Below are 227974 nucleotides of genomic sequence, written 5' to 3'. Positions count from 1 at the left end.
TGCGGCGCGCGGTGAGCCGGGTGTCGGGCAAGGCGCCGAAACGAATGCCGAGATCGAAGGCTTCTTCCACCAGGTCGATCGGCCGGTCAGTCAGTTGCAATTGCACCTCGACTTCGGGATAGCGCTTTGAAAAGCGCGAGATCAGCGGCGCAATCGTGGTACGGCCGAAACCAAGCGTGGCATTCACCCGCAACAGCCCGCGCGGCGCGGCGCGGCTGCTCGAGACCTCGTCTTCCATCACGCGGATGTCGTCAAGGATGCGCGTCGCATGCGCCAGATACACCTGACCTTCGCCGGTCAGGCTCAGGGTACGCGTGGTGCGATTGACCAGGCGCACGCCAAGCCGGGCTTCCAGCTGCGACAGCCGCTTCGTCACCGCCGGCGGCGTGATGTCGAGCTCGCGCGCAACCGCAGACAGGCTGCCGCGCTTGGCCAGCAGCACGAAGAAGGCCATGTCTGAACTGATGTCATTCTTAACCATGGGTGAAGTATGGAGTGAACCTGGGTGAATTATAGGAGCGCCCGAGGCGGCTATGCTTTGCCACACTGTTCAACCCGCAATGGATATACCGCCATGAGAATCGTAGAAATCCGCGAAAAGACCTGCCCGATCAGCTCGCCGATCCGCAATGCCTACATCGATTTTTCCAAGATGACGCTGTCGCTGGTGGCCGTCATCACCGATGTGATCCGCGACGGCAAGCCGGTGGTCGGCTACGGCTTCAACTCCAATGGCCGTTACGGCCAGGGCAATCTGATGCGCGAACGCTTCATTCCGCGCGTGCTGGAAGCCGATCCGGAAAGCCTGGTGAACGCCGATGGCAGCAACCTCGATCCGCACAAGATCTGGGATTGCATGTTCAGGAATGAAAAGCCGGGCGGCCACGGCGAGCGCTCGGTGGCGATGGGCACCATCGACATGGCGGTGTGGGATGCGGTGGCGAAGATCGCGAACAAGCCGCTGTACCAGCATCTGGCCGATGAATACGGCGACGGCAAGCCGAACCGCGAAGTGTTCGTGTACGCGGCCGGCGGCTACTACTATCCCGGCAAGGACGACACCATGCTGCAGAACGAGATGCGCAGCTACCTCGAGCGCGGCTACAGCGTGGTGAAGATGAAGATCGGCGGCGCCAGCCTGGCCGAAGACCAGCGCCGCATCGAATCGGTGCTGTCCATCCTCGGCGACGGCCAGCGGCTGTGCGTGGATGCCAACGGCCGCTTCGACATGGACACCGCCGTCGCCTACGCCAAGGCGCTCGACCAGTACAACCTGTTCTGGTACGAGGAAGCCGGCGATCCGCTCGACTATGAGTTGCAGGCGGTGCTGCGCAGCTATTACCGCAATCCGATGGCCACCGGCGAAAACCTGTTCTCGATGCAGGATGCCCGCAACCTGATCCGCTACGGCGGCATGCGCGCCGACCGCGATTGGCTGCAGTTCGATTGCGCACTGTCCTATGGCCTGGTCGAATACCTGCGCACGCTGGACATGCTGCGCGAGCACGGCTGGTCACCATCGCGCTGCATTCCGCACGGCGGTCACCAGATGTCGCTGAACATTGCCGCTGGCCTGGGCCTGGGCGGCAATGAATCGTATCCGGACCTGTTCCAGCCCTTCGGCGGCTTCCCGGACGGCGTGGAAGTCAAGGACAGCCGCATCGTGATGCCGGAATTGCCGGGCATCGGTTTCGAGGGCAAGTCGAACCTGATTTCGGTGATGCAGGAATTGAGCGCCTGATCGACTGTCAGCGAACGCGACGCCGCTGTCCGCCCGGCGCCGGAACCGGCGAGCCATGCCGGCCGCCCAGCGTGATGTGAGACGCGCCGAGATCCCTCCTCCGTCGCCTGTCCCTACCTGGCAAATGAAGTGCGTTTATCGCATATGTGCAACACTTCATTTTCCTTTGGGCATGATATTTCCTTGCAGCCATGGCATGATATTGCATTGCATCCAGGAAATATCATGTCTGTCTTCTTTGTCCGCTTCGAGCGCACCGCGCGATATCTATTCAGCATCGTTGCCGCCCTTGTCCTGTTCGGCATGCTTGCCTCCCAGATGGGATGGATCAGGCAACAGGCCGCCTATGACGCCTTCGGCTGGTACACCGTGATCCAGCATGACAAGGTGCAAGTCGTCCGCCAGGTCGACAACGAAGCGGCATGCCGTTCACGTGAAGAAGCACCAAGAGTGCTTTGTCGTCAAGGCAAGGCCTTGAACAGCATGCTGGTCGCCGGTCGCTGATCAAAAAAGCAGTTGGCAAAATTTCACTGAAGAAAAATTTTTTCAGGAATTGTCAATGCGGTATTGAATCGTGGAAACTTGATTTTTAGAATGGCTCGTTGCCATCGCTCAAATTTCCGGAGTGCCGCATGCTCGCCCGCCTTACCGCATCCATCCTGATTGCGCTGTCCTTCGGCGCGGCTGCCCATTCCCATGCGCAGCCGCTGCCGGATGCCCCGCTGGATGCCAGGCTCAACGAGGAGGTCATCATGATGCCCTCCTCGACCGGCGACGGCGGCCTGCAGCTCGAAACTACCATTTTCCGTCCGAGCGGTCCGGGGCCGTTTCCGCTGCTGATCATGAACCATGGCAAGCAGCCGGGCGATCCGCGCGCGCAGGGCCGCGACCGCTTCGTTTATCTGAGTCGGGAATTCGTGCGTCGCGGCTATGCGGTGATGATTCCGATGCGCACCGGCTTTGCCCATTCCGGCGGCGAATACACCGACTACGGCTGCAACATGACAGCCAATGGTTATTTGCAGGCCAATGACATCCGCGCCGCACTCGACTGGGCGCGCACCCAGCCGTGGGTCGATGCGAACCACATCATCGTCGCCGGCCAGTCCTACGGCGGCCTGGCGACCATGGCCGCCGGCGCGGCCGATCTGCCCGGCGTGCGCGGACTGATCAATTTCGCCGGCGGTCTGCGTTCCGACGACGACAGCTGCCCGTGGCAGTCCGGCCTGGAAGCGGCTTTCACGACGTATGGCGCACACAGTGGGCTGCCGAGCCTGTGGTTCTACGGTCAGAACGACAGCTATTTCGGACCGGCGCTGGCTGCGCAGCTGCGCGACGACTATGTGCGCGCCGGCGGCCACGCCGAGCTCGTCGCCTATGGCCCGTTCAAGCGCGATGCCCACGGCCTGGCCGGCAGCCAGGATGGCTTTGCGGTCTGGTGGCCGGAAACCCGCAAGTTTCTCGAGCGCATCGGCATGCCGACGGAAGTCACCGTGGCGATCGCCGACGATGTGCCGCTGCCGGCCTCGCACTTCGCGGCGCTAAACGACGTGGAAGCGATTCCGTATCTGCACGACGGCGGACGCAGCGCCTATCGCGCCTTTCTCGACAAGGAAACGCCGCGTGCCTTCGCGGTGGCGCCGAACGGCGCCTGGAGCTGGGCCGAGGAAGGCGAAAACCCGGAGTGGCGCGCGCTGGCGGCCTGCCGCGCGAGCAGCGGCACGCCGTGCAAGCTGTATGCGGTGGATGACCGGGTGGTATGGAATGATGCGCCGCCGGTGCCGGCAAACCTGGCCGATGCGGCGCCGGCCACGGACAGCTCAACCGTCGATGCTGCGGGCGCCGCGATGGCAAAGGCTGCGGATACCGTCACGGCCAATACCCTGGCCGTAGCCGCCAGGCCGCTGGCGCCGGCGGCGCCGACCCTGCCGCTGCAGGGCGAATAAACCTTCAGGCAATCGGGATCAGGCGCGGCGCCAGGCCAGCAGCGCATTATTGGCCGGCATGGCGATATCCGCGATCGGCATGAGCCCCTGCTGCCGCGCCAGCGCATCGACGTCTTCCGCATTGCGCAAGCCCATGTGCGGCGCGCGCGCCTTCAGTGCCGCATCAAAATCCGCATTGCCGGGGCTGGTGTATTGCCCGCCGCGATTGAACGGGCCGTACAGGCAGAACACGCCGCCGGGAGCCAGTATCCGGCCGACGGCAGCAAACATCGCTTCGACTTCCGGCCACGACATGATGTGGCTGGTATTGGCGCTGTAGACCGCATCGAACGGCCCGGGCGGCCAGGCGTTCCCGGCGACATCGAGCGCCAGCGGTGGCAGCACATTGGCCAGCCCCGAGTCAGCGATCCAGGCGCGGATGCTCGCATGGTTGGCCGGCAGATCGCTGGTCTGCCAGCGCAGCTGCAGCAGCTCTGCTGCGAAATGCACCGCATGCTGGCCGGTGCCGCTGCCGATCTCGAGCACAGTCGTGCTATCGGCCAGCAATGCGCGCAGCGCTGCAAGTATCGGCTCCTTGTTGCGGTCGGTAGCTGCGGAAAATTCCTTCGGTGGCATCGCCTTCTCCCTGTTCTGCTGCTGACAACACGACGCGGGGCAATATCCTGTTCGGCTTCCCCGGCGTTTTCCCCTTGCTTCCTACATCAATTGGCGGTTTTCTCCTACGCCGGCGCCGGCCCGGAAATGCTTTAATCGAATCGTCATTCAATTATCGAGATCAGCACAATGGCGAGGATTTCCATGAGCAATACTGAAGAAGCCATCCAGACCTTCGCGGACGCCTTCACGCAGCTGAGCAGCGATCAGTACCACGAGCTGTACGTGGAAGCGTTGGAGTGCATCGTGCGCATGGCCAAGGCCGAAGGCGCACAGGAAGCGCGGCTGTCGCTGGACGACGGGGAAGAAGTCAGCATTACCCTCGAGATCGAACCGGTCACACTGCACTGAGTCTTCGCCTCGACCGGCATCCGCGCTTCCTCACGAGCGCGGATGCCGCTTACGCCGGCGTGAAGAAGCGCTCTTCAAGCTCTTCCAGACCCAGGCTGCGCAGCACTTCCTGCAGCCGCGCCGACGGCCTTGTCCGCGGTAAATCCCTGTAGCTGGCAATGATCAGCTCGTTCTTCATCGAATGTTCCCAGCCGACCAGTTCGGTCACGTTCACCTGATAGCCATGCGCCTCGAGCTGCAGGCAGCGCAGCACATTCGTCACCTGGCTGCCGAATTCGCGGGTATGAATCGGATGGCGCCAGATCTCGGTCAGCGCATCGCGCGCGAGCGACTTGGCCTTGTTGCGCTTCAGTACACTCGCCACCTCGGCCTGGCAACATGGCACCAGCACGATGAAGCGAGCTCGCTTTTCCAGCGCGAAGCGGATCGCATCATCGGTGGCGGTATTGCAGGCATGCAGCGCGGTAACGACATCGACCTGCGCCGGCAGCTCGCTTGATGCGATCGACTCCGCCACCGACAGATTCAGAAAGCGCATCCCATCAAAACCAAAGCGTCGCGCCAGCTCGCGCGAGCGCTCCACCAGTTCATCGCGGGTTTCGATGCCGTACACCGTCGAGCCCGGCGGCAGGCCCTTGAAGAACAGGTCGTACAGAATGAAGCCGAGATAGGACTTGCCGGCGCCATGATCGACGAGCTGGATGTCCGGCTTGTCTTCCAGCACCTGCTTCAACAGCGGCTCGATGAACTGGTACAGGTGGTACACCTGCTTCAACTTGCGCCGGCTGTCCTGGTTGAGCTTGCCGTCGCGCGTCAGGATGTGCAGTTCCTTCAGCAATTCCAGCGACTGGCCCGGCCGCAGTTCATCGGCCAGCGGATGCGCTTTGTCCTCTTGGGCTTGCGGAGCTTGCCCGTTCTGCTTTTTCACTCTTGCCATTTCCAATGTTCAGGGCCGCCCTCGCCATGCACCGCGTTGAACTGGATCAGCAGATCCTCGCGCACATGCTCGGGCAGATGCGGATACCTGTCGCCGGAAGCGATCGCGCGGTATTGCGCCGCGGCGTCGTCCAGGCCGGCCGGCACCGGATAGTCGTCGAGATAATCCGCAAGCCAGGCTTCGGCCAGTTCGGTCCTGAGCTGTTCACGGCCCTCGTCGGACAGGGCGGCGAGTTCGCCGTCGCCGGCATCGATGCGATGCATGAAGGCATCGAGGTCGTCGACGCTGACGGGTGGGTGCGGAAAAAACCGGCTCTGGCTCATGAAGATCCTCGCTTGCGCATTGCGGAAGTGTCGGATGGTAGTCGAATTCGGCGGCGCGCGTGTCGAGCGCGGGCAAAGGGTGCGCCATCGCAATCGGTTCGTAACGCGAACAATCAAACAGGCCGGGAACTGCGCATAAGCCTTTACCACACAGCCGCTGCCCTTTTTTCCGGATGGCTCGCGGGGTCCGCCTTGTTCTCTGCGCGGCCGCGGACGGCGCCGGCGCTCGTGGCACGCGCCGCGACCGGATCGCCGACCAGCCTTGAACGTACAGGAAAAGAGTTCGCCGGATGCCTGCCCATCCGCCACTTCCACCCGTCATTCAGGAAAGATCATGAAACGAGCCTTATTTGCAGTGCTTTGCGGCGCCGGTTCCCTTGCTGGCTGCCAATCGATGCCGGTCAACATGGGAGACGCCAGCGCCAAGACCGTCGCCACCGGCGCGGCCGGAGGCGCTAATGCACAGAACGCCAATACCCAGCTCGAGCGCTGCGACAAGCCTCTCGGCACCATTGCCTTCGTCGAGGAAGCGAATCAGCCCTGGCTGTCCGAGCTCTACCAGCAATATCGCGTGCAATCGACTGTCCCGCTGCTGCGTCTGATAGTGCAGCAGTCGAATTGCTTTGTCGTGGTCGAGCGCGGCCGCGCCTTCAACAACATGAACATGGAACGGGAGCTGGCGAAAAGCGGGGAGCTGCGCAGCACCAGCAAGATGGGCAAAGGCCAGATGGTCGCCGCCGATTACACCGCCACGCCGTCGATCAGCTTTTCGCAGCGCGGCACCGGCGGCGGCAACATCGGACTCGGCGGCTGGGCCGGCGCCGTTACCGCCTTGGCTGGCTCGGTGAAGTCGAATGAAGCTTCGACGATGCTGCTGTTGACCGACAACCGTTCCGGGGTGCAGCTCGCCGCCTCCGAAGGCAGCGCGAAGAACTGGGATTTCGGCATCGCCGGTGCGATGTTTGGCGGATCGGGCTGGGGCAGTGCTGGCGGCTTCACCAATACGCCGCAGGGCAAGGTGCTTGCCGCCGCCTTCATGGATTCCTATAACGGCCTGGTGCGGGCAGTGCGCAATTACCGTGCGCAGGATGTCCCGGGCGGATTGGGCAACGGCGGCAATCTGAAGGTGAATTAAGGCCGCGCTGGCCCAGCCCCTGTGTCGCAGGCATACATGTCGACCGTATCGGCTTGCGCGCCGACGATGTCACCGAGCGGCCGGCACTGCCCGGCCGCGCAGAACTGATAGTCGGCCACATACCCGGAACGCGTCAGCCGTACCCGCTCGAGCGGCGCAATCTGCGGCCGGTAATGCCAGACGCCTTCCTTCAATACGGCGTCCGGCGGCGGCTCCATGCCGGCGCCGGTGCCGAGGATGCGCGCTTCGACTACCTGCAGGCGGCCGGCCGTGATGCGGTAATCCTCTTCCCATCGGACTTTCTCGATCGAATGCGTCCAGGCCAGCGTGAAGCCCTGCAGCGGCAGGGCCAGCACCAGCCCGGCCGCCGCCAGGCACAGACCGCTCATGCCACCGCCGGCAGCCTGCGGATCTGCCACGCATGCCAGGCCAGGAAGGCGACGGTCAGCGCAAAGCCGAGCTCATCGGTTAGCGGCACCGCGGCCACCAGCAGCAGCGCCGCGAGCGTAGCGACGACGCGTTCGACCATGCGCAGCGGCGCCCACAGGTAGCCGACCGCCGCGCCGCCCCACAGCATGATGGCCAGCACCGCCTTGATCACCATGTAGCCCGCCGAAAACACGGTCCAGTCGCCCTGCAGCATCAGCGCCGGATCGTAGACCGCCATGTACGGGATCACGAAGCCGGCGATCGCGATGTGCGTGGCCTTCCAGCCGATGCGCATCGGCGAGGCCTTGGCGATGGATGCCGCGGCGAAGGCAGCCAGCGCCACCGGCGGCGTCAGGTCGGCCATGATGCCGAAATAGAACACGAACATGTGCGACACGATCAGCGGCACGCCGAGCTTCAGCAAGGCAGGCGCGGCGATCGAGCTGGTGATGATGTAGTTCGGAATCGTCGGTATGCCCATGCCGAGCACCAGGCACACCAGCATCGTCAGCAGCAGCGACAGGAACAGACTGGTCTGGCCGATATCGAGAATGAAGCCAGCGAAGCTCGATGCCGCGCCGGTCAGCGTCAGCACGCCAATGATCACGCCAACGATGGAGCAGGCGATGCCCACCGGTATCGCCTGGCGCGCGCCATCGACCAGGCTGGCGCGCACCGCGCGCAGCGTATCGCGCCCGCCGTGCACGAACAGGCAGGCAATGGCGAGGGCAGCGATGATCACGATGATCGGCGCGATGCCCCACTTCAGGAAAGCCGACGCGGCCAGCGCCAGCGCCAGCCAGAACACATAGCGGAAAGCGATGGCCGACAGGCGTGCCGCCACCGCCGCGCCGAGGATCAGGATCGCGGTCAGGGCCAGACCGGTGAGGCCGGCGAACATCGGCGTGAAGCCATGGAACAGCATCGCCACCAGCGCCGCCAACGGCAGCACCAGGTACCATCCCTTCTTCAAGGCTTCGATCGGATTCGGGCACTGTTCCTTCGGCAAGCCCTTCAGCCCGGCGCGGCCGGCTTCGAGATGCACCATCCAGAACGCGGTCAGGTAATACAGCACCGCCGGGATCACCGCGGCCTTGACAATCTCCAGGTAAGGCACGTTCAGCGTCTCGGCCATGATGAAAGCCACCGCGCCCATGACCGGCGGCATGATCTGGCCGCCCATCGAAGACGTCGCCTCGACCGCGCCGGCGAACACGGCGCTGTAGCCGAAGCGCTTCATCAGCGGAATCGTGAATTGCCCGACGGTCAGCACATTGGCCACGCCCGAGCCGGAGATCGTGCCCATGAAGCCGGAAGAAATCACCGCCACCTTGGCCGGACCGCCCTTGGCGCGCCCCACCATACCCAGGGCCAGCGCATTGAACAGGCCGATCATGCCGGCATGTTCGAGGAAGGCGCCGAACAGGATGAACAGGAAGATATAGGTTGCCGACACCATGGTCGGCACGCCGTAGATGCCCTCGGTGCCGGTATAGAGCTGGCCGATGATCTGGTCATAGCCGAAGCCACGGTGCGCGATCGCATCGGGCAGATACTGGCCAACAAAGGCATACAGCAGGAAGCTGGCGCAGACGATGGGCAGCGCCAGGCCGAGCACGCGGCGCGCCGCTTCGAACAGCAGCACCACCATGATGGTGCCGACCACCAGGTCTGCGGTCGACGGGTCGCCGGCGCGCTGGATCAGGTCGGCTTCGAACACCCAGTGATAGAAGGACAGCGCAAAGCCGGCCAGCGCCAGCAGCCCGTCCGAGGGCGCCACGCGATCGAGCCTGCCGTGCTTGCTGGCCGGATAGAGGATGAAGGTCAGCAGCATCAGAAAGCCCACATGCAGCGAGCGCGTCACCAGGCTGGAGAGCGGGCTGAATGCGGCGATGATGAGCTGGTAGGTGGAAAAGCACAGCGCAAGGCCGGTGAGCAGCATCAGGGCGCTGCCAACCAACTTGCGTTGCACGCCGTGCTCGGAAAATTCTTCGGACGCGGCGTCGGCGTGGGCGGGGTGCTGGTGCAGCGGATCATTCATGGCGGTCTCCTGGTCGCGGTATCGGGCCGCGGGGACGGATCGCATTCCGCCCCCTGGCCTTATGGACTTTGCTTTATGGGGCTAATGCCTTGTCGGGCTTGCCTGTCTCACTTGATCAGTCCGATCTCGCGATAGTACTTTTCCGCGCCGGGATGCATGGGCACCGGCATGCCCTTGACGGCGTTGTCGCGCTTCATTGCCTTGGCCGCGGCATGCGAGGCGGTGAGATGGTCAAGGTTCGCCCACATGGCCTTGGTCATCGCATAGACCACGTCAGCGGACACGCCTTCATGGCTCACTAGGAAGTTCTGGATCGCCACGGTTGCCACGTCTTTGTCCTGACCTTCATAGGTGTTGGCGGGAATGATGCCGGCCTGGTAAGCCGGATCGCCGATCTTCGCGATCACATCGGCCGGCACTGGCACGATGACGATCTTCACCGAGGTGCCCAGATCACGCAGTGCGGCCACGCCCAGGCCGGCGGAGATCAGCGTCGCGTCGAGCTGGCGGTTCTTGATCAGCTCAACCGATTCGCCGAAGGGCAGATACTCGACCTTGGAAAGATCCTTGTAGGACAGGCCCGCGCCGCGCAGCACCGCGCGCGCATTGAGCTCGGTGCCGGACTTGGGCGCACCGACCGCCAGGCGCCTGCCCTTCAGGTCCGCCAGGGTCTTGATGCCGGAATCGGCGCTGGCCACGATCTGGATGTAGTTCGGGTAGATGGCTGCCACGCCGCGCAGCTTCTTCAGCGGCGTCTTGAAGCCGGCCTCGGCTTCGCCCTTCCAGGCATCGGACAGGCTGTCGCCAAGCGTGAAGCCGATTTCGCCGCGTCCGGCCTGCAGCAGATTGAGATTCTCGGCGGAAGCCTTCGTCGCCTGCACCGTGACCTTGGCCTCGGGCAAGGCCTTGCCGTACAACTGCGACAGCGCCACGCCGAGCGGGTAATACACGCCGGAAGTGCCGCCGGTAAGCACATTCACATACTGCTGAGCGGCCCGCGCCGGATGTGCAAGGACGAGAAGGAACAGGCAGGTGAGCGCGAATAAGCCGCGCGTGATGCGGTGGGTCATGCTGGTCTCCATGTTTTATTGATTTATTGAATTGATGCAGCGGGGTCATTCTATGTCATTGCGGCAAACGCAAGGCGTTCACGCAAAGGGGTCTTGCGTCGGATGGATGGTCGAAGTCTGACTGACGCTTGGTCTGGCACAAGCGCCGCAAGCTTAGCGCATGGCATAACAGCCTGGATCGAGCCCATGTAAGAACCGCATCTCATGCACAGGTATGCGTCTGCGCATGAGACGCGGAAGTGTCGGCAAGCTCCTACATAAGAATCGGAGAAACACGGGTATTGAAAATTTTGCATTTCAGTGAAGATGAGATACGCAAAATTTGCAAGACCGATTTGACCGGAGAAGCCCATGAGCAACGGACTGAATGTATTCGGAAATGTAGTCGGCATGCCGGGCATGGAAGATACGGCGATCTCCACGTTCGAGAAAGAATCCCACCGCGCCGCATCCACCGCGCACATGCCATGTGACGATGAAGCCGCGCGCTGCGGCGATATCCATGGCGGCTCTGAGCCAATGCGCCATCTGTACCGCCTGATCAGCAAGGTCGCGCCGACGCGCGCTAATGTACTCATTTCCGGCGAAAGCGGCACCGGCAAGGAGCTGGTGGCCTGCGAAATCCACCGGCTCAGCCGAGAAGCCGACAAGCCTTTCGTCGCATTGAACTGCGGCGCGATTTCTCCGCAACTGATCGAGGCCGAATTGTTCGGCCATGAGCGCGGCAGCTTTACCGGCGCGGTGCGCATGCATAAAGGCTGCTTTGAACGTGCCGCCGGCGGCACGCTGTTTCTCGACGAGCTCACCGAGATGTCCATGGAGATGCAGGTCAAGCTCTTGCGCGTGCTCGAGACCGGCCGCTTCTCGCGCGTCGGCGCGGATGACGAGATGCAGGTCAAGGTGCGCGTCATCGCCGCCACCAACCGCGATCCGCAGATCGCCGTGGACAACGGCCATCTGCGCGCCGACCTGTTCTACCGGCTCTCAGTGTTCCCCATTGCGGTGCCGACCCTGCGCGAGCGCGGCCGCGATATCGAGCTTTTGGCACGGGTGTTTCTAGACAGGCATAACGAAGAAGAAGGCACGCGCAAGAACTTCTCCAAGTCGTCGCTGCGCTTCATGAATGAATACCACTGGCCGGGCAATGTGCGTGAGTTGAAGAACATGGTGCACCGGGCTTACATCCTTGCCGACAACGAGCTCGACCTCGCCGGCGCAATGGGCACGGCCAAGCCCGTGGTCTCGGGCGTGGAAGCCGATTGCGTCACCTTCCCGCTCGGCAGCCGCCTGGCCGATGCCGAGCAGCGCCTCATCTTCGCCACGCTCGGCTACTGCGGCGGCAACAAGACGCAGACTGCCGAGATGCTCGGCGTGAGCCTGAAGACCTTGTACAACCGCTTGAACGAGTACCAGTCGAAGATCTTCAACGAGCCGGCGCTGCCGCAGCGCCAGGCCAATGCGAACGTGAATTCCTGATCGCCTGTCATGCTTTGTGTATTGTTTGCAAGCCACTATGGAGCATTTACAAGTGATGCGGAAAGCCCATCCAAGTCTTTGTTTTTTATAGAGGAGGAAGCTGGCCCGGGGATTGCTAACACATAGGCTACGAAGCTGGACGTGTGTTGCGGCGGCGCCGAGGAACCAGCCGCCACAGCGCATGGATATGGTTGCCGAGGGCTTTATCTTCAGGCCCGAAGCGATTTTCTCAATCGTTTAGGAGATCGACATGAACTTCATCATCTGGATCGTGGTAGGTGGTTTGCTGGGATGGGTCGCAAGCATGATCATGCGTACGGATGCCCAACAGGGCATGTTTCTGAATGTCGTCGTCGGTATCATCGGCGCCCTCCTGGGCGGCTGGCTGCTCGCTCCGCTGTTTGGCACTGGCACCATCAACCAGAACGACTTCTCGATCAGCTCGCTGCTCGTCTCGCTGCTTGGCGCAGTGATCCTGCTGGCCATCGTCAACCTGTTCCGCCGCGGCACGCCTCGGTGAACGAAGTCTGGCAGCTTTCCCCGTTTGACTGACCGCCGGCATATGCCGGCGGTCCGCGTTTATGCCCGTGCTTTTGCCGCTTGCTGCGCGCGGCGTTCATTCTCTTCCGCGTACAGCTCCTTCTTCGACAGCTTGCCCACTGGCGTCTTCGGCAGCTCGGCGCGTATCTCCAGCGCCTGCACCATTTCATGCTTGCCCAGCCGGTCCTTCAGAAAGGCTTGCAATTCTTCCAGCGTGAATGCTTCGGCGCCCTTCTTCAGCGTCACGAAAGCCTTGGGCGACTGGCCGCGATAGCTATCCGGCACGCCGATCACGCTGACCTCGGCCACCGATGGATGCTCATAGATTGCTTCCTCCACCACGCGCGGATAGACGTTGTAGCCGCTGCACAAAATCATGTCCTTGGTGCGGTCGACGATGTAGACAAAGCCGTCCGCATCCATGTAGCCGACATCACCGGTGCGGAAATAACCATCGGGCGTGAAGGCTTCCGCATTCGCCTCGGGCTTGTGCCAGTAGCCCTTCATCACGTTGGCGCCATGTATGCACAATTCGCCGCGCTCGCCGATGCCGGCCCAGCGGCCGGGTTCTTCCAGGCTGGCGAAGCGGATATCCACGCCTACCGTCGGAATGCCGCAGGAGCCCAGGCGCTGCGGCAGATGCGAAGGCGTGAAGGTGCCGGTGGGCGAGGTCTCGGTCATGCCCCAGCCTTCGAGCAGGCGGCAGCCGGTGGACGACTGGAAACGCTGATTGACTTCCACCGGCAGCGGCGCGCCGCCGGAGTTGCAGAACTTGAGCGAAGAGAAGTCGTACTCGCCGGCTTTCGGATGATTCAGGATCGCGGTGTACATCGTCGGCACGCCGGGGAAGACTGTAATGCGCTTGGCGGCGAGGTCCTTCATCACGGCCTCGGCATCGAAGCGGGTATGCAGCGTGAGCTGCGCGCCGAGCGCAAGACCGAACAGCATGTTGACCGTGAGCGCATAGATGTGGAACAGCGGCAGCACCGCCATGAAGCGCTCCTGCCCTTCTTCCAGCACCTTGGGCTCGCCGTTGATCGTGGCCAGGATCTGGCTGCAGGCGCTGGTGAGGTTCGCATGGGTCAGCATCGCGCCCTTGGGCAGGCCGGTGGTGCCGCCGGTGTATTGCAGCACCGCGATGGCGTCGTGCAGATCGGGCAGCGCATGTGCCTGGTAGCGGCCATCGTTGTCCAGCAGCGCGGTGAAGGCGATGTCGTCCGGCGCGGTCTGCGCCAGCATGCCGGCGCCTTCCATCTGCGCGCGCACGGCCGTCGGATGCGCACTCATTTCATCGAGGCGGCCGACGACGAGATGCTTCAGGCGTGAATGCCCCTTCACCCGGCCCATCTGCGGATACAGCGCCATCAGGTCCAGCGTGATCATGATGTCGGTCTGGCTGTCCTCGACCTTGTGCTCGAGCACTTTCTCTGCGTCCAGCGGCGAGTAGTTGACCACGGTGCCGCCAGCCTTCAGCACGCCGAAGAAGGCAATCACGTAATGCGGCGTGTTCGGCAGGAACAGGCCCACATGCACGCCCGGTCCCACGCCCAGGCGCTGCAGGCCCGCGGCGGCGCGGTTGGCAAGGTCGAGCAGCTCGCCATAGGAAATCGCCCTGCCCATGAAGTCCAGCGCGACATGCTCGGGCCAGCGCGCGGCGGCATCGTCGAGCAATTGCTGCACCGGCATGATGGGCAGCGGCGCATCCCAGCGCACGCCGGGGGGATAGGATTTGATCCAGGGATGCTCGTTCATCTTGTCGTCTCCGTCGTTATGGTTTTGGTGTTGATGTGTTTGTTGGCCGGGAAGGAGCTTGCCTGGTTTTGTAGGTTGGGCTGACAAGCCCAACATCGGAAGGCTGCGGACCGCCGGCTTGTTAGTTCGTAGGTTGGGCTGACAAGCCCAACGGAAGTTCGCACGGGATCGGGCTTCATGTTGGGCTTGTCAGCCCAACCTACGCGGCATCAACTGCACAGATACCCGCCATCCACATTCAGCGCCACGCCGGTGGTATAGCTCGCCGCATCGGACGCCAGGTAAAGCACCGCGCCGGCCATCTCGGACGGCTCGGCGATGCGGCCCATCGGGATGCGCGCCAGCGCCCCTTCCAGCTTGACCGGATCATGGAACAGCGCCGAGGCGAACTTGGTGTCGGTGGCGCCCGGCAGCAGCGCATTCACGCGCACCTTCTGCGGCGCGCATTCGCGCGCGAAAGCCTTGGTCATCGAAATCACCGCGGCCTTGGTGATCGAGTAGATGCCCTGCAGCGCGCCGGGCGTGACGCCATTGACCGAAGCGACATTGATGATGCTGCCGCCGCCGTTCTTCGCCATCAGCTTCGCGGCAGCGGCGGACATGAAGAAATAGCCGCGGATGTTCACATCCAGCGTCTTCTGAAAGGCGCCCAGATCGGTGTCGACGATATGCCCGAAATACGGATTGGTCGCGGCATTGTTGACCAGGATGTCGAGCCGGCCGTGGCGCGTCTCGACTTCACGCTGCAGCCGCTCGATCTGCTCCATCTCGCCGATGTGGCAGGCCACCGCTTCGGCGCTCCCACCGTCGGCGCGGATGGCAGCGGCCACGGTTTCGCAGCCGTCCAGCTTGCGGCTGGACACGATCACATGCGCGCCCTGCGCGGCCAAAAGGCGCGCGATGGCTTCGCCGATGCCGCGCGATGCGCCGGTCACGAGCGCGATCTTGCCGCTCAAATCGAAGGGATTGTTCATGCTGTCTCCTCTGTCTTATATGGTGGTTCAGCGATAGGTGATCGAATGCTTTTCGCCCAGCATTTCGAGATGGGCATAGCTGTTCATGTAACTCAGCGTGACGCGTCCCGGACGGTACAGCAGCTTGGTGACCGCGGCGTTGACCAGCGTCCAGTTCAGTTCAGCCATCTGCCTCTCGCCCAGGCCCAGCAGATGCTGGCACAGCGTGGCGATGGTGCCGCCGGAGGTGAATACCAGGATGTTCTGCGAAGCACCGGCCGCATCCAGCAGGCGGCGCAGCGCGGCCAGCACCCGCTCGCGGAATACCGGCCAGGGCTCGCGGTATTCGTCATCGTGCTGCCCGCTCATCCAGCGCGACATTGCTTCCTCGAACATGCGTTGGAACACGCGCTTGGCGTCGTCGCCTTCGGCGAGGAATTGCTTGACCGCAATCGGGTCGACGAAGTCCGGCCGATGCCGCTGCAGCACTTCCTCGTGGTCGTACTCATTGAATCCGGCATCCACCAGCCATGCTGCGCGCGGCGGCGCAGCGCCGTCCGGCAGCATCGAAGCGCAGGCTTCGGCGGTTTCGCGGTGGCGCTGCATGTCGCCGGTGACGATGGTGTGAAATTGCTGACCGGTTTCGCCCAGCCATTTGCCGAGCAGCCGGCCCTGCTCCTTGCCGAGTTCGGACAGCCGGTCGTAATTCGATGTGCCGAAGGATGCCTGGCCATGCCTGACCAGATAGATTTTCCCCATGCCTGCCTCGTGATAGTGAATTCGCAATTGATGGTACAGAGTGGCCTACAATCGATCAAATAAATACGGATCATCGTTTGCCATTCATTCCATGCATATATCCCGGATCGATCTGAACCTGTTCGTGATCTTTGAAGCGGTCTATACCGAGCGCAGCGTCACCCGCGCCAGCCGCCGACTGAACCTGACGCAGCCGGCGATCAGCCATGCGCTCGGGCGGCTGCGCACGATGTTCAACGATCCGCTGTTCATACGGCAAGGCAAGCTGATGGTGTCCACACCCTTGGCGCGCAGCATCATCGACCCGGTGCGCGCCGCGCTGCGCGGCTTCGAAGGCACGCTGAACCGCAGCAATGGCTTCGAGCCCGACAGCACCGAGCGCAGTTTCACGCTCGGCCTGCGCGATGTGCTGGAAGCCACCGTGTTGCCGCCCCTGATGGCGCGCATCGCGCCGGCGGCGCCGCATGCGACCGTGGCCGCGGTGCAGATCGAGCGGCGCGAAATCGAGGCCGAGCTGCAGGCCGGCAGCCTGGATTGCGCAATCGATGTGCTGCTGCCTTTCGGGCCGGAAATCCGCCGTGCGCGCATCCTGGCCGACCGCACCCTGGTGGTGGCGCGGCGCGGGCATCCGGCGCTGCAGGGCGCGGTGGACCTGGATACGTATCTGCGCCAGGACCATGTGCTGGTCAGTTCGCGCCGCAAGGGCCCGGGCGTGGAGGATTTCGAGCTCAGCCGTCTCGGCCTGTCGCGCCGCGTGCGGCTGCGCTGCCAGCATTATTTCGCTGCCTGCCGCGTAGTCAGCCAGACCGACCTGGTCCTGACGATGCCCGAGCGCTATGCGCGCGTGGCCAACCAGCAGTTCGACAACCAGCTGCTGCCGCTGCCGCTGGCCATGCCGGCCTGGGATGTCTATCTGTACTGGCATGCCAACATGGAACAGGACCCGGCCAACCGCTGGCTGCGCGAGCAGATCACGGCGGCGGTGGCGAGCTGAAAAGGAAAATCCCTGCCGAAGACACGCTTCGGCAGGGATCGTAATTCCAGCCCGGTTGCCCAGTGCGGGAAACGGCAGCATGCCGGCTGACACTCCCTGGATGCAGGTCGTGCATTGCTGCAACGCCCGCGTTTTTGTATTGGTCCTACGACCAGCTGCCGTTGAGCAGCCCTTGTTGGGCCGTCTTCTCGTTGGGAAGCCCGTTCCGCGCAGCAAGTCCCGTACCAGAATGTATCCCTACGACAAGCCATTGATTCAGATCATGCTTTTCTGAAACGCCTATTCTCTTGTCAATTTTTCCGACGCCAAGCGGATCGTAATTGTGTCTTCGGAAAAGGAACAAACCCGGAATGGTTACACTCGTGCCGCCCGTAGCAACAGGAATTGTTTCCGTTTTTCAAGGCACAACCCTGCCATGCACACGCCGGCCGCGGCAATTCTGTTACACGTGCCAAGACAAGGCGCGTGACAGGCACTACCCGCCACGCGCTTTTCCGGTGTCAAATTTCCCGACAGCATCTCCTGCCCTATTTCTCCCCCTCCGGCCGGATCATGTCTTCCGGCCGCACCCACTGGTCGAACTGCTCGGCGTTCACATGGCCGAGCGCGATGGCGGTGTCGCGCAGCGTGGCGCCCTTCTTGTGCGCTTCCTTCGCGATCTGCGCCGCCTTGTCGTAGCCGATATGCGGCGCCAAGGCGGTCACCAGCATCAGAGAGCGTTCCATCAAATCGGCGATGCGCGGAGCATTCGCTTCGATGCCGCGGGCGCAATGTTCGTTGAAGCTTTCCATGCCATCGGCGAGCAGGCGCACGCTCTGCAGGAAGTTGTGAATGATCATCGGCTTGAACACATTCAGCTCGAAATTGCCGGAGGCGCCGCCGAAATTGATGGCGACATCGTTGCCGAACACCTGGCAGCACAGCATCGTCAGCGCTTCGCACTGGGTCGGATTGACCTTGCCCGGCATGATCGAGCTGCCGGGCTCGTTTTCGGGGATCGTGATTTCGCCGAGGCCGGAACGCGGTCCCGACGCCAGCCAGCGCACATCGTTGGCGATCTTCATCAGCGCCGCGGCCAGCGTTTTCAGCGCGCCGTGCGCCGCCACCAGTTCATCATGGGCCGCCAGCGCGGCGAACTTGTTTGGCGCGCTGATGAATTTCAGGCCGGTGCGCGCGGCCAGTTCCGCGGCCAGGCGCTCGCCGAATTGCGCATGCGTGTTGAGGCCGGTGCCAACTGCGGTGCCGCCGGCAGCAAGGCGCAACAGCGGGCTCATGGTGGCTTCGATCATCTGCGCAGCATGGTCGAGCTGGGCGACATAGCCGGAAAACTCCTGTCCCAGCGACAGCGGCGTCGCATCCTGCAAATGGGTGCGGCCGATCTTGATGATGCCGGCGAAGGCATCCGACTTCTGCTGCAGCGTGGCGCGCAGGCCGTCCAGCGCCGGCAGCAGCCGCTGCGCCAGCACGCCGGATGCGGCCACATGCATCGCGGTCGGGAAGATGTCATTGGAAGACTGGCCGCGGTTGACGTCGTCGTTCGGATGCACCCGCCGCTTTTCCCCGCGCTCGCCGCCGAGCAGCTCGGAGGCGCGGTTGGCCAATACCTCGTTCATGTTCATGTTGCTCTGGGTGCCGGAGCCGGTCTGCCACACCGACAGCGGAAATTCCTCGGGATGCTTGCCGGCGATGACTTCATCGGCCGCGGCGATCAGCGCATCCGCACGATCGCCCGGCAGCAGCGCCAGGTCGCGGTTGACCCGGGCAGCAGCACGCTTGACCTCGGCCAGCGCGGTGATCAGCTCGGGCGGCATGCGCTCCACCGAGATGTGGAAATGCTCGCGCGAGCGCTGCGTCTGCGCGCCCCACAGGCGTTCGGCGGGAACGTCGATCGGGCCGAATGTGTCGCGTTCGGTTCTGCTCTTCATGCGCTGCTCCTCGGTGCTGGTAAGGGGGACAGCGGTTTGGCCCCGGGCGCGCGGCCGAGTTCCACGCGCCGGCGCGCTGGAATACGCGCTATTGATCGGGCAGTTCACTCCAACCGATGCGCCTGACCCGAGGCGCGGCGGCCGGCGCCGACGGGTCCTGCACACCCTGGATGCCGCCGGCGCTGTCGGCCAGGAGCGTCGACGTGGTGCCGCCGGCAAGGCGCAGGGTTTCGATGCCGGTGAGCAGCGTGCTGTCCGACACTTTCCAGGCGACGATGCCCTTGCGCGCGCCGGGCGGCGCCAGGCCGGACGCGATGTCGAAGGCATAGCGCACCGATGCGCCGCCGGCGCTGCAGACGTCCGGCGTCGGAATATTCCCGGCCGCCTTCAGTACGCCGAGCTGCAGCTGCATGTCGATATCGATGCGCTCGCCGTTCGCGGCATCGTCGGTCTGCAAATCCACGTACCAGCCGGAATTCGTATTCCAGTTCACCACTTCGCCAGTGAGGCTGCGCGAGCCGTCGCTCTGCGCGGTAAGCCGACGCTGCGTCAACGCGCCGTTGTCGCGCACCCGGCCCAGGCCGCGCGCGCCGAGCGCATCCTTGATGACGTAGATGCTTTGCACGCTGCTGTCGGCGATGTCGGTCGCGCCGAGGTAGCGGCCGGTGCCGATGGCCACCAACGCCGCATCGGCGCCGCCGGCGCGCACCAGCGCCAGTTCCGGCCGGGTCGTGATCGGCTGCGTCGAAACGCCGCCGGCATTGCCCAGCTCGGCCAGCAGCACCGCTTCCTGGCCGGCCGGCGGCGTCAGGTCGTCGATATCGAAGCGCCAGACATTGCCGAGCAGATCGCCGCCGTAGTAGCGGCGCGCGGTGTTGTCGAAGGGATTGTCGACCCAGGCATTGAGCTGGCCCAGGCCGGACGGCGTGCTCCTGTCGCCGGCGCCAGTGGCGATCTTTGCCAGGCGAGTGCCGTCGGCGGCGCGCAGCAGGTACAGGAAGCCGCCGCCGCTGCCGGGCGCGACATTGTTGTAGCCCGAGGTCACCGCCACGGTCCAGGTGCCGTCGGCGCGCTTGGCGATGATGGGCTTGCCAAAGGACAGGCCGATGTCGAAATCATTGGTCGCCAGCAGGTTCCACAGCGCCGCCGGCGCCTCCGGGTCGGTGATGTCCAGCGCATAGTAGCCGCGGCCGCCGGCACCGAAGCCGCCGACCAGGATGGTGCGCCATTCCTCGGCCTTGCACGTCTCCTGCGGCGCTTTCGGACACACGTCGGCGGCCACCGGCGAGCCATCGACGAAGTAGCGGTGCTGCGCGCCGTAGTTGCGGTCGGCCAGCCGGAACAGTCCGGACAGTATCGCCGGCGGCACATAGGCCCAGGCTTCCGTGCCGGCATCGGTGCCGTCGGCGCGGAACGCATGCAGCATGCCATCGTTGGCGGCGACGTAGACCATCGCGCGCCGCTTGGCGCGCAGCGCGCGGAAGGCCGCGTAGTTCGCATCGGCGTAGGAAAACGATGGCGCGCCGACATACAGCGGCTGCGCATTGACGATGTCGCCCAGCACGTGTTCGCGCGGGCGGAACAGGCCGTTGGGCGTGCCGGCGGGCGTGGCATGGACGCTGCTGCCGCGCAGGTAGTTCACCAGGTTCTCGCCGCCGGCGGCGGCCTTCTGCTGCGCGTTCAGCTCGGCGCATTGCGACAGCCGTGACGCGCTGCACAGGCCGCTGAATGTGCGCTGCTCGGAGCCGTTCAGGGCGTTCCAGGCGAATGCCTTGAGCCGGTTTGCGGCATTGGCGTCCCAGGTGTAGATGGTGCGGCCGCCGCTTCTTGCCAGCGCATCGAGCCTGGCCTGGGCCGACCACAGCGGCTGCGTCGATACCTGCCCGGTTTGCGGATCGACGGTGCGCGCCTCGACTTCGCCATCCCAGAAGACGCTGCGGTAGCGCGCGGAAAAGACGAAGTTGTCGCCGGCCACCGGCTCGAGGTTGCTGGTGGCCGACGCGGCGGCGTTGCCGATGCGTTCGCGCATGCTGGCCAGGGCGCTCCTGAGCGCGGCGCCCAGGGTGTCGGCATTGCGGGCGTTGAAGTACACGCCGTAGCCGTTGACCGCCGCGTGCCACAAATCGTCGACCCGCTCCGGGCCGAAGCGGTCGGGCGCCGGCCAGTCCTTCGCGCCGCTGACGATGTCGGCAAAGTCGCCGGAAGCAGCAGTTGCATAGTCGTCGCGGTAGCGCAGCGTGCCGTCCACGCCCAGGCCGATGGTGAAGGTGGTCATGTGCTGGTGACTGGCCGGGTCCTTGGGCAGCGAAGGCACGTTGTTGGCGCAGACATCCCGGCCCAGCGCGCCGGTGCAATTGCCGAGCGCGGGGTCGCGCAGATCGGTGCCGTAGTAGTAGGCGGCCACGTCGGCCAGCGTGTTGGACGCGCCGCCGGCGCTGGAGGCCAGGCGCGAGAACGGCGTGGCGGTGAAGCTCATGCCGCCGCTGCCGTCGATGGCTGGCGTGAGCGCCGAGGCAATGGCGCCGTCGGCGGCGGTGATGGTGACGAGGTTGCCGCGCGCGCTCGCGGAAAAGCCTGGCGCGGCGATGCCCGCGGCGATGGCGGCGGCCACCGCGGCCGGGTCCGTGGACGCCGCCGTCGCCTGCGGCAGCAGCGCGACGGCGCCGGCGCGCACGGCGCCGACGACGGTGCTGCCCGAGCCGCCAACGCTGATGGTCGCGACCCAGACCGCGGGCCCGGGCGTGCCGTCGAAGCGCGGACGCGGCAGCCGCGCATCCTGATTGCCGACCTCCCTGCCGTCCAGGCCGAGCGGACCATAGGTGCCGTCCTCGTCCACGCCGAAGGACACGTTGCCGTTCCAGTAGCCGTCGGTGGCCAGAATCGCGAAGTTCTGCTGGCAGGAATACTGCACCGGGTCGTTATCGCCGCCGCCGAACTTGCCGGCATACAGGCGGCCGGCCTTGGACAGCGCGCCGCGCAGCGGCGTGCCGGACCCCGGAATCAGCTTGCCGTACAGCTTGTTGTACAGCGCGGTCTTCTGGGGCAGGTCGGCGTCGGCGATGCGCTGGAAATCGGGCTGCGCGCTGTCGGTGCCGGGGTAGCCGATCGTGGTGTAGCCAATGCGGAAATTGCTGTCGATGTCGCGGAAGGCCAGGCCGAGCGCGGTCTTGATCAGCATGATGCGGGTGCGGTAGTAGCTGTACCAGTTGGCGAAGTTTTGTCGTTCGTCGCTGCCCTCGGGACCGGAGCTTGCGCCGACGACGACCTTGCGCCAGTTGGCGGACCCGGATGCGCCCGTGTCGAAGGCATCGCTCTTGCAGTCGTCGGCATCGGAGCCGTCGCCAAGCCGGTCGGCGCGATTGCCCTTGTAGACGAAGTAATAAGCCGCCTCGGGCGCGTTTTTCACGCGCGTCGTTCCACCGTCGGTGCACTGGCCGCTGCCATCCCAGCAATCCGCGGCGCGGCCGGGCGGCGGCGCCAGAACACTGACCGCGGAGCGCCATGCCATGAAGCTCGTGGACAGATCCACCGCTTCCGATGCCTTCCTGTCGTAGCCGTCGTAATAGGCGGCGGTAAAGGGCGCAGCCGGAAAGGCGGTGCCGTCGGCGGCAATTGGCGGCGTGTAGCTGATCTTCGGGTCGTAATACAGCCGGTTGCACAGGGCACTGCGGTAGCCGACGGCATTGACATAGCCATTCGTCTTCACGCTGTCGCCGAGATAGCTCCATTGCATGCTGCCGGAATCGTCGAGCATGAACATCAGGTTCGGCTTGGCCCCGCTGGACGCGATCGGCGCCTGCGCGATGTCGGTGGTCGCCGCCGGGACTGGCGCGGTCGCAATGGCCAGCAGCATGCCGGCGCACAGGGGCGCGCGGAGGCGGGCTGGCACGCGAGCCCGGAGTTGAATCCAAAGGCAGGCACGGACACGGGCAAAAAGGCGCTGCATCGATGCGGTGATGCGCGAGCGCGCATGCGGAGCATTCCGGTATCGCATTCGTTCCTCGGTGATGGTCAATCCCTGTACGTGGCTCGAGCGCATGGCCGCTCAGTAGCGCACCAGCACATCGGTGATGCTGACGGTATGGCGCGGGCCGGCCGCGCGGGTGGTGATGCGGTAGTACACGGCCGGCTCCGCGGCGAAACGCTTGTCCGCGCCATAGCTGAAAGCGCCGCGGCTGCTGCTGCCATTGGCCACGTCGACATGGCAATCATTGGAGGCGGATTGCGGCGGCCCGGTGGTGCGGCACAGGCGTTGCACCAGGTAGCGCACGACATTGCCCGCCGCATCCGGCCCGATCGCGCCAGCGCTCTTGCGACATGGCTTGGCTCCGGCACAAGCGTCCTCATTCCAGTCAATTACCGTGTCTTCAGGCGCCAGGCTGGCGTAATAGCCATTGTCGGGCTGGTCGTTCTGCAAGTCCGAGGCCTTCTGCTTCTGCAGCCAGGCGATTGCCGCTTCGGTTCCGATATCGGCCGCGGCGATGGCCGCGCGTTTGAAGGCCAGGTTGCCGCTCAGGATCGTGCCGGCGTCGATCATGCGCATCAGCGCCGCCGCGCCCAGCATCATGATCACCAGTATCGCCAGCGCGGCGAACAGGGCAGCGCCACGTTGTCCTGCGCGCGCATTCATGGCAGGCCCCACAAGGGGTTGCGCAGCGCGATGACAGTGTCATAGACACGGTAGCGGTAGCACTGCCAGTCGGGCAGGTGCGTCAGGCTGATGCCTTGCGCGCCGAGCTTGCCATTGGCATCGGCCGCCTGCCATTGCGGCGTGTTGCCCGGGCCTGCGGATGTCGTAGTGGCCGTGGTGGTTGTGGTAGCAACCGTGGAGCTTGAAGCGCTTGCGCCGCCTGTCGCATTGCAGCTGCCGCGTTGCGTGCGGGCATTGCTGCGCGCCACGATGGCGAGACGGATCGCGCCTATGCGCTGCAGGTCGCCGGCGCCGCCGACGATGCCATCGCCGTCGGCATCCATCATTGCCGCGCTCCAGCGGTCCACCCTGAGGTCGCCGCGCGCGCCGGAACGCGTGTCGAAACCGTATTGCGCCTTCAGGCTGACGATGTCGGACGCGATCGGCATATCAACGCCGGTCTGGCCGGGCGCATCGGCGCGTCGCATCAGGCCGGCGTCGGTGACCGAGTAGGTAATCGTCTGCAGCCGCCCGAGATCGACAGCCAGCGCCGCCGCTGTATAGCCGCCGGCGGGAATGGTATCTGCGCTTGCATTCAGCGCGCTGCCATCAAGCGCCACGCGACTTGCGCGCTGCGCCGATTGCACGCTGCCGATGCGCACCAGGCTGCACGCCTTGCCGCTTTCCTGCAGCAGCACGATGTCGTCCGCGGCCATGCCCAGCGTCGTGGCGAGGGCGAGCTCGCCGCCGGCCGTGAGTCCGGCAACGAGTTGGGTCGGCGCCGCATGGCCGTCTCCTGCCACGAGAACAAGGCTGTCCGGAGCGCCCCCGCTGCCCTGGACGATGTGCACGGCCATCAACGGCTGCGCGGCCTGCCCGGCATTGAAGGCGACGGCACAGCCGGTGAAGCGCGCGTCGCTGATCCCCAGACCTGCCTCCTGTGCTTCCCTTTCGATGCGGAACAGCGCGGTGCCGGCCGCGGTTTGCGCATCCATGCCACCGCCCGAGACACGACGCTGCAGATCGAAGCTGAGAAAGGCTTCCGCCATCGCAACCAGGCCGAGCAAGGCAATCGCGGCGCCAACGAGCAATTCGATCATGGTGAAGCCGCGGCATGCGGCCGAATGCGCGCACGGGGCTTTCCCTCTGCTGTGAGGTTTTCTAAATGGGCATGCGCGTGGCGATGACATGCTTGTGCCCTTGGGTCTCGGCTGGCGCACGCCAGCGCAGGGTGATGACGATTGCGCCATCGGTATCGAAAGTGATGAGGGGCGGCAGCGCCCCGACGCCAGGAAGCGCGGCCTCGACTTCGCCGCGCCAGGCCTTGAAAGCATCGCCATCGGTCGCCCATTGCTTGCGCAGGTCGGCATCGTTGCTGCCGAGTCGGATCTGCGCCAGCGCCTTTCCGGCCAGCAGGCTGGCGTTGGCGCGGTAGTGCGCCTGCGACACTTGATCGACGGCCGTGGCCGAGACCAGCAGCAGCGAAACGATGCCGGCGGAAAACAGCGCGACCGCGATCAGGCTCTGCAGCAGCAGCGCGCCACGCTGTCTGCCGGCGCCGTGCCCGTGCCGCGTGCGCATCCTCAACCGCATCCGGTCACCTTGACGCTGCGCGACACCGTTGGATCGCACAGCCGGATCAATCCGCTCGCGCCGAGGATCACCGTGAGCCGCGACGATGGCGCAAGCGCGGCATTGCTGACATCGATGCGGCCACCGCTGCCGCTGACGAGATTGCCGAGTCCGTTGAACTCGACTTCGAACGGCAGGCCGCTGCCCGGCGTGAGCTCGACGCTGAAATTCACGGCGTTCGTTGCGTCCGTGGTGGCCGCGACCCTGGCATTGCGGCCGAGGTCGTCGCTGCCGCGCGCAGCGATCGTTGCCGGGCAAGCGGCGGTCGCGGTTTTGCATCCGACCACCCATTCAACCAGGCCGTTTGCATTCTTCAGTGTGAACAAGACTGCGCGATTGCGGCGCACCGCCTCGCCGCGCGCCAGTTGCAGCCCGGTCTGCACCGACTCGGCGGCGGCGCGTATCTGCATTTCCTGGATCCAGCGGGTGAACGACGGGGTGCCTACGAGCAGCAGGCAGGACATCACGATGAGCCCGACCAGCATTTCCACCAGCGTCAGGCCATGCGCGATGTGGCTCTTCAGCATCCGCCCCCCTTGCTGAGAACCCAGCATCCTGTCTGCAGGCTGCCCCAGCCGGACGGCAGGCCGGTGGTGGCGCGATTGCCGTTGTGGTCGATGGTGTAGACGAAGCCGGACATGTTGCCCGTCGTGCCAGTCGCGGTGATGAGGTAGCCCTGGTTGCTGGAACCGGCGCCCCAGTTGCAGGAAAAGCTGAAATACAGGCCGCTGGGAGTAGGAACACCGCAAGCGGTGGCGGTGGAGCCGTAGTTGAGGTTGTCCTGGTAATACTGCTCGAGCGCGATGCGCATCGCCGCCAGCTTTCCAGTGGCTTCAGCAATGCGACCGCGTCTGAGGTAGTCCGTATAGCTGGGCCATGCGATCGCCGACAGAATTGCCACGATCGTCACGACGGTCAGCATCTCGATCAAGGTAAAGCCCGCCGATGCATCCCGGTACATGGTTCGATTCCGCTAACGCCGTTGAGTTAGCCATCCATCGCGCTCATGGCGACCTGACGGAAGGCCCGGAGGGAAAAGCCCGTGGAAGTCCCCGACTTTTCCAAACAGCGGAGAGTGCAGAAATGCGCCGGCAAGCGCAGCGATTATTAAATGTAAAGCCGGCTAATTAACATTTCCCAATAATGCCGGGGGTGACCTTTCCCTGCCGGGATGGCGGCGCTCAGACGGTCAAGGCGCAATGCTGGACGTCTTCGAGATTGATCTGCAGCGTGGTGTGATGAATCGAAAACTGGTGCTCGAGTTCGCGCGCGGCATCGTTGAGAAAGGCATCGCCCGGATAGCCGCCCGGCATGCGCAGATGCGCGGTGAGAGCCGTTTCCGTAGTGCTCATGCCCCAAACATGCAGATCGTGCACCGAGGCCACGCCGGGAAGCGAGGCGAGATAGGCTTCCACTTCGTCGAGGGCGATGTGCGGCGGCACGGCATTGAGGGACAGCCGCAGTGCATCGCGCAGCAGGCCGAAGGTGCCGGCAAGGATGACGGCGAGGATCAGCAGCGACAGCAGCGGGTCGATCCAGAACCAGCCGGTGTACAGCATCAGCAAGCCGCTGGCGACCACGGCCAGCGACACCAGCGCATCGAAAGCCATGTGCAGGAAGGCACTGCGCACGTTCAGATCGCCCTTGCTGCCGGACATGAACAGCCATGCGGAAAAGCCGTTGATCACGATGCCGATCGCTGCAACCACGGACACCGTCGTTCCGGCGACCGGCTCCGGATGCAGGAAGCGCTGCGCCGCTTCAAGCGCGATGCCGCCGCAGGCCACCAGCAGCAGCATCGCATTGCCGAGCGCGGCGAGGATGGAGCTGCTGCGCAAGCCGTAGGTATAGCGCCCGGCCGGCTGCTTCTTCGCCAGCAGCGCCGCAGCCCAGGACAGGCCAAGGCCGAGCACATCGGAAAGATTGTGGCCGGCATCGGCCATCAGCGCGGTGGAATGCGCGATGAAGCCATAGAAGAATTCGATGGCGACGAACGCGGTATTGAGAAGAATCGCGAAGACAAAAGCGCGATTGTGATCGGCGGGGGCGGCGTGATGATGATGGGCGCCGTGGCCATGGTGATCGTGATGATGGTGGCCAGCAGCCATGTATGCCTTCCTTTGTATGACGGTTCAGCCCTTGCCCGCTGTTTCATCCCGCTCGGGAAGCAGGCAGGCCGAGACGATTTGCAGATCGTTGTCGCGGGCGAAATTGAGCACGAAATGATACGCCAGCGGCTCGACTTCGCGCAGTTGTTCATTTACTACCACCGACTTGATGCCGTTGAGCAGGGTGGGCCGCACATAGGGCGAATACTGCAGGTGCGCATGGCGCCCGCCCGAACCTTCCGGACGGAAACAGGACATGACGCCGCACAGGCGTTCGGCCCAGTCACTTGGGCGGAAGGTGCGGCCGCTGCTGGTAATTCCCTGGATGATGAATTCGTTGGCCGGCGCGGCGGGGGTCTTTGCGGAATCTGCCATGGCGTGTGCGGTTTCTTGGAAGGACAGGCTTGAGGCGGGCTGGCGCCGGGTTGCGGCGCCTGACTGCAAGATATCTTAGGTATTATATCTTATAGAAGACTTGTCCCGAAATCGTCCTTCACGATGTGAAACGCCGCTCGGCGATGGACGGTATTCAGCCGAGCCAGACCGCCAGGGACAGCAGCAAAAGCAGCAGCATCCACAGCAGCAGCGCACGCCAGACCAGGCCGACGGTGCTCTGCAATGCGCGTCCGGTCGGCTCTTCACCGGGCAGCACTTCCGCTTCGATGCCACCAGCGTCCATCAGCGCATCGGCCAGCACCAGCTTGCTGGCATTCTCGACCGGCGTGCCCAGGCGCACGCCCATGGCGCCGCCGCCGGCGGACAGGATGATGCCGGTGGTCTCGTTCTGCCAGCGGTGCGCAAAGTTGCGCCAGGCATAGATTGCATCCTCGAAGTTGCCGACCACGGCGAACGCAGCCGCGGTCAACCGCGCCGGCACCCAGTCGATCCAGTAATACGCAGTCGTGGCGAAGCGGCCGAAGGCTTCGCTGCGCATGTGCTCGGGCTCGTTCCAGGCGCGCGCCAGGTATTCGGCCACGCGGTAGAACACTGCGCCTGCCGGACCAAAGGGCATCAGGAACCAGAAGAACACGCCAAACACATGCCGGTGGCTGGTAACGAGCGCCTTTTCCACCGCCAGACGCGCGATGTCGTTCTGGTCCATGCCGGAGGTGTCCTGGCGCGTCCATTCGGCCAGCAGGCGGCGCGCGGTGTCGGTGTCGCCGGCGTTGAGCGCGTACTGGATCGAGGTGAAGTAATGGCTGTAATGGCGAAAGCCGAGGGTGAGATAGACGATCAGGATGTTCCAGGCAAAGGCGAGGAAGGGACTCACGCGCTGGCATAGCCAATAGATCAGCGCGGTCGGTATCGCCAGGCTGCCCACCGCGACCAGCCAGCCGAGCCTGCCGTGTTCGACCTGCCCGGCGTTGAACCAGGATTCGATACGCACCGCATACGCCTTGATCGCGCCATAGACCGGATTGTCAGCGCGCAGCGGCTTGAGCTGCTCGATCAGCAAGGCGAAAAGTATCGACAGAAAAGTCATGGCGGGCCTGGAGTGAAATGAGCCGCTACGATAGCGCAGCGGCAGTGGGGAATCAAACCGCTCTCCCCGCGGCGAAACGGCTTACGCGCGCAGGAAGTGAAACAGGTTGCGCAGCATGGCGGCGGTCGCTCCCCAGATGAAGAAACGGTCATAAGGCATGGCGTAGAAACTGCGACGACCGCCGCCCGGCACCGGGATGCTGCGGCGCTCGTGGTTCATGCCATCCATCAGGAAACCCAGCGGCACTTCGAAAATCTCGGCGACTTCGAAAGGGTCGGCGCGCAGATCGAATGGCGGATGCACCAGGCCAACCACCGGCGTGATGCGGTAGCCGCTGCCGGTGAAATGCTCGGGCAGCGTGCCCAGCACTTCGACGCAGCCTCGATCCAGGCCGATCTCTTCCTCGCTTTCGCGCAGCGCGGTGTCGATCGGCGTCGCATCCTCGTCTTCGGCCCGTCCGCCCGGCAGGCTGACCTGCCCGGCGTGGTCGGTCAGATGCGCGGTGCGCTGCGTGAGCAGCATCGTGATGCCTTGCGGGCGTTGCACCAGCGGCATCAGTACCGAGGCCGGCGTCGGATTGCCATCGCGCACCTTCAACAGGCGCTCTTCGACGGTTTCCGGCGACCATCGCGGCGGATGCGCGAAGCGCTCGCGCAGCCAGTGGGGCGTCAGGCGCTCCTCGAGCACGGCGGCCTCGCCGGCGAGCGAGTCGATGGGAAGCGTCAGCGGATCGAAGTGCAATTTGGTCAAGGCGGATTTCCTGGCCCGGCGCGTGATTCGGCATGCCGGCGCGATGTCTGTAGTGAACGATGAAAGCGATATGGCGACGCTTTGCGATGAAAAAAGGGCACCGCGAAGGTGCCCTTTTCTTGCGACATCGAGACTGCGCGGATTACGCGCTGGCCTTCTTGTCGGCGCGGCGGGTCGGCAGCTTTTCCTTGATGCGAGCCGATTTGCCCGAACGCTCGCGCAGGTAGTACAGCTTGGCGCGACGCACGTCGCCGCGACGCTTGACTTCGATCGACGCGATCAGCGGCGAGTACAGCTGGAAGGTACGCTCGACGCCTTCGCCCGAGGAAATCTTGCGGACGATGAAGTTCGAGTTCAGGCCACGGTTGCGGCGGGAGATCACGACGCCTTCATACGCCTGGGCGCGCTTGCGGGTGCCTTCGACGACGTTGACGCTGACGACGACGGTGTCGCCCGGGCCAAATTCAGGGATGGTGCGATTGAGGCGAGCGATTTCTTCCTGCTCGAGTTGCTGGATCAGATCCATGTTTTGCTCCTGGAACCATCTTGCCGGCGCAATCGCCCGGTAGAGGATGGGGTTTTACAAAGGACGGCCACCATGGCCGTCCGCTCTTGTTGTCAGCCCTGCAACGACAGGCTGTTCAATACCTTTTCATCGGCGCGGCTCAACAGGCCGGCAGCACGCGCCTTTTCAATCAGATCGGGCCGCTTCTTCGCGGTGGCACGCAAGGCTTGTTCGCGCCGCCACTTCAGGATTTCCGCATGGTGTCCGCCAAGCAGCACCGGGGGCACCGACTCGCCCTCGTAGACTTCCGGGCGGGTGTAATGCGGATAATCGAGCAAGCCGTTGACAAAACTGTCTTCGACCGCGGACGCATCGTCATGCAGCACGCCGGGCAACTGGCGGATTACCGCATCCATCAGCGCCATCGCCGGCAGTTCGCCGCCCGACAGCACGAAGTCGCCGAGGCTGATTTCCTCGTCGACGCAGCGGTCCAGCAGACGCTGGTCCACCGCCTCGTAGCGGCCACACAGCAGCACCAGGCCAGGCTCGGTTGCAAGCGACATCACCTTCGCATGATCCAGCGCCCTGCCCTGCGGCGACAGGTAAATCACGCGCGGCGCTGCCAATGACAGCGCCTGCTGCCTTGCCTTCGCCTGCAGGATTGCTTCCTCGAGCGGCCTGGCCAGCATGACCATGCCGGGGCCGCCGCCATAGGGCCGGTCGTCCACGGTACGGTAGTTGTCGACCGTGAAATCGCGCGGATTCCACAATGCGACGCCACACCTGCCCTGCTCGAACGCACGCCGGGTAATGCCTGATCCGGTGATTGCCGCGAACATCTCGGGAAAGAGCGTCACGATATCGAATTGCATGCGCCGCTCCTTGCCGATACGTCTTGCAGCCGGTGGTAATTCTGAAATCTAGTAATCCGCTTCCCAGTCGACCGTGATCCGGCGCTCGGCCTGATCGACGGTTTTCACGAATTGATCGACGAAGGGAATCAGCATTTCCGGACGCGGCTTGCCATCTTCGGCGGCCGGTGGCGCGACTCGAAGAATCGGGTGCGCGCCATTGTCCATCATGTCGGCGACGGTGCCGAGCGCTACGCCGCTCTCATTGACCACCGCCAGGCCGATCAGATCGACCCAGTAGAACTCATCATCATCCAGCGCCGGGAAGTGGCTGCGCCGCACCTGCACCGTCGCGCCTTTCAGCGCTTCGGCCGCGTCGCGGCCGGCAACGCCGACCAGGCGGGCGACGACTTCATCGCCATGCACCTTGGCCTGCATCACATCGACATCGCGCAGCTCCGGCTTGTCGAGCCACCAGGTCTTGGTGGTCAGCAAAGCCTCGGCTTCAGGCGAATACGGACGGATGCGCACCCATCCCTGCACGCCGAACGCGCCGGACACATATCCCAGCAATACCAGATCCTCTGGAACAGTCATGTCCAAGCGTTGAATTCAGTGGGGGATTAAGCAGCGACAGCGGCCTTCTTGGCAGCTTCGCCGACGACGCGGGCAGCGGTCGGGGACAGCTGGGCGCCAACACCTTGCCAGTAAGCCAGGCGGTCCTGCGCAATGCGCACGCCTTCTTCCTTGGCGGAAGCGACCGGATTGTAGAAGCCGATGCGCTCGATGAAGCGGCCATCACGGCGATTACGGGAATCGGTCACGACGATGTTGTAAAACGGGCGCTTCTTGGCGCCACCACGAGCTAGACGAATAACGACCATAATATTTCCAAAAATTGTTCGGGCGGAAAAAACCGTGGATTATAGCGTCTTTTATCCGGCAGGGCATGAAATTTTGCGTCTACCCGCGCTATGGGGGAATTGCCCGTCACGGCGCGATGCCTCACACTGACGGGCCGCAACATTGTCCGGATTGCCATGCACAAGAACAAGACGCTCGCCACCCTCCTCGCCCTGCTGTTCGGCGCCATCGGTTTGCACCGCTTTTATCTGTACGGACGGCGCGACGCATGGGGCTGGCTGCATGCCGCCACGCTGCCGCTGTCGGCGCTGCTGGTGATAAGCCGGCCAGATGCGCAAACGTTCTTCACCGCCGCGCCATTGATCGTTTCCGCACTTGTCGGCTGCCTCGAGGCCTTGATCATCGGCCTGACCGCGGACGAAAAATGGGATGCGCGGCATAACCCGGGGTCACCGCGCCATTCGAAAAGCGGCTGGTTCCTGGTCCTGCTGCTGGTGCTGTCACTGGGCGTCGGCGCGACCGGACTCATCGCCGCGATGGCGCGCACCTTCGATCTGCTCTTTACTGGCGGCGCCTACGGCTGAATGCTCGTGATGGGGCCGTCAGCCCAAACAAAGTCTCCCCTCCACGTCGCCGTCACTGTTCACCTTGTCATGCCTTCAGCGCCTTCGCGCCCCATAACGCGCCGGCATGGACACACAACAAAAAAGCCGGCCGGGACGGAGCCCGACCGGCCTGCATTGCCCAGTGAAACGCGCTTACGCCTTGACCGCCGGCTCGGCGTTGCGCAAGCGGATGTGCAATTCGCGCAGCTGCTTTTCGTCGACTTCCGAAGGCGCCTGTGTCAGCAGATCCTGCGCGCGCTGGGTCTTCGGGAAAGCGATCACATCGCGGATCGATTCGGCGCCGGCCATCATCGTCACCAGGCGGTCCAGGCCGAAGGCCAGGCCGCCGTGTGGCGGCGCGCCGTATTGCAGCGCGTCGAGCAGGAAGCCGAACTTGGCCTGCGCTTCTTCTGCCTCGATCTTCAACGCGCGGAACACCTTGCTCTGCACATCGGCGCGATGGATACGCACCGAGCCGCCGCCCAGTTCCCAGCCGTTCAGCACCATGTCGTAGGCCTGCGCCAGCGCGCGGCCCGGATCGGTGGCAATGAAGTCTTCATGGCCGGCCTTGGGCGCGGTGAACGGGTGATGCAGCGCAACCCAGCGGTCGTCGCCCTCGTCGTACTCGAACATCGGGAAATCGACGACCCACAGCGGCCGCCAGTCGTCCTCGAACAGGCCGTTCTTGCGGCCGAAGTCGCTGTGGCCGATCTTCACGCGCAGCGCGCCGATGGCATCGTTGACGATCTTGGCCTTGTCGGCGCCGAAGAAGATCAGGTCGCCGTCCTCAGCGCCGGTGCGCTCGATGATCTGCGTGAGCGCCGTGTCGTTGATGTTCTTGACGATAGGCGACTGCAGGCCATCACGGCCGCGCGCCTTTTCATTGACCTTGATATAGGCCAGGCCCTTGGCGCCGTAAATCGCGACGAACTGGGTGTAGGCATCGATCTCGGAGCGCGGCATCGCGCCGCCGCCCGGCACGCGCAGCGCGACCACGCGGCCGCCCTGCATGTTGGCCGCGGCGGAGAAGACCTTGAAGTCCACGTCCTTCATCACGTCGGTCAGCTCGGTGAACTGCAGCTTCACGCGCATGTCCGGCTTGTCCGAGCCGTACATGCCCATCGCGGTGGCGAAGTCCATCACCGGGAACGGATTCGGCAGCTCGACGCCGAGCACGTTGGTGAACACCAGGCGGATCATGTTCTCGAACAGATCGCGGATGTCCTGCTCTTTCATGAACGAGGTTTCGCAATCGATCTGCGTGAATTCCGGCTGGCGGTCGGCGCGCAGGTCTTCGTCACGGAAGCACTTGGTGATCTGGTAGTAGCGATCGAAGTTGGCCACCATCAGCAATTGCTTGAACAGCTGCGGCGACTGCGGCAGCGCGAAGAAGTGGCCCGGGTTCACCCGCGACGGCACTAGGTAGTCGCGCGCGCCTTCGGGCGTGGACTTGGTCAGCATCGGGGTTTCGATGTCGATGAAGCCGTTGGCGTCGAGGAACTTGCGCACTTCCATCGTGACGCGGTAGCGCAGGCGCAGGTTGTTCTGCATCTGCGGGCGGCGCAGGTCGAGCACGCGGTGGGTCAGGCGCGTGGTTTCCGAGAGATTGTCGTCGTCGAGCTGGAACGGCGGCGTCACCGACGCGTTCAGCACTTCGATTTCATGGCACAGCACTTCGACCTTGCCCGAGGTCAGGTTCGCATTGGTCGTGCCTTCCGGGCGGTTGCGCACCACGCCGGTGATGCGCAGGCAGTACTCATTGCGCACCGACTCGGCGGTCTTGAAGACTTCCGGACGGTCCGGATCGCACACCACCTGCACCAGGCCCTCGCGGTCGCGCAGGTCGATGAAGATCACGCCGCCGTGATCGCGCCGGCGGTGCACCCAGCCGCACAGGCTCACGGTTTGGCCGAGGAGAGCCTCGGTGACGAGACCGCAGTAGTCAGTTCGCATAGAAGACATAGTGAATTTCCAGTTTCAGATAGCTTGCTTGTCGCCGGCTTATCAAGCTTCGAGCTTGGCCGGATCGATGATCAGTTTCTTGTCGAAATGTTCGGGCGCGACCACGCCCATGGACACGATGTACTTCAGCGCCTCGTCCACGTTCATATCGAGCTCGATGGTGTCGGACTTCGGCGCCATCAGGAAAAATCCCGAGGTCGGGTTCGGCGTGGTCGGCACATACAGGCTGACATAGTCGCCCTGCAAATGGTTGCGCACATCGCCGCCGGGCGTGCCGGTCAGGAAAGCAATGGTCCAGCATCCCTTGCGCGGATACTCGACCAGCAGTGCCTTGCGGAAGGCATTGCCTGACGAGGAAAACAGGGTGTCCGACACCTGCTTGACGCTCGAGTAGATTGAACGCACCACTGGTATGCGGGCGAGCAAGGCTTCCCACGCCCAGACCACGCGCTTGCCGATGAAATTGCGCGTTGCCAGGCCGACGAGAAAGATGAAGACCAGCGTCAGGATCGCGCCCATGCCAGGGACGTTGACCCCGAACAGCGCCGCGGGTCGCCAGCGCTCGGGCAGCAGCAGCAGCGACTGGTCCATGGTGCTGATGATCAGGTTCAGCACCCACAGCGTGATCGCCAGGGGCACCAGCACCAGCAGTCCGGTAACGAAATATTTGCGCATGATGGCTCGCAGTGAGCGCGGCGGCCGGCGGCTAGGCCGCGTCGGCGGTGCCGGAGGAGGACGGAGCGGGCCCCTCGGACTTGGCCTCGCTCTTGGCCTCGCTCTTGGCATCGCTCGCCGGCGCCGGCGCACTGGTGCCGCCGGAGCCGTTGCGGAAATCGGTGACGTACCAGCCGGCACCTTTCAACTGGAAGCCGGCCGCGGTGACCTGCTTTTTCAGCGTTGGCTTGCCGCAGGATGGGCAATCGGTCAGCGGTGCGTCGGAAACTTTCTGAAGCGCGTCCTTGGTAAAACCGCAGGATTCGCAACGATAAGCATAGATAGGCATGAAACACCCTCTGCAGAAAACATTCAAAACCGGGGATTATAAAGGTTTCGCGCGGGCAGCATGGGTTTATCGGGCGCGATGATCGCAACGCGGGCGGAACGCAGGCCGCGCAAGCGGATACAGAGGCAGGGTCGTTTTCAACGCTGACGCATGCGGAAGACCGCTGTGACGGCGAGCAGACCACCATCCATGCCATGCCGGAGCGCCCATGCACGCCACCTACATACACCCGCCGAGCGACCCTGATGTCGCGCACATCGTCGCCACATTGACTGACAGCCTGGAGACACTGCCCCAGGTCCTTGAGCAATGCCGCACACAGCTGGAGCAAGGCGTAACGCTCGGGGAACTGCGCGGCATCACCCGCGAGGAATACGCGGCTCTTTATTGCATGGCGAGCGACCTATGCGATGTCGGCGATTTTCATCACGCGCTGCCGATCGCGCTGCAGCTTGCGGTGAACAATCCCTTCGAAAGCCGCTATGCCTTCATCGCCGGCGCCTGCCTGCAGCGGCTGGGACACCACGACCGGGCCGCGACCATGTACGCACTGGCCTGCGATGCCGACCCCGACGATGCCGCTGCCGCGTTCCGGCTCGGCGAATGCATGGCCGCACTCGGGCACTTCGAACTGGCGCGCGACTTCCTGAACCGCTGCATCGATCTTTCCTACGGCAATTGCGACCGCTGGCGGCTGCAGGACTTGGCCAAGGCACGTCTCGAATCGCTTGCATAAATCCGTGCCGGTGCCGCCGATCTCATGCCTTTCCCGTGGCGACGTATTGGCGTCGCCTCTTTCACCAACCTTGATAAGGAAAATCTCACATGATTACAACGACCCCTCAGCAACGCTGTCCTTCTCCGCCAGTCGGAGAGCAAACCACAGGTTCCGAAAGCAAAGATATTGAACTCCGGGAAGTCGTCACCTGGAACGACGCGCTGAACTGGAAAAATGGAACGACCCAAAGTGCGCCCAGCGAAGTGGAACCTCTTATCGCGCGCAAGGCAGCGAAAAAACTGGTCGCTGAACCCGAGGACCAAACCGTCGAGCTGCCTGCGCGATTGCTACCGCCACTTGCTTGCGCAAGCATGACCCTGATATCTGCCTCCATGATTGCGTATGGCATCGCAAGCTTGATACATGCCAGCCACGACACCGACCCGAAAAACGAAATCACGGCAACGGACCAAGCTGGGTCGATCGTAGCCATCGTCGCGGGAGCGATCACATGCGCAGGCGCTGCTGCATTGGCATTTGCAGGCGGCAGGCCTTCGAGAAGCAATGCAGGGCAGTAGCCAACGCCACACCGCTATTTTTTCCGCAAACGAGGATTGCCGATTCGGAGGCGTGTTGCAGCAGTACCTGCATTGACGCGGCTTTGTGCCCCGTCGCGACAGCCTTGTCGTGGGGCGGCATCATGCACGGAACGCGCCTGTTTCATCCCTTGCCGTTCGGCGTGACATGCCATCGTTTCACCGCTTTGCATGCCTGGCATGCAAAGCGCTACCGCAATACCTCAATTCCTCAATTCCTCAATTCCTCAATTCCTCAATACGATATTCATTGAAAAAACTGGTGCCAACGCGACGTCAACTGCACCAGCAACACTCCTACCACAGCGCCGCCAGCCAGGTACACGATGATCCCAAGCAGCAGATTGATGCGCCGCGTCTCCACCAGCACCCGGCGCAACAGCTCCTCGGTATCCTCGATCGGATTGGCCTTTGCCTGCAGCACCTGATGCGCCAGCCGCGGCAATTCCGGCAGCAGCTGCGACAGCCGCGGCGCTTCCGCCTTGAAGCGTTCCAGCATGCCGCGCCAGCCGATCTGCTCGTGCATCCAGCGCTCCAGGTAAGGCCGCGCGGTCTTCCACAGATCGAGGTCCGGATCCAGCTGCCGGCCCAGGCCCTCGATGTTGAGCAGCGTCTTCTGCAGCAGCACCAGTTGCGGCTGCACTTCGACATTGAAGCGGCGCGAGGTCTGGAACAGGCGCAGCAGCACTTGCCCGAAAGAGATGTCGCGCAGCGGCCGATCGAAGATGGGTTCGCAGCAGGCGCGTACCGCGGCTTCGAGCTCATCGACGCGCGTGTCGCGCGGCGCCCAGCCCGACTCGATGTGCGCTTCGGCCACGCGCTTGTAATCGCGCCGGAAGAAGGCGAGGAAGTTCTGCGACAGGTAATCCTTGTCGAAGTCGGTCAGCGTGCCGACGATGCCGAAGTCCAGCGCGATGTAGCGGCCGAAGGTCTCCGGCTCCACCGACACCAGGATGTTCCCCGGGTGCATGTCGGCATGGAAGAAACCATCGCGGAACACCTGGGTGAAGAAGATCTCCACGCCATCGGACGACAGTTTCTTCAAATCCACGCCCTCGGCGATCAGGCGCTCGGTCTGCGAGATCGGGATGCCGCGCATGCGCTCCATCGTGATCACCGATTCCGAGCAGAAGTCCCAGTACATTTCCGGCACCATCAGCATCTTCGAGCCGGCGAAGTTGCGGCGCAGCTGGCTCGCATTCGCAGCCTCGCGCATCAAGTCGAGTTCGTCATGCAGATACTTGTCGAACTCGGCCACGACCTGCTTCGGCTTGAGTCGGCGGCCGTCGGCCCAGAAGCGCTCGACCCAGCCGGCGACGATATGCATCAGCGCGATGTCCTCGTCGATGGTCTTCTTCATGCCCGGGCGCAGCACCTTGACCGCGACCTCGGCGCCATTGCGCAGCCGCGCGAAATGCACTTGCGCGATCGAGGCCGAAGCCACCGGCTTGCGCTCGAACCATTCGAACAGGTCGTCGGGATGCGCGCCGAGCGAGCGGATGATCTGCGCGATCGCCAGGTCGCTGTCGAAAGGCGGCACACGGTCCTGCAGCAGCGCGAGCTCATTGGCGATGTCGGGCGGCATCAGGTCGCGGCGCGTCGATAGCACCTGGCCGAACTTGACGAAGATGGGGCCAAGTTCTTCCAGCGCGCGGCGCAGGCGCTCGCCGCGCGGCGCGGAAATGTCGCGCCAGAAAAGCAGGCGCTTGGAAAAGCTGGCCGCGCGCGGCGTCACACCCGCCATCGCGATATTGTCCAGCCCATAGCGCAGCGCCACGCTGAATATCCGAAACACCCGCAGGATGCGTCGGATCATTCCAGCCCCCGCTTGATGCGATCGATGCGCTTGGCCAGACGCTCGACATCGTCGCGCAGCGCGGCCACGTCGGTGCTGAAGTCCTGCACCGCGCGCGGCCGCACCAGGAGCGGCTGTTCCTCGAGAAAGTATTCGGCGATGTTCTCCGACAGCTTGCGCTGCGCCGTGGACGCGGCGTCGAATGCCATCCTTGCGCCGCCGACGATGCGGCGCGCGGCGATGTCGCCGATGAAGCGCGACAGGTCCTCCTCGGCTTCCCAGCGCACGCCCTGGGCAACCTGCGATATCACATTGGCGAACTCGGCATCGCCTTCGATCTGCACATAGGAAAACGCGCGCTCGCGGTTCTGCGCCATCAGCGGCAGGTCGGAAAGCTTCATGCGGATCGTGACATTCGGGCTGGCGTCGCCGGCGGCTTGCAGCAAACCATCCGCGGCGACCTGCAATTGCAACGCGAACGCGCCGGTGTCGATGCGCGCCACCTTGCCGGCATGCGGCGACAGCTTCTTCATGGCCCATGGTTCCTGGACCAGCAGATGGTTGATGACGGCAGTGAGTGGTGAAGGAATCATGGAGACGACAAAAGGAAAGCCGCCCGTGAAGCTACACGGACGGCATAAAAGGCTGTGCGGCAGAGTTTAGCAGTACGCCGCAGCAAGGCGTGGCGTCAGGACAATTGCTGGATGCCCGCGAGCACCCATCCGCCCTGCCCTGACAAGGGTTTCGACAGATTCCAGACCTCGGCGAATTCCGCGGCCGATTCCTCCGGCGCTTCCTTGATCAGGCCGGTGAACCTGACGCTGGCGAGGTAGTCGCGCCCGCTGGTTTCGATGCCGAGCAGGTCGGCGTTCAACTGCACCACGTCCGTATTGTTCGGCGCCGGTCCGCGCTCCTGGATCTGCAGTCGCAGCTCGGCGAACATCTCGGGCGTGGTGAATTCACGGATGTCTTCGACATCCGCCTTGTCCCAGGCGGCCTGCAGCCGGATGAAGTAGCTCTTCGCATTGCGCAGGAAGGCTGGCACATCGAAGTCCGCCGGCACGCCCCAGGGCGCTGCCGGCGCGGCGGATGTGCCGTACGCCGGTGCCGAAGATGACAGACCGGAGCCGATCTCGGGAGTCCTGCTGGCCATGCCAGGCGTGTCTCCGCTGGCATAGCCGCCGGCATAGGCCGGAGCCGGGCCGGCATCCTTGCGGCGGAACAGGCGCAGGATGAACATCAGCACCAGGCCCAGCAGCACCACCGTGAGGATCGTGGAAATCATGCTGGCCAGCGCGCCGCCCATGCCGAAGTGCGACAGCAGCGCACCCAGGCCGAGACCCAGCAACGCGCCGCCGAGCATGTTGCGCCAGGGGCTGGCCGGGCGCGGCGGTATCGGCGTCGGCGTGGCCGGCGGCGCGGAGGGACGCGGCGCCACTTGTTGCGAAGGCGTTGCCGGCTGGTATGGCGCCGAGCGGGTTACGTTCTCGGATTGCCGCCCGACCGAGCGGCCGCCGCCGAGTCGCCGTGCAGCGTCGGCATCGGCCACCGCCATTGCCAGCAGGCTGAACATGAGCATCAGGCTGATCAGCATTCGTTTCATCTGCGCCTCCTAGAGTTTGATTCCGGTATGCAGCGCGGCAACACCGGCAGTGAGGTTGAAATACTCGACACGATCGAGCCCGGCGTTCTGCATCATCTTCTTCAGGGTTTCCTGGTCCGGGTGCATGCGGATCGATTCGGCCAGGTAGCGGTAGCTTTCCGAATCATTCGCAATGCGCTTGCCCAGCCACGGCAGCACCGAAAAGGAATACAGATCGTAAGGCTTCTTCAACGGTTCCCACACCCGCGAGAATTCCAGCACCAACAGCTTGCCGCCGGGCTTCAATACCCGGCGCATTTCGGCCAGCGCCGCGTCCTTGTGGGTCATGTTGCGCAGGCCGAAGGCAACGCTGACGCGATCGAAATAATTGTCCGGAAAAGGCAGGCGCTCGGCGTCGCACAGCAGCGTCGGCGTGTTGATACCACTGTTGATCAACCGGTCGCGGCCGACCCGGAGCATCGATTCATTGATGTCGGTAAGCCAGACTTCGCCGGAAGGCCCGGCCTGCTTGGCAAATGCCTTGGCAAGGTCGCCGGTGCCACCGGCGATATCGAGCACCTTGTAGCCCGGCCGCACGCCGGCCTGGGCAATGGTGAAGGCCTTCCATATCCGATGCAGCCCGGCCGACATCAGGTCGTTCATCACATCGTATTTGGCAGCGACGGAGTGGAAGACCTGCGCAACCTTGTGCACCTTGTCTTCCTCGGGAACATTCTGGTAGCCGAAATGGGTTTGGGTCATGTTGATGCAATGGACGATCCGTGCGGGGCTTGCATTATACAAGCCGCTTGCCGCGGGGAAGATGACGGCGTTCGTGGATCAGGTTGCCGGCGTTTGTTACATAGGCGTCGCCGCCGTGTTTTGCATCTGGCGTTTTTGACTCTCTTTACAGGCTTGCCATGATTCCCAGCATACCGACCTCTCCCATCGCATACGATCACGTTCTTTCGCCATCCGATTTCGATTTGAGCCGGGAAGATGACAGCGATGATGCACCGGGAACGATAGCCCCGCCGCAGGTGTGGTAGGCGGACGAGGAAGGCGGTATGCAGGTCGATGGCGCACCGGTCTCGGAACCACGCCATGGCCTCAAACGCAAATGGACGGAAAGTATTGATCCGGGCCAGAGCAGCGCCGCGACCACGGATGAACCGCGATTCAAGCGCAGTCGCACCGGCAGCGCATCCCCGGAAGCGGCGGCGCCGATATTTCAGGATTTCCACGTCGTGGACGACGCCGATTTTATCGAGCTGATTCGCAAGCATGGCGGCCGGCCGGTCAATGAGCAGGGCGAGACCGTCCGTCTCGAGCTACCCAAAGCGGGAAACCTTGAATTCAGGGTGACGCTGGCATGCATGAAGCTGGAACGCATGCTGAGCAATATCAATCTCCCGGGCAGTGAAGAATTTATCCCGAATGCCTTCATGGAATTCGTTGACAGTCTGGAAGTGGCCAGTTATGCGAATGAAGCGGCCCTGGTGCGTCGCCTGCTGGCGACCGGGATGGGGAAAAGGCCGGCGAAGTGCTCGAGCAGATACTCAGCGAAGCCCGTGCCAGGGGCGCGCACGATGCCGTTACCTGTCTGCGCGCGGCCTGCTCGAATACGGCGCGTTCCAAGCCGGTATCGACTGCGCTCACGCCTGCGCCCGCTCCGGTCGTCATGCCGCCACCCGATTGGGCATCCATGGTTCGACGTACGTTAACTAGGGAAGAATTCAACGCAGCATGCAAAGTTGTGCAAGCGGGCGAAGACGCCGAGCAAGCCCTGAATATATTGTTCGGCGCTGCAAGCAAGCGTCCTGCGGGAACATTTTTCGTCCGCATCCTGTATGAACTGCCGCCATCCGGCGCGGCCCTCGTTGCCAAATGTGGCGGCTGTTTCCATGCATTCCAGGCAACCACACTGGTATTGCACTGTGCCGATTTCGACCTCGATCGACTCATGCGCGAATATGAAGCGGTGCAGTCCGCGGAAAACAACAACGGCTTCACCGCATTGATGCTGGCCGCGCAGTGGGGCGACCAGGACCTCGTTTCGCAGCTACTCTCCCGAGGCGCCAAACTTGCTGCGCGTACCAATAAAGGGAGGACGGCATTGATGTTCGCGGTGATATCGCGGAATGTCGACATTGCACGCCTGCTGCTGCGGCAAGGAGCCGATGTGCATGCAATCACCAACGACCACAATTGCGCCATGACGTACGCCGCTAGCACGGGCGATGTCCAGCTGTGCGAACTGCTCCGGAAGCATGGCGCGCTCATCGATCCCGAGCCCGACAGTGACAGTGACGATGACGATGACAATGACGAAAAGAATATCGCGCCGATTATTTCAGCCGCCGAGTCCGGCGAGACTGATGCTTGCATCTGGTTGGTCGGCCAGGGCGCCAGTATCGAGACAACCTGGCGCGGCAGCTCAGCATTGCTGGTGGCGGCTTTCAACGGTCACCTCGACACCTGCAAGGCGTTGATCGCATTGGGCGCCAAGGCTTGCCGCGAGCCCGAGCGCGCGCCATTCATTGCTCTCTGCCGCCGCCGCTGGCGGGAATGTCGCGCTTTACCAGTACCTTCTTGGGAAGCATGTTCGTGAAGATAAGGAGAAATTGATAACTCCCCTGCTTGCAGCAGCGGAAAAGGGTCACACGGACATGCTGCGTTTTCTGCTGGACAGCGGCGCCGATATCGACCAGACGAATTCAGCCGGTGAAAGCGCACTGCTTCTCGCCGTTAGTGCCGGGTCACCGGATGCCGTCGCATTTCTACTTGAACGCGGCGCGACATGCGCGAGTGACCGGCTGATAGCTGCCGCTGCCGAATCGCGCAGCCTGCAGGTCTTCAATCTGCTGATCGCTCGCCGCAAGGTCGTCCCATCTCGCCCCGCTCTTCTTTTTGCCCTGAATGCTGCGACTCGTGCCACGTCGCTCGAGATCGTAAAGCGGCTGCTTGAACTGGGCGCGCCAGCCGATCCTACCGACGTCGGATTGCAACCTGCGCACAACCCGTTGCGGCAGCTCGATTTCGACTGCGGGAATGGGACGAGTAATTCGCTTGACGTCGTGCACATCGCAGAAATACTCATTTCGCATGGCGCGCCACTGAACCATATCGATGACTTCGGCAAAGACCCGCTGATGTGTGCGGTCAAAAGCAACCATACCGTCGCGGCTAACACCCTGATTTCCAGAGGTGCGCGAATACACCAAGTCGAAACCTCCCACGGTGCGAATGCGCTGCAGCTCGCAATCATGCATCTGGAGGACATATTGAACGCACCCACTTCCTTGAACCGGCAGCAAGCCTCGGATGCATGCCTAAGCATATTTCTGTTGCTGTGTGCAATGGATAGGCAAGAGAACCGGAGCCAATTGGCAAAGGATGCGGTGAACCGGGCGGAGCACCGGATCGTTCAGGACATGATAGTGGGCACCCGGTACATGAAGTCCGTTGCATTTCCTTCCACAGACTTGCTGTTGTCCTTGCTCGACGGTCGAAAACAGCCTTCCGCTAATTTCACGCTGTTCCTGCAGAAGCATCAGGACTCCCTGCTTTCAACTGGAGCCGATCCTTCGTTTGACGACACGATGCGCAAGCATCTCGTGCACCATGGCTTTGTGCATCCGGTCATCGACGTGATCATGCCCTTTCTGAAGGCGCTGCCATATATGGCACCCAGTCTTTTGGGGAAACGGGAAGAGAATGTTCAGTTCGATCTCGGCGCATTCTGCAATGGAATGCTGGCGCTGCTGAATCACCGCCTCGATTCGAACGAGCAGATCATCAGCCTCTCTTATGCGCAGCTTCCCGTCGACGATCCGATAAAACTCGCGCTGCTGAATAGCGCGAAAAATATGCTGCGTAAGCTTGCGGCGCATGGCGATGATGTCGAAGTCCGAAAGCTGTCTCCGTGTTTCAGCAGGCTGTTCGAGATATGCCTCGAAAACACCTCGCATGACTGAAAAAACTGGCTTCTGATCACACATGTCCAGCCTGCGCCGGGCCGCATCGCGCATGCATTGGTCAAGGAGCAGGTCTATGCAAAGCTCGCCGAATCGATTGAAGCGGCATGGATTGAAGCATGGGGAAAAATTGCCGCCGCGCAGGCTGATGGCAAATATCAGGTAGATGTCTTGAGCAGTTCGAGCAGCGACGCTGGGCAGACATCAAGCTCACGCTACGCGGATGAGAATTGGGACCCCTTTTTCTTCTTGGACGCGCCGTATGTCAGCAACGCGTCCATGGCGGCTCTAGCCTTCAAAGCAGGCAGCGCACCCATGCCGAACTTCGCCGAATCAAGTGCGTGCAAGGCTCTCCTCGCGGAGTTTCGCATCGTACTCAAGCGCATGATCAATGCGCCTGGAACAAACATTCTCCGTCTACCCGGCGCACCAGCCGAAGCGGAAGGCATCTACAGCGATCTGATGTTCCGCCAGCTGCACATGCTGGCGCAGTTCATCGATGAGAAGCCAGAAGTCGATGTGACACCGTCATCGTCATAGTCGGCGCTTTTGCCGTCGATGTACGCATCACAGTCAATGTGATGCGCAACCGCCGCCCTTGGCCGCCATCGGCGCATCGCGACCCGATTCGCGCGTGTGGCCGGCCGCTTCCAGCCGTTGCAGATAGTCCTCCCACAAGCCCTCGCGGTTCGCGCCGAGCCAGTACAGGTATTCCCAGCTATAGATGCCGGTGTCGTGGCCATCGGAGAAATGCGGCTTGACCGCGTAATTGCCGACCGGCTCGAGCGAGGTCATGTCGACATCGCGCTTGCCGGTCTGCAGGGTTTCCTGGCCCGGGCCGTGGCCGCGCACTTCAGCCGATGGCGAGTACACGCGCAGCAGTTCAAAGGGCAATGCGAAGCGCACGCCGTCCTCGAAGGCGACTTCCAGCAGGCGCGATTGCCTGCGCACCGTCAGCTCGGTCGGCGTGGGGGTTTGAGGCGTCAATCCGGCCATCTCAGGACTCCTTGGCGGCGTTGGAGGAAGCCTCCGGGTTGGATTCGGCGAAGGCCGCGCGTATCGCCGCGCGCAGCGCGTCCAGCTGGCCGGCGCGCTCCGCGAGCTTCGCGGCATGCGGCTCGCGCTGCTCGTGCGCCCAGATCGCGCCGGGGAAATGCACGTCGTCCGCATAGCGCGGGATCACGTGCCAGTGCAGGTGCGGCGTCATGTTGCCCAGGCTGGCGAGATTGATCTTGTCCGGCGACAGCGTCTCGCGCAGCGCGGATTCCACCTTCATCACGCTCATCATCATGCGGCTGCGCTCGGCCGGCGTCAGGTCCGTCATTTCCTTTACATGCGCATTCCAGATCACGCGGCAAAAGCCCGGATACTGCGCATCATCGATCAGCACCACGCGCAACGCCTCGTCGGCATGCAGCACTTCGCCGCCGGCGCTGGCGCACAGTTCGCAATTCTCGTTCATACCAATACCCTTTCAATGCCGCCGCGATTGGCGCGTTCCACGTATTCCGGCATCCAGTTCTCGCCGAGGATATGGCGCGCCATTTCGACGACGATGTAATCGGCCGTCGTGCCCGAGTCCTCGTTGTAGCGCGACAAGCCCTGCAGGCAGGACGGGCACGAGGTCAGCACCTTGACCTGGCCGTTGAAGCCGTCGGCGCGCAGCTTGTCCGCGCCCTTTTCCATTTCGCGCTCCTTGCGGAAGCGCACCTGGGTCGAGATGTCCGGGCGCGACACCGCGAAGGTGCCGGACTCGCCGCAGCAGCGATCGTTCTTCTCGATCTTCTGCGCATCCACCGTGGAGATCAGCGTGTTCACCGTCTTCAGCGGATCCTGCTGCTTCATCGGCGTGTGGCAAGGGTCGTGGTACATGTAGCGCACGCCCGATACGCCCTCGAGCTTCACGCCCTTCTCCATCAGGAATTCATGAATGTCGACGATGCGGCAGCCTGGGAAGATCTTCTCGAATTCATAGCCCTGCAGCTGGTCGTAGCAGGTGCCGCAGGATACGACCACGGTCTTGATGTCGAGATAGTTGAGCGTATTGGCCATGCGGTGGAACAGCACCCGGTTGTCGGTGATGATCTTTTCCGCCTTGTCATAGTCGCCCGAGCCGCGCTGCGGATAGCCGCAGCACAGGTAGCCCGGCGGCAGCACGGTCTGCACGCCGGCATGCCACAGCATCGCCTGCGTGGCCAGGCCGACCTGCGAGAACAGCCGCTCCGAGCCGCAGCCCGGGAAGTAGAACACCGCTTCGGTATCGACTGTCGTGGTCTGCGGATTGCGGATGATCGGCACGATCTTGTCGTCTTCAATATCGAGCAGCGCGCGCGCGGTTTTCTTCGGCAGGTTGCCCGGCATCTTCTTGTTGATGAAGTGGATCACCTGCTCGCGCACCGGCGGCTTGCCATGGGTGGCCGGCGGCGCCTCGGTCTGCTTCTTGGCGAACTTCTTCAGGATGTCATTGCCCAGACGCTGCGCCTTGTAGCCCCAGCCGGTCATCACCTGGCGCGTGGCGTTGATGGTGGACGGGTCGGTGGCGTTGAGGAAGAACATCGCCGCGGCGGTGCCGGGATTGAAGGTCTTCTTGTCCATCTTGCGCAGCAGGTTGCGCATGTTCATCGACACATCGCCGAAGTCGATGTTCACCGGGCACGGAGTCACGCACTTGTGGCAGACGGTGCAGTGGTCGGCCACGTCCTCGAACTCGGCCCAGTGCTTGATCGATACGCCGCGCCGGGTCTGCTCTTCATACAGGAAGGCTTCGACCAGCAGCGACGTGGCCAGGATCTTGTTGCGCGGCGAATAAAGCAGGTTCGCGCCCGGCACATGGGTTGCGCACACCGGCTTGCACTTGCCGCAGCGCAGGCAGTCCTTGACGCTGTTGGCGATGGCGCCGATGTCGCTCTGCTGCATGATGAGCGACTCATGGCCCATGAGGCCGAAGGACGGCGTGTAGGCATTGCGCAGGTCGGCCGCCTCCATCAGCTTGCCCTTGTTGAAGCGGCCTTCGGGGTCGACGCGGCGCTTGTAGTCGCGGAAGTTGGCGAGCTCGTCGTCGGTCAGGAATTCGAGCTTGGTGATGCCGATGCCATGCTCGCCCGAGATCACGCCATTGAGCGAGCGCGCCAGCGCCATGATGCGCGCCACGGCGGCATGCGCATCCTGCAGCATCTGGTAATGGTCGGAGTTCACCGGCAGGTTGGTGTGCACATTGCCGTCGCCGGCATGCATGTGCAGCGCGACGAAGACGCGGCCGCGCAGCACGCGCTTGTGAATCGCCGAGCACTCGTCGAGGATGAGCTTGAAGGCAGCGCCGTTGAAGATCTGGCGCAGCGCGGCGCGCACTTCCCCCTTCCACGAGATGCGGATCGTGCGGTCCTGCGCGACATCGAACAGCGTGGCTTGCGGCTGGCGCGCGAGGCGCTCGTCGAAGGCGGCGGACAGGCCGGCATAGCCCAGAACCGCAAGCTCAGCTTTGGCCTCGGCCAGCGGCTTGTCCAGCTGCGCCAGCACATAGGACCAGCGCGAGCGCATCGCCCCCAGCAGATCCAGTGCCTGGCTCACGCGATCTTCCAGCAGCTCGGCCGGCGGAATGTCGCCGCCCTCCGCATCATCGCTCTTGCCGAGCGGCAGATTGCCCCTGGCGAAAAAGGCATGCAGCTCGTCCAGCAACTGCAGCTTGTTTCTGATCGACAGCTCGATGTTGATCCGCTCGATGCCGTCGGTGTACTCGCCCATGCGGTCCAGCGGAATCACCACGTCTTCGTTGATCTTGAACGCGTTGGTGTGGCGGGCGATGGCCGCGGTGCGGGCGCGGTCGAGCCAGAACTTCTTGCGCGCCTCAGGGCTGACCGCAACGAAGCCTTCGCCGACGCGGGTATTGGCCATGCGCACCACTTCGGACGCAGCGCGCGCGACCGCGTCTTCATCGTCGCCAACGATGTCGCCGAACAGCGCCATCTTCGGCAGCACGCCGCGCTTGGACTTGGTCGCATAGCCGACCGCGCGCAGATAGCGCTCGTCCAGGTGCTCCAGGCCGGCGAGAATCGCGCCGCCCTTGGCAGTCTCGGCATCGAGGTAGTTCTTGATTTCGACAATCGATGGGATCGCATCGCGCGCCTGGCCGAAGAATTCCAGGCACACGGTGCGCGCATGCTTGGGCATGCGGTGCAGGATCCAGCGCGCCGAGGTGATCAGGCCGTCGGTGCCTTCCTTCTGCACGCCGGGCAGGCCCGACAGGAACTTGTCGGTCACGTCCTTACCCAGGCCTTCCTTGCGGAACACGCGGCCCGGGATTTCCAGCATCTCGGTCTTGAATGGCGCATTGGTCTTGCCGCGCTCGGCCGGATGCGTCCATTCAAGCTTGAACTTCGCCACCGGCGCGTCGTGGATCTTGCCGAGGTTGTGCTCGACGCGGGTGACTTCGAGCCAGTCGCCGTTGGGGTCGACCATGCGCCAGCTCGCGAGATTGTCCAGCGCCGTGCCCCACAGCACCGCCTTCTTGCCGCCGGCATTCATCGCGATATTGCCGCCGATGCATGAGGCTTCGGCCGAGGTCGGATCGACCGCGAACACCAGGCCGGCCTTGTCGGCCGCGTCCGAGACGCGCTTGGTGACTACGCCGGCGCCGGTGTAGATGGTCGCGTATTCGCGGTCCACGCCGGGCAGCGTCAGCATTTCGACCGCGCCGATGGCTTCGAGCTTCTCGGTGTTGATCACTGCGGACATTGCCGTCAGCGGTACCGCGCCGCCGGTGTAGCCGGTGCCGCCTCCGCGCGGGATGATGGTCAGCCCGAGCTCGATGCAGCTTTTCACCAGCCCGGCCATTTCCTCTTCCGAATCCGGCGTCAGCACCACGAACGGATATTCGACGCGCCAGTCGGTGGCGTCGGTCACGTGCGATACCCGCGACAGGCCGTCGAAGCGGATGTTGTCTCGACGGGTGTGGCGCGACAGCAGCTTAACCGCACGGCGGCGCAACTCTTCGGTGCGGCGGAATTCCTCGGCGAAGCGCTGCACCGCGGCGCGCGCGGCGCGCAGCAGGGTTTCGACATGGCTGCTGCGCTCATGGGACTCAGGGTCGCTGCCGCCGTCGGTTTCGATGCGGCGCCGGTCGACCTCGGTCAGGCGGTGGTTCAGCGCTTCGATCAGCGCAGCGCGCCGCTTCGGGTTGTCGAGCAGGTCGTCCTGCAGATACGGATTGCGCTGCACCACCCAGATATCGCCGAGCACTTCATACAGCATGCGCGCGGAGCGTCCGGTCTGGCGCGCTGAGCGCAGCGTGTCGAGCAGCTTCCAGGATTCTTCGCCGAGCAGGCGTATGACGATTTCGCGATCCGAAAACGAGGTGTAGTTGTACGGAATCTCGCGCAGCCGCGACGACGGCGCATCGGCGAGCAGGGCTTGGATTTGGGCTGGGGCGTTCATCTGGAGGGGAAACGGAATGCGGGCGCTGGGCCAAACGCGCATTCTAGCTGATTGCGCCCGATCGGGCTGACGCCAGGCAAGGACTGCCGCCGCCCAGGCTCCCGGGCTTTTCCGGCCTCAGAACAGGTTCAGCAGCCAGCGCCAGCTTTCGTCGGGCACATGCAGCAGCACGGTCGTCAGCGCCAGGTAGCGCAGGAATTTGCCGATGGCCATGTAGGCGACGCAGGGCCAGAAAGGCAGCCGCAGCCAGCCAGCCACGCTGCAGATCGGGTCGCCGATGCCGGGCAGCCAGGAAAGAAGCAGCGTCTTGGCGCCGTAGCGCTCCAGCCAGTGGAACCAGCGGGTCTTGCGTTCGCGCGCGAACACCTGCTTGGCGCCATAGCCGAGCGCGTAATTGATCATGCCGCCCAGGGTGTTGCCGACGGTGGCCACTAGCAGCACTGGCCAGTAGAGATCGGCATTGGCCTTGATCACCGCGAACACCGCCGGCTCCGAACCCATCGGAATCAGCGTCGCGGACACCAGGCTGATGAAGAACACCGAGGTCAGGCCAACCGTGGGCGCGGCAAGGAAATCCAGCAGCCACTGGATGGCGGTCATGATCATGGGCGGGGAGCGGCGTTCTTGTTATCGGAATGGCAGCCGGCCCGGCGGCTGCCGGCGGCTTGCGAAGTGGGCTCCATTATAATGGCCGGCTCATTACGCACCGGCCGGCCCATGCAGCCAGGCCCAGCCCTCACTCGTTGCCATGACCACCGACTACCTGAAGAAGATCCTCACCGCCCGCGTCTACGACGTTGCCATCGAATCGCCGCTGGAATTCGCGCCCAGCCTGTCCGAGCGCACCGGCAACCGCATTTACTACAAGCGCGAAGACATGCAGAGCGTGTTCAGCTTCAAGCTGCGCGGCGCTTACAACAAGATGGCGAACCTGACCCCGGCGCAGCTGAAGCGCGGCGTGATCTGCGCATCGGCCGGCAATCATGCGCAGGGCGTGGCGCTGTCGGCTTCGCGCCTGGGCTGTCGCGCAGTGATCGTGATGCCGACGACTACGCCGCAGGTGAAGATCGATGCGGTGCGGGCGCGTGGCGGTGAAGTGGTGCTGTTCGGCGATTCCTACAGCGATGCCTATGGCCATGCGGCGCAGCTCGAGAAGAAGGAAAAGCTGACCTTCGTCCATCCGTTCGACGACCCCGATGTCATCGCCGGCCAGGGCACGATAGGCATGGAAATCCTGCGCCAGCATTCCGGTCCTATCCACGCGATCTTTGTCGCCATCGGCGGCGGCGGCCTGATCTCGGGCGTGGCGGCGTATGTGAAGGCGGTGCGGCCGGAGATCAAAATCATCGGCGTGCAGACCACCGACTCGGATGCGATGGCGAAAAGCCTGGCCGCCGGCCGGCGCATAACGCTGCCCGATGTCGGCCTGTTTTCGGACGGCACCGCGGTCAAGCTCGTCGGCGAAGAAACCTTTCGGCTGGCGAAGCTGTATGTGGACGACATCATCATCGTCGACACTGATGCGGTTTCCGCTGCGATCAAGGATGTGTTCCAGGACACGCGCAGCATCCTGGAGCCGGCCGGCGCGCTGGCCATTGCCGGCGCCAAGGCCTATGTCGAGCGCGAGCGCGCGGCGAAGAGGCCGCTGAAGAATGAGACGCTGATCACCATCGCCTGCGGCGCCAACATGAATTTCGATCGCCTGCGCCTGGTCGCCGAGCGCGCCGAGATCGGCGAGGCGCGCGAAGCGGTGTTCGCGGTGACGATTCCCGAGGAGCGCGGCAGCTTCCGCCGCTTTTGCGAACTGGTTGGCCAGCGCAGCGTGACCGAATTCAATTACCGGATCAGCGATGACAACGAGGCGCATGTGTTTGTCGGCCTGCAGATCGCCAACCGCGATGAGCCGGGCAAGATCGCAAAGGTTTTCGAGAAGCATGGCTACCGCGCGCTGGACCTCACGCACGACGAGCTGGCCAAGACCCACGTCCGCTACATGGTGGGCGGCAAGAGCGCGCTGGCGCATGACGAACTGCTGTACCGCTTCGAATTCCCCGAGCGTCCGGGCGCGCTGCTGCGCTTTCTGAACAGCATGGAGCCGAACTGGAACATCAGCCTGTTTCATTACCGCGCGCAGGGCAGCGACGTCGGCCGCATCCTGGTTGGATTGCAGGTGCCGAAGAAGGAATTGAAGGCCTTCCGCGCCTCGCTCGCGGCGCTTGGTTACCGGCACTGGGATGAGACCAACAACCCCGCATACCGGCTTTTCCTGTAAATAAAACCAGTGGCGGCGGATTCTGGCACAATGCGCGTTTTAGCCGGATCCGCCATGACTACGCCCCAGACGCCGCAAGATTCTCCGCTCGGCAAGCCTGCCACCTACAAGAGCGAATACGATGCTTCCCTGCTGTTTCCGATCGCGCGCGAAGGCAAGCGCGCTGAACTCGGCATCGCCGGCACCGTACCCTTTTTCGGCATCGATATCTGGAACGCGTACGAGGTTTCCTGGCTGAACATGCGCGGCAAGCCGCAGATCGCCATCGTGAGCTTCATGATTCCGGCCGATTCGCCGAACATCGTCGAATCGAAATCCTTCAAGCTTTACCTGAACTCCTTCAACCAGACCCGCCTGGCAGGTCTCGACGCGCTGCTCGAGCTGCTGCGCGCCGATTTGTCGGCCGCGGTGGGCCGGCCGGTCCAGGTTGCCGCGACGCTACCGGAAGACTTCGGCAAGCTGCAGATGGGCACGATGGAAGGTCTGCTGCTGGACCGCCTCGACATCGAGGTCGACAACTACTCGCCCGACACCGCCCTGCTCTTTGCCAACGAAGAAGAAGCGCCGGTCGAAGAAACGCTGGTGTCGCACCTGTTGAAATCGAATTGCCTGGTTACCGGTCAGCCGGACTGGGGCAGCGTGCAGATTCGGTATGTCGGATCGCAAATCAACCAGGAAGGCTTATTGAAATATTTGATTGGTTATAGAAATCACAACGAATTTCATGAACAATGCGTAGAACGCATCTTCATGGACCTTTTGCGCCATTGCCGGCCACAGAAACTCTCGGTTTATGCGCGCTTTACCCGACGCGGCGGCCTGGACATCAATCCCTGGCGCAGCAATTTCACGACGGGCCAGCGCCCATCCAATGCGCGACTTTCGCGGCAATAGCACGTCAACACCGTTCATCGCCAACATGCGGAAATCTTTCCTGGACTCATTGCCCCATTCGCCCAAGGGGTATACAGTGCCGGACGGCTGGAAATAATGATCCGCCGCATCCACATTCAGGCAGAACGGCAAAACAATAAGGGCATGGCACCGACAGCGAACTTGCCGTAAGCCGGCCGATCATCCGCAGCCAGAGCCATCTTTACTGTGCACTGCATCATGACCCACTTCAGTCAGATTCTCCCCCTCGAAAACGTGGTGCTTGATCTCGATGTATCGAGCAAGAAGCGCGCCTTTGAACAAGCCGGTCTGCTTTTCGAAAACAATTTCGGTATTGCCCGCTCCACCGTTTCCGACAATCTCTTCGCTCGTGAGCGGCTCGGCTCCACCGGCCTTGGCCACAGCGTGGCGGTGCCGCACGGCCGGATCAAGGGCCTGAAGGCGCCGATTGCCGCCTTCGTCCGCCTCGCCGCGCCGATTCCCTTCGAATCGCCGGATGGTCTGCCGGTCAGCCTGCTGGTGTTTCTGCTGATTCCGGACCATGTGACGCAGCAGCATCTGGAAATCCTGTCCGAAGTCGCCGAGATGTTTTCCGATGACGCCTTCCGCGACGCCCTTGCGCATGCTCCCGACGCCGGCACCGTGCACCAGCACATCACCGGCTGGCAATCCAGCATGCATCAGCACGTCGCCTGATCCGGCCACCTTACCGCACACGCCATGCCGCTCTCCACGCCGCTGTCGATACAACAGTTGTACGACGATAACCGCGAAGCCCTGCAACTCGGCTGGTTCGCCGGCTTTCCAGGCGGCGAGCGACTGATTTCCGGCGACGCGGTTTCCGCCGCGGACCAGGTCGGCCACCTGAACCTGATTCATCCGGGCCGCATCCAGGTCTTCGGCCACCAGGAAACCGACTACTACAGGCGGCTGTCGCCGGTGGCGCGGCAACATCAGACCGAGGAGCTTGTAGCAGGCCAGCCGCCGGCTTTTATCATCGCCCAGGGCCTGGAGACGCCGGCCTACATCCTCGGCATTTGCGATGAGAAGAACATTCCACTGTTCTCCACGCCGCTGCCCGCGGCCCAGGTAATCGATTACCTGCGCGTTTATCTATCGAAAAAACTGGCCCAGCGCATCACGATGCACGGCGTGTTCATGGACGTGCTGGGCGTGGGCGTGCTGATCACCGGCGAGTCGGGCCTGGGCAAGAGCGAGCTCGGCCTGGAACTGATTTCCCGCAACCATGGCCTGGTTGCCGACGACGTGGTGGAGTTCGCGCGCATCGCGCCGCACATGATCGAAGGCCGCTGCCCGCCGCTGCTGCAGAATCTGCTCGAGGTGCGCGGCCTCGGCCTGCTCGACATCAAGACCATCTTCGGCGAGACCGCGGTGCGCCGGAAAATGCGGCTGAAGCTGATCGTGCATCTGGTCAGGCGCAGCACGCTGGAAGAAAACTACGAGCGGCTGCCGCTGCATTCGCAGACCGAGGAAGTGCTGGGCCTGCATATCCGCAAGGTCGTCATCCCGGTCGAAGCCGGGCGCAACCTCGCGGTGCTGCTCGAGGCGGCGGTGCGCAACACCATCCTGCAGCTGCGCGGCATCGATACGCTGAAGGACTTCATGGATCGCCAGCAAAAGGCGATGGATCAAGGCTGACGCAGCCTCAGGTCTTGGTGCGCTTCGTGCGTTGATCGGATCGAAGCATCGTCACATCAATCGCGCACCGTGTATCGCCTCCGAATCCTTCGCTCCGGGGCTTCGATCGCGACCGCTTTGCGGTATCATCCGCCGATGCGCATCATTCTCATTACCGGCATTTCCGGCTCCGGCAAATCGATAGGCTTGAACGCACTCGAAGACGCCGGCTATTTCTGTGTCGACAATCTCCCGCCTTCGCTGCTGCGCCCGCTCGTCGAGAGCCGGCTGCGCGAGGGCGCGGCAGCACTGGCGGTGTCCATGGATGTACGCAGCGCGATGTCGCTGTCCGAGCTGCCGCAGGATATCCGCTGGCTGAAGGAGCAGGGCCATGATGTGAAGGTACTGTTCCTCACCGCGAAGACCGAATCCCTGATTACCCGCTTTTCCGAGACCCGCCGCAGCCATCCGCTGTCCCACCGCGATGGCGGCGACCTCAGCCCGACGCACCGCCCTACCCTGGTCGAATGCATACGCCGCGAACGGGAAATGCTGGCCGATATCGAAGGCCTGGGACAGGTCATCGATACTTCCGGCCTGTCCGCGAACAAGCTGCGTGCATGGATCAAGGATCTGGTCGGCGGCACGCACGCGCCGCTGACGCTGCTATTCGAATCCTTCGCCTTCAAATTCGGGGTGCCGCTCGACGCCGACCTGGTGTTCGATGTGCGCATGCTGCCGAATCCGTATTACGACCTTTTGCTGCGCCCTTTGACCGGCAAGGATGAACCGGTGATCCGCTTCCTCGACGCCCAACCCGAGGCGGAGCAATTGCTGGGCGATATCCGCACTTTCGTCGAGAAATGGCTGCCGTCCTACAAGCGCGACAACCGCAGCTATCTGACGGTGGCGATCGGCTGTACCGGCGGGCAGCATCGTTCGGTGTATTTCGTCGAACATCTGGCGACGCATTTTGAAGGCATGGCGCGGGTGCTGAAGCGCCATCGCGAACTCGATTGACAACCTGAGAACAAGGGCCAGGCGCCGATATGAGCTTCCCCTCCGACGATCACGACTGGCTGCCGCTGTTTCCGCTCAATACGGTGCTGTTTCCCGGCGGCGTGTTGCCCCTGAAAGTCTTCGAGACCCGCTACATCGACATGGTGCGCGAATGCATGAAGCTGGAGCGGCCGTTTGGCGTAGTGCGCATCAAGTCCGGCCGCGAAGTCGGCACGGCCGCCGTGCCGGATGCGGTCGGCTGCCTGGCGCATATCGAGCAATGGGACATGCCGGAACTCGGCCTGCTGATGTTGCAGACCAACGGCGGACAGCGTTTTCGGATTCTGGAAACCCGAGTACTGGCCGATCAGCGCATCGAAGCCCGGGTAGCGTTGATTCCCGATGATGAGGATGCCCCGATCAGCCCCGAGCTGCGCGCCTGTGCGCGCGCGCTGAAGCTGGTGATCGACGATATCAGCGAAGCGGCGAATAGCGGGCCTGAAGGCGGCACCGGTTTTTCGCCGTTTCCCAAGGATCTCCTGTTGAACAGCACCTGCTGGGTCGCGAACCGCTGGTGCGAAATCCTGCCGATTTCCACGCTGGCGCGGCAGAAATTGCTGGAATTGCAGGATGCGCACAGCCGCCTGGCAATCGTGCATCAATACCTGCAGCAGCACGGCATCCTCGACCGTGCCCAGGAACACTGAACCAGCGACTATCTATTCCAGGCCGCTCAGCAAGTCCTCCCCTCCCAGCAATCCGAGTAACAGCTTCTTGACCGGCGCCGGCAGCGGCGCCTGCGCGAGCCGCTCGCGCGGATACCAGAGATGCGGTGCTTCGCCGGCAATCGGACGCCGCGCGCGCAGCCGTACCCGCCATGGCGCCACATGCAGCTTGAAATGCGTAAAGGTGTGGCTGAAAGGTTGTAGCCGCTCGATGGCGCCGATCTCGCCGAACTGGCCGGCGACGCGTTCAAGCTCAGCAGCGTCGGGCTCGCCCGCCAACTCCGGCAGCGACAGCAAACCGCCCCAGATGCCGCTGCCGGGACGCTGCTCCAGCAGCACCTCGCCGCCGTCGACGATGACCAGCATCGCCGCCTGCCGCTCGGGCGTGGCGCGCTTGGGCTTGCGCGCCGGGAGTTCGGCGGTGCGGCCGGTCTGGCGCGCGATGCAGCGATGCGCCAGCGGACAGCGCTCGCAGGCCGGTCGGCCGCGCGTGCAGACGGTCGCACCGAGATCCATCAGGCCCTGGGTATAGGCCTGCATGTCGCGCTCGGGCAGCAGCGCCTCGGCGCGCCGCCACAGCGCATCCTCCACCGGTTTGGAGCCGGGAAAACCGTCGATGCCGAACACGCGGCAGAACACCCGCTTCACATTGCCGTCCAGGATCGCGGCGCGGGTGCCATGGGAAAACGCGGAAATCGCGGCCGCGGTCGAGCGGCCGATGCCGGGCAGATCGGCCAGCTTGTCCGGATCGGCCGGAAACACGCCGCCATACTCCGCGCAAACCCGCTGCGCGCAGCGGTGCAGGTTGCGCGCCCGCGAGTAATAACCGAGCCCGCTCCAGTGCGACATCACCTCTTCCGACGATGCCTGCGCCAGCGAGGCGACATCCGGAAAGCGTTCCAGGAAGCGCAGGTAATATGGAATCACCGCCGTCACCTGGGTTTGCTGCAGCATGATTTCGGACAGCCAGATGCGATACGGATCGGTGGTGTTCTGCCACGGCAGCGCATGGCGGCCATGCTGCTTCTGCCAGCGGATGACGTCGGCAGAAAACTCCGGGTCGGCTAAAGCGGCGTCGTCAGGCGCTGCGGCGATGCGCTTCATCAGGCCGGCAACGCCTGCTTGCTGGCGTCTGCCGCCAACGCTGCCTTCAAACCCGCCTCGGCCTGCGCCAGCGCCGTTCGGTGCGCTTCGAGTTCGGCCTGCATCGTCTCCAGCGTGCCAACCTTCACTTCCAGGTCGTCGGCCGCGAGGTGGATGCGCTCGATCGAGGCGCGACGCTGCTTCAATTGCTCGCGGTGTTCGCGGATCTGGGTCTCCAGCGGCGCCATGACAGCCTTCAGCCAGGCTTGCGCGTCGCGATTGGTCGCTTCGAGCGCGCCTTTCACCCGCGACGCGATGGAATCGAAGAATTTGCGCATCAGGGTCAGCTGCGGCATGGTCAGCAGGGCCGCGGCGCCGAACTGCTTCTGATAGACCTCCTCGATGGCGGCCAGCTCATCCAGGCAACGCTGCAGCGTAAAGGCCTTCGGCACGGACAGCGCGAAGCCATGCTCGGTCGAAAAGCGACGGTACATCACGCCCATCATTTCGCTGATTTCGCTGATTTTCTGCGCCGACAGCATGATCCGGCCGCGCACTTCGGCAAAGAACTGGCGCACAGCGTCGCGCATGCCCGAGGTGAACATGCTGCTGTTCATGGCCTCGCGGGTTTCGAAGGTGGTTTTCTTCAGCGCATCCATGCCAAGGTGCATGAACAGTTCGGCGGCCAGCCGCGACAGCACCGTGCGCGTGCCCTGCAGCTTCTGCACGCTGGCGTCGAAATCGGTTTTTTCCAGGTCGATGCGCCGCATCATGTGCTCGACGATGTTGCGGTTCTTGCCGCGCAGGCTTTTCAACTCCATCGATTGTTCTACCACGCTGCGCAGTCGCGCCGAAAGCAGCGACTGGCGCGATGCGAACAGCTCGGCCGCGTCGGCATGCAGTTGCGAGCGCATCATTTCGCGCCGTGCCGGGATCAGCTCCACGGACAATGCCGCCTCCAGCGCCGGCAGTCGGCTTTTCGCCAGCAGCGCCTCGTCCCGGCCAACCTTGGCTACCAGGCCCTTTTGCGCCGATACCGGGAAAATCTGCTCCGGCGCCAGCTCCAGCGTCTGTGCTGCGGCATCGACCTGGCGCGCGATCTGGCGCTCGATCTCGGCTTCGCCGCGCAGCTCGTCCCACATGCTGTCGATCTTGTTGAGCACCACCATGCGGCCCGGTCCGGCGCCGATGTGGTTGCGCCAGATGTCGATGTCGCTGCGGGTCACGCCGGTATCCGCGGCAAGGATGTACAGCACCGCATGCGCTTTCGGTATCAGGTTCAGCGTCAGTTCGGGCTCGGTGCCGATCGCATTCAGCCCGGGCGTGTCGATGATCACCAGGCCTTGCTTCAACAGCGGATGCGGGAAGTTGACGATTGCATGGCGCCAGCGCGGTATCTCGACTGAGCCATCGGCGCCGGCAGCCAGGCCACAGTCCGGATCTTCCTCATCGTAAAGCTCATAGGCCTTCGCCTCGGCGATCGGCACGCGCCGAGTTTCGCTGACGCGGCCGAATGCGGCCAGCATGTCTTCGGTGGAATCGATGTCCAGCGGCAGCGTGGTCCAGGCATCGTTTTGTGCGCGCAGCTCGGCGAGCGAGCCGGTTCCGGTGCGAGTTTCGATCGGCAACAGGCGGATCGACGGCGCCAGTGCTTCATCCCACAGCAGTTCGGTGGGGCACATCGTGGTGCGGCCGACCGAGGACGGCAGCATGCGCTGGCCGTAGTCGGCGAAGAAGATGGCATTGATCAGCTCGGACTTGCCGCGCGAAAACTCGGCGACGAAGGCAACCGTCAGCCTGTCTTCGGCAAGTCGTTCCAGCGTGCGCACGATGCGCGCGTCGCTGGCAGGATCGGACAGGTTGGCGTCGGCGACCGCCTCGCGGTAGCACGACAGCGCCGCGGCGACGCCATCCCTCCATGCGCTGTATTCACCGAAGTGTTGGACCAGTTGGCTCACGTTTTACCTTATTGCTCTACGGAACTACTCGCAGCCTAGCATCCGTTAGCTACTTTTGACAATTTGGACAATGAAAGGTCGAGCGCTGTCCCTGGCGCAGTTGGCGGATCTCGGCGCCGCAGACCCGGCATGGCTGGCCTGCGCGATCATAGACGAAGTAGTCCTGCTGGAAGTAGCCGGACTGGCCATCGGCACCGACGAAATCGCGCAAGGTGCTGCCGCCACGCTCTATGGCGGCGGCCAGCACGCGACGTATCGCTGCGGCGAGCCGCTCATAACGGGCGCGGCTGATGCGGCCGGCCGGAGTGGTCGGCGCGATGCCGGCCTCGAACAAACTCTCGGAAGCATAGATATTGCCGACCCCAACCACGACGTTGCCCGCCAGCAACACCTGTTTGATCGGCGCGCTGCGTTTGCGGGTTTGCCGGTACAGGGTCTCGCCGGAAAAGACGGCTTCCAGCGGTTCCACACCGAGACTGCGCAGCAACAGATGGCCATCGACCGCGCCCTCTTCCTGCGCATGCCACAGTACCGCGCCGAAGCGCCTCGGGTCGGTGAGGCGCATCGCCGCTTCGCCGAGCAGCACATCGACATGGTCATGCTTTTGTGGCGGCGTGTCGGCCGGCAGGATGCGCAGATGGCCGGACATGCCGAGATGAACGATCAGCGTGCCATGGTCGAAGGCGAGCAGCAGGTACTTGCCGCGCCGGCCGGCGGCGCGAATGACGCGGCCACGCAGCAGCGCATCGAGATTGTCGGGAAAGGGCCAGCGCAGGCCGGTATGGCGCAGGATCACGCCGGTAACGGTGCGACCCTCCACATGCGGCGCAATGCCGCGCCGCGTGACTTCCACTTCAGGTAATTCAGGCATGCAGGACTTGGCGGGAAAGGTGAATGAATATCCGTTATTTGAGGGCGATTCAGCGGGAACGGTGAATTTTTTCAGCACACGCCGCCTTGTGACTACAATGGCAAGCGCCCGCGCCAACGACGCGCGCATGATCGACGTAGAATCGCAATCTGCTGACCAGCCAGGATAGTCTCTTGAAAAACCTTTCAGTTATTTTATCGCTGTGCGCGGTCCTTTCCGCCTGCGCCACGGGGCAATCCGGATCCACGAAAGAATCCTCCTCTACCGGCAATGCCGCCCAGGCGACCCCGACGACATCTCCGCACCGCTTCCGGCTGCAGGCTATGCAGGCTGGTCCCGGCGAAAACCTGCCTTCGGTCCAGCTTACGCAAGACACGATGTTCCGTTTCCTCAGCGCGGAAATCGCGGAGCAGCGCGGCGACTGGGAATATGCATTCGTCAACATGCTGCAGGCAGCGCGCGAAACCGGCGACCCCAGACTGGCGCGCCGCGCCGCGGAAATCGCGATCGGCGCAAGACAGAAGACGGAAGCGCTGGCGGCGATCAAATTGTGGCGCGAGATCTCGCCGCATTCCGACGACGCCATCCAGCTGCAGCTCGGCATGGCGCTGATGGAAGGCGATTTCGCCGATGCCCGCCCGATACTCGAGGACAGGCTCAAGTCGGCCAAGGCGCCGATGCTGCCTGCCACGATTCTGCAGGTGCAGCGGCTGCTGTCCCGCACCGCGGACAAGGCTGCGGCGCTGCAACTGCTCGACGAGGTGCTTGCGCCTTATCCGCAATTGCAGGAAACCCATCTCGCGCTGGCGCAGGCCGCCTATGGCGCTGGCGACTCGACACGCGCGGTGCGCGAAGCCCGTACCGCGCTGTCGATGGCGCCAAAGTCAGAGCTTGCGGTGCTGACGCTGGCGCAGGTGCAGCCGGACAAGAACGAGGCGTTGAAGACGCTCTCCGATTACCTGAAAGCCAATCCGAAATCGCGCGAGGTGCGGCTGGCCTATGCGCGCTTTCTGGTCGAGGAAAAGCGCTTCGACGCGGCGCGCGCGGAATTCACCATTCTCCTGAAGGAGCAGCCCGGCGATCTGACCGTGCTGTATGCGATGGGCCTCCTGGCAGCACAGCACAATGACCTGAACGGCGCCGAAAAATACCTGGGCGCCTATGTCAAGGGCCTGGCCGCGCAGCCGGACGATGAACGCGATCCGACTCAGGCGCTCTTGATCCTGTCGCAGATTGCCGAGCAGCGCGGCGATACTGCCGCGGCCCTGAAATGGCTGGAACAGGTGCCTGCCGGCGCGCCGCAATCCTGGCTGCTGGCGCAGATCAAGCGCGCGCAGCTCATGGCCAAAAGCGGCGACCTCGATGGCGCGCGCCGCGTGCTGCATGAGGCCAAGACCGAGGACAAGGAAGAAGCGCTGCAGCTGATCGTGGCCGAAGCGCAGATCCTGCGCGAAGCGAACCATGCGCAGGAAGGCCTGGATCTGCTCGACGCCGCGCTCAAGAACTATCCGGACAACGTCGATCTGCTGTACGACCACGCGATGATGGCCGAGAAGCTGAATCGGCTGGACGTGATGGAATCCTCTCTGCGCCGCATCATCCAGCTCGACCCGAAGAACCAGAATGCCTATAACGCGCTTGGCTACTCGCTGGCCGAACGCAACCTGCGCCTGGATGAAGCGCAATCGCTGGTTGAAAAGGCGCATGAACTTGCGCCCAACGATCCGTTCATCATCGACAGCCTGGGCTGGGTGCAATTCCGGCGCGGCAATCTCAAGGAAGCCGAAACGCTGCTGCGCCGGGCTTACCGCATGCGCCCGGACCCGGAAATCGCCGCCCATCTCGGCGAGGTGCTGTGGGCGCTCGGCCAGCGCGATGACGCGCGCAAGCTTTGGCGCGAAGCGAGCAACAAGGACCCGAAGAACGACACGCTGAAGAGCACGCTCGGCCGGCTCCAAGTGCATTTGTGATTTCATTCCCCAGGCGCGGCTCGCTGTCGGGCTGCGCCGTCTTTCCGAATTACTCCATGCGTCTTCGATTCCGCGCGGCGCTGTGCGCGCTGCCCATTTTCCTTGCCGGCTGCGCCGGCGTTCCGACCGCTCCGGTAGCGCCGCAGGCCGAAGCGCAGCGCAGCTACTATCGCGCCATCGACATCGGCGGCCGGCTGTCGGTGCGCTATCAACAGAACGGCCGCGATGAAGCGCTGCATGGCAGCTTCACCTGGAACCAGCGGCCTGAGTCGACCACCATCGCGCTGCTTTCCCCGCTGGGGCAAACGATGGCCGAGATCGTCGTCACGCCAGCCATGTCTTCGCTGACCCAGGCCGGCCAGGGCACGCGCATGGCTGCGAATGCCGATGCGCTGGCGGCCGATACCCTGGGCTGGCCGCTGCCGGTGTCGGGTCTGCGCGACTGGCTGCAGGGCTTCAGCGCAAAAGGGCAGCGCATTCCGATCGGTGATGGCGATGCGGCGGCCATTACCGATAACGGCTGGCGCATCCGCTACGCCTCCTGGGAAACCGGCGAGGATGGCAAGCCGCATCCGAAGCGCATCGATCTGTCGCGCAATACGGCGCAGGCTGGCGAAGTTTCGCTGCGCATCGTGCTCGACACCTGGCAACCGCAGTAGGAGGCGGATTGATGCGATCGCTGCACCATTGCCTGGCTCCGGCCAAGCTGAATCTCTTTCTGCATGTCGTCGGCCGCCGGCCCGACGGCTACCACCTGCTGCAGAGCGCGTTCCAGCTGCTCGATCATGGCGACCTGCTCGACTTCCATGTGCGCGACGATGGCATCATCCGCCGCATCACCGATCTGCCGGGCGTGCCGGAGGAATCGGACCTGGTGGTGCGCGCCGCGCGCCTGCTGCAAGCGACGCTGCCCGATGGCAGTCGGCTTGGTGCGGACATCGCGGTCACCAAGCGTTTGCCGATGGGCGGCGGCCTGGGCGGCGGATCATCGGATGCGGCCACGACGCTCATGGCCTTGAACCATCTGTGGGATGCCGGCAAGAGCCGCGAGGAGTTGATGGCGCTGGGCCTGTCGCTGGGCGCCGACGTGCCCTTCTTCATCTTCGGCCGCAATGCCTTCGCCGAAGGCGTGGGCGAGCGGCTTACGGCCATCGATGGCCTCGATTGCTGGTTCGTGGTGATCGAACCGGGCGTCGCCGTGCCAACCCCGGAAATTTTTCGCGCGCCGGATTTGACAAGAAATTCGAATCTGGTCACAATACCGGACTTTTCCAAAACGCTGCAAAGCGGATACGGAAAAAACGATCTGCAAACCGTGGCAGCAAGGCTGTTTCCGGAGGTCGCCGCAGCCATCGAATGGCTGGCCGAATACGGCAAGGCGAGAATGACCGGATCAGGCGCATGTGTGTTCATGCCCTGCGACAGTGAAGCGCAAGCGGACCGGGTACTGGCAGCAGTGCCGGCACGCTGGAAAGCCTGGAAGGCAAGAGGAATCGGGCAGCATCCTCTCTCCAGTCTGCAGAAAATGTGAAACAGAATTCGTTTGACGTTGCATTTATCGCCCAGTTTGGCGAAAATACCGCGGCAAACAAGCAGTTGCGTAGGGGAATCGCCAAGTCGGTTAAGGCACTGGATTTTGATTCCAGCATTCCAAGGTTCGAATCCTTGTTCCCCTGCCATTAAATTCGAAGCGAAAACAATAAGCCGCTCATGTCGAGACAAACGTCCCAGCAGAGCGGCTTTTTGAACTTTTAACCTCCGTACTCTCCGTACTTTAACGACTTTGTTCAGGGATCCCATGGCGCTCGAGAACCTGATGGTTTTTACCGGCAATGCTAATCCGGAGCTGGCGTTGGGAGTGACCAAGCATTTGGGAATCCCGCTCGGCAAGGCTGTCGTCTCCAAGTTTTCCGATGGCGAAATCGTCGTCGAGATCAATGAAAACGTGCGCGGCAAGGATGTCTTCGTGCTGCAATCCACCTGCGCACCGACCAATGATCATCTGATGGAAATCATGCTGATGGTCGATGCGCTGAAGCGCGCTTCCGCCGGCCGCATCACCGCCGCCATTCCGTACTACGGCTATTCGCGCCAGGATCGCCGCCCGCGTTCGGCCCGCGTAGCCATCTCAGCCAAGGTCGTGGCCAACATGCTGCAGGAAGCCGGCGTCGACCGCGTGCTGATCATGGATCTGCACGCCGACCAGATCCAGGGCTTCTTCGACATCCCCGTCGACAATATCTACGCTTCTCCCCTGCTCCTCAGTGACTTGGTCAGCAAGAACTACGACGACCTGCTGGTCGTATCGCCGGACGTCGGCGGCGTAGTGCGCGCCCGCGCGCTGGCCAAGCGCCTGGACTGCGACCTGGCCATCATCGACAAGCGCCGCCCGAAGGCGAACGTGTCCGAAGTGATGAACATCATCGGTGAAGTCGAAGGCCGCAACTGCGTGATCATGGACGACATGGTCGACACCGCAGGCACGCTGACCAAGGCTGCCGAAGTGCTGAAGGAGCGCGGCGCGAAGAAGGTCGTTGCCTACTGTACGCACCCGGTGCTTTCCGGTCCTGCGATTGAACGGATTTCCTCGTCGCCGCTGGACGAGCTGGTCGTGACCGACACCATCCCGCTGAACGATGCGGCGCGCGCCTGCAGCAAGATCCGCCAGCTGTCCTGCGCGGAACTGCTCGCCGAAACCTTCAAGCGCATCATCCGCGGTGACTCGGTGATGTCGCTGTTCATGGAATAACGCGTTTTACGAATCTTCGGAATGCGGCGTGATGCCGCATTCCTTTTTTGCGGGCCCTGGTCGCGGGGCTTGCGCAACGCGGGGATGGTCCCCGCACAACCTGGAGTGAAACATGAAAGTAGTCGCATTTGCACGCAAAGAGCAGGGGTCCGGAGCGAGCCGCCGCCTGCGCAATGCCGGCATGACCCCTGGCATCATCTACGGCGGCACCGAAGCCCCGATCACGGTCTCGCTGGACCACAACGCGCTGTTCCACGCGCTGAAGAAGGAAGCATTCCACTCGTCCATCCTGGACATGGAAATCGACGGCGCGGTGCAGCAGGTGCTGCTGCGCGACTTCCAGATGCACGCGTTCAAGCCGATCGTCATGCACGTTGACTTCCAGCGCGTCGATGCGACCCACAAGATCCATGTGAAGGTGCCGCTGCACTTCGTGAACGCGGAAGTCTCGCCGGCAGTCAAGCTGTCCGCGGCCGTGATCAGCCACGTGATGAATGAAGTCGACGTGACCTGCCTGCCGAAGGATCTGCCGGAGTTCATCGAAGTCGACCTGTCGAACATCGCGGCTGGCGAATCGATCCACCTGTCGAACGTGAAGCTGCCGCAGGGCGTCTCCCTGGTCGCGCACGGCGACGATCTGACCGTTGCCACCGCGTCGATTCCGGCCGGCTCGAAGTCCGACGCCGCCGAAGGCGAAGCCGCGGCCGAGTAATCGCTCGCCTGCGCATGCAAACCCGCCTTCGTGGCGGGTTTTTTCTTGGCCGGCGCAAGACATCGCGCGCCGCTACCTGAACATCCATCACGCTTCTTTCGCTTTCACCAGAACATCATGGCCATCCGTCTGATCGTCGGTCTCGGCAATCCCGGGCCGGAATATGAGCAAACCCGCCACAATGCCGGCTTCTGGCTGGTCGATAACCTGGCGAACGCGCATGGCGGCAGCCTGTCGCGCGAGGCGCGTTTCCATGGCCTGGCCGGCAAGATCCGCATAGGCGGGCAGGAAGTCTGGCTGCTGGAGCCACAGACCTACATGAATCGCTCGGGTCAGTCGGTGGGCGCGCTGGCGCGCTTCTACCGCATCGCCCCGGATGAAGTGCTGGTCGCGCATGACGAACTCGACCTCGCTCCCGGCGTGGCGCGCCTCAAGCGCGGCGGCTCTGCCGGCGGACACAACGGCTTGAAGGACATCACCGCCGCGCTCGGCACGCAGGATTACTGGCGACTGCGCCTGGGCATCGGCCATCCGCGCCAGATGAACCTGGCGCAGCCGGTGGTGGATTTCGTACTGCACCGGCCGCGGCGCGAGGAGCAGGACGCCATCGATGAGGCGATCGCGAAAAGCCTCGAAGTGACGCCGCTGCTATGCGAAGGCAAGTTCGAGGCGGCGATGATGCAGCTGCATACGACCAAATAGATAGCGCAGGCCGCGCCCTGCCCCATGCGCGGCGTTGCCGCGATGCGCGCGCCACACCGAGGTACAATGGCGCACTCTTTCGACCGGCCGCCGCGCGCGCCGGTTCATGCGGGCCCATCGCATCAGCGGGCACCCGCCATCCAGAACATCAAAGGAATTCCATGAGTCTCAAATGCGGCATCGTCGGCTTGCCCAATGTCGGCAAGTCCACGCTCTTCAATGCGCTGACCAAGGCGGGCATCCCCGCCGAGAACTATCCCTTCTGCACCATCGAGCCGAACGTAGGCATCGTCGAAGTACCGGATGCGCGGCTGCAGGCGCTGGCCGGGATTGTCAAGCCGGAACGCATCCTGGCCGCGACGGTGGAATTCGTCGACATCGCCGGCCTGGTCGCCGGCGCGTCCAAGGGCGAAGGCCTGGGCAACCAGTTCCTGGCGCACATCCGCGAAACCGATGCCATCGTCAACGTGGTGCGCTGCTTCGAGGACGAGAACGTGGTGCACGTGGCCGGCCGCGTGAATCCGATCGACGACATCGAAGTGATCCAGACCGAACTGGCGCTGGCCGACATGGCCACCGTCGACAAGGCGATCCAGCGCGAGAACAAGAAGGCGCGTTCGGGCGACAAGGAAGCGGCCAAGCTGGTCGCGCTGCTCGAGCGCATCATGCCCGAGCTGGACAATGCCAAGCCGGTGCGCTCCCTTGGACTGTCGCAGGAAGAGCTGGCGCTGCTGCAGCCGCTGCACCTGATCACCGCCAAGCCGGCAATGTACGTGGCCAACGTCTCCGAGAATGGCTTCACCAACAACCCGCTGCTGGACCAGCTCACCGAGTATGCCAATGCGCAGAACGCGCCGATCGTCGCAATCTGCGCCGCCATCGAAGCCGAGATCGCCGACCTGGACGATGCCGACAAGGGCGAGTTCCTGGCCGACCTCGGCATGGAAGAGCCGGGCCTGAACCGCCTGATCCGGGCCGCGTTCAAGCTGCTCGGCCTGCAGACCTACTTCACTGCCGGCGTGAAGGAAGTGCGCGCCTGGACCATCCACATCGGCGACACCGCACCCAAGGCCGCCGGCGTTATTCATACCGACTTCGAGCGCGGCTTCATCCGCGCACAGACTATTGCCTTTGACGACTACATCGCCTACAAGGGCGAACAAGGCGCCAAGGAAGCCGGCAAGATGCGCGCCGAGGGCAAGGAGTATGTCGTCAAGGATGGCGATGTATTGAATTTCCTGTTCAACGTCTGATTTCATCGTCCCGCGCCTGCGCCCCAGGCGCCGGTTGAACGCCAGATTCTCCCGGCCACGGGCGGCGTTGCAACCCTCTGCATCGTCAAGCCGCCCACGGCCGGGCACAGGGAACCGAGCATGCAGAAACCGATCCGTCACTTGGTCTTGTCCGTTACGGCCGCCGCGTTGCAGCTGAACGCGGCGAGCGCGCAATCGCTTCCCCCCGAGCCTTCCTACAAGGGGGAATTACGCAGCGATGGCAAGGGTGGCGTGGTCGTGATGCCCTTTGCCGATCCCGGCCGCGGCGACAATGGCGAGGCGGCGCCGTCGCAGAAAACCGAACCGCCGGTGGCCCAGCAGCCGCGCGCCAGCGCACAGCCCAATCCCGCCAAGCCCCAGGTCGCACCGCGCCCCGCTCCCGATGCGACGCCGCCTGCCGTCATCGCAGCGGGTCCGACCACGCTGCGCGTGGGCGCCGGTCGCGAACTGCGCACCATCGCCGAAGCCGCGAAGCGCGCCAGAAACGGCGACACCATCCTGATCGATCCTGGCGTGTATCCGGCCGACGTGGCCGTATTCAACCAGGACCGGCTCGTCATCCGCGCCGTCGGCGGCCGCGCCCAGCTCAATGCGAATGGCGCCAATGCCGAAGGCAAGGCGATCTGGGTAATGCGCGGCGGCGACATCCTGGTGGAGAACATTGAATTCCACGGCGCGCGCGTGCCCGACCACAACGGCGCCGGCATCCGCTTCGAACACGGCAAGCTCACGGTGCGCAACTGCCTGTTTGCCGACAACGAGAACGGCATCCTCACCAGCGGCGAAGGCAGCGAACTCAATATCGAAAACAGCGAGTTCGACCACAACGGCACCGAGGCCGGCAATGCGCACCAGTTGTACGTCGGCTCGATTCCGCGGCTGAAGGTAATCGGCAGCTATTTCCACAACACCGCCGGCGGCCACCTGCTCAAGAGCCGGGCCGACAACAACTTCATCACCTACAACCGCTTGACCGACGAGGCCGGCGGCCAGGGCAGCTATGAACTGGAATTTCCGAACGGCGGCGTGAACTATGTGATCGGCAACATCATCGAGCAGGCGCCGACCACGCAGAACTCGGCCATCATCTCGGTCGGCGCGGAAGGCATGAACAAGCGCAGGAACGAGCTCTACCTGGTCAACAACACCATCGTTGACGACCGCGAAGGCGGCGGCAATTTTTTGAAGATGCCGACCGGCTTGCAGGCGCTGAAGGCAGTCAACAACCTGCTGGTCGGCAGCAGGAAGAGCGACCTGAGCATCTTTGCTGAAGACGTGAACCATCGCGGCGAGCCCGGCAAGGTGTTTCAGGTCGACCTTGGCACCCGCGTCGGCGATACCCGTGCCAAGGGGGAAGTCAGCAACAATTTCAGCGTGTCGCATGACGTGTTTGCCCAGGCGGCCAAATACGATTACCGCTTGCGTGAGCGCTCCGGTCTCGCGGGCAAGTATCTTCCGCCTGGCACCAGCATGGCGGCTTCGGGTTCCGGCCTGGACCTGGCGCCGCGCGCGGAATATGCGCACCGTGCGCAGACACGCCGGCTCGCCGCCGCGCCGACGCTGCCCGGCGCGCTGCAGACCCCGGCGCCGTGACATGGCGCAGCGCATTATCGACAAGCAAGAAAAGACGATGCCGCGGTGAACCACTTCGCGGCATACGCACCTAATCGACATGGTTTGACCACCCCCGAATTCGCAAAGGCGCCCCATGTCCACACCCGCTGAGCAAGATCCGCTGAAAACCGCAGCCGCTTCCTCTTCCGATCATCCCGAATCCGCCGAGCCGCCTGCGGGCGAGCCGGCTCTGGATGCGAACTCCGGCGAGGCAGCATCGACGCTGGCCGGGGATGCGATGAACCTGATTTCCGAGCACAAGGGCAAGCTGGCCATCGGCGTGGCCGCGACGCTGGGCCTGATGGTGTATTACGGCTGGCGCGAGAAGCGCCTGGCCAAGACCGATCCGGAAGAATATGCGCTGCTGCAGCGTCTGCGCGAGGTGATGCGCCAAGGCGATGCGCCGCAAAAGCCGCGTGGCGCGCGCAAGGCCGGCGACAGGAACGCGGCCGAGACGGATAGGCAGGACACGGAAGCCGACAAGGGCGAAGGCCAGGCCGATACGCAATGAAGCTCTGAACGTGGTGTCGCCGCGCCAGGCCCGTCGCAGGGCGGCATCCGCAGCCCTGCATTCAATCGCCCTGCCCTAACCGAAATGCTCGCTCTGGCTGTAATTGAGCGAGGCGAACTGCGCGCGTATCCACTTGTGTGAAGGGTTGCGGTTGTCGCGCTCGTGCCAGAGCATGTCCACGTGCACCACCGGCAGCTTGAACGGCAATTCCTTCGTGACCAGCGATTCGATCACGCCGGTCGATGCCACCAGGTGGCGCGGCACCACCGAGATCAGGTCGCTGCCGGCCACGACCCGGCCGACGGTATAGAACTGGTTGACGGTCAGCGCGACGCGACGCTGGCGGCCAAGCGAGGCCAGCGCCACATCCGCCGGTCCATGCGCCCGCCCGGAAAAACTCACCAGCGCATGATGCGCGGAGCAATAGGCATCCAGGGTCAGTTCGCCTTCGGCCAACGGATGCTCCTTGCGCATGATGCACACCGATTCGCTGCTGTAGAGACGCTGATGACGGATGGCCGACAGGGAGCTCTGCCCGTCGGCAAGCTGCGCGGCCACGCCCGGAAAATTGCCGACCGCGATATCGATCTCGCTTTGCAGCAGCATCGCGCGCGGATCGCGCGTGGTCAGCGGCAGCATGCGGATGTCGATGCCCGGCGCTTCCTGCTTGATCGAGCGCATCAGTCCAGGCAGCAGTAGCGATGCGGTGGAATCGGCCATCGCGAGGCGGAAGGTCGCATGCGTCTCGGCGACATCGAAATTTTCCGGCGCGATCGCGGATTCCAGCAGCACCAGCGCCTGGCGTACCGATGGCCACAATTCCTCGGCGCGGGTGGTCGGCTTCATGCCATGCGCGGTGCGCAGCAACAAATCATCGTTGAGCGTCTCGCGCAGGCGCTTGAGCGCATTCGATACCGCGGGCTGGGTGGTGGCGAGACGTTCCGCTGCGCGCGTCAGGTTCTGCTCGGTCATCACTGCGTCGAACACGCGCAGCAGGTTCAAATCGAAGGTCAGAAAACTCATGGCTTGCCGATCGTCGTGGAAGGAATGTCATCAATCAGGGGCAGCATCACGTCTATCGTGGTGCCCTGCTGCGGCGCCGATTGCAGCGCCATGGCGCCGCCCAGAAATTCGGCGCGCTCGCGGATGCGCCGCAGGCCGTGGGTCGCGGAGAAATCGGTCTGCGCCGGCTCGAAACCCTGGCCGTCATCGGTGACGGAAAAATGCAGCCTGCCGTCTTCACAGCGCAGCGCGACATCCACGCGGCTGGCCCCGGCATGGCGACGCACATTGGACAGCATTTCCTGGAACATCCGGTACAGCGCAATCGCGTGTTCCTGCGCAAGAGCCGGCGCGGCATCGGGCAATTGCAGGCTGGTGGCAATGCCAGTCTGCTCGCCGAAATCTTCCAGCGCTTCCTCCAGCGCCATCGGCAGACCGGCGATGTTGAGCACGCCGGGACGCAGGTCCGCCTGGATGCGGCGCGCGGTCCTGGTCAGCTCGGCGAGGATCGCATTGGCCTTGGCCCATTGCTCGGCCACGCCGTCGGCTGTCGACGGCTGGCGCGACAGGATGGCCAGCCGCATGCCGAGCGCCGTGAGCGCGGAGCCGAAATCATTGTGCAACTCGCGCGCGAGCTCCTGCTTCTCAAGCTCGCGCACCTCTTCCGCATGCGACAGCATTGCGCGCAGACGCAACACCTCGGCCTGCGCCTCGCGCAAGGCAGCGTCTGCCTGCGGCTCAATGGGCATCGAACTGGTCATGGATGAATTTGAGCAGCGCATCGGCCGCCAGCGGCTTGACGAGAAAATGATCGAATCCGGCCTCAAGGGCGCGCGCCCGGTCGCCCGACTGGCCATAACCGGTGACCGCGGCCAGCGCGATCCTGCGCTCGCCAGCGTCGCGGCGCAGCGCCCGGGCCAATTCATAACCGTTCATGCCCGGCAGTCCGATGTCGGACAGCACCAGTTGCGGCTCGAATTCCGCGGCCAGACGCAGCGCATCTCCGCCATTGGCGGCGGTGCGCACTTCGTAGCCATAGAGTTGCAGCAACTCGGCCATGGACAGACTGGCGTCTTCGTTATCGTCAACCAGCAGGATCTTGAGCCCGGGGGCGGCTGGCGTGGGCGTGGTATGAGTCTGCAATCCGAAATCCGCTTTCTGAAACTGGAGAGGGCGCTTCGCGCAGGCATCTGGCGTGGCGCAAATGCCGCCCATTATAGGGCGAGTCACTCGGCCTCGATCGGACGGCTTGCATTGTCAGCCAGGGGCAATTCGATCGCCACCGTGGTGCCGCCATTCTGCCCCGCGGCAATACGCACCGTTCCGCCCATGAACGCCGCGCGCTCATGCAAGCCGCGCAGGCCGTAGGTGCTGGCATTGTCACGCTGCTGCGGCGTGATGCCCACGCCGTTGTCGCGCACCGCCAGCGCGATGCGGTCTTCATCCACGTCAAGGACGATGTTCACCCGCGTGGCATGCGCATGCTTGACCACGTTGTTCAGCATCTCCTGCAGCATCCGGTACAGCGCGATCTCGCGCTTGTGGCCGATGGTGATGTCTTCATCCGGCAGACTGGTTTCGCAGGCGATACCGCTGCTGGCGGTGAAGTCATCGGCCAATTCATGAATCGCCGCCTTGATGCCGAACAGATCGAGCATCGTTGGACGCAGCTCGGTCTGGATGCGACGCGTGGTCTTGACCACCGATTGCAGCAGCGACTGGATCTTGGCACGGCGCTCGGCCCATTTCGGCTCATCGGGAAACAGCTCGTACGTGCCTTCGAGATGCATGGATAGCGACGTCAGCGCTGCGCCCATGTCGTCGTGCAGCTCGCGCGCGATCGCGCGCTTCTCTTCCTCGCGCACGGTCTCCAGGTGGTCCGCCATGTTGCGCAGCGCCTCGGTGCGGCGCGCAATGGTTTCCTCGAGATTGGCTTCGCGCGCGCGCAGTGAATTTTCGGCGGCCTTGCGTTCGCTGATGTCGGTGCCGATGCCGATCACGCCGCGCAGCCTGCCCTCGCTGTCGAGCCATGGAGACTTCGATGTCAGATAGGTGCGCTCGCCCTCCGGCAGCCGCAGCGTGTGCTCGGCGCTGACCGAGGCCCGATCTCGCATCACCAGCGCGGCGTCACGCTCGATCATGTCCACGCCATGGGCATCGGCGAAGAGTTCACTGGCGCGATGTTGCAGCGCGGCCTCGCGGGTAAGGCCCATGAGCCTGAGCATCGCCGGATTGGCAAAGACCAGCCGGCCTTCGGTGTCCGTCACGAAGATCGGGTCGCTGGCGTTTTCGCCGATGGCCATGAGCAGCGAAGTCGCCTCGGCCAGATCCGACGCGTTGCGCATTCTCTGGCGGTATTCCGCATCCATCACGCCGGCGGTACGCCAGAAGGCAAGGAAAGCCAGTGCGCAATCGCCGAACGAGAGCAGGGCTACCGCGGCGCTGGCCCTGTAGAGGCCCTGGCGCTCGCCCATCCAGATCAGGAGATTCAGGATCAGCATCAATACCAGCAGGCGCGGCATCGAGCGGCGCAAGAGGCCGCCTGCCGGCGTGGGATGGTTCAGAAGGGCTTTCCATGCGGGCCAGGGACGCGTCGCCATTACCGCGATGCTGGCCGCGAGCAGGATAAGCGTCGCGCCAAGCACGATGGCTGTCGGCGTTTCAAGAGACTGGATCATTGCGACACCGGTGGTGGGAACGGAAACAAGGGGCGCCATCTCGCAGCGAAACGGCATGGCAAGCGCGTATTGTGACCGATGCCGCTGCACGGGGTGGGACGGCTTTGCTTGATGCGCTCGCACGCGCGCGGCAACGCCCGCGAGAAATGATGACTGGCGCGCGAGCGCTCAATCGGAAATGCCGTTCTCGGACAGTCGCGAAAGCAGCAGCTGCAACTGGGGAAATTCGCTGGTCTTGTCGAAGAAAAACTGTACGCCGTACTGCTCGCAGATGCGACGGTAAGTGCCGCTGACATGATTGCTGAGCACGATCTTGAGCGTCTGTGCATGCGCCGGATCAGCCGAGAGCACGCGCAGCAGGTTGATGCCGTTACCCTGTCGCAGCTGGATGTCGAGAATCAGCACATCGCATGGATGGCTGCGCAGCATTGCAATCGCATCGTTCTCGGTCTCGGCGATGCCAAGCAGCGAAAGGCGCGGAATGCGCGCCAGATTCTCGCTGATCAGGTCGCTGATGATGCGGGAATCCTCGACCAGCAGCACGCGCAATGCGCTCCGCAGTGAGAGTGCCGGCGTGCCGGGCGCTTCTGCGCTCATCGGCAAGTCCGCGTCGCGGGCAAGCGGTCGGCTTTGGGGTTCATGGTTTAAGAGTCTCATCCCAGGTATCTGCATCCGGATGTTGTCGTTCAAGGTCCCTGGAATGCAATTTTCGACAGGGATGGTTCGCATTATCCATTGCCGCATCGATATCGATATTGACGGCGTCGCGCTGCGGAGCTCGAAAAATGCTGCGTTGCGTGAACATGGTTGGCGAGGAGAAACCATGCTAACACCGAGCCCTTCCCTTCCCTATAGGACAGGAGATATTGCCACTGTAGGAATTCATGACCCGCCAACTGTTTTTGTCCGACAAGATGCAGGAATCTTTTTCCTGTACAGCGGTCATAGGGAGGTCTTTAGCCCTCGCGGCAAATTGTGATTGAAACTATAGCGACTCTCGGTTTCATGGCCATGCTTTCTCTCTGTAAAAAGCGCATTAGCAAAAAGAATGTTTGATATTTTGTGAAGCCGTTACAATCGATTGAAAGCAAAATGGCAAGGTAAACATCGAAGTGGTGCCGATCCTGAGTTTGCCGTGACGGGCGCCATTCACTTCATGCCAACCTGATTGAAGTCGTAATCTCTATGATAAGAATTCTTGTAGTCGACGATCATGCAGTAGTGCGCGCCGGGGTGCGACATTTCATTGCCGATATTCCCGGCATGGAAATCAGCGCCGAAGCCGGAACAGCCCAGGAAGCGATACGCCTGATCCGTTCTCAGGATTTCGACGTGATCCTTCTCGACATTGCGATGCCCGACAAGAGCGGCGTCGAAGTACTCAAGCAGATCAAGCGTGAAAAGCCCGATCTTCCGGTGTTGATACTGAGCATGCATCCCGAATCCCGTTACGCGGTGCAGATCCTGCGCAGTGGCGCCGCGGGTTATGTGCAGAAGGAAGCGCTGGCAACCGAGCTGGTCAATGCGATCAATACCATCGTGCGCGGTCACAAGTACATCAGCCCCACCGTGGCCGAGCTCCTGACCGCTGACCCTGCCACCACCGACAAGGAGAAGCCACTGCACGAGTTGCTGTCGGCGCGCGAGTACCAGATCTTCTACAAGCTTGGACAGGGAGAAGGCGTCACCAAGATCGCTGACGATCTGTGCCTGTCGGTGAAGACGGTCAGCACCTATCGTTCGCGGGTGCTGGAGAAGATGAACATGACCAACAATGCGGACATCATCTATTACGCGATCAAGCAGAACCTGATCGACTGACCCCGTCGCTTTGCCATTGCTCCACCGAGTCCCATACCGATTGCGCCGCCGCGGCGGTGCAATATCCGTTTGCCTGCCACTCCGCCTTTTTCACCCCGTTATTTCCCGGGATCTTGCGCATTGCCGCAAACCGTTTTGCCAGGTGTCAGTGTAATCCCACACCCAAATCGGACTTACGCCGATGCTGCGTTGAAGGTCGCTATGCAATGATGCCGCCATGGAAACGTCGAATAAGATTTCGGGGGAATCATCATGGCAAATGTTATGAATGCCTTTTATGGCGCCGGTAATGCTGCAAATGCACGTAACGCAGCCGCGCCTGCAGGCAAGAAGAAAAACGAAGCCAGAAGTCCGCGCCTGGCCGCCGTGCCGCCGGTACGAATTGCTGCGCTGTATGGCCATAACCCGAAGCAGAACCAGTTGCTCGCTTCACTGCCGCAGGAAGATTTCGAGCGCCTGCTGCCGCATCTTGAATTCATCTCGATGCCCTTCGACATGACGGTATGCGAAGCCGATACACAGATGAACCATGTTTATTTCCTCACCAGCAGCGTGGCGTCGCTGCTGTATGAGACCCGCGACGGCGCATCCGCCGAGATTGCCGTCATCGGCAATGAAGGCATCGTCGGCGTGACGCTGTTCATGGGCGGCGGCGCCAGCCCGAATCGCGCGGTGGTGAAATGCGCCGGCTATGGTTTCCGGCTCAAGGCCAGCGTGTTCATGGAGGAATTCCGGCGCGGCGGCGCGCTGCAGCAGTCGCTGCTGCGCTATACCAGCGCCCTGATTGCGCAGATGTCGCATACCGCCGTCTGCAACCGCCATCACAACGTGATGCAGCAGTTGTGCCGCTGGCTGCTGCTGACTCTGGACCGGCTGCCTTCCAGCGAAATGGCCGTATCGCAGGGCCTGATCGCCACCATGCTCGGCGTGCGCCGTGAAAGCGTGACTGAAGCGGCGGGCAAGCTGCAGGACGAAGGCATGATCCAGTACCGTCGCGGTCATATCACGGTCCTCGACCGTGCCGGCCTCGAACATCGTGCCTGCGAATGCTATGCCGGCGTGAAGAAGGAATATGACCGGCTGCAATGCAGTCATGTCGCCGCGGCCAAGGGCGCGAACTGACGCGTCTGTGCAATGCCTGGCGCAAGGCGATCAGCATGCCTTGCGTATCCGCCTGACGCCGAATACGCGCAGACCTTGCCCGCTTACGGCAAACGTTCTACCTCTGCGCGCAAGGCTGCATTCTCCAGCATCCTGATCCCCACCTCTTCGGACCGCGCTGCGCTCACCAGCGCACGCGCGACCGCATCGGCCGGAACCGGCCGCCAGCGCGGCGGCAGCAAAGGGCCGATGCGCTTGCCGATTTCCTCGCCCCAGCGCCATTCATTGCGTTTGCCCAGCAGCAGCGATGGCCGTGCAATGGTCAGCGCCGGATAACCGAGACGCAGCAGCGCCTCCTCCAGTTCACCCTTCACCCGGTAATAGAAATTGCCCGATTGGGCATCGGCGCCCATTGCCGATACCAGGATGAAATGCCTGGCGCCATGCGCGCGCGCGAGATTGGCGATATGCAGCGGATAGTCAAAGTCGACACGGCGAAATGCCGCCGCCGTGCGCGCCCGGCGCATCGTGGTGCCCAGCGCGCATATGACGGTGTCGACCTTGAACCATTCGGGATGTTCGCCAAGACGCTCGAAATCCTCGATGCATTGCTCGAACCGGACTTCGCCCGACGGCGCAATCGGCCGGCGCGTCAGCACGCGCAGCGTTTCCGGGGTGTCGTGGCGCGTGAGCAATTGGAGGCAGGCGCGTCCGACCAATCCGGTCGCGCCTACGAGCAGCAGGCTGGTGTGGGTATCGACTTCGGTGTGCATTGCGAAAGGGTCGGCTTCCATTGGCGGGCACGATACACCGCTTCCCGACGTACGGTCGAGAACCGGCGCAAGCCGTGGCGTTCTTAAGTGGGTTACCAGACAGAGCGCGCATGCCGCGCCTGTTATAGATTGAGCCACAGCACACGCAACGGAGAATTGAGGATGACGCCGAAACAGCCGAAGCCCATCGCAGAGCTGAGCGCCGAAGCCTATCGAATGTGCATACACCGCATCGAGCTCGGGATGGTCGATACCGCAAGCATGGACACGCAGCAGTTGATGCACCAAACCATACGCTACGCCGTAGCCAGCGCGAAATGCCAGGAAGCCCGTCAGGCGCTCGAGCAGGCGCTGCTGGATACCCGGCTGAACTGAGTCCCGCTCATTGCAGTATGGTCATGCGCCGGGTGTAGCGTCTGCCACTATAATCCGCGCATCGCTTCTCGCCCCTTCGTGTCCGCATGCCCATCCTTTCCGAACTGCACCTCTATCCGATCAAGTCCTGTGCCGGCATTGCCCTGCGTGAAGCCACAACCACCGAAGCGGGCCTGATGCATGCCGGCGTAGGCGACCGGCTGTGGATGCTGGTCGATGAGCGTGGCCATTTTCTGACCCAGCGCGAGCATCCGCGCATGGCCCTGATTACGCCGAGCATCGTTACAGGAGCGCTCCGGGTTGATGCGCCAGAGATGGCACCGCTGTTCATCGCGCTTGATGCACACCTGGAAAGGGGAGCCGCGCAGCCGGAGGTCGTGGTGTGGCGCGACCGCTTGCCCGCGCTGGATTGCGGCGAAGACATCGCCGCCTGGTTCTCGCGCTTTCTTGGCGCGCGCTGCCGCCTGGTGCGATTTCATCCGCATGCGCGGCGCCTGGTGAATCGCGAGCGCAGCGGCGGCAGGGAAATCGGCACCCTGTTTGCCGACGGCTATCCGATGCTCGTGATATCGCAGGCAGCGCTTGATGAATTGAACGTGCGGCTCGGCGCCATCGGCCGCGAGCCCTTGCCGATGAACCGTTTTCGGCCAAACCTGGTAATCGATGGCGTGGAAGCCCATGAGGAAGATCATGCGGCGCTGCTCGATTTCGGCGCGGTGCGCATTAAGCCGGTCAAGCCCTGCCCGCGCTGCCCGATTCCATCGATCGATCAGCTCACCGGCGTCAAAGGCCCGGACCCGCTCGATGTGCTGCGCGGTTACCGTGAAGGCATAGGCGGCATCAATGGCATCGCTTTCGGCATGAATGCGATTCTCGAAGAGGGCAACGGGGAAGTTCTGCGCGTCGGGCAGGAACTGAGTCTCGAACTGGACTTCTGAAGGACGAAAAGCGCGCTGCGTTCAGGCGGCGCGCTTCTGCTCCTGCAGGCGCTCGTACTTCGCCTGCAATTGCTCGCGCGACTCGCGCCACGCCGGATCGAAGGGTATGCATTCGACCGGGCACAGCGTCACGCATTGCGGCTCATCGAAATGGCCGACGCATTCCGTGCAGCGATGCGGATCGATGCGGTAGAAGTCTGCGCCCATCGAGATGGCGTCATTCGGGCAAGCCGGCTCGCAGACGTCGCAGTTGATGCATTCGTCGGTAATCAGCAGTGCCATGCAAGGTTTTCCTTCCCGCTACTGTTGCGGAGCAGCGATCTTCTGCTTCAGCCATTTCTCGACTGAAGGAAACACGAACTTGGAAACATCCCCGCCCAGCACGGCGATTTCGCGCACGATGGTGCCGGAGATGAATTGATATTGGTCCGACGGCGTGAGGAACATCGTCTCCACGTCGGGCAGCAGGTAGCGGTTCATGCCCGCCATCTGGAATTCATATTCGAAATCGGAAACCGCGCGCAGGCCGCGCACGATGACACGGGCATCATGCGCCCGCACGAAATCCTTGAGCAGTCCGGCAAAGCTTTCCACCTGAACATTCGGATAATGGCCCAGCACTTCGCGCGCGATTTCGAGGCGCTCGTCCAGCGAAAAGAAAGGCCGCTTGGCCTTGCTGTCGGCGACGCCGACAACCAGCCGATCAAAGAGGCCCGATGCGCGACGCACCAGGTCTTCGTGGCCGCGGGTCAGCGGATCAAATGTTCCCGGATAAATGGCTGTGACCATGAACTGCTCCCAAATTTAGAACGCGCATTATGCCTGAATTAAAGCGCGATCAAGCCCCAGGCCCTTGCTCCCTCTGCCTGATCGGCGTCATTCGCTTCGATCGAGCAGATGGTAGTGCACCATGCCTGCGCGATCCGCGCGCACTGCGCGCCATCCGTGCATCCATTCGGGTGCCGCATCGCCATGGAGCGGCACCTCGGATTCCGCGTACACCATGCCGTGCTGCGTGAGCAGGCGCGCGCATAGCGGCAGCATACGCTGCAGCCATTGCTGATGATAGGGAGGATCGAGAAAGATCACATCGAAACGCCGGCCCTCGCGCACCAGTGCCTCGGCGGCGGCGAGCGCATCGGCGCGCCGCACCTGCACATTCTGCGCATCGAGTTTCATGCGCGTGGCCTCGAGCAGGCGCGCCGCGCCGGCATGATCCTCGACCATCAGCACTGCCTGCGCGCCACGACTGGCCGCTTCGAATCCGAGGCCGCCGCTGCCGGCGAACAGATCGAGGCACTGCACGCGGCTCCAGTCGCGCTCCAGCAAATGATCGAGCCAGTTGAACACCGTCTCGCGCACCCGGTCCGGCGTCGGACGCAAGCCTGCCACATCGGGCACCGGCAAGGGCGTGCGCTTCCACTGGCCGCCGATGATGCGCACTTGCCGCGGCGCCGATTTTGGCGTCGATCGTGGCGCCGGCTTTGCTGAACTTCCTGCCGTCGTTCTTCTCATGGCTGCGGCAGGCCCACGACCACGGTGGCAAGCGCGCCGGCATCGAGCTTGCGGCGGAATGCGGCGCGGATGTCGGCAATGCTCACCGCCTTCACCCGGTCGGTCCAGGTGTCGAGATAATCCAGCGGCAGCCGATAAAAGCCGATCACGGCGATGTTGTCGAGGATCTTGCGGTTGCTGTCGATGCGCAGCGGGAAGCCGCCAATCAGGTTGTCCTTGGCGGCAGCCACTTCGGCTTCGGTGGGGCCATCGCGCAGAAAGGCGTCCAGCGTGTTGCGCACTACCTTCAGCGCTTCCCCGGTCTGTTCCTTCTTGGTCTGCAGGCCGATGGTGAACGGCCCGGGCTGCGCCAGCGGATTGAAATAGCTGTACACGCTGTAGGCCAGGCCGCGCTTCTCGCGCACTTCATGCGTGAGCCGCGACACGAAGCCGCCGCCGCCCAGCACATAGTTGCCCACGGTGAGCGGGAAGAAATCCGGATCGCCGCGCTGCAGCGCCGGCGCGCCGATGCGCACATGCGATTGCGTAGCCGGATGCGGTATCCATTGCTCGGCCTGATGCGGCGCCGGTGTGGCGGGCAGCTCGGGCAGCGGCTGGCCTTGCGGCAGGCGCGCGGTCAGCTCGCGGGCGATCGCATCGGCCTGCTCGCGCGACACATCGCCGATCATGGCCACCACCGCATGGTTGGCCACATAGTGCTTCGCATGGAAGGCGACCAGGTCGTCGCGGGTAATCGCGCCGAGCGACTCCACGGTTTCTTCCTGCCCGTACGGATGGTCGCCATACGCAGCCTTCGAGAAGGCGCGCGCGGCGATCACCTCTGGCTTGGTCAAGTCTTCACGCAGCGAGGCGATCGCACGCGAGCGATCGCGCTCCAGCAAGGCTTGCGGAAACGCGGGCTGGGCCAGCAGCCGGGCGAGCAATTGCACGCCGCGGTCGCGCACCTTCGGATCGGCAAGAATGCGCAGCGACATGCCGGCGCGGTCGCCGCCGCCACCGCCGCCGCGCTGCGCGGCAATGTCGGCGAAGGTTTCGGAAATCTGCGCCTCGCTCAAGGCCGGCTCGTCGCGGCCTGCGGCATCACGTCCAGGGGCAATGCCGCGCGCAAGCATCGCATTGGTCATGCCGGACACGCCGGTCTTGCCGGCCGGATCGCGACGCGAGCCAGCGTCGAATTCCACGCTCATGTCCAGCACCGGCAGCGCATGGTTTTCGACGAAGTAGACGCGGGCGCCATTGTCCAGCGTCCAGTTCTGGATGCGCAGCGCTGCATGGGCGCTGGCGCAGGCGAGCGTGAGAAGGAGGAAAAGCAGGCGCATGGGCAGCGCGTAACGGAAATGTCGCATGGCGGTTCGGGCTCAGTGACGCATGCCGGCTGGCAGCGGGGTCGCGGTCTTCGGGGTCTTGTCGGAAAGCGGCAGCGGATCGAGGGTGCCGACGGTCAGATGGTCGTCATCGAAGTATTTCGCGGCAACGGCCTGCACCTGTTCCGGCGTGACCTGGCCGATTCTTTCAATGACGCGGTCGATGTTCTGCTGGCCAACGCCGGTCATCTCCATCACGCCGATCTCCATCGCCTGACCAAAGATCGAGTCGCGCTTGTAGATCTGTCCGGCGATGACCTGGTTCTTGACGCGCTCGAGTTCTTCCTTCGTTACGCCTTCCTTCGCGATGCGCTGCACTTCGGCGCGCAACAGGGTTTCGAGCTGCGCGGTCGTGGTGCCGGCGGCCGGCGTGCCGTCGAGCACGAACAGCACCGGGCCGCGCGCTTCGCTCGAATAGCTGGCGCCGACCGAAATCGCGACCCGGTCGGTGCGCACCAGCTTTGCCGGCAGGCGCGCATTGTCATAACCGTCGAGGACTGCTTCCAGCACTTCGAGCGCGTAGACGTCGTTGTCCTTCTCGACATCGGTCAGGCGCGGCGCCTTGAATGCCAGCGCGACATACGGGTTCTCCGCCGGCGCCTTCACCGTGACCCGCCGCGCACCCTGCTGCGGTGGCTCGATCTCGGCTTTCTCCAGGGGCAGTGCCTTGCGTGGGATGCGGCCGAAATACTTTTCCGCCAGCGCATGAACCCGCTCGGCATCGACGTCCCCGGTGACCACCATGGTCGCATTGTTGGGGCCGTACCATTTTTTATACCAATCCTGCGCATCCTGCACCGTCATGTTCTGCAGGTCATTCATCCAGCCGACGATGGGATGGTGATACGGATGGGCAAAGAAGGCGGTGGCGTTCAGGGCTTCGTACAGCTTCGCAGTCGGCTGGTCGTCGGTGCGCAGGCGGCGCTCTTCCATCACTACACGGATCTCGCGCGAAAATTCATCGGCGTCGAAGACCAGGTTGGCCATGCGATCGGCTTCGAGTTTCATCACCGCCTCCAGGCGCGATTTCTCGATCTGCTGGAAGTAGGCGGTGTAATCCTTGTTGGTGAAGGCATTCTCGCGGCCGCCAAGCGCGGCCACGCGAGCGCTGAATTCGCCGGGCTTCAGCGTCTTGGTGCCCTTGAACATCATGTGCTCCAGCACATGGGCAACGCCGGTGGTGCGGTTGACTTCGTCCATCGAGCCGACGCGGTACCAGACCATGTGCACCGCCGTCGGCGCGCGGTGATCTTCCTTGACGATGACCTTCATGCCGTTCTTCAGCATGAATTCCTTCGCCGCTTCGGCGCCGGATGCCAGCGTGGAAACCGCCAGCAGGCAGGCCGCGACGATAGTCGCTATCCGTATTTTCATGTGCACGCTCTGCTAGAATTGTGGGTCCATTTTTCCGCTCAGGCTTTCTGGCGCTGCGGAAACGAGCCACCGATTGTATCCGCTTGCAGCCGCCATCGCTCCAGGCGTCACCACCGCGAACGAACCCGACCCGATGTTTAGTTTTTTCAAGCGCAAGCCCAAAGACACGCCTGTCACGCCCACTCCGGCCGAGGAAGCTGCCACTGACACTGCCACTACGGCGCCCGCGCCTCTTGCGCCCAAACCTGTCGATACCGGCACCGTCAGAACCCCGGACATTCCCGCAGCCGTGGCGGCGCCGCCGCAGGTCGAAGACACCGCGGATACGGAGATTACCGAGGCAGACATCGTCGCCGTCGAAACGCCCGCGGAAACGAAGTCCTCCTGGATGGCGCGCCTGAAGGCTGGCCTGTCGAAGACTTCAACGAATCTGACCACGCTGTTTGTCGGCGCGCGCATCGACGAGGAATTGTACGAGGAGCTGGAAACCGCGCTGCTGATGGCGGACGCCGGGGTCGAGGCCACGCAATTCCTGTTGAACAGCCTGAAGCGCCGCGTGAAGGAACAGCGACTGACCGATGCGGCGCAGGTGAAGACGGCGCTGCGCAGCTTGCTCACTGAATTGCTCACGCCGCTGCAGAAGCCGCTGGTGCTGGGCCGCGAGCAGCCGCTGGTGCTGATGATCGCGGGCGTCAACGGCGCCGGCAAGACCACCACGATCGGCAAGCTCGCCAAGCATATGCAGGCGCACGGGCAATCGGTGCTGCTGGCCGCCGGCGACACCTTCCGCGCCGCTGCGCGCGAGCAGCTTACGGTCTGGGGCGAGCGCAACAACGTCACCGTGATCGCGCAGCAGTCGGGCGATCCGGCCGCGGTCGCCTTCGATGCGGTCAATTCCGCGCGCGCCAGGAAGACCGACGTGGTCATGGTCGACACCGCCGGCCGCCTGCCGACGCAACTGCACCTGATGGATGAGCTGAAGAAGATCAAGCGCGTGACTGCCAAGGCGATGGCTTCCGCGCCGCATGAAGTGCTGCTGGTCATCGACGGCAACACCGGCCAGAACGCCTTGACGCAGGTACAGGCCTTCGACGATGCGCTCGGCCTGACCGGCCTGGTCGTGACCAAGCTCGACGGCACCGCCAAGGGCGGCGTGCTGGCGGCGATCGCCAAGGTGCGACCGGTGCCGGTCTACTTCATCGGCATCGGCGAAAAGATCGAGGATCTGCAGCCGTTCAATGCCGAAGATTTCGTCGATGCCTTGCTGAGCTGAACGCGGGAAATATCAGCAATGGCAATGATCGAGTTTCACAACGTCTCCAAACGTTATGCCGGCGCCGCGCCGGCGCTGGTGGATGTGTCACTGGCGATTTCCAGCGGCGAACTGGCGTTTCTCGCCGGCCCTTCCGGGGCCGGCAAGTCGACGCTGTTGAAGATGATCGCGGCGATCGAGCGACCGAGTTCGGGCACGGTGCTGTTGAACGGCCAGGATGTCGGCGCGATCAAGCAGCGCGGCCTGCCCTATCTGCGGCGCAAGCTCGGCCTGATCCTGCAGGAACAGCGGCTGCTGATGGACCGCAATGTGCTGGCCAACGTGATGCTGCCGCTGATGGTGGCCGGCGCCGCGCCCGCCGAGGCCGACCGTCGCGCCCGTGCGGCGCTGGCCCGGGTTGGCTTGCCGGATCGCGCGGGCAGCATGCCGGTGTCGCTGTCCGGCGGCGAGCAGCAGCGGGTCGCCATTGCGCGCGCGATCGTGCACCGGCCGCAGGTGATCCTGGCTGACGAGCCAACCGCGAATCTGGACCGCGACAGCGCCGACCTGGTGCTGGGGCTGCTGCAGGACTTCAACCGCGCTGGCGTGACCTGCGTCATTTCCACTCACGACGAGCATTTCCTGCAGCATGCAAGCCGGGTGATTTACCTGTCCCATGGCCGGGCCAGCGAAGGCTGGCAGCGCCGGCCGGTGGCGGAGGATGCGGCATGAAGAGCTGGTTACGGCATCACCGTTACGCGCTCGGCGACGCGCTGTCGCGCGTGGCGCATTCCTTCGGCAGCTTTGCATTCAATGTGCTGGTCGTGGCGATTGCCCTGGCACTGCCCTTCGGCGGTCTGACCTTGCTGGAAAATGTGCGGCCGGTGTCGAGCCAGCTCGCGGTTGAACCGGAGATCAGTATTTTCCTGGCCATGGATTTGCCGCGCGAGCGGGCGCAGGCGCTGGCGCCGGAGATCCGGCAAGTGTTCGAGCGCAACCGCAGCGGCGCGACGCTGGAATTCCTGCCGCGTGAAGAGGCACTGCGCACGCTGCGCGACCGCAGCGGCCTTTCCGACGCGCTGACCACGCTGGGCACCAATCCGCTGCCGGATGGATATATCGCCAAGCTGTCCGGCTTCCAGAATGCGCGCGATGCCGGACGTGTCGACGAGATCGCGGTGCAGTTGAAGGCATTGCCCGGCGTGGACTATGTGCAGGTGGATTCGGCCTGGGTCAAGCGCCTGGCTGCGCTGCTGAATGTGTTGCGACTGGCGCTGCTGTTCCTTGCGGTCACGCTCGGCCTGGTGGTGGTGGCGGTGGTGTTCAATACCGTCCGGCTGCAGGTGTTGACGCAGCGCGAGGAAATCGAAGTGGAACGTCTGGTCGGCGCCACCGACGGCTTCATCTGCCGCCCGTTTTATTACAGCGGCGCGCTGCTGGGCCTGGCCGCCGGTGCGCTGGCACTGACCGCGGTCGCGCTGGGCCTTGGTCCGCTGAATGCTGCAATTACTGAATTCGCCCGGCTTTATGCGTCCGAATTTCGGCTAGCGCCCCTGGGCGCGTTGCCGAGCGGGCTGCTTCTGGCTATCAGTGCGGCGCTCGGCTTGTGCGGGGCAATGCTCTCCGTTCGACGACACCTCGGCAGAATTCATTAGAGGCTACGGAAGAGCGGTAAAAAAGGCCAATCGGTGGAACAAAATCGATTGGCCTGTGTCTGAGCAGGACCCCTCGATTTTCACCGCGATACATTGTGATCGTTCTCCAGAAATTCCCATTCTTTTCACATTGATCATTGATCGGTGTTCATCGCATTGATCGAATCGTGATCGTCGTAGAAGCGTCGCGGCGCCGGCCAAACTTTGGCGGCGTCCGACGTTCTAAATATTCAATAAGTATTTATCCATTTTCGTAGTTTGATAGAGTACGCCTAAGGGTTCGGTAAAGATCGCTCATTAGCACTCTCGATACGCGGGTGCTAATATATGCCGTCAAAGCGTTGCTCTACATCATCAGACACTATGTCTAGGAAGCAAGGAGAAAGCATGGAAGCATCGACTGCATCAGATGCATTGGTTGCACGAGGTCAGAATGCGCTGGCCCTCGGTTTCTCTGGCAATCTGGGCAACATCGACGCCTATATTTCCGCGGTAAACCGGCTGCCGATGCTGACGCAGGAAGAAGAGATTTCGCTGGCACGCCGCTGGCGCAGTGATGGTGACCTTGCCGCTGCACAGCGCTTGGTGCTGTCGCATCTTCGGCTGGTGGTATCGATTGCGCGCGGCTACCTCGGCTACGGCCTGCCGCATGCTGACCTGATCCAGGAAGGCAACATTGGCTTGATGAAGGCGGTCAAGCGCTTCGATCCGGACCAGGGCGTGCGCCTTGTGTCCTATGCGATGCACTGGATCAAGGCCGAGATGCATGAGTACATTCTGAAGAACTGGCGACTGGTGAAGCTGGCTACGACCAAGGCGCAACGCAAGCTGTTCTTCAATCTGCGCAGCCATAAGGAAGGCCTGGATTCGATGAGTCCGGCACAGGTGAAGGAATTGGCTGAAAAGCTGAATGTGAAGCCTGAAGAAGTCGTCGAAATGGAGACTCGTCTGTCCGGCCGCGATATCGCGCTGGAATCGCCGGGCGATGATGACGACGACCGCTTCGCGCCTATCGATTATCTGTCGACTGACGCCGCCGAGCCGACCCGGGTGCTGGAAGCCCAGCAGTTCGACCGGCTGCAATCCGAAGGCCTGGCCAATGCGCTGGACAAGCTCGACCCGCGCTCGCGCCGCATCGTTGAGGCGCGCTGGCTGGCAAACGACAACGGCTCGGGCGCGACGCTGCATGATCTGGCTGATGAATTCGGCGTATCGGCCGAGCGCATCCGGCAGATTGAGTCGGCTGCGCTGAAGAAGATGAAAGGCACGCTCGCCGAATACGTCTGACGCGGCTCGCCTGCAAAGAAAACGCCATGTGCCCTTCGGGGCCATGGCGTTTTTCATGCGCTTGCCGAGGAGGCGCCCCCTTTACGGAGCGGCAAGCAGCAGCTTCAGATCATGCGCAATCGGCTCGGGTCCCTGGCCGTGCCGCACGAACAAGCGCACCCTGCCCTGGGGGTCAAATACGTAGCTGCCCGCAGTATGGTCGAGCGTATAGCTGCCCGGCTCTTTGCCCGGCACTTTCTGATAGAACACCCGGAATTCCTTGGCCACCGCATCGATCTGCTCCTGGCTGCCGGAGAGCCCGAGAAAACGCGGGTCGAAAGCCGGAACATACGCCTTCAGCACCTCGGGCGTGTCGCGCGCCGGGTCCAGCGTGATAAATAACACCTGTACCCGATCGGCCTGTGGCCCCAACTCCTTCATCACGCCGGCCATTTCCGCCATCGTTGTCGGGCATACATCCGGGCAATGGGTATAACCAAAGAACACCACGACTGCCTTGCCGCGGAAGTCGGCAAGCGTGCGTGGCTTGCCGTTCTGGTCGGTCAGCGTGAAATCGCGTGCATAACCCAGCCCAGTGACATCGGTATTGCGGAATTGCGCTTGGGACGATGCTGCGGCCGGCTTGCCGTCACCGGCGCGGTCGGAGCAGCCTGCAAGCACGGCCAGCAGCAGGAGCGCGGGAAGAAGGAATCGCATGAAGGAGTCAGAAGCGCAGGTAGTGATCGACCAGCAATGCCGCGAACAGCAGCGACAGATAGACAATCGAATAGGCAAAGGTCTTGCGCGAGACGACGTCACTGTAATGTCTGTACACCAGCCACGAATAGCGCAGGAAGATGCCACCGAGCACGGCGGCGCAGACGAGGTAGATCAGGCCGCTCATACCGACTGCGAAAGGCAGCACCGTCGTCGCGACCAGCGCGATGGTATACAGCAGCACATGCAACTGGGTGATCTTCATGCCATGCGTAATCGGCAGCATCGGCAGTCCGGACTTTGCATAATCGTCGCGACGGTACAGCGCCAGCGCCCAGAAATGCGGCGGCGTCCAGACGAAGATGATCAGCACCAGGATCCATGCCTGCATCGGCACATCGTTCGCAACCGCCGCCCAGCCCAGCGCCGGCGGCATCGCGCCGGAGAGGCCGCCGATGACGATGTTTTGCGGCGTGGCCGGCTTCAGCACAATGGTGTAAATCACCGCGTAGCCGACGAAGGTGGCGAAGGTCAGCCACATCGTCAGCGGATTGACCAGCGTGTACAGCACCCACATGCCGGCACCGCCGATCACGCCCGAGAACAGCAGCGTCTGCGGCACCGTGATTTCGCCGCGGGCCATCGGCCGGCGCGCGGTGCGCGCCATGCGCGAATCGATTTCACGTTCAACCAGGCAATTCACCGCGAAGGCTGCGCCGGCGAGCAGCCAGATGCCGATCGTGGCAGCCACTACCACATGCCAGTCAGGCAGACTTGGCGAGGCGAGGAACATGCCGATGACGGCGCAGAACACTGCCAGTTGCGTCACCCGAGGCTTGGTCAGCGCCCAGTATTGCGCAATGCGGTTAGGTGTCATCGTGAGCGTCGTCATGCTTGGAATCATCCATGAGGCGGGAACAGGTTCAGGCGGGAAAGGCTTTGCGGGCGGAGGCGCCTGCCGGCAGCTCGGCCGGCGCCAGCGCTCCCAAACGGGCCTTGAAGTTTACCATGACCATCAAAAGTACCAGCAGCGCCGCTCCGCCGTTGTGCATCACCGCCAGCAGCAGCGGCCAGTTCAGGTACACGGTGGCGATGCCGGTGCACAGCTGCAGCGTGATGGCAATCAGCAGCCAACGCCCGGTCTTGCGCAAACCATCGATGCGCAGCGCCCGGTGCGCAAGCCAAACGGTGTAGAAGAAAACGACGAAGGCGAAGCAACGGTGCGTCCAATGAATGGCGGTCAGTGCCGAGAACGGCAGATATTCACCGTCGGCACTCATGCCAAGCTTGCGCCACAGCGTGAAGCCCTGGGCGAAATTCATCTCCGGCACCACTTGTCCATGGCACAGCGGGAAGTCGGTGCAGGCCAGCGTCGCGTAATTGGTGCTGACCCAGCCGCCGAGCGCGATTTGTGTGGCTACCAGCGCCAGGCCGATGCCGGCAGCAAGCCGCAACCGCGCAGCGCCTGCGCCAACCGGATCATGATGACTTTGACGCGCGGCAAGCCACGTCAACAGGGCCAATAGCGTCATGCCCAACAGCAGATGGATGGTCACGATCACCGGCTGCAGCTTCATCGTCACCGTCCACGCGCCGAAGGCGCCCTGCAGGCAGACGAAGCCGAACAAAGCGCTGGCCAGCCAGGGCGACGCATCCCGCGCGCGCCGATCGGAACGCCACCAGCGCAGCCACGCCACCACCATCAGGGAAATGATCAGCACACCCACGCCCATAGCGACATAGCGGTGGATCATCTCGATCCAGGCCTTGACGACAGTCACCGGCCCATGCGGCATCGCGGCTTCGGCCGCAGAAATATGCCCATGCGCCTGCAGCGGGTTCGCGTGGCCATAGCAGCCCGGCCAGTCCGGGCACCCGAGGCCGGAATCGGTAAGCCGGGTGAAGGCGCCGAACATGATCAGGTCGAAAGTCAGGAACAGCGTGACCCAGGCCAGCTTGCGGTTCTTGTTCGCATCTTTCGATGCCCAGACGACGGACAGCGGCAGCAGCGCGGCCAGCAAGCCCATCACGGCGAGTTGTATCAGCATGCTCCTATCCTATGCTCGATGCGCGCAGCAGCTTCGCAATGTCCTTCTTCACCTTGTTCGGATCGGCATCGCGCGGAAATCGCATCATCAGGTTGCCGAGCGGATCGATGATGTACATATGCTCGGCCGGCATGGCGCCCGTTTGCGCCGGCAGCCAGGACTGCACCTTCGCTGCATCGACGCGCAGCATGCGCATGCCGTCGTATTCGCGGATCAGCATGGTGTCGACCGGCTTGTCGTCGGTGATCAGCCATACCCGCTCGATGCGGTCCATTTCCTTGCCCTGCGCGAGACGCAGCTGACGGGTGTAGTAAAGCCGCTTTTGACAAGCCGCATCGCAGTCGCCGCTGCCGACATCGAGCAGTATCCATTTACCGCGGTAATCCTTCAGCGATGCCGGCTTGCCGTCGAGCGTGGTCGCGGCCAGATCCGGAATCGGATAACGGCGTGGATCAAGCAGGTCGCCGTAGTTGTTGCGGCCCTGCGGCTTGATCACGTAATAGCTGAGATAGGAAGCGATTGCCGGTGCTGCGCAGACCAGGATAATGGCCCACAGCTTCCAGCGTTCACGTTTCGGAACCGTCCGGGTTCCGCTTGGGCTTGCTTGCACGTTTGCGTCCTGTGACAAGGAAAAAGATGATCGCGGTGGCAGCCAGTGCATACCACTGGAAGGCATAGGCGCGGTGCCTGTCGCCACCCATGTCCTGCGCCATGCTCCAGTCGCGCGCCAGGCCATCGCTGCTTGCGCCGGTCTGATCGATGACAAGCGGCTCGGTCGGAAGTCCGCTTGCGCGGGCGAATTCCTCGGGCTCGATATTCTGCACGATAGCGCCCGGCGTTACCGTGGCCGCACGGCCGAGCTGCAGCAGATGGCTGGCATGCAGGCGCGCGATGCCTTCGATCTCGACCGTGCCCGAAGGCGTATCGATCCGCGGCAGGCGGGTCCTGTCCGCCGGATCACGCGCCACCCACCCTCGGTCCACCAGGATATGTCGGTTGCTTCCGGCAAATTTCAATGGGGTGAGCACTTCAAAGCCGGCGATGCCATGGTGCGGACGGTTGTCGAGATACACCGTCCACTTCGGCTGAAACTCACCGCGCAGGCGGACGCGGCGGAACTCGAATGCTTGCGCATCGCGCACCGGCGCGTCCAGACTGATCGGTTCCGCTGCGGCGCGCGTGGCGATGCGAGTTGCGATGGCGTCCTTCGCCGCTGCGCGGTGCAGCTGCCACTGCCCGAGCGCGATGCCGATCGCCGCAACCAGCGCCGTGGCGAGAAAAGGCAGCCAGCGGAATCGCATTACAATGTTTTTCCGCAAACCACTGCCGCGTTTGCCACCCCAACAACGGCGCTCTGCCCAGCCATGAAAATCTTCGTCGCCATCGCTTTCATCCTGATCATTGGCAGCCTTGCATCTGCCCTGTTTTTCCTGATGCGCGACAAGGGCGCGAGCAACCGGACGGTACGGGCGCTGGCTTTCCGGGTTGGCTTTTCCATCGCGCTGTTCATCCTGATACTGGTGTTGCATCAGCTTGGATACATCACGCCGACCGGGATCGGTTTTCGTTGATCTCCGCAAAGGAAACGTAGGGTGGGCGCAGCCCACGCGCTCATCGTTATGCGATCAGACGCGTGGGCTGCGCCCACCCTACGAGAATCTTGCGCCAAGGGTTGCTGCTACTCGCCCCGCCTTACAGCCAGTACACCACCACATACAGGCCCAGCCACACGACGTCGACGAAGTGCCAGTACCAGGCCGCGCCTTCAAAGGCGAAGTGATGTTCGGGGGTGAAATGCCCCTTCATCACCCGGTATAGCACCACCGACAGCATGATCGCGCCCAGGGTCACGTGAAAGCCGTGGAAACCAGTCAGCATGAAGAAGGTCGAGCCGAAGATGCCGGAAGACAGCTTCAGGTTCAGCTCATGGTAGGCATGGTAATACTCGTAGCCCTGGAAGCACAGGAAGACGGCGCCGAGCAGAATGGTGCAGAACAGCCAGAACGCCGTCTTGGCACGATGGCCGGCGCGCAGCGCATGGTGGGCGATGGTGATGGTCACGCCGGAGGTCAGCAGCAGCGCGGTATTGATCGTCGGGATCGGGAACGGCCCCATCGTGCGGAAGCTTTCCACGGTGCCGGCCGGGCCGGCATTGCCCCACTGCCCGGAGAAGTCTGGCCACAGCAGCTTGTGGTCTAGGTCGGCGAGCCAGGGCATCGTGATAGTGCGGGCGTAGAACAGCGCGCCGAAGAAGGCGGCGAAGAACATCACTTCGGAGAAGATGAACCAGCTCATGCTCCAGCGGTAGGACACATCGACGCGCTTGCCGTACAGCCCGCCCTCGGATTCCGAGATCGCGTCGCCGAACCAGCCGTACAGCACGACCAGCACGCACAGCACGCCGAACAGGTTCACATACGGCCCCCACGCGGTGCCGTTGACCCAGCCCGATGCGCCGATCATGGTGATGAGCAGCGACATACCGGCCAGGATCGGCCAGCGCGACGGACCGGGCACGAAGTAATACGGCACCTTGCCTTGTTGAACACTCATTTCCCTCTCCTTGTGTCTCCGATATCAGTTCAGGCTGACTTCGCCACCACCATCTTCACAATCAAAATCAGTATTGCAACAAAGGCTGCCGCGCCAATCACGCCGGCGATGATCACATGCACCGGGTTCAGATGCGTCGCATCGCTTTCGTAATCGCGCCGCTTGCGCACGCCGAAGAAGGACCAGAACACCGCCTTCATCGTTGCCAGAAAGGACGCAGGCCGATGCGGCGGCCGCGGCTGTTCATGTTCGTCCATCAGCCGGATTTCCCGGAGCCGCCCACCTCGAAGAAGGTATAGGACAGCGTGATCGTCTTCACATCCTTCGGCAGCGACTTGTCGACATAGAACACCACCGGCATCTGCTTGGCTTCATGCGGCTTCAGGGTCTGCTGCTGGAAGCAGAAACACTCGAGCTTCTTGAAATGGCTGCCTGCCTGTTGCGGCGCATAGCTCGGTATTGCCTGCGCGCTCACGGTGCGATCCTGGGTATTGACCACCTCGTAAGTCACCTGCGCCATCTCGCCCGGATGCACCTGCATGCTCGCCACCACCGGCCGGAAGCGCCACGGCCCCTGCGCATTTGCGTCGAATTCAACCGTGATCGTGCGGCTGCGGTCGATCTGGGTATTGTCCACCGGCGCGACCGACGCATCCTTCTGCGTCAGCTGATTGATGCCGGTCAGCTCGCAGATCTGCCGGTAGACCGGGATCAGCGCATAACCGAAACCAAACATCAGCACGGCCACCACGACCAGCTTGGCGAGCACCTGGGCATTGAGCTTGCGGTTGCGATGTTGTTCGCCGCGACGTGTCATTTCGGCCAAACCTTCAGCTAATCAGCTATTCAGCTAAACCAGATGCGCTTGACAAAGACCGCGACGAAGAAGCCGGCTGCGATCAGTGCCAGGATCAGCGCGGTCCTGACATTCTGGGACTTCTTGTTCTCGGACATGCTTGTCTGTGCCGGCGGGCCTAGGCCCGCCATGCTCCTTTTCATCACTTGACCAGTGGCGGCTCTTCAAAGGTATGGAAGGGCGCCGGGCTGGGCACGGTCCATTCCAGGCCTTCCGCGCCTTCCCACGGCTTGGCCGGCGCAGCGGCGCCGCCGCGTATCGTCGGCAGCACCACGAAGAACAGGAAGTAGACCTGCGACAGGCCGAAGCCGAAGGCGCCGATGGTCGAGATCATGTTGAAGTCGGTGAACTGGGCCGGATAGTCGGCATAGCGGCGCGGCATGCCGGCCAGGCCGAGGAAGTGCATCGGGAAGAAGGCGACGTTGAACCAGATCAGCGAATTCCAGAAGTGGAACTTGCCGCGCCACTCGCTGTACATGTGGCCGGTCCACTTCGGACCCCAGTAATAGAAGCCGGCGAACAAGGCGAACAGCGAGCCGGCAACCAGCACGTAGTGGAAGTGCGCAACCACGTAATAGGTATCCTGCATCTGGATGTCGATCGGGGTCACGGCCAGGATCAGGCCGGTGAAGCCGCCCATCGTGAACACGAAGATGAAGCCGACGGCCCACAGCATCGGCGTCTCGAAGGTCATCGAACCGCGCCACATCGTCGCCACCCAGTTGAACACCTTCACGCCGGTCGGCACCGCGATGAGCATCGTCGCGTACATGAAGAACAGCTGCGCCGTCACCGGCATGCCGGTGGTGAACATGTGATGCGCCCAGACGATGAAGGACAGGATCGCGATCGATGCGGTCGCGTACACCATCGATGCATAGCCGAACAGCGGCTTGCGCGCGAAGGCAGGCACGATCTGCGAGATGATGCCAAAGGCCGGCAGGATCATGATGTAGACCTCGGGATGGCCGAAGAACCAGAAGATGTGCTGGTACATCACCGGGTCGCCGCCGCCGGCGGCATTGAAGAACGAGGTGCCGAAGTGACGGTCGGTCAGGGTCATCGTGATCGCGCCAGCCAGCACCGGCATCACGGCGATGAGCAGGTAGGCGGTGATGAGCCAGGTCCAGCAGAACATCGGCATCTTCATCAGCGTCATGCCCGGCGCGCGCATGTTCAGGATGGTGACGATAATGTTGATCGAGCCCATGATCGACGACGCGCCCATGATGTGCATCGCGAAGATCGCCATGTCCATGCCCGGGCCCATCTGCGTGGACAGCGGCGCATACAGCGTCCAGCCGGCGGCGGTGGCGCCGCCCGGCGCGAGGAAGGAACCGGCCAGCAGCAGCGCCGCCGGCGGCAGCAGCCAGAACGAGAAGTTGTTCATGCGCGCGAATGCCATGTCGGAAGCGCCGATCTGCAGCGGAATCATCCAGTTGGCGAAGCCGACGAAGGCCGGCATGATCGCGCCGAACACCATCACGAGGCCATGCATCGTGGTCAGCTGGTTGAAGAATTCGGGACGGAACAGTTGCAGGCCGGGCTGGAACAGTTCACTGCGGATCATCAGCGCCAGCACGCCGCCCGAGAGCAGCATGATGAACGAGAACCACAGGTACAGCGTACCGATGTCCTTGTGGTTGGTGGCGAACAGCCAGCGGCGCCAGCCATGCGGATGGTCATGCGCGTGGTCGTGGCCATGCTCATGCGTGTGATCAGCGACTACGGTGCTCATCTCGTCTCTCCCAGGAATCGGTTACTTGCGCGCAGCCAGGACTTCAGCCGGCTGGACTATGTTTTCGGAAGCCTTGTTCGACCAGCTGTTGCGGGTGTAGGTGATGGCCGCGGCGATATCGGTATCGGACAGCACCGCCTTCCATGCCGGCATCGCATTGCGCCCGTTCAGCAGGATGTGAATCTGGTCCGCCTTCGGTCCATTGACGACCTTGGAACCGTCCAGCGCCGGGAAGGCACCCGGCACGCCCTTGCCTGTCGGCTGGTGGCAGGCTGCGCAATTGGCCGCGTACACCTTCTCGCCGCGGGTCTTCAGCTCATCGATGGTCCAGGTCTTGTTCGGATCGTCGGCCATGGCGGCCATCGCCTTCTTCTTGTCGTCGACCCACTTGCGGTAGTCGCCTTCCGACAGCACGTTGACCACGATGGGCATGAATGCATGATCCTTGCCGCACAGTTCATAGCAATTGCCGCGGTACACGCCGACCTTCTCGGCGCGGAACCAGGTGTCACGCACGAAGCCGGGAATCGCATCCTGCTTCACCGCGAAGGCGGGCACGCCCCAGGAGTGGATCACGTCGTTGGCGGTGGTAATGATGCGCACCTTCTTGTTGACCGGCACGACCAGCGGATTATCAACTTCGATCAGGTAGTTGTCGTTCTTGACCTTGGTGGGATCGACGGTCTGCTCGCGCGGCGTGGACAGGTTGGACAGGAAGGAAATGCCCTCGCCCTCGCCCTTCAGGTAGTCGTAGCCCCATTTCCATTGCATGCCGGTGGCCTTGATGGTGAGGTCGGCGCCCGAGGTGTCTTTCATGGCAACCACGGTGCGGGTCGCCGGCAGCGCCATGAGCACGATGATGATGAAGGGGATGATGGTCCAGCCGATTTCGACAGCGGTGCTTTCATGGAAGCTCGCGGCCTGGTGGCCGACCGATTTGCGATGCTTGATGATCGAATACAGCATCACGCCGAAGACGCCGACGAAGATGACGAAGCAGATGCCGATCATCCAGTTGTGCAGGGTAAATACCTCGGCGGCAATTGCCGTGACCGGCGGCTGGAAGCCCATTTCCCGCACCGCTGGCCCGCCCGGACTGTCCACCACCGCCAAGGCCGGCATCATCGCCGCCATGAAAACCGCACCGAGCATCGACCTTAGAAGGCGCTTCGCATGTTTCATGTTTTCCCCAAAATGCCTTTTTAAGAATTCTGTGCTTCCCGGCGACTGCCTACACCGGGCGCGTTTCCCGCAGTGCGCGACCGAGTTCAAGTGCGAACTCGCGCCGCTTCCATGCTGCGAGATGTCTCCCCACCTCGACCCGAATGCCGTGTGCTTCGACGGCGATCAGGTCGTTGCTCGACTCGGGTGTTGCCACGCGGGCATGCCGCGAGTCGAGCATATACTGCCGCGAGCAGTCGGCCAGGACCAGTTCTATCAGGAGCTTGTTTCCGATCAGCGCGATGTATTCGCGATCGGTTGCGTGACGCCCATACTGAAGAAAAGCCAGCCCGACAGCTGTGAGTTCCAGAATTGCAAAGCCCAGAATGTACCAGGCGCCACGCATGGTGAAGATGAGAGCCACCACCAGCGAAACCGAACACAGGGCTGCATACACCAGGATTAACTGCCGAGGAGTTATCGAGCAATTGCGTCTCAGGGTCCATTCCCGATTGGCCATGCGCTTCACCTGATCAGCATTACCGATGGCGCCGCGCTCTGCGCGCAGCTAGTGTCAAGCCGGCAAAGTATAAAGTCTAAGCTTCGGGAGCATCAAGCAAAATAACGTCCTGGCAATTCTGCTTCGCTTGTGCGTCGTCAAAGGGGGCTGACCGGCCGGTCTCTATTTTTTCGGTCTATCGAAGCGGATGATGCTTTCGCCCGCCGCGGTGGTCTTCGGCACCGGGCGGAATGCATGGCCGTAGACGATTTCGAAAGTCAGCGGCAGCTTGCCGTCCGGCCGGCGTCCGGCGTCGAGCGCGGCACGCAGCCGCGCATGCGCGGCGCGGCCAAGCAGGCCGCGGGATCGGGTCGCCAGCGGATTGCCGCCCCAGGCGCGCACATCGGCAAGCAGGCGATCAGCGTCGGCATAAGTGACCGTGATGGTTTCCATATCCATGACCGGCGTGGCGAAACCGGCGTCGACGAGCATGTCGCCGAAATCATGCATATCGACGAAAGGCAGCGTGTGCGGCGCACCGTCGATGCCCGCCCAGGCTTCGCGCAGCTCGCGGAAGGTGTCCGGTCCGAAGCAGGAAAACATCAGCAGGCCATCGACCCGCAATACCCTGCGCCATTCCTGGAATACCTGGTGCGGCTGCGGATGCCAGTGCAACGCAAGATTGGACCAGATCAGGTCGGCGCTGACGGCAGCCAGCGGCAGGTTGGCAAAGTCGCCGCAAACCAAATCGGCATTCACGCCCGGCGCATTTGCCGCGCGCGGCAGAAAGCGCCGCAGCAGCCGGTTCACCGACGACAGCGCCGCATCCTGGCTCGCGCGCGCGGCGCCGAGCATCGCGGCCGATGCATCCAGGCCGAGCAGGCGCGCCTCGCCGAAACGCTGGCGCAGCAGCGGCAGATCGGCGCCTTCGCCGCAGCCGGCATCGAGCACCAGGGCCGGGGCGGTGCGGATCAATTCAAGACGTTCGAACATGCGGCCGGCGACTTCCCGTCGCAGAAAGCCGGACTCGGCCACGCGCGCGGGATCGGAAAACAGACGGCGCACCCGGCGCAAATCAATGGGGGCGCTGGCGCGCTCGGCGGGGCTGGGGGCTTGGGACACGAAACGATGCGGGGCAATGAGATAATCGGCGCAGTTTACACGCTTGCCGGCATCCATGCGCCATGCTTCCAGCTCTCCGACATTGCCTGCGCCATCCGCTTGAGCGGCTGCGCGCCGCCCTGCCCTGCAACTGCGCCCTGTGCGGACGTGGTTGCGGCGCGGCGTTGTGTGCGGACTGCGGCGCGCGCTACCTGCGCACAGCGTCGTGCCGCTGCGAATGCTGTGGCTTGCGCTTGCCGGAATCATCGGCAAGTCCGCTGTGCGGCGCATGCCTGGCGCACCCGCCGGCATTCGATTGCTCGGTCGTCGCAAGCGACTATGCGCCGCCGCTCGACCGCCTGGTGCTTGACCTGAAGTTCGGCGCGCAACTGGCGCTCGCACCCCTGTTTGCCGCGCTGCTGGAAGCGGCCATCATGCGGCGCGACGGCTTGCCGATGCCCGATCTGCTGACCGCCGTGCCGCTAGGCGCGTCGCGATTGGCCGAGCGCGGCTTCAACCAGTCGCTGGAAATCGCGCGTCCGCTCGCGCGCCGTCTCGGCATTCCCTTGGAAAAGCGCCTGCTGGTGCGCAGCCGGGAAACCGTGCCGCAATCGCTGCTGCCGCATCGCGAGCGGCGCGCCAATGTCCGGCGCGCATTCACGCTGAGTCCGGCGGGCATCGCGCTGGTGCGCGGGCGTCATGTCGCCGTGGTCGACGATGTGATGACCACCGGCGAAACTCTGGACGCGGCAGCCGCGGTGCTCAAGCGCTTCGGCGCGGTGCGGGTAACTTGCCTGGCGCTGGCGCGCACGCCGCCGAAATGAGTCCACATCCATCCCTATCCACCCCGGAGAAACCCTCTTGTTTCATGTCGTTCTGGTCGAACCCGAAATCCCGCCGAACACGGGCAACATCATTCGCCTGTGCGCCAACACCGGCGCGCAATTGCATCTGATAGAGCCGCTCGGCTTTCCGCTGGACGATGCAAAGATGCGCCGCGCCGGCCTCGATTACCACGAGTATGCGCAGATGCGCGTGCATCCGAACTGGGATGCCTATGTCGCCGCGGAGCGGCCTGATCCGACTCGCATGTTCGCGATGACCACGCACGGCTCCACACCCTTCGCCTCGCTCGCCTTCGAGCCCGGTGATGTGTTCGTGTTCGGCTCGGAGACACGCGGCCTGGCGCCGGCCCTGCGCGATTCCTTCCCGGCGGAGCAGCGCATCCGCCTGCCGATGCGCCCCGGGAATCGCAGCATCAATCTGTCCAACACCGTTGCGGTGGTGGTGTATGAAGCGTGGCGCCAGCACGGCTATGCGGGCGGCGCCTGAAGCGACGAAGCGACGAGCTGGCCAGGCGTCTTTGCGATGTTGCGCCTGGCCTATAATTGCCGCGCCTTTCAAGCCAACAAGAGACCATGATGAAACTGCCCGCCCTGCTTGCCCTTGCCTCAGCCCTTGTCCTTTCCTCCATCGCTGGCGCCGCGAGCGCGCAGGACATCGAACTCGGCAAGCTGAAAATCAGCGCAGCGCATGCACGGCCGACCGTGCCGATGCAACCCGCGGGCGGCGCGTATGTGACGATAGAAAATCGCGGCGACAATCCGGACACGCTGATCTCGGCCAGCTCGCCGGTGGCCGCGTCGACACAGATTCATACAATGCGCATGGAAGACAACGTGATGCGCATGCGTGAAGTCGGCAAGCTGGAGCTGCCGCCGCATGCGCGGGTGACGATGAAGCCGGGCGACGGCTATCACCTGATGCTGGTGGGTTTGCGCCAGCCGCTGAAGTCGGGCGAACGCTTTCCCCTGACGCTGATCTTCGAGAATGCCGGCCGCACGGAAGTGATGGTGAGCGTGGACGAGGCGCCGGGCAGATAGAAGGTATGGCTTCCGTAGGGTGGGCGCAGCCCACGTTGCCTGATGATCAACCGCACACCGCGTGGGCTACGCCCACCCTACGCCTTTTGCAAAAGCCTTAGGCCACCTTCTCCAGCTTCGCGATCGTCAAGTCCAGCAGCTTCATGCCATTCGGTCCGAAGTTGATGCTTGCGCGCGCATTGCCGCCGCCGCCTTCGATATTGACGATCACGCCTTCGCCGAACTTCTGATGGAGCACCGTCTGCCCGATGCGCCAGCCCAGCTCGGTGCTCGACGCCAATGCCGGCTGTTTTGATGGCGTATCGGCCCAGGCCGCGCGCGGCTGGCTGGCGAACCAGTGATGCTGCACCTTCGGCGACAGCCATTTCAGCGCTTCTTCCGGCAATTCATCGAAGAAGCGCGACTTGATGTTGAAGCGCGTCTGGCCGTGCAGCATGCGCGTCTGCGAGAAGCTCAGATACAGCCGGCGCCGCGCGCGCGTGATCGCCACATACATCAGCCGCCGCGCTTCCTCGACGCCGCCCTCGGCCTTGTCGCTGTTCTCGTGCGGGAACAGGCCTTCCTCCAGGCCGGTGATGAACACCGCATCGAATTCCAGGCCCTTGGCCGCATGCACCGTCATCAGTTGCATCGCATCCTGCCCGGCCTGCGCCTGGTTGTCGCCGGCTTCCAGCGACGCATGCGACAGAAAGGCCGACAGCGGCGACATCACCAGCGTCAGCGGCGCATCGGCATCGACGATTTCCACGCCGTCGGCATTGACGATGGCTTGCCCCGCGACTGCCTCCGCGCTCGGCCCCTGCAGCGCCGGCGTGCCGCGGCCGAAGCCTTCCTCGGAAATGAACTGGCTTGCCGCCGCGACCAGCTGCTCCAGGTTCTCGACGCGGTCCGCGCCTTCGCGCTCGCTGCGGTAATGCGTGATCAGGCCGCTGTTGTCCAGCATCACCTGCACCATCTCCGGCAGCGACAGCAGCGCGGTCTCGGCGCGCACGTCATCGATCAGCTTGACGAAATTGGTCAGCAGCGTGCCAGGCCGTCCCGGCACATGCGCGACCGCATCATGCAACGAGCAGCGGCGCTGACGCGCCACGTCCTGCAAGCCCTCGAGGCTGCGTGCGCCGATGCCGCGCGCCGGGAAATTCACCACGCGCAGGAAGGCCGAGTCGTTGTGCGGATTGTCGATGAGCTGCAGATAGGCGATCGCATGCTTGATCTCGGCGCGCTCGAAGAAGCGCTGGCCGCCATAGACGCGATACGGAATGCCGGCCGAGAACAGCGCATGCTCGATCACCCGCGATTGCGCATTCGAACGGTACAGCACCGCGATCTCGCTGCGCGAAGCGCCTTCGGCGATCAGGCTCTTCGATTCCTCGATGATCCAGTTTGCTTCCTGCAGGTCGCTGGTGGCTTCATAGACGCGGATCGGCTCGCCATGGCCGGCATCGGTGCGCAGGTTCTTGCCGAGGCGCTTGGCATTGTTGGCGATCAGCGTGTTGGCCGCGTCCAGGATATAGCCGTGCGAGCGGTAGTTCTGCTCGAGCTTGATCAGATTCTGCACGCTGAACTCGCGCTCGAACGCAGCCATGTTGCCGACATTCGCGCCGCGGAACGCATAGATGCTCTGGTCGTCGTCGCCGACGGCGAACACCGCGTTGTCGCGCCCGGCCAGGAGCTTCAGCCAGTTGTACTGCAGGTTGTTGGTGTCCTGAAATTCGTCGACGAGGATATGGCGGAAGCGCTGCTGGTAATGCTCGCGCAGCGGCTGATTGCGCGACAGCAGCTCGTAAGTGCGCAGCAGCAGTTCGGCGAAATCGACCACGCCTTCGCGCTGGCATTGCTGGTCGTAGATGTCGTACAGCTCGACGAAGCGGCGGTTGTATTCGTCATGCGCATCGATGTCCTGCGCGCGCAGGCCGTCATCCTTGGCGCCGTTGATGAAGTACATCAGGTTGCGCGGCGGGTATTTCTCGTCGTCGATGTTCAGCGCCTTGAGCATGCGCTTGATCATCGACAGCTGGTCCTGGGTATCGAGGATCTGGAAGCTCTGCGGCAGCGCGGCGTCGCGGTAATGCGCGCGCAGCAGGCGGTTGCACAGGCCGTGGAAGGTGCCGATCCACATGCCGCGGATGTTCATCGGCAGCATCGCCGAGAGCCGCGACATCATTTCCTTGGCCGCCTTGTTGGTGAAGGTCACCGCCAGCACGCCGGCAGGAGAAATTTGGCCGGTCTGGATCAGCCAGGCGATGCGGGTGGTCAGCACCCGGGTCTTGCCGGAGCCGGCACCGGCGAGGATGAGCGCCGATTGCGACGGCAAGGTTACCGCGGCGAGCTGTTCCGGGTTGAGGTTGTGGAGGAGATTTTGCATCCGGCGATTATAAGCCCGGGTGCGCGGGGTGCCGTAACAATCAGGAGATGCAATTTGGTAACAATCAGGCTATCTGCGCGACGTTGAGCGAACCGACATGGGCAAGGCCGCAAATACCTGCCGCGCGTTTCACGATCAGCGCACCACTTCGCTGCGCCAAGCTTATCGCTCTCCTCCGGCATCGCGTACCAGACGATGCCAAAGGCGTAGCAACAACTGGGCAGCCGCTTGAAAGGAGCCGACTTACGAAGCGAAAAGCGCAGCCAGTTCCCGCGCCGCCGCTTCCGGATCCTCGGTGAAATACACGCTGCTGATCACCGCCACCATGTCCGCACCCTGTGCGACCAGCGTGCCGCAGTTGGCGCAGGTCATGCCGCCGATGACAACGCTGGGCAAGCCGATTTCGCTGCGTGAACGCGCGACGATGTCCGGCGCGGTGGTGACTTCGTATTTCTTTACCCGCGACGGATAGAAGCCGCCGTAAGCGACATAGCTCGCGCCGGCGTCGCGCGCCGAGCGCGCCAGGTCCAGGCTGCCGTAGCAGGAAGCGCCGAGGATGCGGTCGGGACCGATCAGCGCGCGCACCTCGGCCACCGCGGCATCGGTGCCGCCAACATGCACGCCGTCGGCATCGAGTTCCACGCACAGCTCGGGATAGTCGTTGATGATGAAGGGCTTGCCATGGCGACGGCACAACGCGAGCAATGCCGCGGCCTGCTCGCGGCGCAATGCCGCATCCGCGGTCTTGTGCCGGTATTGCAGGATAGTCGCGCCGCCGCGCAGTCCAGCGTCGCTGGCGGCCACGAGCTTGTCGGTGTCATCCCAGTCCGGGGTGACGAGGTACAGGCCTTTCAGTTCGGCTGACATGCTCGCCTCCTCAAACGACGCGGCCGGCCATCGGCGACGACGGCGAGGCCATGAAGCGGCGCGGAATGCGGCCGGCGAGATAGGCTTCGCGACCGGCTTCCACCGCCAGTTTCATTGCACGCGCCATGCGCACCGGGTCCTGGGCGCCGGCGATCGCGGTATTCATCAGCACGCCATCGCAGCCGAGCTCCATCGCGATCGCGGCATCCGAGGCGGTGCCCACGCCGGCATCGACCAGCACCGGCACCTTGGCCTGCTCGATGATCAGCGACAGATTCCATGGATTCAGGATGCCCATGCCGGAGCCGATCAGCGATGCCAGCGGCATCACCGCGCAGCAGCCGATGTCTTCCAGCATGCGCGCCTGTATCGGGTCGTCGCTGCAATAGACCATGACGTCGAAGCCATCCTTCACCAGGCGCTCGGCCGCCTTGAGGGTTTCCGGCATGTTGGGGAACAGGGTCTTTTCGTCGCCGAGCACTTCGAGCTTGACCAGCTTGTGACCGTTCAGCAGTTCACGCGCGAGCTGCAGCGTGTAGACCGCGTCGTCGGCGTTGTAGCAGCCGGCGGTGTTGGGCAGGATCGTGTATTTCGACGGCGGCACCACGTCCAGCAGGCTGGGGGCGTTCGGATCCTGGCCGATGTTCACGCGGCGTATCGCCACGGTGATGATCTCGGCGCCGCTGGCCTCGGTGGCGATGCGGGTCTGTTCCAGGTCCTTGTACTTGCCGCTGCCCACCAGCAAGCGCGAGCCGTAGCTCTTGCCGGCGATGGTCAGGGTTTCTGTGATCGGTTTCATGGGGTCCTTGTTGAATTGGAGCGTGGGCGTAGGTTGGGCTGACGAAGGAAGCCCAACATGCTGGCGGCCCGCAGGCGTTCGATGTTGGGCTTGGCAGCCCAACCTACGAATGGCTACGGACTATCCGCCGCCGATGGCCTTTACGATATCCACCTGATCGCTAGCCTTCAGCAGGCACGCTTCCCACTGCCCGCGCGGCACGACCTGGCGGTTGACTGCAACCGCCAGCGCCTTGCCGGCCAGCTCGAGCGAGCGGACCAGGTCGGCGACGCTGCCGCCCTCGGGCAGCGCGTGCGCCTCGCCGTTGAGCCGGATTTCCATCGTCATTGCTTGCGATAGATCTCGGCGCCGCTCTTGACGAACTCGACCGCCTTGACTTCCATGCCCTTCTTCAGCGCGGCTTCGTCGCTCAAGCCCTCTTTGTTGGCGTAGTCGCGCACTTCCTGCGTGATCTTCATCGAGCAGAAATGCGGGCCGCACATCGAGCAGAAGTGGGCGACCTTGGCCGAATCCTTCGGCAGGGTTTCGTCATGGAATTCGCGCGCCTTGTCCGGGTCCAGGCCGATGTTGAACTGGTCTTCCCAGCGGAACTCGAAACGCGCCTTGGACAAGGCGTTGTCGCGGATCTGCGCGCCCGGATGACCCTTGGCCAAGTCAGCTGCGTGCGCGGCGATCTTGTAGGTGATGATGCCGTCCTTGACGTCGGTCTTGTTCGGCAGGCCAAGGTGCTCCTTGGGCGTGACGTAGCACAGCATCGCGGTGCCGTACCAGCCGATCTGCGCGGCGCCGATGCCCGAGGTGATGTGGTCGTAGCCCGGCGCGATGTCGGTGGTCAAGGGTCCCAGCGTGTAGAACGGCGCCTCGTGGCACTCCTTCAGCTGGATGTCCATGTTTTCCTTGATCAGCTGCATCGGCACATGGCCCGGGCCTTCGATCATCACCTGCACGTCATGCTTCCACGCGATCTGGGTCAGCTCGCCCAGGGTGCGCAGTTCGCCGAGCTGGGCTTCGTCGTTGGCATCGTAGATCGAGCCGGGACGCAGGCCGTCGCCGAGCGAGAAGGCCACGTCATAGGCCTTCATGATTTCGCAGATCTCTTCGAAGTGCGTGTACAGGAAGGATTCCTTGTGATGCGCCAGGCACCACTTGGCCATGATCGAGCCGCCGCGCGAGACGATGCCGGTCATGCGCTTGGCTGTCAGCGGCACATATTGCAGGCGCACGCCGGCGTGGATGGTGAAGTAATCCACGCCCTGCTCGGCCTGTTCGATCAGCGTGTCGCGGAAGATTTCCCAGGTCAGGTCTTCGGCCTTGCCGTTGACCTTTTCCAGCGCCTGGTAGATCGGCACCGTGCCAATGGGCACCGGCGAATTGCGGATGATCCACTCGCGGGTTTCATGGATGTGCTTGCCGGTGGACAGGTCCATCACGGTGTCGCCGCCCCAGCGGATCGACCAGGTCATCTTCTCGACTTCCTCGCCGATGGACGAGGTCACCGCCGAGTTGCCGATGTTGGCGTTGATCTTCACCAGGAAGTTGCGGCCGATGATCATCGGCTCGGATTCCGGATGGTTGATGTTGTTCGGGATGATCGCACGGCCGCGGGCGACTTCATCACGCACGAATTCCGGCGTGATCTCGGCCGGGATCGCGGCGCCGAAGGACTGGCCCGGATGCTGGCGGCCCATCAGTTCGGCAAGGCGCGCGCCGTTGGGGCCGGCGTTCTTCAGGCTTTCCATGTACTCCTGGCGGCGCAGGTTTTCACGGATGGCGATGTATTCCATCTCCGGCGTGATGATGCCTTGGCGCGCATAGTGCATCTGCGTGACGTTCTTGCCGGCAATGGCGCGGCGCGGCTTGCGATGCAGGTTGAAGCGCAGCTCGGCCAGCTTCGGGTCGTTCAGGCGCTCAACGCCGTATTGCGAGGTCGGGCCGGGCAGTTCCTCGGTGTCGCCGCGCTCGGCGATCCAGGCCGCGCGCAAGGCCGGCAGGCCGGAACGGATGTCGATCTGCGCTTCGGGGTCGGTGTAGATGCCGGAAGTGTCGTAGACGTAGATCGGCGGATTCGGCTCGGCGCCGAAGGAAGCCGGCGTGTCGCTCTGGGTGATTTCGCGCATCGGCACGCGGATGTCCGGCCGGGAACCCTGGACATAGATCTTGCGGGAATTCGGCAGTGGCTGGACTGCGGCCTCGTCCACGCGGGCGGTGGCGGCGAGGAATTGCGGATTGGCGTTCATGGGCTTCCTTTGCTCGTGCGGTGCGAAGGAAACCATGGGGTGGGCAGGAATGGAACTCGGGCCTGCCGCCTGCAGTGCTTCCCTTCGCTGGCATTATCCAGATCAGGTTCAAGGGTATCTCTCACCCGGCGCATCAGCCTGTAGACGGCTGCGACCAGGACCCCTAGCGTTCGGCCGCCCGGCATGCGGGCGACAGTGGCGACGATTATAAGCGCGGCCGGCCGCATCACAACCGCCTACCGCCCACAATGTGAAATAAATTTTTCGGAATTGACCGGGGTCAAGCGCGCCATTTGCCCGGCGGACATGGCCTGGCGCAATCGTCCACGGCATCCGTCCCTTATAATCTCCGGTTTCGCCAACATCCAGCCGAATCCCGCCCAATCATGGAATTAGCCAAGTCCTTCGAGCCCGCCGACATAGAAAAACGCTGGCGCAGCGAATGGGAAACGCGCGGTTACTATGCCGCCACCGTCGACCGCAGCCGTCCCTCGTTCAGCATCCAGCTGCCGCCGCCGAACGTGACCGGCACGCTGCACATGGGCCACGGCTTCAACCAGACCATCATGGATGGCCTGACCCGCTACTACCGCATGCGGCATTACAACACCGCGTGGATACCCGGCACCGACCATGCCGGCATCGCCACCCAGATCGTGGTCGAACGCCAGCTCGATGCGCAGAAGATTTCCCGCCACGACCTCGGCCGCGAAGCCTTCCTGGAACGCGTGTGGGAATGGAAGGAAAAATCCGGCTCCACCATCACCGGCCAGATGCGTCGTCTCGGCGCTTCCACCGACTGGAGCCGCGAATATTTCACGATGGATACGAAGATGTCGCGCGCGGTCAGCGAAGTCTTCGTGCGCCTGTATGAGCAGGGCCTGATCTACCGCGGCAAGCGCCTGGTGAACTGGGACCCTGTGCTGGGCACCGCGGTGTCGGACCTGGAAGTGGTGTCCGAAGAGGAAGACGGCAGCATGTGGCACATCCGCTATCCGTTCGCAGATGGCAGCGGCCACATCACGGTCGCCACCACCCGGCCGGAAACCATGCTCGGCGACGTGGCGGTGGCGGTCGATCCGACCGACGAGCGCTATGCGCACCTGGTCGGCAAGATGCTGACGCTGCCGCTGACCGGCCGCGACATTCCGCTGATCGCCGACACCTATGTCGACAAAGCCTTTGGCACCGGCTGCGTGAAGATCACGCCGGCGCACGACTTCAACGACTACGCCGTCGGCCAGCGCCACGACCTGGCGCCGATCTCGATCATGACGCTGGACGCGAAGATCAACGACAACGGCGCCGAACCCTACCGCGGCCTGGACCGCTTCGAAGCGCGCAAGCGCATCGTCGCCGACCTGGAAGCGCAGGGCCTGCTGGAAGCGGTGAAGCCGCACAAACTGATGGTGCCGCGCGGCGACCGTACCGGCGTCGTGATCGAGCCGATGCTGACCGACCAGTGGTTCGTCGCGATGAGCAAGCCGGCGCCGGAGGGCACCTTCTATCCGGGCAAGTCGATCGCTGAAGTGGCGCTGGAAAAGGTGTCCAACGGCGAAATCCGCTTCATCCCGGAAAACTGGACCACGACCTACAACCAGTGGCTGAACAATATCCAGGACTGGTGCATCTCGCGCCAACTGTGGTGGGGCCACCAGATCCCGGCCTGGTACGACGAAGACGGCAAGGTCTATGTCGCCCGCAGCGAGGCCGACGCCATGGCCCAGGCCGGCGGCAAGGCCCTGAAGCGCGACGACGACGTGCTCGACACCTGGTTCTCGTCCGCGCTGGTGCCCTTCTCCTCGCTGGGCTGGCCGGAGCCGACGCCGGAATACGACCTGTTCCTGCCGTCCTCGGTGTTGGTAACCGGCTTCGACATCATCTTCTTCTGGGTCGCCCGGATGGTGATGATGACCACGCACTTCACCGGCCATGTGCCCTTCCGCGATGTCTATGTGCACGGCCTGGTGCGCGACGCCAGCGGCCAGAAGATGTCCAAGTCCAAGGGCAACACGCTGGACCCGATCGACCTGATCGACGGCATCGACCTGGAAAGCCTGGTGGCCAAGCGCACTTCCGGGCTGATGAATCCGAAGCAGGCCGACAGCATCGCCAAGGCGACGAAGAAGGAATTCCCGGACGGCATTCCCGCTTACGGCACCGATGCGCTGCGCTTCACGATGGCAAGCTACGCCTCGCTCGGCCGCAACATCAATTTCGACCTGGCGCGCTGCGAGGGCTACCGCAACTTCTGCAACAAGCTGTGGAACGCGACCCGCTTCGTGCTGATGAATACCGAGGGCAAGGATTGTGGCGTCGGCGCGGTAGAAAACGAGCTGTCCTACTCGAACGCCGACCGCTGGATCGTGTCGCTGCTGCAGCGCACGGAAGCCGAGGTGGAGAAAGGCTTCGCCGACTATCGCTTCGACAATATCGCCTCGGCGATCTACAAGTTCGTCTGGGACGAGTATTGCGACTGGTACCTGGAACTGGCCAAGGTGCAGATCCAGCAGGGCGATGAAAAGCAGCAGCGCGCCACGCGCCGCACGCTGCTCGCGGTGCTGGAAACGGTGCTGCGCCTGGCGCATCCGGTCATTCCGTTCATCACCGAGGAACTGTGGCAGACGGTCGCTCCGCTGGCCGGCAAGACGCTGGCAGCGGGCGGCGACACCATCATGCAGCAGGCTTATCCGACGCCGCAGCCGGAAAAGATGAACGAAGCCGCGGAAGGCTGGATGGCGCAACTGAAGGCGATGACCGATGCCTGTCGCAATCTGCGCGGCGAGATGCAGTTGTCGCCGGCGCAGAAGGTGCCGCTGCTGCTCGAGGGCGATGCGTCGCTGGAGGCGTTCGCGCCCTATCTGGCGGCGCTGGCCAAGCTGTCCGAGGTGCAGGTGGTCGGCACATTGCCGGAATCGCCCGCGCCGGTATCGGTGGTCGGCACGGCCAAGCTGATGCTGAAGGTGGAAATCGATGTCGCCGCCGAACGCGAACGTCTCGGCAAGGAAGTGGCGCGGCTGGAAGGCGAAATCACGAAGGCGAACGGCAAGCTGTCCAATGAAAGCTTCGTGGCGCGCGCGCCAGCGCAGGTCGTGGCGCAGGAGCGCGAGCGGCTGGCGAACTTCACGTCCACGCTGGAAAAGCTGCGCGAGCAGTTGGGCAAGTTGCAGGCGGCCTGAGGCTGAGACGGTCGGTGATGGAAAAAAAGGGGTGCGCATTGCGCACCCCTTTTTGTAGGTTGGGCTGAGAAGCCCAACAAGAACACCCGCGGACACTCGGAGTTCCGTTGGGCTTGTCAGCCCAACCTACGAAAAGCTCAAACGAAAGCTACCGTCAACCCAGGCAAGGCCACGCCGGAAAACGCGCTGATCCAGGTTTGCCCCGGCGCGATCGGATAGGCATCGGTCCAGGTGCCGGTGGAAATGATTTCGCCGGCGGCAAGCGGCGGGAATTGCGGTTGGGTCTGCAGCACCTTGTGCAGATGCCACAGCGCATGCACCGGGCTGTCCAGCACGTCGCCGCCGAAGCCGGCGCCGCGCAGCGCGATCGAATCCCCCTCGGCGCAGGACAGCGACACACTGGCCATGGATAGCACGGTCGCCAGGTTGCGTCGCACGCCCGGCGACAGCATCTTGCGTTCGCCGACGATCAGCGTACCGTGCAGGCCGAAGGCGGCAATTGCGTCGGCGGCTTCGAATTTCCAGTCCGGAAAGGGCGACACCACGATCTCGAAACCATGCGCCATCCATTCGATGGACTCGGCAATGTCCCTGAGCGAGGCATCGGCACGCGGCGTGGCGCCCAGCTTGAACACGATTTCGGGCTCGATGCGCGGCTGCACGGCGCCGGTCAGGCTTTGTCGACCATGGTTGTCGGTCGCATACCGCACCGTCGTGTCGTACATCGGCGCCCAGATCGGTTGATGAATCGGTTCCTTCACGCCATAGCGATCCCAGATGGCGCGGTTGGTGAAGCCGATTTTCCGCCCCACTACGGTCTCGCCCTGGGCGATGCGGATGTCCATGATGTTTTTCGCGATGTCGTAGGCATCAGCGAGTTTCAGGTCATCGTTGTCGGAGAGCGGCGCGATCATTGCCGAGTCAGCGCGAGCGGCGAGCAGGCGATGCGCATGGCGGGCGGCTTGGGCGGACAGAAGCATGGGGAACTCACGGCGGATGATAAGAGCGGGAGCCGCCCATTGTCTGCGACACAACTCCATTTCACAAGCGCCGCCACCACCGCCGCAATCTTTTTCATCCCCACTTGCGTTTTTGCAAGCTTTTTCATGCAGCGGTCATGGGGTCGTCATGACCGCTGCGAACAGGAAAGGATGAAGACAGATATTGCTAGGTTTGATCCCACAAATCGCCGGTCGGACTCGAGCGCGGTGCGGTGATACCGAAGTGGGTATAGGCACTCGGCGTGGCAATACGGCCGCGCGGCGTGCGCTGCAAGAAACCTTGCTGGATCAGGTAGGGCTCGAGCACGTCTTCGATGGTGTCGCGCTCCTCGCCGATGGCCGCTGCCAGGTTGTCCAGGCCGACCGGGCCGCCATTGAACTTGAACAGCACCGCTTCGAGCAGCTTGCGATCCATCAGGTCGAAGCCGACCGGATCGACGTCAAGCATCGAGAGCGCCGCATCGGCGATTTCCTTCGTGATCCTGCCGTCGCCCTTTACTTCCGCGTAATCGCGCACCCGGCGTAGCAGCCGGTTGGCAATACGCGGCGTGCCGCGGCTGCGGCGGGCGATTTCCAATGCGCCATCCTCGACGATCGGCGCATTCAGCAGCGCCGCGCTGCGCGCGACAATGCGGGCCAGTTCCTGCGGCGTGTAGAACTCGAGCCGGCCGACGATGCCGAAGCGGTCGCGCAGCGGATTGGTCAGCATGCCGGCGCGGGTAGTGGCGCCGACCAGGGTGAACGGCTGCAGGTCCAGCCGTACCGAGCGGGCGGCTGGGCCTTCGCCGATCATGATGTCGATCTGGTAATCCTCTAGCGCCGGATACAGAATTTCCTCGACGACAGGCGAAAGCCGGTGGATCTCGTCGATGAACAGCACATCGTTGGCTTCGAGATTGGTCAGCAGCGCGGCGAGGTCGCCGGCGCGTTCGAGCACCGGGCCGGAAGTCTGGCGCAGATTCACGCCCATTTCGCGCGCGATGATGTGCGCCAGCGTGGTTTTGCCCAGGCCGGGAGGGCCGAACAGCAGCGTGTGGTCCAGCGCTTCCTTGCGCTGACGGGCGGCGGTGATGAAGATCTGCAACTGGTCGCGGATCTTTTCCTGACCCACGTATTCTTCCAGCTGCTTGGGGCGCAGCGCGCGCTCGATCGCCTCTTCATTCGGCGACGCGGGCGTGGCCGCGATGATGCGTTGTTCGGTGAAATTGTCTGTCTGGATGCTCATGACTGCCTTTCCGTGCGTCCGACAGCGCGGCAACGCCGAGATTCAGCTGCTTTTCTAGCCTTTTGAAAGGGCTTTCAATGCCAGCTTGATGCCCTCGGAGACACCGGTGCCGGACGGCACCTGTTTGATGGCCAGCGCCGCTTCCTTGTCCGAATAACCGAGCGCCAGCAAGGCATTAAGGATATCGGAAGTGGCATCGCCCTGCTCGGCGCCGCCGGGAATGCCGAGATCGGCGCCCAGCTTGCCCTTGAGCTCGAGCAGCAGGCGCTCGGCGGTCTTCTTGCCGATGCCGGGAATCTTGACCAAGCGCCCGGCTTCCTGCCGGGTGACAGCGGCCGACAATTCGGACACCGACAGGCCAGACAGGATGGACAATGCGGTACGCGCACCGACACCTGCGATCTTGATCAACTGCCGGAACACTTCCCGCTCTTCGGCAGTGGCAAAACCGTACAATAAATGCGCATCTTCCCGCACGGCGAGATGCGTCAGCAGCACCACCTTTTCGCCCAGGCCCGGCAGATTGTAGAACGTGCTCATCGGCACGCCGACTTCATAGCCGACGCCCTGGCAATCGATGAGCAGCTGCGGCGGATTCTTTTCAAGCAGGGTTCCGGAGAGACGGCCTATCATTCGGTGTCGCTTTCATGAAATTGATGAATCATACAGGACCGCGGGATGCCTTCATGCTCGATGACGGAAACGACTTCATCGTGATGCCGCAGCCGCCGTCGCTGCTGCAGCGCGCGGCGCGCGCCGTCGCCATGCTGCTCGGCATCGTCTGGGCGCTGCCGCTGACGCTGTTCGGCATGCTCATGGCGCTGCCGGTGCTGTGCCGTCGCGGCGAAGTGCGACTGGTGCGTTCGCGCACGCCGGCGCTGCTGTTCTCCGGACCGCTGGCCGATTATCTGCTCGAGCGTCATCCATTCGGCGCGATGAGCGCGATGGCGATCGGCCATGTCGTCATCGCCGAGCGCCGCAGCCTGACTGCCCGCATCCTCACCCATGAACTGGCGCATGTGCGTCAGGCTGCCTGCTGGGGTCCGCTGTTTCCCTTCCTGTATCTCGGCGCCAGCGCCTGGGCGCTGCTGCGTGGCGAGGATGCTTATTGGAACAACGTGTTCGAAATCGAGGCCCGCAAGGCCGAGCGGCATCGCACCTGAGGATTCGCGTCCTGCAACGCGGAAATATCAACCAACCAGCCGTCCGCCGCGATGGCGCACGCCGCGTCGCGACAGACCCGGCGCCAGCGCATCCAGCTCGCCCAGCAACTGGCCGCTGTGCGCATGGCAGATCGCCACGCCGAGCGCATCGGCGGCATCAGGGCCAGGCAGGCCGGGCAGCAGCAGCAGGCGCTGTACCATGTCCTGCATCTGCTGCTTGGCCGCCCTGCCATGACCGACCACCGCCTGCTTGATCTGCAGCGCCGTGTATTCGGACACCGCCAAGCCATTGTCAACCAGGCCGCAGATCGCCGCGCCGCGGGCTTGTCCGAGCAGGAGCGTTGATTGCGGATTGACGTTGACGAATACCTTTTCGATCGCCGCACAGTCCGGACCGTAAGTGCGCACCACTTCCGACACGCCGGCCAGAATGGTCTTCAGGCGTTCCGGCAGGCTGCCGTCGGCGGTGCGGATCGTGCCCGAGGCGACGTAGCCGAGCCGATGACCTTCCTTGCGGATCACGCCGAAGCCGGTGATGCGTAGTCCGGGGTCGATGCCGAGTATCAGCATGCGCTTCGCTTGCTCCGCAACGATGGATTAATGGCGGAAGTGACGGGTGCCGGTCAGCACCATCACCACGTCATGCTCGTCGGCGGCGGCGATCACTTCCTGATCGCGCACCGAGCCGCCCGGCTGGATCACCGCGCCGGCGCCCGCGGCCACCACCACGTCCAGGCCATCGCGGAACGGGAAGAAGGCATCCGAGGCAACCGCTGATCCGGCCAGCGTGAGGCCGGCATTCTGCGCCTTGATCGAGGCGATGCGCGCCGAATCGACCCGGCTCATCTGGCCGGCGCCCACGCCCAGCGTCATGCCGTTGCCGCAAAACACGATCGCATTCGACTTGACGAACTTGGCCACGCGCCAGGCGAACATCAGGTCCTGCATCTGCTGCGGCGTCGGCTGGCGCTTGCTGACCACGCGCAATTCCTCGACCTGCACGTTCTTCGCATCCGGAGACTGCACCAGCAAGCCGCCACCGACGCGCTTGAAGTCATGCGCATTGATGCCCTTGCCATACGGGATTTCCAACAAACGCACATTCTGCTTTGCGGCGAACACCTGGCGCGCGGCATCGGTAATGGACGGCGCGATCAGCACCTCGACGAATTGCTTGGCCACAGCTTCCGCGGCAGGGCCGTCGAGCTCGCGGTTGAAGGCGATGATGCCGCCGAAAGCCGAGGTCGGATCGGTCTGCAGCGCTTTCGAATAAGCCTCCAGCGGGCTCGCGCCCACCGCGACACCGCAGGGATTGGCATGCTTGATGATCACGCAGGCGGTGTCATCGAATGTCTTTACGCACTCCCAGGCGGCGTCCGCATCGGCGATGTTGTTATAGGACAATTCCTTGCCCTGCAGCTGCCGGTAATTGGCCAGCGCGCCGGCCGGAACGACGAGGTCGCGGTAGAACGCCGCCGATTGATGCGGATTCTCGCCATAGCGCATTTCCTGCACCTTCTCGAAATGCAGATTCAGCGTGGCCGGATAGGCGCTGCGGGTCGCATGCTGGCGGTCCTCGCCGAGCGAGGTCAGGTAATTGGTGATCGCGCTGTCGTATTGCGCGGTATGGGCAAAGACTTTCTTGGCCAGCGCAAACCGGGTCGCCTGGCTGACTTCGCCGTTGGCCGAACGCAGTTCTTCCAGCACGCAGGCGTAGTCGTTCGGGTCGCACAGCACCACGACGTCGCGGTGATTCTTGGCCGAGGAGCGCAGCATCGCCGGGCCGCCGATGTCGATGTTCTCGATCGCGTCTTCCAGCGAGCATTCTTCCTTCGCAACCGTCTGCACGAACGGATACAGGTTCACGACCACCATGTCGATGGTCGGAATGCCGTGCTGCTGCAGCGCCGCCTGGTGTTCAGGCAGATCGCGCCGCGCCAGGATGCCGCCGTGTACCTTCGGATGCAGCGTCTTGACCCGGCCGTCGAGCATTTCCGGAAAGCCGGTGTAGTCGGCGACTTCAGTGACCTTCACACCGTGATCGGCCAGCAGTTTTGCCGTGCCGCCGGTGGACAGGATATTCACGCCCATCGCAGCGAGGGCCTGGGCGAATTCGAGTACGCCGGTTTTATCGGAAACGGAAATCAGGGCTTGTTTGATCATGATGGAACGGTGAAAAGGTGGATTCCGGGACGGCCGCGTCCCGGATGCTCCGACTCTGGAACCCGGTCGGCGGGACTTAAATCAGGCCATGCTGCTGCAGTTTCTTGCGCAAGGTATTCCGGTTGATGCCCAGCATTTCCGCCGCCTGCGACTGGTTACCGGCAGCGCGCGCCATCACCGCTTCCAGTATCGGCTTCTCCACGGTGGCTACCACCATGTCGTACACATTCGATGGTTGCTGCTCGCCCAAGTCCTTGAAATATTTTTCCAGGCTGTTTCTGACCACTTCCTGGATGCTTTCTTTGCTCATGTTTCCGAATGTCTGTGATTTTTTATTGTATGAAGATCAAGCCGCAAGGCGCTCATCGTTCGAACCGTATTGCAGGCGTTCGCCCAGCGCCGCCTGCACGTCGAAAAAGTTGCCTACCGCCCGTAATTGTTCGTCGCAATCGTCCAGCCGATTCATCGCCTGGCGGAATTCCTCTCCTCCCGGCAGCGCGCGCACATACCAACCGATGTGCTTGCGCGCGGTGCGCACGCCCAGGTATGCGCCATAGAAGGCATAGTGCGCACGCAAATGCTCTTCCATCAGCGCACGGACTTCGTCGACCCGCGGCGGCGGCAGGATGTCGCCGGTGCGCAGGTAATGGTCGATTTCCCGGAAAATCCAGGGCCTTCCCTGCGCGGCGCGGCCGATCATCACTGCGTCGGCGCCGGTTTGCGCCAGCACCGCCTTCGCCTTTTGCGGCGTAGTGATGTCGCCATTGGCCACCACCGGAATGCGCACGCTCGCCTTGACCGCGGCAATGGTGTCGTATTCGGCTTCGCCGCTGTAGCCGTCGGCGCGGGTGCGGCCGTGCAGCGTCAGCATGGCGATGCCACTGTCCTGCGCAATGGCCGCAATGCGCAGGGCATTCTTGTGCTGGCGGTCCCAGCCGGTGCGGAATTTCAGGGTGACCGGCACATCGACCGCCGCGACCACCGCTTCCAGGATCTCGGCCACCAGGTTTTCATGCTGCAGCAGTGCGGAACCGCACCAGCTGTTGCAGACCTTCTTGACCGGACAACCCATGTTGATGTCGATGATCTGCGCGCCGCGAGCGACATTAAAGCGCGCGCATTCGGCAAGCATCCGCGGCTCGGCGCCGGCGATCTGCACCGCGCGCGGCTCCATTTCGCCGTCGTGATTGATGCGCCGCGAAGTCTTTTCGCTGGCCCAGAGCCGCGGATCCGACGCCGCCATCTCGGAAACCGCGTAACCGGCGCCCAACTGCTTGCACAATTGCCGGAAAGGCCGATCCGTCACCCCGGCCATCGGGGCGACGAAAACATTGTTGCGCAATGGATAAGGACCGATGTGCACGGGACGGGAGGGCGGATGCGGAAAAGCCGCTATTCTATCCTCAAACCCGTGACATTCCGGCTCGAAGACCGACCCTCGCTGTACATCGGCAACAGGCATTAATGTCCAAGCTCATCCATGGCTGCGACGAGATGGCCGTTTTCCGCCCAGCTCAACACCTCGAAACCGACGCCAGTCCAGCGCAGGCGATTGATCGCCGCGTTCAGCACGTCGAAATGCCGTGCCGCCGCGAGCCCGGTGTTGTGGGCCGCGCGATGCAGGCAATCGAGCACGCCGCCGTGGGTAACGACAGCAATGCGACGTCCCGGATTGCGCTCAGCGATCCCCTGCACCGCCTCGACGGCGCGGCGATAAAACTCGTTCAGGGTTTCCGCGCGGCGTTCGCCCGCCGGAAAGCGCGCATCCGGATCGCGGGCACGCCATTGCGCATAAGCAACAGGGAAACGCATTTCGAGTTCTTCGTACAGCAAGCCTTCGAAGGCGCCGAAACAGCGTTCGCGTAGAGACATGTCGAGTTGCAGCGGCAGTCCGTGGACCTCGGCAAGCGGCTGCGCAGTCGCGCAGGCGCGCTGCAAATCGCTGCTGTAGATAGCGTCCAGAGGCGTGTCCTGCAGCGCCCGGGCCATGGCTTGTGCCTGGCGTTCGCCATGGGCATTGAGCGGGATGTCGAGATGCCCCTGCAGGCGTCGCTCGGCGTTCCAGGCGGTTTCGCCATGGCGGATCAAGAGAATTTCGGTCATTGGACAGCGGCTCCGTTATCCGTTTGTTTCGGCTTGAATTGCAGCCAGAAGGTGACTGGACCGTCATTGGTCAGGCTGACCTGCATGTGCGCGCCGAAACGGCCGGTTTCCACCCGTGCATGACGCTTGCGGGCACGGGCAACAACATGGTCGAACAGGCGGCGACCGTCTTCCGGCGCGGCAGCCGGCGTAAAGGATGGCCGCGTGCCGGAACGGGTGTCCGCGGCTAGCGTGAATTGCGGTACCAGCAGCAGGTCGCCGGCGATATCAGTCAGACTGCGGTTCATCTTGCCGGCATCGTCGCCGAATACCCGGTAGGACAACAGCTTGCCGAGCAGCGCCTCGGCTTCGGCTTCGCTATCGCCACGCTCGGCGCAGAGCAGCACCAGCAATCCGGCGCCGATGCTGCCGACGGTTTCTCCATCGACGACAACGCTGGCCTGGCTGACCCGTTGCAGCAGCGCGATCAAGACAAGTTCACCCGGGCGAACTTGCGCTTGCCGACCTGCAGCACGAAGCTGCCGGCCTCGATTTTGAGCGCCTTGTCGGCAATGACGTTGCCATCGATGCGCACGCCGCCCTGATCGACCATGCGCAGCGCTTCCGACGTGGAGGCGCACAGGCCAGCCTGCTTCAGCAACTGGCCGATGCCGATCGGTGCGCCGGCAACCGCCACTTCCGCCACCTCGTCGGGGATGCCGCCGCGGGCACGGCGTTCGAAGTCCTCCAGCGCCGACTCGGCCGCCGCCTGAGAATGAAAGCGGGCGACGATTTCCTGCGCCAGCAGCACCTTGATGTCGCGCGGATTGCGGCCCTCTTCCACTTCACGCTTGAACTGGGCGATTTCGGACAGCGAACGGAAGGACAGCAGCTCGTAATAGCGCCACATCATCGGGTCGGAAATGCTCATCAGCTTGCCGAACATCGTATTCGCCGGCTCGGTGATGGCAACGTAATTGCCCTTGGACTTGGACATCTTTTCCACGCCGTCCAGCCCTTCCAGCAGTGGCATGGTCAGGATGCATTGCGGCTCCTGGCCGTAATCCTTCTGCAGTTCGCGACCGACCAGCAGATTGAATTTCTGGTCGGTGCCGCCGAGCTCGAGGTCCGAGCGTAGCGCGACCGAGTCGTAGCCCTGCATCAGCGGATATAGCAATTCATGCACCGAGATCGGTGTGCCGGCCTTGAAGCGCTTGGTGAAATCCTCGCGTTCCAGGATGCGGGCGACGGTGTAGCGGGAAGAGAGTTCGATCATGCCGCGCGCGCCGAGCTGGTCGCACCACTCCGAGTTATAGCGGATCTCGGTCTTCGACGCGTCGAGCACCAGGCTGGCCTGCGCAAAATAGGTCTTGGCGTTTTGCTCAATCTGCTCGCGCGATAGCGGCGGACGGGTAATGTTGCGACCTGATGGATCGCCGATCATCGATGTAAAGTCGCCGATCAGGAAAATCACCGTGTGGCCCAGATCTTGCAGCTGACGCATCTTGTTGAGCACGACGGTATGGCCAAGATGCAGGTCGGGCGCAGTAGGATCCAGACCGAGCTTGATGCGCAGCGGCTTGCCGGACTGTTCCGCACGGGCGAGCTTTTGCGCCAGTTCGGATTCAACCAGCACCTCATCGGTGCCGCGCTTGATCACTTCCAGCGCATGCTGCACCGAATCGCTCATCGTTTGTGCATCAGAAAGTTTCTCTGCGGTACTTTGTTGCGCTGCTGGAATATCGCTCATAGTGCTGATCAAAATGACATTTTTGCCGGGTTAGCCAAATTTGCGTTGTTATAATGCGGGCTCTTTTTTCCTTGACTGTTATCAACTTTCAAACAGTTGCTGGAAGTTGACAACAAAACGCCGAATTTTAACTGATTGAATGGTCGCTATAGATAAAATCCTGAGCCTGGGCTCCCGCGGCGTTCTGTTCCTCGGGGCGTCCCGCAAAAATCGCATCGTCTCCGCTTCCGCAGTTTTTCTTGCCCTTTGCGCCTTTGGCGCGGCAGGCGTCGCTCCGATAGCACCGGATGCTGCTGATCTGCCGGTGCATTCCGTGGTCGAAAATCTGGCTCTGCCGAATCTGTCCGAGCAAATCGCCGGCATGACGCCTTCCGCACAAGTGTTCGTCAGCGAAGAGAAGGTCCGTCCGGGCGATACGCTGGCCGCGCTGATGCAGCGGCTCGGCATTGATGACAATGAGGCAGCAAACTTCATTCGCTCCAATGCCACCGCACGCGGCGTCCTGCAGCTCAAGGCTGGCAAGCGGATACAGGCGCAAACCCGCGCGGACGGCCAGCTGGTGCAGTTAAGCGCCGCGCTCGACGATGCGCGCGATGCTGGTCCGGCGAAAAACCTGATCATTACCCGTGAAGCTGATGGCTTGCGCGCGAAGGTAAGCGCGGCTGCGCTGGAGCGCCGCGTCGAAATGCGTTCCGGCGAAATCCGCTCCTCGCTGTTTGCGGCGACCGACGCGGCGCAGATCCCGGATGTGGTCGCCAGCCAGATGGTCGACATGTTTTCGACCGAGATCGACTTCGGCGCTGACCTGCGCCGTGGCGACCGCTTCAATGTCGTCTATGAAAGCTTCTGGCAGGACGGAGAATTCGTTCGCACGGGCCGCATCCTCGCCGCGGAGTTCCGCAACGGCGGCGATACTTATCAAACTGTCTGGTTCGAAGAGGCCGGCAAGCCGGGCGGCTATTTCAGCTTCGACGGCAAATCGCTCAAGAAGGCCTTCCTGAAGTCGCCGCTGGAATTCACCCGGATCTCTTCCGGTTTTTCGATGCGCATGCATCCGATTCTCGGTCAGTGGAAACAGCACAAGGGTGTTGATTTCGCCGCGCCGACCGGCACGCCGATCCGCGCTTCGGGCGACGGCACTGTCGAGTTCGTTGGTACGCAGAGCGGCTACGGCAATGTCGTCGTGTTGAAGCACTGGAGCAATTATTCGACCGCCTATGCGCACATGAGCCGCTTCGCCAGCGGACTGCACAAGGGCGACAAGATCAGCCAGGGCGAGCTCATCGGCTATGTCGGCTCGACGGGATGGGCCACCGGACCGCATCTGCATTACGAATTCCGCGTCAACAATGAGCCGCGCGACCCGCTGTCCATCGACATCCCGAATGCGCAGCCTTTGGCCGGCGCCGATCTGCAGCGCTTCCGCAAGGTCGCCAGTGACATGAGCCATCGTTTTGCGCTGATGTCGCCGCAGGATGCATCGGTCCAGGTGGCGTCGAAGTAAACCGCCTTCGATTCCTCACAACGAAAAACCCGTTTTCGCGCCGACGATTGCTACAATCCGCGGCATCGAAAACGGGTTTTCTCATGTCCGCTTCCCCTTCTCTTCTCTACATCGGGCTGATGTCCGGCACTAGCCTCGACGGTGTTGACGGCGTACTTGCCCGCTTTGACCAAACCGATTCTTCCGCCGGCATCGCCACGCTAGCCGCTGCACATTTGCCGTTTGACGATGCTTTGAAGGCGGAGCTGATGGCCTTGCAATCGAGTGGTGCGGATGAAATCCATCGCGAGGCGCTGGCCGCGAATGCGCTGGCCGAGCGCTATGCCGCTTGCGTGGCGCAAGTGCTTGCCGCGGCGGGCGTTCCAGCGAACGCGGTGCATGCGGTGGGCGTGCATGGACAGACTATCCGCCATCAGCCGGCGCGAGGATATACGCGGCAGACCAATAATCCTGCCCTGCTGGCCGAACTTTCCAGCATCGATGTCATTGCCGATTTCCGCAGCCGCGACATCGCCGCCGGTGGACAGGGCGCACCGCTGGTGCCGGCTTTTCATCATGCGGTGTTCGCTGCGCCGGATCGGACACGTGTTGTGGCCAATATTGGCGGCATCGCGAATATCAGCATCCTCGATCCGGCGCGTAACGGCGACGTGATCGGTTTCGATACCGGGCCGGGCAATGTGCTGATGGATGGCTGGATGCTGCGCCATCAGGGCCAGCCCTACGACCGTGATGGCGCCTGGGCAGCAGGCGGGCGCATCGTGCCGGAACTGCTCGAGGAATTAGGCCGCGAGGCATACCTGTCGCTACCGCCGCCAAAAAGTACCGGCCGCGACCTGTTCCATCTGGAATGGCTGGATGAGCGGCTGGCCAAGTTTGACGCTTTGATCCCGCGCGATGTGCAGGCGACGCTGACGGAATTCACGGCACTGACGCTGGCCGATGCGATAGTCCGGCATGCCGCACAAGCCTCGGAAGTGTTCGTCTGCGGCGGCGGCGCGCGCAACAGCCATCTCATGGTCCGCTTGCGTGAAGCACTGGGGCGAGGGAATCGGATGCCGCGGGTCGAAGCGACGGATGCGCTGGGCATCGATTCCCAGCATGTGGAAGCACTGGCCTTTGCCTGGCTGGCGCGGCAATTCGATATGCGTCTGGCCGGAAATCTTCCAACGGCTACTGGCGCGCGCGGCTCACGAATCCTGGGTGCGCTGTATCCGGCATGAGCAACGCGGATGAAAAAAGGGAGTGCGAATTTGCACTCCCTTTTGCCTGTTTTGAACAGCGTTTTTCGTTCAGACCGAGAACGATGAGCCGCAGCCGCAGGTCGTGGTCGCATTCGGATTCTTGATCACGAATTGCGCGCCTTCGAGGTCATCCTTGTAATCGATTTCCGCGCCGACCAGGAATTGGTAGCTCATCGAATCGATCAGTAACTGCACGCCATTCTTGGTCATGCTGGTGTCGTCTTCATTGACGATTTCGTCAAAGGTAAAACCGTACTGAAAACCGGAACAACCACCGCCTTGCACGAAGACACGCAGCTTCAGGTCGGGATTGCCTTCTTCCTCGATCAGCTGGGCGACCTTCGCGGCAGCGCTGTCGGTGAAGACCAGGGGAGCCGGCATTTCGGCGACGGCGGTTTCGGCATTGGCGTTCATATCGGGTTCCTGCTAAAAATTAGGACAAAGAAGGATTATAAAGGGGAAGCGAAAATCACGTATTGGCGACCGCCTTGGGCAGCGCAAGCTTCAGCACCTGCTCGTTTTCCTGCTGATGACTGAGCTTGCCAGAGACAAGCGCGCCGCCATGCATTTCCAGCGCCTTGTAATTGACATCTCCAGTTATGCGGGCCTTGGGCTGCAATTCAAGCAGCTCGGTGCAAAAAACCGGTCCGGCAATTTCACCATCCACCACGACATGCTCGGCGCGGACCTCTCCTTCGACGCGGGCCTGTTCGGAAATGACCAGCATGCTGCCTTCGATCGGATTGGCGATCAGGTTGCCTCTCACATGACCGTCGACCCTGAGCCCGCCCCGGAACTGGATATTGCCTTCGATCCTGGTCTCCATGCCGATCAGGCTGTCGATTGTATTTTTCGCCTTCTGCCCAAACATCGCCGCTCTCCTTCACAAATTCGCTGATTGTTGCGAGCGCAGCTTGCCGTTTTCATAAACGCGCGCCTGCACGGATTTCACCTGACTTCCCTCAGGAAGCTTGAGTATGCCTTCGATGCGCTGATAGTGCCGGAATCCGAGTTGGAACTGATCGGTGTCCGGACTATTTTTTTCGGGAAAAATCACGGTCGAGCGCCCGGCATTGCTGGCGAGATCAACCGCAAGCTGAAGATTGCCACGAAAATTTTGCTCCGCTTTGCCATGCCGCATGATGAGCATGCGATAGCGTAATTGATATGGAGCAACAAAATCAAAATTCAGACGCCGAATCGAAATGTCTTGTGACACCGATCCGGCTGGCAAAAGGTTTTCGAAGAAGGAAAGATCTTCCTGCAACTGCGCATTTTCCATTTCCAGCGCCTTCAGTTGCGACGCCATTTGTTCCTTTGCCGATCGCTCGATCGCCAGTTGGCTTTCACTTGCGTTCAGGCCATTGGCAATGCGGTCGCGTTCCGCGCCGAGCTTGTCGATTCGCCGTTGCAGCTGCGCGCTCGCGTCGGTCTCGCCGCTGTTTCCAAACACGACCATGCCGCGTCCGAGTGCATAGCCGATCCCTCCCATTGCCATACCGATCGTGCACAGTGTCACGAAGAGCACAATGCGGAATCTGCGTGACAATTGGCGACGGATCGCCAGTTTCGGCGCAGGCTTGACGCGCCGCGCCAATGTGCTGCGCCGGTTCTGTTCCATCATCAGGGAAGAATCGGGACCTGCTTCAAACCCAGTTTTTCATCGAGGCCGAACATGATGTTCATGCATTGCACGCCCTGGCCTGCGGCGCCCTTTACCAGGTTGTCCTCGACTACAAGGATCACCAGCAGATCGCCATTTTCGGGACGATGCACCGCGATGCGCAGCATGTTGGATGCGCGTACCGAACGTGTTTCCGGATGGCTGCCTTTGGGCATCACATCCACGAAACCTTCATTGCGGTAATAGTCTTCGTACAGCGCCTGGAAATCGATGTCGCGACTCTCAGGGAGAATGCGCGCATACAGCGTTGAATGGATACCACGGATCATCGGTACCAGGTGCGGCACAAAGGTCAGGCCAATCGGACGGCCGGCAATCGCCTCCAGCCCCTGCGTCGTTTCGGGCAAATGCCGATGGCCTTTCACGCCGTAGGCCTTGAAGTTGTCCGAAGCTTCAGCCAGCAAGGTGCCGATTTCCGCTTTTCGACCCGCGCCCGATACGCCGGATTTGCAATCGGCGATCAGCGTACTTTCATTCACCAGAGCCTTGCCTTGTGCTAACAACGGCGCTAAGCCGAGTTGCATCGATGTCGGATAGCAGCCGGGAAGGCCCACGACACGCGCATTGCGGATAGCGTCCCGGTTGATTTCTGGAAGGCCGTAGACAGCCTCCTTCAGAATTTCGGGACAAGAGTGCGGCATGCCATACCATTTCTCGAAGGTTGCAGTGTCCTTCAGACGGAAATCGGCAGCGAGGTCGATGATCCGCACGCCGGCGGACAGCAGTTCAGGAGCCTGCGCCATCGCCACGCCATGCGGCGTTGCAAAGAACACCACATCGCATTCATTCAATCGCGCTTTCTCCGGTGCGGAGAAAGCCAGGGAGACATGGCCGCGCAGCGACGGAAACATATCCGCTACCGGCATGCCGTCTTCCTTGCGCGAAGTGATAGCGGTCAGTTCCGCCTCGGGATGCGCCGCCAAGAGGCGCAGGAGTTCGACGCCCGTGTAGCCGGTGCCGCCAACGATGCCAACTTTAATCATGATGTGTTACGCCCAACAGGAAAGGTCCGGCGATTGTAGCAGCGGTGCCGAATCGACGTTGCGCGCTGCTGCGGCCCCAATAAAGAAAAAAGCCGCCGGGCGAACCCGGCGGCTTTGCTTGCTCCGAAGCGCGGATTAGCGCTTGGAGAATTGCTTTGCGCGGCGAGCCTTGCGCAGACCAACTTTCTTGCGCTCGACTTCACGGGCGTCACGGGTAACGAAGCCGGCTTTTGACAGCTCGGGCTTCAACGCCGCATCGTAGTCGATCAGAGCGCGGGTGATGCCATGACGCACGGCGCCGGCTTGGCCAGACTCACCGCCGCCGGACACGTTGACCTTGATGTCGAAACGGTCGACGTTGTTGGTCAGTTCCAGCGGTTGACGAATGACCATCAGGCCAGTTTCGCGGGAGAAGTATTCGTTCGCCGGCTTGCCGTTCACCACGATCTGGCCGGTGCCAGCCTTGATGAACACGCGCGCGACGGCGCTCTTGCGACGGCCGGTTCCGTAATTGTAGTTACCGATCATTGCTGTTCCTTACAGTTCGAGGGGCTTCGGCTGCTGTGCGGCGTGCGGATGGGAGCCTTCCGCATACACCTTCAGCTTCTTGATCATCGCGTAGCCGAGCGGGCCTTTGGGCAGCATGCCCTTGACCGCCTTCTCGAGCGCACGGCCCGGAAAACGCTGTTGCATTTTCAGGAAATTGGTTTCGTAGATGCCGCCGGGATAACCGCTGTGGCGGTAGTACTTCTTGTCGGTTGGCTTGGCGCCGGTCACGCGCAGTTTGTCTGCGTTGATGACGATGATGAAATCGCCGGTATCGACGTGAGGCGTGAATTCAGGCTTGTGCTTACCACGCAACCGGAGTGCCACTTCGCTGGCGACACGTCCGAGGACTTTGTCCGTTGCGTCGATCACAAACCAGTCGCGTTGGACTTCGTGTCCTTTGGCGGAAAAGGTTTTCATGATGACTTTCTGTTCAGGTAATACGCTCAAACTGGTGGTTCCGCGGGCAATCTTTATTGGAAACATTGCCAAAATCGTTGCGGACTCTGCCTTATTTCTTTCCCCTGAGCGCACGGGGAATCGGAAAGTATAGGCTTTTCAAGCACTTGGCGTCAAACAAAATCGTACGTCGGGAACCGTTACAATAGCGCACTCAATTAATGGAGCTATAGAGAGGTCGTCATGGAATGCACTGTGAGCTGGGCTGGATCTCCCGGCATGACTTTTATCGCTGAAACCGGTTCAGGCCATATCGTAACGATGGACGGTGCGCCTGAGGGCGGTGGACGCAACCTTGCGCCAAGGCCGATGGAGGTAGTCCTCGCCGGCACCGGCGGATGCACCGCTTACGATGTCGTGCTCATTTTGCGCAAGAGCGGTCAGGACATCCGCGGATGTGATGTCACGCTCAAATCCGAACGAGCGGAAAAAGATCCAAAAGTCTTCACCAAGATCCATTTCCACTTTGCCGTACGTGGCCGCAACCTGAAATCAAATCTGGTTGAACGCGCAATCAAGCTGTCTCACGAAAAGTACTGTTCGGCGTCGATCATGCTAGAGAAGACTGCCGAGATTACGCACAGCTTTGAAATCATCGACGATCTCGCGGAAACTCCAATCGCCTGAGATCCCTTTCGCCCGCCACTAAATATAGTAGGCAACGCTGGTCATTACTTTTGACATGGCGCGCATCGCTTGCCGCATGGGCAGCGGCATATCGGCCGCGCCCAACGACTGGGCTGCTGCGCCATGATCAATTTCATCCTGCCGCATCTGCTCGACTACCACACGCGATTTTTGATCGGCCAATGGGAGACGTTGTAAATGGCTGGCCAAGTGTGACTCCACCTGCTTTTCCGTTTCGACGACAAATCCAAGACTGTGGCTATCGCCCATTTGCGCTGCGATGACGCCAAGCGCATAGGACATCCCGTACCAGAGGGGATTAAGCATGCTGGGATGCGAGCCGAGCTCCTCCAAGCGTTCGGCTGTCCACGCAAGATGATCTTCCTCCTCGCGCGCAGCATGTTCGAATTGCTTACGAGTGCTCTCCTCGCGAGAAAAGCGCCCCTGCGATTCATAAAGCGCTTGCGCGCAAATTTCTCCGACGTGATTCACTCGCATCAAACCGGCGCTGTGACGACGTTCTGCCTGAGTTAATGCATCCTGTCCAATTCTTGCTGCTGGACTGGGCCGTGACGCAAAAGCCACACCCGAAATCACACGAAGTGCGCGATCAAAACTGACAATAAGTTTATCCATGCGTGACCTTTTACACGATTACACATTACCAGATTCTAAGCTGAAGCGTTGCACCCATACCACAAAGAAAACTTGTTTAACCGCCAAAGGCAAAATCTCTTTGCCCTTCATTCCGTTATTTGATGAAATGTCCACTAGCTTCTTGATCAACTGGTTTGGAAGTCTCGGCGGGCAAGATTCGGTTGATAGCCTCGCTGAATGCCGCGAAAAACTTTAGCACTACAACTTCTGGAGATAACTCAATGAAAAAATCGCTTCTCGCACTGGCAGTACTGGGTGCATTTGCAGGCGTTGCACAAGCACAAACCAGTGTGACGATTTACGGTTCGTTTGATGCAGGCGTTCGCTATCAAAACAACCAAGACGCCGCTGGTCACAGCAGGCTGACGATGGGCTCCAACGGTACCTACAACTCCAACCGTATCGGCTTTAAAGGCGTTGAAGACTTGGGCGGCGGTCTGAATGCTCACTTCACCCTGGAATCGGGCTTCAACTCCGGTACTGGCGCTCTGGATAACTCTGCTTTCCTGTTCCAACGTTCGGCATTCGTCGGCCTCGGCAGCCAATGGGGTTCCCTGGATCTAGGTCGTCAATATACCGTCGCGTTTAAAACCGTCGGCGCCTATGATCCGTTCAACTACAAATTTACCGGCATTATTCCTCTGACCGGCGCGAGCGTTTCGGCTGGTACCCGTCAAAATAACGACATCCAGTACACTGGAACCTTTGGCCCGATTACCGCGCGTGCTGAATGGGCGCTGGGCGAGCAAGCTGGTAGCGCGCGTAACGGTTCGACCCAAGGTTTGGGTGTGACCTATGCGAACGGCCCGATCTCCGTTGGCGGTGCTTATACCCTGCGTAAGCCACAAACTGCTGCTCCAGTTGCCGCAACTGCCACCGCTGCAGCAGTCCCGGCTCAGTACAACGACAACCGCGACTGGACCGTCGGTGGCGCCTACACCTTTGGCCCGGCTCGTGTCGCCCTCGGCTACGCCAAAGAGCGCCAGGATCTGACAGCTGGCAGCTTCGACCAGAAGAACTGGTGGATTGGCGGCAGCTACGACATCACCCCGGCCATGGGCCTGACGGCTGCTTACTATGACACCCGTGTCAGCACCAACAATGTCAGCACCTTCAACGGCAGCGGCAAGCGCCAACTCGTGATTGTCGGCGCGACCTACGCTCTGTCGAAGCGTACCAATTTCTACGCTGACATCGACTACGCTCGTTACTCGGACGCGCTGCGTCTTGCTTCTAGCGCGACCGCTGCTCCGAACCTGACCGGCCTGGGTGTCGGCAGCGCTCAAATGCCGCTGTTCTCGTCTCCTGGCAACGGCAACCAGACCGGTGTGTCGGTTGGTATCAACCACCTGTTCTAATCAATACTTTGTGTGAGAGTGCCCTTCTCGCAAGGGTATTCTCACCGCAGGTATAGGCGAATGCCGATCATCTGCAGTATTGTGTGAACTCAGGCCCACTTCGGTGGGCCTGATCTTTTCCAAGGCGATAAGAAGCAAGCAAGCGCTCGGCGCACTGCCAAAATTCATTCGCACATATCTTCCTTGTGAGCTTTTCGGGGCGCGCTTGTCTCTCGTAATGCCGGCCCGCTTTCACTGGTTCAATTGCAATTTTGGACGCTTCGGGCGAAATACCTGTTCGTCAGCATAGAAGGCCGTATCCTGCCCTTGCCACCAATTCGGCACTCCCAATACCGGTAAAGGCGTGAAATCCCCAGTATGCAAACCGGTGTGCAGTCTTTTTGCTACCGTTTCATCGACCCACTGTCGTGCCGTCTCTTCAGCCAAAGTCAGAATCGGTGGTTCAACCACTATGATCCAGGTGTGCGCAGTAATTGCCTTGTAGGGACTGACAAGCTTCTCCAGCAATGCATGCCCGAACAAGCGCACATCGCAACGCGATATAAATTCTTCCCGGCGCTCAACAAAGAGCTCTTGCCAAGCATGCTCGCGCAATGCTGTTCCGAGCGAAGGATCGGAAATAACGAGCAACGTCGCATTCTCATCAAAGATAGTGGCCGCGTCTCGCAGCTTGCCTCTTACCTTCGTCGGCAGTTTGCCCCGTTGATCGATCTCTTCTGCCTGCAATGCATTGAGCTGCACTTTGATGCGCGGATAGCTGAGCCAGATAAGGGCATTAAAGAAGTCATGCAAGTTATCTCGCGTCGGAACTTGGCCGGTATCGCTGATGAAGCTTTCATAGGCGATACCTGAAGGCAGGGCCTCCTGCGGAACAAAGCGAATGGGCAAGCCGCGATGGTTTTTCAGATCTATTGATGCGGCTGCGCTGTCAAGCGCATGTCGCCAATTCGCGGCATGTGCGATGCCATACCCCATTGCGCGCAAGGGTAAGAGCCATGGCCGGCTCCAATCAATTTGATTCAACCAGCCAGTTGTCATGCTTAACGCGTGTTAGATCATCTTCCATGCGAGCGTGCCGCCCGCATCAAGGGGAACCACGCTGGTATCGGCCATCGGCAGTTCAGCAGGCAGTTCCCAGCTTTCACGACGCAACGTGATTTTGTCGCTATTTCGCGATAACCCGTAGAAATCTGCGCCATGTAGGCTAGCGAAGCCTTCCAGCTTGTCCAGCGCGCCGGCAGCATCGAATGCCTGCGCATACAGCTCCATCGCGTGCAATGCGGTATAGCACCCTGCGCAGCCACAGGCATGCTCTTTTGCCCCTTTGGGATGTGGCGCGGAATCGGTGCCGAGAAAGAACTTCGCACTGCCCGAGGTGGCTGCTTCCACAAGAGCCTGACGATGCGCCTCACGCTTGAGCACAGGCAAACAATAGTAATGCGGACGAATGCCGCCACGGAAAATCTCGTTGCGGTTGTAGAGCAGATGATGTGCGGTGATAGTAGCGCCAACATGTCCATCGGCGTCGCGCACATAGTGTGCCGCATCCCGGGTGGTGATGTGCTCGAAAACGACCTTCAGTTCCGGCATGTCACGGCGCAATGGAATCATGACGCGGTCAATGAACACCGCCTCGCGGTCGAAAATATCGATGTCCGAGTCGGTCACTTCGCCATGCACCAGTAGCGGCATGCCGACTTCCTGCATCGCTTCCAGGGTACGACGGCATTTGCCGAGATCGGTCACGCCAGCGTCGGAGTTGGTGGTCGCGCCGGCGGGATACAGCTTCACCGCGTGCACCAGGCCGCTGTCCTTCGCCCGGCGGATCTCTTCCGGCGGCGTATTGTCGGTCAGGTAAAGCGTCATCAGCGGCTCAAAGCGCATGTCCCGCGGCAGGGCCGCCAGAATGCGCTCGCGATAGGCCAAGGCTTGCGCGGTGGTGGTAACCGGCGGCTTCAGGTTCGGCATGACGATGGCGCGCGCGAACTGGCGCGCCGTATGCGGCAACACGCTGGCCATGGTCGCACCATCGCGCAGGTGCAGGTGCCAATCGTCGGGGCGCGTAATGGTGAGGCTGGAAATCGGGGTCTGCATGATAGGACGGAAAACGAGGGAAGACGTGATTTTACGGGATAGCGACGCCATTAGCGTGACACGGGCACGCCAGCCGGCATCTGAAAAGACAAGGCCGCTCGGGCTTATGCCACGAGCGGCCCCATGGATGCGGCAGACTTAATGAATGATCTTGGCCAGAAAATCGCGCGCCCGCTCGGAGCGCGGTGTGCCGAAAAATTCATCCTTCGTGCAATCCTCCAGAATGCTGCCCTTGTCCATGAAGACGACCCGATTGGCCACCTTGCGGGCGAAACCCATTTCGTGGGTCACGACCATCATCGTCATGCCTTCCTGGGCCAGCTCGACCATGACGTCCAGCACTTCGTTGATCATTTCCGGATCCAGGGCTGACGTCGGTTCATCGAACAGCATGGCGATCGGGTCCATTGAAAGCGCGCGCGCAATGGCGACGCGCTGCTGCTGCCCACCCGAAAGCTGCCCGGGAAATTTGTCCTTCTGGGCGATGAGCCCGACGCGATCGAGGTATTTCAGGCCACGCTGGGTCGCATCCTCGACGCTGCGCCCGAGGACTTTCACCTGGCCGATCGTCAGATTCTCGCGTATCGACAAGTGCGGAAACAGTTCGAAGTTCTGGAACACCATGCCGATCCGCGCACGAAGCTTGGACAGGTTGGTCTTCGGATCGCCGACCGACACGCCATCGACAATGATTTCCCCCTTCTGAAACGGCTCAAGACCGTTGACCGTCTTGATCAGGGTCGACTTGCCGGAGCCCGAAGGACCGCAGATCACCATGACGTCGCCCTTGGAAACGCTGGTGGTGCAATCGGTCAGCACCTGAAAGCTGCCGTACCACTTGCTGACTTGACGCAGTTCAATCATGAAATTTCTCCCGAATTCGGTTTCGCCATTCAGCGGATGATGGCCACGCGCTGCTGCAGGCGTTTCACCAGCAGGGAAAGGCCATAGCACAGCACAAAGTAAACAATGGCAACGAACAAATACATTTCCACCAGGCGCCCGTCGCGCTGCGCAATCTTGGAAGCGGCGCCGACGAAATCGGTGATGGACAACACGTAAACCAGCGACACGTCCTGGAACAGCACGATAGTCTGGGTCAGCAGCACCGGAATCATGTTGCGGAAAGCCTGCGGCAGCACGACGTTGCCCATCATCTGCCAGTAATTCATGCCGAGCGCATACCCGGCGAACACCTGCCCGCGCGATATGGACTGGATGCCGGCGCGCATGATCTCGCAGTAATACGCAGCTTCAAACAGGATGAAGGTGATGAGCGAGGAAGAAAACGCGCCGACCTGTATCGGTTCCTTCGCACCGATGATCCAGGCGCCGATATAGGGCACGAGGAAGTAGAACCAGAAGATCACCAGCACGAGTGGAATCGAGCGGATCAGGTTGACATAGCCAGTGGCTACCAGCGACACCGCGCGCAGCTTGGACAGGCGCATCATCGCCAGGATCGTGCCAAGGATGATGCCGCCGACCATGGCCAGCAGCGTCAGCTTCAGCGTAAAGACCATGCCGACCTGAAACAGATAAGACCATGAGCGCTCGATGACATTGAAGTCGAAATTGGAAAACATCAGTGACCTCCTCCACCGCCGCTGACAATGAAGCCAGGCACCCTAACCCGGCGTTCGATCCAGTGCATCAAGGCGACGATGATGACATTGACCGCGATATAGATGAGGGTCGCCGCGGTGAAAGCTTCGAACACCTGGAACGAGAACTCTTGCATCGACCGAGCGCGCGCCGTCAGTTCCATCACGCCGATGGTCAATGCGACCGAGCTGTTCTTGATGATGTTCAGGAATTCGCTGGCCAGCGGCGGAACAATGATGCGGAAAGCCATCGGCAGCAGCACGTAGCGATAGGTCTGCGCATTCGTCAATCCGAGCGCGGTGCCGGCAAGCCGTTGCCCACGCGGCAGCGACTGGATGCCCGCAGAAACCTGCACCGCCACACGTGACGAGGTGAAAAAGCCCAGGCTCAGCACTGCCGTGACGAACGCCGCATTCGGCAGCGATTTCAACCAATTGCCGATGCCGACCGGTAGCAGTTCAGGCATCACGAAATACCACAGGAACATCTGCACCAGCAGCGGAATATTGCGAAACAGTTCGACATAGGCATTGGCGAAGCGAGCCGCGAGTCGGTTTGGCGTGGTGCGGATCGTGCCGACGATGGCTCCAAGGACCAAGGCCATGACCCAGGCTGACAGCGCTACGGCCAGCGTCCAGTACAGCCCGGAGAGCAGCGTATCGAAATAAGTACCGATGCCTTCCGGAGAGTCTTCCCAGAAAATGCGCCAGTTCCAGTTGTAATTCATGGGATATCCCCTATTCCATCAGTGCGCTGATTGTATCTTCGGCTCGATAAACGCATAACGTACTGCCAAGAATTTTCCTGACCGTGAAATCAGACCCCTGAAACCCTTCACTGAAATGAAACGGGAGGCCTGCGCCTCCCGCTTCACATATGCCCGGTCAGCTTATTTCTTGCGGCCGGACTTTTGCGCTTCCGGCACGGCTGCATAAGCAGCCGGATCACCGGAATCGGTAGGATGCGCGATCACGGCCTTAAGTTGGTCGCTCATCGGGACGTTCAGATTGACCCCCTTCGGCGGGATCGGAGACTGGAACCACTTTGCGTAGATCTTGTTGATCTCGCCCGACTTGAACACGCCTTCGATGGCGGAATCGACCACCTTCTTGAATTGCGGATCTTCGCGACGCAGCATGATGCCGTACGGCTCGACCGACAACGCTTCCTTGGTGATTTCGTATTCGTTCGGTTCTTTGGAGCTCGCTGCCAGCGAGGCCAGCAGAATGTCGTCCATTGCAAACGCGGTCGCGCGGCCGGTTTCCACCATCAGGAAGGCTTCGGCATGATCCTTGGCAGGGATGACGTTCATGCCGAGATTGCGCTCGCTGTTCAGTGCGACTACCTGTTTCAGGTTCGACGTGCCGGCGGTCGATACCAGAACCTTGCCCTTCATGTCATTCAGCGAGGCAATATGCGACGACTTCTTCGCCAGCAAGCGGTTCGCGGTGACGAAGGTGGTTGGCGCAAATGCCACCTGGCGCTGGCGTTCAAGGTTGTTGGTCGTGGAGCCGCATTCGAGATCGACGGTGCCATTGGCCATCAGCGGAATCCGGGTCGCGGAAGTCACCGGGTTCATCTTCACATTCAGCGAGGTCAGACCGAGTTGCTTCTGCACCGCGCTGACGATCTTCATGCACAGATCGATGGAATAACCCTGGTACGACTGCTTGTCATCGAGATAGGAGAAGGGAATCGAAGAATCGCGCACGCCCAAGGTGATGGTCCCGGTGTCCTTGACCTTTTTCAGCGTGCCGGTCAGATCCTCTGCATGAGCAGCGCCGGAAACGAGGCTGGCGCCGATGAGCAGGCTGGCAACAATGGACAGTTTCATGAAGTCTCCTAATTCGAAAGGGATAATGCATTGCAGAAATTTTACTAAAAAACAATGCGCCGCTCAGTGTAGCAAAATGCAAATTATTCCACGCATTCTTCCGCAAATTTCAGCGCTGATCCTGCGATAGCGAAAAAAAACCGGCACAAGTGCCGGTTTTTCGTACGCGTTACTGTCGCGCTTGAAGGACACAACCACGCATCAGGGATACAAGCCGCGCATTTCACGCGCCTGCAGCACCCTGGAGCAACCGACAATGAACGCGGCCGTACGCAGCGACACCCGTTTTTCATCCGCAATTGCCCATACCGCGCCGAACGCCTCGCGCATGATGCGCGTGAGCCGGGAGTTGATTTCATCTTCGGTCCAGAAGAAGCTGGAGAAATCCTGCACCCATTCGAAGTAGCTGACCGTCACGCCGCCAGCATTGGCGATGACGTCCGGCACCACCAGCACGCCCTTGTCATGCAGGATGTCGTCAGCCGCAGGCGTGGTCGGGCCATTCGCGCCTTCCAGGATGATCTTCGCGCGGATCTGACCCGCATTGGCTTCGGTGATCTGCTGCTCCAGCGCGGCTGGAATGAGGATGTCGCAGTCCAGTGCCCAGAAGCGCGAGCGATCGCTGATCTGTTCGGCCTTCTCGAAACCGGCCACGCTGCCATGTTCGGCCACATGCCGCTGTAACGCAGGAATGTCCAGGCCGCCTTCGGCATACACCGTGGTCTGATGGTCCTGAACCGCGACCACTTTCGCACCAGCCTCCGCGAAAAGCCGCGCCGCGATGCTGCCGACGTTGCCGAAGCCCTGCACCGCAATACGCGCGCCGCTTACTTCCAGGCCGATGCGCGCCGCCGCCTCGCAACCGACGACATACACGCCGCGGCCGGTCGCCTCGCGCCGTCCGAGGCTGCCGCCCATCGAAATCGGCTTGCCGGTGACCACGCCAGTGGCGGTGCTGCCCTGGTTCATCGAATAGGTATCCATCATCCAGGCCATCACCTGCTCGTTGGTGTTGACGTCCGGCGCCGGCACTATCCGGGGTAAATTTCATAACATTTATGATGTGAGTGAGTAAAAACAGTAACTTACCGACCTCACAAAAATGTTAGATATAACGTGCCACTGTAACAATTACTCCGTCACAACATGGCGCTCTAGGATTTACAGCATCTGACCTCACTGCGCTTCCATTTCAGCGAAGGCCTTTTGCTCAGCCAACCACACCTCCACATCGGTCGCTCGCCACCGCAACATTCGGGTGCCCGGGATATGCATTTTGGCCGGTACCAGCCACGGCCGACATCTCATGTTCCGCCGTATAGTGGCAGGAGTCCTTCCTAAGATTTCAGCCAGTTCAAAAACATCCAGGTACGTTGCCATCGCCCATATATCCCGTAAGAGGAGGCGGCCCTTACTAGAGGGCCAGCCTCATTGCTTTGTGATGTATGTGTAGTGACGATAGTTATTCCGCCCGTTGCTGTCGCTTCCCGCCTGGAGAACGACATACGTAGTCCGCCGAGCGCCGAGCGCCGACCCCAGCACCGGCTGTAGGCACGCCGTAGAGCACACCGCGCCTGATACGAGCCCGGGCTGGAAAAAGTCGATGTCCCTCTTACTGGCGCTTTACGCTTTATAGCTTTGGTAATGGCCGCGAACGCTACAGCGCCGACTCATCCGCCAACTCCTCGCCGCGAGCGACAAGCTTCGATGCTGACGTCCCCAGGGCGTCTGCAATTGCAAACAACGAATCCAAGGCTGGAGCCGACACACCGCGCTCGGCCTTTCCTATAACGTTTCTGTGAAGTTTTGCGAGTTCAGCGAGTTTTTCTTGGGATAGCTGTTGCTCAAGCCTTGCTTCCCTGATTGCGGCACCAACGGCCTGAAGACGGTTCATCAAAATTCCAACGTATTTTTTGTTGGAAGTCTCTCAACCTTACGCGCTATAATCTACACACAAATATGTGCAACACAATTGTGTTCATTCTTGCTGTACAAGGCTTTTAGGTGCAATGGCGCCGCCGAGCGCCATGCAGGAAACGTCACAAACTGGCCATCGCAGCACATCATCCGCGACTATGTTTTCCCATCAATTTCTCTCCTCGTATTGCTTTTTCTCTGCTGCCGTAGCGGCACATCGGGACAGCCCAGAGGAAATGAAGAGCGACCCGGACGCCAAAGCAGTCACGGAAGGCTTCAAAAGGGCGACCTCTGGAATGTCAAAGCAGGAGCAAACAATGCTTACGCAATTCATCCTACGGCTGCTCCAACTCCCTGAGGAATACGAGCAAGACAAAAAGCAGCGCTATTACTTGGCGTCTAACCTCGACCGTGAAGCCGCCGAGACTCTCTCCAAGCTAGCCCACGAAAATGATGTCCTCAGTGCCGAGGATTTCATGGCTCGTGCGTTAATTACACAAGATGTGCTCGCTGAGAAGCTTCGGCAACATCGAATTTTCAGACTCCCGTATTGGGCACGCGAACTCCCCATCCGCGGCGAGGAGTTGTACCCCGCCTTTTTTGTCGACCCACGATATCCGCTCTCATCACTAGAAGCTGTATCAATGGCGCTGCGCGCTTCTCCCGGCGAAAGGAAATACCGCTTCTTCACGACGCCGAACATCCTTCTTGAAAACAAGGCGCCACTAGAAGCGTTGGCCGACGGAGAACTCGAGCAAGTAATTATTGCTGCCAAAGCATTCCGACGAAATCCTGTCAGCACGGTATAGAGAAGCGCCCAATCGCCGAACTCAAAGCCTACAACTTCACAATGCCTTGAATTTTATAGTGTGAGTAAAAACGAGCACATCAATCCTCCATGAGCACCGAATCAAGTAACATCCCGCCGAACCTACGTCGCATATTGAATCGATTTGCAATGTTGATTGCATCTCCTAAAGCAACTAAGTGGGAAGGCGTATCAGAAGAAGAAATCAGCACACTGCTCGCGGATTGCATGAATGCCTCAAAAACCGATATTGAAATAGCAAACGCTCTTTTCAGCAAAATAGCGAATCGGCTAGAGGAACTAGAATCCAAATTGAAGTACAAGTTCGGAACAGAATTCAAAAAAGCAACGGAACCATGGCGCCGCATATCAATCGAGCACTTAAAGAAAGATACCGGGGCACCCCTAACTGACGCATTCCCCACCGAAGAAGTAAAAAATGCAGTGAAGCAGCGTCTGCAGAAATGGTTCACAGCAAATCAAGGGACGATAGCGAGCGGAATCAAATCGAAGGACTTACTCACACTACCCGAATTACAAGAAGCGATGAATGCAGAAAAGAAGGACATTCGGAATGCGATTAGAGCTAGCCGTATGTTTTTTGTTATTGGACCAGACCACCAGAAATATTATCCTGCATTCTTTGCCGACTCAAGTCTTTACTTCAGGAAGTGCTTAGAAAAGGTTTGCAAAAAACTCACCGCAGTCCCTGCGGAAGTGAAATACGGTTTTTTTACGACATCCATCCATTGTTTGGGTGACCAAACACCAGTTGAAGCATTGAATGCGGGGAAACTGAGAGAAATTATGGAAATCGCCGGTGACATTCTATAACTTCATAGAAAACTGAGTATCTTAGATTTCGCCAAAGGACAATGCACTATGACGACCCCTGAAGAACGGACGCGCGCGGTCCTCGATGCTCGTCAATTACTCGTATTCTTGGCGTATCCGGCCAGAGAAGAGGAAGTCCCTGAAAGTATCCGATATCAAGCAGAGACGATACTTAGGCATTATCCCGAAGCTAGTGACATGGACATTGCAGGACTTGCATGTCCCAACTTATTCTCTTCTGAACGGCAGACGTTTACGGAAACGAAGAGTAAACATCGAAAGCGCCCCATAAGGACTTCTCCCTTTCTTGAAAAGATGGTTGCAAATGCAGAACCTGTGCTTCTTGGTATCGGCATCGCCTTTGTTTGCATTATAATAATTCTATTTATATCCTTAAGCCGCAAACTTGGGTAAATCTTTTGCGAGCACTTATCCCTTTTTTGCTCCCTATTTTTGTTAATTTCGCTGTCCACACTTTCGTGGTCATAATTGGCAATCAAGTTCTGACACTCAAGATGGACTCATCCATCTTGAGCGTTATGAATTAGTGCCCAATGGCCCGTCGCTATTGGTTGCGCACGACGACGCGAAAGGCGGCAACATGCACTTTATGTCGCAACCTTCCTTCGGAGCCGGCGGTTTGCGATGTCGGCTAAAGGCTCTCTCTTCTCTGGCAGCTCCGGTTGCGGTAGCAATAGTTGGAAGCCTATTAGCCGCCCAGTCGCCCGAATAGCCGCGACTAGAGTCGCAATCGAGCCGGAGCCATCTGCCTCCAAACGCTTATAAGTCCGTAGGGGAATCCCCGACAGTTCTGACATGGCGACTTGGGTAAGCCCTCTGCGAAGACGCTCCGCGCGCAGACGCCTTCCTATTTCGGCGCAGACCTCGTCATCCGATAGGAGGGCCAGATTTGGCATGTATGCACTCTTTTCCACTGAAGAAATTCCTGTAGTTTTACCGAATATTTTCATAAGGTGCCAAATCCGGCCCTTTGCAGTCAAGAAATTAATTGCACTGTGGATAAGGTGCCACTAGAATTGGTAGTTACTGCTGCGCAACCAGAGGCTAACTTTCGCTGCCGTGCGAGGCTGGACAAGAAAAAGGACCTGATGACGTCGCACCTTACAGATGAAGGGCTATCCCAGAAGCTGACCGCGCTCGGCGCTGCCAAGGCGGGCCGGAGACTCTTGGTTGTAGCTGACGCCTTTCACTCCCAGCTTTTCACCGATGACCCAGCCACCGGAGCTTGGATTGAAATCGGGCTCGGCGATATCGCCGACAAATCAATCCCGCTTCTCAAGCCGTTCATCCGTGCGAAGAAGGTGGAATGGGTGACCGTTCCGAAGCTCGACCCGAGGATTGCGCCCGCGGAGCACGGACCCAGCGCGCTCCAAACGAGTTCTGATTTTGACGCTTGGGTAAAGCACCGTGACAAGATAACCATGCCGACCGGCCGACAGGCGGATATCACGCCAAAGGTAGCGCGAGAGGTTGAACGTCTCGCTGCTTGGCGGTGCCAGCTCGACGGTTGTGGCGATGACCTGAGTGCCCACTATGTAGATGGTGCGACAGGAAATTACGCATACTTGGCCCACATTGTGGCAGCGTCGCCGGACGGCCCGCGCGGGGACAAAGTTTGGTCTAGCTTGCTCGCCAATGATGTTAGCAACATCATGCTGCTGTGCGACAAGTGCCATCGCCTGATTGACCGCATCAATCCCGATGCCTATCCACGTGAAGTCTTGGAAGAGATGCGCGAGCGCCATGTCTCTGAGGTCAAGCGGCTGCTCGATACGCTGGCATACCCGAGCGCCCAAATATTGGTCGTTGGCGGGAATATCGCTGGGCAAAATGTGCGCTTCGACCGCAAGGCAGCCGAGGAAGCGATGTGGGAGCGGAAGCTGCGCGCCGCCTCGACACCGCATACGTTTTCTCAGAATGCCGGATTCTTGTGGGACACGGCGACGCCGAACTATTGGGAAACGCTGTTTGAATCGTTGAAAACCGAAATCCCGGCACTCCGTGGCCTGCTCAATGGGTCCAGCCGCGGCGGTGCTGCACCGGCATCGCTTGCTGTTTTCCCCCTGCATAACACTTCGGTGCAAATCTTGAGCGGGCGCCTGCTGGGCGAATCTGGAACGGCGCACGTCTTCCAGTTTCACCGCAACGAGGTCGCCGGTAAAAAGGGGGGCCAATGGCGATGGCCGGACGTGCCGACGCCGGCGCCCGACAAGTTCAAGGTAAACGAACTGCGAGCCTTTCGCGAAGGGGACGCCGAGGCCACCCTGTTGGTGTACCTGACATGCCAAATTCCATCGACCGAACTTCCGGGGCACCTCTTCGATGGCGAAGACTTCGTCCTTCCCACTTTGGAGGTCACAGTCGATGCGCCGTCTCATGCGGCCATTTCCCATCCAATGGATTTGGAATTGGCAGGAAAAGCTTTCGATATTGCGTTGCAAAAGATTCAAGACATCTGGCGTCTACAGCGAATTCATCTTGTAGCAATCGCTCCGTCAAGTACGTGCGTCCGTCTGGGCCAGAAATTTCAAGCCCGTAACCACCGGCCGGTCATGTTGTATGAGCGTAGCCCAGTCAACGCTCCGGCAACCTTCGGGCCTTTTGTTCAAACCATTGAAATTGGTGCCACCGAAGTGCGTCGGCCAGGTACCGGCTCAGTACTCAACCTCGCCTAAAGGAAGAAGCAAACGATGACAACAATGCCCCAGATGCCACAACGACTTGCCCACCTCCTGAAAGCGAGAAACCAGGCCGCCCAGTGGGAATCCTTCATCGCTTCGATGCTGACGAAACTGGAGCTATCGGAAGAGGAACTGGCCCTCGCGACGAAGCATTATCAGCAGCTAGCCACACACATCGCACGTAAGCTTGGTGTTGGCGAGAATGACGTGCACGTCATTGTCCAAGGCTCCATGCGTACGCAAACGACCATCTCCCCGCGGGGCCGTCAAAATTTTGACCTTGATATCGTGGTCAAGCTCACCGGCCCGCGCTTCGAGAACTTGCAGGAGTCCGAAGCTTTCTTCGCCGAATTTGGCGAAGCGTTGCACGGGGTTGCCGATGCGGGCGACCCGGAGCCGAAGCGTCGGTGCTGGCGGCTTAACTACCCGAATCTTCCGTTCTATTTTGATGTGACGCCCGCGGTTCCCGATAACCGCCTGATTACTGGCACCAAGATTCGCGTACGCGACCCGGATACTGTGTGGAGTCCAAGCAATCCTCAAGACTTCGCTGATTGGTTCTGCAATATCGCGGGATTGAGGTTTCCTTTCCAGCGAGTCCAACGGCACTTAACGATGGACGCCACGACGCAGGTCGACCCTGTGCCGAATTCACCGGTTCGCCTTGACGATATCCTTCGGCGCACTGTGCAGCTGGTAAAACTGCACCGCGACAACTATTACTGGGAGCTGGCACCACAACGTAAGGAGTTGGCACCTATCTCAGTAATCCTAGTGACACTGCTGGCGAGTGCATACCTGCGCCTGGCTCAAACACGTCCTAATGACTTCTCGTCGGCTATCGAGGTCGCCTTGGAACTGGTCGAACAAATTCCAGGGGGTCTCCTTCCGCAGGGCGCAGCCATCTGCGTGCCAAACCCGCGGCATCCCGCTGAGAATTTTGCTGACCGCTGGAATAAGGACGGTGGCAAGAGGGCGGCCGAATTCCGTACCTGGTATACCGCACTCCAGCGTGACCTCGAGGGCCTTTTCTCTGAGGATTACGACAAGAAGACTGAACTGCGCATCAGAAACGTGTTCGGCCAGATTGGCGCAGACGCATGGAAGAAAAGTCTCGGCACGCACACCCCGCTGCAAGGTCTTTTGGCTTCCCTGCCGGCCACCAAACGAAGTAATCCGTCGTCGCCCTTGCCGGCTGGCTCGAGAAACACTCTGGGGTAAGCTGATTGACTGCAGCGAACCCTTTTCAGCAAGCCATCTCCAATGTCGCCGAATGGCTCGATGGCGAGGGTTGTGCCTTTGCCCACCGCGTTGTCGATGGTTCGCGAATTCAAGCGAAGGCTGCCTGGGAAATTGGGGTGCCAGATACGCCACTGGCCGGGAAGCCAGTACGGCTCGTACTTCCAAACGATTTCCCTGCTAGCTGCGCACGAATTTACGCTGACGAAGCGCTATGCCTCGTGCTGCCTCATATTGAGGAGGACGGTCGGCTTTGCCTCGGGGTAGAACCCAGCCCCGCCGACTACGTTTACCCGTGCGAAGCGGTCGAACGCGTCATACATGCTTTTGAAGCTTACTTGACCAACGCAAGCGACCCGGATTGGGTAGCAGACGAGTTGCATAACGAAAGGCTCAGTTATTGGCTCCGCTTTTGCGACAAAAAGCGGAGAGCGGCCAACGGCCTTCCGGCAGCGCGGTTGAATGTCGTATGCCTTGATGAATGGACCGGGCATACGGAAGGCAGCATCGCGGTCTATTCCCAAAAGGGCCCAAGCAAACGTCCGGCCGCGATGGTAGCGTGCATGGGAAAGGCAGACCCTCAGGCCCTCGCTCAGCGGCACCGATGGGCAAACGGAACACTAACGAAAGGGCGCGCGCTGTTTGTTCACATGCCGCCTTCGCAGCTATGGACGCCGGCGACTTGGCCAGAAACCCTCGAGCAGCTGGATAGCTTGGTTTCCTCTATCACTGCGGGCGGTCTATCGTTAGTGGAGTGGCTGCGCGAGAGGATTCGCGGCGGCTCGCAGCCGTTTCTGGTGGTCCTTGTCCAGGAAGGCGTGGCATATGGCTACCAGATTCATCCCGCGGATGTCTGGCAGGTTCAGTCTCCTCGAATCCAGCCACTGTCGCTCGTTCGGGTAGATGCGAACTGGTCGCTGAGTCGGGACCACGGCCTGAGCCTGTTGTCTATGCGGCGCCGGAAACGAATTGCTGTGCTAGGCTGCGGCTCCCTTGGCAGCCCTGTTATCGAACTTCTGGCGCGTGCCGGCGTGGGATATCTCGAAATCATCGACAATGACCTGTTCGAGGCGGAAAACTGCTCTCGCCATGTGCTCGGGCTATCTTCCATTCACAAATCCAAAGTTGCTCAACTAGCTGAACGACTCCGTACTGAGCTGCCTGGTGTCGAAATACGGGCTCAAGCAGCCAGCGCAACGGCCTGGATTGCTCAATCATGCAGGCCTGGGGACTTCGACTTGGTGGTCGATTGCACCGCAGAGAGTTCGGTCCGCGTCGCCTTGGCCCAATATCGCGACATCGCCATCGGTGTTTGTCCGGTCATCCATGCATGGGTCGAACCTTTCTGTGCGGCCGCTCATGTCGTTTCCGTTCACGCGCCAGACTCGTGGCCATTAAGCGACCCTGCGGACCAGAAAATCAATATTGCGGAATGGACGGAGTCTACCCGCGTCAACCTGCCCGCTTGCAGTGCTGGGTTTCACCCCTATGGCGTCGCCGACGTGTGGCAGGCCGCTGGCTTTGCCGCCGAGCGCCTTCTTGCCGTGCTTGATGGCACTGTCGGCACTTCAACTATCTGGTCTTGGGTACGGTCGCGCGCGTATTTTGAATCGTTGAGCGTCGACGCTGTAACAGGAAAGCTTGTTCCGGACAGTCCTTCTCCCTTTGATGCTGCCATGCTTACCCGAGATTTTCTGGCGACGGTAGGCGCAGATGGGTAAGTGTCTACTTGAATACCGTATCCCGGATGCCGCATGGTCGCTCGAGTTTTGTGCCGACGCGATTGCAGTATTACAGCAGCACGTCCAAAAAGGTCCACTGTCCCGAGAGTCTGTGGGGCAACTCTACACTCGCGACCTGACGAAGCCGACGATTAGGGTAGAGGTCGCTACTGTGCTGCCCCCGGCACGGAATTCCTACGCACATGTTCGCTTTGACCCAAAGAAGCTTGCCGCTGAGCGTGCCGCCTTATTCAAGCAGGGACTTCATTGTTTAGGGTTTTGGCATTCGCATCCGGAATCCGCCCCACGCCCCTCTAAGGAGGACGACGAACTAGCCGCTGACCATGCTAGGGCTGCCAGAGGCATACTGTCCGGGCTAGTTTTTGCAATTGTTGGGAACGCCCCTTTCCCCTCAGGGTTAGCGGTATGGGTACATGACGGTAGGGCTATGTGGGCAGCAAGGCCAGAAAAGCTTGAATAGCTAAGCTACGCGGCGTAACACGCCGCATCGCCACCTTAGACTTTCATAGCCAAGTCTACAAGACGCTGGCCAATGACAAAGATTCCCGCCATGGGCACCGATGTGACTGTTCCAAGCGATGTGCCATCGTCGACTCGATACCAATTTGCCCCATCTGTTCGCACTGCACGTAGCACGGGCGTGAAATCGAAGGATGCGTAGCAAGCGAACTGCCCACCTCCTTGAAGCTGAGCCGCCAGCGTACTGTGATTACCGTTTTCCAGCCAAACCAGCGGCCAGGGATACCAACCAGTCCCAAAATGGTTGTCAGACTGCACATAAGGACCATCCTCACGCTCTGGCCCTATCCGGCCTAGTGCCCGATGCAAACGCCAACGTTCCCACACGCGGGGAAAGACCGCTGCATCCTCTAACCTCACCAAGATTGGTTGTTCAACCGGGTGTATGAGCTGGTCCATCGTTGCGCCATCAATTGTTAGCGGTAGGTCGCCGTCCCAAAGCAAGCCTGATGGCAGCAGTGGTGGTTTGTGCGAATGCCTTGCGTCGAACAGCAGCAGCTCAAGCATCTCCGCCTGAATTAAGCGGGACAATGCAATCGTCAATCCGCGCAAGGAGCCAATTCCTTGCTGTTCGGCAGTATCGATAGACCAGATAAGCGATTCCCAGCGCTCAGCTGGACTCAATACCCCAGTAGAAGGAAGGACTGGTACAGGGATACGCGAAGGAGAGTTCGCGGCTCGGAATTCGGGGCCAACGGCCGATTTAACAAGTTCGTGTATGGGACGCTTTTCACTCATAGGATTCTGTGTGCATGACAGTACCAATGTTATCCATAATTACTAGGCATCGCGCTACTTCGCCTGCTGAAGAAGCCGCAAGCCATTGAAGACAACGAGCAAACTGGCCCCCATATCGGCAAATACCGCCATCCACAACGTCGCCATCCCGGCAAGCGCCAAGGCAAAGAACACGGCCTTTATGCCTAATGCGAGCACGATGTTTTGAACAAGAATGTTCTTCGTACGTCGGCTCAGCCGCACAAAGGCTGGTAGCTTTTCCAGTTCGTCGTCCATCAGAGCGACATCGGCGGTCTCGATTGCCGTGTCGCTCCCGGCGGCGCCCATGGCAAAGCCGATGTCAGCCTGAGCCAAGGCCGGCGCGTCGTTCACCCCGTCGCCAACCATCCCGACTGCGCCGTAGGTAGACTGCAGACGTTGCACCTCTTCGAGTTTGTGCTCCGGGAGTAACTCACCCTTGACGTTGTTGATGCCTACCAACTCGCTGATGCGTTTGGCGGTCCGTACGTTGTCCCCCGTGAGCATGACAGTCGCCACGCCCAGCGCATTCAGCTCCTGGATGACGCTGGAAACCTTGGGGCGCAGGACGTCAGCAACCGCAATAATGCCTCGCGGACCAGTCTCCGAGGACAGCACGATGGCGGTTTGTGCATCGTCTTCCAGCTTATCCAGAAGCGCCTCAACCACCGGCGAGCACATCCCACGCTCTTCTAGCAGACGGTGATTGCCTAAGTAGAAGGTCATACCACCAATCACCCCCTTTACCCCGCGGCCCGGCAGTGCTTCGAACTGGGAAACTGGGAGCAGGAATTTTTCAGGAGGTCCGGCTTTCACTACCGCTCGCGCGATTGGATGGGTGGAGTGCGCATCGAGGCTCGCAGCCAGTAGCAGAACCTCTTGCTCCATCCCCCCTCCCAACGGGTGCACCGACGTTACCGCTGGATGACCGATGGTCAACGTGCCGGTTTTGTCTACGGCGATTGCTTTCAGACGATGTCCCGCTTCCAGAAACTGGCCACCTTTGATGAGAATTCCCCGGCGGGCCGCCGCTGTCAGTCCACTGACTACGGTTACCGGCGTTGAAATGACTAGCGCGCACGGACAAGCAATGACGAGCATGACCAGCGCCTTGTACAACCAGGGCACGAACGAAGCTCCCATTACGACCGGGGGAATCGCCGCAACCAGCACTGCCATGACCACAACTGCCGGCGTGTAGTACCGGGCAAACATATCAACAAAACGCTGCGTCGGTGCCTGTTTCCCTTGGGTTTCCTCGATGACCCGCACAATCCTGGCCAACGTACTGTTGCCGCTGTTTGTTGTGACGTGGACATCCAGCATGCCTTGCTCGTTGATAGTGCCGGCATAGACGGTGTCGCCCTTACGCTTCTCCACAGGCATGCTCTCGCCAGTGATTGGCGCCTGGTTTACCGTCGATTCACCTTCTACCACCGCGCCATCAAGAGCAATGCGTTCTCCCGGCTTCACCCGCATTAACGCTCCCACCGGCACCGCATGCGACGGCATGGCTTCCCATCTACCGTCCGTGCCTTGCACTGTCGCCATCTCAGGCGCGAGAGTCATCAGGCCATGCACTGCGCGCCGTGCCCGGTTGAGCGACATGCTTTCAATAAGCTCGGCCACAGCAAACAGGAAAACGACCATGGCTGCTTCCGGCCACTGTCCAATGGCGACTGCCCCGAGGACGGCCAAGCTCATCAGAAAGTTGATATCCAGCGTCAGACTCCTGAGTGCAATCCATCCCTTCCTCAGCGTCGGAAGGCCGCCCGTCGCAATTGAGATGATGGCGAGACCGATAATCAGCGCCGATGTCTCGGAGCCGGTTAGCCAAGACATGATTTCGGCGGCTACGGCTGATATGCCGGAAACGGCGAGCAGCAGCTTTTGCGTCGCGCCAAGTACAGTCGCGTCTGCGCCGTCTACAGCGCTTGGCGCATCCACGCGCAACGGCTCGGCTTGCATGCCGATGGATTTCAGTGCCCGCAGAATGGGTTCCGGGCTTTCCAGGCGATGATGAACATTCAACACCCGGTTCATCAAACTGAAGTCTAGTTGGACGATGCCCGGCATGCCTTCGAACTTGTTGCGAATCAGCCGCTCTTCGGTTGGGCAATCCATGTTTTCGATACGGTACTGGGTCACCTCCACCCCGCCAGCCGCCGGCGTCGAGTTGCTTTCCGCCGGCGTCGGCTCGGAAAGCGGCGGCGCGGACATCAGCTCAGCTTCCATTCCGATGGATTTCAGCACGCGTAGCACCGCATCTTGTATTCCCAATTCGTGATGCGCGGTCAGCACACGATTCAGTAGATTGAACTCCAGGCGTTCGATACCCCGCATCCCCTCGAGATTGTTTCGAATCAGGCGCTCTTCGGTCGGACAACACAGATTCCGGATACGGTACCGAGTTGGTTGAACGCCGCTGTTTGCTGCTTCATGCATGACCGTGCCAATCGTCGCTTGCGGACTCGAAGAGCATTGCCCTCCGGAACAGCAGCTGTCGGTGATTTCGATTCGTTTCGACATAAATGCGGCATGACGTAATCAGGTAAGCTTGCATTAGAAGCCCTGTAGTCGCTACAGGGTCAACAGCTTTTGAGAGGTTTTCATGCGCATAGGCGAATTGGCAAAACGCGCCGGCACCGACGTCGAGACGGTGCGGTACTACGAAAGGTCCGGCTTACTGGACGAGCCAGCTAGGAATGCTGCCGGTTACCGGGAATACAAGGAAGAGCATCAGGAGCGCCTTCAGTTCATCCGGCACTGCCGGTCGCTACAGATGTCGTTGGCCGACATCCGCGTGCTACTGGACCTCAAAGGAAACCCGTCAGCCGGATGCCAGGGGGTGAACGACCTGCTGGACCATCATCTCGAACGCATCCGTACCCGGATGGTTGCGCTTCGCACACTGGAATCGCAGCTCACCTCCCTCCGTCATCAATGTGGCGAACCGCATTCCGTAGAGGAATGCGGCATTCTCCAAAATCTTTCGGAGTCCGCGGAAAGCCACGAATGCGCATGCCATACCGAACACTGACGACGCAGACTGCAATGCCCGAGAAAGCTGCTTCCTCTCAATTCTTTGGGCAACACTGGCCGCGCAGCGACTCGATATGGTGAAAACTCTGGGACTATTCTTCGCAACAGCTATTGCCGAGCTCGTCGGCTGTTACTTACCACTGCTTTGGCTAACGGATAAAGGCAGTCCCTGGCTGCTGCTGCCTGCCGCCGTCAGCCTAACCATTTTCGTGTGGCTGTTGACTCTCCATCCGACGGCGAGCGGCCGGGTCTATGCTACTTACGGGGCGGTCTATATCGCGACAGCGCTCGGCTGGCTTTGGGCGGTCGACGGCGTGAGGCCGACATGGACCGATGTTATTGGCGTAGGCCTGGCCTTATGCGGCGCAGGCATCATCGCTCTTGGCCAACGACAGGCTTGAGCCGGGACTGCCGCTTTCCGGCTTAATGATGGCTCACTCAACACCACGGCTAACTATCAGGATTGCCGCCAACACACTGAACAAGGCTCCAGCATAGAAAGTTGTTGCGGCGCCAAGTCGTTCCCACAGGGCGCCGGCAATGGTACTGGCGAAAAGCATGGCGATACCGCTCACGAGGTTGAAGAAGCCGAACGCTGTTCCCTTCAGAGCAGGCGGTGCCGTATGTGCGACCATCACGGACAGCAGGCCTTGTGTCATGCCCATGTGAAGGCCCCAAAGCGCGACACCTAGCAGTACCGTTGTCCAATGACTGCTATGGGCGAGCACGATGTCGGCCGCCACGAGGAAAGCGAGCCCAACGACTAGCAACTTTCTATGGCTTACGGAATCGGCCATCTTGCCAAACGGATAAGCCGACAGCATGTAGACGATATTCATGGCGACCATGACCAGCGGAATTAGCGCCTGTCGCATCCCTCCCTGCATTGCTCTCAGCACTAGGAACGCTTCGCTGAACCGGGCCAAGGTAAAGACAGCGCCGATTGCGACCACCCACCAGTACGCCGCAGACAACTGGCGCAAGCTTTCCCGTCTTATTGGATTCACCCGCTTTTCAGCGGTCGCATGGCGTGGCTCTTTGACGCCGACGGCCAGCAACAAGACTGCTAATGCGCCCGGGATGACGGCAATCCAGAAAATCCGCCGGAAGTCGTTTGCCCATAACAGCATCAAGCCTACGGCGAGTAGCGGCCCGAGGAACGCCCCAACTGTATCAAGTGACTGCCGCAAGCCAAAGGCCGCGCCGCGGCTTTCCGGTGGCGTGATGTCGGCGACCAACGCATCGCGCGGCGCCCCACGGATACCTTTGCCAACTCGGTCAACGACGCGCGCCGTCAACACAAAGCCGGCTGAAGGGGCAATCGCGAAGAATGGTTTGCTGGCTGCTCCAAGCGCATATCCGGCCACCGCTAGCCATTTCCGATTTCCCAGGTAGTCGCTTAAGGTACCGGAAAACACCTTGACAATTGGCGAGGTGGCCTCGGCCAGCCCTTCAATGAGACCCACTGCTTCGACGCTCGCGCCAAGGGAGGAAACCAGAAACATAGGGAGCAAGCTATGAATAATCTCCGAAGAGATGTCCATGAACATGCTGACACAGCCGAGAATCCAGACCGCCGTTGGAATCTGCCGTAGTGTCGAATACCGTTCAGTTTTCATTTCTCTCCTTTTACTCTGTTCTCCGGTGCATTCGCTCGAGTTCGTGTTGCAGCCCGGTGCTCCCAGTAGGTATGGATGCTGACCAGACAAAGGGACAGCCATGCGACACCCTCTGTCATGCCGGCCAAGACGTCACTGAGATAGTGCGCGCCTAGATACACACGGCTGAAAGACACAATCGTCGCCATCGCTATAGCCAGAATCGCAATAAGCACCTTTCGGCGCCATTGCCCGAACCGGGAAATCAAGAAGGTGCCCAGTAGTCCGAAGAAAAGCGTGCTGCCCGCGGCATGACCGCTGGGGAAGCTATAGGTCGTCAGCGACAAGATTGGATGTTCGAAGCTTGGACGAGCTCGGTGGAATGCAAACTTCATCAACACGTTTAACAGCATGCCGCTCGGGACCGTCGCAAGCAGGCATGCCAACCAGTACCAGTTGCGTTTCCATGCCAGGTACACAGCCACTAAGGTGGCGTAGACGGAGATTGCCAGCGGCCCATTGAGATGGGTAACCGCCAACATCACTCGCGTCACGGCGGGCGTAGCGTGCTCATGAAACCAGCTCGCGACTCGGACATCAATGATGGTCAGCGGGTCACCAGTGAGCACGTCCTCGGCAATGCCGCCGAAGAGCCAACTGGCGCCTATCAAAATTACCGCCCCCATCGTCAAACGCAAGCCGAGGTAGCTACCAGGCGAAAGCCGCGCCTTGATGAACGCGATTTGTCGAGCGAACCGAAGGCGAAACCGGAGCACTTCTGGACGCTGAAGGAAGCGTTGCCAGCTGCGCTGAATACCTTTTTCATTGCGCACTGCGGCTCGATATAGCCAGACGAGGATAACGGTGAAGAAAAGCGTTCCCCCGACGACTGCACTTGCGGTTCCAATCCAATGCTTAGCCCAGTGCCAGCTGTCCCCCAGGAAGTATCCAAGCAACACCACGATGGACGACCATAGTCCGGCACCCAATAGGTTGTAGGGTAGGAATACGCGATACCGCATCCGTGAGGAGCCGGCAAGGAATGGAACAATCGCGTGCGCAAAGCCGACAAATCGGCCAAGAAAAATTGACTGTCCTCCGTGTCGCTTGAAAAATTCATCCGCCTGGTCGACGCGCTCCTGATTCAGCCCCAAATGACTTCCATAGTGCAGCAACGCCGGACGACCAAGGCGCCGCCCCATCTCGTAACCAATGCTGTCACCTGCGATGGCGCCAATCGCTATGGTCCAAATCAACACGTCCAGGTCGAGGACTCCTTGGGCTGCGAGAAATCCGCTCACCAACATCAGGCTTTCCCCTGGGATGAGAAGGCCAACGAATGCAGCGGATTCCAACGCAGCACCAGCGAAAATGAGCAGATAGCTCCAATGCCCGGCACGGCTGACGAGCTTAACGAAGTAATCGAGCATATTAAATCTTCGCAGCAGCCATCCTGGGAACAATGGATTCTCCAGTTACCTGCTGCCGGTAGACAAACCGCAGCCCGGTCTTGCCATCCGCCCGGATGTTCTCAAGCGAGACCTCGCCGCCTAAACGCTTGGCAGCACTGCGTACGATTGCCAGCCCAAGCCCGCTTCCCGGCTGTGCGGAGCCCACTATTCGGTAGAACGCGTCAAAGACTCGCGACATCAGCTCTTCCGGAATACCCGGCCCGCTATCCTCAACTTCCAAGACGGCATTGTTTGCATCACGATAGAGGCGAACGTCAACCTTGCCACCGGGCGGCGTATACAGCACAGCGTTTTGGATGGCATTTCTGACGAGCGTCCGAAAATCATGCTCGCTTCCATAGAGCCCCAGCTCCTCGCCGATTACCAGACCCAGGTCGACATTCCGGGAATCGGCAAGAGGGAATATTTCGCCCAAGGCTTCCACAACAACGTTCCTTCCATCCATCCTCTGGTAGTTCACCGGCGCGCCAGCCTCCAACTTGGCCAACAGAAGCAGTTGCTCGACCAACTCGCGCATGCGCTCAAGACTCACCCCTAGTGGAGCGAGACGGCTGGCCAAGGTGCCGGGAATTGCGCCGGTCGCCATCGCGTTTTCCAGTTGCAGGGTCATCGCTGTTACTGGGGAGCGCAGCTCATGCGCCGCATCTGCTACGAAGTGCCGTTGTTGTTGCAGCGCTTCCTTGACGCGGTCAAGCAATCGATTGGTTGCCGTAACAAAGGGAACGATTTCGGCCGGCACGCCTTGAAGAGAAAGCGGCGCGAGGTCCGTATCGTCCCTTTTATCGACTTCCTCCGATACCTCGCCGACCTTGCGAAGCAAAAACCGGATGAGGAACCCAGCCAGAACAATCAAGATTGGAATGACCAACAGGAACGGAGTCAAGGTACGGAGCGCGCTATCCCTGGCAATTTCGTCTCTTGCGGAAGTCCGCTGGGCGACTGCAAGGCCATAACCTTCATTCAACGTCCTGACATAGAGACGCCAGGACTCGCCCTTCGAGTCGACCGTGTGCAAGCCATCCGAAAGATTAGGCGGCAGGGAAAGCGATAGGTCTGGCGTCGCGATGTTCCCTCCTGCCTTTGTCATGCGAATCACCCAGACCCGCATTTCCGGCTCATCATCGACTGGTGGATGTGCCTCTGAAGAAATTGCGTCTTTGTCACCCAGTGACACCAGCTGAGCAATTTCCCGCAACTCGTCGTCCTGAAGGTCTCGCACTTCTTCGAAAGCAAACCAAAACGAAGCCAGCGCGCCGAAAATGCCGACGACGAGAATCGTCCCGCATATCGAAACGGATAGCAGCCATAGCAGGGACCGGTTCACTGTACCTTTGGAATCATCCATCCGACGCCCCTTATGTTCCTAATGACGCTGCTGTCGAGCTTTTTCCTCAGACTGTGGATGAGGAATTCGACCGCATTACTTTCGACTTCTTCATTCCAACCATAGATACGCTGCTCCAGGTCACTGCGGGAAAGAATGATGCCGGGCCGACGGAGGAATTCGTAGAGCACGGCGAACTCGCGCGCGGACAACTGCTGCTGCGTGCCCTGGTACCAGACCTCGTGGGTAGCAGGGTCCAGCGACAGGCTACCGTTCTGTAGCACCGGCGGTACGTCCGGTCCTTGGCGCCGTGCAAGCGCGCGCACTCGAGCGAGAAGTTCACCGACATGGAAAGGCTTCACCAGGTAATCGTCCGCGCCCAAGTCCAGGCCGGCAATGCGGTCTTCCACTGCATGGCGTGCTGTGATGACCAGAACGGGCACGCGGCTTCCGTGGGCTCTAAGTTCTCGCAATACCTTCAATCCATCCAGTTCCGGAAGCCCCAGGTCGAGCATGACGACTGCATAGTTTTCCGTCGTAGCCGCCGTCAAGGCTGCCCGCCCGTCGGTCGCCCAGTCAACGGTGTAGCACGCATCCCGCAATGCTTGGCACACGGCATCGCCGATGTGCGGGTCGTCTTCCACCAACAAGATTCTCATCTCTCGCAGTTTCCCAATACTGGTCAGCAATTAGCCTAAAACTCTCACCCCAAACTTAGCAAAGCCTTAGCGCGTCGCGTTTGCTACGTGTCCCCCCCTATATTTCCATGGCTGAACGATATCAACGACACCCTCCTTCTAAGCATTTCCTAAGTTTCGGCCGATAGCGTTGTGGCGCCATGATATTTCCGCGCCCAACATTGCCACCCAAACAACGCCAAGTAGACGAATGCCGACGTCGCCGCCGGCACAGATTCGTCCTGCCTTTGCTTTGCTGCGTTCTTGGAGCCTGTGCGACGCAACACTACGATGCACAACCGATTTCTGCCAAAGGCATCGCCCGCGACTTGAACAGCCATTCGCTAAGCTCCCCGGAACTTCGCGAATTCATCCAGGCCCGTCACCTCAAGCCAGAATCGCCCTGGCCTCCTCTTCGATGGAATCTCGACAGCCTGACCCTGGCGGCGTTCTTCTTCAGCCCGGACTTGGAGGCTGCACGTTCCAAGCTCAGGACAACGGAAGGTAGCCAGATTACGGCAGCCCAGCGGCCAAACCCAGTCCTCCAGTTTCCCCTGCAGTGGACGATGAATCCGAATGCCGGCGAATCTCCATGGATAGTCGGGTTTGCACTGGACATCCCGATTGAAACGGCCGGCAAGCGAAATTACCGGGTAAATGAGGCCGCCCATCTCGTCACCGCCGCCCGTCTTCAAGTGGCGAATGTCGCGTGGGGAATCAGAAGTCAGTTGCGTGAGCAACTCCTCATTCTCTGGTCGACATCGGAAAGAGCTGGGCTGTTGCAACAGCAGGTCGAACTGGACCAGAAACTGGTTTCAATGCTGGAAAAGCGCCTTGCGGCGGGATATGCGTCGACCTGGGAAGTCAATCAGCAGCGGCTTTCGCTGATTCAGGACCGCAATGCGCTCTTGCCCGTGCAGCAGGAAATGGCGGCGACCAAAGTCAGGGTGGCGACGGTGCTCGGACTGCGAGCGCAGGCACTCGACGGGGCCGAGCTGGACTTGAGCGGATTTGGTGAGCCTATCCCGGAATTGCCGCCGCAGGAAATCCGGCTGCAGGCGCTTTTGAACCGAGCGGATGTGCTTGAGAGCTTGGCGCAATATGAAGCCAGCCAGGCCGCGCTTCAGCTCGAGGTGGCCAGACAATATCCGAATCTGCATCTTGGGCCCGGATACACCTTCGACCAGGGCGCCCGCAAGCTCGGTTTCGACTTTACGGGGCTGGAGCTACCCGTCTTCAACCGAAATCAGGGACCCATCGCCGAAGCACGTGGTCGGCGGCTTGAAGCAGAAGCGCGGGTCAAGAAAATCGAAGCGAAGGCATTTGCCGACGCTGACGGCGCGGTCGCAGCATACGATACTGCGCGCGGGATGGTCCTGCAGAACGAGCACCAACTGGCCGTGCAAGGCCGCCAACTGTCCTTTGCCCAGCGCGCACTGGAACTGGGGCAGGATGACCGGCTGGCCCTGGTCCTGGCCCAAAAGGCGGAGCTTGCCGCCCGCCTTGCCATGCTCGATGCGACATTTCATGTACAGCAGGCAGTCGGAAAAATCGAAGATGCAATGCAGCGGCCGGTTTCCGGAGTCCCCCTTTCCTTTCGCCCCAACGAGTTGGCCAAATGAAGTCACCAACAAAAACCGTCCTCAAGGGCCTGTTGCTGCTTTCCCCAACCATCCTGGCACTGCTGCTGCTTGGCGGCTATTGGTTAAGCAAGGGAGAACAAAACAAGGAGGCTGAACGAGAGGCGCCGGTCCCCAGTTCGACAAAAATCGAGGTGAGGAACGGAATAATGACGCTAATAGTGAATGAGGCCACACAGGAGCGGAGTGGCATTCAGGCGCAAGCACTCGGGGATGCTACAGCGACTGGCGGGCCGGCCGTCTATGGCACAGTCATTGACATGCAGCCCTTGGTCGAGCTGAGCGGTCGTTACGCTTCAGCTATTTCCGACCTCAGTGCTGCGAAGACCGAACGGGCCACTACCAAGGCGGAACTGGCGCGCGTCATCGCGCTTTATGCCGATGAGCAAAATGTGTCACAAAAAGTCGTCGGCGCAGCCCGTGCTGCGGATGCGGCTGCGACCTCGAAGGTAAAGATTGCTGCAGCGGCCGCCGATGCCGTCGTTGCGACTCTCCGCCAGCAATTCGGTGCAACGATAGCGGAATGGACCGCGTCGCCATCGTCTCGCGACCTTGCATCGCTGTTTACTCGACGGGAGGTGCTGGCCCGCATCGTTTTGGGCAGGCAGCCGGGACCGGCGCCAAAAACTCTTACCCTATTCGGAAACGACCAGTTTGCGCATGAGGCACACCTCGTGTCGCCGTCGCCGCAAACCGACCCGAACATCCAAGGGCAAGCCTATCTCTACCGGGTCGCTGCATCGCTCCCCACCGGCACTCGGGTGACCGCATACATTGGCGGCCAGAAACAATCCCGACTGGACATACCCGCTCCCGCCATTGTCTGGTATGGAGGGCAACCATGGGCCTATGTAAAGACAACACCGACGACTTTTGAGCGCCGCGCCATCAACGGCGGGATACCTAGGAACGGGGATTTCTTGGTAAGCCGCGGATTCACGGCTGGGGAACAGGTTGTCATCCGCGGCGCACAACTGCTGCTCTCCGAGGAAAGCCGCTCGCTGCTGAGCAACGACTGACCACGCCGCGCCCATCGACATGCTGACACCCATCATCAATTTCTCGGTCCGCCTGCGCGGCGTTATTTTCGTGCTCGCCTGCCTGCTCTTTGCGTATGGCGTTTATGCATTCAAACAAAGCAGTTTGGACGTCTTCCCTGAATTCACGCCCCCCTTGGTCACCATCCAGACCGAGGCGCCAGGACTGTCCGCTGAACAGGTCGAGCAGCTTGTCACCCGGCGTGTGGAGAACGTGCTGGGCGGCTCGATAGGGTTGGAGTCGATGCGCTCGCAGTCGATACAGGGCGTGTCGGTCATCACGCTCATCTTCAACGAGGCAACGGATATCTATCGCGCTCGTCAAATCGCGGCGGAACAGCTGTCCACGGTGGCAGGCTCGTTGCCGGTCGGTGTCGGGCAGCCGACGATGACGCCTTTGAGTTCGTCTTCCAACCTGGTTCTGGGCATTGGCTTGACGTCTAAGACCCGGTCGCTGATGGACTTGCGTACCGCTGCCGACTGGGTGGTCAAGCCACGGCTGTTGGGCAGCAAGGGAGTTTCTGACGTTGGTGTCTATGGCGGTGAAGTCAAGCAGTATCAGGTGCAGGTCGACCCCGACAAGCTGATACGGCTTGGTCTCTCCCTACACGACGTGGTCAGCGCAGCGCAGCGGGCCACTGGCATTCGGGGCGCTGGCGTGCTGGATACCCCGAACCAGCGTTTGGTGCTCAACGCCATTGGGCAGACCACGAGCGGCGAACAACTCGGGCGTGTCGTACTGCTGCAAAAAAATGGCTCCGTAGTGCGACTTGCCGACATCGGCAAGGTAATAGCAGGCCAGGAGGTGCCCGTCAGCGGAGCCAATATCCAGGGCGAGCCAGGCGTAGTGCTCATGGTTAGCAACCAGTACGGTTCCGACGTGGTATCGGTGACGAAGAACGTGGAACAGGCACTAGCGGAACTGCGTCCGCAACTCGAGGCGGACGGCATCGAGCTGCATCCGCGCCTGTTCCGGCCTGCGAATTTCATCATGACGTCGACCGACCATTTGCGCAACGCACTTCTGGTGGGCGGCGCACTGGTCATCATCGTTCTGTTCCTTTTCCTCTTCAATATCCGGACAGCCTTTATCTCGGTCAGTGCCATTCCGCTGTCCCTGCTGGCGGCAATCGTCGTGCTTCACCATTTCGGAGTGCCCCTCAACACCATGACCTTGGGCGGGCTGGCAATCGCGCTTGGCGAAGTCGTGGACGATGCCATCATCGACGTGGAGAATATCTACCGCCGCCTACGCGAAAACCGGCGCCTCCCAAATCCGCTTTCACCGATAGAGGTCGTAGTCAATGCCTCTACCGAGGTACGCGGAGCGGTCATCTATGCCACCTTCACCGTGGCTGCGATTTTTCTTCCGGTGCTCACTCTCACAGGTGTCGCCGGTAAGCTGTTTGCGCCCCTTGGAATTGCCTATATTCTGGCCATCATGGCGTCGCTGCTGGTTGCGCTGACGCTCACTCCAGCGCTTTCCTACACAATGCTCGCAGGGCATACCGAGGACAAGGGAGAGCCACGCGTCTATCGCTGGTTGAAGGTCCGGTATTCCGCCATCCTGAAAAAGGTGGAACAGCGGTGGGCGCTGGCTCTTCTCACCTTCGGCGGCTTTCTCGGTGCGGCATTGATTGCCTTACCTTTTCTAAGCAGGGAATATCTGCCCGAACTGCATGAAGGTCACTTCATTGTCCACATGCAGGCGGTTCCCGGCACATCGGTTCAGGAGTCCATGCGCGTCGGTGCGCGTGTTAGCCGTGCGCTGCTGGAAATACCTAGCGTGAGGTCGGTCGCGCAGCGCGTCGGCAGAACCGCGCGCGGAGTGGACGTCTTTGGCCCACAGTACAGCGAATTCGAAGTCGACCTGAAGCCTAACCTTGGCGCCGAAGAGCAGGAACAGGCCCAGGCTGCGATTCGCAAGAAGCTTGGAGACTTCGCTGGACTTCTCTTTACTTCCGAGACCTTTCTTACCGAGCGGGTACAGGAAACAATTTCGGGCTACACGGCACCCGTAATCGTCAACATATTCGGACCTAATCTCGACGTTTTGGACAGGCTTGCCGGACAGGTTACCAAGACCTTGAACAGCGTCCCCGGGGCCTCAGGGGTCATGATGCAGGCGCCCACTGCCCCTCCGGAATTGACAATTCGCCTCCGGGAAGACCAGTTGACACGTTGGGGGCTGGCTCCCCTTGACGTGATGGAGGCGATACAAACAGCGTATCAAGGAGCGGAAATCGCGCAGGTATATGAAGGCAATGCGGTCTTCAACGTCACGGTTTTGCTGGAACGCGATGCACGCCGCAGTCCAACACAACTCGGTGAACTGCCATTGCGTACAGCCGATGGCGCGGTCATTCCACTTGGTGAGCTTGCGGATATCAACCAGACCAGCGGCCGCTATCTAATTCTTCACAACGGAGGACAGCGCCTACAAACAGTGACCGCGCAAGTCAGCGGGGCATCAGTGAGTCAATTCACGGACGAGGCGAAAAAGCGCGTTGCCTCAGAGGTCAAATTTCCGGATGGCTACCATGTTGTCTTTACCGGCGAAGCACAAGCCCAGGCTCAAGCTCAGCATGACCTCATCATGTACTTTGCCATCTCCGCCGTCGCGATATGTCTTCTCGTCTTTCTCGCGTTGCGCAGCGCCCGTGGCTTGGCTCTTGTCTTGGCCAACATGCCGTTCGCACTGGTTGGCGGCGTACTGACGGTCTTTGCGACCGGTGGCGTGATGTCCCTGGGCTCCATGGTGGGTTTCGTCACGTTGTTCGGCATTACTCTTCGTAATTCCATCATGCTCATATCCCATTACCAGAACTTGGTTCATCAAGAAGGACATCAATGGAACGAGGAGACGGCGACGCTGGGAGCGACTGAGCGCCTCGCACCCATTCTGATGACCGCGCTGGTGACCGGCCTCGGCCTATTACCGCTGGCACTGCAAAGTGGAGAGCCGGGGAATGAAGTCGAGGGGCCGATGGCCATCGTTATTCTAGGTGGGCTTTTCACTTCGACGCTTTTAAACCTGCTGGTCTTGCCCGCGTTGTCGCTGCGCTTCGGCCGCTTTGGCGCAACAGCCGTCGATGGCGATTAACCCGTCACGCGTCTCCATACTTCGCTTCCACGCTGTAGTCGCTTGACGGGCAGCCGCTATCAGGTTGGAGAGGTCACCATGTCAATCAGCATAATGACGAGGAATGCCGAGAGGAAAAGTGCCGTGCCGACATTGGTTTCCGGAAGCTCGTGGGCCTCTGTCAGCAATTCTTCTGCTGCCAGATAGAGAAGCGCTGCGACCGCGAACGCAAGCACCCCTTCTATCCACGCGCCGGTCAGCACACCGCTGAGGAAGTAGCCAGCGACCGCTCCGAACAGGGGAGTAACCGCCACCAAACTGGTCGTGAGGATGCTGCGGGCACGGCTTGTCCCTCCTTGTCCCAGTTCGACAGCAAGCGACAGTCCAAGGGTAAGCAGTTCAACGGCAAGCGCGATAGTTACCAACAACGCCTGATGTCCTGCTCCTCGTTGCGTAGCGGTACTGACGCCGATGAGCAGCCCGTCGACAAAGATATCGACGACCACCACACTGAGGAACGCCCAGGGGCCGCTGTTGCCTTTCTTCTCCAGCCGTTCTGACATTGCCCGAATGGCGAGTAGCAAGACGATTCCAAGCGCAAATCCGATAGCGGCTGCAAGCGGCTTTTCGCGGTGCATGACGTCCGGTAGCACTTCGACACCGGCGGCGGCGAAGACGAGGCCCGCTGCTACGTGCTGAATGTAGCCCCTAAGCGTATCTGACGGCGACCGGAAGGCGGCCACTGCGCCCCCTATCGCCAAGGAGGCCGTGCAAAGGAATCCATACCCCAAAGCTTGGTACAAGGTATTGCTAAAGGCCATTGCTGTATTCCCTCTGCGACTGGTACTGGGCTCGAGACTACTCAACGGCAATCCTCGGATTCAGCCATGGAGCGCTCGTTCACTTTGCGAGTGTGAATGTATTTGTATAAGAGGTATGTGCTTATGCGCACACTTGCAGGAGCATTCCTCAATGAATTGCCACGGTTTTTGTCGCCGGATGCCTACGTCGAGCCGGACAACCGTTGTGGTTCTATCATGGCTTTTCGAAGCGCATACGCGGAAGGAAAGGATAATGTGGAAATCCATCGTCGCCGTTTCGGTAGGTGCTGCATTCGGCGCTTTGCTTCGCTGGTTTCTCGGGATGAGGCTCAACACTCTGTTTCCGACCATACCTCCCGGCACGCTCGTCGCGAACTTGGTGGGCGGCCACATCATCGGCTTTGCGATTGCCTATTTTGCCCGCGCGCCGGACATCGCGCCAGAATGGCGTCTTCTCATCATCACCGGCTTTTGCGGGGGCCTGACAACCTTCTCGACGTTCTCAGCGGAAGTCGTCTCGCTGCTGGAACAAGGGCGCCTCTCTTGGGCCGTCGGGACGATTGCTGTGCACGTTGTCGGGTCGCTAGCGATGACGGCCGCCGGCATACTGTCCTGGAACTGGGCCAAATGACCGAGGAGCGAGGCCATGAACGGGTATCAAATCACCTTCTTTACCCAGCAAGACCGCCGGTACCACGGCAAGAATTTGGCTGACTGGCTCGTCTGCTTGGCGGCTGATATGGGCCTTCGCGGGGCCACCCTTATCCCGGGCGATGAAGGAGTCGGACAGCACCACCGCATTCACTCCGCGCGCTTCTTCGAACTGGCCGACCAACCGCTTTCCGTCGTGATGGCAGTTACGAGCGATGAAGCGGAGAAGTTGTTCGACAGACTTCGTGCCGAGAAGCTACACCTCTTTTACGTGAAGGTCCCTGTTGAGTTTGGAGTTGTTGGGGAAGACGACAACGTCCCCAGTTCCTAGCGCGGGGATTTTATTGCCTAAAACGTTTTCTGCTAGAATCCCCGCTTCGGAGATGGCATTCCTCCCTTAACTGCCCTCAGGGCTGATGATGCCTACATTGATTCCTGGCCTTGCGGGAAGATGTAGGTGTGCTCATCTCAGCCTGCCGCATGTCCAGACGTGATTAACAGCTTCTCTGGACATGCATGAAACCTTCCAAACGTCCCGAACAAATCGACCTTCTTCCCTATCTGGGAAAGTGGCTCCTATTGGCCAGCGGTGTTGCTGTACTCGCCGGCTCCGCGTCCGCCTTCTTCCTCTTCGTTCTCGAGTGGGCGACTAACACCCGGAATACCTATCACTGGCTGATTTGGCTCCTGCCCGTCGCCGGCTTTTCGGTCGGCTGGATTTACTTGAAGCTCGGACAACAGGTAGAAGCAGGCAACAATCTGCTCATCGACGAGATACATGACCCCAAAAAGGTCATTCCTCTACGGATGGCGCCTTTGGTCTTAGGCGGCACGGTCATCTCGCACCTCTTCGGCGCTTCCGTGGGGCGCGAAGGCACGGCGGTGCAAATGGGCGGCGCGCTTGCCGACCAGCTCACGCACCTGTTCAGGCTGAAACACGAGGACCGGCGCATCATCCTCATGGCCGGCCTTAGCGCGGGCTTTTCCTCGGTGTTCGGCACGCCGCTCGCGGGCGCCATCTGGGGGCTGGAAGTCCTGGCCATCGGCCGTCTTCGGTACGACGCCATCCTGCCGTGCATGGTTGCCGCTATCGTTGCTGACCAGGTCGGCCTCTGGTGGGGCATCCACCACACGCACTATGTCATTCCACAGATACCGCACCTGTCGGGATGGAGTATGGCGGCGACACTGGTAGCGGGGGCCCTATTCGGCCTCGCCGGCAAGGTATTCGCCGACGCCACGCACACGCTCAGTGCTTGGATGAAGGGACGCATCAGCTACGGTCCGCTTCGCCCACTTGTCGGGGGTCTTGTCGTCGCCTGCGCGGTCATGCTGTTTGGGGCCGACCGCTACATCGGACTCGGCATCCCAACCATTGTGGAAGCATTCCAGAAGCCGCTCCCTGCCTACGATTTCCTCGGCAAGATGGCGTTCACCATTGCCTCGCTGGGTAGCGGCTTCAAAGGCGGAGAAGTTACACCGCTCTTCTACATTGGCGCGACGCTCGGCAATGCGCTGGCTCCGCTGCTGCATATGCCTTTGCCGCTGTTGGCCGGTATCGGCTTCGTTGCCGTATTCGCCGGTGCCGCCAATACCCCTATCGCATCGACCCTGATGGCCATTGAGCTGTTCGGCGCCGACGTCGGCATCTACGCCGGCATCGCGTGCGTCATCAGCTACTTGTTCTCGGGACACACCGGTATCTACCGTTCTCAGCGCGTTGGCCAGGCGAAGCATCGGCATGCGCCCGAAGGCATCAAGCTCGGCGAACTTCCTGCCTACCGCAAACAGCTCCAAGCAAAAGCTACAACCCTAAACCTGAAAACCGAAGCGACGACCCATGAGTAACACGACTAGGCTGCATCTGTACTTCCTTCAAGACGCCCGCGCCCGGCCAACCAGATTCTGACATCGTCTTTCGGCACCTGCGCTTTGCCAGCGTCTGCTGACACCAGCACGGCAAAGCGGCATCCGGCAGGCGCTGATGCATCGCGTCCAAGCGGGATATCTATCCCGGTTTGAGCGCATATCACCGCCGTGTGCCCGCTCAGTTCACAACACTCTGAATAGCGGCGCATTGCCTGCGTTGATTTCCATTAAGGAAGGTAACCCTTTCGTATAGGATTCAGGTTTTTCCCGCGCAAAGGTAATTAAGGTTGCGCCATCTTGAGAGTTTTGTATTGAAAACTTTTTTGAAATCCAAGGCTGGCCTGCTTGCAATAGTAATTACGACACTGGTAGCGAGTGCTACCGCGCTGGAAATCTCACTGGACTATCGCGACACCGAACGGCGGGCCTACGAGACTGCGAGCGACATTACGCGTGTTGTAGAACGGCAGGTTCGCGACACCATCACTTACGTCGACCAAACCTTGGACGCCGTTTCAACTCTGGTCCGAAAATCGGGCAACATCGCTAGCATCCGCGAACCGACCACTTGGCAAATCCTCCGCTCTTACTGCACTACGCTCATCGGCTGCCACGCCATTGGCGTAATCGACCCTGTCGGCAAGGTCAAGGCGCAGACTCAGAATACGGACACGGACGTCCTTGACGTGTCCGACCGCCTACATTTTTTGCGACCGCGTGAAACTGGCAAACGCTATATCGACGCCGCCACCGTGTCGCGCCTGTCCGGCTCACCCATCTTGTTTTTCGTGTCCAAGCCGGTGTTCGATACGAGAGGCAAACTTCTTGCCGTGGCGACCATCGGCATGGAAACGAGGCAACTCACATCGTTCTATTCGCTGTTCGGTTTTTCGCTTGCACCCGCCATTTCCATCTTCAAGGGGGACGGCGGCATCGTCGCCCGCAACCCCGGCATGGAAAAGCTTGTCGGGAAGAGCAATGCCAAAAGCGAGATTTTTACGCGCTACTTACCCCGGGCACCGTTCGGCACCTTCAAGTCAATCTCCCGTCTCGATGGAAAAACGAGGCTGGCGGCTTACCGAGCCCTGCCGGACCTGGACTTGGTGGTATTTTCCGGTATCGAGACGCCGGCAGCCTTCGCGGCCTGGAAGGCTCGTTCTCTGCGCCAAGTAACGATTGTGGCAGGAATGCTCATCTTAATTTGGGGCGCGCTGCTCGCGGCGTCTCGCGCAACTGCTGGGCAGGCCGTCCTTCGACAAAAGAACCAGCATCTGGATACTCTGGCCTCACGCGACCCGCTGACGGGCATTGGTAATCGGCGCCTATTTGCGCGAACACTGAGACGGGACTGGAGCAAGCATGCTCGCAGTGGGGCTCCACTTTCCCTCGTGCTACTCGACGTCGATTACTTCAAGCTCTTCAATGACCATTACGGGCACCAGGCTGGCGATGACTGCCTACGCCGGGTGGCCCACGCTCTTCAGGAATGCTTGCAGCGAGAAGGTGACCTGGTGGCACGCTATGGTGGCGAAGAATTCGTTGCCGTGCTTGATTGTGACCACGAGGGTGCCCTTCGGGTGGCCGAGCGCATGAGGCAGCGGGTGGAGGCGCTCGAAATTCCCCACATTCGTTCAAAGGCCTGCGACTTTGTCACCGCGAGCTTCGGTGTCGCCAGCACTGAAAGCACCCGGACGCAAACCGCTGAAGAACTCTTGGGTCTGGCAGACAAAGCGCTCTATGAGGCGAAAGCGAATGGTCGCAACCAAGTCTGTGCCGTCAAAGCCTCTTCCTCTACTACCGAAGTCAAAACGGGCACCTGAACCCGCTCACCAACGTCCCCAGAGTAAAGCAGCCTGTGTGGCATTATGGGTATGTAATTTGAGGCGCGGTAACTGCTTAATGTTGACCAGAGTCAGCAAGTCAGTTGTGCCGTAATGTCCTTTAAAATGACACAAAGCCCGCATTGCGGGCTTTGTGTCATGCAGCGACTACAGGCGGAGCGCGATTATTTCGCGGCGGGCGTCGCAGCTGCATCAGCTTTCGCCACCGGGGCAGCAGCTTCAGCTTTCGCTTGGTCATCCTTCTTCGCAGCTGCTTTCACATGCTTCTTCGCATGGGCTTTTTTGTGCTTCACCACCTTCGCGGGCGCTTCAGCAGGAGCGGCCTTGTTCGCTTCAGCAGCGTTTGCCGGCGCAGTCGAAGCGGCCGGTGCAGCGGGAGCGGCTGCGGCATTTTGCGCGGAAGCGATACCAGCAATGGCGAACAGAGCGGCGACGACGAGTGCTTTCTTCATTTTGAATTCGCTTTCATGGTTAAGGCAAAGGGGACACTGCCCTTGCTACTCCCCAGAACGCTCTGGAACGCACACCGATGACCGGAATTACAATTCGTTGCAAATAGACATCAAAAACAAGCAGCAAGCCGTGACTGTTTCGAAGCCATTCAACCTATTGCGCTACTTCGCTCGGCACGCAAAAGTCCTGCCCCGCGAACGTCATCCTCCTTGGATGTCTTGTTTCATCTGTTCAAATTCCTCCCGTGTAAGCTCGCCTCTCGCATAGCGTTTCTTGAGTATATCGAGAGGTGTTTCCAAATTTTGGAAGCGACTCGCAGGCCGGTCGGAATCATTGAGCCACGGCAGTTTGAAGCGACCGCGCCCTAATACCAAATAGAGTACGGTCACCAGAACAATAATTACCAGAAGAGGCATAAGGAATGGAAACATCCACCACCCACCCCACCAAATGTGCCCAGGCCCCATCATGTTGCCTCCAAATTCACAAGTCCAATCCGCCCCTAGACGCGTTACATGCATCACCCGTTCTCCACTGCATTTTGAGAAGTTCGGACGAAGACAAGGTTCGATTGCGTTACATTCTAACATTCTTTAGAATGTTCATATGAGAGAAATGAAAGACTACCTATACGACCAGGTTGCCCGCATCGGGAAAGCCATTTCCAGTCCGAAGCGGCTGGAACTGCTTGAATTGCTATGCCAGGCGGAAAAACCGGTCGAGACGCTCGCTGCCCAGGCAGACATCAGCGTGAAGCTCGCCAGTGCCCATCTTCGCGAGCTTCGCCAAGCCCGCCTCGTCAGCACTCGCCGGGATGGCAAGTACGTGCTTTACCGATTAGCCGACAACAGCGTCGCCGACTTTTGGGTTGCACTTCGGTCTCAGGCCGAGGAGAGATTGGTTGAGCTTCAAGTAGCGATGGCATCCATCGTCAACGATGGTACTGGTCTTGAAGAAATGGGCCGGGAAATGGTCTTGAAAAAGGCTAGCGCAGGCGAAGTGCTTGTCCTTGACGTGCGCCCGGCTGACGAGTTTGCTGTCTCTCATCTGCCGCATGCCCGCTCCCTTCCCATCAGTGAACTTAAGAAGCGCCTTGCTGAGCTGCCGAAAGAGACACCCGTCGTTGCGTACTGCCGCGGCCCGTTCTGCATGTTTGCCAAAGATGCCGTTGAACTGCTGCGCAGCAAAGGATACCGCGCCTTCCACTTGACCGATGGCGTCGCCGAATGGCGGGCGCGCGGCCTACCTATCGAAGAATGATGTTGTCATGAAAACGCTGTTCATCCTCAACGATGCCCCTTACGGCAGCGAAAGAACCTACAACGGTCTTCGGCTGGCTGGCACGCTCGCCCGAGAGCAAGGCAACGAAGTACGTATTTTTCTCATCGGCGACGCGGCATCTGCTGCGCACGGTCAGCAGAAAACCCCCACCGGGTACTACAACATTGAAACGATGTTGACTCTTCTCATCAAACACGGCGGGGTGGTCGGCGTGTGTGGCTCCTGCATGGATGCACGTGGCATTGCTACAGAAAGCCTGATAGCCGGCGCGCATCGCAGCAGCATGGACGAACTTGCCCAATGGACTGCTTGGGCCGATAAGGCTCTGGTTTTTTGAAGTAGGAGCTTTTCATGTTTTTCCTTCAGCACGCCACAGAAAACGCGACGCTTTCCTACCTTTTCGGCTGTGCCGGCCACGGTAAGGCAGTGGCGGTAGATGTCGTTGCCGGCGATGAAGGCTGGTTCATCGCTGAGGCAAACAAGGCTGGCGCGACGATTACCCATGTCATCGATACTCATGTCCACGCCGACCATTATTCCGGCGGTTTAGCATTGGCTCGCATCGTTGGAGCGCCGTACTACCTCCACGAAAGCAACAAGGGACGCGTCTCGTTCGATTTCACTCCCTTGGCGGACGGGCAGCGACTAGAAGCAGGCAACGTCCTGGTCGACGTGTTACACACCCCTGGCCATACGCCGGACAGCGTCTGTTTGTTGGTGCGTGACTTGCGCCGGGGCGACGAGCCGTGGTTTGTCATTACCGGAGACACGCTGTTCGTCGGCGCAGTCGGGCGCCCAGACCTGGCGGGACAAGAGCGGGAAATGGCAGCGCAGCTCTATGAGTCGCTCCATACCAAGATTTTGAGGCTGCCCGCTGAACTCGAGATTTACCCTGGCCATCAGGCCGGTAGCGCGTGCGGCGCCGGGCTGTCGGGTAAGCCGGCGTCGACACTTGGGTTCGAAAGACGTTGGAATTCCGCCTTGGCGATGGACCGAGGTGCCTTCATCGATTACCTGACCAAAGATATCCCGCCACCCCCTGCAAATATGGAAGCCATCGTAAAGGCCAATCTTGGCGTGGCAGAGTAAGGCATGACGGCACATTCAATCCGACTTGGCCTGCGCGAGAACATTGGTCAGTTCTCATTGCTTGTCATCGTCAATGCTTTTGTCGGCGCGATGGTTGGCTTGGAGCGCAGCATCTTGCCGGCCATAGCCGAACACGATTTTCATCTCGCCGCCAAGGCGGCCATATTGTCATTCATCGTAGTGTTCGGGGTCTCCAAGGCGATGACCAACTACCTGGCGGGCCGACTATCCGACCGTTTTGGCCGCAAGCAGGTATTAGTAGCCGGGTGGCTGGTAGCCTCGCCGGTGCCGTTCATGCTGATGTGGGCGCCCCAGTGGGATTGGGTTGTGGCGGCGAATGTGCTGCTCGGTGTCAGCCAGGGGCTCACTTGGTCCACGACAGTTATCATGAAAATCGACCTCGTGGGGCCGAAACAGCGCGGGCTGGCAATGGGCCTGAACGAGTTTGCAGGCTATGCCGCCGTTGCCGCCAGTGCCTTGGCTACCGGATGGATAGCTGCGCAGTACGGGCTTCGTCCGCAACCCTTCTATCTTGGCATCGTCTATGTAGTGGCTGGGCTGCTGCTTTCTCTGCTGGCTGTTCGGGAGACCAGGCACTACGTTGCGCATGAGGTAAGCAATCTCGCCACGGCTGGGGGCGCCGGCAACCTAGACCAACGCGAAATCTTCTGGCGCACGACGCTGACCGACCACAACCTGTCAAGCGTCAGTCAGGCTGGACTGGTAAACAACCTGAACGATGGCATGGCATGGGGACTGTTCCCTTTGGTGTTTGCTGCTGCTGGTATGAACCTTTCCCAAATCGGAGTGCTCGCGGCGATTTATCCCGCGGTGTGGGGATGTACGCAAATCTTCACAGGGGCTTTGTCAGACCGTATCGGTCGCAAGTGGTTGATTGTCGGTGGCATGTGGGTGCAGGCCGCGGGCATCATCTTCACGGCATCGACCGCTGGGTTCCTTGGCTTTGCCACGGGCGGCGTGCTGCTCGGCATTGGTACGGCGATGGTCTATCCGACCCTGTTGGCCGCCATTGGCGACGTGGCGCATCCCACGTGGCGTGCTTCTGCCGTAGGCGTCTATCGCCTTTGGCGAGACCTTGGCTATGCAGTTGGCGCTTTGCTTGCCGGCATTACGGCAGACTGGTTCGGCCTTGAAGTCGCGGTCTGGTTGGTGGCCATTCTGACATTTCTATCTGGTACTGTTGCGGCGATACGAATGAAAGAAACCATCGCAACAAAGTAGCGTCACCCCGTGGAGCTAATTTGCACTCTCCGGGACCTGCCATCCTTGCCGCCTCAAAACATCGGCCTACCTTGCTTGCCGAAGAAGGCGTAGACCATTGAATACCACAAGCAAGCTAGTCCCCATATTGGCGACGGCATTACCGGTCGCTTCAGATGTCGCTGTCCGACATTCGCGTCCTACTCGACCTCAAAGGCAGGCCATCAGCCGGGTGCGAAGCCGTAAACGACCTGCTGGACCATCACCTCGAGCGCATCCGCATCCAGATGGATGCTCTTCGCACACTGGAATCGCAACTGGCAGCGCTACGGCATCAATGTGGCGAACTGCATTCCGTGGAGGAATGCGGCATCCTCCAGAATCTTTCGGAGTCCGCGGAAAGCCACGAACGCGCATGCCATACCGAACACTGAGAGCGCTGGCCAAGCTTCCCTAGTCCGCTTCTTCCGATTGCCTTGAGCTGGACCCTAGCGGCTTCGCCCTTGCGTTATGCGGCGCATGGATTGCATCGGGACGGAGGACGGCCTAAGCTCCGTACACAGCGTTCAGCGTAAAAGGCTGATGATGAGAGCAACGTTTATCGGTCTAACGATTTCGGAACTCCTCTTCCTCTCTCTTCCTGCCCACAGTCAAATGGGAATGGGACCCGGCATGGGTATGGGGCATGGGATGATGAACATGTCCATGGTGCGGCATCACTTCGCAATGATGAACGGCATCGACCCGAGGTACGCTTCGATGGAAAATCCGTTGCAGGCAAACTCGCAGAACATCGATGGCGGCAAGAAACTGTTCGAGCAGAATTGCGCCCGTTGCCATGGAGTGACTGGCCGCGGCGATGGCAGGGACGGCGAAAGCCTCAATCCCCGACCTGCGAACGTTGCCGCTGCCAGCAAGATGCCTATGGCAACCGATGGCTACCTTTACTGGACTATCACCGAGGGAGGAGTACCTTTGGGAACGGGCATGCCCGCGTTCGGCGGGGTGCTGAAGGAACAGGAAATCTGGGAAATCATCACGTACCTGCGAGTGCTCTAGCTCTCCATGCCGATTCCGTTTTCCTCCTCAGCCTTGTAGCGACTCATCATCTTTGTGCCCCTTGCATCCCGGCATAGAAACAAGCTTGCCGGATTTTTAGACTGCAGGCTGCTCCCTGACATACGTGACTACCTGCCAAAGAAGTGTACGGTTATAGGAATAGCGGCGGAATCCGTGCCCCTGGACTATGGCGTCGACGACGCTGCTGGGATGCAGATATGTACGAAATGTCCCGCCACGCAACCGAAGGAAAGCATTTCCCAAAGCAATCCCTACCCGCGTGAGCCATCGCTCGCGTGGATACACGACGCCATACACATATTTTGCTTTGGTAACCGAGGATGTGACGAGTCTTTCGACATCCGGATAGCAGCAAATCACGCGGTCCAGCGTGACGATGTCCACCAAGGGAATCTGCCCGGCCAAATCAACGAAGTCGTTGTGGTAGTAGGTTAAACGGTCGCGGTCGCCACGCCGGCCTGCCTCAGCTTGGGACGCCTCCAGATAGGCGGGAGACGCCTCCACGACGACTCCGTTGGACGCGCCACAAGCCAAGAGCTCATGCGGAATGGCCCCGATTCCGCTTCCGATGTCGAGAAAAGTCTTCCCCTCAATTTCCAGCGAGCGGATGGCGGTCAACAGCAATTGGGTCGTTCGCCGAGGACCGCTTTTGCGATAGCTGCGCAACTCCCATCGTGCTATCCGACGGCTGAACAGGCTTTCGGCGTCAATGCAGTGACTGCAGCAGGTCATTGAATCCATCTCCAAACATCGTTGCCCAGAAACGCGGGCGCCGATAAACCGCATCGGCGGCGGGGCCAGTGCGAGAAGACTATTTTTCCACTTTCAGAGCCGTCACCGTCGCGACGTTCTTCACATTTTCAATGGTGAATGCGACCTTGTCGCCAGCTTTCACGTTCGATAAAAGCGACGGCTTCTCGACAGGAAAAGTCATGGTCATTGGCGTCATTTCAACCGTTTTGCTTTTGATAGGGCCATGGTGCAGCGTAATGCTCTTGTTGGCCTTGTCTACGGCTTTAACTTCGGCCTCATTGGTGCCCAGCACCTGAGAGGCGCTGCTTCCGCCCATACTGCCCATATTCATGCCATTCGAGCTGCTCCCCTGCTCGGCATACGCATTGAGGGTGAGTACGACGAATCCAAGCGTTCCGATAGTTTTAAGCAGTGGGAACTTCATGTTCATGCTCCTTCGTGGTGGTTGGGTTTGAAAGTTGGGTAATGCGTCGCAGCCGGTGCTCTTGCAGAAGACGCCAGGCGGCCGGGATGACGAACAGGGAGAGAAGCGGCGCTGTAACCATGCCGCCTATCATGGGAGCCGCAAGCCTGGACATGACCTCGTGGCCGGCACCGTGCCCGAACATCAGAGGGATAAGGCCGGCCAGGATGACGGCGACTGTCATTGCCTTCGGCCTCACGCGCAACACTGCCCCCTCACGGATTGCTTCCACAATTAGCTCTTTGCTAAGCGGCAGGCCAGATTCGAGCCTCTCGTTCAGAGAATTGCGCAGATAGACGAGCATCACGACGCCAAACTCGGCAGCCAGACCTGCCAGTGCGATGAAGCCGACCGCTGTGGCGACCGATACAGCATGGCCGAGCAACCAGACGAGCCAGAAGCCGCCGATGAGCGCGAAGGGAACCGTGAGCATCAGCAGTAGTGCTTCGGATGCCGACCGGAATGCCAAATACAGAAGGATGAAAATGACGGCCAGCGTCAGAGGAATGACGGTTTGCAGTTTGGCGGCTGCGCGCTCCAGATATTCAAACTGCCCTGACCACCCAATCGAATAGCCGGGCGGCAGCGTAACCTGTTTTTGGACAACCGCCTGCATTGCCTTCACCGCGGTACGCAGGTCGGTGCCGCGCACGTCGACATAGACCCATCCCGACAGGCGAGCGTTCTCGCTGCGAATCATGGGTGGCCCGTCGGTGACCCTGACGTCGGCGAGGTCGGCCAAACGAATCTGTGCGCCCTTTTCGGTTACGACAGGAAGCTCTCTCAAGTTCTGAACCGAATCCCGATAGTCGCGTGGGTAGCGCACATTGATGGGGAAACGCTGGCGTCCTTCAATGACTTCGCCAACGTTTTCGCCACCAATGGCAGACGAGACGACGGACTGCACATCGGCCACCGACAAGCCATAGCGAGCTGCACGGGCTCGGTCGATGTTGACGTCGATGTACCGACCGCCGCTCACCCGCTCCGCCAGCGCTGAGGTCACGCCCGTCACGCCTTTGACTGCTGTCTCTATTTGCCGTGTAACTTGGTCAATTTGCTCCAGGTCTGGTCCGGACACTTTCACGCCAACAGGCGTCTTGATTCCGGTCGACAGCATGTCGATGCGGTTGCGGATAGGCGGCACCCAGACGTTGGAGAGTCCTGGCACCTTGACTGTCCTGTCCAGGTCCTCCACCAGCTTCTCCGGCGTCATACCCGGCCGCCACTGGCTTCGGGGCTTGAACTGAATAGTCGTTTCGAACATCTCCAGAGGCGCCGGGTCCGTGGCTGATTCCGCCCGCCCTGCCTTCCCGAAGACCGTAGCGACTTCCGGGACGGTCCGAATCAGGCGGTCGGTCTGCTGCAACAGTTCGCTCGCCTTGGAAGCCGACAATCCGGGAAGCGCTGAAGGCATGTACAGCAAATCTCCCTCGTCGAGCGGGGGTAAGAACTCGCCGCCGAGCCGCGAGAGCGGAACGGCGGTAAAGAGCAATGCGACGACAGCAATGACGATGGTTGCGAGCGGATGGCGTAAGGCTGCATCCAACGCAGGGCGATATGCCCGAATCAAGATACGGTTTATCGGATTCGCGGCTTCATTCGGAATCCTTCCACGAATCAGGTATCCCATCAGCACCGGAACCAAGGTGATGGCTAGTCCGGCGGCTGCGGCCAACGTGTACGTCTTGGTGTAAGCCAATGGAGCAAACAGCTTGCCCTCCTGAGCTTCCAGCGAAAAGACAGGAATGAACGACAGAGTCACGATGAGCAGCGAAAAGAACAGCGCCGGGCCAACCTCGATAGCCGACTCCGCGATGAGCGCCCAACGTCTCTGCTCCACTAGCGGCGCGCCAGGATTGGCATGCTGGTAGGCTTCCAGGTGCTTGTGGGCGTTCTCAATCATCACGATGGCTGCATCCACCATCGCTCCGATGGCAATCGCAATGCCGCCGAGCGACATGATGTTGGCGTTGACACCCTGGTATCGCATGACGATGAATGCCGTCAGCACACCCAGGGGCAAAGAGACAATGGCGACGAAAGCGCTGCGCAAGTGGAACAGGAAGACGGCACAGACGATGGCAACGACAACGAATTCCTCGATAAGCTTGTCGCGCAGGTTCGTTACTGCAGCGGTAATCAACCTGGACCGGTCATAGGTCGGCACGACCTCGACGCCTTTTGGCAGGGAGCTCTGCAGACTTGCCAGTTTCGCCTTAACCGCCTTGATAGTTTCCAGAGCATTCTTCCCGGAACGCATCACAATGATGCCACCTGCCACTTCGCCTTCGCCATTGAGTTCCGCAATGCCGCGACGCATTTCCGGCCCAAGCTGTACGGTAGCGACATTGCGCAGCGTTACCGGCGTTCCGGCTTCGTTCGTGGTCAACAGAATGTTGCGGAAGTCTTCAAGCGACCGAAGATAGCCGCGCGACCGCACCATGTATTCCGACTCCGCCATCTCGACGACAGAGCCGCCGGATTCCTGATTCGCTTTCGATAAGGCGTCCAGTACCTTCGCGTGCGAGATGCCGAATACCCGCAGCTTGTCCGGGTCTAGCACGACCTGGTACTGCTTGACCATGCCCCCGATGCTGGCAACTTCAGCGACATCGGGCACAGTCTTCAGCTCGAACTTCAGGAACCAGTCATTCAGCGCGCGAAGCTGGGCCAAGTCATGACTGGCAGTACGGTCAACCAGCGCATATTCGAAGACCCAGCCCACGCCGGTGCCGTCTGGCCCGAGTTCCGCCCGGACTCCCTGCGGAAGGCGGCTCTGCACCTGGTTGATGTACTCGAGAACGCGCGAGCGCGCCCAGTACAGGTCCGTGGCGTCATCGAACAGCACGTAGACGAAGGCGTCTCCGAAGAACGAGTAGCCCCTGACGGTCTTCGCACCGGGAACGGCCAGCAGCGCCGTAGTCAGCGGATACGTTACTTGGTCCTCGACGATTTGCGGCGCCTTCCCTGGGTACTGGGCACGGATGATGACCTGGGTATCGGACAAGTCCGGCAAGGCGTCCAGCGGCGTCTTCCCCAGTGCCCAGATGCCCCATCCTGCGATGGCAAGCGCTGCAAGCAGAACCCAAAACCGGTTCGCGATGGATTCCCGAATAATCCGGGCAATCATTTCCGGCCTCCACCGCTTGGCTTGACACTTTCAAGCACGTAGCTGCCGCCCTTGCCCTCCTTGAATGAAAATTTGGCATCTTGGCCAACCTTGATGTCCGGGAATGCATCCGAACGCGGCTTGCCAAATTCCATCGTCATCGCGGGCCACTTTAGCTCCGGAATCGGTTGATGGGAAAACGTGATTCCCTCTGGAGACACCTTCTCGACCTTGCCCACGCCGTGATACGCCTGTCCGCCGGACTGCTGCGCCGCTTGAGGCGCTGATTGCTGCTGGGGTACCGGCGTACCGGCCAACTTCGGCAGGACAGCCTTCAGGCTGGCTTCCGAATCGATGAGGAATTGGCCGGATGCCACGACCTTCTGCCCCTCCATCACGCCAGTCAGAATTTCCGTTTCCTCCCCGATGTCACGGCCTGTCGCGACGGTCACTGGTTGGATACCGTTGTCGCCGGCGACCAGGACTACAGAACGTTTTCCGGTGCTTATCACGGCCTCAGTCGGAACCAGCAGGCGGGAAACCGGCTTTTCGGCGCCCAGACGCACCCGCATCAGCATGCCCGGCGTCAGGCTGCCATCCCGGTTATCCAACTCCAGCCGCGCCTGCACGGTACGAGTAGCTGTACTGACGCCAGGCAGAATTTCCCTGACTCTGCCTGAGTACTTCCGCCGCTGGTCGCCGGAAAACATGGCTTCCGCCGCCATGCCAGGGCGGGCACTACCAAGCATGGCCTCCGGGATTTCAGCCACCAGCCAGACTTTGTCGAGGCCGGCCACCTTCGCAATGGTCATCCCGGGCGACACCATCGCGCCATCACGCACGGACAGCTCGGCAATGACGCCGTTGACTGGCGAGGCCAGGGTGATATGGTCTTGAGCCTTCCCCGCTTGCTCAGCCTTTGCGATGAGCCCGGGCGGAATCGACAGCGCCCGCATGCGCTGGGCGGATGCGGCAGCCAGCGCCTCGTTCCCTGAGCGCTTGAGTGCAAGATACTCCTCCTGCGGACCAATCCAGTCCGGAACGAAAAGTGAAGCAATTCGCTCGCCACGCTTGACACGCTGCATCGGTGCCCGTGCGTAAAGCCGGTCAATATAGCCGGTGATGCGGCTCTGCACGACCTCGGCGAGGCTTTCATCGAACTGCGTGGTTCCCACGACCTCGAGAGCATCCGTGCTTTGTGCACGCCGCACGGTGGCGTAGCGGATACCGAGGTTCTGCTGCAGCGTCGGGCTTATCTTCACACCACCCTCCGCCCCGGCTTCGTCGGCATAGACAGGAACCAGGTCCATGTCCATGAAGGGGCTCTTCCCCGGCTTGTCGAATTTTTGCCCTGGGACCATTGGGTCATGCCAGTACAGCACCTTGCGCCCGGTTTTCGGGTCAATCTTGCCTCCAGCAGCCCCTGATACCGTTGACGCAGACGCGGAAGTCTCAGGCATCTTCCGATGCGAGCCGGCCCAGTACCCGCCGTAAGCCAGTCCGGCGCCGACAATCGCCAACGCGATAGCATTCAGTACAAAGCGTGATTTCATTGGTCCGCTCTCCGCATGGATGCCGCGTCGTGTGGGATGACGTGGTACTCGAGACGAGCCCAGGTGGTCGCGGCCTCCTTTTCGACGTCCAGGATTTGCATCCTGGCGTCCAGTGCCATTCTTTTCGCGTTGAAGACGGCGGAAAGGCTACCTGTTGCGGCCCGGTATGCAGCCGTGGCCAATTCCACTTGTTGGTTCGCCACAGGCAGTAGCTCTTTTTTCAGCTGCGATGCCCGCTCCTGCAGACTGCTCAAGGTTTGGGATTGGTCTTGAATTTCGGTCTGTAGCTCACGCAACGCGTCCTCATACTGCATTCGGGCTTTCGTGCCCAGCGCCGACTTTTCAGCGATATCGCGGTCCTGCTTCTGCGCGCGGTTGACCGGAAGCGGAATGCTGACTCCGACCGAAACCATGTTCGAATACTGACTTCCCCGCTGGGCATAGGCTGCCTCAAAGCTCCAGTCTGGTCGGCGCTCGGTGGTGGCGACTGCGGTTTCGGCATCGGCCAAGGCGACCGCCCGCCTGGCGGCCAACAACATCGGGTGATACTTCTCCAGCTCCTCAATGGGGAGGTTCGGCACATGCGCCGCCAAAGCTGGCATGGCATCTTCTACCGACGCAACTGGGACAGTCGTCCATCGTGATAACGCCGTCCGGGCGCTTTGAAGAACCTGCTCGCCCCGACGGGTACGGTCCTTTGCCAGTGAGAGGCTCAGCTGCGCTTGAAGGACATCGGCTGCAGCGGTTTTCGCGCCGCGCAGCGTAGCCTGGGCAGTGAGGAGGTCTTGGCTGGTCTCGTTCTCCAGCGCCTTGAGCAGCTCAAGGGAGCGCTGGGCGAAGAGCACGTTTATCCATGCCACTGCGGTTTCTTCCCGAACTTTCGCGACATCGTTCAGGTAACTGGCCTCTTCGACCTCCACGGTTCGTCGGCCACGGTCTGCGCGGGCGGCACGCTTGTCGGAAGAAACCCATTGCTGCTCGATGCCGACACGCCGCATGGTCATGAAGTCGCGGGTCAGGCTGTACCTGTCCTCTCCGGTGACCGGCAAGTTATCGACACCAAATTTGAGCATTGGGTCAGGCAGCTGGTCGGATTTTGCGGCCATCTCCCTGCTGGCTTGTACCGACGCCTCTGCCGCCTGGCTGGAGGCTGAGCGTTGCGTTGCCAACTGAAGCGCCTGGTCGAAGGTCAGGCCGCTGTTTTGAGCCTGACCAATGCTTGGGGCGAGAGCAAGCGCTATCAGAGAGCTGCTCAGACGAAATAAGATGCGCGCCGGCCCGAAGCGCGGCAGCACATGAAAATGCAAAGACATACTTTTCCCTGAGGTTAAGACGAATGCCAGCCTCGGCAACAAGCCGGCCGGCGAATCAACACAGGGTCAAGTCAAATGCGAAGGCGTAACGTTCGAAGATATGGCGGGTCTACCCCGGCCTCCCACGGGATGTCGTCCCGCACAGACGCGTGGAGAGAGGGACTCACCGGCATGGGCGCCGGCATGACAAAGGAAAGCGTGAGCGGAGCCAGTGATGGCGTAGAAGCCAGGTGCTCCAAGGCGAGTTGGGCTCCCGTCCGCGCTTCTGCACAATGGACGGGTTTTTCCTTATCCATTTCCGTGCATGGCGTCCCATCCATGACCATGCCTTCTGCCGGCGCCGGAACCAACTGCGGACAGGCGTACGCAGCCATGGCAATTCCGGAGGTCAGAATACTCATGACCAGGAAGCAGGCTATCAGTCGGCAAAAAGAGGAAAAATTATTGCGCATGGAGCGGCGGCAAATTCAATCGGGTTAAGTGTAGGCAAATTTTGCAAGCTCGTCTAATCATCGCTCTCTGCCAAGTTGAAGAGTCTAGGCGACTTTTTACGCCCGCTTATCTCGAATATGCCACTTATGGCTTGTTCAAAAAACGCTTGACTTTGTAGCAGCCACAGGGTTTTCAGTGCCGCAAGACCGGAATGAGGACTGCATCAACGCTCTCCTTCACGACAGTGCTATTATCCGCCCCGTGAAAAAACTGCTTCTCATCGTTCTGCTTATTGCTCTGCCGTACCAGTTCGCCTGGGCAGCAGCAGCGGCATATTGCGACCATGAGAAGCCGCATCCTGCGCATTTCGGCCATCACATCCACCATCACCAGGCGCAAGAAGAAAAGTCAGAAAAAAACAGCAAGTTGCCCAAGTTCGACGGCGACTGCGGGTACTGCCATCTGTCTTGCCATGCGACGCCGTTGCCGGCACTGCCTTCGGTGAATATTCCGAACGCACTGGCTCCCCCTGACTCGCCACCACCGTCTTACTACTCCTACTACCCCGAAGGCCTCCAGCGGCCCGACCGGACACTCGTCGCTTAACGCGACGAGGCGCTCTCTCACATTCTTTTCCCTGTAGTTCCATAGCGTCGCCTCGTCGGATTCTTTCCCATTCATCCGGAGAATTCGATGTACAGGTTGTTATTGCCACTGACATTCGTGGCTTTTGCCGTTCCCCTCGCTGCCGCTGAGACACTTGATTTGCCACCCGGCGGCGACAGCGCGCGTGCCACGTTCGCGTATCCGACGAAGGCAATTGAGCCTTCCGGACCAATTACCTTGCACGCCGCCCTGCTTCTGGCCAGCCAAGCCAATCCTGACGTCGCGGCTGCACGGCAGGAGCTGTCTGCCGTCGAAGCGTCCGTTCTGCAGGCAGGCGTACTGCCCAATCCTTCCGTCGGAGTGCAGATACAGGACACCAAGCCCAATACGCGGGAAACCGTGCTGCAGCTCAGCCAACCAATTGAGCTTGGCGGAAAGCGCGGCGCCCGCGTCCGAGCCGCGGAGAGAAGCCGTGATGCCGCCACCGCTGAACTGCGGGCCAAGGAGGCCGACGTGCAGTCGACGGTTATTTCCGCCTTCTTCGACCTGCTGACTGCCCAGGAGCGCGTGCGGCTGGCCCAGGAATCGGTAGAACTCGCTCAGCGGGCAACCACCGTTACATCGAAGCGTGTGGGCGCCGGGAAGGTGTCCCCGGTGGAGGAGACTCGGGCGCGCGTCGCGGAAAGCGGCGTACGGCTTGAACTGGTTCAGGCAAGGAGAGAGCTCACATCTGCCCGCAGGCGACTCAGTGCGACCTGGGGCAACTCAATGCCGCGTTTTGGGCGCGCCGAAGGAGACCTCCAGGCATTGCCAGCGCTCCCTGACCCGAACGCCCTGTTTGAGCGCTTGTCCAGGTCGCCGGAGCTAGCCCGAGCCCGACTTGAAGTCGACCGTCGCCAGGCGGTGGCCCAAGTCGAGCGCAGCCGCCGCATCCCCGACGTGACGGTTACCCTCGGCGTTGACCGCAACCGAGAACTGGGCCGCAACCAAGCCATCGTCGGCGTCTCCGTCCCTATTCCTGTTTTCGATACCAACCGCGGCAATGTTCTGGAAGCCCTTCGCCGTGCAGACAAGGCACGTGACGAACTGGCAGGCACCGAGACGCGCCTGGAGGGAGAACTCTCTCAGGCTTTCGAAAGGCTGAGTACTTCCCGTCAGGAAGTTGAATCTCTGCAGAACGAGGTCCTGCCGGGTGCTCAGAGCGCCTATGCCGCCGCCACAACGGGTTTCGAGTACGGCAAGTTCGGCTTCATCGACGTGCTGGACGCCCAGCGCACCCTGCTTGCAGCCAGGTCCCAATACCTACGCGCGCTGGCAGAGGCGCACCGCGCGGCTGCCGACATCAACCGCATCCTCGGCGAGCCCGTACCCGCCCCCCAGAAGTAAAAGGTTCCATCATGAAAAGTAGTCTCAACAAGAAGCAACTCGTCTCCATCATCGTCATCCTCCTTGTCGGCGTTTTGCTGGGCGCCCTCATTTTGCTGAAAAGTGGCAGCAAGGCGGCTGGCTCAACGGAACAAGGTGGCGCAAACGAGCACGCCAGCACCCAGCATGAAGTCAACTCGAGCGATGAGCATGGCCAGAAGGAGCCTAGTGAAAAGCACGAAAAAACACTGGCGCTAAGTGATGCGCAAGTTCAGTCAGCGGGGATTGAGGTCGGCAAAGCTGGTCCTGCGAAAATCAATAGCGTCGTCACGCTTCCTGGCGAAATCCGCTACAACGAAGACAAGACTGCCCACGTCGTTCCCCGGCTCGCCGGGGTCGTGGAGTCCGTACACGCCAATCTCGGGCAGAAGGTCAAGCGGGGCGAAGTCCTGGCTGTCATTGCCAGTACTGGTCTCTCCGAGCAGCGCAGTGAATTGCTTACGGCACAGAAGCGCCTTGCACTCGCCCAGACGACCTATGAACGCGAGAAGAAATTGTGGGAAGACAGAATCTCGGCCGAGCAGGACTACCTGCAGGCACGCCAGGCCAAGCAAGAAGCGGAAATTGCTGTCCAGAACGCCCGACAGAAACTGCAAGCGCTAGGAGCCAGCGCGACCGGCAGAGGTGGCCTCAACAACTATGAAATCCGCGCCCCGTTTGACGGCATCATCATGGAGAAGCACATCTCCCTGGGGGAAGCGGTCAAGGAGGATGCCAGCATCTTCACGATTTCCGACCTATCCACCGTGTGGGCCGAAGTCGCCGTCCCGGCCAAAGACCTCGGTATCGTGAGAGTCGGCCAAAAGGTGACCGTTCGGGCCACTTCCTTCGAAGCCAGTGCCACGGGAACGATTTCCTACGTCGGCTCCCTGCTGGGCGAACAAACTCGTACTGCCAGAGCGCGCGTCACACTGGCCAACCCTGATACCGCATGGCGGCCTGGTCTGTTCATCAATGTCGACATCGTGGCCGCACAGGCACAAGCCATAATCGCCGTTCCGGCCGACGTAGTGCAGACGGTCGATGGCAAGCCGACGGTCTTTCTACGCGTGCCGGGCGGCTTCGTCGCCCGTGAAGTGACGCTCGGCCGCAGCGATGGGAAGCTGGTGGAAGTCACCGCTGGTCTGCCGGCCGGCGCATCGTACGCCGCTGCAAACAGCTTCATCATCAAATCGGAACTGGGCAAGTCCAGTGCCGAACATGAGCACTGATGCGGAGGGACATCGCCATGTTTGACCGCATCATTCGATTCTCCCTCGAGCAGCGCTGGCTGATTTTCCTTGCCGTCTTCGCGATGGCCGTCGCCGGCATCTACAATTACCAGAAGAATCTTGCACTCGAAGCGCTACCCGACATCACCAACGTTCAGGTGCAAATCAACACGGGGGCGCCCGGCTACTCGCCGTTGGAGGCGGAACAGCGCATTACCTTCCCCATCGAGACAGTGATGGCCGGCCTGCCGAATCTCGAGCAGACGCGGTCGCTGTCCCGCTATGGACTGTCGCAGGTGACAGTGGTCTTCAAGGACAGGACTGACATCTACTTCGCCCGCCAATTGGTCAACGAGCGCATTCAGGAAGCCAAGGAACGCCTGCCTGCCGGAGTTACGCCAGTCATGGGCCCGATTTCCACCGGTCTCGGAGAAATCTACCTGTGGACCGTGGAGGCCAAAAAGGGGGCGAAGAAACCGGACGGCACGCCGTATTCGCCCACGGACCTGCGTGAAATACAGGACTGGATTATCAAGCCGCAGCTGCGCAACGTGTCGGGCGTCACCGAAATCAATTCCATCGGCGGCTATGCAAAGGAATACCAGGTCGCACCCGACCCGGAAAAACTCGCCTCGCATGGGCTCACTCTCGCGGACCTCACCACCGCCCTGGACCGCAACAACAGCAATGCCGGCGCCGGCTATATCGAAAAACGTGGCGAGCAGCTGCTGGTGCGCACTCCCGGGCAGGTGCAGACCATCGCCGACATCGGCAACATCGTCGTCAGCAATGTCGACGGCATCCCGATACGGATTCGCGACGTCGCCGACGTCGATATCGGGCGCGAGCTGCGCACTGGCGCCGCCACCGAGGACGGCCGGGAAGTCGTGCTGGGCACGGTATTCATGCTGATTGGCCAGAACAGTCGCGCGGTGTCGCAGGCCGTCGATGCCAAGCTGAAGCAAATCAACCGCACGCTGCCGGAGGGCGTCGGGGCTGTCCCGGTGTATGACCGCACGGTGCTGGTCGATAAGGCTATCCATACAGTCAAGAAGAACCTGCTCGAGGGCGCGGTTTTGGTGATTGCCATCCTGTTCCTATTCCTCGGCAATATCCGCGCTGCGGTCATCACGGCGATGGTCATACCGTTGTCGCTGCTGTTTACCTTCAGCGGCATGGTCGCCTACAAGGTCAGTGCCAACCTACTCAGCCTCGGGGCTCTGGACTTCGGCATCGTCGTCGATGGTGCGGTCGTCATCGCGGAAGGCTGTATCCGGCGCCTAGCCCATGCGCAGGCCCATCATGGCCGGCCGCTGACCCGTACCGAGCGCTTCCACGAGGTATTTGCCGCCGCGAAAGAAGTGCGCCGCCCACTGCTGTTCGGCCAGCTCATCATCATGGTCGTGTACCTGCCTATCTTTGCCTTGGCCGGTGTGGAAGGCCGCATGTTCCACCCGATGGCCATCACCGTGGTCATGGCACTCCTGGGCGCCATGTTGCTCTCCTTCACCCTTGTTCCGGCAGCGGTTGCCACGTTCATCGGCACGAAGGTAGACGAGAAGGAAAACGCCTTAGTGCAAGGCGCTAAGCGTGCCTATACACCACTGTTCGACCTGGCGATGGCGAACAAGCCGGTCGTCTTGGTGTTTGCCGTCGTCACGGTCGTACTGTCCGGGCTGCTGGCCAGCCGCATGGGCAGCGAATTCATCCCGAGCTTGAACGAAGGCGACATCGCCATGCAGGCGCTGCGTATCCCCGGCACGAGCCTGACGCAGTCCATCGTCATGCAGGAGCAGCTGGAGCGGACACTGAAGGAAAAGCACCCGGAAATCCAGCGTGTCTTTGCGCGCACTGGCACCTCCGAGATTGCGTCCGACCCGATGCCGCCGAACATCTCCGACGGCTACATCATGCTCAAGCCCGAAGACCAGTGGCCGGAGCCGCGCAAGTCGCATGACGAGCTTTTGGCTGCCATCCAGGAGACCGCCGAAAAAGTGCCGGGCAATGCGTATGAGTTTTCGCAGCCTATTCAGCTGCGCTTCAACGAACTGATTTCCGGCGTACGCAGCGACGTCGCAGTCAAGCTCTTCGGCGACGACATGGACGTGCTCAACGGTACCGCTGCGAAAATTTCCGAGGTGCTTGCCAAGGTGCCTGGCGCTACGGAGGTCAAGGTTGAGCAGACCACCGGCTTGCCGATGCTGACAGTCCATATCGACCGGGACAAAACTGCACGCTATGGCCTGAACGTGGCCGATGTGCAGGATACGGTTGCCACCGCCATCGGCGGCAAGGAATCTGGAACCTTGTTCCAGGGCGACCGCCGCTTCGATATCGTGGTCCGGCTGCCCGAGAGCCTGCGCAGTGACCTCGATGCGATGAAGCGGCTGCCGATTTCACTGCCGCGCGCCGATGGCAGCAACGGTCGGCAAAGCTATATCCCCTTGGCGGAAGTGGCAAACCTGGATATCGCGCCGGGGCCGAATCAGGTAAGCCGGGAAGATGGCAAGCGGCGCGTGGTGGTCAGCGCCAATGTCCGCGGCCGCGACATTGGCTCCTTTGTCGCCGACGCGGAGAAAGCCATTGCCGAGCAAGTGAAAATTCCTGCCGGGTACTGGACCAGTTGGGGTGGACAGTTCGAACAATTACAGTCCGCGACGCAGCGTCTGCAGATAGTCGTGCCCGTTGCGCTGGCGCTAATTTTCACCCTGCTGTTCATGATGTTCGGAAACCTGAAAAGCGGCTTGCTTGTCTTCACTGGTATTCCTTTCGCTCTTACCGGAGGCATCGTGGCCTTATGGTTGCGTGGCATCCCCCTCTCCATTTCCGCAGCCGTCGGCTTCATTGCGCTGTCGGGCGTAGCCGTGCTAAACGGCTTGGTCCTGATTTCCTCGATTCACCATTTGCGTGAAGATGGTCGCTCGCTGGACGACGCTATCCGCGAGGGTGCGTTGACTCGGCTGCGCCCGGTGTTGATGACGGCCCTGGTGGCATCGCTGGGCTTCATCCCGATGGCCCTGGCCACTGGCACCGGCGCAGAAGTGCAGCGGCCGCTGGCCACAGTAGTCATCGGCGGCATCCTGTCCTCTACAGCGCTCACACTGCTCGTTTTGCCACTGCTATACCGTCTGGCCTATAGAAAAGACGCTGAGGAAAAGACTGAAGCCCTTAAAAAAGAGAAGCTCGTTCCGTCCTAAAACCCTCTTTAACAACGCTGAACGGGCTTCGCTCTGTCGGATGCCGCACTAACGGAGCGCCGCAATCATATGCAGAATCCATCCATAATTTCAAAGCCATCAAATGACTACTGACGACATCAACTCGCACGCGCAGCAACATCGCCACCAACAGGACGCCCAAGAGAATGAGCTTCAACATGACCATGACCATGAGCACGACCATGGTCATGGCCATGTGCACGTACATGCACCCAAGGATTTCGGCAAAGCCTTTCTCATCGGCGTTCTTTTAAATACCAGCTTCGTTGTCGCCGAAGTTGTGTATGGCATTCTCGGCCACTCCCTCGCCCTTGTGGCAGACGCCGGTCACAATTTGAGCGATGTCCTTGGTCTTCTTCTGGCATGGGGAGCGAGCATTCTGGTCAAAAAGGCTCCGACGATGCGCTTCACCTACGGTTTGCGAAGCAGTTCTATCCTGGCCGCACTCATCAATGCTGCATTGCTCTTACTTGTTACTGGTGGTATCGCATGGGAAGCCATCTTACGATTCCAACATCCGGATAACGTCGAAAGCAGAACCGTTATCGTCGTCGCTGCCATTGGCGTGGCTATCAATTTGGCGACCGCGTTTCTATTTATGGCAGGTCGAAAAGGTGATTTGAATGTCCGTGCTGCGTTCACTCATATGATGGGAGATGCGGCAATTGCGTTAGGTGTAGTTGCCGCCGGGTTTGCCATTATGTACACCGGGTGGCATTGGCTAGACCCGCTAACGAGCTTGGTGATTTCTTTAGTAGTCATAGTGGGTACGTGGGGCTTATTAACGGATTCTATTAACCTGGCGCTACATGCGGTTCCGGAAGGCATCGACACGGTGGAAGTGCAAGCTTATCTTGCCTCTATTGACGGGGTTACAGACGTCCATGACTTGCATATTTGGGGAATGAGCACGACGGAAACCGCTCTGACTGCCCACTTGGTTTTCCCGCTTGGCTATCCGGGAGACGGTAAACGCAACGAAATCGCCTTCGAATTGCGTAAGCGTTTTTCCATTCAACATGCCACGATGCAATTCGAAACAGGTGATGTAAATCATCCCTGCGAGCTAGCCCCTTCACACGTGGTCTGAAAAATGTTTTCTGGAGCTATATACGCCTTCCTCGCTGCCTTCACGTTCGGTGCGAGCACACCCTTCGCCAAAATTTTGGTTGGCCAGGTGGCACCTGTCACCTTGGCCGGGCTACTGTACCTCGGCAGCGGCCTCGGCCTCCTTATATGGTTTGCCTTTCGTGCTTTTACAGCACCTTCACTGACCGATAAGAGCTCGCATTTGACCAAGAAGGATGCCCCTTGGCTGGCGAGCGCCATACTCTTCGGCGGCATCGCAGGGCCTGTCCTCCTTATGCTCGGCCTGACGCTGACGCCGGGCTCCTCTGCATCCCTCCTGCTCAACATGGAAGGCGTGCTGACTTCGCTACTAGCCTGGTTCGTCTTCAAAGAAAACTTCGACCGCCGGATTTTCATCGGCATGGTCTTGATTGTGATTGGCGGCGGCGTCCTCTCTTGGGAGCAGCGCCCGGAATTCGGCGTCCCCTGGGGAGCCATTGCCATCGTCGGTGCTTGTCTATGCTGGGCAATCGATAACAATCTGACCCGCAAGATATCGGCAAGCGACGCGGTGCAGATTGCCGGAGTCAAAGGGCTCGTCGCCGGCGCGGTCAATCTGAGTATCGGTCTAGCCCTTGGGATGGCCCTTCCAGCCGTGGGTAGCGCGCTTCTTGCGGGCGTTGTCGGCTTCTGCGGCTACGGCCTTAGTCTCGTTTTCTTCGTCCTGGCCCTGCGCAATCTCGGCACTGCCAGGACGGGAGCTTATTTCTCCATCGCGCCGTTTGTCGGCGCTGCGATTTCACTGGTGTTGCTACGTGAGGAGCCCGGCGCTGGCTTCTGGGTCGCGGGCGCCTTGATGGGAGCAGGAATCTGGTTGCACCTGACCGAGAAGCACGAACATGTTCATACCCATGAACCAATGTCTCATGCGCACCCGCATACGCATGACGAGCATCACCAGCATCAACATGATTTCCCTTGGGACGGGCAGGAGCCGCATGTTCATCTGCATCAGCATGAGCCCCTCACCCATAGTCATGTGCATGTTCCGGATATCCATCACCGGCATAAACACTAGCAGTTTTGGAACAAAGTGGAAGTGACGTCCTTGCTTACTGCACATGGACAATATTCCATATCGGAACTCTTCTGGACTCTAGCCGGTCGAAGAATGTCCTTGACCTTCCTTCAGTGGGAAGCCCGAGAATCCATACCGGCGTTGCAAGAAAAATGTTTCATGGAATGTTAAACTAGCGAAATGACCCGTCTCCTCAAGACATTGCTGCTCTGGCTATTGATGGCTGCGCTGCCCTTCCAAGCGATGGCAGCCGTAGCGCAGTCGGCATGCAGTCCTGAGGAGCACGGCGCTTCACCAGCAACAGCGATGGCTACTCATGGTCACGATGACAAGGCGATGTCTCAGTACGCCATTGATGACGTACATGCGGCGATAATGTCTCATACGTCAACAGACCATTCGCACGGCACCAAGCACAAGCACACCACCTGCAGCGCGTGTGCAAGCTGCTGCGTGGGCGCTGTCGCTCCGCCCTCTGCTTTGCTTCTGAGTCCAACCCGCGCCGACTCTTTCGCTGTAGTTCTCCCCCCATCTCCATTGGTCACCGGATTCATCCCGGCCGGCCTTGAACGTCCTCCCAAACGCATTACCGCTTAATCGCGTACTGAGCTAAGTACGCTGGACGGAGTTCGTCCAGCTTCTCAGCCTCGGTACGGTTCGCGCGTGTTCGCACGCCTGCCCCATCGATTTCGAGGTAATCATGTCGTTTGCATATTGGCCCAAGGTGGCCATCATGGCATTGCTGCCAGCGGTCGCTATCGCGCAACAAGTTCAACAAGCCAACCCGGCAGACCCTGGCGCTCCAGTGCCGGCGTCCAGCTACGTTTCGGCATTCAAAACCTATCAGGCTTCTCCTGAAGAGCAGGCCACCCCGGATACTGCATGGCGTTCTGCCAATGAGGAAGTCGCAAGTCAGGGTACGCATGCCGGCCATGGCGGCATGGCCATGCCTGGCATGGACCATCACTCCCCTAAGGCGGCCTCGGGCACTTCTCAAAATGACCCGCATGCTGCTCATGGCAGCCATATGGCGATGCCCGGCATGAGCAATGAAGCCACCACAACGAATTCGAGCGCTTCGCAGCCGGCTCCCGAAGCGAGCCATAGCAGCCACCATCACTAAGGGAACAGTATGCCCATCAAACAAAAATTGGTCCTGGCAAACCCGCTGGCCATTGCGTTGTCAGCCTTCATTCTGACGGGCTGCGCAACGTTTTCGAAGGATGGCGGACTGGATTCAGTGTCCGCCATGACCAAGGCGCGCACCGGACAAACGGTGCAGCGCGAGAAGTCAGCCGACGACGTTGCCGAAGTCCAGCAAACGGTGAACCAGCTTCTGCAAAAACCGCTCACTCCGGACTCCGCAGTCCAGATTGCCTTGGCCAACAACAAGGGGCTCCAAGCCTCCTTCGCCGAACTGGGCATCGCCGAAGCGAATCTGGTCCAGGCCGGTCGACTCAGAAATCCGGGATTTTCCTTTTCCCGCCTACGCGGCGGTGACGACATCGAAATCGACCGCAGCGTCATGTTCGACTTCATTGGCTTGCTGACACTGCCGGCGCGCACCGGCATCGAAAGCCGACGCTTCGAGCAGGCGAAGCTTTTTGCGGCTGCTCAGGCGGTGCAGCTGGCGGCCGACACCCGACGAGCTTATTTCAATGCCGTCGCCGCCCAGCAGTCGGTGCAATATGCTGAGCAAGTAGCCAATGCGGCCCAGGCCAGCGCCGAACTCGCGCAACGCATGAGCCACGTCGGCAACTGGAGCAAGCTCGACCAAGCACGCGAACAAGCTTTTTATGCGGATGCGACCACTCAGCTCGCCCGTGCCCGACACAACGCCGTAGCCGCGCGCGAGCAGCTCACCCGCCTGCTTGGCTTATGGGGCACGGCTGCAACCGACTACAAAATCCCCGACCGTCTGCCAGACCTGCCCAAGGCGCCAAACGAAGTAACCGACATCGAAACGCGGGCCATGCAGCAGCGCCTTGACGTGCAGACGGCCAAACGCAGCACGGAAGCCACCGCCAGTGCGCTGGGACTGACCAAGGCAACACGCTTCATCAACGTGTTCGAGGCCGGCTACATCAACAAGAGCCAGACCGGCGCTCCGCGCGAGAACGGCTACGAGATTTCGCTGGAACTGCCGATTTTCGACTGGGGCAGCGCCCGCACTGCCCGCGCCGAGGCGACTTACATGCAAGCCGTGCAAAGAACGGCGGACACCGCCGTCCGCGCCCGCTCGGAAGTCCGGGAAGCCTACTCCGCATATCGAACCAGCTACGACATTGCCAAGCACTATCGCGACGAAGTTGTCCCTCTGCGCAAGCGGATTTCCGACGAAGTTCTGCTCCGCTACAACGGCATGCTGGCCAGCGTGTTTGAGCTGCTTACGGACGCCCGTTCTCAGGTCGGCAGCGTCAATGGCGCCATCCAGGCCCAACGAGATTTCTGGATAGCAGAGACCAACCTCGAAGCGGCCATCAATGGCAACGGCGTCGGCGGCTCGACTTCAATAAGCAGCTCGGCTTCCGGGCAAGCACAGGCACAAGACTAGAAGGGATTAGCAATGGTTTCACGTAGAAATTTCCTCACTGGAGCGGCTACCATGGTCGGTGCCGGTATTGTCAGCCGCGTCGGCGCCGCCTCGTTGCCCGAAGCCGTATCGATGAACAACGCGGCTACCCAGGCGCCGCTGTCCCCGCCTAACGGCCGCCCATACCACCCGGTGGTAACGCTAAATGGCTGGTCGCTGCCATGGCGGATGAACAATGGCATCAAGGAATTCCACCTTGTGGCTGAACCAGTGGTGCGTGAAATCGCACCCGGCATGAAGGCCAACCTGTGGGGCTACAACGGTCAGTCGCCCGGCCCAACCATCGAAGTCGTCGAAGGCGACCGCGTGCGCATCTTCGTCACCAACAAGCTGCCAGAACACCACAGCATCCACTGGCACGGCCAACGCCTGCCGAACGGCATGGATGGCGTGACCGGTCTGACCCAGCCCGGCATCCCGCCGGGCAAAACCTTCGTCTACGAATTCGTCGCAAAGCGCCCGGGCACCTTCATGTATCACCCGCATGCGGATGAGATGGTGCAGATGGCGATGGGCCTGATGGGCTTCTGGGTCACGCATCCGAAGAATCCGGACTTCATGCGCGTGGAGCGCGACTTCGTCTTCCTGCTCGGGAATTACGACATCGAGCCGGGCAGCTACACGCCCAAGGTCAACACCATGCTCGAGTTCAACCTGTGGACCATCAATACCCGCGTGTTCCCCGGTATTGACTCAATGAATGTGCGCCAGGGGGACCGGGTGCGCATCCGCATGGGCAATCTGACGATGACGAACCACCCGTTCCATCTGCATGGACACGAGTTTTTTATAACCGGGACTGACGGAGGATGGATTCGTCCGGAAGCACGCTGGCCGGAGGTGACCATGGACATTGGTGTTGGCCAGATGCGCGCGCTGGAGTTCATCGCCGACGAGCCCGGCGACTGGCCCTTCCACTGCCACAAGTCGCATCACACGATGAATGCAATGGGTCACACCGTGCCGACCATGATAGGCGTCGACCAGAAAGGCATCGCTCAGCGAATCAACAAGCTCGTCCCCGACTACATGGCCATGGGCGAGAAAGGTGGCGCCATGGATGGCATGGAGATGCCGTTGCCGGACAACACGCTGCCGATGATGACCGGCGAAGGCCCGTTCGGCAATGTCGAGATGGGCGGCATGTTCACCACCGTGAAGGTTCGGAAGGACCAAAAGCCCGGGGACTATTCGGACCCCGGTTGGTACAAGCATCCCAAGGGCACCGTCGCCTACGAATGGACGGGCGACGTCCCAACGGCCCCCAAAGCTCCCCAGGCAAGCACTTCCACCCCGGGAGTCGAACTGAATGTCCGCAAACCAGAAGGACATAAGCATTAACCCTCACCCGTAACAGGAGTTTTTTAGATGAAAGCAGTACGAAAATACGCTCTATCCATGCTGTTCGCGGCGACTGCCATGGCCGGGTCCTCGGCTTGGGCGCACGCCACGCTCCAGAGCGCGACACCGGCGAAGGACGCCGAAGTGACCTCCTCCCCGAAGGAAGTCACGCTTCAGTTCAATGAGCACCTGGAATCCGCTTTCAGCAATGCCAAGCTCGTTGACAGTACGGGCAAGGAAGTCACAACGCAGAAGGCGACTCTGGATGCGACCGACCATTCCGTCATGAAGTTGGCCGTACCCGCGCTGACGCCGGGCCAGTACAAGGTGGAATACGTCGCCGTCGGCCATGACGGCCACCGTCGCAAGGGCGACTACTCCTTCACCGTGAAGTAAGGAATGGACTCAACGCTTCCGCAAACCGCGTCGACGGTGCTGATTAACGTCAGCCTTGCCTGGGTAGCCGGTGTACTGGCATCCCGGCTGTGGCTGATGAAGCATACGGTGGCTTGGCAAAAGGCTGCAGTGCGACTGCTGTCACCCGCCATGCTGGCTGGCCTCGTCGCCTGCGCGGTCGGTATCCTGCTGTCGCTGTGGTCGGAATCGTCAGCCATGGGAGATGTTCCCTGGCTGTCCGCCTGGCCCGCCTGCAAGGAGATGCTCACGTCGACGCATTACGGGCATGCAGGCGTTGCCGCGGCCGTCTTGCTCACCGTTGCCATGCTGGCCCACTGGGCTTTACGCCAATCTGGCAATGGCATGCGCTATGTTGGAAGCATCGGAGTCTTACTGCTGCTTGTGTTTGCCGCTCGCGTCACTATCGGACACGCGTTTGAACAGGGATTCCTGAGCGTCGCCCTTCTGGTGGAGTGGCTGCACTTGCTGTGCATGTCACTTTGGGCCGGCATTGTTTTCGTTGCGGGCTGGCTTGTCGTTCCCCGCATGCTGGCCAGTGAGTTGGCCCCGTCTCTGGAGCGGGCTGCCTTCCTGAAGTCGATGTCAAATTGGGCAGCCGCCGCCTTGGTCGGCATCCTGGCCACCGGCGCCTACAACTCCTACCGGGTGCTTGCTAGCCCACGTGACCTTCTGGACGCCGACTATGGGCATGTCCTCGGGTTCAAGCTCTGCTTCGTCTTGGTCTCGATAGCACTCGGTGGCTTCAACAAGTTCTTTGGCCTGCCGGCTGCTCTTTCGCAGACGTCCTCGGCAGAAAAGGCAAACCGTGGGCTTCGCATGGTGGTCACGGTTCTGCGTATCGAATCCGTCGCCTTACTACTTGTCATCGCTGCAGCAGCGGTTCTGACCAATAGCGCTCCACCATCTGCCTGACGTACCCATAACCCATTTTCCATACATCTACTTCGTTATGAATCTCAGCAAAGGAATCCATATGAAATCCCTCGTAAAAGCTGTACTCGCCGCCTCCCTCGTTCTGTCGTCAGCAACCGCTGTCTACGCCGAGTCCGCACCAAGCACTGCGAATGCGGATGCGTCGATGTCGTCGGGAGAAGTGAAGAAGGTCGACAAGAGCGCCGGCAAGATGACCATAAAGCATGGCCCCCTCAAGAACCTAGGCATGGACGGAATGACGATGGTCTTTCGCGTCAAGGACGCCGGCATGCTCGACCAAGTGAAGGTTGGCGACAAAATTCACTTCGTCGCTGAGGAGCCGAACGGCCAACTGACGGTGACCCAACTAGAAAAGCAACAGTAATTTCCGGAGGACTACGCGCCGATTTCTTCATCGAGTACTTGACCTTCCCATTGCAGAAAGGTCTACAGTGGTATCGAATCCTAAAAGGAGAGTCGGCAGTTAGTGAGAGCGGTTACCTGGTAACAATAAGCGCTGCTGTCCGACGGCAACGCGATGGAGCGGTTCACATCGCCCCGTCGCCAGGCCAAGGTTGATTATGCAAATCCAGATATGGAACGTATTGGAGAACCGTGATGGTGGGCCAATCGGATATCAGGGTAACGCTCTCGAAGTCTCCGCACGCGGAGTTGCCCAGCGAAATTTGCGAACATAAAGGGGTTGGGCATCCCGACACCATCTGCGATGGCGTCGCTGAAGCCGTATCGCGCGCGCTATGCGCCGCCTACCTGCAAACCTATGGCGAGATTCGCCACCACAACGTCGACAAGGCGTTACTGATTGGCGGCCAAAGCAAGCCCAAGTTTGGCGGCGGTGAAATAACGGCGAAAGTCCGCTTGATTGTTGCCGGCCGGGCCGCTTCCCTTCCGGGGAAGGATGACGTGTCAGAAGTCGTTTGCACGGCGGCAAAGAAGTACTTGACGACAACCCTCCGGTGTCCGATTGACATGTTCGCCATCGAATCCGCAGTTCGGACCACCAGCCCCAACCTGGACCGTGTCATGCCGGCGCCCGGCAAGCTGCCCTTGGCCAACGACACCTCATTCGGCGTAGGCTTTGCCCCGTACTCTTCGCTCGAACAATCTGTTCTCGACACTGCTTCATTGGTCTGCTCTTCATTGTTCCGCCAAGAATTCCCAGTGGCCGGAGATGACTTCAAGGTGATGGGAGTGCGCTTCGATGAGCAAGTCAACCTGACGATTGCGCTGGCTGTTACAGACCGGCACGTTGAAAGCTGCAGTGACTATTTCTCAATGAAGGATGCGATGTCTGCGTGGCTGCTTGACCGACTCGGTTGCCCAGCAACACTCCGTCTCAACGCGCTTGACGACCCGGCGTCCAAGGATGAGAGTGGTATTTACCTTACCGTTAGTGGACTGAGCGCAGAACACGGGGACGACGGCCAAGTCGGACGTGGCAATCGCGTTAGCCGCCTAATTACGCCGTCGCGACCAATGTCCCTTGAGGCCGCTGCTGGAAAATGCCCTGTGACCCACGTCGGCAAAATCTACAACGTTCTCGCGGACCAGATAGCAAGAGAATTGGTATCGCGCGCACCCTGCGTCTTGGAAGCGAATGTTCAGATTGTTTCGTGCATCGGACAGCCCATCAACCTTCCTCAGCTGGTTGAGGTAGAGGTGGTCCGTAAGGACATGCTGCTGGGCATGCAGACGACCAGACGCATCGAGGAAATGACGAACCAGTATTTTTCTCAGCTCAACAAGCTGACAGAACAGCTGGTACACGGCAAGGTGCATTTGTTCTGAAAGGTAAGCCGTGGGCCACTACTTTTCAGCGTTCCGGCCAAATTTGATTCATATCAATCAAATTTGGCAAGCGGGTTAATAGGATAAATTTGCATTCTCAACACCGTATGCGCACCCCAGCGCATCGCAATATGCCTGCCGTCATTTACCGTTTCTAGGGAGCCACAAATGAAACTCATATCGCAAAAAGCAAGCTCGTTGATAGCCATCCTTCTCACAGCGACGGCACTTGCAGGATGTGCCGCGACTCAGCAACAAACCCGGGAAACGCCGTCACAAAGCGGCATAACACAAGAGGAACACCAGGCACATCACCCACAAGGTGTTGCCGCACAACCCTCAGCCACGCCGGAACAAGGGGCCGCCGGCGGACAAGGCGGGATGATGGGTGGTGGCCAAGGTGGAATGATGGGTGGTGGCCAAGGTGGAATGATGGGCGGCGGACAAGGTGGAATGATGGGCGGCGGTCAAGGCGGGATGATGGGCGGCGGACAAGGCGGAATGATGGGCCAAGGCAGCCAAATGGATATGAAATCCATGTGCGACCTGCATGAAAAAATGAAGAACGCGACGCCGCAGGACCGCAGCGCAATGATGAACCAGTACATGAAAAACATGACGCCGGAAATGCGGCAAAGGCACTTTGAGATGATGGAACAGCAATGCAAATAGAGTCCGAAACCGATGAACGCCGATTTGCCGAGTAAGTAGGGGCTGCGGGTCCATCCTTATTTTTACTTATCGCCGACCGCGAGGAGGCAACCATGGACCATACACATCAGCATGACGCAGGACATCGTTCCTTTAGTATCAGCAAGTGGGTGCTTACTGGATTTCTGCTCGTAGCCGCGTTTTTCCTTTGGACGGAACATCGTGCCCACTTGCTGGGCATACTTCCCTACCTTCTCTTTGCCGCATGCCCGCTGATGCATCTGTTTCACCATGGGCACGGCGGCCACGGCAGTGGTGCGCCAGAGTCTGGCACCGGTCGACAGGACCAGGGACAAGCAGGAGAAAAGCCATGAGCCATGATGACGCTCCAGCCTATGGGCTCTGGTCACTGGTGATACTCAACTCGCTGGTGTTCATTATCTTTGCCTTCAGCTTCACAAAGCCTAAGACCAACCGCGATTGGCGCTCGTTCGGCGCCTTTTCTGCGTTCATCGTCGCACTGTTCACCGAGATGTACGGCTTCCCGCTGACCATCTACCTGCTGATGCCCTGGCTGACGAAGCACTTCCCCGGCGTCAACTTCCTGTCCCATGACGCGGGCCATTTGCTCGAGATGATGTTTGGCTGGAAATCCAATCCCCACTTCGGGCCGTTCCATATCTTGAGCAACGTCTTCATCTTCGGTGGCTTCCTGATGCTCTCCGCGGCCTGGGATGTACTGTACCGGGCTCAAAAGGAACATCGGGTCGCGACGACCGGCCTGTACGCACGAATGCGCCATCCCCAGTATGTCGGGTTCGTGCTGATTATGTTTGGCTTTCTGTTGCAGTGGCCAACGCTTCTCACGCTGGTCATGTTCCCCATTCTCATCTGGGTATACGCGCGGCTCGCGATGGCCGAGGAACGCGACTCCGTTGCCGAGTTCGGCAGCGAGTACGAGCGCTATCGCGAACGAACGCCGGCATTTATCCCGAAGTTTCATCAAGAGAGGAGAGTCTCATGAAACCGTTACGCACCGGGCTGGCGTTATCAGCGACGGTCGCCTTGTTCTACTCGCTCTGCACATTGGTTGAGGTCGCTTTACCTAACCAGTTCATGAACTTCATGAATGCGCTATTCCACGGACTGGACTTCAGCAAGCTGGTGAGCTCCGAGCCATATCACTGGGCATCCTTCATCTATGCACTGATTGTCATGGCGGTATGGGCTTTCGCCGCCGGTGCTTTCTTTGCTTTCATCCATAACACGCTGGCCGGCGTCGGACACCGGCATGTGATGCAACATGAATGACGATACAAATTTGCATAACCACGCACATGCCGATACCCATCGGCATGTGACTTCTCACGAGCATCACCACCCCGCGACGGATGCGGAAACGCCGTTCACGGACCCGGTTTGCGGGATGAAAGTGGGTGCTGACCCGCAGAAGGAAATCGCTTACGAAGGAACCACCTACCATTTCTGCAGCACGAAATGCATGGAAAAGTTCCGGGCAAACCCGCGGTCGTACACCGCATCTGCCAAACAGGAGTCCCCTCCAGCAACGGCTCCGGAAGGCACGATATACACCTGTCCGATGCACCCGGAAATCCGGCAGCCGGCGCCGGGAAACTGCCCCATCTGCGGGATGACGTTGGAACCTGTTATCCCGGCATTGGAGGAAGAGGAAAACCCCGAACTGGTCGACTTCCGCCGGCGATTTTGGTGGACATTGCCGCTCACGGTTATCGTGACCGTCATGGCAATGTTCGGCCATCGCATTATTACGGGTGGATTACCAGGACAAAGCTGGGTAGAACTGGCGATAAGTTCGCCCGTTGTCCTATGGGCCGGCTGGCCCTTCTTCGTCCGATGGCTCCAATCGGTCAAGAACCGCAGCCCCAACATGTGGACGCTTATCGGGACCGGCGTCGCCGCGGCATACGGCTATAGCGTGGTGGCGACTGTTGCACCGGGTCTTTTCCCTCAATCCTTCGTCGCGCATGGCCGTATCGGTGTGTACTTTGAAGCCGCGGCTGTCATTGTGTCCCTCACCCTGCTTGGGCAAATACTGGAACTGAAGGCGCGCTCGCAGACGTCGGCCGCTATCAAGGCACTGCTCGGCTTGGCACCCAAAACGGCACGCCGAATCAAGCCGGATGGTACTGAGGAAGACATTCCGCTCACGCATGTCCATATTGGTGACACGCTGCGCGTGCGTCCTGGTGAGAAGGTGCCTGTGGATGGCACCGTTCTGGAGGGGGAAAGCGCGCTGGATGAATCGATGCTTACCGGTGAGCCAATTCCGGTGACGAAGCGCCCGGGCGACAAACTGATTGGAGCCACCATCAACAGCAGCGGGAGCTTGATTATGCAGGCCGACAAGATTGGCTCGCAAACCATGCTGTCGCAAATCGTCCAGATGGTCGCGAACGCCCAGCGCTCACGCGCGCCGATGCAGCGTCTGGCCGATATCGTCGCCGGCTACTTCGTAACTATCGTGGTCGGTATCGCGTTGGTGACTTTGCTCGGCTGGGGTTTCTTTGGCCCGCAGCCAAGCTGGGTGTACGGCTTTGTCAATGCTGTTTCGGTCCTTATCATCGCCTGTCCCTGCGCCCTGGGCTTGGCCACGCCGATGTCTATCATGGCTGCGACGGGGCGCGCCGCAACCCAGGGCATCCTGTTCCGGGACGCCGCCGCAATAGAAGGCATGCGGAAAATCGACACGCTGATTGTGGACAAGACTGGGACACTCACCGAAGGCAAGCCAGCCTTCGACAGCGTGGTCGCCGCTCAAGGCTTCAGCGAGCAGGAAGTACTGCAGATTGCCGCCAGCATCGACCAGGGCAGCGAGCATCCACTCGCCCATGCCATCGTCGCCGAGGCACGCCGGCGCGGTCTGCCCTTGGACAAGCCAGAGACCTTCGAATCTTCCAGCGGCATTGGCGTCCGCGGCACGGTCGCGGGCCGGCGCATCGCACTGGGTAACACCGCGCTGATGGATGGTGAAAAGGTCGATTGGCATCCTTTGGCCAGCCAGGCGGAGAATCTGCGCAGCGAAGGTGCCAGCGTCATGTACTTGGCATCTGACGGTCACCTGGTTGGCCTTCTCGTCGTATCCGACCCGATAAAGTCGACCACGCCCGAAGCGCTGAAAACCCTGAAGGCTAACGGCCTGAACATCGTCATGGCGACCGGTGATGGCGTGACCACGGCGCAGTCGGTAGGTAGGAAGCTGGGCATCAGCGAAGTCTATGGTGAAGTCAAACCGCAGGACAAGCTTTCACTGGTCGAGAAACTCCAGAGCCAAGGACAGAAAGTGGCCATGGTCGGAGACGGCATCAACGACTCCCCGGCTCTAGCCCGCGCCGACGTCGGGATAGCGATGGGTACCGGAACCGATGTGGCCATCAACAGCGCGCATGTGACCTTGGTAAAAGGCGACCTTAGGGCAATTGCGCGAGCGCGCCTCCTGTCCGTAGAAACCGTTCGGAACATGCGTCAAAACCTTGGTTTCGCCTTCGTTTATAACGCACTCGGCATTCCGCTAGCGGCTGGATTGCTTTACCCGTTCACCGGGCAGCTCCTCTCCCCGATGATTGCCGCGCTCGCCATGAGCCTGAGCTCTGTTTCCGTCATTACGAATGCGCTGAGGCTGCGAGGAACATCAAAGTAGGAGCGCTGTTGAGAATATCCATTCCATAGCTAATCAGAAGGCCAATCATGGCGCCTCGCCAAGAAAAGCATGGAAGTGTCACAGAGAGCTGGATGGGAACAACAGTGCCTCCTGTGCGGCAGCCTAAAAAGCTCATTCATTCGCGGGGAAGGCTGATTAGCGTAGCTATTCCAACTCGTCCTTAGTCTCATCCTGAGCGGCCTCATGGCTCATCGCTGCCGCAGCCAAAGTCGTCGCCACCGTGGGCGCCGCCTCCTTGCGCTCGCTGTACCGGCTTGTCAGATAGTCCGACCGGTCGCGCACAATGAGAGTGAACTTGACCAACTCCTCCATAACGTCGACCAAGCGCTCGTAGTAGGACGACTGCTTCATGCGTCCGTTGTCGTCGAATTCCTGGTACGCCTTGGCAACCGAGGACTGGTTGGGAATCGTCACCATCCTCATCCAGCGCCCGAGCACGCGCATCTGGTTCACCGCGTTGAAACTCTGCGAGCCGCCGCATACCTGCATGACTGCCAGAGTCCTGCCCTGAGTTGGCCGAATGCTGCCGACCTCCAAGGGTAGCCAGTCGATTTGGGACTTGAACACGCCCGTCATCGCGCCATGCCGTTCAGGACTGCACCAGACATGGCCTTCTGACCAAGTGGAGAGCTGTCGCAGCTCCTGCACCTTTGGATGGTCAGCCGGGCAGCTATCGACCATGGGGAGGCCATGCGGGTCGAACACCCGGGTTTCGGCTCCAAACTGCTGCAGCAGTCGCTCCGCCTCCAAAGTCAGCAGACGGCTATAGGACTCCTCCCGCAGGGAGCCATACAGCAACAGAATTCGCGGCGGATGAGTCGATACCTTCGCCGGCGACAGCTTTTCCTGCGTCGGCACATCGAAGCGTGCAGTGCTAATGTTGGGTAGGTTGGGTGAGTCGTTGTTCATCTCTATGCTCTTGCTTCGTACCAGTGCTGCGAGCGGTTCACGACGCCGACCACGAACAGCATGACAGGGACCTCGATAAGTACCCCGACGACGGTGGCCAAGGCGGCGCCGGATTGGAAGCCAAACAGGCTGATTGCCGTGGCGACCGCCAGCTCGAAGAAATTGGACGCGCCGATAAGGCTCGATGGGCCAGCGACACAGTGCGCGACACCCATCTTCCGGTTGAGCAGATAAGCCAGCCCGGAGTTGAAAAACACCTGAATCAGGATAGGCACCGCCAGGATGGCGATGACGACCGGCTGCTTCGTAATGGCTTCACCCTGGAAGGCAAACAGCAGGACCAGCGTCAGTAGTAAGGCCGATATCGAAAATGGCCCCAGCCTCAGGACGGCGCGCGCGAGATGCCCTGGCCCCTTGGCCAAGAGACTCTTGCGGATTCCCTGAGCCAGAATCACCGGGATGATGATGTACAGCACAACCGACGTGATGAGGGTATCCCATGGCACGGTAATGGCGGAGAGCCCGAGCAGGAACGCGACCAACGGAGCGAACGCCACAATCATGATGGAGTCGTTCAGGGCCACTTGGGACAGCGTGAAGTACGGGTCACCTTTGCACAGCTGGCTCCAGACGAACACCATTGCCGTGCAGGGTGCCGCCGCCAGCAGAATCAGCCCCGCAATGTAGCTGTCCAGTTGGTCAGCCGGCAGCCAAGCTGCGAAGACATGCCGGATGAACACCCAGCCTAAAAACGCCATCGAGAACGGCTTGACCAGCCAGTTCACCGCCAGGGTGACACCGATACCACGCCACTGGCTTTTGACCTGAGCGAGCGCGCCGAAGTCAATTTTGATGAGCATCGGGATAATCATCACCCAGATAAGCAAGCCCACCGGGATGTTGACTTGGGCAACCTCAAGGCTTCCGATAGCTTGAAAAACAGGAGGAAAGGCACGACCGAGCAGGATGCCGGCCAGAATGCACAGCGCTACCCAGACAGTCAGATAACGCTCGAAGAAGCCAATCGCCGGCGCGGCGCCGCCGGCGACTTCGGTCGTATGAGAGGAGGACATTGCGTGCTTCGAGCGTCAAGCCGAGGCGACCGGCGTCTCGCCGATTTTCCTGATTTCCTGATGAATGGCGTGCTTGTCCAGCGTCTGCACCGGCAAGCTGACGAAGCTCTGCATCCTTGCCATGATTTGCCGGAAGATTTTCGTGAAGGCGGCGTGCTTCTCGTCGTCGGCGCCCTCGACGGCAGCCGGGTCCTCGAACGACCAGTGCGCTGTCGCTGGGTGCCCCGGCCAGATGGGACAAACCTCTCCCGCGGCGTTGTCGCAGACCGTGATGATGAAGTCCATGTGCGGCGCTTCCGGCCGGGCGAATTCGTCCCAGGACTTGCTGCGCAGGTTCTCGACCGGATAGCCGGTTTCCTTCACCTTCTCAATGGCGAACGGATTCACCTTGCCACCCGGCTTGCTGCCGGCGCTGTAGCCCTGGAAGCGCCCCTTGCTCATTGTGGTCACCAAAGCCTCAGCCATGATGCTTCGTGCGGAGTTGCCGGTGCATAAGAATAGTACGTTGTAGGTCTTCTCAGTCATGTTCATGCTTTCGTCGGTGAGGTAGCGGAGAGAGCCTTTTCTTCGGTACAGCAAGCGGGTGCAATAATGGGGGAACAAGGGTTTCCACCACAGCAGTTTTCCGTCAGGTATCCGATGAGCTGACTCATCAGCTCATAGCGCGCGGAATAGAAGATTTGTCGGCCCTCATGGCGTGGATGAATGAGGTCAGCGCGTAACAAGTCTTTCAAGTGAAAGCTGAGTGCGGAAGGGGATATCCCAAGTTCGCCAGAGAGCGTGCCGGCGGTGCGCCCCTCTGGCCCGGCTTGCACTAACAAGCGAAAGACTTCGAGCCGGCGTTCGTGAGCCAGTGCGTTCAGTACAGTAATGACGGTCGTGGTATCCATAGCATCCACTATACAACAAACGTTGTATATTTAAATTTTTATTGAATTATTTGGCCGAATGGCACCTATGCTCTTTTCTCCAGCGATGAGCTCACTGAAAGCGGCATACTTGCCAGAATCTCTGCTATGACAGAAAGAATTCATGCAGCGCCGCACTTTGTTGCAAGCTATGTCGGCCACTGTTCTACCTGCTCCTAAGCTCGCCCGCGCCGCTGCAGCGCCACTGGTCGAGGGCTACAAGAGCGCCAGATGTGGGTGCGGTCAAGGCTGGATTGAGCACCTGAAACCCAATGGCTTTGCAGTCAAAGCTCGAGACGTTGATGACCCCGGCGCCTACCGCCGGAAATTCGGCATCCCAGATGACCTCGGGTCCTGCCATACTGGATTCGTTCAGGGGTACGCCGTCGCGGGGCATGTGCCCGCGGCGGACATCAAACGCCTGCTAGCCGAAAAACCGAAAGCGAGAGGGCTCGCTGTGCCGTCCATGCCGCTCGGGAGCCCGGGTATGGAGAGCCCTCGGAAGGACCCATACGATGTCTTCCTGGTGAGGGCCGATGGCAGCACTTCGGTCTACCAGCACTACTCGGGCAAGTAACTCCGGCAGTTTTTCCTGGTGTCTCTGACGGTGAACCGATTAAGCGTCACCCTGAAGACGCCGTGTGCTGTCAGACGTGAGGCTTAGCTGTATTCGGTGTCTTTCCAGGCGCGCCGACGGTTGAATCGGGCAAGACTCTTGATTCGCCCAACAGCAAAACCGATTACGGCGGCCGCAACCACAATTATGGCGACATTCATAAGACTCCCTTCTTGCGACTACCGAAAGCCGGGTCGGTCTTGTGCTTCTTACTGAACGAGTGAACTTGGCATCTCACAGCCTAGTTCGCGGACGACATTTCGGAATATCCACTTTATCTCACCAGGATGGGTTCCCCACCCGAACTTATCGGCCATCTCAAAATGCATCTCCACAATCTCTGGCGTTGAGATTAGTGGGCTACGTAGTTGTTGCTTGCGAATTTCCTCGACAATTTGCGCCACGAGCTCTTTGCACATCTGGTAGCTCGTAAACACGTCCTTGACGACGTCCGCGCGTGGAAAGTCGCTCGGTATAGACGAATAGCCTTGCATCGTTTCCCTTGACATTTTCACCACCATGGCTCATAAACTGTACGTTCATACAGTATCACGGGATTATGAAGGTAGCAATAATAAGGACCATGCACGACGGCATGGCTCTTACCAAAACTGAATTACTTCAAGCACCACGACACAATGGTCGGCTTTTACTTGAAGACTGGGCTGAGTCGAATATTTTTGGACGCCCAATCAAAAGGGCTCGCCTAATTTCTACTCTGCAAGGGGTTGGCGACATCGATGTCGTGGCACCGCTCTTTGAGCCTCAGCTCGTTAGAGTGGGGGATGACAGGCTCACACTTGTCGGCCATGAAGTCCATGCCGCCGGCGGCGGCGCGCGCCATGTTCTGCAAGTCTGGCTCGTCAAGCCATATGAGTGAATTCCTGCCTTAAAGGCAATTTTGTATGCGTAAATCAATAAAAATGCATGCCAATTGCCAACGCTTTCTTAGCCCAACTGCAGGATGCAGGATTTCTAATGGAGGAAGACGATGGCAGCAACGCCCATCAGGGAGCTGACTGCCATGATTAACATACATGTGTCGGCAAGCACTCGCGGCGCGCGGTCAGTGTCGCCGAGAAATACACGTAGCTTGTCCATCCTCATTTCAGGAAAAAGTAGGCGAACGCGGTCACGACCATGCCGACCGCCATCGCCGCCACGCTAGTGTTGATGATTACCCGTGGCGCGCGCTCTGAGTCTGAGAGGAATTCGCGCACTTTGCTAATGACGTCCATGCGTCGAAGGTAGCACACAGTACGCGCCACGTTTTTGACATCGGTTGCAGGTAACTGAAGAAGATGGAGCCCCTCAGTCCTGCCACACTCCTTCGAATCGCTTGCTCGACGTTCGCGTGTACCAGGCGGTGTGTCGGATATCGCGGTGCCCGAGCCAATCTTGGAGGAGCCGGGTATCGGTTCCTTTGTTCGCAAGGACATGTCCGCAGGTGTGCCGCAACATGTGAGGGTGCACATGCCCAAGGCTCGCACGGACGCCGGCTTGCTGGATGAGGTAGTTCACGTTCTGCCGGGTCATCTGGCCACCCTGCGAACTCAAGAACAACCAGGGAAGGTAGTCCTTGCGCATGCGCAGGTAAGCCCGCAGTGCGCGCAGCTCGTCGCCCTGTAGCGGCTGGTTCGTGCTGAGGCCATCCTTGTTGCGCTTGACCCAGATGCGCCCCGCATCCAAGTCGATATCCGCACGCCGTGCGCCGGTCAATTCTGAGACTCGCAGGCCATGCCGGTACATCAGCAGCAACATGCAATAGTCCCGCGCGCCGTAGCGCCCCGCCTTTGCCGCGGTAAGTAGCCGCGCCGTCTCTCCTTCAGTCAGGAAGTCGCGGTGGCTGCGCTCGTGCTCGTCGACAGTCGCTGCTCGTCCCCTTTTGACATTTTGCCGTCCGGGCGGTGACATCTCAGGAAGGGGGTCGCCAAGGAGGTCGACGGCAGGTTCTTCACTGTCTTTTGACAAAATGGGCCTTTTGTAAAAAGAGGGGCCGGTACATCGGCGACAGGCTAACCAGTGTATCGATAGCCGCTGAGATAACCTGGCACCTCGCTGTCGTTGTTCATTGTCGTAAAAACGACAATTGCAGTTTTCGCGACAATGAACAGCAATCACACTCACATGCCGGGAACGGACACCAGCGCGTCGGCCGTTATGCCCCGCGGGTGACCAGCGCCGCCAATGCTTCCTGGACAATACGGCTACGTTCCTTTGGCGTTAGTTTGGTGCTGACAGTCACACTCAGTTTCTCGCCCTCAGGACTCGTTATCGTGTAAGTCTCAGTTTCCTTCTTCCATCGCGACATCGCCCAGTGGTTCAGCAGTCCGCCGACGCCTAGCACACCATACACAATTGCAAGCGGTTCCAAGCCCACCAGTATTGAACTGAGCGTCATTCCAGTACCTCATGTATCCAGCCCGTTGCCGCACGAACAGGGCGGCCACAACAGCAACAACGGCGCTCATAACAAGGACGACCAGAACCCTGCTTCGGCCGTTCTCGCATAGACAAATATGCGATTGGACGACGGCACCTTCGTTGAACCCTTCTCAGGTTCCTGGCCAGTTTTCATGAGCGCTGTCTTATTTCACAGACAACCGATAAAGCATTTAGCTCCCGCCGTGACGGACGACATAGGGACAAAATGTATATAACGCAGTTGAACCTAAATTCTGGTACACAACGGACGGTGGTTTCTCCCGCGTCCGGCCGTGGACAAGTCGCATCGCCGCGTTCCGCTTCACTTCACTCACAAGCCCCGCCGGGCTTGTGGACGAAATCCGCTTAGGCGGATTACTGCGACTTCCCCACCGCCTCCTCGCGACAGCGCCTACGGCCTGACGCGCCGGCAAATGCCGGCTTGCCCCATTTTGTATAGGTCTCATGCATGAGGACCTGTTATCAAGGATACAGACCACGCATATCACGGGCCTCAAGCACGCGGGTGCAACCTACGATAAAGGCAGCTGTCCGCAGTGAAATCCCTTTCTCTTTTGAAATGGCCCATACGCCACCGAATGCCTCGCGCATTGAACGGGTCAAACGGGCTCCAATTTCTTCGTCCGTCAGCCAATATGACTGTTGGGCCTGAGAATATTCGAAATACGATACGGTAACGCCACCCGCGTTAGCGATGACGTCGGGCACCACTAGAACACCCTTATCGCTCAGGATGTCGTCCGCCTCCGGAGTCGTTGGGCCGTTCGCACCTTCTACGACGAGCTGCGCACGAATGCTCCCGGCATTTTCTCTAGTTATCTGCTGCTCCAGCGCGGCCGGTATCATAATGTCGCAATCTACCCCCCAAAACGCGCCGCGGTCCGCAGTCTCGCTGGCCTCCTTAAAGCCAGCTACAGAACCATTGAGAGACGCATAGCGAATCAGTGTCGGGATATCAAGCCCCTTGTCGTTGAAGACCGTTGCTTTGTGGTCTTGTACAGCCACGATTTTGGCCCCATGCTCATGAAGCAGCTTGGCCGCGATTCCGCCGACGTTACCGAAACCTTGAACAGCAACCTTTGCCTGGCTCACATCTATGCCAAGCTTGGCTGCGGCCTCGCAGGTAACGACATACACGCCACGACCGGTACCTTCTTGGCGGCCAAGACTACCTCCGAGCGATACTGGCTTGCCGGTTACGACCGCGTAGTCGGTGTGTCCGCGATTCATTGAGAATGTATCCATAAGCCAGGCCATCTCGCGGGCCGACGTCCCGAGGTCAGGGGCCGGAATCCACTGCTCCCCCAAAACAATATTGACTTCCGACGTGTAGCGCCGGGTAATCCGTTCGACCTCTCCGGTAGAGTACTCTCCAGGGTTGAAGCGAATTCCACCCTTTGCACCACCAAACGGCAGGTTGAGCGCCGCATTCTTGATGGTCATCCAGGCCGAGAGCGCCATTACCTCTGGCATCGACACGTCCGGGTGATACCGGATACCTCCCTTGCCTGGCCCTCGTGAATTGTTATGGACGACACTGAATCCCTCGAAATGGGTAATCGTGCCGTCGTCGCGCTTGATTGGCACATCGACCATCATCACGCGTTTGGGACGTTTCAGCGTCTCAATCCAGCGGGAAAGAGAACCGAGATACGGCGCAACACGGTCAATCTGCTTGAGGTAGTCCCCCCAAGGACCTACCGCCGGCGTGTTCAAGTAAGACAGATTTCCTTGCTCAATGCTCATATAGCCTCCGAGATGGTGCTACAAGCGTCCAGTTAGCATGAATGCTTTGCAGCATAAAAGATAAGTAACAACACTTTAATACCAAAAATCAAAGAAAAAGGTAAAAGCCTCCCCAACAGCGATTGCCTACGCTGTTTTATTGAAATTTAGAAATAATTACGAAGCGACTGTCCGAACCTTGTGTGGTATCGAACTCGTGTGAGCCTTCTACTTGTGCTTCACCGCATCCAGAACCTTCTTGATGGCATTGACGTAGCCAGGGCCATAAATAGGCCTATTGCCCCTTTTGTCGTTGACGCGCCCGTTCGGCTCAGGCTTCCATCCCATCTGTTTCATGAATTCATCGGAAATCGCATGCTGAAGCGCTTCAATTTCCGCCGGCAGCAAGTTTTCCAAAGGTGCAACAACTTCAACAGTAGCGTTGCTCGGTGGGGCGATAACGTTCTTCGCGCGTCGGTCAAGTACGATTTGGGAGCCACCCTTCAAAAGGGAGTTCTCCCTCACAAGTTTCCTATTGTGAGCGATATAGGTTCCGACGAGCGCGCGCACGGCAGCATCAGGAATCATGTCAAGTACATCCTCCGCGACGCCCGAGTGGGGACGAACAATCGACTTCCGCACAGAAGCATCAATCAGCTCCTTCCATGCCTCTATTAGAGCGCGGTAACGCTCACCGCTCCTATTCCTTATCGGTTGCGTGGAAGGGCCGCCCCTAGCGCCAGAGATACGGCCAATTGTTGCAACCGAAATCTCATTCCCTTTTTCCATCTGTTCTTTGCAGATTTCATGAATGAGTTCCAGCGATTTCTGCGCGCGCGGCGTCGCCCCAGATTTCAGCCTTTCCAATAACGCGTCGACCGTTGAAAAGTCACTCTTCATTTCCCGACTCCTCGTCGATTTCGTCCGCTATCCACCGCAGAAGCTTTCTTTTACTGGCCTCCGTAATGATTATCGGCTTTTCTGCCTTAGCGAGCTCCAAAATACTCTTTTCACTAAAATCAAAGCCAATCTCACTCAGCCTTCGCCTTCCCTCGATGAACTCGACCGCCCCTTCAGTGCTCCCCGCATAGGCGCGAAGCAGAAGCGTCATTTGCTGAACGACTATTCTTTGTTCGTCGTCAGACAGGCGAAATAAGACCGGAGATTTTTCGTTTTGAGCCAGCATCATGTCGTAAGCTCTTCCAGCCTCAAGCACTGCTTTACTCAGGTCGTGCTCTGGGTAAATCTTCGAAATCTGAACTGCCGTCAGCACCTGCTGAAGTTTTCCGCATTCTTTGATGGCGAACTCAACATCTGTGATGTCACCAGCCCCAATTAGCGCGAGGCCGGCTGTCTCTTTTTGCTCATTTGCAATTGCCTTGCATCTGTCGATAAGGCGCAGCGTCGCGTGCTGGTCATTGGCAAGCTTGTCACCCAAAGATACCGCGTTTTCATATGCCTTAATCAAGGTATCCAACTCTGGCTGCTCCAAAAAAAGGCGTTTCTTTGACTGACATTCATAACGCTCATCTTCCAAAGCACTGACCTTTTCTGCGAGTTCTTTAACCTTTTTTCCGTTGTCGCCCATGTGAAGGTGGATGACATTCCAATGATTCTGCAGACCGTCAATAAAGGCAGGCCCGGTAAAAAACCATCGGCACCGAGGACAGTTCTTTTGGGGATATCCGGGCACCGGTCCATACTCGACGCCGCCCGTATCGTCATTGGTGTAGATGCCACCCGAATCACACCCCATTCCCCCTTTTGGGCAAAGACCTTTATCGTCTCTTACCAAACTGGCTCCGTTACCTTGCGCAGCCAATACTGCTTGAACCGCAATAGGGTCAACATAAGCCCCGTTCGACTTAAGCTCTTTATAGCTTGCGTCCTTCAACCATCTCAGCCAATTTTCTTTAGCGTCCGCGAACATCTTCTGCGACGCCTTATCCATTACATCAGTGACATACCTGATTCCCGCTTTGGTGTAGTAAATCGTCATTACCAGCCTGGCATGTCCAGCAATGCATTTACTGAGAACAGGTAGCGGCACACCGCCTTCGAGTGCAAATGAAGTGATTAGTGATACCCGCAAACCCTGTATGGTGTAAAGCGGGACCAACTCACCGCGCTCGCTCTCTTCGACAAAAGTGAGCGGTGCACCACCTGGAGCAGTTTCGCCGGCCTCCCGTAAACGCCTCTCCAATTCCAGCAAAAGCTTTGTCCAGAATGTTTTCATCGGTGGTCCAGCCTTAATCGGCTTTTGCTTGTCGCCCCTCGTTGCAGCAGCATTGCGAAAAAGAAAACAGCTTTCTCCGCCGCCTTCCTTTTGTATATCTGATTTTTTTGAACCGAAAAAACTAACGTCGAGCTCTGTCCACGACATACAGGAATCAATCGAATTGTATTTTTCCTGCCAATTCCTTAATCTTTCGGACCAGCTTAGCACTTTTTTGTGCTCCCACGGAACTTCGTAACCGCGGTCAATTTTGCCCTTTCCTCTATCGGCATTTTTGTTTGTATTAATATAAAGCCCAGTCATGTCGGCCTTATCGATGTCCGAATTCATGCTGCGAAAAAAACCCATCCTCCGAGGCTCTTTCTTACTTCCTTGAGCGAGCGGGCCGGTATTCACAACCCACTTTCCTTCTTCATACCGATAGGTATCGGCTTCCCCGCTATCGAGAAATCGTACTTGATACATGCGCAGGGGCAACTCAAGCTTAACGAACATCGCAACCGCGCGCGCTGGACACCATATTTCATGGACGAGGCATCCGAATTCGTCGGTTCTCGTCCTGTACACACAATTAGGGTCGTCCTTGTTTATAAGGTCAGGGGTGACAGCGAACCAGTCACCCCCGTATCCGGTGCCGCTGAGTGGTACTGCATCATGAGCCCAAGTCCAGTCCCGAAAACTCGATGCGGATTCTGGGCACAAGATTTCACGCAGCATTAAGATGTACCGATACGGTAAAACTCTCTTATTTGATTCATCCAAGGGCCCTCTATGCGTATACTCTACTGATTCGGGAAGTGCTGGAATTGGGCTGCAATAATGCGCAGGTACGGCACGCGCGCCGCTCGGCAATGTGACACTAAAGAAGTTCTCCAAGACGAAACTAACAAATCTCGCCACCAGATTATAGTTCGCAATAACGGTGCTTCTACGTTCCAAATGGGATAGGCAGGTTTCATAGAAACACGGCGCCTTATATCCCTTGGCAAAGAACTCCTCGGGATTTGTCGCAAGACCTTGCTTATGGATGTAATCGAAGAAAAAATACTTCAGTGCTTTTAGAGGACCGTCCTGCGTCTGTTTTAATGTGCTCATCCACTCTTTAGCGTATTTTTGCCAAGGAGCGAGCGCGGGGTCGATACGAAGCAAATAGTCAAAGTTGTCGTCTGTCCCCAGTAGTCGACCGGTCGGGGACGTCCGCGTAAATACGGTACTCTTCCCTGTAAGCTTCTCCCACCCATCGAAAAGCTTTTTATAACGCGAGTTTCCATTTTGCAAGACGGCGACTGTTAACTTTGCTTTTCTTGCTATTCGAATTCCATCGAATTCCGCGATTCCAGATTTATGCTGGCTTTTGAGCAATTCATGTATATGCTCTAGCTTCATCCGAGTAGAAGATTGTATTTGACCATCACCAATAGCATCGTCCAGCAAAGTCCGATACGGGTCTTCATCTCCTTTTGTTACTCCATGTAGCTTTCTTTTTGCAGCATCATGCCATGCTTCGATTATTTCCCTATAAGGTGCGGTCGCTTGCAATGCCTCTTCCGAAATACCGGTTACCCTTGCAACCCTAGAGTAACTAAAATCAATTTCGTTACGCTTGAAAATCGCCTCACATATTTTATAGATTTGTTCAGCGGTCTCTTTCGATTTTACGTGACGAAGCGAACTTTGAGCATTCGCTAACACCGCTTTTGGTGTTGATATGACGTCGGCGGGCTGCCGTCGAGCATGTTCCTCAGCGTATGCCGCCCATGCATCTATCAAGGGACGATAGGATGCCGCTTGAACAACCTTGTCAGATATGCCGACCTTTTTACTCAATACGTTTATAGTGAAATCACGCCGCCCTTCTTTAAAATGTTCTCGGCATGCCTCATCAATCTTCCTCAGCGTTTCGCGTCCCTCACTCCTTCTGATACTGGACAAGCACGCCAAGTACGCCTCTTCTGGTCCAAGATTGCTCCCATTTTGTGGTTCTATGGGGTGTTGAGCCGCGTATTCTGCCCATATCTTCACCAACTCGTAATAGGCTGGCTTTCTTAGCGTTTGATAATGTATGCCGGCGGCTTTAACTATTACTCCGCGGTCGAAATCCCGACGCCCTGAGTTGAAGTGAGCCTTACATACTGCGTGAAGCTTATCAAGATTTTTGTGCCCGTGCTTCCGCTCCACTTTTGCATGTAATATCGGAAGATACTCATCCGGATGCGGCATTTCGGTATTTCCGTTAAGTTTCTCAGCTTCCGGTTTCATCATCTTTTGTTTCTCCCGTACATCCTGTCGTGAAGAGCTTCTTCAAGAAAGATATCCATCTCGGACATCAATGGCACAGCAGTTCCAGACGCCATAGCTTTTGAGGCGATTTCTAACCGCTCAGTGATTTCCTCAATGGTTGGCAGGCCGTAGACACTTTGGGATTCGATAGACTTATGATGTAGGCCGCGCATAGTAATGATTTCCCCTGTTTCCGCGCGCCGTTGCCGTGCGCCATAGGCATGGCGATGTCCGTGTTTATGGGTTCCATAAGCTCTACCAAAAGGGAGACCAATACGCCGCACTGCACTCTCCAATGCGTCACCGTATGCCTGAATCGAATATGGCTTGCCGTGCTGCTCGCCGCGAAAAGAGACGAAAAGGAAGGGGTGCTCCTTTGAGTCAATCTTCTCCCTCATCCTTTGCAACATGTAGAAGGTATACGCTTGCATGAAGAGTCGCCCGCCGTCGGTGGGAAACCAATGCACCATCATGTACTTCTCTTCGTCGTTATCCAGGCGAGGGTTTTTCCAGCCCGCGTGGTAACCTCTTCTTCCCAAAACTCTGGGCGGGTACGTCGGGTACCTCATAGCTAAATATGCTTGGCGCGTTGCGAGTCTTCTGCCATTGGGCCCTCTAATATCAGAGGGAGGTACCCCCTCTGTAGGGTGGTAAACGAACACAATGGCTCTTGACGCATCGGTGGGGTCAGGATGGACATCTCCTACCCACAAATGGAACGGTTCGGAGACTCGTAGGCCGCCAAAGTTGAGCAACAAGGTGATACAGATACCGCGCCAGTCATAGCGGTCGACGATGTCGTCCTTCTTACTTCTGCCAGGAAGTAGAAAGCCTTTGAAGAGAAGGTCCCGTATCTTTGAATCAGGGAATGCCTTGACCGCGCCACCAGACCCAACCGTATTGCTGGGCATCTTGATTGCTCTTGCTTTTTGGCATACCTGAGACCTCGCCTCTGCCGTATCAAGATGCCCTAATAAAGACCGAGAATTTTGGTTTACATGTGCTGTCCAGGCGAGCCTCTGTTCGTAGGTGGATGCCTCAACCCAAGGGTTCAGTTGCACCGAGGAGTAGCGATTCTTGTACATCCATGCTGAAAATTCGCCCAAGCAAAATAGCAGTGCACGGGCGTTTTCCGTGCCCTTGCCCATCCAATATAGGCCACTAGGGTCCCGTCCTTCGGAGTTGATTGTGCCGCTAGAAAGGCGTTGAGCAAACGCTTCAAAAAGCGCTTCGGCGTCGGCGAATTGCCCCTTATTCGCTTCCATGTAGTCGAGCAGCATCTCAACCGCTTGACAGATTTTTTTCATCCAAGACAATGAGCGAACGCGATAATACCGAAGGAAGTAATCTATCAGCGCCTCAATAAGGAACCGAACGCCATTTTCTTCGCACAGAATGCCCGGCACTTCCTGATAGACGCCGGAATTATCGATATAGACCCGTACACTTACTCGAACGTAGCTCAAAGGCTCACCTCATGAATCATACGTTCGAGGATTGCTCCCAGAGATGTTTGTCGATTGCTAAATTTTGGAAGGGCAAGCACTGCATTCCTTGCCGCAGATGGGTCGCCGACAAGAATGACCTGCTGCTGCGCCCGCGTCACGGCCGTGTAAATCAGTGTTCTGTCTATAAGCGCACTTCCCGTAACAGGGACAATCACTCGTGGCCACTGCGACCCCTGTGCCTTGTGTACTGTTATCGCGTATCCCAATTCCAAGTCATCCAGCATCGATGTCAATATAGGGCGGCAATTACCATCGTCCCATTGCGCCCATGCGAGAACTATCCCCAGTGATTTGCTGTTTTCATCGAATATTTCACGAGGCTCCGGCTCAATCTTAGAAATCCGGCCTAATGACCCGTTTTGCAAGCCCTTGTCCCACATATTGCGAGTGCAAAGAATAGGGTCATTTAGATTGAAACCGCTGTATTCTGCGATATCGAGTTCATCGTTCCACAAATTCAGGGCGGCGGCGCCGTCAGTAAACGCTCCTTGAAATATCGCGTTCAACTCCTTAGTCCCGTCGACACCGTTTCTCTTTGCGCATAGAACCTGAGTGTTTTCAGGGTCCTTTTGGTAAAGACGAAGAACCGTTTCGGACAGCGCGCATAATCTCCCTTCTTCCGTTCTCACCTTGGCGCAATTCGCTGGAATGAATGCAATTGGAGCATCCTCGTCTTGGGGAATTACGGGCCATTTCCCGTCACGAATCGCTTGAGCGGCCTTTGCAATTTGGCTTCCAAAGCGATTGGTAACCTTGAGTTCGACGCTGGGCACTTCGCCCAATTTCGCTACTGCATGCAATATCAAACCTGGCCCTACTGGCATCAATTGAGATGGGTCGCCGACGAACACCATCCGAACATGTGGCGCTATTGCTTCGCACAGCCGGCTCATCGCGATGACGTCGGTCATTGAACACTCATCTATGACTAAGACTGACGGCCCCTCGAAATTCATTGATTTTGCTTTTTGCAGAAAGCTCGCTATGGTTAAGGCTGGTAAAGCCGTTGCTTCTTGCATTCGTATCGCGGCACGTCCGGCAAGCGCCACTTGATGGATAACGACTCCGGAATTCGTAAACACTTTGTAAAGCGCTTTTAGGACGGTCGTTTTTCCTGTGCCCGCGCCTCCGGTGATGACTGCTATTGCGCTAGTAGAGGCCGTGTGTATGGCCGCGCACTGTTGCTCGTTAAGACGAACTTCCTTCCCGGTCAATTCAGACTCTTCCTGCTCGTACTCTATAATTAGCTCATTAATGCGCTGTGCATCCAAGAGGAGAGCATCTTTTTGACACAACAGCCGGTCAGAAATAGATTTCGCCACCGTTGTTTCCATTATGAGCGCTCCTAATGGATGAACCGTGCCGTCATATCCGATTACATAGCTTCCATTGGACTCACCGGCAGCTAGAGTTTTTTCAATCAAATCGAAAAGGCGAGATTGCTCAGAACTTCCTTGCAGAAGTCTCCTCAACTTCCCCTTTAACATTCCGATGCTTGCACAGGTGTGCCCATCGCTAAGGATTCGGTAGAGTGCCTCTTCAATAAGTGCACGCAATCTACGCGGGTCGTCGTCCGCCACCCCGAATTCCGTCTTTGCGAAATTGTCGACGGGACTCCATTGACCATCGAAGCTTAAAAGACGATAAGGGTCCTCTTCTATTTTCTCTTGTGTATCTGCCCCGTAGAAATCAACTATTTTTCTTCCCAGTGAAACGTTGAAACCTTTACGGTGTAACCACTGCAGCGTCTTAGTGTTGACCGCTAGATTCTTCCAAGCCTCAATAACAATACGCGCTGTTTCTTCTGTAATGATAGTAGAGAGGGGCTGAACATTGCCTTCATCGAGGACTGTATATAGGTGCTCACTAAAGGCCTCCCACAACGCTCTCGCCTTAACAGTGCCGACGCCAGTGAAATCCGGGCTTCTCGCCATCAAATCGATAATGTGCTCGCCTGAGGGTAACTTCATTTCCATCGTTTGAGCGCTAATTTGCGACTCATGCAAAATGAAGCCATTTGGTGTGACTACCTGTCTTTGCTTTACCTCTCCTGTTACTTTCCACCACTCGCCTGACTTAATGCGAATTCCGCCCAGCAATTTAGCCGGGACAATGACCACATAATAGATGCGTGCGTCAATAACATTGCCGTCGATATCGATTGGAATACCGGTAAAGATTGAGCCGCCGAGGCGTTCTTTTCGGATTCCGTTCACGCGCAATAGATAATCAGAAGCGCTATTCATCTTGGAATCCTTCCCGTAAGAGCAAGCGCTTCATGAATAGATGTGTACCGTTCAAGTTGTCTCTTAAGTTCATCTCGCTCGGCGCGAACGGTAGCCAGGTCTATTTCAAGGCGGCGCAAACGCTCTGCGTCCACTGCGGCCTTTTGGGCGCTAGGGCGATGCGTCGTCGGCATGTCGGTGTTCGTCGTCTCGAGGCTGCTAGCTGTAGCAGGCAAGATGCCATCGCTACGTAGGCGGTCCTCAAGTTCCTTTAAGGCATCCTTGATTCGGGGGTTTTGGTTGAGAGCAGATTTTGCAAAGTTGCACTCTTTGCTGATGTCGGTCCGGGACAGAACGCCTCTGATGACCATTTTCTTGAAGTCACTGTCGCTCTTTGACTGCATCCATGCCTGGAACGTGTTCCAGTTCTCCTCGCCGACCTGTGCTCCGTTCGCCATAACAGCCCTTGTGTTGAGAGAATTGCAACCAAGTGAAATGTTATTGATTATGTTTATTACTACCACTCGCAAATTTGAGGACCGTCAAGAAGCTCAACAGGAGGCCACAAATGAGGGTCTTTTAGGCGTAAATGCGAGGAAAAGTTATGTTTTTCGAACCCCCAATAGCCGGGATGTCCTTGTTCGGGCCGATGATGATGTTGATTTCGCTGGTATAGCGCCGGGTCACGCGCTGCAGTTCCGCGCTCGACAGCGTGCGCGGATCGACGCGGATGCCGCCCTTGGCGCCGCCGTAGGGCACGTTGACCGCGGCGTTCTTCACGGTCATCCAGGCTGAGAGCGCCATCACTTCGGACAGCGTTACATCCTGGTGAAAGCGCACGCCGCCCTTGCCGGGGCCGCGCGAGGTGTTGTGCTGCACCCGATAGCCTTCGAAATGGGCGATGCTGCCGTCATCGCGCTCGATCGGCACATCGACGATCAGGATGCGCTTCGGACGCTTCAGGGTTTCAACCCAGCGTGCCAGGCCGCCGAGATGCGGTGTGACGCGGTCGATCTGCTCAAGATAGACGGCCCAGGGGCCGACTTCATGGGGAACAAGATAGGAAGGAATTTCATGCGGAATGGACATGGCGTGAGCTCCTGGAAGAGTGGGAATACGCGGTACACGGCATTGCCGCGCGACGTGGAGCCAATCTTAAAAGGAGAGCTTGCCGATGATCCAATGCCGTGTGTGCATGTAACTATGCGTTAAATGCATGGAAAGCATACCGCTGCCCGTGCCTACTTCCGTGCCGCCTTTTCCGTCTTCGCAAGGTGCTCCCACAGCCTGGAGACGATCGACTTGCCGGGACGTTGCGGGCTCGGTCGCTCGCGGTACAGCCGGATATCCATGCGCACTTCCCACTCCGATGAGCCGCCGTCGGCACGGGCAAGCTGCTTCTGCTTCACTTCGCGCGTGACCGCCGACTCGGGCAGGAAGGCCACGCCATGTCCTTCCAGCGCCATCATTTTCAAGCCTTCGGCCATGTCGGTTTCGTAGCGCTTTTCCAGATGCGGCCGGCGCTTGGCATCCGCCAGGATCAGCTCGACCATGCGGCCGAGATAGGCATTGCTGCCATAGGCGAGAAACGGCAGGGGCTCGCGCGAGGAGCCGGGAAGCAGGAATTCGGGAGTGGCTGTGCGGTCGCAGCGCGAATAGGCGCGCAGCGTTTCCGAGCCGAGCAGCAGCATGTCGTAGCGGCTGGCGTCGAGCTGCACCGGCTGACGCGGATGGTGATAGCACAGCAGCAGATCGCAACCACCCTCGACGATGGTCATCACCGCGTCATGCACATTCAACGCCATCAGGCGCGTGCTGAAATGGCCGAAGTCGCCTTCCAGGGTCTTCACCCATTTCGGCATGAAGGTCAGCGACAGCGTATGCGGCACTGCGAAGTCGATGGTGGTCTGCCCGGTCGGACGGCTGCCGCGCAGCAGTGCGCGCGCATTGTTCACCTGCCCGAGCATTTCCAGCGCCTGCTCGTAAAAGACTTCGCCGGCCGGGGTCAGCCGGGTCGGATAGGACGTGCGGTCGATCAGGTCCGTGCCCAGCCAGGCTTCCAGCGATTGAATGCGGCGCGAAAACGCCGGTTGCGTCACATGACGCAACTCGGCCGAGCGGCTGAAGCTGCGGGTTTCAACCAGGGAGACGAAGTCTTCCAGCCATTTGGTATCCATCGCGCAATGGTAGTGGGCTTGCCGGATGAACGCAAAGCCGCCTAGGCGACCTTGCTCTGCCCTACCGCATCCGTCGGCGCCGAAACGTCGACCGCATCCGGAGAAGCCAGCTGCCGTTGCCACATCTGCGCATACGCGCCGCCGGCGGCGAGCAATTGCGCATGGGTGCCGCGCTCGATGATGCGGCCATGGTCCATCACCAGGATCTGCGCCGCGTCGGCGATCGTCGAGAGTCTATGCGCGATGACGAGCGTGGTGCGGTCCTTCGCGATCGCCTTCAATTGCGCCTGTATCGCCTGCTCGGCCTTTGAATCGAGCGCCGAGGTCGCTTCATCGAAGATCAGGATTGCCGGATTCTTCAGCAGCGCGCGCGCGATCGCCACCCGCTGCTTTTCGCCGCCGGACAGTTTCAGGCCGCGCTCGCCGACCATGGTCTGATAGCCGTCGGGCAGCGTGGTGATGAAATCATGGATCGATGCCGCGCGCGCCGCTTCGACGATCTCGTCATGGCTTGCGCCCGGTCGGCCGTAGGCGATGTTGTATTCGATGCTGTCGTTGAACAGCACCGTGTCCTGCGGCACGATGCCGATGGCACGGCGCAGCGAGGTCTGGGTCACGTCGCGCAGATCCTGGCCATCGATGGTGACCGTGCCGGCGTCCACGTCATAGAAGCGGAACAGCAGCCGCGACAGCGTCGACTTGCCCGAGCCGCTGTGCCCGACCACCGCGGTGGTGCTGCCGGCCGGTATCGTGAAGTCCACGCCGAACAGGATCTGCCGCTTCTTCTCGTAGCTGAAATCCACATTGGAAAAGCGCACTTCCGCGCCCGTGAGTCGCAGCGGCTGGGCATCCGGCCCGTCGGCGACTTCGCGGTGCTGGTCCAGCAGCGAGAACAGCCGCTCCATGTCGGCCAGGCTCTGCTTGATCTCGCGATAGATCACGCCGAGGTAATTCAGCGGCACATACAGCTGGATCATGAAGGAGTTCACCAGCACCAGGTCGCCCAGGGTCATCGTGCCGTTGACCACGCCGACGGTGGCGCGCCACATGATGAGCGTGACCGCGATGGCGATGATCAGCGATTGCCCGGTATTGAGCAGCGACAGCGAGGTCTGCGATTTCACCGCCGCGTTTTCATAGCGCTGCAGGCCTTCATCGTAGCGCCGCGCTTCCCATTCCTCGTTGCCGAAGTACTTGACCGTTTCATAGTTCAGCAGCGAGTCGATGGCGCGAGTGTTGGCCTTGGAATCGAGCTCGTTCATCGTGCGCCGGAAATGGGTGCGCCACTCGGTGATGAACACAGTGAAAGCGATGTAGGACACCAGCGCGCAGCCGGTGATGACCGAGAACCAGATGTCGTAATGCAGTACCAGGTAGCCCAGCACCAGCGAGATTTCCACCAGCGTCGGCAGGATCGAGAACAGCGTATAGGACACCAGCGACGAAATGCCGCGGGTGCCGCGCTCGATGTCGCGGCTCATGCCGCCGGTCTGGCGATTCAGATGAAAGCGCAGCGACAGCGAATGCAGATGCTTGAACACCTGCAGCGCCACGGTGCGCACCGCATGCTGCGTGACGCGGGCGAATACGAATTCGCGCAACTCGGTAAACAGCGTGGTCGACACTCGCAGCGCGCCATAGGCCACGAGCAGACCGATCGGCAGCATCAACAGCGCCTGCGGATGCGCAGGCGTGATGGTCAGCCCGTCGATGATGCGTTTCATCAGGATCGGCACGCCGACATTGGCCAGCTTGGCGCCGACCAGAAAGCTCAGCGCCAGCAGCATGCGCCATTTGTAGGCCCAGAGATACGGGAACAGCGTCTTTAAGGTGCCCCAGTCATTGCGGGTGCCCTGGTTGGCCACAGGCAACGGCGGCATCGAGGAAGAAGAATGGCGGCGCATCAGGAAAGGGTCGGGGCGAATTGGGGAAGGATGGGGGGATGGTTTATGCTTGCGCTCCCGATTGTAACGTCTACATCCATTCGACACAGGAGAGCAGCATGAGCATGATGACCCAACTTCCGACGGCGATGCCGGCGCTGCGCGTGATGCCGATGCCGGCCGACGCGAATGCGCATGGCGATGTGTTCGGCGGATGGATCATGGCCCAGGTCGATATCGCGGGCGCACTGCCGGCGGCCCGACGCGCCAATGGCCGCGTCGCCACCATCGCCGTCAACTCCTTCGTTTTCAAGCAGCCAGTCTTTGTCGGCGACCTGCTGTCCTTCTATGCCAGCATCGTCAAGGTCGGCAAGACCTCGATCACCGTGAACGTGGAAGTCTATGCCGAGCGCAACCGACTGCAGGCCGAGGTGGTAAAGGTCACCGAAGCGACGCTGACCTATGTCGCCACCGACGACCAGCGCAAGCCGCGGATGCTGCCGCCGGTGCCCGACGACGCCGGCGTCTGAGCCGACATGCCAGCCTCCCGCCGCGACTTTCTTTTCAGCGCAGCGCGCCTTGCCGCGCTGGCGGCGTCGGCAATCCACGCGCCCGGCATCCTGGCGCGGCCAAGCTGGTATCCGTTTCAACTCGGCGTGGCTTCCGGTTCGCCGTTGCCGCATGCGGTGGTGCTGTGGACCCGCATCCTTGCCTCACCCGGAGATGCATTGCCACCTACGCCGCTCGCGCTGCGCTGGGAAGTCGCGCAGGACGAAGGGTTTCACCGCATCGTTGCCAGCGGAACCGCAAGCGCCCTGCCCGAGCTTGCGCACAGCGTGCATGTGGACGTGACCGGGCTCGAACCGGACCGCTGGTACTGGTACCGCTTCATGCTCGGCGATGCGGTCAGCCCGGTGGCGCGCACCCGGACCGCCCCCGCGCCGGACGCCTTGCCGGCCTCGCTGCGACTGGCCTATGCCTCCTGCCAGAACTGGGAGCACGGCGCTTACGCGGCGCACCGCCACATCGCCGCCGCAGCGCCGGACCTAGTGGTCTTTCTCGGCGATTACATCTATGAACGCGGCCCATACAGCGCCATGCATCCGGCTGCAGCGCGCCATGGTTTTGAGTCGATGACGCTTGCCGACTACCGTGCGCGCCATGCGCAGTACAAGTCCGATGCGCTGCTGCAGGCTGCGCATCATGCGGCGCCGTGGATACTCACCTGGGACGACCATGAAGTCGTCAACGACTATGCCGATGACCGCGATTTCCGCCTCGATCCGGCATTCATGGCGCGCCGGGCTGCCGCCTATCAGGCTTTCTACGAACACATGCCGCTGCGTCTGAGCATGGGCAATCCCGCTCACTTGCGCATGTACCAGCGTTACGACTGGGGTCGGCTGGCGCGCTTTCATGTGCTGGACGATCGGCAATACCGCTCGCCGCAGGTCTGTCCGCAGCCCGGCCATGGAGGCGCCAACGTCGTCGGCGCGGCGTGTGCCGAGCGCATCGATGCGCAGCGCACGATGCTCGGCGCGGAACAGGAAGCCTGGCTCTCCGAAGGGTTCGCGTCCGCATCGGCGCGATGGAACATCCTGGCGCAGCAAACGCTGATGACGCAGTGCAGCCATGCCGCCATGGACAAGGCCGACGACGTCCGCTTCTGGACCGACGGCTGGGACGGCTATCCGGCCGCGCGCGCCCGGCTGCTGGCGGACGTTGCGCGCCGCCGTCCATCCAATCCGCTGGTGATTTCCGGCGATGTGCACAGCTTCTATGCGGGCGACCTCGTGCGCGACTTCGACCGCCCGGCCTCGGATGACAACCCGATCATTGCAACCGAGTTTTGCGGCACCTCGGTGACTTCGCATTCCCATCCGCAAGCGCGCACCGAGCAGTATGTCGCGGCCAATACGCATCTCCACTATGGCCGCAGCGACCGTCGCGGCTTCGTGCTGATGGAGATCGCGCCCGAACGCGCCAGCGTGTTGTTCCAGGCGCTGGATGATGCGCAGCGCGCCGATTCCAGCGTGGAAACCTTGGCGCGCTTCCTGGTGGAGGATGGCCGGCCCGGCGTGCGGGCCGTCTGAACATCGGGAGAGTGTCAGGCCGCGCGCTTGGCGTCGCGTAATTCGCGCCGAAGGATCTTGCCGACATTGGTCTTCGGCAGCTCATCGCGGAACTCGATGAACTTCGGCCGTTTGTAGCCGGTCAGCTGCTCGCGGCAATAGTCGGTCAGCGCCTGCGAAGTCAGAGTCGGATCCTTGCGCACCACAAACAGCTTCACCGCCTCGCCGGAATTGGCATCGGGCACGCCGACACAGGCGCATTCGAGCACGCCGGGATGCGCGGCCACCACGTCCTCGATCTCGTTCGGATACACATTGAAGCCCGAGACCAGAATCATGTCCTTCTTGCGGTCGACGATGCGCACATAACCGCGCTCGTCCATGATGCCAACGTCGCCCGTCTTGAAGAAGCCATCCGCTGTCATGACCTTCGCGGTTTCCTCGGGCCGGTTCCAATAGCCGATCATTACCTGCGGTCCGCGGATCGCGATTTCGCCGGCCTGGCCCACGGGCAGCGCATTGCCATCGTCATCGAGGATCTCGATCTCGGTCGACGGCAATGGCAAGCCGATGGTGCCGGTGAAGGCCGGCGTATCGGTGGGATTGCAGGTTGCCACCGGCGATGTCTCGGACAAGCCATAGCCTTCCGCGATCGGACAACCAGTCACCTTCAGCCAGCGCTCGGCGACCGCGCGCTGCACCGCCATGCCGCCGCCGTTGCAAACCTTCAGGCCGGAGAAATCGAGCTTGGCAAAGTCCGGGTTGTTGAGCAGGCCGTTATACAGCGTGTTCACGGCCGGGAAGACGTTCACCTTGTATTTCGACAGCTCGCGCACCAGGCCCGGTATGTCGCGCGGATTGGGAATGAGGATGTTCAACGCGCCGACGCGGGTGCCCATCAAGCAGCAGGCGGTCAGCGCAAAGATGTGATACAGCGGCAGCGCGCACACATATACCAATTCCTCGACGTGCGGCTCGCGCTGCAGCGCCGGCTGGGCCCAGGCTTCGCTCTGCAGCACATTGGCCAGCACATTGCGATGGGTCAGCGTCGCACCCTTGGACACGCCGGTGGTGCCGCCGGTGTACTGCAGGAAGGCCACGTCGTCATAACCGAGTTCGACCGGCTTCAGGCGCATGCGCGCGCCTTCGGCCAGCGCGCGGCGAAACGGCACCGCGTGCTTCAGGTTGTATGCCGGGACCATTTTCTTGACATGGCGCACCGCGAAATTCACCAGCGCGCCCTTGGCGCCGCCGAGCAGGTCGCCCATCGTGGCCACGACCACGTGCTCGATCGGCGTATGCGCCATGACTTCTTCGAGGGTGCTGGCGAAGTTCTCCAGAATCACGATGGCCTTCGCGCCGGAATCATTCAGCTGGTGCGCCAGTTCGCGCGGCGTGTACAACGGATTTACATTGACTACCACATAGCCGGCGCGCAGCACCGCCGCCAGCGCCACCGGATACTGCAGCACGTTCGGCATCATCAGCGCCACCCGCGCGCCCTTCTCCAGACCTCGGCTCTGCAGCCAGGCGCCGAGCTGGCCGGACAGAATTTCAATGTCGCGATAGCTGAGGGACTTGTCCATGCAGACGAAAGCCTTGCGCTGCGCATAGGTCTGATAGGCATCTTCGAGCAGATGGACCAGAGAGCGGTACTGGCGGTAATCCACTTCCGCCGGAACCTCCTTCGGATAGGATTTCAACCAGAACTTGTTGTCCACTGTCTCCATGGTGCGCCTCGCTTTATGTCTTGTGATGGGCATGCCGGTCTGCCCGCATGTTGGCCGGCAAATTCCGCGGCCGCTGGCCAGTCGTGATGCTAATGACCACGGATGGTGGCGGCAAGCTTTCGAAGGCGGATTGGAGCAACTCTTCTAGACCCTTTTTCCCGATCCCGCTGGGCGTCATCAGGGATTGCGCCGCGTCATCCCGTCCTGCGCCAGATGGGCCGGCTCGCCGAGCAGCGCGAGCTGCTGGTCGCGCTCGCTCTTGTCTTCCCTTGCCATGCGCTTGACCGCGGCATAAAAGGCGGGAAGGCTGCCTTCCTGCTGCAGCAGCGCGCGAAAGCCCGGCACGAAGTCATGATAGGTCGCTACCGCGGCCAGATGCGCATTCGACAGCGGCTCGGCGAACCAGCGGTCATAGCCGGCATATCCGCCCCATTTGCGCTTCAAGATCTGGTAATCGTCCTGCAGCGCCTGAAAGATTTCTGCCTTGCGACGCAGCTTTTCCTCGTCGCTGGCGTCGCTGGCGTAATTGGCCTTCAACTCCTCGCGATGCTTCAGCAGCAAATCCAGGAAATCCTGCTTGCGGCCCTCGTATTCCGTGTAGGCGCGGCGCATCTTGTCGTCGCCGAACTTCGCCATCCAGCGCTCGACGCCGACTTCCTCGACGGCAACCGCGAACGATTCATTGAACTGCGAATCGCCCTTGGCATAGGCCACCTGATGCGCCAGCTCGTGGAATACCAGGCGGGCCAGCTCGCCCTCCGGATACTTGATGAAGGTGGACAGCACCGGGTCGTCGAACCAGCCCAGCGTGGAATACGCCGGCACTCCGGCGACTTGCACATCCAGGCCTTCGTTGCGCAACTGCCGGGCGAAGGCTTGCGCATCTTCCTTGTGGTAATAGCCGCGGTAGTTCACGCAACCCGCTATCGGAAAGCACCACTGCGTCGGCTCCAGCGACAGCCGCGGCGCGGCAACGACATTCCATACCACGTAGGGCCGCTGCAGATCGGCATAGTTCTTGTAGCTGCCATTGTTCGGCAGCCCGAGTTCCTCGGCGGCGAAGCGGCGGATCGCGCGCACCTGGGATAGCTTGGTCTTCAAGGTGTCGCCGGTCGCGGGATCGGCAAGCCAGTCGTCGATCGGCCTGGCCTGCGCCAGCAATGCATATTGTCCCTGGGCAGCCTGCAGGTAGTACCCCATCTGCGCGCAGCCGCCCGTCATCGCGGCAAGCGCGGCGGCTCCGGCCAACAACGCAATACGGATGTTTTTCTTCATGGTTGCTATCCTGTCCTTCTGCTGCGGGACCATGGCATCCATTCACCGCGCCCTGAGAACCGGCTGGTCCCTGCATGAATGGAGATATTGGGAAAGCGGTCTGCGCCGCCTTGGATACGCACGGCGCCGCAAACATGGCAGGCAACCGGGCATCCATCGTACTGCAAAATCCTTTTCGCGCGACATGGAAAAACGGCCGCGGCATGGTCAGCCCTGGTTGCCTTTTCCAATCGTTAGCTGCGCTGGGGCCCCCATGATTGCCATCTCGGCAAATGCGCTATGCTTTGCGCTCGGACAGATGCAGCGCATGTCGCGCCGTCCGCAGAATACAGAGGAGACAACCATGCAACTGCTCGATCCCATTATCGAATTCCATGCCGAACTGAGACAGATCCGCCGCGACATTCATGCCCACCCCGAGCTGTGCTTCGAAGAGCACCGGACCGCGGACGTGGTGGCGGCGAAGCTCACCGAGTGGGGCATACCGATCGTGCGCGGCATGGGCGGCACCGGCGTGGTCGGCATGATCCGCAACGGCGACAGCCGACGTGCCATCGGATTGCGCGCGGACATGGACGCGCTGCCACTGCAAGAGGTCAACGCCTTTCCCCACGCTTCGCGCCACGCCGGAAAGATGCATGCCTGCGGTCACGACGGTCACGTCGCGATGTTGCTCGGCGCGGCGCACTACCTCGCGAAACATCGTCACTTCGACGGCACCGTCTACCTGATCTTTCAGCCGGCCGAAGAAGGCGGCGGCGGCGCAGCCCGCATGATGGACGATGGCTTGTTCCGGGACTTCCCGATGGATGCCATCTTCGGCATGCATAACTGGCCCGGCATGCCGGCCGGCGTGTTCGGCGTGACCGCCGGCGCGATGATGGCCTCGTCGAATGAATTCGAGGTGACGGTCCATGGCAAGGGATCGCATGCGGCGCAGCCGCATCGGTCGATCGATCCGGTGATGGCGGCGATACAGATCGTCCAGGCCTGGCAAACCATCATCAGCCGCAACCGCAATCCGCTCGATGCAGCGGTGCTGTCGGTGACGCAGATCCATGCCGGCACGACGACCAACATCATCCCCGAGGAAGCGAAACTGGTCGGCACCGTGCGCACCTTCAATCTTCCGGTGCTCGATCTGATCGAGCAGCGCATGCGCGACATCGCCGAGCACACGGCGGCGGCTTTCGATGCCGAGATCCGGTTCGACTTCAAGCGTAACTATCCGCCGCTGCTCAACCATGCGAAGGAAACCGAGTTTGCGGTTGATGTGATGCGCTCCATCGTCGGCGACGGGCGTGTACACGTCGGCATCGAGCCGAGCATGGGCGCGGAGGATTTCGCGTTCTTCCTGCAGGAAAAGCCCGGCTGCTATGTCTTCATCGGTAACGGCGAAGGCGACCACCGCTCGGCCGGGCATGGGTTGGGGCCATGCAATCTGCACAACCCCAGCTACGACTTCAACGACGAGCTGTTGCCCATCGGCGCGACTTACTGGGTGCGGCTCGCGGAAAGCTGGCTGGCCGCCTCGACCGGCGCACCGATGCCGGAGAACGCGATCCGGTAGCGCGGGCCATTGTGTAGCGCATCGCGATCGTCGGCATCCGGCACAAACTGCCAGCGCTCGTCGTGGTACTGCGCCACCTTTTCCCGGTGCGCGATGCTGATGATCGCGGCATCGGGCAATTCCTCGGTCAGCAGGCGATACATTGCCGCCTCGGTTTCGCTGTCGAGCGCGCTGCTGGCTTCGTCGAGGAACACCATGTCGGGCCTGATCAGCAGCACCCGCACGAAGGCCAGCCGCTGCTGCTCGCCCGGCGACAGCCGCTGGCTCCAGTTGTCGACCTCATCCAGCCTCGGCGCCAGATGTGTCAGCCGGCATGCATCCAGGCGGGCAATGATGTCTTCATTCGCATACGCATCTTCCGCAGCCGGATAGGTCAGCGCGGCACGCAGCGTGCCTATCGGCAGATAACTGCGCTGCGGCAGGAACAGCAGGCTGCTCGACTGCGGAATCTCGACCTCGCCATCGCCGTAGGGCCAGATGCCGGCGATGGCGCGAAACAGCGTCGACTTGCCGCAACCCGAAGGACCGGCGACCAGGATGCGCTGCCCGCTCTCGATCGCCGCCGACAGCGGCTGATTCAGCGTGGCGCCGCCTGGCAGCGACAGCGACAGGCTTTCGATGCGCAGCGCTGCAACGCCATTGCGCTCGACGCGAATGCCGGACTCGATCGCGCGCGCCGCATCCACCGTGGCATGGAAGCCCGCGAGCCGGTTGACGCTGGCCTTCCATTCCGCCAGCGAAGTGAAGGCGCCGATGAACCAGGACAGCGCCGACTGCACCTGGCCGAAGGCCGAGGCAATCTGCATCAGCCCGCCGAGCTTGATCGCACCGCCGAAATAGCGCGGCGCGCCGACGAGAAATGGGAAGATCAGCGCGAACTGCTCATAAAAGGTAGAGGCGACGTTCAAGCGCTTCGTAGTGCGCATGATGTCCCACCAGTTTTCGCGGATGCGCGTGAAGCGGCTGTTCAAATAGGCATGCTCCTGCGCTTCGCCTCGGTACAGCGCAACCGATTCCGCGTTCTCGCGTATGCGGATCAGGCCGAAACGGAAATCGGCTTCGAAGCGCTGCTGCATGAAGTTTTGCCCGATCAGGGGCTTGCCTATCCATGCCACCAGCAGCGAACCTATGCCGGCGTAAGCCAGCGCGAACCAGACCATGTATCCCGGTATCTCGCGCTCGTGGCCGAAGAGCATGAAGCTGATCGGCCCGCTGACTGCCCACAGGATGCCGATGAAGGACACCAGGGTCACCACGCTGGATAGCAGACCGAGCGATAGGGTGAGCGTGCCGCTGGTCAGGTACTTGAGATCTTCTGCAATGCGCTGGTCGGGATTGTCCGCGCGGGCCGACTGCTCGATGCGGTAATAAGCCTGGCCGGCGAGCCAGTCGTTCATGTACTGGCTCGTCATCCAGGCGCGCCAGCGAATTTCCAGCGCCTGTGTCAGATAGATCTTGTAAATCGCCACCGCGATATAGATGAATGCGAGATAGGAAAAGCGCCACAGCTGCGCGCGGAAGGCGGCGAAGTCCTTGTTTTCCAGCGCATTGTAGAAATCGCGATTCCACTGGTTCAGCAGCACGTTCACATACACCATGCCGAGCGCGAGTCCGACCACCGTGGCCAGCAGGCCAATTGCCTTCCATCGTTCCTCGGAAACCCAGTAGGGCTTGATCAGGCGCCATACCGCGCGCCAGTCGCTGCGCTGCTCCACTTGGCTGTTCGCCATTGTCATCTGTACTCCTTGTCGGGATAGGCGCTCGGGGCGAGATAATGCTTGAGCTGGTCCGTCATGCGCGGGCTGCCCGGGCGCTCGATGCAAAGGCCCAAGCATACACCGACGCGCAAAGCGGCGATTCGCGTCATGCCAATGCGCTGCGGCCTGCCATCATTGATAATTCCCCCTTCCCATCGTCAAGGAGCTGTCCATGTCCCTGTTTGAACCCAAGCCAGCCTTTGATGTGCCAATGCAGCTCGGCGAATCGCCGCTCTGGCATCCGGAAGAGCAGCGGCTCTACTGGGTCGATATCGAAGGACACGCCGTGCACTGCCTGGATCCAGCCAGCGGCGAACACCGGCAATGGAGGATGCCGGCCGAGCCGGGCTGCATTGCGTGGAACGCCACAGGCGGCATGATCGTGGCGCTACGCACCGGCATCAGCCATCTCGACACCGGCAACGGCAAGCTCACCGCAATCGCCGCCCCGCCCTACGACCCGGCGCGGGAACGCTTCAATGACGGCGGCTGCGATGCGGCTGGACGCTTCTGGATCGGCACCATCTATGAACCGCGCGATCAGCCGAATGCGGCGCTGTATGCGCTCGAGCACGGCGCCTTGCGCGACAGCGGCGTGCGCGCCACGGTATCAAACGGCCTGGCCTTCAGCCCCGACAATGCGACTCTGTATCATGCCGACACGACATCGCATCGCATCACGGCTTATGAATTCGATCTCGCCAGCGGCAGCGTTGGCACCGGCAAGCTGCTGCGCCAGTTCTCGAGCGAGCGCAATGCCGACTATGGCGGACGTCCCGATGGCGCCGCAGTCGACAGCGAAGGCAATTACTGGTGCGCGATGTATGAAGGAGCGCGCCTGCTGAAGCTTTCTCCGGCCGGGGACATTCTGCGCGAGATCCGCCTTCCGCTGCGGTGCCCGACGATGCCGACGTTTGGCGGACCGGATCTGCGAACGCTGTACATCACCAGTGTGCGCGCGAAGCGCCCTGATGAAGAGATCGCGGCTTTCCCCTTGTCCGGGTGCGTGCTGTCGATGGAAGTCGATGTACCGGGGCGGAACGCCAATCCATATCGGGCATAAGGAAATACCACACAACAACGAGGAGACGCATCGCAATGAGCCGTTATGTACTCGCGCTGGACCAGGGCACGACCAGTTCACGCGCCATACTTTTCGACCGCGCCGGGCGCGTGCATGCATGCGCGCAGCAGGAATTCCCGCAGCACTTTCCCGAGCCCGGCTGGGTGGAGCATGACCCGGAGGATATCTGGCGCTCGCAATATGAAGTCGCCTGCCAGGTCTTGCGTGAAAGCGGCGCATCGGCCTCGGATATCGCTGCCATTGGCATTGCCAACCAGCGGGAAACCACGGTGCTGTGGGACCGTGCGACCGGTGAGCCGCTTGCCAATGCAATCGTCTGGCAGGACCGGCGTACCGCGCATATTTGCGATGCCCTGCGCGAGGCAGGTCATGCTGAGGTGTTCCAGCGCAAGACCGGGCTGGTGCTGGACGCGTATTTTTCCGGCACCAAGCTGAAGTGGCTGCTGGACAATGTGCCCGGCGCACGGCAGCGTGCCGAGCGTGGTGAGCTCGCTTTTGGCACGGTAGACAGCTGGCTGACCTACAAGCTTTGCGGCATTCATGTAACCGACAGCAGCAATGCCTCGCGCACGCTGTTGTTCAATATTCATGCGCTGGACTGGGATGATGAACTGCTTGGCATTCTCGATATTCCGCGCTCGGTGCTGGCCAGAGTTGTGCCAGGTAGCGGAACCGTCGGGACGACACGGCCCGAGTTGTTTGGTCGACCGCTGCCAGTCGCGGGCATCGCCGGAGATCAGCAAGCGGCAACCTTCGGCCAGGCCTGCCTGAAACCCGGGATGGCGAAAAACACCTATGGCACCGGTTGCTTCATGCTGATGAATACGGGGCGCACGCCGATCACTTCTCATCACCAACTGGTTACGACCATAGGCTGGACATGGGGCGAAGGGCATGACTGCCGCACCGATTACATGCTTGAAGGCAGTGTCTTCATGGCTGGCGCGACGGTGCAATGGCTGCGTGATCAACTCGGCATCATCCAGCACTCCTCGGAAATTGAGCCACTTGCAGCGAGTGTGCCGGATACCGGCGGGGTAATGTTCGTCCCAGCCTTTGCTGGTCTTGGCGCTCCATACTGGGATCCCTATGCGCGCGGCACGATCCTGGGCATGAGCCGAGGCACGACCAAGGCGCACATTGCGCGCGCCGCATTGGCGAGCATTGCCTACCAGACGGCAGACATTCTTCAGGCAATGCAGCAGGACTCGGGAATCGCTTTACAGGAGTTGCGCGTGGACGGCGGCGCTTCACGTAATGACTTGCTAATGCAGTTCCAGGCAGATGTGCTGGGTGTTCCGGTGATCAGACCGACCGTCACCGAGACTACGGCTTTGGGGGCGGCGTACCTGGCCGGACTTGCTGTGAAGTTCTGGGAATCTGAGGAAGAGGTTACGTCGCAGTGGCACGTCGAACGCAAGTTTCTACCAAATATGGGCGTACAAGAACGGGAAGAACGATTGGGACAGTGGCGCCGCGCGGTTGAACGTGCACGGGCTTGGGCATAGGCGCAAGGGAGACAGTATCTCGGACTCCCTGCACGCCTGTCGCTCAATCACGACGCGGCAGGTGCCCGCCAACCAAATCCTCCAGAATTTCAACTTGGTCTTCGGGCATACTCGGAATCGCCTCGCGAAGAATGCAAGCCAAGTCCTTGTTCGACAGAAACCTGCGTATTTCGGGAAGTACCGTGTCTTCATCAAGAAACGGATTGCCGTTTATTTCGACGCCTGCCTTGATGAGCAAGCTCATCATGTTCATGTACTGAGCCAGCAGCGGTTTAACCATGCTCAGCGCAGAAGACATGTAAGCAATCGATGCGCCGGCCATTCCGGCCTTTTGCATCAGCTCCAGCTGAGCTTGTGCAAGTGATATCACCACATCAATTTGGCTGGTTACGGTCAGCGGCATCGAAAAGGCTTCGGTTCCTGACGTTCCAAGGCGCATCTGTTCAGTCAAGTCGACGGAATTAGTGATGTCAGCAACTGCTTTAGACAAGGCGGCCATGTTTAACGGGGGCAAAGGGAAAGGACTGCTATCGCCGGGTACTACATTGTTCGCCCAATTGTATATTCATCAAGCTCACGGGTGATAGAACATTAAACAATTAGAAAAAATATATTTTACGTTTTCCGCATTGGTACAACGGCCGCTGCGCACGGCTGGCACTCAATAAGCTTTCGGTAGGCTTAGACTGATTGTTAACTTATGAGAAGACAGTCGGTGGAGCGCCCCCCCTGAAATGCCGGACATAGTGTCCCACTTAAAATAGTGGGTAAGCATAAGACTATGTTCATGACTAATACGAAGAAAGAAGTGATGGAAGTATTGACGGGACCAGAGCGCCGGCGGCGATGGTCAACCGACGAGAAACTGGCGATGATCAGGGAGAGCTTTGAGCCGGGCAAGACAGTTTCGATGGTGGCGCGCCAGCATGGTGTGAATCCAAACCAGCTCTTCCATTGGCGCAAGTTGTACCAGGACGGCAGCCTGTCAGCCGTGAGCGCCGGCGAGGAAGTAGTGCCGGCCTCTGAACTCAATGACGCGCTCAAGCAAATCAAGGAGCTGCAGCGGCTTCTCGGCAAGAAAGCGATGGAGAACGAGATTCTCAAGGAAGCCGTGAGGTAATGAAGTCGCGAAAATGGCTAGCGCGCTCGCCCTTATTGCCAAGGGACGACCTGTGAAGCAGGTCTGTGAAGTCCTCGGCGTGGCGCGCTCGAATGTGGCAGTCAAGCTGGCCCGGCCAACCGGCTGGCAGGATGGACGCTCCGCCCGCAAGACTGACGATGCTGGCTTGGTGGAGGAAATACGCGCGTCGATAGCGCACTTGCCGAGCTATGGTTATCGCCGTGTGTGGGGACTATTGCGACGCCAGCGGGAGCGCCAAGGTGCGGCGGCCGTCAATGCCAAGCGCGTCTATCGCGTCATGCGCACGCATGACCTCCTGCTGCAGCGCCGACCGATACCACCGCGGGCACAGCGGCGGCACGATGGCAAAGTCGCCGTCCCCAAAAGCAACCAACGCTGGTGCTCGGACGGCTTCGAGTTCCGCTGCGAGAACGGGGAGCCATTGCGGGTGACGTTTGCGATGGATTGCTGTGACCGGGAAGCGATGAGCTGGGTCGCCACTACTGGTGGTCATAGCGGCGATGTCGTGCGCGATGTCATGCTAGCCGCCGTGGAAAACCGCTTTGGCGCGATGCTGAAGGCGCCAGAGGAAATCGCGTGGCTGACCGATAACGGCTCAGGTTATATTGCCGAACGCACCAGGATGTTTGCTACCGAACTCGGCCTCAAGCCACTGACGACGCCGGTATGCAGCCCACAGAGCAATGGCATGGCAGAGAGCTTCGTGAAGACGATGAAGCGAGATTACATCGCCTTCATGCCCAAGCCCGATGCCGTGACGGCGGTACGTAACTTGGCCATCGCCTTCGAGCAATGATATGAACGCCTCCCGCCCTGGTCAGCCTTGGCCGAAAGAATATAGTTAGCTCGTCAGGGAGTCGTGATTTTGCATCGGAGGTCACTATGTTACTCATGCCTGTAGGGATTGATATCGCAAA

Annotated in this window: 217 protein-coding genes, 1 tRNA gene, 5 pseudogenes and 2 riboswitches (1 of these 225 cut by a window edge); of the genes and pseudogenes, 97 read left to right on the top strand and 126 right to left on the bottom strand. The window is 60.5% G+C overall.

The features are described from left to right. Nucleotides 1-481, bottom strand: partial view of a LysR family transcriptional regulator gene (locus JJB74_RS09490; protein WP_200591608.1) — the 5' portion only. Its footprint begins 425 nt before the window's first position; only the first 481 of its 906 coding nucleotides appear in the window; it begins with the start codon at nt 479-481; its stop codon lies beyond the left edge, outside the window. Nucleotides 482-574: 93 nt separating this feature from the next. Here JJB74_RS09490 and JJB74_RS09485 point away from each other — a divergent pair, with 93 nt between their 5' ends. From JJB74_RS09485 to JJB74_RS09475, 3 genes are all read left to right on the top strand, one after another. Next, complete coding sequence (locus JJB74_RS09485) at nt 575-1741, top strand: mandelate racemase/muconate lactonizing enzyme family protein (protein ID WP_200591607.1); 1167 nt, start codon at nt 575-577, stop codon at nt 1739-1741. A 129-nt stretch (nt 1742-1870) separates the two neighbouring features. Continuing rightward, complete coding sequence (locus JJB74_RS09480) at nt 1871-2245, top strand: hypothetical protein (protein ID WP_200591606.1); 375 nt, start codon at nt 1871-1873, stop codon at nt 2243-2245. Between the two features lie 128 nt (nt 2246-2373). After that, on the top strand, nt 2374-3687 hold the full coding sequence (locus tag JJB74_RS09475; RefSeq protein ID WP_200591605.1) for an alpha/beta hydrolase family protein: 1314 nt from the start codon (nt 2374-2376) through the stop codon (nt 3685-3687). Between the two features lie 18 nt (nt 3688-3705). On the opposite strand, the gene JJB74_RS09470 is transcribed toward JJB74_RS09475, so the two are convergent. After that, nucleotides 3706-4302 (bottom strand): DUF938 domain-containing protein, encoded by a 597-nt coding sequence (locus JJB74_RS09470; RefSeq protein WP_200591604.1) that lies wholly within the window; start codon nt 4300-4302, stop codon nt 3706-3708. 183 nt (nt 4303-4485) lie between these two features. Here JJB74_RS09470 and JJB74_RS09465 point away from each other — a divergent pair, with 183 nt between their 5' ends. Continuing rightward, on the top strand, nt 4486-4692 hold the full coding sequence (locus tag JJB74_RS09465) for a hypothetical protein (RefSeq protein ID WP_200591603.1): 207 nt from the start codon (nt 4486-4488) through the stop codon (nt 4690-4692). 49 nt (nt 4693-4741) lie between these two features. On the opposite strand, the gene JJB74_RS09460 is transcribed toward JJB74_RS09465, so the two are convergent. Next, nucleotides 4742-5566, bottom strand: a complete 825-nt coding sequence (locus JJB74_RS09460) for a class I SAM-dependent methyltransferase (protein WP_407672317.1) — start codon at nt 5564-5566, stop codon at nt 4742-4744. 50 nt (nt 5567-5616) lie between these two features. Continuing rightward, nucleotides 5617-5952, bottom strand: a complete 336-nt coding sequence (locus tag JJB74_RS09455) for a hypothetical protein (RefSeq protein WP_200591601.1) — start codon at nt 5950-5952, stop codon at nt 5617-5619. A gap of 334 nt (nt 5953-6286) precedes the next feature. Between JJB74_RS09455 and JJB74_RS09450 the strand changes: the two genes are divergently transcribed. Next, nucleotides 6287-7087, top strand: a complete 801-nt coding sequence (locus JJB74_RS09450; protein WP_200591600.1) for a CsgG/HfaB family protein — start codon at nt 6287-6289, stop codon at nt 7085-7087. On the opposite strand, the gene JJB74_RS09445 is transcribed toward JJB74_RS09450, so the two are convergent. The 3 genes from JJB74_RS09445 to JJB74_RS09435 all read right to left on the bottom strand — a co-directional run bounded on the left by JJB74_RS09445 (nt 7084) and on the right by JJB74_RS09435 (nt 10627). Continuing rightward, on the bottom strand, nt 7084-7476 hold the full coding sequence (locus tag JJB74_RS09445; RefSeq protein ID WP_200591599.1) for a DUF1850 domain-containing protein: 393 nt from the start codon (nt 7474-7476) through the stop codon (nt 7084-7086). The genes JJB74_RS09450 and JJB74_RS09445 overlap by 4 nt on opposite strands. Further along, complete coding sequence (locus JJB74_RS09440) at nt 7473-9557, bottom strand: TRAP transporter permease (protein ID WP_200591598.1); 2085 nt, start codon at nt 9555-9557, stop codon at nt 7473-7475. The genes JJB74_RS09445 and JJB74_RS09440 overlap by 4 nt, the downstream gene beginning before the upstream one ends. 107 nt (nt 9558-9664) lie before the next feature. Next, nucleotides 9665-10627 carry a TAXI family TRAP transporter solute-binding subunit gene (locus JJB74_RS09435; RefSeq protein WP_200591597.1) on the bottom strand — a complete coding sequence of 321 codons (963 nt, stop codon included), beginning with the start codon at nt 10625-10627 and terminating at the stop codon, nt 9665-9667. A 351-nt stretch (nt 10628-10978) separates the two neighbouring features. Between JJB74_RS09435 and JJB74_RS09430 the strand changes: the two genes are divergently transcribed. Both JJB74_RS09430 and JJB74_RS09425 read left to right on the top strand, forming a co-directional pair. Next, a complete protein-coding gene (locus JJB74_RS09430) occupies nt 10979-12103 on the top strand; it encodes a sigma-54 interaction domain-containing protein (protein WP_200591596.1) in 1125 nt (374 codons plus the stop codon). Nucleotides 12104-12353: 250 nt separating this feature from the next. Beyond that, nucleotides 12354-12623 carry a GlsB/YeaQ/YmgE family stress response membrane protein gene (locus JJB74_RS09425; RefSeq protein WP_200591595.1) on the top strand — a complete coding sequence of 90 codons (270 nt, stop codon included), beginning with the start codon at nt 12354-12356 and terminating at the stop codon, nt 12621-12623. A 59-nt stretch (nt 12624-12682) separates the two neighbouring features. Here the strand turns inward: JJB74_RS09425 and JJB74_RS09420 are convergent, their stop codons facing one another. The 3 genes from JJB74_RS09420 to JJB74_RS09410 form a co-directional block, all read right to left on the bottom strand. Next, entirely contained in the window at nt 12683-14395 is a 1713-nt protein-coding gene (locus tag JJB74_RS09420) for a long-chain-fatty-acid--CoA ligase (protein WP_200591594.1), read from the bottom strand. 209 nt (nt 14396-14604) lie between these two features. Beyond that, entirely contained in the window at nt 14605-15369 is a 765-nt protein-coding gene (locus tag JJB74_RS09415) for an SDR family oxidoreductase (protein WP_200591593.1), read from the bottom strand. A 27-nt stretch (nt 15370-15396) separates the two neighbouring features. Next, on the bottom strand, nt 15397-16107 hold the full coding sequence (locus tag JJB74_RS09410) for a histidine phosphatase family protein (RefSeq protein ID WP_200591592.1): 711 nt from the start codon (nt 16105-16107) through the stop codon (nt 15397-15399). Between the two features lie 91 nt (nt 16108-16198). On the opposite strand from JJB74_RS09410, the gene JJB74_RS09405 reads away from it, so the two are divergent. Continuing rightward, nucleotides 16199-17101, top strand: a complete 903-nt coding sequence (locus JJB74_RS09405; protein WP_200591591.1) for a LysR family transcriptional regulator — start codon at nt 16199-16201, stop codon at nt 17099-17101. A 527-nt stretch (nt 17102-17628) separates the two neighbouring features. On the opposite strand, the gene fumC is transcribed toward JJB74_RS09405, so the two are convergent. The 15 genes from fumC to rpsP all read right to left on the bottom strand — a co-directional run bounded on the left by fumC (nt 17629) and on the right by rpsP (nt 31869). Next, nucleotides 17629-19026 carry a class II fumarate hydratase gene (gene fumC / locus JJB74_RS09400; RefSeq protein WP_200591590.1) on the bottom strand — a complete coding sequence of 466 codons (1398 nt, stop codon included), beginning with the start codon at nt 19024-19026 and terminating at the stop codon, nt 17629-17631. An 88-nt stretch (nt 19027-19114) separates the two neighbouring features. Then, nucleotides 19115-22915 (bottom strand): pilus assembly protein, encoded by a 3801-nt coding sequence (locus tag JJB74_RS33905; protein WP_200591589.1) that lies wholly within the window; start codon nt 22913-22915, stop codon nt 19115-19117. 156 nt (nt 22916-23071) lie between these two features. Beyond that, nucleotides 23072-23656, bottom strand: a complete 585-nt coding sequence (locus JJB74_RS09390) for a pilus assembly PilX family protein (RefSeq protein ID WP_200591588.1) — start codon at nt 23654-23656, stop codon at nt 23072-23074. Further along, complete coding sequence (locus JJB74_RS09385; RefSeq protein ID WP_267913148.1) at nt 23653-24846, bottom strand: PilW family protein; 1194 nt, start codon at nt 24844-24846, stop codon at nt 23653-23655. The genes JJB74_RS09390 and JJB74_RS09385 overlap by 4 nt, the downstream gene beginning before the upstream one ends. Then, nucleotides 24818-25249, bottom strand: coding sequence for a type IV pilus modification PilV family protein (locus JJB74_RS09380; protein ID WP_200591587.1), 432 nt, complete (start codon nt 25247-25249; stop codon nt 24818-24820). Before JJB74_RS09380 ends, JJB74_RS09385 begins: the two co-directional genes overlap by 29 nt. Then, nucleotides 25240-25815 (bottom strand): GspH/FimT family pseudopilin, encoded by a 576-nt coding sequence (locus JJB74_RS09375; protein ID WP_200591586.1) that lies wholly within the window; start codon nt 25813-25815, stop codon nt 25240-25242. Before JJB74_RS09375 ends, JJB74_RS09380 begins: the two co-directional genes overlap by 10 nt. Beyond that, entirely contained in the window at nt 25809-26249 is a 441-nt protein-coding gene (locus tag JJB74_RS09370; RefSeq protein ID WP_200591585.1) for a type IV pilin protein, read from the bottom strand. Before JJB74_RS09370 ends, JJB74_RS09375 begins: the two co-directional genes overlap by 7 nt. 220 nt (nt 26250-26469) lie before the next feature. Further along, complete coding sequence (locus JJB74_RS09365) at nt 26470-27396, bottom strand: cation diffusion facilitator family transporter (protein WP_200591584.1); 927 nt, start codon at nt 27394-27396, stop codon at nt 26470-26472. Nucleotides 27397-27420: 24 nt separating this feature from the next. Then, nucleotides 27421-27771 carry a DUF3579 domain-containing protein gene (locus JJB74_RS09360; RefSeq protein WP_200591583.1) on the bottom strand — a complete coding sequence of 117 codons (351 nt, stop codon included), beginning with the start codon at nt 27769-27771 and terminating at the stop codon, nt 27421-27423. 154 nt (nt 27772-27925) lie between these two features. Continuing rightward, nucleotides 27926-28879 carry a CobD/CbiB family protein gene (locus tag JJB74_RS09355; RefSeq protein ID WP_200591582.1) on the bottom strand — a complete coding sequence of 318 codons (954 nt, stop codon included), beginning with the start codon at nt 28877-28879 and terminating at the stop codon, nt 27926-27928. An 81-nt stretch (nt 28880-28960) separates the two neighbouring features. Further along, nucleotides 28961-29629, bottom strand: coding sequence for a CoA pyrophosphatase (locus JJB74_RS09350; RefSeq protein WP_200591581.1), 669 nt, complete (start codon nt 29627-29629; stop codon nt 28961-28963). Nucleotides 29630-29771: 142 nt separating this feature from the next. Then, entirely contained in the window at nt 29772-30155 is a 384-nt protein-coding gene (rplS, locus tag JJB74_RS09345) for a 50S ribosomal protein L19 (protein WP_200591580.1), read from the bottom strand. Between the two features lie 92 nt (nt 30156-30247). Then, entirely contained in the window at nt 30248-31006 is a 759-nt protein-coding gene (gene trmD / locus JJB74_RS09340) for a tRNA (guanosine(37)-N1)-methyltransferase TrmD (RefSeq protein ID WP_200591579.1), read from the bottom strand. A 48-nt stretch (nt 31007-31054) separates the two neighbouring features. Continuing rightward, on the bottom strand, nt 31055-31582 hold the full coding sequence (gene rimM, locus JJB74_RS09335) for a ribosome maturation factor RimM (RefSeq protein WP_200591578.1): 528 nt from the start codon (nt 31580-31582) through the stop codon (nt 31055-31057). A 26-nt stretch (nt 31583-31608) separates the two neighbouring features. Next, nucleotides 31609-31869, bottom strand: a complete 261-nt coding sequence (rpsP, locus tag JJB74_RS09330) for a 30S ribosomal protein S16 (RefSeq protein WP_200591577.1) — start codon at nt 31867-31869, stop codon at nt 31609-31611. A 156-nt stretch (nt 31870-32025) separates the two neighbouring features. On the opposite strand from rpsP, the gene JJB74_RS09325 reads away from it, so the two are divergent. Next, nucleotides 32026-32433, top strand: coding sequence for an NINE protein (locus JJB74_RS09325; RefSeq protein WP_200591576.1), 408 nt, complete (start codon nt 32026-32028; stop codon nt 32431-32433). Nucleotides 32434-32607: 174 nt separating this feature from the next. On the opposite strand, the gene aspS is transcribed toward JJB74_RS09325, so the two are convergent. Genes aspS through JJB74_RS09310 form a run of 3 tightly spaced genes read right to left on the bottom strand, consistent with a single transcriptional unit; the run spans nt 32608 to nt 35419 of the window. Continuing rightward, on the bottom strand, nt 32608-34407 hold the full coding sequence (aspS, locus tag JJB74_RS09320; protein ID WP_200591901.1) for an aspartate--tRNA ligase: 1800 nt from the start codon (nt 34405-34407) through the stop codon (nt 32608-32610). 51 nt (nt 34408-34458) lie between these two features. Further along, the gene (locus JJB74_RS09315; protein WP_200591575.1) at nt 34459-35091 is read right to left on the bottom strand and encodes a DUF502 domain-containing protein; all 633 of its coding nucleotides are present in this window, start codon (nt 35089-35091) and stop codon (nt 34459-34461) included. A 31-nt stretch (nt 35092-35122) separates the two neighbouring features. Continuing rightward, nucleotides 35123-35419, bottom strand: coding sequence for an FmdB family zinc ribbon protein (locus JJB74_RS09310; RefSeq protein WP_200591574.1), 297 nt, complete (start codon nt 35417-35419; stop codon nt 35123-35125). 208 nt (nt 35420-35627) lie between these two features. Here JJB74_RS09310 and JJB74_RS09305 point away from each other — a divergent pair, with 208 nt between their 5' ends. Both JJB74_RS09305 and JJB74_RS09300 read left to right on the top strand, forming a co-directional pair. Next, nucleotides 35628-36155 carry a tetratricopeptide repeat protein gene (locus JJB74_RS09305; RefSeq protein WP_200591573.1) on the top strand — a complete coding sequence of 176 codons (528 nt, stop codon included), beginning with the start codon at nt 35628-35630 and terminating at the stop codon, nt 36153-36155. Between the two features lie 89 nt (nt 36156-36244). Beyond that, entirely contained in the window at nt 36245-36715 is a 471-nt protein-coding gene (locus JJB74_RS09300; protein WP_200591572.1) for a hypothetical protein, read from the top strand. Between the two features lie 265 nt (nt 36716-36980). Here the strand turns inward: JJB74_RS09300 and ubiB are convergent, their stop codons facing one another. The 4 genes from ubiB to ubiE all read right to left on the bottom strand — a co-directional run bounded on the left by ubiB (nt 36981) and on the right by ubiE (nt 40872). Next, nucleotides 36981-38549, bottom strand: coding sequence for a ubiquinone biosynthesis regulatory protein kinase UbiB (gene ubiB, locus JJB74_RS09295; RefSeq protein ID WP_200591571.1), 1569 nt, complete (start codon nt 38547-38549; stop codon nt 36981-36983). Beyond that, entirely contained in the window at nt 38546-39121 is a 576-nt protein-coding gene (locus tag JJB74_RS09290) for a ubiquinone biosynthesis accessory factor UbiJ (protein WP_200591570.1), read from the bottom strand. Before JJB74_RS09290 ends, ubiB begins: the two co-directional genes overlap by 4 nt. A gap of 95 nt (nt 39122-39216) precedes the next feature. Continuing rightward, nucleotides 39217-40131 carry a Tim44 domain-containing protein gene (locus JJB74_RS09285; protein ID WP_200591569.1) on the bottom strand — a complete coding sequence of 305 codons (915 nt, stop codon included), beginning with the start codon at nt 40129-40131 and terminating at the stop codon, nt 39217-39219. A 9-nt stretch (nt 40132-40140) separates the two neighbouring features. Continuing rightward, nucleotides 40141-40872 (bottom strand): bifunctional demethylmenaquinone methyltransferase/2-methoxy-6-polyprenyl-1,4-benzoquinol methylase UbiE, encoded by a 732-nt coding sequence (gene ubiE, locus JJB74_RS09280; RefSeq protein WP_200591568.1) that lies wholly within the window; start codon nt 40870-40872, stop codon nt 40141-40143. Between the two features lie 305 nt (nt 40873-41177). Between ubiE and JJB74_RS09275 the strand changes: the two genes are divergently transcribed. From JJB74_RS09275 to JJB74_RS09260, 4 genes are read left to right on the top strand one after another with little or no spacing between them, the layout of a single operon-like run. Further along, nucleotides 41178-41834, top strand: a complete 657-nt coding sequence (locus JJB74_RS09275; protein ID WP_200591567.1) for a hypothetical protein — start codon at nt 41178-41180, stop codon at nt 41832-41834. Continuing rightward, a complete protein-coding gene (locus JJB74_RS09270; protein ID WP_200591566.1) occupies nt 41816-42721 on the top strand; it encodes an ankyrin repeat domain-containing protein in 906 nt (301 codons plus the stop codon). Before JJB74_RS09275 ends, JJB74_RS09270 begins: the two co-directional genes overlap by 19 nt. Continuing rightward, nucleotides 42651-44087, top strand: coding sequence for an ankyrin repeat domain-containing protein (locus JJB74_RS09265; RefSeq protein WP_200591565.1), 1437 nt, complete (start codon nt 42651-42653; stop codon nt 44085-44087). Before JJB74_RS09270 ends, JJB74_RS09265 begins: the two co-directional genes overlap by 71 nt. Nucleotides 44088-44144: 57 nt before the next feature. Further along, nucleotides 44145-44627, top strand: a complete 483-nt coding sequence (locus JJB74_RS09260; protein ID WP_200591564.1) for a hypothetical protein — start codon at nt 44145-44147, stop codon at nt 44625-44627. A 33-nt stretch (nt 44628-44660) separates the two neighbouring features. On the opposite strand, the gene JJB74_RS09255 is transcribed toward JJB74_RS09260, so the two are convergent. The 4 genes from JJB74_RS09255 to JJB74_RS09240 all read right to left on the bottom strand — a co-directional run bounded on the left by JJB74_RS09255 (nt 44661) and on the right by JJB74_RS09240 (nt 50123). Further along, nucleotides 44661-45083 carry a gamma-butyrobetaine hydroxylase-like domain-containing protein gene (locus JJB74_RS09255; protein WP_200591563.1) on the bottom strand — a complete coding sequence of 141 codons (423 nt, stop codon included), beginning with the start codon at nt 45081-45083 and terminating at the stop codon, nt 44661-44663. A gap of 1 nt (nt 45084) precedes the next feature. After that, complete coding sequence (locus JJB74_RS09250) at nt 45085-45549, bottom strand: HIT family protein (protein WP_200591562.1); 465 nt, start codon at nt 45547-45549, stop codon at nt 45085-45087. Then, nucleotides 45546-49517, bottom strand: coding sequence for a DUF3683 domain-containing protein (locus tag JJB74_RS09245; RefSeq protein ID WP_200591561.1), 3972 nt, complete (start codon nt 49515-49517; stop codon nt 45546-45548). Before JJB74_RS09245 ends, JJB74_RS09250 begins: the two co-directional genes overlap by 4 nt. A gap of 117 nt (nt 49518-49634) precedes the next feature. Then, nucleotides 49635-50123: a YqaA family protein gene (locus JJB74_RS09240; RefSeq protein ID WP_200591560.1), complete on the bottom strand. Its 489-nt coding sequence runs from the start codon at nt 50121-50123 to the stop codon at nt 49635-49637. A 142-nt stretch (nt 50124-50265) separates the two neighbouring features. Between JJB74_RS09240 and ilvA the strand changes: the two genes are divergently transcribed. The 6 genes from ilvA (at nt 50266) to JJB74_RS09210 (ending at nt 56027) form a co-directional block, all read left to right on the top strand. Then, on the top strand, nt 50266-51789 hold the full coding sequence (gene ilvA, locus JJB74_RS09235) for a threonine ammonia-lyase, biosynthetic (RefSeq protein ID WP_200591559.1): 1524 nt from the start codon (nt 50266-50268) through the stop codon (nt 51787-51789). A 54-nt stretch (nt 51790-51843) separates the two neighbouring features. Then, complete coding sequence (queF, locus tag JJB74_RS09230) at nt 51844-52683, top strand: NADPH-dependent 7-cyano-7-deazaguanine reductase QueF (protein WP_200591558.1); 840 nt, start codon at nt 51844-51846, stop codon at nt 52681-52683. A 219-nt stretch (nt 52684-52902) separates the two neighbouring features. Continuing rightward, a complete protein-coding gene (locus JJB74_RS09225) occupies nt 52903-53379 on the top strand; it encodes a PTS sugar transporter subunit IIA (RefSeq protein WP_200591557.1) in 477 nt (158 codons plus the stop codon). A gap of 24 nt (nt 53380-53403) precedes the next feature. Continuing rightward, nucleotides 53404-54342: an HPr(Ser) kinase/phosphatase gene (gene hprK / locus JJB74_RS09220; RefSeq protein WP_200591556.1), complete on the top strand. Its 939-nt coding sequence runs from the start codon at nt 53404-53406 to the stop codon at nt 54340-54342. A gap of 135 nt (nt 54343-54477) precedes the next feature. Next, a complete protein-coding gene (gene rapZ, locus JJB74_RS09215) occupies nt 54478-55341 on the top strand; it encodes an RNase adapter RapZ (protein WP_200591555.1) in 864 nt (287 codons plus the stop codon). Between the two features lie 29 nt (nt 55342-55370). Then, nucleotides 55371-56027 carry an LON peptidase substrate-binding domain-containing protein gene (locus JJB74_RS09210; protein WP_200591554.1) on the top strand — a complete coding sequence of 219 codons (657 nt, stop codon included), beginning with the start codon at nt 55371-55373 and terminating at the stop codon, nt 56025-56027. A gap of 12 nt (nt 56028-56039) precedes the next feature. Here the strand turns inward: JJB74_RS09210 and mutY are convergent, their stop codons facing one another. Genes mutY through mutM form a run of 3 tightly spaced genes read right to left on the bottom strand, consistent with a single transcriptional unit; the run spans nt 56040 to nt 59957 of the window. Beyond that, the gene (mutY, locus tag JJB74_RS09205) at nt 56040-57149 is read right to left on the bottom strand and encodes an A/G-specific adenine glycosylase (protein ID WP_200591553.1); all 1110 of its coding nucleotides are present in this window, start codon (nt 57147-57149) and stop codon (nt 56040-56042) included. Further along, a complete protein-coding gene (locus tag JJB74_RS09200) occupies nt 57149-59086 on the bottom strand; it encodes a dynamin family protein (protein WP_200591552.1) in 1938 nt (645 codons plus the stop codon). Before JJB74_RS09200 ends, mutY begins: the two co-directional genes overlap by 1 nt. 49 nt (nt 59087-59135) lie before the next feature. Then, nucleotides 59136-59957: a bifunctional DNA-formamidopyrimidine glycosylase/DNA-(apurinic or apyrimidinic site) lyase gene (gene mutM / locus JJB74_RS09195; protein ID WP_200591551.1), complete on the bottom strand. Its 822-nt coding sequence runs from the start codon at nt 59955-59957 to the stop codon at nt 59136-59138. Nucleotides 59958-60130: 173 nt separating this feature from the next. On the opposite strand from mutM, the gene JJB74_RS09190 reads away from it, so the two are divergent. The 10 genes from JJB74_RS09190 (at nt 60131) to JJB74_RS09145 (ending at nt 69489) form a co-directional block, all read left to right on the top strand. Beyond that, on the top strand, nt 60131-61927 hold the full coding sequence (locus tag JJB74_RS09190) for a tetratricopeptide repeat protein (RefSeq protein WP_234484075.1): 1797 nt from the start codon (nt 60131-60133) through the stop codon (nt 61925-61927). 56 nt (nt 61928-61983) lie between these two features. After that, a complete protein-coding gene (lolB, locus tag JJB74_RS09185; protein ID WP_200591550.1) occupies nt 61984-62586 on the top strand; it encodes a lipoprotein insertase outer membrane protein LolB in 603 nt (200 codons plus the stop codon). 11 nt (nt 62587-62597) lie between these two features. Beyond that, nucleotides 62598-63458 (top strand): 4-(cytidine 5'-diphospho)-2-C-methyl-D-erythritol kinase, encoded by an 861-nt coding sequence (gene ispE, locus JJB74_RS09180; RefSeq protein WP_200591549.1) that lies wholly within the window; start codon nt 62598-62600, stop codon nt 63456-63458. A gap of 71 nt (nt 63459-63529) precedes the next feature. Next, a tRNA-Gln gene (locus tag JJB74_RS09175) sits at nt 63530-63606 on the top strand. A 119-nt stretch (nt 63607-63725) separates the two neighbouring features. After that, a complete protein-coding gene (locus JJB74_RS09170) occupies nt 63726-64676 on the top strand; it encodes a ribose-phosphate pyrophosphokinase (protein WP_200591548.1) in 951 nt (316 codons plus the stop codon). Nucleotides 64677-64788: 112 nt separating this feature from the next. Continuing rightward, nucleotides 64789-65388, top strand: a complete 600-nt coding sequence (locus JJB74_RS09165) for a 50S ribosomal protein L25/general stress protein Ctc (RefSeq protein WP_200591547.1) — start codon at nt 64789-64791, stop codon at nt 65386-65388. 117 nt (nt 65389-65505) lie between these two features. Then, a complete protein-coding gene (gene pth, locus JJB74_RS09160) occupies nt 65506-66090 on the top strand; it encodes an aminoacyl-tRNA hydrolase (protein ID WP_200591546.1) in 585 nt (194 codons plus the stop codon). Between the two features lie 161 nt (nt 66091-66251). Then, nucleotides 66252-67343, top strand: coding sequence for a redox-regulated ATPase YchF (ychF, locus tag JJB74_RS09155; RefSeq protein WP_200591545.1), 1092 nt, complete (start codon nt 66252-66254; stop codon nt 67341-67343). A gap of 120 nt (nt 67344-67463) precedes the next feature. Beyond that, nucleotides 67464-68957 (top strand): right-handed parallel beta-helix repeat-containing protein, encoded by a 1494-nt coding sequence (locus JJB74_RS09150; RefSeq protein ID WP_200591544.1) that lies wholly within the window; start codon nt 67464-67466, stop codon nt 68955-68957. Between the two features lie 115 nt (nt 68958-69072). Further along, nucleotides 69073-69489 carry a hypothetical protein gene (locus tag JJB74_RS09145; RefSeq protein ID WP_200591543.1) on the top strand — a complete coding sequence of 139 codons (417 nt, stop codon included), beginning with the start codon at nt 69073-69075 and terminating at the stop codon, nt 69487-69489. A 75-nt stretch (nt 69490-69564) separates the two neighbouring features. Here the strand turns inward: JJB74_RS09145 and JJB74_RS09140 are convergent, their stop codons facing one another. The 5 genes from JJB74_RS09140 to JJB74_RS09120 form a co-directional block, all read right to left on the bottom strand. Next, entirely contained in the window at nt 69565-70512 is a 948-nt protein-coding gene (locus tag JJB74_RS09140) for a LysR family transcriptional regulator (protein ID WP_200591542.1), read from the bottom strand. Further along, nucleotides 70509-71252 carry a sensor histidine kinase gene (locus tag JJB74_RS09135; RefSeq protein ID WP_200591541.1) on the bottom strand — a complete coding sequence of 248 codons (744 nt, stop codon included), beginning with the start codon at nt 71250-71252 and terminating at the stop codon, nt 70509-70511. Before JJB74_RS09135 ends, JJB74_RS09140 begins: the two co-directional genes overlap by 4 nt. Then, on the bottom strand, nt 71230-71634 hold the full coding sequence (locus tag JJB74_RS09130) for a response regulator (RefSeq protein ID WP_234484074.1): 405 nt from the start codon (nt 71632-71634) through the stop codon (nt 71230-71232). The genes JJB74_RS09135 and JJB74_RS09130 overlap by 23 nt, the downstream gene beginning before the upstream one ends. 83 nt (nt 71635-71717) lie before the next feature. After that, entirely contained in the window at nt 71718-73169 is a 1452-nt protein-coding gene (locus JJB74_RS09125) for a PAS domain-containing sensor histidine kinase (RefSeq protein WP_200591540.1), read from the bottom strand. Between the two features lie 168 nt (nt 73170-73337). Next, on the bottom strand, nt 73338-73766 hold the full coding sequence (locus JJB74_RS09120) for a response regulator (RefSeq protein ID WP_200591539.1): 429 nt from the start codon (nt 73764-73766) through the stop codon (nt 73338-73340). 588 nt (nt 73767-74354) lie between these two features. Between JJB74_RS09120 and JJB74_RS09115 the strand changes: the two genes are divergently transcribed. Further along, on the top strand, nt 74355-74990 hold the full coding sequence (locus JJB74_RS09115) for a response regulator (RefSeq protein WP_200591538.1): 636 nt from the start codon (nt 74355-74357) through the stop codon (nt 74988-74990). A gap of 252 nt (nt 74991-75242) precedes the next feature. Then, the gene (locus tag JJB74_RS09110; RefSeq protein WP_234484073.1) at nt 75243-76112 is read left to right on the top strand and encodes a Crp/Fnr family transcriptional regulator; all 870 of its coding nucleotides are present in this window, start codon (nt 75243-75245) and stop codon (nt 76110-76112) included. 83 nt (nt 76113-76195) lie between these two features. On the opposite strand, the gene JJB74_RS09105 is transcribed toward JJB74_RS09110, so the two are convergent. Beyond that, nucleotides 76196-76885: an NAD(P)H-binding protein gene (locus JJB74_RS09105; protein WP_200591537.1), complete on the bottom strand. Its 690-nt coding sequence runs from the start codon at nt 76883-76885 to the stop codon at nt 76196-76198. Between the two features lie 141 nt (nt 76886-77026). On the opposite strand from JJB74_RS09105, the gene JJB74_RS09100 reads away from it, so the two are divergent. Both JJB74_RS09100 and JJB74_RS09095 read left to right on the top strand, forming a co-directional pair. Continuing rightward, nucleotides 77027-77239 carry a hypothetical protein gene (locus tag JJB74_RS09100; RefSeq protein ID WP_200591536.1) on the top strand — a complete coding sequence of 71 codons (213 nt, stop codon included), beginning with the start codon at nt 77027-77029 and terminating at the stop codon, nt 77237-77239. Between the two features lie 86 nt (nt 77240-77325). After that, nucleotides 77326-78177, top strand: coding sequence for an MOSC domain-containing protein (locus tag JJB74_RS09095; protein WP_200591535.1), 852 nt, complete (start codon nt 77326-77328; stop codon nt 78175-78177). Nucleotides 78178-78198: 21 nt separating this feature from the next. Here the strand turns inward: JJB74_RS09095 and JJB74_RS09090 are convergent, their stop codons facing one another. The 5 genes from JJB74_RS09090 to JJB74_RS09070 all read right to left on the bottom strand — a co-directional run bounded on the left by JJB74_RS09090 (nt 78199) and on the right by JJB74_RS09070 (nt 82430). Further along, entirely contained in the window at nt 78199-78459 is a 261-nt protein-coding gene (locus JJB74_RS09090; protein WP_200591534.1) for a YfhL family 4Fe-4S dicluster ferredoxin, read from the bottom strand. Between the two features lie 18 nt (nt 78460-78477). Beyond that, nucleotides 78478-78966: a pantetheine-phosphate adenylyltransferase gene (coaD, locus tag JJB74_RS09085; protein WP_200591533.1), complete on the bottom strand. Its 489-nt coding sequence runs from the start codon at nt 78964-78966 to the stop codon at nt 78478-78480. An 87-nt stretch (nt 78967-79053) separates the two neighbouring features. After that, complete coding sequence (gene rsmD, locus JJB74_RS09080; RefSeq protein ID WP_200591532.1) at nt 79054-79692, bottom strand: 16S rRNA (guanine(966)-N(2))-methyltransferase RsmD; 639 nt, start codon at nt 79690-79692, stop codon at nt 79054-79056. Beyond that, nucleotides 79689-81038, bottom strand: a complete 1350-nt coding sequence (locus tag JJB74_RS09075) for a M16 family metallopeptidase (protein WP_407672299.1) — start codon at nt 81036-81038, stop codon at nt 79689-79691. The genes rsmD and JJB74_RS09075 overlap by 4 nt, the downstream gene beginning before the upstream one ends. A 12-nt stretch (nt 81039-81050) precedes the next feature. Next, nucleotides 81051-82430 (bottom strand): M16 family metallopeptidase, encoded by a 1380-nt coding sequence (locus JJB74_RS09070; RefSeq protein WP_200591531.1) that lies wholly within the window; start codon nt 82428-82430, stop codon nt 81051-81053. A gap of 133 nt (nt 82431-82563) precedes the next feature. On the opposite strand from JJB74_RS09070, the gene ftsY reads away from it, so the two are divergent. From ftsY to rpoH, 4 genes are all read left to right on the top strand, one after another. Continuing rightward, nucleotides 82564-83703 carry a signal recognition particle-docking protein FtsY gene (ftsY, locus tag JJB74_RS09065; RefSeq protein WP_200591896.1) on the top strand — a complete coding sequence of 380 codons (1140 nt, stop codon included), beginning with the start codon at nt 82564-82566 and terminating at the stop codon, nt 83701-83703. Between the two features lie 24 nt (nt 83704-83727). After that, a complete protein-coding gene (locus JJB74_RS09060; RefSeq protein ID WP_200591895.1) occupies nt 83728-84414 on the top strand; it encodes a cell division ATP-binding protein FtsE in 687 nt (228 codons plus the stop codon). Next, on the top strand, nt 84411-85337 hold the full coding sequence (gene ftsX / locus JJB74_RS09055) for a permease-like cell division protein FtsX (protein ID WP_200591530.1): 927 nt from the start codon (nt 84411-84413) through the stop codon (nt 85335-85337). Before JJB74_RS09060 ends, ftsX begins: the two co-directional genes overlap by 4 nt. A 387-nt stretch (nt 85338-85724) precedes the next feature. Beyond that, entirely contained in the window at nt 85725-86624 is a 900-nt protein-coding gene (gene rpoH, locus JJB74_RS09050) for an RNA polymerase sigma factor RpoH (protein WP_200591529.1), read from the top strand. 81 nt (nt 86625-86705) lie between these two features. Here rpoH and JJB74_RS09045 read toward each other — a convergent pair whose 3' ends face one another. Genes JJB74_RS09045 through JJB74_RS09025 form a run of 5 tightly spaced genes read right to left on the bottom strand, consistent with a single transcriptional unit; the run spans nt 86706 to nt 90669 of the window. Next, nucleotides 86706-87320, bottom strand: a complete 615-nt coding sequence (locus JJB74_RS09045; RefSeq protein WP_200591528.1) for an SCO family protein — start codon at nt 87318-87320, stop codon at nt 86706-86708. Nucleotides 87321-87327: 7 nt separating this feature from the next. After that, nucleotides 87328-88212, bottom strand: a complete 885-nt coding sequence (cyoE, locus tag JJB74_RS09040; protein ID WP_200591527.1) for a heme o synthase — start codon at nt 88210-88212, stop codon at nt 87328-87330. A gap of 31 nt (nt 88213-88243) precedes the next feature. Then, nucleotides 88244-89368 (bottom strand): COX15/CtaA family protein, encoded by a 1125-nt coding sequence (locus JJB74_RS09035; RefSeq protein WP_200591526.1) that lies wholly within the window; start codon nt 89366-89368, stop codon nt 88244-88246. 4 nt (nt 89369-89372) lie between these two features. Then, nucleotides 89373-89978, bottom strand: coding sequence for an SCO family protein (locus JJB74_RS09030; RefSeq protein WP_200591525.1), 606 nt, complete (start codon nt 89976-89978; stop codon nt 89373-89375). Next, nucleotides 89935-90669 carry an SURF1 family protein gene (locus JJB74_RS09025; RefSeq protein WP_200591524.1) on the bottom strand — a complete coding sequence of 245 codons (735 nt, stop codon included), beginning with the start codon at nt 90667-90669 and terminating at the stop codon, nt 89935-89937. Before JJB74_RS09025 ends, JJB74_RS09030 begins: the two co-directional genes overlap by 44 nt. A gap of 63 nt (nt 90670-90732) precedes the next feature. Between JJB74_RS09025 and JJB74_RS09020 the strand changes: the two genes are divergently transcribed. After that, nucleotides 90733-90939: a twin transmembrane helix small protein gene (locus JJB74_RS09020; RefSeq protein WP_200591523.1), complete on the top strand. Its 207-nt coding sequence runs from the start codon at nt 90733-90735 to the stop codon at nt 90937-90939. A 121-nt stretch (nt 90940-91060) separates the two neighbouring features. On the opposite strand, the gene JJB74_RS09015 is transcribed toward JJB74_RS09020, so the two are convergent. The 8 genes from JJB74_RS09015 to JJB74_RS08980 all read right to left on the bottom strand — a co-directional run bounded on the left by JJB74_RS09015 (nt 91061) and on the right by JJB74_RS08980 (nt 97297). After that, the gene (locus JJB74_RS09015; RefSeq protein WP_200591522.1) at nt 91061-91921 is read right to left on the bottom strand and encodes a cytochrome c oxidase subunit 3; all 861 of its coding nucleotides are present in this window, start codon (nt 91919-91921) and stop codon (nt 91061-91063) included. Nucleotides 91922-91950: 29 nt separating this feature from the next. Beyond that, on the bottom strand, nt 91951-92178 hold the full coding sequence (locus tag JJB74_RS09010) for a DUF2970 domain-containing protein (protein ID WP_200591521.1): 228 nt from the start codon (nt 92176-92178) through the stop codon (nt 91951-91953). Next, entirely contained in the window at nt 92178-92738 is a 561-nt protein-coding gene (locus tag JJB74_RS09005; RefSeq protein WP_200591520.1) for a cytochrome c oxidase assembly protein, read from the bottom strand. The genes JJB74_RS09010 and JJB74_RS09005 overlap by 1 nt, the downstream gene beginning before the upstream one ends. Before the next feature lie 29 nt (nt 92739-92767). Further along, nucleotides 92768-92908, bottom strand: a complete 141-nt coding sequence (locus JJB74_RS09000) for a cytochrome oxidase small assembly protein (RefSeq protein WP_200591921.1) — start codon at nt 92906-92908, stop codon at nt 92768-92770. An 11-nt stretch (nt 92909-92919) separates the two neighbouring features. After that, nucleotides 92920-94515, bottom strand: a complete 1596-nt coding sequence (gene ctaD / locus JJB74_RS08995) for a cytochrome c oxidase subunit I (RefSeq protein WP_200591519.1) — start codon at nt 94513-94515, stop codon at nt 92920-92922. A gap of 21 nt (nt 94516-94536) precedes the next feature. Beyond that, nucleotides 94537-95697 carry a cytochrome c oxidase subunit II gene (gene coxB / locus JJB74_RS08990; RefSeq protein ID WP_200591518.1) on the bottom strand — a complete coding sequence of 387 codons (1161 nt, stop codon included), beginning with the start codon at nt 95695-95697 and terminating at the stop codon, nt 94537-94539. Between the two features lie 49 nt (nt 95698-95746). Then, nucleotides 95747-96196 (bottom strand): DUF2244 domain-containing protein, encoded by a 450-nt coding sequence (locus tag JJB74_RS08985; RefSeq protein WP_200591517.1) that lies wholly within the window; start codon nt 96194-96196, stop codon nt 95747-95749. Between the two features lie 162 nt (nt 96197-96358). Further along, nucleotides 96359-97297 carry a methyltransferase domain-containing protein gene (locus JJB74_RS08980; RefSeq protein ID WP_325170115.1) on the bottom strand — a complete coding sequence of 313 codons (939 nt, stop codon included), beginning with the start codon at nt 97295-97297 and terminating at the stop codon, nt 96359-96361. A gap of 62 nt (nt 97298-97359) precedes the next feature. Here JJB74_RS08980 and JJB74_RS08975 point away from each other — a divergent pair, with 62 nt between their 5' ends. The 3 genes from JJB74_RS08975 to JJB74_RS08965 all read left to right on the top strand — a co-directional run bounded on the left by JJB74_RS08975 (nt 97360) and on the right by JJB74_RS08965 (nt 99159). Next, nucleotides 97360-98100, top strand: coding sequence for a ComF family protein (locus tag JJB74_RS08975; protein WP_200591515.1), 741 nt, complete (start codon nt 97360-97362; stop codon nt 98098-98100). A gap of 37 nt (nt 98101-98137) precedes the next feature. Continuing rightward, nucleotides 98138-98608: a tRNA (uridine(34)/cytosine(34)/5-carboxymethylaminomethyluridine(34)-2'-O)-methyltransferase TrmL gene (trmL, locus tag JJB74_RS08970; RefSeq protein WP_200591514.1), complete on the top strand. Its 471-nt coding sequence runs from the start codon at nt 98138-98140 to the stop codon at nt 98606-98608. An 86-nt stretch (nt 98609-98694) separates the two neighbouring features. Further along, nucleotides 98695-99159, top strand: a complete 465-nt coding sequence (locus JJB74_RS08965) for a copper chaperone PCu(A)C (protein ID WP_234484072.1) — start codon at nt 98695-98697, stop codon at nt 99157-99159. A gap of 97 nt (nt 99160-99256) precedes the next feature. On the opposite strand, the gene JJB74_RS08960 is transcribed toward JJB74_RS08965, so the two are convergent. The 5 genes from JJB74_RS08960 to thiC form a co-directional block, all read right to left on the bottom strand. Beyond that, nucleotides 99257-101524: a UvrD-helicase domain-containing protein gene (locus JJB74_RS08960; protein WP_200591513.1), complete on the bottom strand. Its 2268-nt coding sequence runs from the start codon at nt 101522-101524 to the stop codon at nt 99257-99259. Nucleotides 101525-101767: 243 nt separating this feature from the next. Then, nucleotides 101768-102391, bottom strand: coding sequence for a thiamine phosphate synthase (gene thiE, locus JJB74_RS08955; RefSeq protein ID WP_200591512.1), 624 nt, complete (start codon nt 102389-102391; stop codon nt 101768-101770). 10 nt (nt 102392-102401) lie between these two features. Further along, nucleotides 102402-103190: a thiazole synthase gene (locus JJB74_RS08950; RefSeq protein WP_200591511.1), complete on the bottom strand. Its 789-nt coding sequence runs from the start codon at nt 103188-103190 to the stop codon at nt 102402-102404. A 120-nt stretch (nt 103191-103310) separates the two neighbouring features. After that, nucleotides 103311-103511 carry a sulfur carrier protein ThiS gene (thiS, locus tag JJB74_RS08945; RefSeq protein WP_200591510.1) on the bottom strand — a complete coding sequence of 67 codons (201 nt, stop codon included), beginning with the start codon at nt 103509-103511 and terminating at the stop codon, nt 103311-103313. A 2-nt stretch (nt 103512-103513) separates the two neighbouring features. Next, nucleotides 103514-105427, bottom strand: a complete 1914-nt coding sequence (gene thiC, locus JJB74_RS08940; RefSeq protein ID WP_200591509.1) for a phosphomethylpyrimidine synthase ThiC — start codon at nt 105425-105427, stop codon at nt 103514-103516. A gap of 62 nt (nt 105428-105489) precedes the next feature. Then, a riboswitch (TPP riboswitch) is annotated at nt 105490-105602 on the bottom strand. A 211-nt stretch (nt 105603-105813) separates the two neighbouring features. Here thiC and JJB74_RS08935 point away from each other — a divergent pair. Next, nucleotides 105814-108606 (top strand): valine--tRNA ligase, encoded by a 2793-nt coding sequence (locus JJB74_RS08935; protein WP_200591508.1) that lies wholly within the window; start codon nt 105814-105816, stop codon nt 108604-108606. A 137-nt stretch (nt 108607-108743) separates the two neighbouring features. On the opposite strand, the gene JJB74_RS08930 is transcribed toward JJB74_RS08935, so the two are convergent. The 3 genes from JJB74_RS08930 to ruvA all read right to left on the bottom strand — a co-directional run bounded on the left by JJB74_RS08930 (nt 108744) and on the right by ruvA (nt 111465). Next, on the bottom strand, nt 108744-109586 hold the full coding sequence (locus JJB74_RS08930) for a 2-keto-4-pentenoate hydratase (protein WP_200591507.1): 843 nt from the start codon (nt 109584-109586) through the stop codon (nt 108744-108746). Between the two features lie 187 nt (nt 109587-109773). After that, the gene (ruvB, locus tag JJB74_RS08925) at nt 109774-110832 is read right to left on the bottom strand and encodes a Holliday junction branch migration DNA helicase RuvB (protein ID WP_200591506.1); all 1059 of its coding nucleotides are present in this window, start codon (nt 110830-110832) and stop codon (nt 109774-109776) included. Between the two features lie 54 nt (nt 110833-110886). Further along, entirely contained in the window at nt 110887-111465 is a 579-nt protein-coding gene (ruvA, locus tag JJB74_RS08920; protein WP_200591505.1) for a Holliday junction branch migration protein RuvA, read from the bottom strand. Between the two features lie 23 nt (nt 111466-111488). Between ruvA and JJB74_RS08915 the strand changes: the two genes are divergently transcribed. After that, nucleotides 111489-111995: a hypothetical protein gene (locus JJB74_RS08915; protein WP_200591504.1), complete on the top strand. Its 507-nt coding sequence runs from the start codon at nt 111489-111491 to the stop codon at nt 111993-111995. Between the two features lie 27 nt (nt 111996-112022). Here JJB74_RS08915 and ruvC read toward each other — a convergent pair whose 3' ends face one another. From ruvC to tyrS, 7 genes are all read right to left on the bottom strand, one after another. Continuing rightward, entirely contained in the window at nt 112023-112565 is a 543-nt protein-coding gene (ruvC, locus tag JJB74_RS08910; RefSeq protein ID WP_200591503.1) for a crossover junction endodeoxyribonuclease RuvC, read from the bottom strand. Between the two features lie 27 nt (nt 112566-112592). Further along, complete coding sequence (gene purH / locus JJB74_RS08905; RefSeq protein WP_200591502.1) at nt 112593-114158, bottom strand: bifunctional phosphoribosylaminoimidazolecarboxamide formyltransferase/IMP cyclohydrolase; 1566 nt, start codon at nt 114156-114158, stop codon at nt 112593-112595. Between the two features lie 76 nt (nt 114159-114234). After that, entirely contained in the window at nt 114235-114468 is a 234-nt protein-coding gene (locus tag JJB74_RS08900) for a Fis family transcriptional regulator (RefSeq protein WP_200591501.1), read from the bottom strand. Nucleotides 114469-114504: 36 nt separating this feature from the next. Next, complete coding sequence (gene dusB, locus JJB74_RS08895) at nt 114505-115521, bottom strand: tRNA dihydrouridine synthase DusB (RefSeq protein WP_200591500.1); 1017 nt, start codon at nt 115519-115521, stop codon at nt 114505-114507. A 98-nt stretch (nt 115522-115619) separates the two neighbouring features. Continuing rightward, nucleotides 115620-116261 (bottom strand): histidine phosphatase family protein, encoded by a 642-nt coding sequence (locus JJB74_RS08890; RefSeq protein ID WP_200591499.1) that lies wholly within the window; start codon nt 116259-116261, stop codon nt 115620-115622. Beyond that, on the bottom strand, nt 116258-116731 hold the full coding sequence (gene dtd, locus JJB74_RS08885; RefSeq protein WP_200591498.1) for a D-aminoacyl-tRNA deacylase: 474 nt from the start codon (nt 116729-116731) through the stop codon (nt 116258-116260). Before dtd ends, JJB74_RS08890 begins: the two co-directional genes overlap by 4 nt. After that, a complete protein-coding gene (gene tyrS / locus JJB74_RS08880) occupies nt 116728-117930 on the bottom strand; it encodes a tyrosine--tRNA ligase (protein WP_200591497.1) in 1203 nt (400 codons plus the stop codon). Before tyrS ends, dtd begins: the two co-directional genes overlap by 4 nt. Before the next feature lie 373 nt (nt 117931-118303). On the opposite strand from tyrS, the gene JJB74_RS08875 reads away from it, so the two are divergent. Together JJB74_RS08875 and JJB74_RS08870 are read left to right on the top strand one after the other, a co-directional pair. Then, entirely contained in the window at nt 118304-119494 is a 1191-nt protein-coding gene (locus tag JJB74_RS08875; RefSeq protein WP_325170114.1) for a M23 family metallopeptidase, read from the top strand. A gap of 83 nt (nt 119495-119577) precedes the next feature. Next, nucleotides 119578-120717, top strand: a complete 1140-nt coding sequence (locus JJB74_RS08870) for an anhydro-N-acetylmuramic acid kinase (protein ID WP_200591495.1) — start codon at nt 119578-119580, stop codon at nt 120715-120717. Between the two features lie 69 nt (nt 120718-120786). On the opposite strand, the gene erpA is transcribed toward JJB74_RS08870, so the two are convergent. From erpA to rplM, 6 genes are all read right to left on the bottom strand, one after another. After that, nucleotides 120787-121152 (bottom strand): iron-sulfur cluster insertion protein ErpA, encoded by a 366-nt coding sequence (gene erpA, locus JJB74_RS08865; protein WP_200591494.1) that lies wholly within the window; start codon nt 121150-121152, stop codon nt 120787-120789. Nucleotides 121153-121207: 55 nt separating this feature from the next. Continuing rightward, nucleotides 121208-121609, bottom strand: a complete 402-nt coding sequence (locus JJB74_RS08860) for a bactofilin family protein (protein WP_200591493.1) — start codon at nt 121607-121609, stop codon at nt 121208-121210. Between the two features lie 12 nt (nt 121610-121621). Next, nucleotides 121622-122362, bottom strand: a complete 741-nt coding sequence (locus JJB74_RS08855) for a DUF6776 family protein (protein WP_200591492.1) — start codon at nt 122360-122362, stop codon at nt 121622-121624. Next, the gene (gene argC / locus JJB74_RS08850) at nt 122362-123405 is read right to left on the bottom strand and encodes an N-acetyl-gamma-glutamyl-phosphate reductase (RefSeq protein WP_200591491.1); all 1044 of its coding nucleotides are present in this window, start codon (nt 123403-123405) and stop codon (nt 122362-122364) included. The genes JJB74_RS08855 and argC overlap by 1 nt, the downstream gene beginning before the upstream one ends. Nucleotides 123406-123540: 135 nt before the next feature. Next, nucleotides 123541-123933, bottom strand: a complete 393-nt coding sequence (gene rpsI, locus JJB74_RS08845) for a 30S ribosomal protein S9 (RefSeq protein WP_200591490.1) — start codon at nt 123931-123933, stop codon at nt 123541-123543. A 9-nt stretch (nt 123934-123942) separates the two neighbouring features. Further along, complete coding sequence (gene rplM / locus JJB74_RS08840) at nt 123943-124371, bottom strand: 50S ribosomal protein L13 (protein ID WP_200591489.1); 429 nt, start codon at nt 124369-124371, stop codon at nt 123943-123945. 222 nt (nt 124372-124593) lie between these two features. Between rplM and JJB74_RS08835 the strand changes: the two genes are divergently transcribed. Further along, complete coding sequence (locus JJB74_RS08835; protein ID WP_200591488.1) at nt 124594-125037, top strand: OsmC family protein; 444 nt, start codon at nt 124594-124596, stop codon at nt 125035-125037. Nucleotides 125038-125055: 18 nt separating this feature from the next. Here JJB74_RS08835 and coq7 read toward each other — a convergent pair whose 3' ends face one another. Further along, nucleotides 125056-125673 (bottom strand): 2-polyprenyl-3-methyl-6-methoxy-1,4-benzoquinone monooxygenase, encoded by a 618-nt coding sequence (gene coq7, locus JJB74_RS08830; protein ID WP_200591487.1) that lies wholly within the window; start codon nt 125671-125673, stop codon nt 125056-125058. A gap of 242 nt (nt 125674-125915) precedes the next feature. Here coq7 and JJB74_RS08825 point away from each other — a divergent pair, with 242 nt between their 5' ends. Further along, on the top strand, nt 125916-127052 hold the full coding sequence (locus tag JJB74_RS08825) for a porin (RefSeq protein WP_200591486.1): 1137 nt from the start codon (nt 125916-125918) through the stop codon (nt 127050-127052). Between the two features lie 231 nt (nt 127053-127283). Here the strand turns inward: JJB74_RS08825 and JJB74_RS08820 are convergent, their stop codons facing one another. From JJB74_RS08820 to JJB74_RS08785, 8 genes and pseudogenes are all read right to left on the bottom strand, one after another. Next, a complete protein-coding gene (locus tag JJB74_RS08820) occupies nt 127284-128090 on the bottom strand; it encodes a DUF3025 domain-containing protein (protein WP_200591485.1) in 807 nt (268 codons plus the stop codon). 12 nt (nt 128091-128102) lie between these two features. Next, nucleotides 128103-129146 carry a dihydroorotase gene (gene pyrC, locus JJB74_RS08815; RefSeq protein ID WP_200591484.1) on the bottom strand — a complete coding sequence of 348 codons (1044 nt, stop codon included), beginning with the start codon at nt 129144-129146 and terminating at the stop codon, nt 128103-128105. 138 nt (nt 129147-129284) lie between these two features. Continuing rightward, nucleotides 129285-130010, bottom strand: coding sequence for an amino acid ABC transporter ATP-binding protein (locus JJB74_RS08810; RefSeq protein ID WP_200591483.1), 726 nt, complete (start codon nt 130008-130010; stop codon nt 129285-129287). Between the two features lie 29 nt (nt 130011-130039). Next, on the bottom strand, nt 130040-130732 hold the full coding sequence (locus JJB74_RS08805; RefSeq protein ID WP_200591482.1) for an amino acid ABC transporter permease: 693 nt from the start codon (nt 130730-130732) through the stop codon (nt 130040-130042). Then, nucleotides 130732-131478 (bottom strand): amino acid ABC transporter permease, encoded by a 747-nt coding sequence (locus JJB74_RS08800; RefSeq protein ID WP_200591481.1) that lies wholly within the window; start codon nt 131476-131478, stop codon nt 130732-130734. Before JJB74_RS08800 ends, JJB74_RS08805 begins: the two co-directional genes overlap by 1 nt. A 162-nt stretch (nt 131479-131640) precedes the next feature. Next, on the bottom strand, nt 131641-132585 hold the full coding sequence (locus tag JJB74_RS08795) for a transporter substrate-binding domain-containing protein (RefSeq protein ID WP_200591480.1): 945 nt from the start codon (nt 132583-132585) through the stop codon (nt 131641-131643). Nucleotides 132586-132786: 201 nt separating this feature from the next. Next, a pseudogene (locus JJB74_RS08790) lies at nt 132787-133617 on the bottom strand (Glu/Leu/Phe/Val family dehydrogenase); the annotation flags it as partial. Between the two features lie 625 nt (nt 133618-134242). Then, on the bottom strand, nt 134243-134479 hold the full coding sequence (locus tag JJB74_RS08785) for a helix-turn-helix domain-containing protein (RefSeq protein ID WP_200591479.1): 237 nt from the start codon (nt 134477-134479) through the stop codon (nt 134243-134245). A 259-nt stretch (nt 134480-134738) separates the two neighbouring features. Between JJB74_RS08785 and JJB74_RS08780 the strand changes: the two genes are divergently transcribed. From JJB74_RS08780 to JJB74_RS08750, 7 genes are all read left to right on the top strand, one after another. Then, nucleotides 134739-135311 (top strand): hypothetical protein, encoded by a 573-nt coding sequence (locus JJB74_RS08780; protein ID WP_200591478.1) that lies wholly within the window; start codon nt 134739-134741, stop codon nt 135309-135311. Between the two features lie 89 nt (nt 135312-135400). Continuing rightward, nucleotides 135401-136144: a hypothetical protein gene (locus JJB74_RS08775; protein WP_200591477.1), complete on the top strand. Its 744-nt coding sequence runs from the start codon at nt 135401-135403 to the stop codon at nt 136142-136144. A 48-nt stretch (nt 136145-136192) separates the two neighbouring features. Beyond that, a complete protein-coding gene (locus JJB74_RS08770) occupies nt 136193-136558 on the top strand; it encodes a BPSL0761 family protein (protein WP_200591476.1) in 366 nt (121 codons plus the stop codon). A gap of 695 nt (nt 136559-137253) precedes the next feature. Then, complete coding sequence (locus tag JJB74_RS08765) at nt 137254-138840, top strand: SAVED domain-containing protein (protein ID WP_200591475.1); 1587 nt, start codon at nt 137254-137256, stop codon at nt 138838-138840. Nucleotides 138841-138855: 15 nt separating this feature from the next. Beyond that, nucleotides 138856-140067, top strand: coding sequence for a nucleotidyltransferase domain-containing protein (locus JJB74_RS08760; protein ID WP_200591474.1), 1212 nt, complete (start codon nt 138856-138858; stop codon nt 140065-140067). Between the two features lie 5 nt (nt 140068-140072). Next, entirely contained in the window at nt 140073-141806 is a 1734-nt protein-coding gene (locus tag JJB74_RS08755) for a ThiF family adenylyltransferase (RefSeq protein ID WP_200591473.1), read from the top strand. Next, a complete protein-coding gene (locus tag JJB74_RS08750) occupies nt 141799-142287 on the top strand; it encodes a Mov34/MPN/PAD-1 family protein (RefSeq protein ID WP_200591472.1) in 489 nt (162 codons plus the stop codon). Before JJB74_RS08755 ends, JJB74_RS08750 begins: the two co-directional genes overlap by 8 nt. 35 nt (nt 142288-142322) lie before the next feature. Here the strand turns inward: JJB74_RS08750 and JJB74_RS08745 are convergent, their stop codons facing one another. Together JJB74_RS08745 and JJB74_RS08740 are read right to left on the bottom strand one after the other, a co-directional pair. After that, nucleotides 142323-142898: a DUF6710 family protein gene (locus tag JJB74_RS08745; RefSeq protein ID WP_200591471.1), complete on the bottom strand. Its 576-nt coding sequence runs from the start codon at nt 142896-142898 to the stop codon at nt 142323-142325. A 240-nt stretch (nt 142899-143138) separates the two neighbouring features. Then, entirely contained in the window at nt 143139-145631 is a 2493-nt protein-coding gene (locus tag JJB74_RS08740; RefSeq protein WP_407672297.1) for a heavy metal translocating P-type ATPase, read from the bottom strand. Between the two features lie 82 nt (nt 145632-145713). Between JJB74_RS08740 and cadR the strand changes: the two genes are divergently transcribed. Together cadR and JJB74_RS08730 are read left to right on the top strand one after the other, a co-directional pair. Further along, nucleotides 145714-146142, top strand: coding sequence for a Cd(II)/Pb(II)-responsive transcriptional regulator (cadR, locus tag JJB74_RS08735; RefSeq protein WP_200591470.1), 429 nt, complete (start codon nt 145714-145716; stop codon nt 146140-146142). Between the two features lie 76 nt (nt 146143-146218). Continuing rightward, nucleotides 146219-146545 carry a YnfA family protein gene (locus JJB74_RS08730; protein WP_200591469.1) on the top strand — a complete coding sequence of 109 codons (327 nt, stop codon included), beginning with the start codon at nt 146219-146221 and terminating at the stop codon, nt 146543-146545. A 33-nt stretch (nt 146546-146578) separates the two neighbouring features. Here JJB74_RS08730 and JJB74_RS08725 read toward each other — a convergent pair whose 3' ends face one another. The 4 genes from JJB74_RS08725 to JJB74_RS08710 are packed head-to-tail and all read right to left on the bottom strand — an operon-like array spanning nt 146579 to nt 151197. Beyond that, nucleotides 146579-147763 carry an MFS transporter gene (locus tag JJB74_RS08725; RefSeq protein ID WP_200591468.1) on the bottom strand — a complete coding sequence of 395 codons (1185 nt, stop codon included), beginning with the start codon at nt 147761-147763 and terminating at the stop codon, nt 146579-146581. Further along, complete coding sequence (locus JJB74_RS08720) at nt 147760-149172, bottom strand: bifunctional DedA family/phosphatase PAP2 family protein (RefSeq protein ID WP_200591467.1); 1413 nt, start codon at nt 149170-149172, stop codon at nt 147760-147762. The genes JJB74_RS08725 and JJB74_RS08720 overlap by 4 nt, the downstream gene beginning before the upstream one ends. Before the next feature lies 1 nt (nt 149173). Beyond that, nucleotides 149174-150559 (bottom strand): ATP-binding protein, encoded by a 1386-nt coding sequence (locus JJB74_RS08715; protein ID WP_200591466.1) that lies wholly within the window; start codon nt 150557-150559, stop codon nt 149174-149176. Next, a complete protein-coding gene (locus JJB74_RS08710) occupies nt 150535-151197 on the bottom strand; it encodes a response regulator transcription factor (protein ID WP_200591465.1) in 663 nt (220 codons plus the stop codon). The genes JJB74_RS08715 and JJB74_RS08710 overlap by 25 nt, the downstream gene beginning before the upstream one ends. Nucleotides 151198-151544: 347 nt before the next feature. Here JJB74_RS08710 and JJB74_RS08705 point away from each other — a divergent pair, with 347 nt between their 5' ends. The 3 genes from JJB74_RS08705 to JJB74_RS08695 are packed head-to-tail and all read left to right on the top strand — an operon-like array spanning nt 151545 to nt 156995. Continuing rightward, nucleotides 151545-152837 (top strand): TolC family protein, encoded by a 1293-nt coding sequence (locus tag JJB74_RS08705; protein WP_200591464.1) that lies wholly within the window; start codon nt 151545-151547, stop codon nt 152835-152837. Beyond that, complete coding sequence (locus JJB74_RS08700; protein ID WP_200591463.1) at nt 152834-153874, top strand: efflux RND transporter periplasmic adaptor subunit; 1041 nt, start codon at nt 152834-152836, stop codon at nt 153872-153874. Before JJB74_RS08705 ends, JJB74_RS08700 begins: the two co-directional genes overlap by 4 nt. 19 nt (nt 153875-153893) lie before the next feature. Continuing rightward, nucleotides 153894-156995, top strand: a complete 3102-nt coding sequence (locus JJB74_RS08695) for an efflux RND transporter permease subunit (protein WP_200591462.1) — start codon at nt 153894-153896, stop codon at nt 156993-156995. Nucleotides 156996-157054: 59 nt separating this feature from the next. Here JJB74_RS08695 and JJB74_RS08690 read toward each other — a convergent pair whose 3' ends face one another. Beyond that, nucleotides 157055-157795: a ZIP family metal transporter gene (locus tag JJB74_RS08690; protein WP_200591461.1), complete on the bottom strand. Its 741-nt coding sequence runs from the start codon at nt 157793-157795 to the stop codon at nt 157055-157057. A 253-nt stretch (nt 157796-158048) separates the two neighbouring features. Between JJB74_RS08690 and crcB the strand changes: the two genes are divergently transcribed. The 4 genes from crcB (at nt 158049) to JJB74_RS08670 (ending at nt 162135) form a co-directional block, all read left to right on the top strand. Beyond that, nucleotides 158049-158426, top strand: coding sequence for a fluoride efflux transporter CrcB (gene crcB, locus JJB74_RS08685; RefSeq protein ID WP_200591460.1), 378 nt, complete (start codon nt 158049-158051; stop codon nt 158424-158426). A 15-nt stretch (nt 158427-158441) separates the two neighbouring features. After that, nucleotides 158442-158777 (top strand): DUF190 domain-containing protein, encoded by a 336-nt coding sequence (locus JJB74_RS08680; RefSeq protein WP_200591459.1) that lies wholly within the window; start codon nt 158442-158444, stop codon nt 158775-158777. 39 nt (nt 158778-158816) lie between these two features. Continuing rightward, a riboswitch (Fluoride riboswitch) is annotated at nt 158817-158879 on the top strand. 83 nt (nt 158880-158962) lie between these two features. Then, nucleotides 158963-160294, top strand: a complete 1332-nt coding sequence (locus JJB74_RS08675; protein ID WP_200591458.1) for a voltage-gated chloride channel family protein — start codon at nt 158963-158965, stop codon at nt 160292-160294. 308 nt (nt 160295-160602) lie between these two features. After that, entirely contained in the window at nt 160603-162135 is a 1533-nt protein-coding gene (locus JJB74_RS08670; protein WP_200591457.1) for a sensor domain-containing diguanylate cyclase, read from the top strand. A gap of 185 nt (nt 162136-162320) precedes the next feature. Here JJB74_RS08670 and JJB74_RS08665 read toward each other — a convergent pair whose 3' ends face one another. After that, nucleotides 162321-162608: a hypothetical protein gene (locus JJB74_RS08665; protein WP_200591456.1), complete on the bottom strand. Its 288-nt coding sequence runs from the start codon at nt 162606-162608 to the stop codon at nt 162321-162323. 201 nt (nt 162609-162809) lie between these two features. After that, a complete protein-coding gene (locus tag JJB74_RS34155; RefSeq protein ID WP_407672316.1) occupies nt 162810-163025 on the bottom strand; it encodes an SHOCT domain-containing protein in 216 nt (71 codons plus the stop codon). A gap of 190 nt (nt 163026-163215) precedes the next feature. On the opposite strand from JJB74_RS34155, the gene JJB74_RS08655 reads away from it, so the two are divergent. From JJB74_RS08655 to JJB74_RS08630, 6 genes and pseudogenes are all read left to right on the top strand, one after another. Then, nucleotides 163216-163869: an ArsR/SmtB family transcription factor gene (locus JJB74_RS08655; protein ID WP_200591454.1), complete on the top strand. Its 654-nt coding sequence runs from the start codon at nt 163216-163218 to the stop codon at nt 163867-163869. Nucleotides 163870-163876: 7 nt separating this feature from the next. Beyond that, nucleotides 163877-164227: a DsrE/DsrF/TusD sulfur relay family protein gene (locus JJB74_RS08650; RefSeq protein WP_200591453.1), complete on the top strand. Its 351-nt coding sequence runs from the start codon at nt 163877-163879 to the stop codon at nt 164225-164227. Nucleotides 164228-164241: 14 nt separating this feature from the next. Beyond that, the gene (locus JJB74_RS08645; RefSeq protein ID WP_200591452.1) at nt 164242-164979 is read left to right on the top strand and encodes an MBL fold metallo-hydrolase; all 738 of its coding nucleotides are present in this window, start codon (nt 164242-164244) and stop codon (nt 164977-164979) included. Between the two features lie 3 nt (nt 164980-164982). Continuing rightward, on the top strand, nt 164983-166221 hold the full coding sequence (locus JJB74_RS08640; RefSeq protein ID WP_200591451.1) for an MFS transporter: 1239 nt from the start codon (nt 164983-164985) through the stop codon (nt 166219-166221). Nucleotides 166222-166367: 146 nt separating this feature from the next. Continuing rightward, a pseudogene (locus JJB74_RS08635) lies at nt 166368-166634 on the top strand (MerR family DNA-binding protein); the annotation flags it as partial. Nucleotides 166635-166782: 148 nt separating this feature from the next. Continuing rightward, on the top strand, nt 166783-167259 hold the full coding sequence (locus tag JJB74_RS08630) for a c-type cytochrome (RefSeq protein ID WP_200591449.1): 477 nt from the start codon (nt 166783-166785) through the stop codon (nt 167257-167259). Between the two features lie 96 nt (nt 167260-167355). Here JJB74_RS08630 and JJB74_RS08625 read toward each other — a convergent pair whose 3' ends face one another. The 5 genes from JJB74_RS08625 to JJB74_RS08605 form a co-directional block, all read right to left on the bottom strand. Further along, nucleotides 167356-168021: a class I SAM-dependent methyltransferase gene (locus JJB74_RS08625; protein ID WP_200591448.1), complete on the bottom strand. Its 666-nt coding sequence runs from the start codon at nt 168019-168021 to the stop codon at nt 167356-167358. A 70-nt stretch (nt 168022-168091) separates the two neighbouring features. Beyond that, on the bottom strand, nt 168092-168457 hold the full coding sequence (locus tag JJB74_RS08620) for a copper-binding protein (RefSeq protein WP_200591447.1): 366 nt from the start codon (nt 168455-168457) through the stop codon (nt 168092-168094). Then, on the bottom strand, nt 168438-171629 hold the full coding sequence (locus JJB74_RS08615) for an efflux RND transporter permease subunit (protein ID WP_200591446.1): 3192 nt from the start codon (nt 171627-171629) through the stop codon (nt 168438-168440). The genes JJB74_RS08620 and JJB74_RS08615 overlap by 20 nt, the downstream gene beginning before the upstream one ends. Continuing rightward, nucleotides 171626-173161: an efflux RND transporter periplasmic adaptor subunit gene (locus JJB74_RS08610; protein WP_200591445.1), complete on the bottom strand. Its 1536-nt coding sequence runs from the start codon at nt 173159-173161 to the stop codon at nt 171626-171628. Before JJB74_RS08610 ends, JJB74_RS08615 begins: the two co-directional genes overlap by 4 nt. Beyond that, a complete protein-coding gene (locus JJB74_RS08605; RefSeq protein WP_200591444.1) occupies nt 173158-174474 on the bottom strand; it encodes a TolC family protein in 1317 nt (438 codons plus the stop codon). Before JJB74_RS08605 ends, JJB74_RS08610 begins: the two co-directional genes overlap by 4 nt. Nucleotides 174475-175167: 693 nt before the next feature. Between JJB74_RS08605 and JJB74_RS08600 the strand changes: the two genes are divergently transcribed. From JJB74_RS08600 to JJB74_RS08515, 18 genes are all read left to right on the top strand, one after another. Beyond that, nucleotides 175168-175512 (top strand): DUF2946 family protein, encoded by a 345-nt coding sequence (locus tag JJB74_RS08600; RefSeq protein ID WP_200591443.1) that lies wholly within the window; start codon nt 175168-175170, stop codon nt 175510-175512. Nucleotides 175513-175599: 87 nt separating this feature from the next. Further along, nucleotides 175600-176898, top strand: a complete 1299-nt coding sequence (locus tag JJB74_RS08595; RefSeq protein ID WP_200591442.1) for a TolC family protein — start codon at nt 175600-175602, stop codon at nt 176896-176898. An 11-nt stretch (nt 176899-176909) separates the two neighbouring features. Next, nucleotides 176910-178148: an efflux RND transporter periplasmic adaptor subunit gene (locus JJB74_RS08590; protein WP_200591441.1), complete on the top strand. Its 1239-nt coding sequence runs from the start codon at nt 176910-176912 to the stop codon at nt 178146-178148. A gap of 17 nt (nt 178149-178165) precedes the next feature. Continuing rightward, the gene (locus JJB74_RS08585; protein WP_200591440.1) at nt 178166-181345 is read left to right on the top strand and encodes an efflux RND transporter permease subunit; all 3180 of its coding nucleotides are present in this window, start codon (nt 178166-178168) and stop codon (nt 181343-181345) included. Nucleotides 181346-181448: 103 nt separating this feature from the next. Continuing rightward, the gene (locus JJB74_RS08580; RefSeq protein WP_200591439.1) at nt 181449-182456 is read left to right on the top strand and encodes a cation diffusion facilitator family transporter; all 1008 of its coding nucleotides are present in this window, start codon (nt 181449-181451) and stop codon (nt 182454-182456) included. A 3-nt stretch (nt 182457-182459) separates the two neighbouring features. Continuing rightward, nucleotides 182460-183512 (top strand): DMT family transporter, encoded by a 1053-nt coding sequence (locus JJB74_RS08575; RefSeq protein ID WP_200591438.1) that lies wholly within the window; start codon nt 182460-182462, stop codon nt 183510-183512. Nucleotides 183513-184245: 733 nt separating this feature from the next. Further along, nucleotides 184246-184635: a hypothetical protein gene (locus tag JJB74_RS08570; RefSeq protein WP_200591437.1), complete on the top strand. Its 390-nt coding sequence runs from the start codon at nt 184246-184248 to the stop codon at nt 184633-184635. Nucleotides 184636-184644: 9 nt separating this feature from the next. Then, entirely contained in the window at nt 184645-186066 is a 1422-nt protein-coding gene (locus JJB74_RS08565) for a TolC family protein (protein WP_234484070.1), read from the top strand. A 12-nt stretch (nt 186067-186078) separates the two neighbouring features. Beyond that, entirely contained in the window at nt 186079-187446 is a 1368-nt protein-coding gene (locus tag JJB74_RS08560) for a multicopper oxidase family protein (protein ID WP_200591436.1), read from the top strand. A gap of 27 nt (nt 187447-187473) precedes the next feature. After that, nucleotides 187474-187842: a copper homeostasis periplasmic binding protein CopC gene (gene copC, locus JJB74_RS08555; protein WP_234484069.1), complete on the top strand. Its 369-nt coding sequence runs from the start codon at nt 187474-187476 to the stop codon at nt 187840-187842. Nucleotides 187843-187845: 3 nt separating this feature from the next. Beyond that, nucleotides 187846-188775 carry a copper resistance D family protein gene (locus JJB74_RS08550; RefSeq protein WP_200591435.1) on the top strand — a complete coding sequence of 310 codons (930 nt, stop codon included), beginning with the start codon at nt 187846-187848 and terminating at the stop codon, nt 188773-188775. A gap of 61 nt (nt 188776-188836) precedes the next feature. Continuing rightward, complete coding sequence (locus JJB74_RS08545) at nt 188837-189160, top strand: copper-binding protein (RefSeq protein ID WP_200591434.1); 324 nt, start codon at nt 188837-188839, stop codon at nt 189158-189160. A 233-nt stretch (nt 189161-189393) separates the two neighbouring features. Beyond that, on the top strand, nt 189394-190584 hold the full coding sequence (locus JJB74_RS08540) for a methionine adenosyltransferase (protein WP_200591433.1): 1191 nt from the start codon (nt 189394-189396) through the stop codon (nt 190582-190584). A gap of 168 nt (nt 190585-190752) precedes the next feature. After that, nucleotides 190753-191256, top strand: a complete 504-nt coding sequence (locus JJB74_RS08535; protein WP_200591432.1) for a hypothetical protein — start codon at nt 190753-190755, stop codon at nt 191254-191256. 92 nt (nt 191257-191348) lie between these two features. After that, complete coding sequence (locus tag JJB74_RS08530) at nt 191349-191609, top strand: DUF2933 domain-containing protein (RefSeq protein ID WP_200591431.1); 261 nt, start codon at nt 191349-191351, stop codon at nt 191607-191609. Continuing rightward, nucleotides 191606-192259 (top strand): methyltransferase family protein, encoded by a 654-nt coding sequence (locus tag JJB74_RS08525; RefSeq protein ID WP_200591430.1) that lies wholly within the window; start codon nt 191606-191608, stop codon nt 192257-192259. The genes JJB74_RS08530 and JJB74_RS08525 overlap by 4 nt, the downstream gene beginning before the upstream one ends. Beyond that, complete coding sequence (locus JJB74_RS08520) at nt 192256-192546, top strand: DUF5676 family membrane protein (protein WP_200591429.1); 291 nt, start codon at nt 192256-192258, stop codon at nt 192544-192546. The genes JJB74_RS08525 and JJB74_RS08520 overlap by 4 nt, the downstream gene beginning before the upstream one ends. Next, entirely contained in the window at nt 192539-194914 is a 2376-nt protein-coding gene (locus JJB74_RS08515) for a heavy metal translocating P-type ATPase (protein ID WP_200591428.1), read from the top strand. Before JJB74_RS08520 ends, JJB74_RS08515 begins: the two co-directional genes overlap by 8 nt. Nucleotides 194915-195079: 165 nt before the next feature. Here the strand turns inward: JJB74_RS08515 and arsH are convergent, their stop codons facing one another. The 4 genes from arsH to JJB74_RS08495 are packed head-to-tail and all read right to left on the bottom strand — an operon-like array spanning nt 195080 to nt 197807. Beyond that, nucleotides 195080-195844 (bottom strand): arsenical resistance protein ArsH, encoded by a 765-nt coding sequence (gene arsH, locus JJB74_RS08510; protein WP_200591427.1) that lies wholly within the window; start codon nt 195842-195844, stop codon nt 195080-195082. A 2-nt stretch (nt 195845-195846) separates the two neighbouring features. Next, the gene (arsB, locus tag JJB74_RS08505) at nt 195847-196917 is read right to left on the bottom strand and encodes an ACR3 family arsenite efflux transporter (RefSeq protein ID WP_200591426.1); all 1071 of its coding nucleotides are present in this window, start codon (nt 196915-196917) and stop codon (nt 195847-195849) included. Between the two features lie 15 nt (nt 196918-196932). Next, nucleotides 196933-197442, bottom strand: coding sequence for an arsenate reductase ArsC (locus tag JJB74_RS08500; protein WP_200591425.1), 510 nt, complete (start codon nt 197440-197442; stop codon nt 196933-196935). A gap of 2 nt (nt 197443-197444) precedes the next feature. After that, on the bottom strand, nt 197445-197807 hold the full coding sequence (locus tag JJB74_RS08495; RefSeq protein ID WP_200591424.1) for an ArsR/SmtB family transcription factor: 363 nt from the start codon (nt 197805-197807) through the stop codon (nt 197445-197447). A 142-nt stretch (nt 197808-197949) separates the two neighbouring features. On the opposite strand from JJB74_RS08495, the pseudogene JJB74_RS08490 reads away from it, so the two are divergent. Continuing rightward, nucleotides 197950-198303, top strand: a pseudogene (locus JJB74_RS08490) (DUF411 domain-containing protein); the annotation flags it as partial. A 721-nt stretch (nt 198304-199024) separates the two neighbouring features. Beyond that, on the top strand, nt 199025-199321 hold the full coding sequence (locus JJB74_RS08485; RefSeq protein ID WP_200591422.1) for a hypothetical protein: 297 nt from the start codon (nt 199025-199027) through the stop codon (nt 199319-199321). Nucleotides 199322-199752: 431 nt separating this feature from the next. On the opposite strand, the gene JJB74_RS08480 is transcribed toward JJB74_RS08485, so the two are convergent. The 11 genes and pseudogenes from JJB74_RS08480 to JJB74_RS08430 all read right to left on the bottom strand — a co-directional run bounded on the left by JJB74_RS08480 (nt 199753) and on the right by JJB74_RS08430 (nt 214941). Next, the gene (locus tag JJB74_RS08480) at nt 199753-200412 is read right to left on the bottom strand and encodes a tyrosine-type recombinase/integrase (RefSeq protein WP_200591421.1); all 660 of its coding nucleotides are present in this window, start codon (nt 200410-200412) and stop codon (nt 199753-199755) included. A gap of 187 nt (nt 200413-200599) precedes the next feature. After that, nucleotides 200600-200842 carry a hypothetical protein gene (locus JJB74_RS08475; protein ID WP_200591420.1) on the bottom strand — a complete coding sequence of 81 codons (243 nt, stop codon included), beginning with the start codon at nt 200840-200842 and terminating at the stop codon, nt 200600-200602. A gap of 506 nt (nt 200843-201348) precedes the next feature. Beyond that, complete coding sequence (locus tag JJB74_RS08470) at nt 201349-202632, bottom strand: Glu/Leu/Phe/Val family dehydrogenase (RefSeq protein WP_200591419.1); 1284 nt, start codon at nt 202630-202632, stop codon at nt 201349-201351. A 207-nt stretch (nt 202633-202839) separates the two neighbouring features. Continuing rightward, nucleotides 202840-203511, bottom strand: coding sequence for a gamma-mobile-trio protein GmtX (gene gmtX / locus JJB74_RS08465; protein ID WP_200591418.1), 672 nt, complete (start codon nt 203509-203511; stop codon nt 202840-202842). Further along, a complete protein-coding gene (gmtZ, locus tag JJB74_RS08460; RefSeq protein WP_200591417.1) occupies nt 203501-207109 on the bottom strand; it encodes a gamma-mobile-trio integrase GmtZ in 3609 nt (1202 codons plus the stop codon). The genes gmtX and gmtZ overlap by 11 nt, the downstream gene beginning before the upstream one ends. Continuing rightward, nucleotides 207106-208593, bottom strand: a complete 1488-nt coding sequence (gmtY, locus tag JJB74_RS08455; protein WP_200591416.1) for a gamma-mobile-trio recombinase GmtY — start codon at nt 208591-208593, stop codon at nt 207106-207108. The genes gmtZ and gmtY overlap by 4 nt, the downstream gene beginning before the upstream one ends. Next, complete coding sequence (locus tag JJB74_RS08450) at nt 208590-210881, bottom strand: AAA family ATPase (protein ID WP_200591415.1); 2292 nt, start codon at nt 210879-210881, stop codon at nt 208590-208592. Before JJB74_RS08450 ends, gmtY begins: the two co-directional genes overlap by 4 nt. Then, entirely contained in the window at nt 210878-211318 is a 441-nt protein-coding gene (locus tag JJB74_RS08445; RefSeq protein ID WP_200591414.1) for a VPA1267 family protein, read from the bottom strand. The genes JJB74_RS08450 and JJB74_RS08445 overlap by 4 nt, the downstream gene beginning before the upstream one ends. Before the next feature lie 166 nt (nt 211319-211484). Continuing rightward, a pseudogene (locus JJB74_RS08440) lies at nt 211485-211949 on the bottom strand (Glu/Leu/Phe/Val family dehydrogenase); the annotation flags it as partial. A 152-nt stretch (nt 211950-212101) separates the two neighbouring features. Then, a complete protein-coding gene (locus tag JJB74_RS08435; RefSeq protein WP_200591413.1) occupies nt 212102-213037 on the bottom strand; it encodes a LysR family transcriptional regulator in 936 nt (311 codons plus the stop codon). Nucleotides 213038-213078: 41 nt separating this feature from the next. Next, nucleotides 213079-214941 carry an ABCB family ABC transporter ATP-binding protein/permease gene (locus tag JJB74_RS08430; RefSeq protein WP_325170113.1) on the bottom strand — a complete coding sequence of 621 codons (1863 nt, stop codon included), beginning with the start codon at nt 214939-214941 and terminating at the stop codon, nt 213079-213081. Between the two features lie 98 nt (nt 214942-215039). On the opposite strand from JJB74_RS08430, the gene JJB74_RS08425 reads away from it, so the two are divergent. Beyond that, on the top strand, nt 215040-215450 hold the full coding sequence (locus JJB74_RS08425) for an acyl-CoA thioesterase (RefSeq protein WP_200591412.1): 411 nt from the start codon (nt 215040-215042) through the stop codon (nt 215448-215450). A 6-nt stretch (nt 215451-215456) separates the two neighbouring features. After that, a complete protein-coding gene (locus JJB74_RS08420) occupies nt 215457-217013 on the top strand; it encodes an alkaline phosphatase D family protein (protein WP_200591411.1) in 1557 nt (518 codons plus the stop codon). 14 nt (nt 217014-217027) lie between these two features. Here the strand turns inward: JJB74_RS08420 and JJB74_RS08415 are convergent, their stop codons facing one another. Next, nucleotides 217028-218722 carry a long-chain fatty acid--CoA ligase gene (locus JJB74_RS08415; RefSeq protein WP_200591410.1) on the bottom strand — a complete coding sequence of 565 codons (1695 nt, stop codon included), beginning with the start codon at nt 218720-218722 and terminating at the stop codon, nt 217028-217030. 177 nt (nt 218723-218899) lie between these two features. Beyond that, entirely contained in the window at nt 218900-219997 is a 1098-nt protein-coding gene (locus JJB74_RS08410) for an aminopeptidase (RefSeq protein WP_234484068.1), read from the bottom strand. Nucleotides 219998-220340: 343 nt separating this feature from the next. On the opposite strand from JJB74_RS08410, the gene JJB74_RS08405 reads away from it, so the two are divergent. Beyond that, complete coding sequence (locus JJB74_RS08405) at nt 220341-221567, top strand: M20 aminoacylase family protein (RefSeq protein WP_200591409.1); 1227 nt, start codon at nt 220341-220343, stop codon at nt 221565-221567. On the opposite strand, the gene JJB74_RS08400 is transcribed toward JJB74_RS08405, so the two are convergent. Then, nucleotides 221492-223297: an ABC transporter ATP-binding protein/permease gene (locus JJB74_RS08400; RefSeq protein WP_234484067.1), complete on the bottom strand. Its 1806-nt coding sequence runs from the start codon at nt 223295-223297 to the stop codon at nt 221492-221494. The two genes, JJB74_RS08405 and JJB74_RS08400, sit on opposite strands and share 76 nt — an antisense overlap. Before the next feature lie 199 nt (nt 223298-223496). Between JJB74_RS08400 and JJB74_RS08395 the strand changes: the two genes are divergently transcribed. Together JJB74_RS08395 and glpK are read left to right on the top strand one after the other, a co-directional pair. Next, nucleotides 223497-224387: an SMP-30/gluconolactonase/LRE family protein gene (locus JJB74_RS08395; protein ID WP_200591407.1), complete on the top strand. Its 891-nt coding sequence runs from the start codon at nt 223497-223499 to the stop codon at nt 224385-224387. Between the two features lie 35 nt (nt 224388-224422). Beyond that, nucleotides 224423-225916 (top strand): glycerol kinase GlpK, encoded by a 1494-nt coding sequence (gene glpK, locus JJB74_RS08390; protein ID WP_200591406.1) that lies wholly within the window; start codon nt 224423-224425, stop codon nt 225914-225916. A 43-nt stretch (nt 225917-225959) separates the two neighbouring features. On the opposite strand, the gene JJB74_RS08385 is transcribed toward glpK, so the two are convergent. Beyond that, nucleotides 225960-226415 carry a hypothetical protein gene (locus tag JJB74_RS08385; RefSeq protein WP_200591405.1) on the bottom strand — a complete coding sequence of 152 codons (456 nt, stop codon included), beginning with the start codon at nt 226413-226415 and terminating at the stop codon, nt 225960-225962. 312 nt (nt 226416-226727) lie between these two features. Here JJB74_RS08385 and JJB74_RS08380 point away from each other — a divergent pair. Beyond that, nucleotides 226728-227847, top strand: a pseudogene (locus JJB74_RS08380) (IS3 family transposase); the annotation flags it as partial. Nucleotides 227848-227974 lie beyond the last annotated feature (127 nt).

Source organism: Noviherbaspirillum pedocola (genome assembly GCF_016632335.1).
Taxonomy (GTDB): Bacteria; Pseudomonadota; Gammaproteobacteria; order Burkholderiales; family Burkholderiaceae_D; genus Noviherbaspirillum_A; species Noviherbaspirillum_A pedocola.
This window is presented reverse-complemented; position numbering and strand designations above follow the sequence as displayed.

Bases quoted from the DNA above. Each gene is read 5' to 3' on its own strand.
- JJB74_RS08825 (WP_200591486.1), top strand. From the start codon at position 125,916: ATGAAAAAATCGCTTCTCGCACTGGCAGTACTGGGTGCATTTGCAGGC.
- JJB74_RS08640 (WP_200591451.1), top strand. From the start codon at position 164,983: ATGACGGCACATTCAATCCGACTTGGCCTGCGCGAGAACATTGGTCAG.
- JJB74_RS08425 (WP_200591412.1), top strand. From the start codon at position 215,040: ATGAGCATGATGACCCAACTTCCGACGGCGATGCCGGCGCTGCGCGTG.
- JJB74_RS09405 (WP_200591591.1), top strand. From the start codon at position 16,199: ATGCATATATCCCGGATCGATCTGAACCTGTTCGTGATCTTTGAAGCG.
- JJB74_RS09415 (WP_200591593.1), bottom strand. From the start codon at position 15,369: ATGAACAATCCCTTCGATTTGAGCGGCAAGATCGCGCTCGTGACCGGC.
- JJB74_RS08470 (WP_200591419.1), bottom strand. From the start codon at position 202,632: ATGAGCATTGAGCAAGGAAATCTGTCTTACTTGAACACGCCGGCGGTA.
- JJB74_RS08570 (WP_200591437.1), top strand. From the start codon at position 184,246: ATGGCATTGCTGCCAGCGGTCGCTATCGCGCAACAAGTTCAACAAGCC.
- JJB74_RS09370 (WP_200591585.1), bottom strand. From the start codon at position 26,249: ATGTACCGGGATGCATCGGCGGGCTTTACCTTGATCGAGATGCTGACC.
- JJB74_RS09440 (WP_200591598.1), bottom strand. From the start codon at position 9,557: ATGAATGATCCGCTGCACCAGCACCCCGCCCACGCCGACGCCGCGTCC.
- JJB74_RS09035 (WP_200591526.1), bottom strand. From the start codon at position 89,368: ATGCTGATACAACTCGCCGTGATGGGCTTGCTGGCCGCGCTGCTGCCG.
- JJB74_RS08575 (WP_200591438.1), top strand. From the start codon at position 182,460: ATGTTTTCTGGAGCTATATACGCCTTCCTCGCTGCCTTCACGTTCGGT.
- JJB74_RS09375 (WP_200591586.1), bottom strand. From the start codon at position 25,815: ATGCTGAAGAGCCACATCGCGCATGGCCTGACGCTGGTGGAAATGCTG.
- JJB74_RS09120 (WP_200591539.1), bottom strand. From the start codon at position 73,766: ATGAGCGCAGAAGCGCCCGGCACGCCGGCACTCTCACTGCGGAGCGCA.
- JJB74_RS09045 (WP_200591528.1), bottom strand. From the start codon at position 87,320: ATGCGATTCCTTCTTCCCGCGCTCCTGCTGCTGGCCGTGCTTGCAGGC.
- rplM (WP_200591489.1), bottom strand. From the start codon at position 124,371: ATGAAAACCTTTTCCGCCAAAGGACACGAAGTCCAACGCGACTGGTTT.
- argC (WP_200591491.1), bottom strand. From the start codon at position 123,405: ATGATTAAAGTTGGCATCGTTGGCGGCACCGGCTACACGGGCGTCGAA.
- ilvA (WP_200591559.1), top strand. From the start codon at position 50,266: ATGACCACCGACTACCTGAAGAAGATCCTCACCGCCCGCGTCTACGAC.
- purH (WP_200591502.1), bottom strand. From the start codon at position 114,158: ATGATCAAACAAGCCCTGATTTCCGTTTCCGATAAAACCGGCGTACTC.
- JJB74_RS08535 (WP_200591432.1), top strand. From the start codon at position 190,753: ATGAAACTCATATCGCAAAAAGCAAGCTCGTTGATAGCCATCCTTCTC.
- JJB74_RS08710 (WP_200591465.1), bottom strand. From the start codon at position 151,197: ATGAGAATCTTGTTGGTGGAAGACGACCCGCACATCGGCGATGCCGTG.
- JJB74_RS09210 (WP_200591554.1), top strand. From the start codon at position 55,371: ATGAGCTTCCCCTCCGACGATCACGACTGGCTGCCGCTGTTTCCGCTC.
- mutY (WP_200591553.1), bottom strand. From the start codon at position 57,149: ATGAAGCGCATCGCCGCAGCGCCTGACGACGCCGCTTTAGCCGACCCG.
- JJB74_RS09010 (WP_200591521.1), bottom strand. From the start codon at position 92,178: ATGGACGAACATGAACAGCCGCGGCCGCCGCATCGGCCTGCGTCCTTT.
- JJB74_RS08800 (WP_200591481.1), bottom strand. From the start codon at position 131,478: ATGAATTACAACTGGAACTGGCGCATTTTCTGGGAAGACTCTCCGGAA.
- ubiB (WP_200591571.1), bottom strand. From the start codon at position 38,549: ATGATCCGACGCATCCTGCGGGTGTTTCGGATATTCAGCGTGGCGCTG.
- hprK (WP_200591556.1), top strand. From the start codon at position 53,404: ATGCCGCTCTCCACGCCGCTGTCGATACAACAGTTGTACGACGATAAC.
- JJB74_RS08615 (WP_200591446.1), bottom strand. From the start codon at position 171,629: ATGATTGCCCGGATTATTCGGGAATCCATCGCGAACCGGTTTTGGGTT.
- JJB74_RS09100 (WP_200591536.1), top strand. From the start codon at position 77,027: ATGACGCCGAAACAGCCGAAGCCCATCGCAGAGCTGAGCGCCGAAGCC.
- JJB74_RS08965 (WP_234484072.1), top strand. From the start codon at position 98,695: ATGATGAAACTGCCCGCCCTGCTTGCCCTTGCCTCAGCCCTTGTCCTT.
- JJB74_RS08795 (WP_200591480.1), bottom strand. From the start codon at position 132,585: ATGAAACTGTCCATTGTTGCCAGCCTGCTCATCGGCGCCAGCCTCGTT.
- JJB74_RS09015 (WP_200591522.1), bottom strand. From the start codon at position 91,921: ATGAGTGTTCAACAAGGCAAGGTGCCGTATTACTTCGTGCCCGGTCCG.
- JJB74_RS09270 (WP_200591566.1), top strand. From the start codon at position 41,816: ATGGTTCGACGTACGTTAACTAGGGAAGAATTCAACGCAGCATGCAAA.
- aspS (WP_200591901.1), bottom strand. From the start codon at position 34,407: ATGCGAACTGACTACTGCGGTCTCGTCACCGAGGCTCTCCTCGGCCAA.
- glpK (WP_200591406.1), top strand. From the start codon at position 224,423: ATGAGCCGTTATGTACTCGCGCTGGACCAGGGCACGACCAGTTCACGC.
- erpA (WP_200591494.1), bottom strand. From the start codon at position 121,152: ATGAACGCCAATGCCGAAACCGCCGTCGCCGAAATGCCGGCTCCCCTG.
- JJB74_RS08775 (WP_200591477.1), top strand. From the start codon at position 135,401: ATGAGCACCGAATCAAGTAACATCCCGCCGAACCTACGTCGCATATTG.
- pth (WP_200591546.1), top strand. From the start codon at position 65,506: ATGGCCATCCGTCTGATCGTCGGTCTCGGCAATCCCGGGCCGGAATAT.
- JJB74_RS09000 (WP_200591921.1), bottom strand. From the start codon at position 92,908: ATGGCGGGCCTAGGCCCGCCGGCACAGACAAGCATGTCCGAGAACAAG.
- JJB74_RS08545 (WP_200591434.1), top strand. From the start codon at position 188,837: ATGAAATCCCTCGTAAAAGCTGTACTCGCCGCCTCCCTCGTTCTGTCG.
- JJB74_RS08785 (WP_200591479.1), bottom strand. From the start codon at position 134,479: ATGAACCGTCTTCAGGCCGTTGGTGCCGCAATCAGGGAAGCAAGGCTT.
- trmD (WP_200591579.1), bottom strand. From the start codon at position 31,006: ATGCAATTCGATATCGTGACGCTCTTTCCCGAGATGTTCGCGGCAATC.
- JJB74_RS08620 (WP_200591447.1), bottom strand. From the start codon at position 168,457: ATGAAGTTCCCACTGCTTAAAACTATCGGAACGCTTGGATTCGTCGTA.
- rplS (WP_200591580.1), bottom strand. From the start codon at position 30,155: ATGGATCTGATCCAGCAACTCGAGCAGGAAGAAATCGCTCGCCTCAAT.
- JJB74_RS08385 (WP_200591405.1), bottom strand. From the start codon at position 226,415: ATGGCCGCCTTGTCTAAAGCAGTTGCTGACATCACTAATTCCGTCGAC.
- JJB74_RS08415 (WP_200591410.1), bottom strand. From the start codon at position 218,722: ATGGAGACAGTGGACAACAAGTTCTGGTTGAAATCCTATCCGAAGGAG.
- JJB74_RS08725 (WP_200591468.1), bottom strand. From the start codon at position 147,763: ATGAAAACTGAACGGTATTCGACACTACGGCAGATTCCAACGGCGGTC.
- JJB74_RS09145 (WP_200591543.1), top strand. From the start codon at position 69,073: ATGTCCACACCCGCTGAGCAAGATCCGCTGAAAACCGCAGCCGCTTCC.
- JJB74_RS34155 (WP_407672316.1), bottom strand. From the start codon at position 163,025: ATGCCTCTTCTGGTAATTATTGTTCTGGTGACCGTACTCTATTTGGTA.
- JJB74_RS08550 (WP_200591435.1), top strand. From the start codon at position 187,846: ATGGACTCAACGCTTCCGCAAACCGCGTCGACGGTGCTGATTAACGTC.
- JJB74_RS09075 (WP_407672299.1), bottom strand. From the start codon at position 81,038: ATGCGACATTTCCGTTACGCGCTGCCCATGCGCCTGCTTTTCCTCCTT.
- thiE (WP_200591512.1), bottom strand. From the start codon at position 102,391: ATGTCAGCCGAACTGAAAGGCCTGTACCTCGTCACCCCGGACTGGGAT.
- JJB74_RS08595 (WP_200591442.1), top strand. From the start codon at position 175,600: ATGTACAGGTTGTTATTGCCACTGACATTCGTGGCTTTTGCCGTTCCC.
- JJB74_RS08730 (WP_200591469.1), top strand. From the start codon at position 146,219: ATGGTGAAAACTCTGGGACTATTCTTCGCAACAGCTATTGCCGAGCTC.
- JJB74_RS08675 (WP_200591458.1), top strand. From the start codon at position 158,963: ATGAAACCTTCCAAACGTCCCGAACAAATCGACCTTCTTCCCTATCTG.
- JJB74_RS09290 (WP_200591570.1), bottom strand. From the start codon at position 39,121: ATGATTCCTTCACCACTCACTGCCGTCATCAACCATCTGCTGGTCCAG.
- JJB74_RS09435 (WP_200591597.1), bottom strand. From the start codon at position 10,627: ATGACCCACCGCATCACGCGCGGCTTATTCGCGCTCACCTGCCTGTTC.
- JJB74_RS09095 (WP_200591535.1), top strand. From the start codon at position 77,326: ATGCCCATCCTTTCCGAACTGCACCTCTATCCGATCAAGTCCTGTGCC.
- arsB (WP_200591426.1), bottom strand. From the start codon at position 196,917: ATGTCCTCCTCTCATACGACCGAAGTCGCCGGCGGCGCCGCGCCGGCG.
- JJB74_RS08950 (WP_200591511.1), bottom strand. From the start codon at position 103,190: ATGAAACCGATCACAGAAACCCTGACCATCGCCGGCAAGAGCTACGGC.
- JJB74_RS09150 (WP_200591544.1), top strand. From the start codon at position 67,464: ATGCAGAAACCGATCCGTCACTTGGTCTTGTCCGTTACGGCCGCCGCG.
- JJB74_RS09240 (WP_200591560.1), bottom strand. From the start codon at position 50,123: ATGATCATGACCGCCATCCAGTGGCTGCTGGATTTCCTTGCCGCGCCC.
- JJB74_RS08935 (WP_200591508.1), top strand. From the start codon at position 105,814: ATGGAATTAGCCAAGTCCTTCGAGCCCGCCGACATAGAAAAACGCTGG.
- ruvA (WP_200591505.1), bottom strand. From the start codon at position 111,465: ATGATAGGCCGTCTCTCCGGAACCCTGCTTGAAAAGAATCCGCCGCAG.
- JJB74_RS08560 (WP_200591436.1), top strand. From the start codon at position 186,079: ATGGTTTCACGTAGAAATTTCCTCACTGGAGCGGCTACCATGGTCGGT.
- coxB (WP_200591518.1), bottom strand. From the start codon at position 95,697: ATGAAACATGCGAAGCGCCTTCTAAGGTCGATGCTCGGTGCGGTTTTC.
- JJB74_RS08680 (WP_200591459.1), top strand. From the start codon at position 158,442: ATGAACGGGTATCAAATCACCTTCTTTACCCAGCAAGACCGCCGGTAC.
- JJB74_RS09245 (WP_200591561.1), bottom strand. From the start codon at position 49,517: ATGAACGCCCCAGCCCAAATCCAAGCCCTGCTCGCCGATGCGCCGTCG.
- JJB74_RS09430 (WP_200591596.1), top strand. From the start codon at position 10,979: ATGAGCAACGGACTGAATGTATTCGGAAATGTAGTCGGCATGCCGGGC.
- JJB74_RS08445 (WP_200591414.1), bottom strand. From the start codon at position 211,318: ATGGCGAACGGAGCACAGGTCGGCGAGGAGAACTGGAACACGTTCCAG.
- JJB74_RS08500 (WP_200591425.1), bottom strand. From the start codon at position 197,442: ATGACTGAGAAGACCTACAACGTACTATTCTTATGCACCGGCAACTCC.
- ruvC (WP_200591503.1), bottom strand. From the start codon at position 112,565: ATGCTGATACTCGGCATCGACCCCGGACTACGCATCACCGGCTTCGGC.
- JJB74_RS09025 (WP_200591524.1), bottom strand. From the start codon at position 90,669: ATGCGATTCCGCTGGCTGCCTTTTCTCGCCACGGCGCTGGTTGCGGCG.
- coq7 (WP_200591487.1), bottom strand. From the start codon at position 125,673: ATGGATAAACTTATTGTCAGTTTTGATCGCGCACTTCGTGTGATTTCG.
- JJB74_RS09325 (WP_200591576.1), top strand. From the start codon at position 32,026: ATGCACAAGAACAAGACGCTCGCCACCCTCCTCGCCCTGCTGTTCGGC.
- fumC (WP_200591590.1), bottom strand. From the start codon at position 19,026: ATGAAGAGCAGAACCGAACGCGACACATTCGGCCCGATCGACGTTCCC.
- JJB74_RS09170 (WP_200591548.1), top strand. From the start codon at position 63,726: ATGGCGCTCGAGAACCTGATGGTTTTTACCGGCAATGCTAATCCGGAG.
- JJB74_RS08780 (WP_200591478.1), top strand. From the start codon at position 134,739: ATGAAGAGCGACCCGGACGCCAAAGCAGTCACGGAAGGCTTCAAAAGG.
- JJB74_RS09110 (WP_234484073.1), top strand. From the start codon at position 75,243: ATGGCAAATGTTATGAATGCCTTTTATGGCGCCGGTAATGCTGCAAAT.
- JJB74_RS08855 (WP_200591492.1), bottom strand. From the start codon at position 122,362: ATGATGGAACAGAACCGGCGCAGCACATTGGCGCGGCGCGTCAAGCCT.
- gmtX (WP_200591418.1), bottom strand. From the start codon at position 203,511: ATGAAGAGTGACTTTTCAACGGTCGACGCGTTATTGGAAAGGCTGAAA.
- ispE (WP_200591549.1), top strand. From the start codon at position 62,598: ATGCGATCGCTGCACCATTGCCTGGCTCCGGCCAAGCTGAATCTCTTT.
- lolB (WP_200591550.1), top strand. From the start codon at position 61,984: ATGCGTCTTCGATTCCGCGCGGCGCTGTGCGCGCTGCCCATTTTCCTT.
- JJB74_RS08900 (WP_200591501.1), bottom strand. From the start codon at position 114,468: ATGAGCAAAGAAAGCATCCAGGAAGTGGTCAGAAACAGCCTGGAAAAA.
- JJB74_RS08605 (WP_200591444.1), bottom strand. From the start codon at position 174,474: ATGTCTTTGCATTTTCATGTGCTGCCGCGCTTCGGGCCGGCGCGCATC.
- ftsX (WP_200591530.1), top strand. From the start codon at position 84,411: ATGAAGAGCTGGTTACGGCATCACCGTTACGCGCTCGGCGACGCGCTG.
- JJB74_RS09225 (WP_200591557.1), top strand. From the start codon at position 52,903: ATGACCCACTTCAGTCAGATTCTCCCCCTCGAAAACGTGGTGCTTGAT.
- JJB74_RS08740 (WP_407672297.1), bottom strand. From the start codon at position 145,631: ATGTCGAAACGAATCGAAATCACCGACAGCTGCTGTTCCGGAGGGCAA.
- rapZ (WP_200591555.1), top strand. From the start codon at position 54,478: ATGCGCATCATTCTCATTACCGGCATTTCCGGCTCCGGCAAATCGATA.
- tyrS (WP_200591497.1), bottom strand. From the start codon at position 117,930: ATGAGCGATTCGGTGCAGCATGCGCTGGAAGTGATCAAGCGCGGCACC.
- JJB74_RS08430 (WP_325170113.1), bottom strand. From the start codon at position 214,941: ATGCGCCGCCATTCTTCTTCCTCGATGCCGCCGTTGCCTGTGGCCAAC.
- ftsY (WP_200591896.1), top strand. From the start codon at position 82,564: ATGTTTAGTTTTTTCAAGCGCAAGCCCAAAGACACGCCTGTCACGCCC.
- JJB74_RS09445 (WP_200591599.1), bottom strand. From the start codon at position 7,476: ATGAGCGGTCTGTGCCTGGCGGCGGCCGGGCTGGTGCTGGCCCTGCCG.
- JJB74_RS08770 (WP_200591476.1), top strand. From the start codon at position 136,193: ATGACGACCCCTGAAGAACGGACGCGCGCGGTCCTCGATGCTCGTCAA.
- JJB74_RS08930 (WP_200591507.1), bottom strand. From the start codon at position 109,586: ATGCTTCTGTCCGCCCAAGCCGCCCGCCATGCGCATCGCCTGCTCGCC.
- JJB74_RS08765 (WP_200591475.1), top strand. From the start codon at position 137,254: ATGACGTCGCACCTTACAGATGAAGGGCTATCCCAGAAGCTGACCGCG.
- cyoE (WP_200591527.1), bottom strand. From the start codon at position 88,212: ATGACGACGCTCACGATGACACCTAACCGCATTGCGCAATACTGGGCG.
- rpoH (WP_200591529.1), top strand. From the start codon at position 85,725: ATGGAAGCATCGACTGCATCAGATGCATTGGTTGCACGAGGTCAGAAT.
- ruvB (WP_200591506.1), bottom strand. From the start codon at position 110,832: ATGAGCATCCAGACAGACAATTTCACCGAACAACGCATCATCGCGGCC.
- JJB74_RS09165 (WP_200591547.1), top strand. From the start codon at position 64,789: ATGAAAGTAGTCGCATTTGCACGCAAAGAGCAGGGGTCCGGAGCGAGC.
- JJB74_RS08750 (WP_200591472.1), top strand. From the start codon at position 141,799: ATGGGTAAGTGTCTACTTGAATACCGTATCCCGGATGCCGCATGGTCG.
- JJB74_RS08410 (WP_234484068.1), bottom strand. From the start codon at position 219,997: ATGAAGAAAAACATCCGTATTGCGTTGTTGGCCGGAGCCGCCGCGCTT.
- ubiE (WP_200591568.1), bottom strand. From the start codon at position 40,872: ATGACCCAAACCCATTTCGGCTACCAGAATGTTCCCGAGGAAGACAAG.
- rsmD (WP_200591532.1), bottom strand. From the start codon at position 79,692: ATGAGAAGAACGACGGCAGGAAGTTCAGCAAAGCCGGCGCCACGATCG.
- thiS (WP_200591510.1), bottom strand. From the start codon at position 103,511: ATGGAAATCCGGCTCAACGGCGAGGCGCACGCGCTGCCCGAGGGCGGC.
- JJB74_RS08495 (WP_200591424.1), bottom strand. From the start codon at position 197,807: ATGGATACCACGACCGTCATTACTGTACTGAACGCACTGGCTCACGAA.
- JJB74_RS08820 (WP_200591485.1), bottom strand. From the start codon at position 128,090: ATGACAACTGGCTGGTTGAATCAAATTGATTGGAGCCGGCCATGGCTC.
- JJB74_RS08540 (WP_200591433.1), top strand. From the start codon at position 189,394: ATGGTGGGCCAATCGGATATCAGGGTAACGCTCTCGAAGTCTCCGCAC.
- rpsI (WP_200591490.1), bottom strand. From the start codon at position 123,933: ATGATCGGTAACTACAATTACGGAACCGGCCGTCGCAAGAGCGCCGTC.
- JJB74_RS08625 (WP_200591448.1), bottom strand. From the start codon at position 168,021: ATGGATTCAATGACCTGCTGCAGTCACTGCATTGACGCCGAAAGCCTG.
- thiC (WP_200591509.1), bottom strand. From the start codon at position 105,427: ATGAACGCCAATCCGCAATTCCTCGCCGCCACCGCCCGCGTGGACGAG.
- JJB74_RS08580 (WP_200591439.1), top strand. From the start codon at position 181,449: ATGACTACTGACGACATCAACTCGCACGCGCAGCAACATCGCCACCAA.
- JJB74_RS08720 (WP_200591467.1), bottom strand. From the start codon at position 149,172: ATGCTCGATTACTTCGTTAAGCTCGTCAGCCGTGCCGGGCATTGGAGC.
- JJB74_RS09135 (WP_200591541.1), bottom strand. From the start codon at position 71,252: ATGACCAGTTCGATGCCCATTGAGCCGCAGGCAGACGCTGCCTTGCGC.
- JJB74_RS09275 (WP_200591567.1), top strand. From the start codon at position 41,178: ATGCAGGTCGATGGCGCACCGGTCTCGGAACCACGCCATGGCCTCAAA.
- rimM (WP_200591578.1), bottom strand. From the start codon at position 31,582: ATGACTGTTCCAGAGGATCTGGTATTGCTGGGATATGTGTCCGGCGCG.
- ychF (WP_200591545.1), top strand. From the start codon at position 66,252: ATGAGTCTCAAATGCGGCATCGTCGGCTTGCCCAATGTCGGCAAGTCC.
- crcB (WP_200591460.1), top strand. From the start codon at position 158,049: ATGTGGAAATCCATCGTCGCCGTTTCGGTAGGTGCTGCATTCGGCGCT.
- JJB74_RS08630 (WP_200591449.1), top strand. From the start codon at position 166,783: ATGATGAGAGCAACGTTTATCGGTCTAACGATTTCGGAACTCCTCTTC.
- JJB74_RS08870 (WP_200591495.1), top strand. From the start codon at position 119,578: ATGTCCGCTTCCCCTTCTCTTCTCTACATCGGGCTGATGTCCGGCACT.
- JJB74_RS09090 (WP_200591534.1), bottom strand. From the start codon at position 78,459: ATGGCACTGCTGATTACCGACGAATGCATCAACTGCGACGTCTGCGAG.
- JJB74_RS09390 (WP_200591588.1), bottom strand. From the start codon at position 23,656: ATGAATGCGCGCGCAGGACAACGTGGCGCTGCCCTGTTCGCCGCGCTG.
- mutM (WP_200591551.1), bottom strand. From the start codon at position 59,957: ATGCCTGAATTACCTGAAGTGGAAGTCACGCGGCGCGGCATTGCGCCG.
- JJB74_RS09360 (WP_200591583.1), bottom strand. From the start codon at position 27,771: ATGGCAGATTCCGCAAAGACCCCCGCCGCGCCGGCCAACGAATTCATC.
- JJB74_RS09285 (WP_200591569.1), bottom strand. From the start codon at position 40,131: ATGAAACGAATGCTGATCAGCCTGATGCTCATGTTCAGCCTGCTGGCA.
- pyrC (WP_200591484.1), bottom strand. From the start codon at position 129,146: ATGCAGACCCCGATTTCCAGCCTCACCATTACGCGCCCCGACGATTGG.
- ctaD (WP_200591519.1), bottom strand. From the start codon at position 94,515: ATGAGCACCGTAGTCGCTGATCACACGCATGAGCATGGCCACGACCAC.
- JJB74_RS08915 (WP_200591504.1), top strand. From the start codon at position 111,489: ATGAATCATACAGGACCGCGGGATGCCTTCATGCTCGATGACGGAAAC.
- JJB74_RS08805 (WP_200591482.1), bottom strand. From the start codon at position 130,732: ATGTTTTCCAATTTCGACTTCAATGTCATCGAGCGCTCATGGTCTTAT.
- JJB74_RS09475 (WP_200591605.1), top strand. From the start codon at position 2,374: ATGCTCGCCCGCCTTACCGCATCCATCCTGATTGCGCTGTCCTTCGGC.
- JJB74_RS09315 (WP_200591575.1), bottom strand. From the start codon at position 35,091: ATGCGCAAATATTTCGTTACCGGACTGCTGGTGCTGGTGCCCCTGGCG.
- JJB74_RS09465 (WP_200591603.1), top strand. From the start codon at position 4,486: ATGAGCAATACTGAAGAAGCCATCCAGACCTTCGCGGACGCCTTCACG.
- JJB74_RS08610 (WP_200591445.1), bottom strand. From the start codon at position 173,161: ATGAAATCACGCTTTGTACTGAATGCTATCGCGTTGGCGATTGTCGGC.
- JJB74_RS09305 (WP_200591573.1), top strand. From the start codon at position 35,628: ATGCACGCCACCTACATACACCCGCCGAGCGACCCTGATGTCGCGCAC.
- JJB74_RS09005 (WP_200591520.1), bottom strand. From the start codon at position 92,738: ATGACACGTCGCGGCGAACAACATCGCAACCGCAAGCTCAATGCCCAG.
- JJB74_RS08715 (WP_200591466.1), bottom strand. From the start codon at position 150,559: ATGGATGATTCCAAAGGTACAGTGAACCGGTCCCTGCTATGGCTGCTA.
- JJB74_RS09425 (WP_200591595.1), top strand. From the start codon at position 12,354: ATGAACTTCATCATCTGGATCGTGGTAGGTGGTTTGCTGGGATGGGTC.
- JJB74_RS08565 (WP_234484070.1), top strand. From the start codon at position 184,645: ATGCCCATCAAACAAAAATTGGTCCTGGCAAACCCGCTGGCCATTGCG.
- JJB74_RS09250 (WP_200591562.1), bottom strand. From the start codon at position 45,549: ATGAACGAGAATTGCGAACTGTGCGCCAGCGCCGGCGGCGAAGTGCTG.
- JJB74_RS09450 (WP_200591600.1), top strand. From the start codon at position 6,287: ATGAAACGAGCCTTATTTGCAGTGCTTTGCGGCGCCGGTTCCCTTGCT.
- JJB74_RS08960 (WP_200591513.1), bottom strand. From the start codon at position 101,524: ATGCAAAATCTCCTCCACAACCTCAACCCGGAACAGCTCGCCGCGGTA.
- JJB74_RS08695 (WP_200591462.1), top strand. From the start codon at position 153,894: ATGCTGACACCCATCATCAATTTCTCGGTCCGCCTGCGCGGCGTTATT.
- JJB74_RS09140 (WP_200591542.1), bottom strand. From the start codon at position 70,512: ATGAGTTTTCTGACCTTCGATTTGAACCTGCTGCGCGTGTTCGACGCA.
- JJB74_RS08890 (WP_200591499.1), bottom strand. From the start codon at position 116,261: ATGACCGAAATTCTCTTGATCCGCCATGGCGAAACCGCCTGGAACGCC.
- JJB74_RS08435 (WP_200591413.1), bottom strand. From the start codon at position 213,037: ATGGATACCAAATGGCTGGAAGACTTCGTCTCCCTGGTTGAAACCCGC.
- JJB74_RS09070 (WP_200591531.1), bottom strand. From the start codon at position 82,430: ATGAAAATACGGATAGCGACTATCGTCGCGGCCTGCCTGCTGGCGGTT.
- JJB74_RS08520 (WP_200591429.1), top strand. From the start codon at position 192,256: ATGAAACCGTTACGCACCGGGCTGGCGTTATCAGCGACGGTCGCCTTG.
- JJB74_RS08585 (WP_200591440.1), top strand. From the start codon at position 178,166: ATGTTTGACCGCATCATTCGATTCTCCCTCGAGCAGCGCTGGCTGATT.
- rpsP (WP_200591577.1), bottom strand. From the start codon at position 31,869: ATGGTCGTTATTCGTCTAGCTCGTGGTGGCGCCAAGAAGCGCCCGTTT.
- JJB74_RS09455 (WP_200591601.1), bottom strand. From the start codon at position 5,952: ATGAGCCAGAGCCGGTTTTTTCCGCACCCACCCGTCAGCGTCGACGAC.
- JJB74_RS08525 (WP_200591430.1), top strand. From the start codon at position 191,606: ATGAGCCATGATGACGCTCCAGCCTATGGGCTCTGGTCACTGGTGATA.
- JJB74_RS09380 (WP_200591587.1), bottom strand. From the start codon at position 25,249: ATGCGGTTGAGGATGCGCACGCGGCACGGGCACGGCGCCGGCAGACAG.
- JJB74_RS08405 (WP_200591409.1), top strand. From the start codon at position 220,341: ATGCAACTGCTCGATCCCATTATCGAATTCCATGCCGAACTGAGACAG.
- JJB74_RS09385 (WP_267913148.1), bottom strand. From the start codon at position 24,846: ATGTCATCGCCACGCGCATGCCCATTTAGAAAACCTCACAGCAGAGGG.
- gmtZ (WP_200591417.1), bottom strand. From the start codon at position 207,109: ATGATGAAACCGGAAGCTGAGAAACTTAACGGAAATACCGAAATGCCG.
- JJB74_RS08650 (WP_200591453.1), top strand. From the start codon at position 163,877: ATGAAAACGCTGTTCATCCTCAACGATGCCCCTTACGGCAGCGAAAGA.
- JJB74_RS08690 (WP_200591461.1), bottom strand. From the start codon at position 157,795: ATGGCCTTTAGCAATACCTTGTACCAAGCTTTGGGGTATGGATTCCTT.
- JJB74_RS09420 (WP_200591594.1), bottom strand. From the start codon at position 14,395: ATGAACGAGCATCCCTGGATCAAATCCTATCCCCCCGGCGTGCGCTGG.
- JJB74_RS08400 (WP_234484067.1), bottom strand. From the start codon at position 223,297: ATGGCGAACAGCCAAGTGGAGCAGCGCAGCGACTGGCGCGCGGTATGG.
- copC (WP_234484069.1), top strand. From the start codon at position 187,474: ATGAAAGCAGTACGAAAATACGCTCTATCCATGCTGTTCGCGGCGACT.
- JJB74_RS09410 (WP_200591592.1), bottom strand. From the start codon at position 16,107: ATGGGGAAAATCTATCTGGTCAGGCATGGCCAGGCATCCTTCGGCACA.
- JJB74_RS08395 (WP_200591407.1), top strand. From the start codon at position 223,497: ATGTCCCTGTTTGAACCCAAGCCAGCCTTTGATGTGCCAATGCAGCTC.
- JJB74_RS08810 (WP_200591483.1), bottom strand. From the start codon at position 130,010: ATGATTGAACTGCGTCAAGTCAGCAAGTGGTACGGCAGCTTTCAGGTG.
- JJB74_RS08665 (WP_200591456.1), bottom strand. From the start codon at position 162,608: ATGAAGAAAGCACTCGTCGTCGCCGCTCTGTTCGCCATTGCTGGTATC.
- JJB74_RS09020 (WP_200591523.1), top strand. From the start codon at position 90,733: ATGAAAATCTTCGTCGCCATCGCTTTCATCCTGATCATTGGCAGCCTT.
- JJB74_RS08655 (WP_200591454.1), top strand. From the start codon at position 163,216: ATGAGAGAAATGAAAGACTACCTATACGACCAGGTTGCCCGCATCGGG.
- coaD (WP_200591533.1), bottom strand. From the start codon at position 78,966: ATGGTCACAGCCATTTATCCGGGAACATTTGATCCGCTGACCCGCGGC.
- JJB74_RS08475 (WP_200591420.1), bottom strand. From the start codon at position 200,842: ATGACGCTCAGTTCAATACTGGTGGGCTTGGAACCGCTTGCAATTGTG.
- JJB74_RS08450 (WP_200591415.1), bottom strand. From the start codon at position 210,881: ATGAATAGCGCTTCTGATTATCTATTGCGCGTGAACGGAATCCGAAAA.
- JJB74_RS08530 (WP_200591431.1), top strand. From the start codon at position 191,349: ATGGACCATACACATCAGCATGACGCAGGACATCGTTCCTTTAGTATC.
- JJB74_RS09355 (WP_200591582.1), bottom strand. From the start codon at position 28,879: ATGACTTTTCTGTCGATACTTTTCGCCTTGCTGATCGAGCAGCTCAAG.
- JJB74_RS09300 (WP_200591572.1), top strand. From the start codon at position 36,245: ATGATTACAACGACCCCTCAGCAACGCTGTCCTTCTCCGCCAGTCGGA.
- JJB74_RS09115 (WP_200591538.1), top strand. From the start codon at position 74,355: ATGATAAGAATTCTTGTAGTCGACGATCATGCAGTAGTGCGCGCCGGG.
- JJB74_RS09310 (WP_200591574.1), bottom strand. From the start codon at position 35,419: ATGCCTATCTATGCTTATCGTTGCGAATCCTGCGGTTTTACCAAGGAC.
- JJB74_RS09125 (WP_200591540.1), bottom strand. From the start codon at position 73,169: ATGATCCAGTCTCTTGAAACGCCGACAGCCATCGTGCTTGGCGCGACG.
- JJB74_RS08485 (WP_200591422.1), top strand. From the start codon at position 199,025: ATGCACGACGGCATGGCTCTTACCAAAACTGAATTACTTCAAGCACCA.
- JJB74_RS08515 (WP_200591428.1), top strand. From the start codon at position 192,539: ATGAATGACGATACAAATTTGCATAACCACGCACATGCCGATACCCAT.
- queF (WP_200591558.1), top strand. From the start codon at position 51,844: ATGACTACGCCCCAGACGCCGCAAGATTCTCCGCTCGGCAAGCCTGCC.
- JJB74_RS08975 (WP_200591515.1), top strand. From the start codon at position 97,360: ATGCTTCCAGCTCTCCGACATTGCCTGCGCCATCCGCTTGAGCGGCTG.
- JJB74_RS08760 (WP_200591474.1), top strand. From the start codon at position 138,856: ATGACAACAATGCCCCAGATGCCACAACGACTTGCCCACCTCCTGAAA.
- JJB74_RS08700 (WP_200591463.1), top strand. From the start codon at position 152,834: ATGAAGTCACCAACAAAAACCGTCCTCAAGGGCCTGTTGCTGCTTTCC.
- JJB74_RS08645 (WP_200591452.1), top strand. From the start codon at position 164,242: ATGTTTTTCCTTCAGCACGCCACAGAAAACGCGACGCTTTCCTACCTT.
- JJB74_RS09105 (WP_200591537.1), bottom strand. From the start codon at position 76,885: ATGGAAGCCGACCCTTTCGCAATGCACACCGAAGTCGATACCCACACC.
- arsH (WP_200591427.1), bottom strand. From the start codon at position 195,844: ATGAACAACGACTCACCCAACCTACCCAACATTAGCACTGCACGCTTC.
- JJB74_RS08860 (WP_200591493.1), bottom strand. From the start codon at position 121,609: ATGTTTGGGCAGAAGGCGAAAAATACAATCGACAGCCTGATCGGCATG.
- JJB74_RS08420 (WP_200591411.1), top strand. From the start codon at position 215,457: ATGCCAGCCTCCCGCCGCGACTTTCTTTTCAGCGCAGCGCGCCTTGCC.
- JJB74_RS08985 (WP_200591517.1), bottom strand. From the start codon at position 96,196: ATGGCCAATCGGGAATGGACCCTGAGACGCAATTGCTCGATAACTCCT.
- JJB74_RS09255 (WP_200591563.1), bottom strand. From the start codon at position 45,083: ATGGCCGGATTGACGCCTCAAACCCCCACGCCGACCGAGCTGACGGTG.
- JJB74_RS09485 (WP_200591607.1), top strand. From the start codon at position 575: ATGAGAATCGTAGAAATCCGCGAAAAGACCTGCCCGATCAGCTCGCCG.
- JJB74_RS09060 (WP_200591895.1), top strand. From the start codon at position 83,728: ATGATCGAGTTTCACAACGTCTCCAAACGTTATGCCGGCGCCGCGCCG.
- cadR (WP_200591470.1), top strand. From the start codon at position 145,714: ATGCGCATAGGCGAATTGGCAAAACGCGCCGGCACCGACGTCGAGACG.
- JJB74_RS09365 (WP_200591584.1), bottom strand. From the start codon at position 27,396: ATGGCTGCTGGCCACCATCATCACGATCACCATGGCCACGGCGCCCAT.
- JJB74_RS08835 (WP_200591488.1), top strand. From the start codon at position 124,594: ATGGAATGCACTGTGAGCTGGGCTGGATCTCCCGGCATGACTTTTATC.
- JJB74_RS09470 (WP_200591604.1), bottom strand. From the start codon at position 4,302: ATGCCACCGAAGGAATTTTCCGCAGCTACCGACCGCAACAAGGAGCCG.
- JJB74_RS08590 (WP_200591441.1), top strand. From the start codon at position 176,910: ATGAAAAGTAGTCTCAACAAGAAGCAACTCGTCTCCATCATCGTCATC.